Origin of the sequence: Burkholderia mayonis, assembly GCF_001523745.2 — a bacterium.
GTDB classification, from domain to species: Bacteria; Pseudomonadota; Gammaproteobacteria; order Burkholderiales; family Burkholderiaceae; genus Burkholderia; species Burkholderia mayonis.
In genome coordinates this window covers 1887966-2118651 of record NZ_CP013386.1, presented here as the reverse complement: position 1 = coordinate 2118651, position 230686 = coordinate 1887966, and the positions used below count along the sequence as shown (strand labels likewise).

The 230686-nt window shown below is 64.5% G+C and carries 195 protein-coding genes, 3 tRNA genes, 1 other RNA gene and 21 pseudogenes (2 of these 220 only partly in view); 131 read left to right on the top strand and 89 right to left on the bottom strand.

The window, feature by feature from the left end:
* The 3 genes in view from istA to WS70_RS10460 are tightly spaced (each overlapping or abutting the next) and all read left to right on the top strand, a layout consistent with a single transcriptional unit that may run on beyond the window.
* A protein-coding gene (gene istA, locus WS70_RS10470; RefSeq protein WP_108033957.1) for an IS21 family transposase crosses the window boundary here: on the top strand, window positions 1-880 show its 3' portion. Its footprint begins 620 nt before the window's first position; the window shows 880 of its 1500 coding nt (coding positions 621-1500); the start codon falls outside the window, past its left edge; the stop codon is at window positions 878-880.
* Window positions 867-1640, top strand: a complete 774-nt coding sequence (gene istB / locus WS70_RS10465; RefSeq protein WP_108033932.1) for an IS21-like element helper ATPase IstB — start codon at window positions 867-869, stop codon at window positions 1638-1640. Before istA ends, istB begins: the two co-directional genes overlap by 14 nt.
* Window positions 1637-1852, top strand: coding sequence for a hypothetical protein (locus tag WS70_RS10460; RefSeq protein ID WP_059472649.1), 216 nt, complete (start codon window positions 1637-1639; stop codon window positions 1850-1852). Before istB ends, WS70_RS10460 begins: the two co-directional genes overlap by 4 nt.
* Before the next feature lie 91 nt (window positions 1853-1943).
* Here the strand turns inward: WS70_RS10460 and WS70_RS10455 are convergent.
* Together WS70_RS10455 and WS70_RS10450 are read right to left on the bottom strand one after the other, a co-directional pair.
* Window positions 1944-2552 (bottom strand): annotated as a pseudogene (locus WS70_RS10455) (reverse transcriptase domain-containing protein); the annotation flags it as partial.
* Window positions 2549-3214: pseudogene (locus tag WS70_RS10450) on the bottom strand (LysR family transcriptional regulator); the annotation flags it as partial. The pseudogenes WS70_RS10450 and WS70_RS10455, both read right to left, overlap by 4 nt.
* Window positions 3215-3428: 214 nt before the next feature.
* Here WS70_RS10450 and WS70_RS10440 point away from each other — a divergent pair.
* Window positions 3429-4065 (top strand): annotated as a pseudogene (locus tag WS70_RS10440) (amidohydrolase family protein); the annotation flags it as partial.
* A gap of 406 nt (window positions 4066-4471) precedes the next feature.
* Here the strand turns inward: WS70_RS10440 and WS70_RS10435 are convergent.
* A tRNA-Leu gene (locus WS70_RS10435) sits at window positions 4472-4556 on the bottom strand.
* A 226-nt stretch (window positions 4557-4782) separates the two neighbouring features.
* On the opposite strand from WS70_RS10435, the gene rnr reads away from it, so the two are divergent.
* From rnr to WS70_RS10400, 6 genes are all read left to right on the top strand, one after another.
* Entirely contained in the window at window positions 4783-7209 is a 2427-nt protein-coding gene (gene rnr, locus WS70_RS10430; protein WP_059597002.1) for a ribonuclease R, read from the top strand.
* A 134-nt stretch (window positions 7210-7343) separates the two neighbouring features.
* The gene (gene rlmB, locus WS70_RS10425; RefSeq protein ID WP_059471674.1) at window positions 7344-8087 is read left to right on the top strand and encodes a 23S rRNA (guanosine(2251)-2'-O)-methyltransferase RlmB; all 744 of its coding nucleotides are present in this window, start codon (window positions 7344-7346) and stop codon (window positions 8085-8087) included.
* Between the two features lie 353 nt (window positions 8088-8440).
* Window positions 8441-9337 carry an N-acetylmuramoyl-L-alanine amidase gene (locus WS70_RS10420; protein ID WP_059471675.1) on the top strand — a complete coding sequence of 299 codons (897 nt, stop codon included), beginning with the start codon at window positions 8441-8443 and terminating at the stop codon, window positions 9335-9337.
* A gap of 319 nt (window positions 9338-9656) precedes the next feature.
* Entirely contained in the window at window positions 9657-10352 is a 696-nt protein-coding gene (gene rpiA / locus WS70_RS10410) for a ribose-5-phosphate isomerase RpiA (RefSeq protein WP_059597003.1), read from the top strand.
* Between the two features lie 336 nt (window positions 10353-10688).
* On the top strand, window positions 10689-11402 hold the full coding sequence (locus WS70_RS10405; protein WP_059596994.1) for a FadR/GntR family transcriptional regulator: 714 nt from the start codon (window positions 10689-10691) through the stop codon (window positions 11400-11402).
* A 95-nt stretch (window positions 11403-11497) separates the two neighbouring features.
* Window positions 11498-12481: a Gfo/Idh/MocA family protein gene (locus WS70_RS10400; RefSeq protein WP_059596995.1), complete on the top strand. Its 984-nt coding sequence runs from the start codon at window positions 11498-11500 to the stop codon at window positions 12479-12481.
* A gap of 56 nt (window positions 12482-12537) precedes the next feature.
* Here WS70_RS10400 and WS70_RS10395 read toward each other — a convergent pair whose 3' ends face one another.
* From WS70_RS10395 to WS70_RS10365, 7 genes are all read right to left on the bottom strand, one after another.
* A complete protein-coding gene (locus WS70_RS10395) occupies window positions 12538-13197 on the bottom strand; it encodes an amino acid ABC transporter permease (RefSeq protein WP_059596996.1) in 660 nt (219 codons plus the stop codon).
* A 130-nt stretch (window positions 13198-13327) separates the two neighbouring features.
* A complete protein-coding gene (locus WS70_RS10390) occupies window positions 13328-14122 on the bottom strand; it encodes a cystine ABC transporter substrate-binding protein (protein ID WP_059471679.1) in 795 nt (264 codons plus the stop codon).
* Between the two features lie 97 nt (window positions 14123-14219).
* Window positions 14220-15257, bottom strand: a complete 1038-nt coding sequence (locus WS70_RS10385) for a quinone-dependent dihydroorotate dehydrogenase (RefSeq protein ID WP_059471680.1) — start codon at window positions 15255-15257, stop codon at window positions 14220-14222.
* Window positions 15258-15359: 102 nt separating this feature from the next.
* Complete coding sequence (locus WS70_RS10380) at window positions 15360-16190, bottom strand: arginyltransferase (RefSeq protein ID WP_059471681.1); 831 nt, start codon at window positions 16188-16190, stop codon at window positions 15360-15362.
* Between the two features lie 33 nt (window positions 16191-16223).
* A complete protein-coding gene (gene aat, locus WS70_RS10375) occupies window positions 16224-16991 on the bottom strand; it encodes a leucyl/phenylalanyl-tRNA--protein transferase (RefSeq protein WP_059596997.1) in 768 nt (255 codons plus the stop codon).
* A gap of 10 nt (window positions 16992-17001) precedes the next feature.
* Window positions 17002-17547: an NUDIX hydrolase gene (locus tag WS70_RS10370; protein WP_010103946.1), complete on the bottom strand. Its 546-nt coding sequence runs from the start codon at window positions 17545-17547 to the stop codon at window positions 17002-17004.
* Window positions 17548-17889: 342 nt separating this feature from the next.
* A tRNA-Met gene (locus WS70_RS10365) sits at window positions 17890-17966 on the bottom strand.
* Between the two features lie 217 nt (window positions 17967-18183).
* On the opposite strand from WS70_RS10365, the gene WS70_RS10360 reads away from it, so the two are divergent.
* The 3 genes from WS70_RS10360 to WS70_RS10350 are packed head-to-tail and all read left to right on the top strand — an operon-like array spanning window position 18184 to window position 20203.
* Complete coding sequence (locus tag WS70_RS10360) at window positions 18184-18681, top strand: heme-degrading domain-containing protein (RefSeq protein WP_059471699.1); 498 nt, start codon at window positions 18184-18186, stop codon at window positions 18679-18681.
* 4 nt (window positions 18682-18685) lie between these two features.
* Window positions 18686-19024: a DMT family transporter gene (locus WS70_RS10355; protein ID WP_059596998.1), complete on the top strand. Its 339-nt coding sequence runs from the start codon at window positions 18686-18688 to the stop codon at window positions 19022-19024.
* 33 nt (window positions 19025-19057) lie between these two features.
* Window positions 19058-20203 (top strand): enoyl-CoA hydratase/isomerase family protein, encoded by a 1146-nt coding sequence (locus WS70_RS10350; RefSeq protein WP_059471684.1) that lies wholly within the window; start codon window positions 19058-19060, stop codon window positions 20201-20203.
* Window positions 20204-20575: 372 nt separating this feature from the next.
* Here the strand turns inward: WS70_RS10350 and WS70_RS10345 are convergent, their stop codons facing one another.
* Entirely contained in the window at window positions 20576-21007 is a 432-nt protein-coding gene (locus WS70_RS10345; RefSeq protein ID WP_059597004.1) for a hypothetical protein, read from the bottom strand.
* Between the two features lie 351 nt (window positions 21008-21358).
* Between WS70_RS10345 and ssuD the strand changes: the two genes are divergently transcribed.
* The 9 genes from ssuD to WS70_RS10300 all read left to right on the top strand — a co-directional run bounded on the left by ssuD (window position 21359) and on the right by WS70_RS10300 (window position 27608).
* Window positions 21359-22516, top strand: coding sequence for an FMNH2-dependent alkanesulfonate monooxygenase (gene ssuD, locus WS70_RS10340; RefSeq protein WP_059471685.1), 1158 nt, complete (start codon window positions 21359-21361; stop codon window positions 22514-22516).
* Window positions 22517-22533: 17 nt separating this feature from the next.
* Window positions 22534-23346 (top strand): aliphatic sulfonate ABC transporter permease SsuC, encoded by an 813-nt coding sequence (gene ssuC / locus WS70_RS10335; protein ID WP_059471701.1) that lies wholly within the window; start codon window positions 22534-22536, stop codon window positions 23344-23346.
* Window positions 23343-24362 (top strand): ATP-binding cassette domain-containing protein, encoded by a 1020-nt coding sequence (locus tag WS70_RS10330; RefSeq protein ID WP_059596999.1) that lies wholly within the window; start codon window positions 23343-23345, stop codon window positions 24360-24362. Before ssuC ends, WS70_RS10330 begins: the two co-directional genes overlap by 4 nt.
* Before the next feature lie 81 nt (window positions 24363-24443).
* Complete coding sequence (locus WS70_RS10325; protein WP_059471687.1) at window positions 24444-24659, top strand: TOBE domain-containing protein; 216 nt, start codon at window positions 24444-24446, stop codon at window positions 24657-24659.
* Between the two features lie 130 nt (window positions 24660-24789).
* On the top strand, window positions 24790-24987 hold the full coding sequence (locus WS70_RS10320; RefSeq protein WP_010110042.1) for a hypothetical protein: 198 nt from the start codon (window positions 24790-24792) through the stop codon (window positions 24985-24987).
* A gap of 80 nt (window positions 24988-25067) precedes the next feature.
* Complete coding sequence (locus WS70_RS10315) at window positions 25068-25322, top strand: hypothetical protein (protein WP_059471688.1); 255 nt, start codon at window positions 25068-25070, stop codon at window positions 25320-25322.
* A gap of 442 nt (window positions 25323-25764) precedes the next feature.
* Window positions 25765-26784, top strand: coding sequence for a tRNA dihydrouridine(20/20a) synthase DusA (gene dusA / locus WS70_RS10310; RefSeq protein ID WP_059597000.1), 1020 nt, complete (start codon window positions 25765-25767; stop codon window positions 26782-26784).
* Between the two features lie 72 nt (window positions 26785-26856).
* Window positions 26857-26932, top strand: a tRNA-His gene (locus tag WS70_RS10305).
* Between the two features lie 130 nt (window positions 26933-27062).
* Window positions 27063-27608: a HipA domain-containing protein gene (locus WS70_RS10300; protein ID WP_159082883.1), complete on the top strand. Its 546-nt coding sequence runs from the start codon at window positions 27063-27065 to the stop codon at window positions 27606-27608.
* On the opposite strand, the gene WS70_RS10295 is transcribed toward WS70_RS10300, so the two are convergent.
* A protein-coding gene (locus WS70_RS10295) for an IS5-like element IS402 family transposase (RefSeq protein ID WP_108033922.1) occupies window positions 27603-28420 on the bottom strand; the annotation gives its coding sequence in 2 pieces (ribosomal slippage) (window positions 27603-28072 and window positions 28072-28420; 819 coding nt in all). The two genes, WS70_RS10300 and WS70_RS10295, sit on opposite strands and share 6 nt — an antisense overlap.
* Before the next feature lie 183 nt (window positions 28421-28603).
* Between WS70_RS10295 and WS70_RS10290 the strand changes: the two genes are divergently transcribed.
* Complete coding sequence (locus tag WS70_RS10290; protein ID WP_159082882.1) at window positions 28604-28921, top strand: hypothetical protein; 318 nt, start codon at window positions 28604-28606, stop codon at window positions 28919-28921.
* Between the two features lie 143 nt (window positions 28922-29064).
* A complete protein-coding gene (locus WS70_RS31480; protein ID WP_203235978.1) occupies window positions 29065-29652 on the top strand; it encodes an HIRAN domain-containing protein in 588 nt (195 codons plus the stop codon).
* Window positions 29653-29679: 27 nt separating this feature from the next.
* Here WS70_RS31480 and WS70_RS10280 read toward each other — a convergent pair whose 3' ends face one another.
* Together WS70_RS10280 and WS70_RS32825 are read right to left on the bottom strand one after the other, a co-directional pair.
* Window positions 29680-30429 carry a site-specific integrase gene (locus tag WS70_RS10280; protein WP_156438171.1) on the bottom strand — a complete coding sequence of 250 codons (750 nt, stop codon included), beginning with the start codon at window positions 30427-30429 and terminating at the stop codon, window positions 29680-29682.
* Window positions 30429-31073, bottom strand: a complete 645-nt coding sequence (locus tag WS70_RS32825; RefSeq protein WP_059597968.1) for a hypothetical protein — start codon at window positions 31071-31073, stop codon at window positions 30429-30431. Before WS70_RS32825 ends, WS70_RS10280 begins: the two co-directional genes overlap by 1 nt.
* A gap of 1095 nt (window positions 31074-32168) precedes the next feature.
* On the opposite strand from WS70_RS32825, the gene WS70_RS31470 reads away from it, so the two are divergent.
* The gene (locus tag WS70_RS31470; protein ID WP_156438175.1) at window positions 32169-32642 is read left to right on the top strand and encodes a hypothetical protein; all 474 of its coding nucleotides are present in this window, start codon (window positions 32169-32171) and stop codon (window positions 32640-32642) included.
* Between the two features lie 386 nt (window positions 32643-33028).
* Here the strand turns inward: WS70_RS31470 and WS70_RS10260 are convergent, their stop codons facing one another.
* Window positions 33029-33436, bottom strand: a complete 408-nt coding sequence (locus WS70_RS10260; RefSeq protein WP_059597967.1) for a hypothetical protein — start codon at window positions 33434-33436, stop codon at window positions 33029-33031.
* A 1-nt stretch (window position 33437) separates the two neighbouring features.
* Window positions 33438-33593, bottom strand: coding sequence for a hypothetical protein (locus WS70_RS10255; RefSeq protein ID WP_162498948.1), 156 nt, complete (start codon window positions 33591-33593; stop codon window positions 33438-33440).
* Between the two features lie 107 nt (window positions 33594-33700).
* Here WS70_RS10255 and WS70_RS10250 point away from each other — a divergent pair, with 107 nt between their 5' ends.
* Entirely contained in the window at window positions 33701-35023 is a 1323-nt protein-coding gene (locus WS70_RS10250) for an IS5 family transposase (protein WP_059474209.1), read from the top strand.
* 94 nt (window positions 35024-35117) lie between these two features.
* Here the strand turns inward: WS70_RS10250 and WS70_RS32820 are convergent, their stop codons facing one another.
* Window positions 35118-35453 carry a zinc-finger-containing protein gene (locus tag WS70_RS32820; RefSeq protein ID WP_082722488.1) on the bottom strand — a complete coding sequence of 112 codons (336 nt, stop codon included), beginning with the start codon at window positions 35451-35453 and terminating at the stop codon, window positions 35118-35120.
* On the opposite strand from WS70_RS32820, the pseudogene WS70_RS10240 reads away from it, so the two are divergent.
* A pseudogene (locus WS70_RS10240) lies at window positions 35407-35961 on the top strand (group II intron maturase-specific domain-containing protein); the annotation flags it as partial. The gene WS70_RS32820 and the pseudogene WS70_RS10240 sit on opposite strands and share 47 nt — an antisense overlap.
* A 175-nt stretch (window positions 35962-36136) precedes the next feature.
* Here the strand turns inward: WS70_RS10240 and WS70_RS10235 are convergent.
* The gene (locus WS70_RS10235) at window positions 36137-36559 is read right to left on the bottom strand and encodes a YidB family protein (protein WP_059469727.1); all 423 of its coding nucleotides are present in this window, start codon (window positions 36557-36559) and stop codon (window positions 36137-36139) included.
* Between the two features lie 80 nt (window positions 36560-36639).
* Window positions 36640-37221 carry a ComEA family DNA-binding protein gene (locus WS70_RS10230; RefSeq protein WP_059598639.1) on the bottom strand — a complete coding sequence of 194 codons (582 nt, stop codon included), beginning with the start codon at window positions 37219-37221 and terminating at the stop codon, window positions 36640-36642.
* A gap of 443 nt (window positions 37222-37664) precedes the next feature.
* Between WS70_RS10230 and WS70_RS10220 the strand changes: the two genes are divergently transcribed.
* Together WS70_RS10220 and WS70_RS10215 are read left to right on the top strand one after the other, a co-directional pair.
* Window positions 37665-38150, top strand: coding sequence for a MerR family transcriptional regulator (locus WS70_RS10220; protein WP_059469729.1), 486 nt, complete (start codon window positions 37665-37667; stop codon window positions 38148-38150).
* On the top strand, window positions 38099-38509 hold the full coding sequence (locus WS70_RS10215) for a carboxymuconolactone decarboxylase family protein (protein WP_059469730.1): 411 nt from the start codon (window positions 38099-38101) through the stop codon (window positions 38507-38509). The genes WS70_RS10220 and WS70_RS10215 overlap by 52 nt, the downstream gene beginning before the upstream one ends.
* Before the next feature lie 209 nt (window positions 38510-38718).
* Here the strand turns inward: WS70_RS10215 and WS70_RS10210 are convergent, their stop codons facing one another.
* The 8 genes from WS70_RS10210 to trxA form a co-directional block, all read right to left on the bottom strand.
* Window positions 38719-40074, bottom strand: coding sequence for an MATE family efflux transporter (locus WS70_RS10210; RefSeq protein ID WP_059598640.1), 1356 nt, complete (start codon window positions 40072-40074; stop codon window positions 38719-38721).
* Window positions 40075-40077: 3 nt separating this feature from the next.
* Window positions 40078-41826 (bottom strand): ArnT family glycosyltransferase, encoded by a 1749-nt coding sequence (locus WS70_RS10205; RefSeq protein ID WP_059469732.1) that lies wholly within the window; start codon window positions 41824-41826, stop codon window positions 40078-40080.
* A gap of 224 nt (window positions 41827-42050) precedes the next feature.
* Entirely contained in the window at window positions 42051-42314 is a 264-nt protein-coding gene (locus WS70_RS10195; protein WP_010103191.1) for a type B 50S ribosomal protein L31, read from the bottom strand.
* Between the two features lie 218 nt (window positions 42315-42532).
* Window positions 42533-43378, bottom strand: a complete 846-nt coding sequence (locus tag WS70_RS10190) for a M90 family metallopeptidase (RefSeq protein ID WP_059469733.1) — start codon at window positions 43376-43378, stop codon at window positions 42533-42535.
* A 41-nt stretch (window positions 43379-43419) separates the two neighbouring features.
* On the bottom strand, window positions 43420-44976 hold the full coding sequence (locus WS70_RS10185) for an MFS transporter (RefSeq protein WP_059598641.1): 1557 nt from the start codon (window positions 44974-44976) through the stop codon (window positions 43420-43422).
* Window positions 44973-45488, bottom strand: coding sequence for a MerR family transcriptional regulator (locus tag WS70_RS10180; RefSeq protein ID WP_059469735.1), 516 nt, complete (start codon window positions 45486-45488; stop codon window positions 44973-44975). Before WS70_RS10180 ends, WS70_RS10185 begins: the two co-directional genes overlap by 4 nt.
* A 138-nt stretch (window positions 45489-45626) precedes the next feature.
* Complete coding sequence (gene rho / locus WS70_RS10175; RefSeq protein WP_059469736.1) at window positions 45627-46889, bottom strand: transcription termination factor Rho; 1263 nt, start codon at window positions 46887-46889, stop codon at window positions 45627-45629.
* A gap of 194 nt (window positions 46890-47083) precedes the next feature.
* Window positions 47084-47410 carry a thioredoxin TrxA gene (gene trxA / locus WS70_RS10165; RefSeq protein WP_009890789.1) on the bottom strand — a complete coding sequence of 109 codons (327 nt, stop codon included), beginning with the start codon at window positions 47408-47410 and terminating at the stop codon, window positions 47084-47086.
* Between the two features lie 397 nt (window positions 47411-47807).
* On the opposite strand from trxA, the gene ffs reads away from it, so the two are divergent.
* The 10 genes from ffs (at window position 47808) to WS70_RS10115 (ending at window position 57426) form a co-directional block, all read left to right on the top strand.
* Window positions 47808-47906, top strand: an RNA gene (gene ffs / locus WS70_RS10160) — signal recognition particle sRNA small type.
* Between the two features lie 134 nt (window positions 47907-48040).
* A complete protein-coding gene (locus tag WS70_RS10155; protein WP_059598642.1) occupies window positions 48041-50488 on the top strand; it encodes a DNA polymerase III subunit gamma/tau in 2448 nt (815 codons plus the stop codon).
* A 94-nt stretch (window positions 50489-50582) separates the two neighbouring features.
* Window positions 50583-50909 carry a YbaB/EbfC family nucleoid-associated protein gene (locus tag WS70_RS10150; RefSeq protein WP_059469738.1) on the top strand — a complete coding sequence of 109 codons (327 nt, stop codon included), beginning with the start codon at window positions 50583-50585 and terminating at the stop codon, window positions 50907-50909.
* Between the two features lie 31 nt (window positions 50910-50940).
* Window positions 50941-51543, top strand: a complete 603-nt coding sequence (recR, locus tag WS70_RS10145) for a recombination mediator RecR (protein ID WP_082722479.1) — start codon at window positions 50941-50943, stop codon at window positions 51541-51543.
* A 63-nt stretch (window positions 51544-51606) separates the two neighbouring features.
* Window positions 51607-52812 (top strand): CaiB/BaiF CoA transferase family protein, encoded by a 1206-nt coding sequence (locus WS70_RS10140; RefSeq protein ID WP_059598643.1) that lies wholly within the window; start codon window positions 51607-51609, stop codon window positions 52810-52812.
* Window positions 52813-52904: 92 nt separating this feature from the next.
* Window positions 52905-53666 (top strand): 5'/3'-nucleotidase SurE, encoded by a 762-nt coding sequence (gene surE, locus WS70_RS10135; protein WP_059598644.1) that lies wholly within the window; start codon window positions 52905-52907, stop codon window positions 53664-53666.
* Entirely contained in the window at window positions 53663-54661 is a 999-nt protein-coding gene (locus WS70_RS10130; protein ID WP_059598675.1) for a protein-L-isoaspartate(D-aspartate) O-methyltransferase, read from the top strand. The genes surE and WS70_RS10130 overlap by 4 nt, the downstream gene beginning before the upstream one ends.
* Before the next feature lie 11 nt (window positions 54662-54672).
* Entirely contained in the window at window positions 54673-55542 is an 870-nt protein-coding gene (locus WS70_RS10125) for a peptidoglycan DD-metalloendopeptidase family protein (RefSeq protein ID WP_059598645.1), read from the top strand.
* An 11-nt stretch (window positions 55543-55553) separates the two neighbouring features.
* Window positions 55554-56642 (top strand): RNA polymerase sigma factor RpoS, encoded by a 1089-nt coding sequence (gene rpoS, locus WS70_RS10120; protein ID WP_059469742.1) that lies wholly within the window; start codon window positions 55554-55556, stop codon window positions 56640-56642.
* A 7-nt stretch (window positions 56643-56649) separates the two neighbouring features.
* Window positions 56650-57426, top strand: coding sequence for a 3'-5' exonuclease (locus tag WS70_RS10115; protein WP_059469743.1), 777 nt, complete (start codon window positions 56650-56652; stop codon window positions 57424-57426).
* Between the two features lie 57 nt (window positions 57427-57483).
* Here WS70_RS10115 and WS70_RS10110 read toward each other — a convergent pair whose 3' ends face one another.
* Window positions 57484-58344 carry an endonuclease/exonuclease/phosphatase family protein gene (locus tag WS70_RS10110; protein ID WP_059469744.1) on the bottom strand — a complete coding sequence of 287 codons (861 nt, stop codon included), beginning with the start codon at window positions 58342-58344 and terminating at the stop codon, window positions 57484-57486.
* A gap of 76 nt (window positions 58345-58420) precedes the next feature.
* Between WS70_RS10110 and rlmD the strand changes: the two genes are divergently transcribed.
* The gene (gene rlmD / locus WS70_RS10105; protein WP_059469745.1) at window positions 58421-59818 is read left to right on the top strand and encodes a 23S rRNA (uracil(1939)-C(5))-methyltransferase RlmD; all 1398 of its coding nucleotides are present in this window, start codon (window positions 58421-58423) and stop codon (window positions 59816-59818) included.
* Window positions 59819-59901: 83 nt separating this feature from the next.
* Here the strand turns inward: rlmD and WS70_RS10100 are convergent, their stop codons facing one another.
* A complete protein-coding gene (locus WS70_RS10100) occupies window positions 59902-60597 on the bottom strand; it encodes a Bax inhibitor-1/YccA family protein (RefSeq protein ID WP_059469746.1) in 696 nt (231 codons plus the stop codon).
* 248 nt (window positions 60598-60845) lie between these two features.
* Between WS70_RS10100 and ndk the strand changes: the two genes are divergently transcribed.
* The 16 genes from ndk (at window position 60846) to WS70_RS10015 (ending at window position 77378) form a co-directional block, all read left to right on the top strand.
* The gene (ndk, locus tag WS70_RS10095) at window positions 60846-61271 is read left to right on the top strand and encodes a nucleoside-diphosphate kinase (RefSeq protein ID WP_059469747.1); all 426 of its coding nucleotides are present in this window, start codon (window positions 60846-60848) and stop codon (window positions 61269-61271) included.
* A 42-nt stretch (window positions 61272-61313) separates the two neighbouring features.
* On the top strand, window positions 61314-62450 hold the full coding sequence (gene rlmN / locus WS70_RS10090) for a dual-specificity RNA methyltransferase RlmN (protein WP_059598646.1): 1137 nt from the start codon (window positions 61314-61316) through the stop codon (window positions 62448-62450).
* Window positions 62451-62597: 147 nt separating this feature from the next.
* Complete coding sequence (locus WS70_RS10085) at window positions 62598-63671, top strand: helix-turn-helix domain-containing protein (RefSeq protein WP_059469749.1); 1074 nt, start codon at window positions 62598-62600, stop codon at window positions 63669-63671.
* 88 nt (window positions 63672-63759) lie between these two features.
* Window positions 63760-65064, top strand: a complete 1305-nt coding sequence (ispG, locus tag WS70_RS10080; RefSeq protein ID WP_059469774.1) for a flavodoxin-dependent (E)-4-hydroxy-3-methylbut-2-enyl-diphosphate synthase — start codon at window positions 63760-63762, stop codon at window positions 65062-65064.
* 19 nt (window positions 65065-65083) lie between these two features.
* On the top strand, window positions 65084-66424 hold the full coding sequence (gene hisS / locus WS70_RS10075; protein WP_059598647.1) for a histidine--tRNA ligase: 1341 nt from the start codon (window positions 65084-65086) through the stop codon (window positions 66422-66424).
* 51 nt (window positions 66425-66475) lie between these two features.
* On the top strand, window positions 66476-67105 hold the full coding sequence (locus WS70_RS10070) for a tetratricopeptide repeat protein (protein ID WP_059469751.1): 630 nt from the start codon (window positions 66476-66478) through the stop codon (window positions 67103-67105).
* A gap of 43 nt (window positions 67106-67148) precedes the next feature.
* Window positions 67149-68294, top strand: a complete 1146-nt coding sequence (bamB, locus tag WS70_RS10065; RefSeq protein ID WP_059469752.1) for an outer membrane protein assembly factor BamB — start codon at window positions 67149-67151, stop codon at window positions 68292-68294.
* A 272-nt stretch (window positions 68295-68566) separates the two neighbouring features.
* Window positions 68567-69904 (top strand): ribosome biogenesis GTPase Der, encoded by a 1338-nt coding sequence (gene der / locus WS70_RS10060; RefSeq protein WP_059469753.1) that lies wholly within the window; start codon window positions 68567-68569, stop codon window positions 69902-69904.
* 133 nt (window positions 69905-70037) lie between these two features.
* A complete protein-coding gene (gene hfq, locus WS70_RS10055; RefSeq protein WP_004192796.1) occupies window positions 70038-70277 on the top strand; it encodes an RNA chaperone Hfq in 240 nt (79 codons plus the stop codon).
* A 71-nt stretch (window positions 70278-70348) separates the two neighbouring features.
* Complete coding sequence (gene hflX / locus WS70_RS10050; protein ID WP_197419207.1) at window positions 70349-71512, top strand: GTPase HflX; 1164 nt, start codon at window positions 70349-70351, stop codon at window positions 71510-71512.
* An 81-nt stretch (window positions 71513-71593) separates the two neighbouring features.
* The gene (gene hflK / locus WS70_RS10045) at window positions 71594-72907 is read left to right on the top strand and encodes an FtsH protease activity modulator HflK (protein WP_059469755.1); all 1314 of its coding nucleotides are present in this window, start codon (window positions 71594-71596) and stop codon (window positions 72905-72907) included.
* A 15-nt stretch (window positions 72908-72922) separates the two neighbouring features.
* Window positions 72923-73822: a protease modulator HflC gene (gene hflC, locus WS70_RS10040; RefSeq protein WP_059598648.1), complete on the top strand. Its 900-nt coding sequence runs from the start codon at window positions 72923-72925 to the stop codon at window positions 73820-73822.
* 24 nt (window positions 73823-73846) lie between these two features.
* Window positions 73847-74038, top strand: a complete 192-nt coding sequence (locus WS70_RS10035) for a DUF2065 domain-containing protein (RefSeq protein ID WP_059469757.1) — start codon at window positions 73847-73849, stop codon at window positions 74036-74038.
* Window positions 74039-74158: 120 nt separating this feature from the next.
* On the top strand, window positions 74159-75307 hold the full coding sequence (locus WS70_RS10030; RefSeq protein WP_059469758.1) for an ATP phosphoribosyltransferase regulatory subunit: 1149 nt from the start codon (window positions 74159-74161) through the stop codon (window positions 75305-75307).
* 124 nt (window positions 75308-75431) lie between these two features.
* Window positions 75432-76778 (top strand): adenylosuccinate synthase, encoded by a 1347-nt coding sequence (locus WS70_RS10020; RefSeq protein ID WP_059469759.1) that lies wholly within the window; start codon window positions 75432-75434, stop codon window positions 76776-76778.
* Window positions 76779-76784: 6 nt separating this feature from the next.
* The gene (locus WS70_RS10015) at window positions 76785-77378 is read left to right on the top strand and encodes a phosphoribosyltransferase (protein ID WP_059469760.1); all 594 of its coding nucleotides are present in this window, start codon (window positions 76785-76787) and stop codon (window positions 77376-77378) included.
* Window positions 77379-77494: 116 nt separating this feature from the next.
* On the opposite strand, the gene WS70_RS10010 is transcribed toward WS70_RS10015, so the two are convergent.
* Window positions 77495-77689, bottom strand: coding sequence for a hypothetical protein (locus WS70_RS10010; protein ID WP_082715961.1), 195 nt, complete (start codon window positions 77687-77689; stop codon window positions 77495-77497).
* Between WS70_RS10010 and WS70_RS10005 the strand changes: the two genes are divergently transcribed.
* The gene (locus WS70_RS10005; RefSeq protein ID WP_059469761.1) at window positions 77654-79546 is read left to right on the top strand and encodes a potassium transporter Kup; all 1893 of its coding nucleotides are present in this window, start codon (window positions 77654-77656) and stop codon (window positions 79544-79546) included. The two genes, WS70_RS10010 and WS70_RS10005, sit on opposite strands and share 36 nt — an antisense overlap.
* A gap of 301 nt (window positions 79547-79847) precedes the next feature.
* Here the strand turns inward: WS70_RS10005 and WS70_RS10000 are convergent, their stop codons facing one another.
* Window positions 79848-82175 (bottom strand): Tex family protein, encoded by a 2328-nt coding sequence (locus WS70_RS10000; protein WP_059469762.1) that lies wholly within the window; start codon window positions 82173-82175, stop codon window positions 79848-79850.
* 140 nt (window positions 82176-82315) lie between these two features.
* Here WS70_RS10000 and WS70_RS09995 point away from each other — a divergent pair, with 140 nt between their 5' ends.
* The 3 genes from WS70_RS09995 to WS70_RS09985 all read left to right on the top strand — a co-directional run bounded on the left by WS70_RS09995 (window position 82316) and on the right by WS70_RS09985 (window position 85702).
* Window positions 82316-83065, top strand: coding sequence for a hypothetical protein (locus WS70_RS09995; protein WP_059598649.1), 750 nt, complete (start codon window positions 82316-82318; stop codon window positions 83063-83065).
* Between the two features lie 107 nt (window positions 83066-83172).
* Window positions 83173-83388, top strand: coding sequence for a YdcH family protein (locus WS70_RS09990; RefSeq protein WP_010103275.1), 216 nt, complete (start codon window positions 83173-83175; stop codon window positions 83386-83388).
* Between the two features lie 58 nt (window positions 83389-83446).
* Window positions 83447-85702 carry an ATP-dependent DNA helicase gene (locus WS70_RS09985; RefSeq protein ID WP_059598650.1) on the top strand — a complete coding sequence of 752 codons (2256 nt, stop codon included), beginning with the start codon at window positions 83447-83449 and terminating at the stop codon, window positions 85700-85702.
* A 156-nt stretch (window positions 85703-85858) separates the two neighbouring features.
* Here the strand turns inward: WS70_RS09985 and WS70_RS09980 are convergent, their stop codons facing one another.
* Window positions 85859-86683: an outer membrane protein assembly factor BamD gene (locus WS70_RS09980; protein WP_010103277.1), complete on the bottom strand. Its 825-nt coding sequence runs from the start codon at window positions 86681-86683 to the stop codon at window positions 85859-85861.
* 53 nt (window positions 86684-86736) lie between these two features.
* Between WS70_RS09980 and WS70_RS09975 the strand changes: the two genes are divergently transcribed.
* From WS70_RS09975 to WS70_RS09920, 12 genes are all read left to right on the top strand, one after another.
* Window positions 86737-87924 carry an RluA family pseudouridine synthase gene (locus WS70_RS09975; protein WP_059598651.1) on the top strand — a complete coding sequence of 396 codons (1188 nt, stop codon included), beginning with the start codon at window positions 86737-86739 and terminating at the stop codon, window positions 87922-87924.
* Between the two features lie 6 nt (window positions 87925-87930).
* A complete protein-coding gene (pgeF, locus tag WS70_RS09970; protein WP_059469766.1) occupies window positions 87931-88788 on the top strand; it encodes a peptidoglycan editing factor PgeF in 858 nt (285 codons plus the stop codon).
* Between the two features lie 505 nt (window positions 88789-89293).
* Window positions 89294-91084, top strand: a complete 1791-nt coding sequence (gene phaC, locus WS70_RS09965) for a class I poly(R)-hydroxyalkanoic acid synthase (protein ID WP_059598652.1) — start codon at window positions 89294-89296, stop codon at window positions 91082-91084.
* 96 nt (window positions 91085-91180) lie between these two features.
* The gene (locus tag WS70_RS09960) at window positions 91181-92362 is read left to right on the top strand and encodes an acetyl-CoA C-acetyltransferase (protein ID WP_059469768.1); all 1182 of its coding nucleotides are present in this window, start codon (window positions 91181-91183) and stop codon (window positions 92360-92362) included.
* Between the two features lie 126 nt (window positions 92363-92488).
* Entirely contained in the window at window positions 92489-93229 is a 741-nt protein-coding gene (locus tag WS70_RS09955) for a 3-ketoacyl-ACP reductase (protein ID WP_059469769.1), read from the top strand.
* Window positions 93230-93365: 136 nt separating this feature from the next.
* A complete protein-coding gene (gene phaR / locus WS70_RS09950) occupies window positions 93366-93935 on the top strand; it encodes a polyhydroxyalkanoate synthesis repressor PhaR (RefSeq protein WP_059469770.1) in 570 nt (189 codons plus the stop codon).
* Between the two features lie 164 nt (window positions 93936-94099).
* Complete coding sequence (locus WS70_RS32815) at window positions 94100-94537, top strand: hypothetical protein (RefSeq protein WP_226382742.1); 438 nt, start codon at window positions 94100-94102, stop codon at window positions 94535-94537.
* Window positions 94509-95900 carry a 30S ribosomal protein S12 methylthiotransferase RimO gene (gene rimO / locus WS70_RS09940; protein WP_082722481.1) on the top strand — a complete coding sequence of 464 codons (1392 nt, stop codon included), beginning with the start codon at window positions 94509-94511 and terminating at the stop codon, window positions 95898-95900. The genes WS70_RS32815 and rimO overlap by 29 nt, the downstream gene beginning before the upstream one ends.
* A gap of 2 nt (window positions 95901-95902) precedes the next feature.
* Complete coding sequence (locus WS70_RS09935) at window positions 95903-96829, top strand: sugar kinase (protein ID WP_059598676.1); 927 nt, start codon at window positions 95903-95905, stop codon at window positions 96827-96829.
* A gap of 74 nt (window positions 96830-96903) precedes the next feature.
* Complete coding sequence (bktB, locus tag WS70_RS09930) at window positions 96904-98088, top strand: beta-ketothiolase BktB (protein ID WP_059471659.1); 1185 nt, start codon at window positions 96904-96906, stop codon at window positions 98086-98088.
* A gap of 16 nt (window positions 98089-98104) precedes the next feature.
* Complete coding sequence (locus WS70_RS09925; RefSeq protein WP_059598654.1) at window positions 98105-98710, top strand: hypothetical protein; 606 nt, start codon at window positions 98105-98107, stop codon at window positions 98708-98710.
* A 193-nt stretch (window positions 98711-98903) separates the two neighbouring features.
* Window positions 98904-100088 carry a cystathionine beta-lyase gene (locus tag WS70_RS09920; protein WP_059598655.1) on the top strand — a complete coding sequence of 395 codons (1185 nt, stop codon included), beginning with the start codon at window positions 98904-98906 and terminating at the stop codon, window positions 100086-100088.
* A gap of 215 nt (window positions 100089-100303) precedes the next feature.
* Here the strand turns inward: WS70_RS09920 and serB are convergent, their stop codons facing one another.
* Window positions 100304-101149, bottom strand: a complete 846-nt coding sequence (gene serB, locus WS70_RS09915) for a phosphoserine phosphatase SerB (protein WP_059598656.1) — start codon at window positions 101147-101149, stop codon at window positions 100304-100306.
* Between the two features lie 742 nt (window positions 101150-101891).
* Between serB and WS70_RS09905 the strand changes: the two genes are divergently transcribed.
* Window positions 101892-102437, top strand: a complete 546-nt coding sequence (locus WS70_RS09905; RefSeq protein WP_059598657.1) for a DUF6013 family protein — start codon at window positions 101892-101894, stop codon at window positions 102435-102437.
* 352 nt (window positions 102438-102789) lie between these two features.
* Here WS70_RS09905 and WS70_RS09900 read toward each other — a convergent pair whose 3' ends face one another.
* Window positions 102790-103608: an ABC transporter permease gene (locus WS70_RS09900; RefSeq protein WP_059471654.1), complete on the bottom strand. Its 819-nt coding sequence runs from the start codon at window positions 103606-103608 to the stop codon at window positions 102790-102792.
* A complete protein-coding gene (locus tag WS70_RS09895; RefSeq protein WP_059471653.1) occupies window positions 103605-104300 on the bottom strand; it encodes an ABC transporter ATP-binding protein in 696 nt (231 codons plus the stop codon). The genes WS70_RS09900 and WS70_RS09895 overlap by 4 nt, the downstream gene beginning before the upstream one ends.
* Window positions 104301-104433: 133 nt before the next feature.
* Here WS70_RS09895 and WS70_RS09890 point away from each other — a divergent pair, with 133 nt between their 5' ends.
* The 6 genes and pseudogenes from WS70_RS09890 to WS70_RS09865 all read left to right on the top strand — a co-directional run bounded on the left by WS70_RS09890 (window position 104434) and on the right by WS70_RS09865 (window position 113325).
* Window positions 104434-106926, top strand: coding sequence for an AsmA family protein (locus WS70_RS09890; protein ID WP_059598658.1), 2493 nt, complete (start codon window positions 104434-104436; stop codon window positions 106924-106926).
* 296 nt (window positions 106927-107222) lie between these two features.
* A complete protein-coding gene (locus WS70_RS09885; protein WP_082722483.1) occupies window positions 107223-108815 on the top strand; it encodes an ABC-F family ATPase in 1593 nt (530 codons plus the stop codon).
* Window positions 108816-109149: 334 nt separating this feature from the next.
* Window positions 109150-109590 (top strand): annotated as a pseudogene (locus WS70_RS09880) (ATP-binding protein); the annotation flags it as partial.
* Window positions 109591-109826: 236 nt separating this feature from the next.
* Window positions 109827-111263, top strand: a complete 1437-nt coding sequence (locus tag WS70_RS09875; RefSeq protein WP_059471650.1) for an aldehyde dehydrogenase family protein — start codon at window positions 109827-109829, stop codon at window positions 111261-111263.
* Window positions 111264-111417: 154 nt separating this feature from the next.
* Complete coding sequence (locus WS70_RS09870; protein WP_059598677.1) at window positions 111418-112608, top strand: NAD(P)H-dependent flavin oxidoreductase; 1191 nt, start codon at window positions 111418-111420, stop codon at window positions 112606-112608.
* A 72-nt stretch (window positions 112609-112680) separates the two neighbouring features.
* A complete protein-coding gene (locus tag WS70_RS09865; RefSeq protein ID WP_059471649.1) occupies window positions 112681-113325 on the top strand; it encodes an OmpW/AlkL family protein in 645 nt (214 codons plus the stop codon).
* Window positions 113326-113453: 128 nt separating this feature from the next.
* Here WS70_RS09865 and WS70_RS09860 read toward each other — a convergent pair whose 3' ends face one another.
* Both WS70_RS09860 and WS70_RS09855 read right to left on the bottom strand, forming a co-directional pair.
* Window positions 113454-113657: a DUF1289 domain-containing protein gene (locus WS70_RS09860; protein ID WP_059471648.1), complete on the bottom strand. Its 204-nt coding sequence runs from the start codon at window positions 113655-113657 to the stop codon at window positions 113454-113456.
* Window positions 113658-114314: 657 nt separating this feature from the next.
* Window positions 114315-115622: an Nramp family divalent metal transporter gene (locus WS70_RS09855; RefSeq protein ID WP_059471647.1), complete on the bottom strand. Its 1308-nt coding sequence runs from the start codon at window positions 115620-115622 to the stop codon at window positions 114315-114317.
* Between the two features lie 384 nt (window positions 115623-116006).
* Here WS70_RS09855 and WS70_RS09850 point away from each other — a divergent pair, with 384 nt between their 5' ends.
* From WS70_RS09850 to WS70_RS09835, 4 genes are all read left to right on the top strand, one after another.
* On the top strand, window positions 116007-117101 hold the full coding sequence (locus WS70_RS09850; protein WP_059471646.1) for a polyamine ABC transporter substrate-binding protein: 1095 nt from the start codon (window positions 116007-116009) through the stop codon (window positions 117099-117101).
* A gap of 96 nt (window positions 117102-117197) precedes the next feature.
* Window positions 117198-118358, top strand: coding sequence for an ABC transporter ATP-binding protein (locus WS70_RS09845; protein ID WP_059471645.1), 1161 nt, complete (start codon window positions 117198-117200; stop codon window positions 118356-118358).
* The gene (locus tag WS70_RS09840) at window positions 118355-119284 is read left to right on the top strand and encodes an ABC transporter permease subunit (RefSeq protein WP_059598660.1); all 930 of its coding nucleotides are present in this window, start codon (window positions 118355-118357) and stop codon (window positions 119282-119284) included. Before WS70_RS09845 ends, WS70_RS09840 begins: the two co-directional genes overlap by 4 nt.
* Entirely contained in the window at window positions 119281-120099 is an 819-nt protein-coding gene (locus tag WS70_RS09835) for an ABC transporter permease subunit (RefSeq protein ID WP_059471643.1), read from the top strand. The genes WS70_RS09840 and WS70_RS09835 overlap by 4 nt, the downstream gene beginning before the upstream one ends.
* Window positions 120100-120343: 244 nt before the next feature.
* Here WS70_RS09835 and WS70_RS09830 read toward each other — a convergent pair whose 3' ends face one another.
* The 3 genes from WS70_RS09830 to WS70_RS09820 are packed head-to-tail and all read right to left on the bottom strand — an operon-like array spanning window position 120344 to window position 123787.
* On the bottom strand, window positions 120344-121150 hold the full coding sequence (locus WS70_RS09830) for a sulfite exporter TauE/SafE family protein (protein WP_059598661.1): 807 nt from the start codon (window positions 121148-121150) through the stop codon (window positions 120344-120346).
* A 38-nt stretch (window positions 121151-121188) separates the two neighbouring features.
* Window positions 121189-122859 (bottom strand): bifunctional protein tyrosine phosphatase family protein/NAD(P)/FAD-dependent oxidoreductase, encoded by a 1671-nt coding sequence (locus WS70_RS09825; protein WP_059598662.1) that lies wholly within the window; start codon window positions 122857-122859, stop codon window positions 121189-121191.
* Window positions 122860-122911: 52 nt separating this feature from the next.
* A complete protein-coding gene (locus WS70_RS09820) occupies window positions 122912-123787 on the bottom strand; it encodes an MBL fold metallo-hydrolase (protein ID WP_059598663.1) in 876 nt (291 codons plus the stop codon).
* Between the two features lie 259 nt (window positions 123788-124046).
* Here WS70_RS09820 and WS70_RS09815 point away from each other — a divergent pair, with 259 nt between their 5' ends.
* From WS70_RS09815 to WS70_RS09805, 3 genes are all read left to right on the top strand, one after another.
* A complete protein-coding gene (locus WS70_RS09815; RefSeq protein WP_059598664.1) occupies window positions 124047-125402 on the top strand; it encodes a sigma-54 interaction domain-containing protein in 1356 nt (451 codons plus the stop codon).
* Window positions 125403-125604: 202 nt separating this feature from the next.
* The gene (locus tag WS70_RS09810) at window positions 125605-126168 is read left to right on the top strand and encodes a DUF2975 domain-containing protein (protein ID WP_059471638.1); all 564 of its coding nucleotides are present in this window, start codon (window positions 125605-125607) and stop codon (window positions 126166-126168) included.
* A 10-nt stretch (window positions 126169-126178) separates the two neighbouring features.
* Window positions 126179-126403, top strand: a complete 225-nt coding sequence (locus WS70_RS09805) for a helix-turn-helix domain-containing protein (RefSeq protein ID WP_059471637.1) — start codon at window positions 126179-126181, stop codon at window positions 126401-126403.
* Between the two features lie 131 nt (window positions 126404-126534).
* Here WS70_RS09805 and WS70_RS31465 read toward each other — a convergent pair whose 3' ends face one another.
* The 9 genes and pseudogenes from WS70_RS31465 to WS70_RS09760 form a co-directional block, all read right to left on the bottom strand.
* Entirely contained in the window at window positions 126535-127074 is a 540-nt protein-coding gene (locus WS70_RS31465) for a hypothetical protein (protein WP_156438164.1), read from the bottom strand.
* Between the two features lie 259 nt (window positions 127075-127333).
* Window positions 127334-129001, bottom strand: a complete 1668-nt coding sequence (locus WS70_RS09795; protein ID WP_059598665.1) for a bifunctional protein tyrosine phosphatase family protein/NAD(P)/FAD-dependent oxidoreductase — start codon at window positions 128999-129001, stop codon at window positions 127334-127336.
* Between the two features lie 223 nt (window positions 129002-129224).
* The gene (locus WS70_RS09790; protein ID WP_059598666.1) at window positions 129225-129824 is read right to left on the bottom strand and encodes a penicillin acylase family protein; all 600 of its coding nucleotides are present in this window, start codon (window positions 129822-129824) and stop codon (window positions 129225-129227) included.
* Between the two features lie 73 nt (window positions 129825-129897).
* A complete protein-coding gene (locus WS70_RS09785) occupies window positions 129898-131115 on the bottom strand; it encodes an MDR family MFS transporter (protein ID WP_059471670.1) in 1218 nt (405 codons plus the stop codon).
* Between the two features lie 316 nt (window positions 131116-131431).
* Complete coding sequence (locus WS70_RS09780) at window positions 131432-131788, bottom strand: beta-eliminating lyase-related protein (protein ID WP_059598667.1); 357 nt, start codon at window positions 131786-131788, stop codon at window positions 131432-131434.
* Between the two features lie 61 nt (window positions 131789-131849).
* Window positions 131850-132188, bottom strand: a pseudogene (locus WS70_RS09775) (MerR family transcriptional regulator); the annotation flags it as partial.
* A 13-nt stretch (window positions 132189-132201) separates the two neighbouring features.
* A complete protein-coding gene (locus WS70_RS09770; protein WP_059598669.1) occupies window positions 132202-133995 on the bottom strand; it encodes an efflux transporter outer membrane subunit in 1794 nt (597 codons plus the stop codon).
* A gap of 2 nt (window positions 133996-133997) precedes the next feature.
* On the bottom strand, window positions 133998-137156 hold the full coding sequence (locus WS70_RS09765; RefSeq protein WP_059598670.1) for an efflux RND transporter permease subunit: 3159 nt from the start codon (window positions 137154-137156) through the stop codon (window positions 133998-134000).
* Window positions 137153-138268 carry an efflux RND transporter periplasmic adaptor subunit gene (locus WS70_RS09760; protein ID WP_059471631.1) on the bottom strand — a complete coding sequence of 372 codons (1116 nt, stop codon included), beginning with the start codon at window positions 138266-138268 and terminating at the stop codon, window positions 137153-137155. Before WS70_RS09760 ends, WS70_RS09765 begins: the two co-directional genes overlap by 4 nt.
* Before the next feature lie 193 nt (window positions 138269-138461).
* On the opposite strand from WS70_RS09760, the gene WS70_RS09755 reads away from it, so the two are divergent.
* On the top strand, window positions 138462-139082 hold the full coding sequence (locus WS70_RS09755) for a TetR/AcrR family transcriptional regulator (protein ID WP_059471630.1): 621 nt from the start codon (window positions 138462-138464) through the stop codon (window positions 139080-139082).
* Window positions 139083-139272: 190 nt separating this feature from the next.
* Here the strand turns inward: WS70_RS09755 and WS70_RS09750 are convergent, their stop codons facing one another.
* Window positions 139273-141012, bottom strand: coding sequence for a ClcB-like voltage-gated chloride channel protein (locus tag WS70_RS09750; RefSeq protein ID WP_059471629.1), 1740 nt, complete (start codon window positions 141010-141012; stop codon window positions 139273-139275).
* 100 nt (window positions 141013-141112) lie between these two features.
* The gene (locus tag WS70_RS09745; protein WP_059471628.1) at window positions 141113-142180 is read right to left on the bottom strand and encodes a YeiH family protein; all 1068 of its coding nucleotides are present in this window, start codon (window positions 142178-142180) and stop codon (window positions 141113-141115) included.
* Between the two features lie 114 nt (window positions 142181-142294).
* Here WS70_RS09745 and WS70_RS09740 point away from each other — a divergent pair, with 114 nt between their 5' ends.
* A complete protein-coding gene (locus tag WS70_RS09740; RefSeq protein ID WP_059471627.1) occupies window positions 142295-143197 on the top strand; it encodes a LysR family transcriptional regulator in 903 nt (300 codons plus the stop codon).
* Between the two features lie 16 nt (window positions 143198-143213).
* Here WS70_RS09740 and WS70_RS09735 read toward each other — a convergent pair whose 3' ends face one another.
* Entirely contained in the window at window positions 143214-143552 is a 339-nt protein-coding gene (locus tag WS70_RS09735; protein WP_059471626.1) for an SdpI family protein, read from the bottom strand.
* A 281-nt stretch (window positions 143553-143833) separates the two neighbouring features.
* Here WS70_RS09735 and WS70_RS09730 point away from each other — a divergent pair, with 281 nt between their 5' ends.
* From WS70_RS09730 to WS70_RS09690, 8 genes are all read left to right on the top strand, one after another.
* Window positions 143834-144598, top strand: a complete 765-nt coding sequence (locus WS70_RS09730; protein WP_059471625.1) for a TIM barrel protein — start codon at window positions 143834-143836, stop codon at window positions 144596-144598.
* Between the two features lie 82 nt (window positions 144599-144680).
* Complete coding sequence (locus WS70_RS09725) at window positions 144681-145670, top strand: sugar kinase (RefSeq protein ID WP_059471624.1); 990 nt, start codon at window positions 144681-144683, stop codon at window positions 145668-145670.
* Between the two features lie 84 nt (window positions 145671-145754).
* Window positions 145755-147032 (top strand): MFS transporter, encoded by a 1278-nt coding sequence (locus WS70_RS09720; RefSeq protein ID WP_059471623.1) that lies wholly within the window; start codon window positions 145755-145757, stop codon window positions 147030-147032.
* A gap of 4 nt (window positions 147033-147036) precedes the next feature.
* On the top strand, window positions 147037-148014 hold the full coding sequence (locus WS70_RS09715) for a 2-hydroxyacid dehydrogenase (protein WP_059598671.1): 978 nt from the start codon (window positions 147037-147039) through the stop codon (window positions 148012-148014).
* 632 nt (window positions 148015-148646) lie between these two features.
* On the top strand, window positions 148647-149690 hold the full coding sequence (locus WS70_RS09710) for a LacI family DNA-binding transcriptional regulator (protein ID WP_059471620.1): 1044 nt from the start codon (window positions 148647-148649) through the stop codon (window positions 149688-149690).
* 52 nt (window positions 149691-149742) lie between these two features.
* Window positions 149743-150531 carry a YhfC family intramembrane metalloprotease gene (locus WS70_RS09705; protein WP_059598672.1) on the top strand — a complete coding sequence of 263 codons (789 nt, stop codon included), beginning with the start codon at window positions 149743-149745 and terminating at the stop codon, window positions 150529-150531.
* Between the two features lie 14 nt (window positions 150532-150545).
* Window positions 150546-150908 (top strand): DUF3022 domain-containing protein, encoded by a 363-nt coding sequence (locus WS70_RS09700; protein WP_059598678.1) that lies wholly within the window; start codon window positions 150546-150548, stop codon window positions 150906-150908.
* Between the two features lie 606 nt (window positions 150909-151514).
* Entirely contained in the window at window positions 151515-152528 is a 1014-nt protein-coding gene (locus WS70_RS09690) for an extracellular catalytic domain type 2 short-chain-length polyhydroxyalkanoate depolymerase (RefSeq protein ID WP_059471617.1), read from the top strand.
* 185 nt (window positions 152529-152713) lie between these two features.
* Here WS70_RS09690 and WS70_RS09685 read toward each other — a convergent pair whose 3' ends face one another.
* A complete protein-coding gene (locus WS70_RS09685; protein ID WP_059471668.1) occupies window positions 152714-153148 on the bottom strand; it encodes a PGDYG domain-containing protein in 435 nt (144 codons plus the stop codon).
* Between the two features lie 191 nt (window positions 153149-153339).
* Between WS70_RS09685 and WS70_RS09680 the strand changes: the two genes are divergently transcribed.
* The gene (locus WS70_RS09680; RefSeq protein WP_059471667.1) at window positions 153340-154368 is read left to right on the top strand and encodes an extracellular catalytic domain type 2 short-chain-length polyhydroxyalkanoate depolymerase; all 1029 of its coding nucleotides are present in this window, start codon (window positions 153340-153342) and stop codon (window positions 154366-154368) included.
* A 244-nt stretch (window positions 154369-154612) separates the two neighbouring features.
* On the opposite strand, the gene WS70_RS09675 is transcribed toward WS70_RS09680, so the two are convergent.
* Window positions 154613-155131, bottom strand: a complete 519-nt coding sequence (locus WS70_RS09675) for a Spy/CpxP family protein refolding chaperone (RefSeq protein WP_059471616.1) — start codon at window positions 155129-155131, stop codon at window positions 154613-154615.
* Window positions 155132-155468: 337 nt separating this feature from the next.
* Between WS70_RS09675 and WS70_RS32810 the strand changes: the two are divergent.
* The 3 genes and pseudogenes from WS70_RS32810 to WS70_RS09660 all read left to right on the top strand — a co-directional run.
* Window positions 155469-155720 (top strand): annotated as a pseudogene (locus tag WS70_RS32810) (hypothetical protein); the annotation flags it as partial.
* A 101-nt stretch (window positions 155721-155821) separates the two neighbouring features.
* Window positions 155822-156283 carry an Lrp/AsnC family transcriptional regulator gene (locus tag WS70_RS09665; protein WP_059471615.1) on the top strand — a complete coding sequence of 154 codons (462 nt, stop codon included), beginning with the start codon at window positions 155822-155824 and terminating at the stop codon, window positions 156281-156283.
* Window positions 156284-156343: 60 nt separating this feature from the next.
* A complete protein-coding gene (locus WS70_RS09660; protein ID WP_059471614.1) occupies window positions 156344-157423 on the top strand; it encodes a zinc ribbon domain-containing protein in 1080 nt (359 codons plus the stop codon).
* Window positions 157424-157451: 28 nt separating this feature from the next.
* Here WS70_RS09660 and WS70_RS09655 read toward each other — a convergent pair whose 3' ends face one another.
* Window positions 157452-157775, bottom strand: coding sequence for a hypothetical protein (locus tag WS70_RS09655; RefSeq protein ID WP_059471613.1), 324 nt, complete (start codon window positions 157773-157775; stop codon window positions 157452-157454).
* A 464-nt stretch (window positions 157776-158239) separates the two neighbouring features.
* Between WS70_RS09655 and WS70_RS09650 the strand changes: the two genes are divergently transcribed.
* Window positions 158240-159340 carry a saccharopine dehydrogenase family protein gene (locus tag WS70_RS09650; protein WP_059471612.1) on the top strand — a complete coding sequence of 367 codons (1101 nt, stop codon included), beginning with the start codon at window positions 158240-158242 and terminating at the stop codon, window positions 159338-159340.
* Between the two features lie 180 nt (window positions 159341-159520).
* On the opposite strand, the gene WS70_RS09645 is transcribed toward WS70_RS09650, so the two are convergent.
* A complete protein-coding gene (locus WS70_RS09645) occupies window positions 159521-160141 on the bottom strand; it encodes a P-loop nucleotide/nucleoside kinase family protein (RefSeq protein ID WP_059598498.1) in 621 nt (206 codons plus the stop codon).
* Window positions 160138-160296, bottom strand: coding sequence for a cytochrome bd-I oxidase subunit CydX (gene cydX / locus WS70_RS09640; RefSeq protein ID WP_059471666.1), 159 nt, complete (start codon window positions 160294-160296; stop codon window positions 160138-160140). Before cydX ends, WS70_RS09645 begins: the two co-directional genes overlap by 4 nt.
* Window positions 160297-160495: 199 nt before the next feature.
* On the opposite strand from cydX, the gene corA reads away from it, so the two are divergent.
* A complete protein-coding gene (corA, locus tag WS70_RS09635) occupies window positions 160496-161473 on the top strand; it encodes a magnesium/cobalt transporter CorA (RefSeq protein WP_059598497.1) in 978 nt (325 codons plus the stop codon).
* A gap of 13 nt (window positions 161474-161486) precedes the next feature.
* On the opposite strand, the gene WS70_RS09630 is transcribed toward corA, so the two are convergent.
* Window positions 161487-161777, bottom strand: coding sequence for a YciI-like protein (locus tag WS70_RS09630; protein WP_059471609.1), 291 nt, complete (start codon window positions 161775-161777; stop codon window positions 161487-161489).
* A gap of 1042 nt (window positions 161778-162819) precedes the next feature.
* Between WS70_RS09630 and WS70_RS09620 the strand changes: the two are divergent.
* A pseudogene (locus WS70_RS09620) lies at window positions 162820-163050 on the top strand (IS3 family transposase); the annotation flags it as partial.
* Window positions 163051-163307: 257 nt separating this feature from the next.
* Here WS70_RS09620 and WS70_RS09615 read toward each other — a convergent pair.
* The 18 genes and pseudogenes from WS70_RS09615 to WS70_RS09535 form a co-directional block, all read right to left on the bottom strand.
* Window positions 163308-163412, bottom strand: a pseudogene (locus WS70_RS09615) (H-NS histone family protein); the annotation flags it as partial.
* Window positions 163413-163570: 158 nt separating this feature from the next.
* Window positions 163571-164388, bottom strand: a protein-coding gene (locus tag WS70_RS09610; protein WP_108033922.1) for an IS5-like element IS402 family transposase whose coding sequence is annotated in 2 segments (ribosomal slippage) — window positions 163571-164040 and window positions 164040-164388 — 819 coding nt in all. Because the reading frame shifts where the segments join, the coding sequence is not laid out codon by codon here.
* An 89-nt stretch (window positions 164389-164477) separates the two neighbouring features.
* A pseudogene (locus tag WS70_RS09605) lies at window positions 164478-165878 on the bottom strand (glycosyltransferase family 9 protein); the annotation flags it as partial.
* Window position 165879: 1 nt separating this feature from the next.
* The gene (locus tag WS70_RS09600) at window positions 165880-166566 is read right to left on the bottom strand and encodes an OmpA family protein (protein ID WP_059597372.1); all 687 of its coding nucleotides are present in this window, start codon (window positions 166564-166566) and stop codon (window positions 165880-165882) included.
* Between the two features lie 72 nt (window positions 166567-166638).
* A pseudogene (locus WS70_RS33810) lies at window positions 166639-167184 on the bottom strand (YadA family autotransporter adhesin); the annotation flags it as partial.
* 102 nt (window positions 167185-167286) lie between these two features.
* Window positions 167287-169110: pseudogene (locus WS70_RS09595) on the bottom strand (ESPR-type extended signal peptide-containing protein); the annotation flags it as partial.
* 253 nt (window positions 169111-169363) lie between these two features.
* Window positions 169364-170062, bottom strand: a complete 699-nt coding sequence (locus WS70_RS09590) for a response regulator transcription factor (RefSeq protein WP_059597370.1) — start codon at window positions 170060-170062, stop codon at window positions 169364-169366.
* 526 nt (window positions 170063-170588) lie between these two features.
* Complete coding sequence (locus tag WS70_RS31450) at window positions 170589-171620, bottom strand: hypothetical protein (protein ID WP_159082878.1); 1032 nt, start codon at window positions 171618-171620, stop codon at window positions 170589-170591.
* A 125-nt stretch (window positions 171621-171745) separates the two neighbouring features.
* A complete protein-coding gene (locus WS70_RS09585; RefSeq protein WP_082722286.1) occupies window positions 171746-172063 on the bottom strand; it encodes a GntR family transcriptional regulator in 318 nt (105 codons plus the stop codon).
* 134 nt (window positions 172064-172197) lie between these two features.
* Window positions 172198-174063, bottom strand: a complete 1866-nt coding sequence (locus WS70_RS09580; RefSeq protein ID WP_082722285.1) for a hypothetical protein — start codon at window positions 174061-174063, stop codon at window positions 172198-172200.
* A gap of 239 nt (window positions 174064-174302) precedes the next feature.
* The gene (locus WS70_RS09575; protein ID WP_059597369.1) at window positions 174303-176444 is read right to left on the bottom strand and encodes an alpha-galactosidase; all 2142 of its coding nucleotides are present in this window, start codon (window positions 176442-176444) and stop codon (window positions 174303-174305) included.
* 4 nt (window positions 176445-176448) lie between these two features.
* Window positions 176449-177300 carry a carbohydrate ABC transporter permease gene (locus WS70_RS09570; RefSeq protein WP_059597368.1) on the bottom strand — a complete coding sequence of 284 codons (852 nt, stop codon included), beginning with the start codon at window positions 177298-177300 and terminating at the stop codon, window positions 176449-176451.
* A complete protein-coding gene (locus WS70_RS09565; protein ID WP_162498961.1) occupies window positions 177301-178224 on the bottom strand; it encodes a carbohydrate ABC transporter permease in 924 nt (307 codons plus the stop codon). It abuts the gene before it with no gap.
* A gap of 62 nt (window positions 178225-178286) precedes the next feature.
* Window positions 178287-179525, bottom strand: a complete 1239-nt coding sequence (locus tag WS70_RS09560; RefSeq protein WP_059597367.1) for an ABC transporter substrate-binding protein — start codon at window positions 179523-179525, stop codon at window positions 178287-178289.
* Window positions 179526-179560: 35 nt separating this feature from the next.
* Window positions 179561-180805, bottom strand: a complete 1245-nt coding sequence (locus WS70_RS09555) for an ABC transporter ATP-binding protein (protein ID WP_082722283.1) — start codon at window positions 180803-180805, stop codon at window positions 179561-179563.
* A gap of 43 nt (window positions 180806-180848) precedes the next feature.
* A complete protein-coding gene (locus WS70_RS32800) occupies window positions 180849-182909 on the bottom strand; it encodes a carbohydrate-binding protein (protein ID WP_082722282.1) in 2061 nt (686 codons plus the stop codon).
* Between the two features lie 366 nt (window positions 182910-183275).
* Window positions 183276-184373, bottom strand: a complete 1098-nt coding sequence (locus WS70_RS09545; protein WP_418230152.1) for a LacI family DNA-binding transcriptional regulator — start codon at window positions 184371-184373, stop codon at window positions 183276-183278.
* A 1298-nt stretch (window positions 184374-185671) separates the two neighbouring features.
* Window positions 185672-186164, bottom strand: a pseudogene (locus WS70_RS09535) (transposase); the annotation flags it as partial.
* A gap of 336 nt (window positions 186165-186500) precedes the next feature.
* Here WS70_RS09535 and WS70_RS31445 point away from each other — a divergent pair.
* On the top strand, window positions 186501-188780 hold the full coding sequence (locus WS70_RS31445; protein WP_159082877.1) for a hypothetical protein: 2280 nt from the start codon (window positions 186501-186503) through the stop codon (window positions 188778-188780).
* Window positions 188781-189329: 549 nt separating this feature from the next.
* Window positions 189330-190152 (top strand): annotated as a pseudogene (locus WS70_RS09525) (IS5 family transposase).
* A 9-nt stretch (window positions 190153-190161) separates the two neighbouring features.
* On the opposite strand, the gene WS70_RS09520 reads toward WS70_RS09525, so the two are convergent.
* The 6 genes and pseudogenes from WS70_RS09520 to WS70_RS33805 form a co-directional block, all read right to left on the bottom strand.
* Window positions 190162-190482: an H-NS histone family protein gene (locus WS70_RS09520; protein WP_059471607.1), complete on the bottom strand. Its 321-nt coding sequence runs from the start codon at window positions 190480-190482 to the stop codon at window positions 190162-190164.
* 308 nt (window positions 190483-190790) lie between these two features.
* Window positions 190791-191591 carry a Fic family protein gene (locus WS70_RS09515; RefSeq protein WP_059597362.1) on the bottom strand — a complete coding sequence of 267 codons (801 nt, stop codon included), beginning with the start codon at window positions 191589-191591 and terminating at the stop codon, window positions 190791-190793.
* A 54-nt stretch (window positions 191592-191645) separates the two neighbouring features.
* Entirely contained in the window at window positions 191646-191879 is a 234-nt protein-coding gene (locus tag WS70_RS09510; protein WP_059597361.1) for a hypothetical protein, read from the bottom strand.
* 851 nt (window positions 191880-192730) lie between these two features.
* The gene (locus WS70_RS09500; RefSeq protein ID WP_059598524.1) at window positions 192731-193936 is read right to left on the bottom strand and encodes an IS110 family RNA-guided transposase; all 1206 of its coding nucleotides are present in this window, start codon (window positions 193934-193936) and stop codon (window positions 192731-192733) included.
* Between the two features lie 323 nt (window positions 193937-194259).
* On the bottom strand, window positions 194260-194811 hold the full coding sequence (locus WS70_RS09495; protein ID WP_059598456.1) for a hypothetical protein: 552 nt from the start codon (window positions 194809-194811) through the stop codon (window positions 194260-194262).
* Window positions 194812-195132: 321 nt separating this feature from the next.
* A pseudogene (locus WS70_RS33805) lies at window positions 195133-195306 on the bottom strand (helix-turn-helix domain-containing protein); the annotation flags it as partial.
* Here WS70_RS33805 and WS70_RS32780 point away from each other — a divergent pair.
* From WS70_RS32780 to WS70_RS09450, 8 genes and pseudogenes are all read left to right on the top strand, one after another.
* Window positions 195227-195442, top strand: coding sequence for a hypothetical protein (locus WS70_RS32780; protein WP_226382852.1), 216 nt, complete (start codon window positions 195227-195229; stop codon window positions 195440-195442). The pseudogene WS70_RS33805 and the gene WS70_RS32780 overlap by 80 nt on opposite strands.
* A gap of 27 nt (window positions 195443-195469) precedes the next feature.
* Window positions 195470-195670 (top strand): annotated as a pseudogene (locus tag WS70_RS09480) (integrase core domain-containing protein); the annotation flags it as partial.
* A gap of 155 nt (window positions 195671-195825) precedes the next feature.
* Entirely contained in the window at window positions 195826-197082 is a 1257-nt protein-coding gene (locus WS70_RS09475; RefSeq protein WP_059598454.1) for an MdfA family multidrug efflux MFS transporter, read from the top strand.
* A 29-nt stretch (window positions 197083-197111) separates the two neighbouring features.
* Window positions 197112-198242, top strand: a complete 1131-nt coding sequence (locus tag WS70_RS09470) for a LuxE/PaaK family acyltransferase (protein ID WP_059598453.1) — start codon at window positions 197112-197114, stop codon at window positions 198240-198242.
* 1 nt (window position 198243) lies between these two features.
* Entirely contained in the window at window positions 198244-200649 is a 2406-nt protein-coding gene (locus WS70_RS09465) for an acyl-CoA reductase (RefSeq protein ID WP_059598452.1), read from the top strand.
* A gap of 41 nt (window positions 200650-200690) precedes the next feature.
* Window positions 200691-201953 carry a phenylacetate--CoA ligase family protein gene (locus WS70_RS09460; RefSeq protein WP_059598451.1) on the top strand — a complete coding sequence of 421 codons (1263 nt, stop codon included), beginning with the start codon at window positions 200691-200693 and terminating at the stop codon, window positions 201951-201953.
* Window positions 201950-202876, top strand: coding sequence for a GNAT family N-acetyltransferase (locus WS70_RS09455; RefSeq protein ID WP_059598450.1), 927 nt, complete (start codon window positions 201950-201952; stop codon window positions 202874-202876). The genes WS70_RS09460 and WS70_RS09455 overlap by 4 nt, the downstream gene beginning before the upstream one ends.
* Before the next feature lie 40 nt (window positions 202877-202916).
* Window positions 202917-203015: pseudogene (locus WS70_RS09450) on the top strand (transposase); the annotation flags it as partial.
* A gap of 146 nt (window positions 203016-203161) precedes the next feature.
* On the opposite strand, the gene WS70_RS09445 reads toward WS70_RS09450, so the two are convergent.
* The 6 genes and pseudogenes from WS70_RS09445 to WS70_RS09415 form a co-directional block, all read right to left on the bottom strand.
* A complete protein-coding gene (locus WS70_RS09445) occupies window positions 203162-203425 on the bottom strand; it encodes a PAAR domain-containing protein (protein ID WP_059598449.1) in 264 nt (87 codons plus the stop codon).
* Between the two features lie 9 nt (window positions 203426-203434).
* A complete protein-coding gene (locus WS70_RS09440) occupies window positions 203435-205093 on the bottom strand; it encodes a type VI lipase adapter Tla3 domain-containing protein (protein ID WP_059471590.1) in 1659 nt (552 codons plus the stop codon).
* Window positions 205094-205111: 18 nt separating this feature from the next.
* Window positions 205112-207353: pseudogene (locus tag WS70_RS09435) on the bottom strand (DUF3274 domain-containing protein).
* Window positions 207354-207735: 382 nt separating this feature from the next.
* Window positions 207736-208239, bottom strand: a pseudogene (locus WS70_RS09425) (contractile injection system protein, VgrG/Pvc8 family); the annotation flags it as partial.
* A gap of 349 nt (window positions 208240-208588) precedes the next feature.
* Window positions 208589-209406 (bottom strand): IS5-like element IS402 family transposase gene (locus WS70_RS09420; protein ID WP_108033922.1). Its coding sequence is split into 2 segments (ribosomal slippage): window positions 208589-209058 and window positions 209058-209406, totalling 819 coding nucleotides; the frame shifts between segments, so codons are not numbered across the junction.
* 52 nt (window positions 209407-209458) lie between these two features.
* Window positions 209459-209782 carry an H-NS histone family protein gene (locus WS70_RS09415; protein ID WP_082722210.1) on the bottom strand — a complete coding sequence of 108 codons (324 nt, stop codon included), beginning with the start codon at window positions 209780-209782 and terminating at the stop codon, window positions 209459-209461.
* Window positions 209783-210326: 544 nt separating this feature from the next.
* Between WS70_RS09415 and WS70_RS09410 the strand changes: the two genes are divergently transcribed.
* The 4 genes from WS70_RS09410 (at window position 210327) to WS70_RS09395 (ending at window position 214340) form a co-directional block, all read left to right on the top strand.
* On the top strand, window positions 210327-211022 hold the full coding sequence (locus tag WS70_RS09410) for a helix-turn-helix transcriptional regulator (protein ID WP_082716279.1): 696 nt from the start codon (window positions 210327-210329) through the stop codon (window positions 211020-211022).
* Window positions 210995-212275: an MFS transporter gene (locus tag WS70_RS09405; protein WP_082722211.1), complete on the top strand. Its 1281-nt coding sequence runs from the start codon at window positions 210995-210997 to the stop codon at window positions 212273-212275. The genes WS70_RS09410 and WS70_RS09405 overlap by 28 nt, the downstream gene beginning before the upstream one ends.
* Before the next feature lie 125 nt (window positions 212276-212400).
* On the top strand, window positions 212401-213696 hold the full coding sequence (locus tag WS70_RS09400; RefSeq protein ID WP_059597133.1) for an IS701 family transposase: 1296 nt from the start codon (window positions 212401-212403) through the stop codon (window positions 213694-213696).
* A 263-nt stretch (window positions 213697-213959) separates the two neighbouring features.
* The gene (locus WS70_RS09395; protein WP_059470017.1) at window positions 213960-214340 is read left to right on the top strand and encodes a transposase; all 381 of its coding nucleotides are present in this window, start codon (window positions 213960-213962) and stop codon (window positions 214338-214340) included.
* 167 nt (window positions 214341-214507) lie between these two features.
* On the opposite strand, the gene idi is transcribed toward WS70_RS09395, so the two are convergent.
* Window positions 214508-215080: an isopentenyl-diphosphate Delta-isomerase gene (idi, locus tag WS70_RS09390; RefSeq protein WP_059597005.1), complete on the bottom strand. Its 573-nt coding sequence runs from the start codon at window positions 215078-215080 to the stop codon at window positions 214508-214510.
* Window positions 215081-216054: 974 nt separating this feature from the next.
* Between idi and WS70_RS31435 the strand changes: the two genes are divergently transcribed.
* The 14 genes and pseudogenes from WS70_RS31435 to WS70_RS09315 form a co-directional block, all read left to right on the top strand.
* Window positions 216055-216246 (top strand): hypothetical protein, encoded by a 192-nt coding sequence (locus WS70_RS31435; RefSeq protein ID WP_159082875.1) that lies wholly within the window; start codon window positions 216055-216057, stop codon window positions 216244-216246.
* A gap of 59 nt (window positions 216247-216305) precedes the next feature.
* Window positions 216306-217997, top strand: a complete 1692-nt coding sequence (locus WS70_RS09385; protein ID WP_059597134.1) for a phage integrase family protein — start codon at window positions 216306-216308, stop codon at window positions 217995-217997.
* Window positions 217998-218170: 173 nt separating this feature from the next.
* Window positions 218171-218515: a hypothetical protein gene (locus WS70_RS09380; RefSeq protein ID WP_059470019.1), complete on the top strand. Its 345-nt coding sequence runs from the start codon at window positions 218171-218173 to the stop codon at window positions 218513-218515.
* Window positions 218516-218582: 67 nt separating this feature from the next.
* On the top strand, window positions 218583-219011 hold the full coding sequence (locus WS70_RS32775) for a hypothetical protein (RefSeq protein WP_059597006.1): 429 nt from the start codon (window positions 218583-218585) through the stop codon (window positions 219009-219011).
* Window positions 219012-219404: 393 nt separating this feature from the next.
* Window positions 219405-219608: a hypothetical protein gene (locus WS70_RS09370; protein WP_059470154.1), complete on the top strand. Its 204-nt coding sequence runs from the start codon at window positions 219405-219407 to the stop codon at window positions 219606-219608.
* Complete coding sequence (dbpA, locus tag WS70_RS09365) at window positions 219605-221002, top strand: ATP-dependent RNA helicase DbpA (RefSeq protein ID WP_059597007.1); 1398 nt, start codon at window positions 219605-219607, stop codon at window positions 221000-221002. Before WS70_RS09370 ends, dbpA begins: the two co-directional genes overlap by 4 nt.
* 741 nt (window positions 221003-221743) lie before the next feature.
* Window positions 221744-222442: a hypothetical protein gene (locus tag WS70_RS09360; RefSeq protein WP_059470022.1), complete on the top strand. Its 699-nt coding sequence runs from the start codon at window positions 221744-221746 to the stop codon at window positions 222440-222442.
* Window positions 222443-222584: 142 nt separating this feature from the next.
* Window positions 222585-224030: an NAD(P)/FAD-dependent oxidoreductase gene (locus WS70_RS09350; protein ID WP_059470023.1), complete on the top strand. Its 1446-nt coding sequence runs from the start codon at window positions 222585-222587 to the stop codon at window positions 224028-224030.
* Window positions 224031-224212: 182 nt separating this feature from the next.
* Window positions 224213-225559 carry a cation:proton antiporter gene (locus WS70_RS09345; protein WP_059597008.1) on the top strand — a complete coding sequence of 449 codons (1347 nt, stop codon included), beginning with the start codon at window positions 224213-224215 and terminating at the stop codon, window positions 225557-225559.
* A 6-nt stretch (window positions 225560-225565) separates the two neighbouring features.
* Entirely contained in the window at window positions 225566-226564 is a 999-nt protein-coding gene (locus WS70_RS09340; protein ID WP_059597009.1) for a Rieske 2Fe-2S domain-containing protein, read from the top strand.
* The gene (locus WS70_RS09335; protein ID WP_059470155.1) at window positions 226564-227601 is read left to right on the top strand and encodes an aromatic ring-hydroxylating dioxygenase subunit alpha; all 1038 of its coding nucleotides are present in this window, start codon (window positions 226564-226566) and stop codon (window positions 227599-227601) included. Before WS70_RS09340 ends, WS70_RS09335 begins: the two co-directional genes overlap by 1 nt.
* Window positions 227602-227872: 271 nt before the next feature.
* A pseudogene (locus tag WS70_RS32125) lies at window positions 227873-227995 on the top strand (ABC transporter ATP-binding protein); the annotation flags it as partial.
* Window positions 227975-229398: pseudogene (locus WS70_RS09325) on the top strand (4Fe-4S binding protein); the annotation flags it as partial. The pseudogenes WS70_RS32125 and WS70_RS09325, both read left to right, overlap by 21 nt.
* Window positions 229399-229586: 188 nt before the next feature.
* Window positions 229587-230686: the 5' end (the start) of a DUF3772 domain-containing protein gene (locus WS70_RS09315; protein WP_059470027.1), read on the top strand. The gene runs 1330 nt beyond the window's last position; the window shows 1100 of its 2430 coding nt (coding positions 1-1100); the start codon lies at window positions 229587-229589; its stop codon lies off the right edge, out of view.

Here is a 230686-nt window from a genome sequence, read left to right as displayed (position 1 = left end):
GCTGCTCGCCTTCGCCGCACACTATCGGTTCGAACCCAGACCCGTAGCCATCGCGCGTGGTAACGAGAAGGGCCGCGTGGAGCGCGCCATTCGTCACGTCCGCGACGCGTTCTTCGCGGCCAGACAGTTCACCGATCTGGATGACCTGAATGCGCAAGCCGAACACTGGTGCCGCACGCAGGCGGCGGATCGCCCGTGCCCGGAGGATCGCATGATCAGTGTGCGCCAGGCGTTCGCCCAGGAGCAGCCTACGCTGCTTGCGCTACCGGAGAATCCCTATCCCGTCGAGGAAACGCTCGCCGTCAAAGTCGGCAAGACGCCCTATGTACGCTTCGATCTGAACGACTACTCGATCCCGCACACGCACGTGCGGCGCACGCTCACGGTACGGGCCGATCTCGAGCAGGTACGCGTGCTGGACGGTGCCGAGATCCTTGCGCGCCACGCTCGCAGTTACGACCGCGGCGCGCAAATCGAAGAGCCCGTTCACATCGAGACACTGGTCGGCGTCAAACGCGAGGCCCGTCATCATCGCGGCATGGATCGCTTGGCCAAGGCTGCCCCCGCCAGTCAGGATCTGCTGCGCCGCGCGGCTGAACGCAATGCGAATCTGGGCACCATCACGGCGGCGCTGCTGCGGCTGCTCGAACGCTACGGCGCTGCGCAATTGCAGGCCGCGATCGGCGATGCGCTACAAAGCGGCGTGCCGCACCCGAACGCCGTGCGCCTGGCGCTGGAGCGCCGCCGCGAAGCGCTTGAACTGCCACCACCGCTTGCCGTGTGTCTGCCGCCACACGTACGCCAGAAGGACACGCCGGTCCAACCCCACCGGCTCGATACCTACGATCAACTTGCCGGAGGCACGGATGAGCTCGCTTGAATCATTGCGCACACGCGCGCAGGAATTGCGTTTGCACGGGCTGCTGGCCCACTGGCCCGAGGTTGCGCTGCAGCCGTGGGTCGCGCCGCTCGTGCAGTGGGAAGAAGACGAGCGAGCCCGTCGCTCGCTCGAGCGGCGCATCAAGGAATCACATCTGGGCGGCTTCAAAGCCTTGTGCGACTTCGACTGGGGTTGGCCGTCACGGTGTGATCGCGGTGCCATCGAAGAACTGATGACGCTCGGGTTCATGAAGGACGCCGCCAACGTCGTGCTCATCGGCCCCAACGGCGTGGGCAAGTCGACGCTGGCGAAGAACGTCGCGCATCAGGCGCTCGTGCATGGGCACACGGTGCTGTTCACCACCGCCGGCAATATGCTGGGCGAACTGGCTGCGCTCGATAGCGATTCAACGCTGCGCCGGCGCTTGCGTCGCTATGCTGCGCCCGACGTCCTTGTGATCGATGAGGTCGGATATCTCTCCTACTCGAATCGCCACGCCGATCTGCTGTTCGAGTTGATCAGCCGGAGATACCAGAACAACAGCACCATCGTGACATCGAATCGACCGTTTGCAGAATGGTCAGAAGTGTTCCCGAACGCCGCCTGCGTCGTGTCGCTCGTCGATCGCCTTGTGCATCTCGCCGAGGTCATCTCGATCGAAGGCGAATCGTACCGCCTGAAGGAAGCCCGCGAGCGGGCCGACAAGCGCGCCCGGCAGCGTGGCCCGAGCAAATCGGCCAAAGGAGGCGAGTCATCATGACAGCCGTGCCATTGCCCTCAGGCCTCACGCGCGGCTTGAACTTCGTCGTGCCCGACGACTGGACGCCCGAGCAGGCGCTCGCCGTGTTCGAACTGCTCGACGACTTGCGCGAACTCATCTGCGCACGCTATCTGCCCGACATGCAGCGTGTCCTTCGTGGCGATCGTCGGCAACGTGAACTGCCGCTCACCGAGCACGACCCGCCGTTCTGATCGGCGACATTCAAAACAAAGGGGCCCGCGTGGCCCCTTTGTCGTTGACTGTTTCGCTCAACCTTGTGCCGTCGTTTAACGGTGCTTTTACACCGGCGCTAACACATGGGGCGTACCCCAGAAACTTGCGACCCAAGACGCTTGCCACCGCACTCTTCGATTCGTTGATCTTCAGGTGCAGCTTGTCATAACAGCGCTTGAGTCGTGCCATCACCCGCTCGCCAGCCTTCCGGCTGCGCACGTAGACGTTGCAGTCGTCAGCGTAGCGGGCAAAGCGGTGGCCCCGTCGTTCAAGTTCACGATCCACCTCGTCCAGAAGCACATTGGCCAGTAGCGGCGAGAGTGGTCCGCCTTGCGGCGTCCCCTCCACGCGCTCGACCACCACACCGCCATCCATGATGCCCGCGCTCAGGTAGGCTCGAACCAGCCGGATGTCCCCGGCGTCGTTCACGCGTTTCCTGAGACGGTCAATCAGAATGTCGTGGTTGACCCGATCAAAGAACTTCGACAGGTCGACGTCGACCACGATGCGGTAGCCTTCCTGCACGTATTGCTGTGCTGCAAGCACAGCATCCCGTGCGCGGCGGCCGGGACGGAACCCGTGGCTGTGCCCACTAAAGGTAGGATCGATCAGCGGCTGCAGCACCTGCAACAGTGCCTGCTGAATCAGACGGTCGGTCACGGTGGGTATCCCCAGGTCAGATTGGATGGCGTCGACAGTCCCGCTCGAGCAAGTTCTTCCTCGAATATCACGCGCGCCGGGCTCGTAACCGGCTGGACCACCCACGGCCACGCGACGAGTTCGTCGAGCGACACCCGTTTGCGTGTCGCGAGCGGATGGCGCTCGCGCACCACGAGCGTAAGCGTTTCGCGCGCGAGCGGTTCGAACCGGAAATCGTTGTGCTGCAGCGACGTGGTAAGCCGCCCGAGCGCGAGGTCCACCTCGCGGCGGTACAACAGTTGGACGATCTGGTCGCTCGTCTCGCCGAGGATGCGCATGTTGAGGAGGGGCCGCTCGGTCTTGAGCGCGGCGACCGCCAGCGCGAGCACGTCGGGCGCTGCGCCCATGATCGCGCCGACAGTCAATTGGCCATGACCGCCGCGGCGTTTCACCTCGAGATCCTCGGCGAAGCGGGTCAGGTCTGACAATGCCCGGCGCGCGTACGCGAGCACCGTGCCGCCGAGCGTGGTCGGTTCCATGCCGCGCGCATTTCGCTCGAACAGCTTGAAACCGAATGCATTCTCGATGTCGCCCAGCATGCGGCTCGCGCTCGGCTGTGCGACGTTGATTTCGTCGGCCGCCTGATGCAGGTTGCGGGCATCGTCGAGTGCGACGAGGAGCGTCAGGTGTTTGAATTTCAGCCGGTTGACGAGTGCAAGTGAGGCAGCCTAATGTCGTTGTCAAGCCATAGCAGGTTGTCCGGGTGTGAGCGGCGATCGGGAACGGAGCATAGCCCAAAGGACGGTTTACGCGTCGTCTGGCCAGGGCGATGACGGCTTGGTGATGCCACTTGCCTTCTTTGCGCTTGCGTGCGTAGAAGGCCATGCTGTCCGGAGTGCGCAGGGAGGCGCGGCGGGCTGGCCGAACGGGATCGTCGCCGCCGCGGACCTGAGCGCGCCCGATGCCGAGGCCACGCTTGCCGTGCATGCGTCGTTCGCGAATGTGCGCGGGATCCGGCAAATCCTTAACGTGCACGACGATCCGTTGTACGGATATGTCCAGCGCCATTACTTGCGCGATCCGGCGTGGGTCGAAAACTTCGCGCGGCTCGCACGCCATGGACTGTCGTTCGATTTGCAGCTCTATCCGTCGCAGATGCCCGAAGCGGCCGAGATCGCGCGCGCATCCGGACGTCCAGATCGTGCTCAACCATGCGGGCATGTTCGTCGGCCGCCACAGCCCGGCAGGCTATCGCGCCTGGCGGAACGGCCTTCGGGAACTGGCAGCCTGCCCGAACGTCGCCGTGAAGATCAGCGGGCTCGCGATGTTCGACCATTGCCGGACGGTGGAAAGCCTGCGGCCTTATGTGCTCGAGACGATCGATGCATTCGGCGTCGAGCGTGCGATGTTCGCATCGAATTTTCCGGTCGACCGGCTGTTCGCGACTTACGACGCATTGTGGCGCGCCTATGCCGCGATTGTCGCGGGGATGAGCGACGCCGAGCAACGCCTGCTGTTCGGTGGCAACGCGGAGCGCATCTATCGGATTTAAGTTCCGCCGGACGTCCGGTGACTGAAGAACGAATATATCAATGGAGACAAACGTGCAGAGATTTCTCGGCAGTCAATCCGTCCCGCGGCTGGAACTCATTGGCGCGAGCAAGTCGTTCGGGGCCGTGCGCGCGCTGATCGACGGCAATCTGGACACCCCCAGCACAGATCCCGGCGTGCACGATTCGCGCACCGGGGCTCGTGCTTGGGGTATTCGTACTTTTCGCGCAATTTCTGGCGGCTTGGTCGGAAAAATCCCAGCCGATCAGGGCATTCCTCTGCTTTCGTGTATACGTAAAAAGCGTGGATGTCGGAGGAACGCAGTGGGAAGGGGAAACAAAAAAACCCGTAAGACGTTGACCTTACGGGGTTTCTCGGATTGCTATGGTTCTTGCTGGAAGAACCGTTGGTGCCCAAGAGAGGACTCGAACCTCCACGGAGTTACCCGCTAGTACCTGAAACTAGTGCGTCTACCAATTCCGCCACCTGGGCAGGTGCGTGTGCTGCAAAGATCGCCATTATAGACGGCCGATCGCGTCTGTCAATACTTTTTCATCGTCCGCGCGGGCCGCGGCGAGCGCGGCGCAACACGCGGCGCGCGGTCCGTTTGCCGCAGCGGCGGGTGTTAGAATGGGGCGGCATGAGCGGCGCGCCCGTTCGGCTCCGCTTGCCGCGGTCGCGCAAGCCAAACGCAACGAGAAAAATCATCGACAAGCCCTTGAGCAAGTATCCGTATCCCATTCCGAGCCGCGAAGAGATTCTCGGCGTGCTGCGCACGAGCGACGCGCCGCTTGCGGCGAACGACATCGCCGAAGCGCTGTCGATCAAGCGTCAGGAGCGCGAAGGATTTTTTCGGCGCGTCGCCGCGATGGAGCGCGACGGCCAGATCCGGCTCGACAAGCGCGGCCATTATCAGCTGACGCATCCGTCCAACTTCGTCGCGGGCCGCGTGCAGGGCCATCGCGACGGCTACGGCTTCGTGATCCGCGACGACGGCCAGGACGACCTGTTCCTGCCGAACGCCGAGATGCAGAAGGTGATGCACAACGACCGCGTGCTCGCGCGGATCGTCGGCTACGACCGGCGCGGCCGGCCGGAAGGGCATGTCGTCGAGGTGACCGAGCGCGCGAACAAGCGCGTGATCGGGCGTCTCCTCAACGAGAACGGCGCGCTCATCGTCGCGCCCGAGGACAAGCGGATCGGCCACGACATCCTCGTCGCGCAGAACGCGAAGAAGGCGAAGGTCGGGCAGGTCGTCGTCGTTGAGCTCACCGATTTTCCTAGCCGTCATTCGCAGCCGCTCGGCCGCGTCGTCGAGGTGCTCGGCGACATCGACGATCCCGGCATGGAGATCGAGATCGCGGTGCGCAAGTACGGCGTGCCGCACGAGTTCGGCCCGGACGCGCTCGGCGAGGCCGCGGCGCTGCCGGACAAGGTGCGGCCCGTGGATCTGCGCTATCGCGTCGATCTGCGCGACGTGCCGCTCGTCACGATCGACGGCGAGGACGCGCGCGACTTCGACGACGCCGTATATTGCGAGCCGATCCCGGTCGGCCGCGGCGAGGGCTTTCGCCTCATCGTCGCGATCGCGGACGTGTCGCACTACGTGCAGCCGGGCAGCCCCCTCGACGCCGACGCGGTCGAGCGCAGCACGTCCGTCTACTTCCCGCGCCGCGTGATTCCGATGCTGCCCGAGAAGCTGTCGAACGGGCTCTGCTCGCTGAATCCGCAGGTTGACCGCTGCGTGCTCGCGTGCGACATCGTCATCACCGCGCGCGGCGACATCAAGGCGTATCAGTTCTATCCGGCCGTGATCCACTCGGCCGCGCGCCTCACGTATACCGAAGTGGCCGCAGTGCTCGCGAACACGAAGGGGCCGGAGGCCGCGCGCCGCGCCGACCTGATGCCGCACCTGCAGAATCTGTACGGCGTTTACAAGGCGCTCTTCGTCGCGCGGCAAAAACGCGGCGCGATCGATTTCGACACGACCGAAACGTACATCGTCTGCAACGCGCAGGGCAAGATCGAGCAGATCCTGCCGCGCCAGCGCAACGACGCGCATCGTCTGATCGAGGAATGCATGCTCGCCGCGAACGTCTGCGCGGCGGATTTCCTCAAGCGCAACAAGCACCCGGGTCTCTACCGCGTGCACGCGGGGCCGACGCAGGAAAAGCTCGAGAACCTGCGCGCGTTCCTGCGCGACATGGGGCTCACGCTGGGTGGCGGCGACACGCCGCACGCGAGCGACTACGCGGCGCTGATGGCGCACATCCGCGACCGGCCCGACGCGCAGATGCTGCAGCCGATGCTGCTGCGCTCGATGCAGCAGGCGGTCTACAGCCCGGACAACATCGGCCACTTCGGCCTCGCGTACGATGCGTACGCGCACTTCACGAGCCCGATCCGCCGCTATCCCGACCTGCTCACGCACCGCGCGATCTACGCGATCCTGTCCGGCAAGAAGTACACGCCGAAGTCGCCGGAAGGCATCGAGCTGAACACCGCGCTGTCGCCGCGCGCCCGCGCGATGCAGCGCGAGGACGACGAAGTGCGCGGCCGCGCGCGTTCGAACACGGCGATCTGGGAAGAGCTGGGGCTCCACTGCTCGGCGAACGAGCGGCGCGCAGACGAGGCGTCGCGCGACGTCGAAGCGTGGCTCAAGTGCTATTTCATGCGCGACAAGCTCGGCGAGGAGTATGGCGGGATGGTGAACGGCGTGACGTCGTTCGGCATCTTCGTGCAACTCGACGCACTCTTCATCGAGGGCCTCGTGCACGTGACGGAGCTGGGCGCCGACTACTTCCAGTACGACGAAGTCAAGAACGAGTTGCGCGGCGAGCGCACGGGCATCCGATATCGGCTGTCCGATCGCGTGCGCGTGCAGGTGAGCCGCGTGGACCTCGACGCGCGCAAGATCGATTTCCGGCTCGTGCGCGAGGCGCCCGTCAAGGCGCCGCGTCCGGCGGCCGCGGTGGAGCCGGGCGGTCCGCGCGTACGCTCGCTGCCGCCCGCTGATGCGCCGGCGCGCCGCAAGAAGACCGTGAGCGCGCCGAGCGCAGCGGTGAAGGAAGCGCGCGCGGCGCGCAAGAAGGGCGCCGCGTCGAAGCCGGCCGCGAAAAAGGCGCGTTCGCGCAAGAAGTACTGATCGAGCGCGTCGCCGTCGAGCGGCGACGCCGATTGACCGGGACGCCGCGCACCCGGACGGGCGCGCGGCGCTTCCATTTTCAATGCGGCCGAGCGATGCGCGGCCGCGCGTTTTGATCGAAGGTTGTTCCAGCCATGTCACGTCTGAAGGTTCTCTACGGTTTTCATGCAGTGACCGCACGCATGCGGCACGATGCGTCGACGGTCGCGGAGGTGTTCTATGATCAGACGCGCCGCGACCGCCGGATGCAGGATTTCCTGCATGCCGCGAAAGAGGCGGGCGTGCGTCTCATCGCCGCCGACGAGACGCGGCTCTGGGGGCTCGCGCATACCGAGCGTCACCAGGGCGTCGTCGCGCGCGTCGAGGATCTGCCGCTTGCGCAAAACCTTGCCGAGCTGCTGGACGGTATCGCCGGGCCGGCGCTGCTGCTCGTGCTCGATGGCGTGACCGATCCGCACAATCTGGGCGCATGCCTGCGCGTCGCCGACGCGGCGGGCGCGCACGCGATCGTCGCGCCGCGCGACCGTGCGGCCGGGCTCAACGCCACCGCCGCAAAGGTCGCGAGCGGCGCGGCCGATACGGTGCCGTACATCACGGTGACGAATCTCGCGCGGGCGCTGCGCGAGCTGAAGGACGCGGGCGTATGGGTGATCGGCACGTCGGACGATGCGACGGCGAGCCTCTACGACACGAAGCTCGACGGTCCGGTTGCGCTCGTGATGGGCGCGGAAGGCGAGGGAATGCGGCGCTTGACGCGCGACACGTGCGACGAAGTGATGTTCATTCCGATGGCGGGGAGCGTCGAGAGCCTGAACGTGTCGGTCGCGAGCGGCGTGTGCCTGTACGAGGCGGTCCGGCAGCGGGGCGCGAAGCAGTAAGTGCGCCGCGTGCGCGTTTGCCGCCGGGTTCGAGCGGCGGGCGAGCGCAGCTTCGTCCACGATGCTCGATGGCGCGCGGGCGGCGGCTTGTGTCGCGGATGTGCTCGCATGCGTCGCAGCCGAGGGGAATCGAAGCGAATCGAATCGCGACGCGGTGGTTTTCATCGGCAAGAGGCGCCAATGCGCCTCTTTCTGGATTGCGACACGTGGCGGCCGCTCGGCCACATCGTTTGCCGTTTTCGCAAAACAGACACAAAACGCGCAAGAATGCGATCGACTAAGCGTCTAGAATGGGGCGCTCATGTCGGGGCAGTCTCGTCCCGGCGACCGCAGATTTACCGAGCGCCGTTATCATGAAATTCCCTTTCCGTTACGCGTTTCTCGCGAGCCTCAGCCTGCTCGCCGCCTGTACGACACCCACGCTCGTCAATCACGGCGACTATTATGCCGACACGAGCCACCCCGCGCGCAGCGTCGATTCGCGCATCCGTTTCCTCGTCATGCATTACACCGAGATCGGCGAGGCGCAATCGCTGCGCGTGCTGACGCAGGAAAACGTCAGCGCCCATTACGTCGTGCCCGATCAGCCGAGCCTCGAGCGAGGCGTTCCCGTCGTCTATCAGCTCGTCCCGGAAAGCGAGCGCGCGTGGCACGCGGGCGTGAGCTCGTGGCAGGGCACGACCGAATTGAACGGCGTGTCGATCGGCATCGAGAACGTGAATCGCGGCCCGATCGATACGCCGCAGGGCCGCATGTGGGCGCCGTATCCGCCCGCGCAGGTCGACGCGATCGTTCGGCTTGCGAAGGACATTGTCGCCCGCTACCAGATTCCGCCGACGCGCGTCGTCGGTCACAGCGACATCGCGCCGCAGCGCAAGACCGATCCCGGCCCGCTGTTCCCGTGGCGCGCGCTCGCGAAGGCGGGCGTCGGCGCGTGGCCCGACGACGCGACGGTGGCCGCGCGTCTCGCGGGGAGGCCGCCGAAGTCGCTCGTCGACGTGTGCGAACTGCAACTCAAGCTCGCGCGCTACGGCTACGACGTCGCGACGGACGGCGTGCTCGACGATCGCACACGGCGCGTGATCGCCGCGTTCCAGATGCATTTCCGGCCGACCGATTACGCCGGCAATCCGGATGCGGAAACCGACGCGATCGCGCAAGCGCTGCTCGATAAGTACATGCCCTCGCAGCCGGCGCCCGAGCGCGACGCGGCGGCGGCCGACGTGGCAAGCGCGGTTGCGGCGCCGTGAACGTGTTTGGCGCTCGGGCGACGATGCGGCCGAGTCGCTAAGCGATTAATCGACTATGCGGCTAATCGACTGCGGGACTGAACGGCGAAGCGACTGAACGGCCGAGCGACCGAGCCGCCAAGCGGCGAGCGGCGAGCGGCGAGCGGCGAGCGGCCGGAAGACCAAGCGATCAAGCGACGAAGCGATTACTGATCCAAACGGCCAAGCGTCGCCGCCGCGACACGTGGCCTCGCTGTCGCCGTCGGATCGAAAAAAAACGTCGAGCGGAGCGTCTCCGGTAAACTTGCGTTTTTCGCACTTCGATTGCTCGACGCTTCTCATGACACAAGACGAACTCAAACGCCTCGTCGGCGAGGCCGCTGCCCAATACGTGATCGACAACGTGCCGGAAGGCGCGGTGATCGGCGTCGGCACGGGCTCGACCGCCAACTGCTTCATCGACGCGCTCGCGGCCGTCAAGGACCGCTATCGCGGCGCGGTGTCGAGCTCGATAGCGACGACCGAGCGGCTGAAGTCGCATGGCATCAAGGTCTTCGACCTGAATGAGATCGAGTCGCTCCAGGTGTATATCGACGGCGCCGACGAGATCGACGGCGGCGGCGCGATGGTCAAGGGCGGCGGCGGCGCGCTGACGCGCGAGAAGATCGTCGCTTCGGTCGCCGAAACGTTTGTCTGCATCGCCGACGCGAGCAAGCGCGTCGCGGTGCTCGGCCAGTTCCCGCTGCCTGTCGAGGTCGTGCCGATGGCGCGCACCGCGATCGGCCGCCGGCTCGCCGTGCTCGGCGGCGTGCCCGTGCTGCGCGTGAAGCAGGACGGCGCGCCGTACGTCACGGACAACGGCAACGAGATCCTCGACGTGAAGGGCCTGCGCATCGAAGACCCGCGCGCGCTCGAAGCGACGATCAACGGCTGGCCCGGCGTCGTGACGGTCGGTCTGTTCGCCGAGCGCGGCGCGGATCTGTGCCTGCTCGGCACCGAACACGGCGTCGAGACGCTGCGCTACGTCAAGCGTTAATCAATCATTCAAGAATGAATTCGATGCGCGAAAGCAATTAAGTCGGTTAAATCCAATCATAAGAATTTTGATTGCCGACGCTTTCGGCACCCCTTCAATCCGAGGTCCAGCGAGCTTGCAACAAGCTTGCTGGACCTATTTTTTTGGGGTCGTTTTTTTCTGGATATAGTAAGAGGGATTACCCTGTCAGGTGTTTTCCAGATAGCGGAATTGCGACGAACTCAGCAACGTATCGTTCATAAGAACAAAGCTGAAAGTCACGTCATTTCGATACAGAGGGCCGGCGAGACTGCGAGGGCATTGTGCCAACACAGGTGATGTTCGGGGAGAGGTCTCATGGAGCAGGGAAAGGACCGGTCACTGGTCAGTAAAGTGATGGATGGGCTTGTCACGGGAATCGTCGAGGACAAGTATGGCGGCATCTTGCCGCCGCAGGATGTGCTGTCGAAAGAGTTCGACGTCAGCCGCACCGTGATGCGTGAAGCGCTCTCGATGTTGCTGGCGCGCGACATGCTGGACGTGCGTCCGAAGGTCGGCACGCGCGTGCGGCCGATGAACCACTGGAGGATGATCGACGAAGACGTCGTGAACTGGCGTTTCCGGGCCAAACCGGATCGGCAGTTCATGCGCGACGTGATCGAGTTTCGGACACTGATCGAGCCGCGCGCGACCGCGCAGGCGGCAAGCCGCGCGACCGCGGCCGAGATCGAGGGCATACGGGAGGCATTCGAGCTGTTCAAATTGGCCGAGCCGGGGACACCGGCATATGACGAGGCGGATGAGCTGCTGCATACGCGGATCGTGCATGCGAGCGGCAATCAGTTCTTCCAACAAATGGCGGCGATCATTCGCGGCGCGCTGCGCGTCGTGAATCCACGGATGAGCAGGCGCGACGACATCCGCGCGCTCGCGCTCAAGTCGCACGGGCGGGTGGTCGAGGCGATCGAACGGCGCGATGCGCGCGAGGCGGAAGCGGCCGCGCTCGAGCTGATCGACTACACGGCAGAGGAGATGCGCGACTTCGCAGTCGAGGTGCCCGAGCGCAATTGAACGCCGTGCCGTGTCGCATGCCGGCCGTTTATCATGACGGCCGGCGGGGCTGCGGGCCCGACGCCGGACTTTCTCAGCGACACGGAATTGACTCGATGACCGAATATCAACCGACGCCGATTCGCTTCGGCATCGTCGGCGCGGGCAGCATCGCACGCCGGTTCGCACAGAGCGTCGCGCACGTGCGCGACGCCGCGCTCGCGCACGTGTGGGCGCGCCGCGCCGATGCGGCGGCCGCGTTTTGCGGCGCGCATGGCGGCGTGCCGTGCGCAAGCTTCGACGCGTTGCTCGCATCCGACATCGATGCGGTCTACATCGCGACGCTGAACGACAGCCACGCGCGCTATGCAAGCGCGGCGCTTGCGGCCGGCAAGGCGGTGCTCTGCGAAAAGCCCGCGACCGTCAACACGCGCGAGTTCGATGAGGTGCTGGCCGTCGCGCGCGCGAAGAAGCGCCTGTTCATGGAGGCGATGAAGCCGCCGTTCTATCCGCTGTACCGGAAGCTGCGCACGCATCTCGAGCGCGATCCGATCGGCGACGTCGCGCTCGTGCGCGCGGGCTGCGCATCGTCGACGGTGCCGGCCGAGCATCCCGTCTACCGCTTCGAGCGGGCGGGCGGCGCGCTGCTCGACATCGGCATCTACGAGATGTTTCTTGCGGTCGACTGGCTTGGCGCGCCGCTCGACGTGCAGACGCTCGGCCGCGTCGGCGCGACAGGCGTCGATGTGTTCGCGAGCGTCAACGCGCGGCACGAGCGCGGCGTGTCGCAGCTATTCTGCGGGCTCGACGTGATGGGACGCGGCGACGCGCTCCTCGCGGCGGCGGGCGGCTACGTGACGATTCACGAGAACTGGTGGAATCCGGCGCGCGCGACGATCCGCTACGCGGACGGCCGTGTCGTCGAGCTCGACGAGCCGTTCGAGGGCGGCGGCCTCAACTACGAGACCGCGCACTTCTGCGAGCTGCTGCGCGCGGGAGCGCTCGAGAGCCCGGTGATGACGCACGATCATTCGCGGCGGATGATCACGATGACCGACGCGGCGCGCGCGGCGCTCGGCGTACGCTATCCGATGGATTGATTGATGACGCGGGCGCGTTGGCTCGCGCGACGCGCGCGTCGGCGCAACAATTCCGATCAATGTCGGCTCGGCAACGCGAGCCGCCGCTCATACCAGCGCTGCACCCATTCGAGGATCTGGCACAGCACCCAGTAGACGGCCGCAGCGGCGAGATAGAGCGGCAGCGGCTGATAGGTCGACGCGATGATTTCCTGCGCGCTGCGCAGTAGCTCGGTGACGGTGATCACCGACACGAGCGACGTGTCCTTGATCAGGCTGATGAGACTGTTCGACAGGCTTGGCACCGCGATGCGCAGCGCCTGCGGGCCGATCACGTAGCGCAGCGTCTGCCGCCACGACAGCCCGAGGCTGTACGCCGCGAGCCACTGTCCTTTGTCGATCCCGTTGATCGCGCCGCGCATGCTTTCGGACATGTAAGCGGCGACGTTCGCGGACAGCGCGATCACGCCGGCGGGCGTCGGTTCGAGCGAGATGCCGAGGCTCGGCAGTCCGTAATAGATGACGAAGATCTGAACGAGGAGCGGCGTGCCGCGCATCACGCTCACGTAAGCGCGCGCGAGGCCGGCGAGGATCGCGCTGCGGCCGATGCCCATCAGCGCGAGCACGACGGCGCCGACGAGGCCGAGCACCATCGACAGCACGGCGAACTTGACGGTCAGGAGCGCGCCCTGGAGCAGCACGGGGAGCGACTGGACGAGGAGAGAAGTGATCGACATGTGAAGCGAGGACGAAGCTTGCGCGAAAGCGCAATCATAAACCGGGCGCGCAATGCAAAGGGCGGCACCGTTGCGGATGCCGCCCTCGTTCGCCGCCGGATGGGCGCGGCAAGACTACGCGACTACGCGCTCACTTGACGGGCTTCGTCACGTCGATGCCGAACCACTTGTCCGAGATCTTCTTGAACGTGCCGTCGGCTTCGAGCTGCGTTATCGCGTCGGCGATCGCTTTCGCGAACTTCGGATTGCCCTTCTTGAACGGGATGCCCGACGGGTTCGCCGAACCGACGTTCGCGCCCGGGCGCAGCGGAAGCTGCGAGGTCTTCGTCAGATACGCGAGCATCAGACGGTCGTTGAGCGCCGCATCCAGCCGGCCGGCCGCGAGGTCGCGCAGGTATTCGGGCGCGCCCGGATACGTCTTCACGTCGATGCCCGGCACCGACTTCGCCATGTCCATGTAGTTCGTGCCGAGCGCGACGCCGAGCTTCTTGCCCTTCAGGTCCTCGAGCGACTTGAACTGGCGCGCGTCGTCCTTGCGCTGGATCAGTTGCGCGGACGAGAACGTGTATGCCGGCGAGAAGTCGAGCGTTTCGCGGCGCTTGTCGGTGATGCCGACCTGGTTGACGATCACGTCGAACTTGCCTGCCTGCAGGCCGGCGATGATGCCGCTCCATTCAGTCGTGACGAATTCGGGCTTCACGCCGAGCTTCGCCGCGATCGCTTTCGCGATGTCGACGTCGAAGCCGACGAGCTCGCCTTGCGGGTTCTTCGAGTTGAACGGCGGGAACGTGCCTTCGAGGCCGATCCGCAGCGTGCCGCGTTGCTTGACTTCGTCGAGCAGGTCCGCGGCGTGCGCGGTGGCGGCGACGAACGACGCGCCGATCAGGCCGGCGACCAGAAGCTTCTTCAGCGACGCAATTTTCATCGTGTTGTTTCCTTGCCTGGGATGAGACCTTGATATCGATCGCGCAATGATAGCGATATAACAATCGATATCTAAATATCCTTTGTTTATTTCTATATCACTGCGCGCGCCCGCGAGCGACCGCCTTCACGCACTCGGCGACGAGCGCCGGGCCGCGATAGATGAAGCCCGTGTACACCTGCACGAGCGACGCGCCCGCCGCGAGTTTCGCACGGGCGTCCTCGCCGGAGAAGATTCCGCCCACGCCGATGATGGGTACGGCGTCGCCGAGCTCCGCATGCAGCTTGCGGATCACCGCGTTCGACGCGTCGAACACCGGCCGCCCGGATAGCCCGCCCGCTTCGTCGGCGTGCGGCAGGCCCTTCACCGCTTCGCGCGACAGCGTCGTGTTGGTCGCGATCACGCCTTCGATCTTGTGGCGCAAGAGCGTCGCGGCGATTTCCTTGATCTGCTCGTCGTCGAGATCGGGTGCGATCTTCAGCGCGAGCGGCACGAGCTTGCCGTGCAGGTCGGCGAGGCGCTGCTGCTTGTCCTTCAGCGCGGCGAGGAGGGCGTCGAGCTCGCCCGCGCCCTGCAACTGGCGCAGGTTCTTCGTGTTCGGCGACGAGATGTTGATCGTCACGTAGCTCGCGAACGGGTAGACGCGCTCGAGGCAGTACAGGTAGTCGTCGGCCGCGCGCTCGATCGGCGTGTCGGCGTTCTTGCCGATGTTCAGGCCGAGCACGTCGCGGTAGCGCGCCGCCTGGACGTTCTTCACGAACTGGTCGACGCCGCTGTTGTTGAAGCCCATCCGGTTGATGAGCGCCTCCGCCTCGGGCAGCCGGAACATCCGCGGGCGCGGGTTGCCGGGTTGCGCCCGCGGCGTGACCGTGCCGACCTCGATGAAGCCGAAGCCGAGCGCGGCGAGGCCGTCGATCGCCGCGCCGTCCTTGTCGAGACCGGCCGCGAGCCCGACCGGGTTGCGGAACGTGAGCCCCATCACGGTGCGCGGCGCATCGGGCACGCGCGCGGCGAGCGCGCACGCGAGGCCGGTGCGGCCCGCGGCGCCGAGCATGCGCAGGGTCAGATGGTGGGCGTCTTCCGCATCCATCTTGAAGAGGGATGCGCGGGCAAGCGGATAGAGGGAGCTAAACACGGAAGAGGCGGCGGCGGCCGGAAAATTGACAACCCGTTATTTTAGCCGAGAAGCGCCGCCGCGCCTTCCGCGGGCGGCGCGGCGTGGGCGCCGCTCAAGCCGTCAGCGCGTGCCCGAATGGCCGCCCGGCAGCGGCGCGCGTCCGAGCGCGGCATCGACGGGCGGCAGGTCCACGAGCGTCGGGTCGAGCACTTTCCAGCGGCCGTCGACGAGCCCTTCGAGCGGATGGAAGTTCGCCTTGTAGGCCATCTTCGGGCTCTCGCGAATCCAGTAGCCGAGGTAGACGTACGGCAGGCGCAGGCTCTTCGCCTGTTCGATCTGCCAGAGGATGTTGTAGGTGCCATAGCTCGCGTGCGGCTCGTCCGGATCGAAGAACGTGTAGACGGACGACAGGCCGTCGCCGAGGATGTCGATCATGCTGACCATCCGCAGCGCGCTCGCCCCGTTCTCGGGCGGATCGAGATCGCGAAACTCGACGAGCCGCGAGTTGATCCGGCTCTGCAGCAGGAATTGCTCATATTGATCGCGGCTGTCGCGGTCCATGCCGCCGCCTGCGTGGCGCGCCGACTGGTAGCGCATGTAGAGCGCGTAGTGCTCTTCGTCGTAGTGGAGCGGCGAGACGGTCGCGACGAGCGCGCGATGGCGTTTCCACATGCGCCGCTGCGTGCGGTTCGGCGTGAACGCGTCGACCGGCACGCGCACCGGCACGCACGCGCGGCAGCCGTCGCAGTAAGGGCGGTACGTGAACACGCCGGAGCGACGGAAGCCCGCCTTCACGAGTTCGGTGTAGATGTCGGAATTGATCAGATGACTCGGCGTCGCGACTTGCGAGCGCGCGATGCGCCCGTCCAGATAACTGCACGGGTAGGGGGCCGTCGCATAGAATTGCAACGCCGAAAGCGGTGAAAGCGGCAGCTCAGTGGGATGAGTCATGGGCAGCTCTCGATGTATTGATGTTTTGCCGCGCTAACGATCCAATGCATCCGTTGCCGTCGCCGAAGCGGCATGGCCCAGCAGCCCGGCGACGACGGTCTTGTCGAACCGCCACGGTATCGCCGGCTCGCCGACGGCGCGGCGCACGTGCGCGACGAACGCCTTGCGCGCGATCTCGCGGCCGCCGAGCGACGCCAGATGTGACGTGTTCTGCTGGCAGTCTATCATTTCCACCCTGTGCTCGCGAAGGTGGGCGACGAGCGCTGCGAACGCGATTTTCGACGCATCGCTCACGTCCGCGTACATCGATTCGCCGAAGAACATCCGGCCGAACGACACGCCGTAGAGGCCGCCCACGCGCTGGCCGTCGAGCCAGGTTTCGATGCTGTGCGCGTCGCCCGCACGGTGCAGCGACGAATACGCGTCGATGATCTCCGCGGTGATCCACGTGCCGCGTTGCCCGCGTCGCGGCGCCTGCGCACACGCGCGCATCACGCCGGCGAAGTCGCAGTCGACGCGGATCTCCCAGCGCGGCTCGCGCAGCACGCGCTTGAGCGTCTTCCGGAAGGTCGCCGAGATCTTGAATTCGGTCGGCGCGAGGATCATCCGCGGATCGGGGCTCCACCACAGCACCGGTTGGCCGTCCGAATACCACGGGAAGATGCCGCGCCGGTACGCGTCGATCAGGCGCGACGGCAGGAGATCCGCGCTCGCGGCGAGGAGGCCGGGCGCGCCGCTCGCCGCGCCGAGCGCGCGCTCGACGCTCGGAAACGGATCGTCGGGGCCGAGCCAGGGGACCATGCGCGCGCGCCTAGCCGTTACGCAGCGAGCGGAAGATGTCGCCCGTATGGACGCCGTAGTCGCCCGCCTCGCGGTCGGCGAAGAAGAACCGCAGCGTCTGGCTGACGGTCGGGAACGCGATCTCGTCCCACGGGATGTCGGGCTCGTCGAAGAGCCGCACCTCGAGACTTTCCTCGCCCGCCTCGAACGACGGATCGACAAGGCGCGCAAGATAGAACAAATGTACTTGATGAACGTGCGGCACGTTCAGCAGCGTGAAGAGATTCTGCACCTCGACGCGTGCGCCCGCTTCCTCGAGCGTCTCTCGCGCGGCGGCTTCGGCCGTCGTCTCTCCCATCTCCATGAAGCCCGCGGGCAGCGTCCAGTAGCCGTAGCGCGGCTCGATCGCGCGCCGGCACAGCAGCACCTGATCGCCCCAGACGGGGATCGTGCCCACGACGTTGCGCGGGTTCTGATAGTGGATCGTGCCGCAATGGTCGCAGACGAAGCGCTCGCGATTGTCTCCCGGCGGGATGCGCGCAATGACTTCGTGACCGCAAACGGAACAGAATTTCATAGGAAGGGGATGGGAAATGGTGATGCGAGTGTATCACCGGGCGACGGCATTCTCGAACGCCCGCTGTCGAGCGCGACGCCGAACGGGCGGGCGCGGCGGCGCGGTACGTCGCCTGCGTTCCGCGCCGCCGCGATTTCCCGATTTCCGTTTGCGCATTTCCGTTTGCACGCTTCGCGCCGGCGATGTGCGATGGCGCCCGAATGCAGATCGGCGACGCAATTGCGCAGGCGCCGAAAAAGCAAAAAGCCCACCGTGGAGGGCGGGCTTTCTGATCGATTTCGACGTGGATTCATCCGTTTTCGCATGCTCGTGCGCGTTGAGCGCTGCTTGCGAAATCTGGCTTGGTTGCGGGGGTAGGATTTGAACCTACGACCTTCGGGTTATGAGCCCGACGAGCTGCCAGACTGCTCCACCCCGCGTCCGTCGAAAACGAAATTATAAGGAGTTGCCCGAAGAATTGCAACACCTTGCCGACGATTTCTATTCGCCGCCGTGCTCGAACGGTTCGAAGGCGGTGCTGCGCTAGAATCGGGCGATCTCGTCGGCCGCGTCGCACGGGCCGCGCAGTGCGCCTGCCGTCCGATGCGAGCGGCCATTCCCTTTCCGTATTTTCGCCATCGTTCGCACACACGCTTCATGGACATTGCTCTCGATCTGCAGTCGATCGCCGTACAGGAAAAGACCCTCGTGTTCCCGCAGTTCGACGCCGCACGCGCGTGGGCGCTCGGCTCGCAGCTGCGCGAACTCGCACTCGCGCGCGGCCACGCGGTCGCGATCGACGTGCGCACGTTCGGCCAGCCGCTCTTCTTCGCGCTGCTCGACGGCGCGTCGCCCGACAACGTCGACTGGGCGCGCCGCAAAGGCAACGTCGTCGCGCATTTCCGGCGCAGTTCGTATGCGGTCGGCCTGCGGATGCAGCAGACGGGCGCGACGCTTGCTGACAAGCACGGGCTCCCCGTCGCCGAATACGCGTCGCATGGCGGCGCGTTTCCGCTGACGGTCGCGGGGGCGGGCGTGATCGGCTCGGTCACCGTGTCGGGGCTGCCGCAGCGCGGCGACCACGAACTCGTCGTCGAGGCGCTGTGCGCGCAACTCGGCCACGCGTACGACGCGCTTGCACTCGCTAGGAACTGACGCGATGCAACTACCAGGTTACGCATGGCTCGCGATCGCGATCGTCGCCGAGGTGATCGGCACGTCGGCGCTGCGCGCGGCCGAAGGCTTCACGCGGCTCTGGCCGACGCTCGTCGTCGCCGTCGGCTACGGCACCGCGTTCTATTGCCTGTCGCTGACGCTGAAGAGCATGCCCGTCGGCATCGTGTACGCGATCTGGTCGGGCGCGGGCATCGTGCTCATCACGCTCGTCGCGGTCGTTCTCTATCGGCAGGTGCCGGACTGGCCCGCGGTCGTCGGGCTCGCGCTCATCGTATCGGGCGTCGCGGTGCTCAATCTCTTTTCGAAGATGCAGGCGCATTGACGGTCGCGCCCGCTCACTTCATTTTCCATTGCCATGAACGCTGCCCATAACGATTCTCCGCAGGCCGACGTCCGAGCACATGTCGCGAACCACATCGGCTTTCTCGAACTGAACCGTCCGCAGGCGCTCAACGCGCTGTCGACCGAGATGATCCGCGCACTGCACCGCGCGCTCGACGCGTGGCGTGACGATCCCGACGTGTTCGCGGTGGTGATCCACAGCCCGCATCCGCGTGCGTTCTGCGCGGGCGGTGACGTGCGCTTCTTCTACGATGCGCACCGGCGCGACGATCAAGCGTCGATCGACACGTTCTTCATCGAAGAGTATTCGCTGAATCACGCGATCTTCACGTATCCGAAGCCGTACATCGCGCTGATGCACGGCGTCGTGATGGGCGGCGGGATGGGCATCTCGCAGGCGGCGAAGCGCACGGGCGGGCTGCGCGTCGTGACCGATTCGACGAAGATGGCGATGCCGGAAACGCGCATCGGACTCTTTCCGGACGTCGGCATGAGCTGGTTCCTCGCGCGCACGCCGGGCGCGCTCGGCCGTTATCTCGCCGTCACGGGCGCGACGCTAGACGCGGCGGGCGCGCTGTACGCGGGGCTCGCCGACGCGTATCTGCCGGATGCGGCGCTGCCCGCGCTGCTCGACGCGTTGCGCGCCGAGCGCTTCGACGACGGCGCGGCGGTGACGGCGCGCGTCGCAGCCGAGGCCGCGCGGCACGCGGTGACGCCCGCGCCGGACGCGTCGGCGCTCGCGGCCGCGCGTGCGTCGATCGACAAGCATTTCGCGCGCGCCGACGTCGCCGCGATCGCCGCGTCGCTCGACACCGAGCGCGACGACGCCGTGCGCGCCGCGTGGGTTGATAAGGCGCGCGATGCGATGCGCGGCGGTTCGCTGTCGCCGCTGTCGATGGCGGTGTCGCTCGAAGTCGTCGAGCGCGCACGCGGCGCGACGATGGCCGATTGCCTGCGGCGCGACCTCGACTTGACGCGCTCGACGTTCGCGTGCGGCGACGTGATCGAGGGCGTGCGTGCGGTGATCGTCGACAAGGATCATGCGCCGAAGTGGCGTTATCCGACGATTCCGGACGTGACCGCGGATGCAGTCGCGAAGATGTTCGAGAGCCCGTGGCGCGCGGACGAGCATCCGCTCATGGGTTTGCGCGACCGATGACGTCACGGCGCGCGTAGGGGGGGGCGTGAGCGTGGGCGGACGACGCGCCCGCCGTGCTCGTTCGTCGCCGGGAGGCGGGCTTCGCATCATATCAGCAGGCGGGGAGCGCGGCGTGTCGTACGACGTCGCGCGATCGACGGCCGGTGCCGGATCGGCTTGCGACCAGCGCTCGGACGATCGGTCCGGACAATAACCGAACGAAGACCGAACGAAGACCGAACGATAGGGCGATAACCTGACGACGCGATGCCGGAACGTCGATTCGTCGGCGACTGCGCCGATCTGCGCCGACGACCGCACGATCATCCGATGAACGACGCTCGCGTCACGCCCCGGTGACGACGATGGAACGCCGAGCCCGACGGGCGACGCTCACGCGTCGCCGCCGCCGTCGTCCGACATGAACGCGCGCATGAACACGAGCGCGCCCCAGCCCCAGATCGCGTTCGCGACGAAGCCGACGACGAGCGGCGGCAGCATGTTGCCGGCGGGCCAGATGCCGCGCAGCGGATCGATCGCGAACACGCGCGCGGCGGTGAGCACGATGCCGCCGAACACGAGCGACGGCACCCATGGCGCCGCGCGCTCGGGCGACACGCGCAGCAGCCACGCCATCAGGATCGCCCAGCACGCGCTCATGATCGCGTTCGCGACGAATTCAGGAATGCCGAGCGGTGCGAACGGTGCGGTCGAGAAGCCCGTCGCCTCGATGAGGCCCGCCGTATGCAAAAGCGCGAGCGTCGCCTCACGGAAGAAGAGAGCGGCGAGGAAACCGGACAGAAACGGCAGGATCACTTTCTGCATCGAGAGCGCCACGTGAGGGCGCGGCACCGTGCGGCGCGCGCCGGGTTGTCAGGGACTTGGTGCGACATTATAGGGGCCCGTGCGTTCATATTCGCTGCAGCAGCACGCAAAGCACGAAAGCGGAAAACTTAAGCTCAAAAAAATCGTTCCTATACGAAACCGCGCTCCCTAGACTGATTTCCCAGAGACGGCCAAGCCGCCCACCGCGCGAAAGCGCGCGCACGCCGCTCGATCCGCTGCGGCATGTGTTCCCCAACTCATCCGCGAGCGTCGCGCGTGCCGCGTCCGATCGCGCATCGTCGCGTCGCCGTCGCCCATTTTTTTGCACGATCAGTCAGGCAGGAGCATCGCATGAATGTGTTTTGGTTCATCCCCACGCACGGCGACAGCCGCTATCTCGGCACGTCCGAGGGCGCGCGCGCCGCGGACTACGACTACTTCCGGCAGGTCGCCGTCGCGGCCGACACGCTCGGCTACGACGGCGTGCTGCTGCCGACGGGCCGCTCGTGCGAGGATGCGTGGGTCGTCGCGTCGAGCCTCATTCCGGCGACGAAGCGGCTGAAGTTCCTCGTCGCGATCCGGCCGGGGCTGTCGTCGCCGGGGCTGTCCGCGCGGATGGCGTCGACGTTCGACCGGCTCTCCGGCGGGCGTCTCCTCATCAACGTCGTGACGGGCGGCGATTCGGCCGAGCTCGAGGGCGACGGCCTCTTCGCCGATCACGACACGCGCTACGCGATCACCGACGATTTCCTGCACATCTGGCGCAAGCTGCTCGCCGAATCACACGAGAACGGCAGCGTCGAATTCGACGGCGAGCATCTGCAGGCGAAGGGCGGCAAGCTGCTCTATCCGCCCGTCCAGCATCCGCATCCGCCGCTGTGGTTCGGCGGCTCGTCGCCCGCCGCGCATGCGATCGCGGCCGATCACATCGATACCTACCTGACCTGGGGCGAGCCGCCCGCGGCGGTCGAGAAAAAGATCGCCGACATCCGCGCGCGCGCGGCCGAACGCGGCCGCAAGATCAAGTTCGGGATCCGCTTGCACGTGATCGTGCGCGAGACCGAGGAAGAAGCGTGGCGCGATGCCGAACGCCTCATCAGCCGGCTCGACGACGACACGATCGCACGCGCGCAGCAGGCGTTCGCGAAGATGGATTCCGAAGGACAGCGCCGGATGGCCGCGCTGCACGGCGGCAAGCGCGGCTCGCGCCAGGAGCTCGAGATCTATCCGAACCTGTGGGCGGGCGTCGGCCTCGTGCGCGGCGGTGCGGGCACGGCACTCGTTGGGAATCCAGAACAAGTCGCCGCGCGGATGCGCGAATACGCAGCGCTCGGCATCGAGACGTTCATCCTGTCCGGCTATCCGCACCTCGAAGAGTCGTACCGCTTCGCCGAGCTCGTGTTCCCGCTCGTCAAGGGCGGCGGCAACGCGCGCCGCGCGGGGCCGCTGTCGGGGCCGTTCGGCGAAGTCGTCGGCAATCAGTATCTGCCGAAGGCGAGCCAGAGCTGAGCATGGAGGACATCGACATGACAACGAAGCGCTCCAGCTTCGCGGTCCGCCGCGCCGGCCAGGCCGCGCGCGCGATCGCGCCGTGGCTCGTGCCGCTCGTGCTTGTGCTCGCGTGGGAACTCGGCGCGCGCTCGGGCGCGCTGTCGAACCGCGTGCTGCCCGAGCCGCTCGCCGTCGTGCGCGCCGCGTGGGCGCTCGTCGAATCGGGCGACATGTGGGCGAATGTGAAGGTCAGCACGTGGCGCGCGCTCGTCGGCTTTGTGATTGGCGGGGGCGTCGGGCTCGCGCTCGGCCTCGCGACGGGACTCTCGAAGACGGCCGAAGTCGCGCTCGATTCGACGATCCAGATGATCCGCAACATCCCGGCGCTCGCGATGATCCCGCTCGTGATCCTGTGGTTCGGCATCGACGAGAAGGCAAAGCTGTTCCTCGTCGCGCTCGGCGTGTTCTTTCCGATCTACATCAACACGTATCACGGGATCCGGTCGGTCGACGCGGGCCTCGTCGAGATGGCGAGGAGCTATGGCGTGAAGGGCTTCGCGCTCTATCGCGACGTGATCCTGCCGGGCGCGCTGCCGTCGATTCTCGTCGGCGTGCGGTTCGCGCTCGGGCTGATGTGGGTGATGCTGATCGTCGCCGAAACGATCTCCGCGCAATCGGGCATCGGCTACATGACGATGAACGCGCGCGAATTCTTGCAAACCGACGTGGTGGTGGTCGGCATCCTGCTGTACGCGGCACTCGGCAAGCTCGCCGACGTGCTCGCGAAGTGGCTCGAGCGTGCGACACTGCGCTGGCACCCCGCGTATCAACCGGGAGCCCAGGCATGACTGGAACCACGTTGGCCGCCACCTACGGCCCGATCGCGGGCGCGGATCTCGAAGCCGAGCTCGCGCAGCCGCGCACCACGGACGGCGACGCGCAGGACGCCGCAGTGCTCGAGCGCGATGGCGGCGCGCACGTGCTGCCGTTCGCGTCGGGCGGCGAACTGCGCCGCGCGCCGCGCGGCGACGACGCTCGCGACGCCGCCGAAGACGCTTCGGTGCGCCTGCGGCGCGTGAGCAAGCGCTACGGCGAGCGGACCGTGCTCGCCGACGTCAATCTGTCGATCGAGCGCGGCAGCTTCGTCGCGATCGTCGGCCGAAGCGGCTGCGGCAAGTCCACGCTGCTGCGGCTCGTCGCGGAGCTCGAGACGCCGAGCGCCGGCGCGCTCGTCAAGCGCGGCGACGGCGAAGGCGAAGGCGAAGGCGGCGGGGCGCTCGACACGCGGATCATGTATCAGGACGCGCGCCTGTTGCCGTGGAAGACCGTGCTGCAGAACGTGATGCTCGGTCTCGGGCGGCGCGCGAAGGACGATGCGCGCGCGGTGCTCGACGAAGTCGGGCTGCTCGCGCGCGCGAACGACTGGCCCGCGCAGCTGTCGGGCGGCCAGCGGCAGCGCGTCGCGCTTGCGCGGGCGCTCGTTCACCGGCCGCAGCTACTGCTGCTCGATGAGCCGCTCGGCGCGCTCGATGCGCTCACGCGCATCGAGATGCATGCGCTGATCGAGCGCCTGTGGCGTGAGCACCGATTCACCGCGCTGCTCGTCACGCACGATGTGCAGGAAGCGGTCGCGCTTGCCGACCGGATCCTGCTCATCGAGGCGGGCAGGATCGCGTTCGATCAACCGGTGCCGCTCGACCGGCCGCGCGCGCGCGCGTCGGCGGCGTTCGCCGCGCTCGAGGATCGTGTGCTGCAACGCGTGCTGACGGGCGCGGATGCGGCGGGTGCGGCGCCGGCCGCGGCGAATCAGGGCGGCATGCGTGGTCGAGCGACGGCGGCGGGCGGGCTGCGCTGGGCGGTATGACGGGCGTGCGCCGAGGCGCGGCCCACGCGATCGGACCGATCGCATCGATCAATCAGACGAACCATTCGGAGCGAATACCCGATGAGCATCACGGCAATCAACGTACGCAATCAATTTCGAGGCAAGGTGAAAGAGATCATCCGCGGGCCCGTCGTGTCCGAGGTCGACGTCGACACGCCGTTCGGCATCGTCACGTCGGTCATCACGACGCGCTCGATCGACGAACTGGAGCTGAAGGTCGGCGCCGAGGTGGTGGCGCTCGTCAAGTCGACGGAAGTGTCGATCGCGCGCCTGTGAGCGGGCGGTTGCGTTGAACGTGTCGCCGGCGAGGGGCGGTCTCTCGCGCCGGCCGGGCACCGGCTTCGCCGTTCTTCCCAGCACTTGTGAAAGTGCTAGGATGCAATCAAACCGACGGCGGAGGCGGGCCATGTTTCCTATCCTGAGTCCCGAAGCGATCGAAGCGCTGAAATGGATCGACCAGTTCGGCGCCGGCCGGCCGTTGCCGGCGGGTTTCCGACTGCCGCTCGAGGAGCTTCTGAACGACGGCTTCGTTTATCTGAGCGGCCCCGACCGGGTCGACATCACCGACGACGGCAAGGCTTACCTATCTGAAGCGTACGATTGACGGAGACGGCGGACGCCGGGCGCAGGGTTTGCCCGGGTATGCTCCGGCGCACGGTCCGTCCGGATCGGGGAGGCGGCAAAATGGAACCGAAAGGCAATGACATCGGCGACTTCGGCGAGTCTTACAAGGGCTACGACATCGAAGTAAAGACCGAGCAGGTCTGGGCGGGCGAGAAGGCCCATTACCGGGTGCTGCAGGGCGGCGCGGTCGTGATCGACTGGCGGCTCGTGCATATCGACGGGCTGCTGCTCAGCGAGCGCAGGGTGATCGAGCAGACGCTCGCCGTCGCGCGGTCGACGGTCGATCGGGAACTGCTGGGGGCGGGGGTCGTTTGACGGACTTTTTCCGTGCTCGGTCGCGCCGGCTACCCACGCCCGGATCGTGCGGGAGCGAGGCGCGAATCGATTGGGTGCGGCATCGGGTTCGAGGAGGTGCATCGCCGATGTCGCAGGGCTGTCGACGTACCTTTGATGGTGGTATTCGCATCGATCCATGCAATTGGATCGGTTTTCGCGAGAACGCTTAAATACGATACAAATAGACACAAAGAATCGGCGTACCGCGTGGCGCGCGTCGAATATACTGGTAACGCATCTTCTCCTCGTGCCAAAGGATCTGATGCAAAAGAAAGCCCCGGTTGCGTCATGCGGTCGGGGCTTTCGCGTTTGGGATTGGGCATGCGCGAACGGCGCGCCGCGCGTCTCGCGCCAGCCTACCGGCCGCATTGCGGTAAAATGCGCGGTTGTCCACGCGCCGCCGCGCTTTACCGTACCGCCTATGTCTGCCTCGTCTTCGTCCAGTCCACGCCGAGTGTCCGTCGCCCCGATGATGGACTGGACCGATCGCCACTGCCGTTTGTTTCATCGGACGATCTCGCGCCACACGTGGCTCTACACGGAGATGGTGACGACGGGCGCGCTGATCCACGGCGACGTCGCGCGCCATCTGGCGTTTACGCCCGACGAAGCGCCCGTCGCGCTGCAACTCGGCGGCAGCGAGCCCGCGGATCTCGCGCATTCCGCGAAGCTCGGCGAGCGCTGGGGCTACGACGAAATCAATCTGAATTGCGGCTGTCCGTCCGAGCGCGTGCAGCGCGGCGCGTTCGGCGCGTGCCTGATGAACGAGCCGCAACTCGTCGCCGATTGCGTGAAGGCGATGCGCGACGCGGTGTCGATTCCGGTGACGGTCAAGCACCGGATCGGCGTGGACGCGGCCGAGGACTACGCATTCGTGCGCGACTTCGTCGGCACGGTCGCCGCGGCCGGCTGCGACGTGTTCATCGTGCATGCGCGCAACGCGATCCTGAAGGGCTTGTCGCCGAAAGAGAATCGCGAGATCCCGCCGCTCAAGTACGACTATGCGTATCGGCTGAAGCAGGACTTTCCTCAGCTCGAGATCGTCGTCAACGGCGGCGTCACGACGCTCGACGAAGTCGAGCAGCACCTGCGGCACGTCGACGGCGTGATGCTTGGCCGCGAGGCCTATCACAACCCGTACGTGCTCGCGGACATCGACGCGCGCTTCTACGGCGCGACCACGCTGGCGCCGACGCGTGAGGCAGTGGAGGTGCAACTCGTCGAATACTGTGCGACCGAACTCGCGCGCGGCACATATCTCGGCGCGATCGTCCGGCATGCGCTCGGCCTGTATCGCGGCGTCGCGGGCGCGCGCGGCTGGCGCCGCGTGTTGTCGGATAACAAGCGTCTCGCGCGCGGCGATCTGTCGATCTTCGATGAGGCGCGCACTTACCTGACGAGCCCGGAAGAATTTTTGGAAAAAAAGGCTTTGCAAAGTTAAACAGCCTTTGTATAATTTCGCTTCTTCGTTGATGAGCCCGCTACGGCGAATCAAACGGAGAAAAAATGAGTGGTGGCTGTAGCTCAGTTGGTAGAGTCCAGGATTGTGATTCCTGTCGTCGTGGGTTCGAGTCCCATCAGCCACCCCAAAATTCCCAAACAAAACAGGCACTTAGGTGCCTGTTTTGCTTTCCGCGATGTGAATTTCGGAACGGAAATGCGAATTTCGGAATATCGCTTCCAGTGTGGTTGTCCACGGAGCGACTCTACGGGGGCACAGTGTTTCCCATCATTGAGGTTCCAGTCGGTTCCGCAGACCTGCTAGAGCAGCTCGGTACAAAAGAAAAATTCTGGTACGCCGACGCGCAGTTGGGTCGAAGCCTATTCAAAATTGGTCGCGCGAACACCGGTGAGAATTGGGCCGAGAAGCTTGCGTGCGAGCTTGCAGCGGCACTGGGTATCCCGCATGCTTACTACGAACTCGCCAGATGCGGCGACCAAACGGGCGTTGTTTGTCCGAACTTTGTGCCGAAGGGCGGCCGGCTGATCCACGGAAACGAGATCTTCTCGAAGAGCCGTCAGTACGCGGAGTTTGCGGACGCAAAAAATTATCGATCTAGAGCTCATACGGTCACGCTCTTCGCGGCATTTTTCAAACGAGCGACCGAGGACGGCCTTGTGGTGCCTCCGAAGGACTTCGAGCCGTTTGATGGGGTGTCGACCGCAGCGGACGTCGTGGTTGGCTATCTCATGCTCGATACGTGGATCGGAAACCAAGATCGGCATGATCAGAATTGGGGGGTTGTTTTAGAGACGGTTTCATAAAGACTGGTCGGCCCGCCGAAGGGTATTCCAGCAGATCAGGCAGCAACCGAGTTTGAGGAACGCGCCGTGAATGTCTGCACGGCGCTCGAAACGAATGCGGAGACGACGGAAGTGATGCAGCCAGGCATGCGTGCGTTCAACGACCCAGCGATATTTTCCAAGGCCGCTGCCATGTTCGGTGCGGCGCTTGGCGATAACCGGCTCGATACCGCGATCGCGCAACGCTCGTCGATGCCGCTCAGAGTCGTAACCGCGATCGGCGTAGACCACGCGCGGTCTCTGCAGTGGGTGGCCGCGCAATCCACGAATTGGCGGAATCGCATCGATCAGCGGCAGCAGCTGCGTGACATCGTGAACGTTCGCGCCGGTCAGGATCGCCGCCAGCGGCGTGCCATTGGCGTCGGTGACGATGTGGTGCTTGGAACCGGGTCGCGCGCGATCGGTGGGGTTTGGCCCAGTTTTTGGCCCGCCCCAACGGCGCGAATCGATGAGGAATCGACTGCGGCTCGCGAGAAATCGATTTGGTCTGCTGCTCGCAGCTTCGCGAGCAGCAATTCGTGCAGGCGATCCCATACGCCCGCAGCCTGCCAATCGCGTAGCCGTCGCCAGCAAGTCACGCCCGAGCCGCAGCCCATCTCGGCGGGCAGGTCGCGCCAGCGCAGTCCCGTCTTGAGAACGAACAGGATGCCGGTCAGCGCGGCGCGATTCGAAACAGGCAGGCGGCCTGGGTTCTTCTCGCGCCGCGGCTTGGGTGGCGGCAATAACGGCTCGATCAATATCCACAGTTCGTCGTCGATGATCGGCTTGGCCATCTCCTCGGTCTCGGTTGTTCCGATGCCTGAGGTTAACAGCTCGCCGCGAAAGTTAACAGCCCCACCGGGCCTTTTTGAAACCGTCTCTTAGATCCTCTTGCGAGTGCGAGCCTGTATCTCGCGCCGAGCTTCGATCATGGGTCTAGCTTCGCGCGCAATTTGACCGAGGCTAAGTGCGACAACATGCTGACTACGAAAGACATGGGCTGCCACATCAGCACGTTTGTGGGGAAAGCAAGGTCGGGACTGTATCCACACAGCGGAGCCGGTGGCGTCAAGTCACTGCTGACGATTGAAGCGTTTTCATTTCTTTGTAAGTTGTGGCCTCATGCGGCACGAGCTTGGCTGAATCGGCTCGGTGCTGTTGGTGCCGCTCAAGTCCAGGATATTGTTGCAACGTTTCCCGACGAGATACTGTCGCCCGTTCGTCGTAAGTTCTTGGTAGAGTTTTTGATGTTGAACCAAGAGCGCTTGCTTGCGCTCGAACCTGGCAAACAGTGATGGAAACACTATTCGTTGCGTGGCAACAAGCATCCTCACGGGAATGGATTCCGGTAGCCCGCGTCGACCGTGACGAGAGTGGGTACCGTTTCGTGTATACGAAGGGTGCTCAGCGAGCAGAGGGCTTTCGACCGTTCGGGCGGATGGATGATTTGTCCGCCATCTACCACTCCGAACAACTGTTCCCGCTGTTTTCTAACCGACTGCTTACCCGCTCGCGTCCGGAGTTTTCTAGTTACTTCCAGTGGACCGGTTTACCGAGTACTTCGGTCGATGATCCACTACGTATCCTCGCCGTCACGGGTGGCCTCCGTGGCACGGATCGGATCGAGCTTTTTCCACTTCCTCACAAGAGCGAAGATGGTCGACTGAAGATCGATTTTTTTGCTCGCGGTATGAGGCACTTCGCTGAACCTAACATCGAAGCGGCCGACAAGCTTGTACCCGGTGCCCGACTGTACGTTATGCATGACTTGCAGAACGAACACGATCGCTTCGCACTATGTTTGCGGACAGATGATCCGTCGTATCTCGTCGGATATTGCCCTAAGTACTATACGAGCGACATTTGCAGGCTTCTAGCCAAGGACCCTGCGAGTGTGAAAATCAATGTGAAGCAGGTAAATTTACGTGCCCCGCTCACGATGCGCCTTCTTTGTTCGTTGGATGCTGCGTGGCCGAATGACTTCGTTCCGTTCGCTCAGAACGCAGATATTGAGGCACTCGCGTAGGATTCACCTTTACGCGGGGGCCGTGCCTTATTCGGTGGCGCTGGCGGTTTTTACCTTCCGCCTATCGTAGTGTCGATGCGTCGCGCTCGGGTTCGAGTGCGCCGCGAAATCGTATGCATCGGCATCGCGATTCGTGAGCTTCGTCGTGATGGCGGCCGGGCGAATGTCCTGCAGCGAAAAGTAATCGGGGTGCTTCGTCAACATCGTTTCCATTCCGCCCTTGACTGGCCGGTTGATACGGTTCGCGATGCGCTGCGCGGCCTCGCGCATCTTCTTCACCTCCTGCTCCTTCGCAATCTCCGGGTCGCGTGCGCCGATGAATGCGTACATCGCGTCCTGCCACACTGACGCCCAGCCGCTCTTCGAGTACATCTGGCCTTTCCGGTTCGGAAACAGGAACAAGCTTTCCGTCTGGCGATCGCGCTTTGCCCGCTCGACGACGGCGCGCAACCGCGGCGACCAGTGGCGCAGCTTTACCGTCTGCGCCTCGCCTTTCTTCCGCTTTGCGGCGATCACCTTCACACCTTCGTCGGTCAAGCCGCCCATATGGTACGGACGAACCTCGGCAGCGCGGAAGCCGGTGAGGTAGCAGAACATCGCGGCGACGCCCATCGTGCGATACGCCTGATCCTGCCGCAGTGACCAGACGTAGAAGCGCAACACCTGGTGCCGCTCGATTGCGCGAACGTCCTTCTCGGCCTTGTTCTGCATCATGCCGACGAACGGATTCGCTTTGATGAGCCCCCAGCGGATCCAGTAATTGCACATCGTCGACATCAGCGCCATGTCCTTGTTCGCGCCGATCGGCGCGCCGGCCTTCGCGCGCGCGTCGAGGAACTGATAGCGGGGGAGCTTGCACCGGCGATGTAGCCATCGCGATAGGCGAGTGCTTCGGAGATCGGTGTGTTCGCGTTCGCCCACTGACCGGCGGCAAGGTGCGCGCGTTCATTCAGGTCGTCAGACCTTTCCGCACCTGTCTCATTGGCAGAGGTGGCGCGGCCCTTCAGTTCGGCGATGGCGTCGAGGATCGGCGCCGCACCGCCGTCGTCCGGATCGAGGCCGAGTGCTTCGTTGATGAGCCCGAGATCGTGGCAGGCTGCATGGAACATGCGCGTCATGCTCGCCAGTTCGGCAATGACTGTTGGCGCTGCTGCGGGCTGCTCGACAGGGGATGCAGCGAGGGCCGGCACGATTGCGCGGTCGATCAGGTCGTCGATGTTCCGTGATTCGCAGTAGTCGAAGGTGCGAAGGATGCGGCCCTCCGGCGCGCGAACTCCCTCATCGGAATCCAGCTTGCCGAAGTACTCGGAAATTGCTTCGCCGAGCGCTTGCCGCTGGTCGTCCGTCAGCGCATCAGCGCGGCTGTTTCTCGCGCCGTCATCCGACGCGAGCACAAACGAGCCTTCAGTATCTCGTTTCATGCCTGTCGTGGCCCACGAATACCGTTGTGAAACGGGCGCATCAGCGCGGCTATTAGATTGGGTCATGGTGGTGTCCTCTGTGGGTCCGTCGCCGCACATGCAGTCGATGAGGGCGTCGTCCTCTTCGTGCTCGGGAAATGCAAGCGGGATTTGCTTCGCGTAGAACTCGGCCTCGCGCAGCAGTTCGGAATAGCGTGGGCGGTCGTTTCGAAATGTGGCGCCTGACGGGCGTGATTCTTCGCTGATCCACCAGGTAGCCAGCTCGGGCCGTGTAACGAACGCGCACGATCTTGTGCGGCGCTTTCAGGAAGCATCCGTCGCAATTCCCGAAGTCGCCTTCCGGATCGAGCGCGAGGTCGAACGGCTGAGCACGCCAGAAGGCGAGAACGTCAGCCTTGCGGACGTTGGCGCGTGCGAGTGGAAGATTCGGCTCCCCGCCGCTGTTGTCTCGGCCAGGTGATGTAAGATGAGTGACGCGCCGTGGTTCGTCTGCACGAATGCCCATCACGTTTTGCCATTCGCCGTATCCCCGTGACTGCATGAACGCCCGACCGGCCTTTACCTTCAGATTCGCAGTGCAGGTGCGCATGACCGGATTCGGGAGGATGCCGAGCGCCTCATTGAGGCGCGAGAACGGTTCGCCGTTGCGGCTTGCGGTTTCGAAGTCGACGATCCGGATGTGACAACGCGAACGCGAGTCCTCTTCGAAGCCGTCCCATTCGATCCAGGTGATTGGCATTTTGATAGCGGCCGGGCACGCTATGCATAGCGATTCACCTACGCGCGTGAAGGTGCGCTTTGAGCTAAAGAGAGATCACTTGACGATGAAGATGCATATCACTGCAACGATGTATATGTTTGATGACAAATTCGCAATCCACTACGAGAACATGAGGGGCAAAAGCACTCGAAAGTCATTGTAAGGTGGTGCGTACTTATAAATGGGGGTGATTTAAATAATAATTAAATTAAAGGATAATTGACGAAGGCGAAATAAATCTCGATATGATGATGGGTATGGAAAATTTCCGATTGCGTATTCGAAGGTTTTTAATATACTGGATTTGTCTCTTAGACATAGAGAGGGGTTGAAAAATGACAAGTCCGATTAATGCTCTCACGACTCAAGCAGGAAGCACTCCGGGACCACAGTACCAGCCGCCATGGGATTTCATTTCTGTTGACACAAACACCGGCGTGGGCGGTCAATATATCTATCTCGGTTATCAATGCGGTGATAGCAATCCGGTCACGTCACTGAATTTCGTTGCGTACGACCAAGCTCAATCCAATCCACCGTCGGGTTGGAATTGGAGCCCGCAAGATCTGAATGCGGGTGCGGGCGGGAAATACATCTACATGACATGGAAGAACGGAGAGGCGGGCAAAAAGCCTATCACCGCAATCATGCTGCTTGTGATTGATAGTTCTTCTCCGCCTGCGATTGAAGGTTATACCGCAATCCATCAGGACTTGAATCAAGGTGCAGGTGGTCCTTATATTTGGCCGTATTATAGTACGATCGTGCCAATGCAATTAAAAAATGAATCGGTGACCCGCAAGGGATGAGCGATTAATTTTTTATTGTGCGGCAGGCTTGCGCTTGCCGCCTTCAATCTGAATTTCGTGGCAGATCGTGAAATGCAACACTGCAATGCGGTCGAGACACGCAGCTTGTCGGATCACTAATTTTCTATGCGCCGAATTATATCTGGGGAGTGCTCTTACAAATGACCTGATAGTGGCGCTTCCGATAAACCTCAATGGCGGGTACTCGGCTCGCATATGGCAGCGGGGTAGCATGAAAGCGCTGTGCGGCGGCTGCAGGCCAAGGTGCGCGATGTGACGGCGCCCACCCGTCACCCGAGCACCCGCCATTGAGGTGTGAAGGCGCGATGTAGATCACCGCGGCGCGATCGCGCGTCGCGGTATGCACTTCCTTGGCTTGATTGGCGTCAGTCGGACGAATCGACGACTTCGCTGAAGCCGCACTTCGTGCACGTGTAGCGGTGCAGGCAGTTGCCAACGGTTTCGCTCTTCATTTCGTGTTCGCAACCAAACCGGAATACCTGTACCGTGCCGACGCGGTAGTCGCCGAGCAGCGCGAAGCCGACCCGGTCATGCATGAAGAACAGCCGCGCATTGCCGATCGTCGTGCGCAGCCAGCCAGTCGCGATTGGCGTGCAGAAGAACTTCGACTTCGCGAACACTTCCCACGTGATCTCGGTCCAGCCGTTCGGTAGCGTGTCGCATCCGTATCCGTATTTCGGATGCGGCTCGCAGCCGATCTTGCCGTCCCAGTAGATGCCTTCGATCTGAGCGCGGAACGCGGCGTCAGCGCCGCCTATCTTGTCGAGCAGCATGTCAGGTCTCCGTCGTCTTCGGCAGCGTCGCGTCCAGATGACGGATGCGCGCGACGATCGTGTCGGGGATGCGCATCGCGTGACTGCCGTGCAACGCGGCGAACGTGGGCCGCAGCTGGTTGCGGTCGTCTTCCAGTAGCTCGTCGAACCTGAACAATCCTGGACGGCTTATACGGAAAGGCGGTGAGGCCGAAACGGTGTTGTTGGATTTGCAGGAAGCAGGCATATTGACGCGTGAATCCTGCAAATCCTGACGAGGTGTGGATGGGTCCGAAGTTGCCGGTGACAGAGGGAGATTTCTTCCGCCAACCGCTGCGCGAGCAGATCAATCTGAAGCATCCGTTGATTCGCCTGGCCGATCTGATCGACTGGGCTCGGTTGAGCACGACGATGAGTGCGAGTTTCGCATCGTCTCGTGGCCGACCGGCAACGTCGCCGCGTTTGATCGCAGGGCTGCTGTACTTGCAGCACGCGTTCGACCTGTCGGATGAAGAGGTCGTCTGGCAATGGCTGGAGAACCCGTACTGGCAAGTGTTCACCGGCGAGACGTACTTGCAGACGAAACCGCCGATCGATCCGTCGAGCCTGACGCGCTGGCGTAAGCGCCTGGGCGAAGCCGGCGTTGAAGAACTGTTGGCTGAGACGATCGAAGCGGCCAAACGCGCAAAGGTCATCAAGACGACGAGCCTGAAGCGGGTGATTGTCGATACGACGGTGATGGAAAAGGCGATTGCGCATCCCACCGATTCGCGCCTGCTCGAACGTTGCCGGGAACATCTGGTGAAGGCCGCCGCCCAGCACGGGCTGAAGCTGCGGCAGAACTACAACCGCGAAGCGCCGCGTCTGGCGGGCCAGATCGGGCGCTATGCGCATGCGAAGCAGTACAAGCGGATGAAGAAGGCGCTGCGCACTTTGCGTTCACGAGTGGGGCGCGTGATGCGTGACGTGGAGCGGCAACTGGAAGGCGTTGTTCAGCAAAGTCGCGCGGAGTTGGAAGACTTGATCAGCCGCACGAAGCGGATTCTCACGCAGAAGCAGAAGGACAAAAACAAGCTGTATGCGCTGCACGCGCCGGAAGTCGAGTGCCTGGCGAAAGGCAAAGCGCGCAAGCCGTACGAATTTGGCGTGAAGGTGTCGATCACCACGACGCACAAGGAAGGTCTGGTAGTCGGAGCTCGTTCAATGCCGGGCAATCCATACGACGGGCACACGTTGGCCGAAGCGTTGGAACAAGCGGCGATCCTGAGCGATGTGCAGCCGGAGATCGCCGTCGTCGACCGCGGCTACAAGGGCGTCGCCGTCGATGGTGTGAAGGTCTATCACCCAGGTTTGCGACGCGGTATCACACGCGGCCTGCGAGCAATGATCCGGCGTCGCAGCGCAATCGAACCGGCCATCGGGCACATGAAGGCCGACGGCAAGCTCGATCGAAATTGGCTCAAGGGTTCGTTGGGCGATGCGATTCATGCGGTGCTGTGCGGCGCTGGCCACAACCTGCGGATGATCCTGCGCAACCTGCGGCTTTTTTACGCCCTGATTCTCGTCGCTTTGCTCAGCTTCCGAGCCGCTGCGCCGTCGGCGGCGTAGCTTCATCTGCGCGACAAAACGAATTGTTCAGGGCCGACTAGCTCGGCGTGCTCAAGGCGCGCGAGCGCGCGCCAGAGCGGATCTTGGGTATCGGTCATTGGTGTTTTTTCTCGCGGATTGCGGCGACCACGCGGTCGCAAGTTTCGATGTCGAACCGATCGATGTGACATTCCTCGTGGTTCTCGATGCCGAGCCGCTGGGCCAGCCAGACGTACGCGGCGATGCGCGTCATCGCGCCGGACTGCCAGATCGGGTTGAATTCAGCCTTCGCGCGCTTCCGTGCCTCGCGGGTCGGCGCGTCGGCGAGCGTGCCGAGCGGAATGTGGGTGAACGGATGCAGCCTGACGTACGCGCGGCACGTGCGGCAGAGGAAGGTCCACGGCCACGTGCGCAGCCGGAAGGCTGGCGAGCGGGTGATGGCACGACTCAAGCGCTGTTATGACAAGCTGCACCTGAAGATCAACGAATCGAAGAGTGCGGTGGCAAGCGTCTTGGGTCGCAAGTTTCTGGGGTACGCCCCATGGGAAACTCGGAAAGGCGAGATTAAACGCATCGTGTCAGACAAGGCGTTGGAGACGTTCAAGCAAAGGATCAGGCAGCTCACCGGCCGATCCGGCGGGCGCAGCATAAGCGAAGTGATCGAGCGGCTGCGCAGCTACATGCTGGGCTGGAAAGCGTACTTCCAATTGGCGCAGACCTATCGCCGCTGGCAACAGCTGGACGAGTGGATGCGCCGGCGGATGCGCGCGCTCCATCTGAAGCATTGGCGGCGCGGCAAGACGATATACCGGGAGCTGCTCAAGCTTGGGGCCAAGCCAAGCGTGGCCCAATCGGTGGCGGCCCTCAGCCGTCGCTCGTGGCACAACAGCATGACCGGGCTGCATCACGTCCTGACGATTGCCTACTTTGATCGCCTGGGCAGGCCTCGCCTCACCTGACCTCAACTACTCGAACCGCCCGGTGCGGACCCGCATGCCGGGTGGTGTGGGAGGGGATCGGCTAGGTCACTGGCCGCCCCTATCCCGATTACCGGCGGCGCGTTTCTGCGGCCGCCGTGGCGGGGGCATCGCGCGGGGCGCCGACGGCGCCGCACGCGATGCCGTGCGCTGCCGCTCAGGCCTGCTTGTTGCCGAACAGGCCCGCCAGCTGCGACAGCGTGCCGAGCACGTTCGACGTGTCGAGCTGGCCGTTCGCCGGCACTTCGCCGTTCGGCGTCGCGCCGTTGACGATGTGCGGCAGCACCTGCGCGAGGATGCCGGACGCCTGCTGCGGATCGACGCCGATCTTCTGCGCGAGCGCGCCGACCGTGTCCGAGCCGAGCACATTCTGCAGCGTCTCCGACGAGATCGGCTGGTTTTCGCCGGTGCCGATCCACGAGCCGATGATTCCGCCCGCGCCGCCCGCGTTGAATTTCTCGATGAGGCCGTTCAGGCCGCCCGGCTGGTTGTTGATGAATTCCAGCGCGGCGCTGACGAGCGCGTTCTGATTGCCGCCTTGGCCGCCGATCAGACCGCCAACGATGTCGAGTAGACCCATGATTCACCTGCTAGGTTGAGGCGGCGCCGCGAACGGCGCCGGTGGAACGAAGACGCCGCGCGCGGCGCGCGGCGCCCGACTTATGCGCCCGATGCAGCGGGCGCGGGCGTCGCCGCCTTGTTCTTCTTGCTCTTCTTCGAGCCCTTCGCCTTTGTCGACGACGCGGCGGCCGGCGCGCTCGCGTCGGTTGCGGCGCTTGCAACTGCCGCGGCTTTTTCCTTCTTCTTCGACGCACGCGTCTTCTTCGCCATCGGCGTGCTCGCCGCCGTCGCCGGCGTGGTGGCGGCAGGCGACGGCGTCATCGTGGCCGGCGTCGGCGCCGGTGCGGCGGTCGTCGTGGTCGCGGCCGGCTTCGCCGTGCTGGTCTTCGCCTTCGCGCCCGCCGGCGGCGTCGACGAGCCGCCGATCGTCAAGCCTGCCGCCTCGAGATTGGCGACCGACTTCGCGCCGAGGCCCTTCACGCGGCTCGCGAGATCGTCGGCGTCCTTGAACGGGCCGTGCTTCGCGCGCTCGTCGATGATCGCCTTCGACTTCACCGGGCCGAGGCCCTTCACCGATTCGAGCGCCGCCTGATCGGCGGTATTGACTTCGACCGCGGCGGCGAACGCTGCGGTCAGCGAAAGCGACAGTGCGACGACCAGCATCAGCAGCTTTTTCAGCATGGCGGGGGCTCCCTTGTGACGAAACGGATGAATGGCTGTCAGAACGGACGCCGGCGCGCGGCGCGGGCCGGGCGTTGCGTTCAAGCATAGGACAAATGCGTGCCCTTTTTAAGACAGCGGGGGCAATGTTGCGCATCGACGGCCACACTGTAAAGGCTGCGGCGGGGCATGCGGGCGGGTTTTTACCATCTTTGACGGAAATCGGGCCGGACGGGGGCAATCGGTAATCACGAACCCTGCCGACCGAGATCCGCGGGTCCCAAATCCCGGATATCGGCTGCAGTTTGCCGGGTCGCCCGGACCTCCGCCCGCTTACTCGTCAACGCCCGTTCTCGCCGGCAGTGCGACCTCCGTCGCCGCGAGGCGATTCGCACTATGCCGCCGCTGGCCATCACGCGCTGCTTGACTTAGAGTGCACTCTAAGTCCTAACCTTGAGAACGTCATGTCGAACGCATCGAAGCAAACGTCCCCGCGCGCGTTGACGATCGGCCAGGTCGCCGCGCTCGTCGGCGTGTCGACGCACACGCTGCGCTACTACGAACAGGCCGGCCTGCTGCGGTCGATCTCGCGCACGCAGTCGGGGCATCGGCTGTACGCGCCCGCCGATCTCGATTGGCTGCGCTTCGTGATGCGCCTGAAGGCGACCGGGATGCCGATCGCCGGGATGCACGCGTTCGCCGAGCTGCGCGCGCTGGGCGACGCGACGATCGGCGAGCGGCGTGCGCTTCTCGCCGCGCATCGCGACAGGGTGCGCGCACAGATCGACACGCTGCAGACGAACCTCGACGCGATCGTCGACAAGATCGCGTATTACGAGCGGGCCGAGCGCGACGCGATTCGACAGGCGAATCAACCTCAACCGGACAAGGACGAACGATGGAACAATGCACCGCAGAAGACCGCTATACGCGAGGCTGGAACAAGCTGAAGGAAATCGACGGCGACGTCGGCGAGCGCGTGGTCGCGGCGCTCGCGCCGATCGCGCCCGACTTCGGGCGGCTGCTTGTCGAGTTCGGTTTCGGCGACATCTACAGCCGGCCGCAGCTCGATCTGAGGTCGCGCGAGATCGCGACGATCGCGTCGCTCGCGACGCTGGGCCACGCGCAGCCGCAGCTGAAGGTGCACATCGAGGCGGCGCTCAATGTCGGCTGCACGCGCGACGAGATCGTCGAGGTGTTCATGCAGATGGCCGTGTACGCGGGCTTCCCGGCCGCGATCAACGCGCTCTTCGCCGCACGCGACGTGTTCGAACAACGTGATGCCGCCGACGCGCGCGCGCATGCGTGACGACCGCTGCGGCGGCCGACGCCGCCGCGCTCACGCGCGATGCGGCGCGACGATGCCGTACTTGGCGATACGCCACTCGGGGGAACTGGCGCGTGGGCGCTGACATGCAGGCTCGACATAGGGGCGAGAGGCCGAGCGCCGGAATGCAGAAGGCAGAATTCGCGCATCGAAAACCGCAAGGGCAGGAAGCGCGCGGCACCCGCCGCCCGTCACCGCCCGCCGCTCAGATCCCGCCGCCCGATGCGTCGCAGATAGAGCGCGAGCCCGCCGCCCGCGAGGATCAGGCTCGCCGTGTTGGCGATCCAGAAGCCGCGCGCGCCCGTGAGCGACGCCGGCACGACGCCGCCGACGTCGAAGCCGAGCAGATAGCCGCCGCCGAGCCCGACGCCCCACAGCGCGATCGCATAGATCGCGGTCGGCACGACGGCGACCTTGTGTGCGCGCAGCACGAACGCGGTCGTGATCTGCAGCGCGTCGAAGAAGTGATAGAACGTCACGATCGCGATGAGCGGCATCGCAGCCGCGGCGACGGCCGGATTCGGCGTGTAGCCCGATACGATCAGCGGCCGCAGCGCGAACACGACGATCCCGTATACGCACGCGGCCGCGCATGCAAGCGCGATCCCGTGTCGGCCGAGCGCGCGCGCTTCGTCGAGCCGCTTCGCGCCGAGCGCGCGCGCGACGAGCGTCGACGACGCGACGCCGATGGAAAGCGGCGTCATGTACAGCACCGCGCCGACGTTGCTCGCGATCTGATGGCCGGCGAGCGTCGTCGTGCCGAACTGCGCGATGAAGAGCGCCATGAACGTGTACGACGTGACCTCGATCAGATATGAGAGCCCCATCGGCACGCCGAGCGTGAGGAGGGCCTTCTGCCGCTGCCAGACGGGCCGCGTGAAGCGCGAGAAGATCGCGAGCGGCTCGAACACGTCGAGTTTCGCGAGCAGCGTGAAGCCGACGGTCGCGAGCGCCCAGTTGACCAGTGTGCTCGCGAGCCCGCAACCGGGGCCGCCGAGCGCGGGCACGCCGAGGCCGCCGAAAATGAACCAGATGTTGAGCGGCACTTTGACGACGAGCGCGCCGAGCTGCAGGATCATCGCGAGCCGCGGCTTGCCTGCCGCGTTCGTCAGCGCGTTGTAGATCCGAAAGAGGAGGCTCGCGGGCAGCCCGAACGACAGAATGCGCAGATAGGCAACCGTGCGCTCGTGCAACTCGGCGGGCGCGTGCGCGATTTGCAGCAGCGGTTGCGGAAAATGCAGCAGCAGGAAGCCGGGGATCGCGAGCAGCGCGGCGAGCCACATCGCCTGGCGCGCTTCCTCGCCGATCTCGGCGTAGCGTCGCGCGCCGTACAGCTGTCCCGCGATCGGCTGCAGGGCGGACAGGATCCCGGTCAGCCCGATGAACACGGAGATGTAGATCGACGTGCCGAGCCCGAGCGCCGCGAGATCGAGCGCGGAGAAGCGGCCGACCATCGCAGTGTCGATCACGCCGAACGCGATGATCGCAAGCTGGCCGACGAGCACCGGCCACGCGAGACCGGCAATCTTGCGGATGTCGCCGAGCATCGGTCAGCGGGCCTTGTGCAGCGGGCGGCGCTTGACGGGCGTTTTCGGGCGTTCGATCCGTTCGTACAGGCGGAAGCGCTCGTCGCGGTCGGCGGCGCGGCGGCCTTCCCACACGAGGCGCCACACGTACTGCGACATCGAGCTCGGCTCGCCGAAGTCCGCGCGGTCCTGGCGCAGGATCACGTCGCAATCCTCGGTGAACGAGAAGTGCATGTCGCCGAAGTACGCGAACGTCGCGATCTGCGCGTCGCCGAGGCGCACGGGCGAGATGCACTCGTAGTCGGACGGCAGGTGCGCGGCGATCTGCTGCGCGACGTCGCGATAGGTCCGGCTGTAGTTGACGATCGGCAGCCACAGCGTCATCAGCAGCACCCACATCAGCGTCGTGCCCGCGCTCGACAGCACGACGCTGCGCCACAGCACCTTCGGCTGCCGCGAGATGCGCCAGCGCACGAGCATCAGCCAGCACGCGGTCGCCGCGACCGCGCAGACGAACGACAGCACCTTGAAGTGCGGCTCGTAGCCCGGCACGAGGCGGCCGAGATTGCGCGCGAGCGGATGCGGGAAGCCCGTCAGCGACGCGAGCCACACGAGCCACACGAACGTGCCGAGGATGGTGAAGCTCAGCACCGCGAACCAGTCGATCGCGTTGATCGCGCCGCGCTTGAGCGTCGGCAGCGCGAACGTCGCGACGACGGCGAGGGGCGGCAGCAGCAGCATGTACATCCGGTTCGTCTGCTGGCTTTGCAGGATCACGAGCGCGACGAGCGGCATGACGACCGACAGCGGAATCGCGATATGCGGCCGGCGGCGCAGGCCCGCCCAGCTCACCCACGCCCAGATCGCGAGCGGCCAAGCGGGCCACGTGAAGAGCGGAAGGTTCTTCGCCGCGTACGCGAGCACCGTCGTCGGCGGGCCGGAGAAGCGCATCAGGCTGCCGTGCAGCCATTGATTGAAGAACCAGCTCGCGTCATCCGGGAAGGCGGCGAGCGCGGCGAACGGCCAGATCGCGAACACCGCGACGGCGAGCGGCAGCCCGATCGCGGGCAACTGCACGCAGCGGATCTCGGGCGTGACGAGATAGAGCGCGAGCGTGCCGACTGCGAGCGCGGCGACGAGCACCGGATTGCCCGACAGCGCGACGAGGCCGAGCGCGATGCCCCACCAGAGCGCGCCTTGCGCGGGCTTGTCGATCGCGCGCACGAGCCCGTAGACCAACATCGCGATCCATGCGAATTGCGCGAGCTGCGGCGTGGTTTCGTGGCCGCGCTCGGCGAGGCCGAAACAGGCGAGCAGGACGAGGAGTGCGCCGTCGGCGAGCGTGCGGCCGTAATCGCGCGGCTCGGGCTCGCCGCCGAACGCATACTTGAACGGCTGGATTTCGGCGCGCCGGCCGAGCAGGTACGCGGCGTACCAGACGAACGTGGACGCGACGCAGAACAACACACCCGAATAGACACGCGACGCGTTGCTCGCGTCGATCCACGGCAGCGCGCGGATCGCAAGGCTGCCGAGCCAGTAGCCGAGCGGCCCGTCGGACGTGACGAATTTGCCGACGAGATTCGGCAGCAGCCAGTCGTGCAGCCCGCCTTGCGCCATCGTCCACATCACGCCGAAGCCCGCCGCGTCCTCGTTCTTCCACGGATCGCGGCCGAACAGCCCGAACGCCGCATAGACGATGCAAAGCGTGAGCAGCAGCCAGCGCGGCAGTGCTCGGGTGGCGGAAGCGGTAAGGCGAACGACAGGCTTCATGCAGATGGGCGGCAGAGGATGGGTGACATGCCCGACGCGGGCGCGGCGGGCCATTTCGAGCATCCGGCATTGTAGACGCGCTGGACGACGCGCGTCAGCGAACCGGATGGCCCGCGCGGCGCTCGGCGACCGTGCGGGATGAGCGGGGACAAAAAAAGGCAGCCTGGGCTGCCTTCTTTGCGGAGCCGGTCCGGCGCGAGGCCGGTGCCGACGGGGCGCGAAGCTTACTTCGCAGCCTTGCCGCTGGCGCGTGCGCCGAACTTGTTCTTGAACTTCTCGACGCGGCCCGCCGTATCCATGATCTTTTGCTGGCCGGTGTAGAACGAGTGCGACTCCGACGACACTTCGATCTTCGCGAGCGGGTAGGTCTTGCCGTCGAGCTCGACGGTTTCGCGCGTCTGGATCGTCGAGCGCGTGATGAACTTGAAGCCGTTCGACATGTCTTGGAAGACGACTTCGCGGTAATCCGGGTGAATGCCTTGTTTCATGGTTTTTCCAGTGTAAGAGCGGTAGCCAGCCCGCCGCTTGCGCATCGCGCTTCGCATCATGTCCGGACAGCCGGACATGCGTGCTGGGCGCGTCGTGAATCGACGCCGGTCGGCGCTGCGCGGTGCCGAGGTGCGAAAGCCCGGCGCGAGCCACTTGCCTAAGGTCGAAAGCTCGCGATTATGCCAGAAAATCAGACGCCTGGCGAATTTTTCGTCCGTCAAGCGCGCGCTGCGGGCTGCGCGAGGACACCCGTTTGCGCGGGATCCTGCCGGTAATAGCGGGCGAGCAGCCGGTAAAGCTCCGGAAATTCGGCCTCGAACGCCCGGGGCTTGACGAAGAGCGCTTCGCTGCAGACCGCGAAGAATTCCGACGGGTGGTCGGCCGCATACGGATCGATCAGCGAATCGCGCTCGAAGCGCGCCCACGCGCGGTCCGGCACCGCGTCGACGCGGTCGCAGAATTGGTCGTACGCATGGTCGAACACGTCGGCCCAGCGTTCGGCGTCGAGGTCCGGCGCGTGCCAGCGGCGAAAAAGGGGCGGATGACCGTCGGCCGGGCCGCTCATCATGTCGATCTTGTGCGCGAATTCGTGGATCACGACGTTGTACGCGTCCGAGCCGTCCGACATCTGCACGTCCTCCCACGACAGGATCACCGGGCCGCCTTCCCACGCTTCGCCGCTCGCGTCGTGCTCGACCTCGTGAACGACGCCGTCCTCGTCCTCGACCGTCTTGCGGATCACGAACTCGCCCGGATAGACGACGATGCCGACCCAGCCGCGATACAGGTCGAGGCCGAGATTCAGCACGGGCACGCACGCTTGCACGGCAATGCCGACGACGATCGCATCGGTGAGCTCGAGCCCGTGCGCGGTCGAGAACGACTTCTGAGCGAGAAAGAGACTCGTCGTCTCGCGCAGCCGCTCACGGTCTTCGGTCGACAGATACGACAGAAACGGCAGGTGCTCGAGCGTGTCGCGCCACAGCGCATCCGGGATCGGATGCGCGCGCAGCGCGCGGTCGCGGCGGCGCGCGTCGAACCACTGGGTGAGTTTGGAAAACATCGGGATGGCGAGGGCGTGAAGCGACAGGCGCTAAACGTACCTCAATCGATCTCTTTTTGCCAGGCGGCGAAGATGCCGCCGCAGATCGCGACGCCCGCGAGGAAATAGAAGCCGTCGAGCGACGACAGAAACGACGCCTGCTGCGCGATCGTCCGGCTCACGGTGACGAGCGCGAGCGCGTGCGCCTCGTTCAGCGCGTGGCCCGCCTCGGCGAAGCTGCGCGTCAGCGTATCGATGGTCTGCTGGAACAGCGGGTTGTAGACGTTCGCCTGCTCGACGAGCCGCGTCTGATGCACGGCGAGCCGGTGCTGCTCGACGATGATGACGGACGCGGTCGCGAACGAGATCGTCAGTTGTCGAACGATGTTCTTCAGCCGGTAGCCGTGCGAATATTCTTCGATCGCGAACACGCGGAACGTTAGATTCGCGACGGGCAGCACGATGAAAAGGAGCAGCAGCCCGCGCATCAGGAGCGGCACGACGAGCGCGGCCTGGCCGACGTCGGGCGCCATCCGCGTCATCCACAGTGCGGCGAACGCGGCCATCGCGAAGCCCGGCACGATGATCCATTTCTTGTGCGTGAGCCGCGCCGCGTAGCGCAGATAGACGAAGAGCGCGCTCGCGGAGATCAGCGACATCGTGCCGACGAGCCGCCCGGCGTTCTCGACCGGATAGCCGAGTCCGGTTTCGAGAAAGCGGGAGATCAGGTAGCTGTAGCCCGTCGTCTCGTAGTAATAGAACATATAGAGCAGCAGGCCGACCTGAAACGTGCGCTCGCGAAACGCGTGCAGCCGCACGAGCGGCGCCGGATGGCGCCACTGGTGGTAGCCGAACCACGCGAGCGCGGCGAGGCCGCCCGCCGTCAGCAGCACGAGCTGCGGCGAGCCGGCGAAGAGCTGGAAGCGCACCTGCTGCATCACGATCTGCAGCGCGGCCTGTGCGAGCGCGAAGGTCACGTACGGCCAGAAGTGCGCGCTGCCGCGCTCGTCGGGCGGCGTGTGGCCGAAATCCGGCAGCGCGACGAATGCGAGCGCGGCGAACAGGATGCCCGTCGGCACCGTGCACGCGAACAGGGCGCGCCACGTGAAGTGCGCGACCAGCAGGCCGCCCGCGATCGGCGCGAGCGCGCTGCCGAGCAGCAGCATGATGAGGAACGCGCGCGTCGCGGGCGGGCGGTCTTTCGGCGCGAAGCTGGTCTGGATCAGGATCCGGCACGCGCCCATCATCGGGCCGATGAAATAGCCTTGAAAGCCGCGCGCGAATGCGAGCTGCAGCGACGTGTCCGCGAGCGCCGCGGCCGCCGCGCCGAGCGAGAACATCAGCATGCAGCCGGCGACGTAGCGGCGATGCCCGAGCCGGTCGACCCACCATTGCTGCTGCAGGATGCCAAGCACCGCGGTCACCGCGTACGTGCTCGACGCCCACACGAGCTCGTCCGGCGACGCATTGATCCCGCCCGCGATGTAGCTCGCGAAAAACGAGAACGCCGCGTTGTCGAAGTAGTCGAGGCCGGTGACGATCGCGAGCACCCATGGAAAGAAATCGCCGCGCAGGTTCGCGGCGCTCCAAAGCGGCGGCCGATCCGGCGTTGCGCTCATGCGTCGGTCCCGCCCGTCTTGCGGCTGCTCGATTGGCGGCCGTGCGCCGCGGCCCGGCGCTGGGCGATCAACTCGTCGGGGTTTTCGCCGGCGAGCCGGCGCTCGACATAATCGATGTCGTGCTGCAACTCTTTCTTCAGCGCGCGCACCTCCTTCAATTCACGCTGTGCGGCGGCGATGCGCGCATCGAGCGTCGCGATCTGCTGCGACAGATCCGCGTGAATGTCGCGCAGCGACGCGTCCGAGTAGCGCCGCCGCCCGTCGCCCGTCGCTTCGAGCGGGCGCTTCAGCATCTCGGTGATGCCGTGCAGCGAGAAGCCGAGCGCGCGCAACCGCAGGATGCGCTCGAAGCGCTCGAGATCCGAGGCGTCATACAGCCGGTAGCGGCCTTCGCTGCGCGACGGCGTGATGAGCCCGCGCTCCTCGTAGTACTTGAGCGTGCGCGGCGTCACGCCGAGCCGCGCGGCGGCGTCGCGTACGGTCAGGAGCAGGGTGGGAGGGGCGTCGCTCATGGCGGGGAAATCTCCGGACGACGAAGGGTCGATATCCGCGATTATAGATCAACGTGTACGTTCACGTACATGTTGATCTATAAAAAACCGCCCGGCGAACGGGCGGTTCTTCACTGCGGCGAGCGAGCGGAGCGGGCGTCAGCCGCCGCGGCGCATCAGATCGAAGAATTCTGCGTTGCTCTTCGTCTGGCGGATCTTGTCGAGCAGGAATTCCATCGCTTCGACTTCGTCCATGTCGTGGATGAACTTGCGCAGCACCCAGATTTTTTGGAGGATCTCGGGCTTGATCAGCATTTCTTCGCGACGCGTGCCGGACTTGTTCAGGTTGATCGACGGATAGACGCGCTTTTCCGCGAGGCGGCGCTCGAGGTGCACTTCCATGTTGCCCGTGCCCTTGAACTCTTCGTAGATCACGTCGTCCATACGGCTGCCGGTTTCGATCAGCGCGGTGCCGATGATCGTGAGCGAGCCGCCTTCCTCGATGTTGCGCGCCGCGCCGAAGAAGCGCTTGGGGCGCTGCAGCGCGTTCGCGTCAACGCCGCCCGTCAGCACCTTGCCCGACGCCGGGATCACGGTGTTGTACGCGCGTGCGAGACGCGTGATCGAGTCGAGCAGGATCACGACGTCGTGCTTCATTTCGACGAGGCGCTTGGCTTTCTCGATCACCATTTCGGCGACCTGCACGTGACGCGTGGCCGGTTCGTCGAACGTCGACGCGATCACTTCGCCCGCGACCGAGCGCTGCATTTCGGTCACTTCTTCGGGGCGCTCGTCGATGAGGAGCACGAACAGGATCACGTCCGGATGGTTCTGCTTGATCGCATGCGCGATGTGTTGAAGCATCACGGTCTTGCCGGACTTTGGCGACGCGACGAGCAAGCCGCGCTGGCCCTTGCCGATCGGCGCGATCATGTCGATGATGCGGCCCGTCACGTTTTCCTCGCCGCGCATTTCGCGCTCGAGCGACAGCGGCTTGTTCGGGTGGAGCGGCGTGAGGTTCTCGAACATGATCTTGTGTTTCGAGGCCTCGGGCGGCTGCCCGTTGACTTTGTCGACCTTCACGAGCGCGAAATAGCGCTCGCCGTCCTTCGGCGTGCGGACTTCGCCTTCGATCGTGTCGCCGGTGTGCAGGTTGAAGCGGCGGATCTGCGACGGGCTGATGTAGATGTCGTCGGTGCTCGCGAGGTACGACATTTCCGGCGAGCGCAGGAAGCCGAAACCATCCGGCAGCACTTCGAGCGTGCCGTCGCCGAAGATCGTTTCTCCCGTCTTGGCGCGCTTTTTGAGAATGGCGAACATCAACTCCTGCTTTCGCAGGCGGTTCGCGTTTTCGATCTCCAGGCCATTGGCCATTTCGATCAATTCGGAGACGTGCAGAGACTTGAGCTCGGATAAATGCATACGGAGATCCCGCCAGGGAGGAGATGCGACGAAAGATATAGGGAGGAGGGCGAGCGGAAGCGCTCAGAGACTTATATGCGTCTTATCGACGTTTTTGATTCTAGCATAGGCCGATTCGGGCTTGAGCGGCCGATCGGCGGATTTCGCGGCGCATGTGTTGTCGGCTGACAACACGTGCGCCGCGGTGTATCCGTTTAGAGATGGCTGTCCAGGAACGCGGTAAGTTGCGACTTCGACAGCGCGCCGACCTTCTGCGCGGCGACCGCGCCGTTCTTGAAGAGGATCAGCGTCGGGATGCCGCGCACGCCGAACTTCGCGGGCGTCGCCTGGTTGTCGTCGACATTGATCTTCGCGATCTGCAGCTTGTCGCCGTAGTCCTTCGCGACTTCGTCGAGGATCGGGGCGATCATCTTGCACGGACCGCACCACTCGGCCCAGAAGTCCAGCAGGACCGGCTTGTCGGACTTGACGACGTCCTGCTCGAACGATGCGTCGCTGATGTGTTTGATCTGTTCGCTCATTGGGTCAATACCTCTTTCGGTTCGGGGACTGCCTGCGCCGGCTGCCCACGGGCTTTGCCGGTCGCCGGGGCAGGAAGCTCCGCTCTTGCGAAAAGAAGGGCGTGAGCGCTGCATGCCGCGGCTCGCGGGTCATTCGGGCGTCATATTAGCCTAAATTGCTATCTGCTGTTGACGGCGATAGTAGCCGCTACGCGAATAGGGGGTGATGCGCATCCGGCTCGCCGCCCGCATGTGCATCAAATGGGCGCGGCGCAGCGAATTGCAAGGGGCGGGCAATCGGATAATCGACCGCGGTGCGTTCGGGAAAGCGCGGATCGGCATTGGGAATGGCGCGATTTATCGTCTCGTATGCGAATAACGGTCGCGCCGCGCGCGAAGCGATGCTAGAATGCGCCGTGACGGGCCTCCTCGCATGGTGGGGTGGTCAACCTGGTCAGGTCGGGAACGAAGCAGCCACAGCCGTTTTCCGCCAGTGCCGAGGGTCGGGCTCGTCACCTTCCGCTTGTATTTCCCGCGCACGTTCTTCCGTTTTCCTCCCTTTCCTTTCGCTTCCCAATCGACTCCGATGTGCGCGTGCTTCGCGACGTTCAACCTGTCGGCGCGGCGCAGCGTTGCTGATACAATTTCCCGATGACCTATCAAGTTCTCGCACGCAAGTGGCGTCCGAAGGATTTCGCTTCGCTCGTCGGCCAGGAGCACGTCGTCAGGGCGCTCACGCACGCGCTCGACGGCGGGCGTTTGCACCACGCCTATCTATTTACAGGCACGCGCGGCGTCGGCAAGACCACGCTGTCGCGAATCTTCGCGAAGGCGCTCAATTGCGAGACGGGCGTCACGTCGCAGCCGTGCGGCGTGTGCCGCGCGTGCCGCGAAATCGATGAGGGACGCTTCGTCGACTATGTCGAAATGGACGCGGCGAGCAATCGCGGCGTCGACGAAATGGCCGCGCTGCTCGAGCGCGCGGTGTACGCGCCCGTCGATGCGCGCTTCAAGGTCTACATGATCGACGAAGTGCACATGTTGACGAACCACGCGTTCAACGCGATGCTGAAGACGCTCGAGGAGCCGCCGCCGCACGTCAAATTCATCCTCGCGACCACCGATCCGCAAAAGATCCCTGTCACTGTGTTGTCGCGCTGCCTGCAGTTCAATTTGAAGCAGATGCCGGCTGGGCACATCGTGTCGCATCTCGAACGGATTCTGGGCGAAGAAAAGATCGCGTTCGAGCCGCAGGCGCTGCGTCTTCTCGCGCGCGCCGCGCAAGGCAGCATGCGCGACGCGCTGTCGCTGACCGACCAGGCGATCGCGTATTCGGCGAACGAAGTGACGGAAACCGCCGTGTCCGGCATGCTAGGCACGCTCGACCAGACTTACATGGTGCGCCTCCTCGATGCGCTAGCAGCGGCCGACGGTCCGCAGATCCTTGCCGTCGCCGACGAGATGGCGCTGCGCAGCCTGTCGTTCTCGGCCGCGCTGCAGGATCTCGCGAGCCTGCTGCACCGGATCGCATGGGCGCAGTTCGCACCGGCGTCGGTGCTCGACGAATGGCCGGAAGCGGCCGATCTGCGCCGCTTCGCCGAGCTGATGAGTCCCGAGCAGGTGCAACTCTATTATCAGATCGCGACGGTCGGGCGCGGCGAGCTCGGTCTCGCGCCCGATGAATACGCGGGCTTCACGATGACGCTGCTGCGGATGCTCGCGTTCGAACCCGCGACGACGGGCGGCGGCGCGCCGGGCGGCGGGTTGCCGGCTCAGGCGAGCGGCGCGGCGACGAAGTCGAGCGCGCGCGCGGCTGCGGCACTCAGTGCATCGCCGGCGGCGATTGCCGCTACGGCGCAAGCGCCGAAGGCGGCTGGCGCACGCGCGGCGGCGGTTCGCTCCGACTTGCCGCCTGCGCAAGCGGAGCCGGCAGCGGCAGAGCGAAGTGGCGACGCGCCCACGAACGCGCGTGTTCCGGCCAGCGCTCGATCGGACGACGCGCAATTGCGTTCCGCTGCGCCGCGCGCCGAATCGAGCGCACCGGAAAACTCGCAGCCAAGCGTTGCATCCGAATCCGCGGCGCGCGCGACCGCTTCGCACGAGCCGGCATCCGCCGCGACGATCGCCGCGGCCACGCCTGCTGCTGCCGCATCGACGGCTGAAACCGCTGCGGAGCCGGTGCCTGTCGCGGCCGGGCAAGCGCCGGCTCCGGCCGCGCTCGCCGCACAGGGTTCCGCATCCGCGTCGCGCGCGACCGGTGCGGCCGCGGCGCTCGACGTACTGCGCAACGCGGGCATGCGCGTGTCGTCCGATCGCGGTCGTGGCGCCGGTGCCGCCCGCTCGGCCGAGCCGGCTGCCGCACCCGCGGCGAAGTCCGCGCCGCACGCGCCGGTGCCGGTGCCGACGCCGCGCGCCCGTTCGGCGCAAGGCGATGCGTCGCCGAACGGCGCTGCGCGCGCGGATGCGCGATCCGAGTCTCGCAACGCGCCGCCGCCGTGGGAGGACATTCCGCCCGACGACTACGTGCCGTTTTCGATGGACGACGGTTTCATCCCGCCCGACGACGGATTCATGCCGGTATTCGGCAGCGGTCCCGACGACGTTCGGGTCGCGCCGAAGCCGGCGCCCGCGCCGCCCGTCGACACGCGTCCGCTGCCGGAGGCGATTCCGCTCGACGCGATCGGCTACGACGGCGAATGGCCGACGCTCGCTGCCAGCCTGCCGCTCAAGGGCGTCGCTTATCAGCTTGCGTTCAACAGCGAGCTGACGTCCGTCGACGGCGGCGTGCTCAAGCTCGCCGTGCCGGTGCAGCAATACGCGGATGCCGCGCAAATCTCGAAGCTGAAGGCGGCGCTCGCGGATGCGCTCGGCAAGCCGGTCGACGTCTCTGTCGAAGTCGGGCCGGCGCGCCGCACCGCGGCCGCGATCGCCGCCGCCGAGCGCGTGAAGCGGCAGCGCGAGGCCGAGCAGGAAATGAGCGCCGATCCGTTCGTCCAGCAGTTGCTGCGCGAATTCGGCGCGAGCATCGTCGAGGGTTCGATCCGACCCGTCGGCCCGGATGCGGGCGCTGCGGACGGCGCTGCGCCGACGCTGCATTGACGCGAATCGGACGCCTCCCCGCGTCCGATTCCCATATTCATGAACCGGCGCTAAGATCGCGCCCGTTCGCAATCGATTACGAAGGAGCAAGTCCATGATGAAAGGCCAACTCGCGGGGCTGATGAAGCAGGCCCAGCAGATGCAGGAAAACATGAAGAAGATGCAGGAGCAACTGGCCCTCGTCGAAGTGGAGGGCCAGTCGGGCGCGGGGCTCGTCAAGGTGACGATGACCTGCCGCAACGAAGTGCGCCGTGTGTCGATCGATCCGAGCCTGCTTGCCGACGACAAGGACATGCTCGAGGACCTCGTTGCCGCCGCGTTCAACGATGCGGTGCGCAAGGCCGAGGCGACGTCGCAGGAGAAGATGAGCGGCATGACGGCGGGCCTGCCGCTGCCGCCCGGCTTCAAGCTGCCGTTCTGACGATGAACCGTACGGTCGACGCCGTTTGCGCATGAGCATCAAGCCGCCTTCCGCGCTGTCCGGGCTCGTCGAAGCGCTGCGCGCGCTGCCGGGCGTCGGACCGAAGTCCGCGCAGCGCATCGCGTACCACCTGATGCAGCACGATCGGGAGGGCGCGGAGCGGCTCGGACGGTCGCTCCTGTTCGCGACCGAGCATCTGCGTCACTGCGAGAAGTGCAACACGTTCACGGAGGCGCAGATCTGCGAGGTCTGCAGCGATCCGGAGCGCGATCCGACGCTGCTGTGCGTCGTCGAGACGCCGGCCGATCAGATCATGCTCGAGCAGACGATGACTTACCGCGGGCTGTACTTCGTGCTGATGGGCCGCCTGAGTCCGCTCGACGGCATCGGTCCGAAGGAGATCCATTTCGACCGGCTCGTGCGCCGCGCATCGGACGGCGTCGTGAAGGAAGTCGTGCTCGCGACGAACTTCACGAACGAAGGCGAGGCGACCGCGCACTACCTCGGCCAGACGTTGAAGGCGCGCGGCCTAGCCGTCACGCGGCTCGCGCGCGGCGTGCCGGTGGGCGGCGAGCTCGAATACGTCGACGCCGGCACGATCGCCCGTGCGATGCTCGACAGGCGCACCATCTAGGCGGCGCACGCCGGCACCGCGCGGCCGAACGCCGCGCTTCGTTCAACGATCCAAGGAAGCGACATGAGCGCAACCCACGGCCCGCTCGCGGGCGTCAAGGTGCTCGAACTCGGCACGCTGATCGCGGGCCCGTTCGCCGCGCGCCTCTTCGCCGAGTTCGGCGCGGAAGTCATCAAGATCGAAGATCCGGATGGCGGCGACCCGCTGCGCAAGTGGCGCAAGCTGTATCCGGAGGCGGGCGGCACGTCGCTGTGGTGGTCGGTGCAGGCGCGCAACAAGAAATCGGTGACGATCAACCTGAAGTCCGACGAGGGCAAGGAGATCGTGCGCCGCCTCGCGCGCGAAGCCGACATCGTCGTCGAGAACTTTCGCCCGGGTCTCCTCGAAAAGCTCGGGCTCGGCTACGACGTGCTGTCCGCGGAAAATCCGGGCCTCGTGATGGTGCGCCTGTCCGGCTACGGGCAGACGGGCCCGTACCGCGACCGTCCCGGCTTCGGCGCGATCGCCGAATCGATGGGCGGGCTGCGACACATCACGGGCTACCCGGAACTGCCGCCGCCGCGCATCGGCATCTCGATCGGCGATTCGATCGCGGCGCTGCACGGCGTGATCGGCGCGCTGATGGCGCTGCATCATCGCAACGCGAACGGCGGCGCGGGGCAGGTCGTCGACGTCGCGCTGTACGAGGCCGTCTTCAACATGATGGAGAGCGTCGTGCCCGAATACGGCGTCTACGGGCTCGTGCGCGAGCGCACGGGCGCGTCGCTGCCGGGCATCGTGCCGTCGAACACGTATCCGTGCCGCGATGGCAGCATCGTGATCGGCGGCAACAGCGATCCGATCTTCAAGCGCCTGATGAAGGCGATCGGCCGCGACGACCTCGCGGCCGATCCGGCGCTCGCGCACAACGACGGCCGCGTGCCGCGCACGCAGGAGATCGACGCGGCGATCGGCGCATGGCTCGCCGAGTGCACGATCGACGACGCGCTCGCGGTGCTGAACGCGGCCGACGTGCCGGCGTCGCGGATCTACAGCGTCGCCGACATGTTCACCGATCCGCAATTCGTCGCGCGCCAGATGATCCAGCGTTTCAAACTCGCGGGCGGCGCGGAGATCCCGCTGCCGAACGTGACGCCGAAGCTGTCCGATACGCCGGGCGAAACGCGCTGGCTCGGCCCCGAGCTCGGCGAGCATACGGACGAGGTGCTCGGCGCGCTCGGCTACGACGCGCAGGCGATCGCCGCGCTGCGCGAGAAGCGCGCGATCTGAGCGTTGAGGCCGCGCGCGCACCGCTGCCCGCTGCGCGCGAGGCGGCCCCGGCTGTCGCTCTCGCGCAATCTTTCCTCGGTTACAATCGCCGGATGCGAATACTACTCAGCAACGACGACGGATACCTCGCGCCCGGCATCGCCGCGCTGTACGAAGCGCTGCGCCCGATCGCCGAGGTCATGGTGATGGCGCCCGAGCAGAATTGCAGCGGCGCGTCGAACTCGCTGACGCTGTCGCGTCCGCTCTCGGTGTCGCGCTCGGCGACCACGGGTTTCTACTACGTGAACGGCACGCCGACCGATTCGGTGCACATCGCGCTGACGGACATGCTCGACGCGAAGCCGGACCTCGTTGTGTCGGGGATCAACAACGGCCAGAACATGGGCGACGACACGCTGTATTCCGGCACGGTCGCCGCCGCCACCGAAGGCATCATGTTCGGCATGCCGGCGATCGCGTTCTCGCTCGTTCACAAGGACTGGGCGCATCTCGCGGATGCGGCGCGCGTCGCGGCCGAGGTCGTTCGCCACTATCTCGACAATCCGCTGCCCGGTCAGCCGCTCCTGAACGTCAACATTCCGAACCTGCCTTACGACGAGCTGAAGGGCTGGTGCGTGACGCGGCTTGGCAAGCGCCATCCGTCGCAGCCGGTGATTCGCCAAACCAATCCGCGCGGCGAGCCGATCTACTGGATCGGGGCGTCGGGCGAGGCGCTCGACGCGAGCGAAGGCACCGATTTCCACGCGACCGAGGCGGGCTACGTGTCGATCACGCCGCTGCAGCTCGATCTCACGCACACGCAGATGCTGGCAGCCACGCGCGATTGGGCGCGGGCTGGGAGCGGCGCTTCATGAGCGGCGAGCGCGCGAAGCGGTTTCCGCTCGCGCTCGAGGACCTGAAGCGCGAGCCGCGCAAGCCCGAAGGGCGCGCGGCCGAGCGCCAGGCGACGGGCGACGCCGCCCGCCAGCGCCTCACCGCCGCGGCGGCTGCGGCGCCCGCCGCGGCATCCGCGCTCGCGCCCGATCGGCGCACGTATCGCGCGGCCGGTGCGACGGGGGCCGCTGGCGCGTCCGTTCCGAAGGCGAAGGCTACGCACGCGAAGAAGCATGCGTCGGGTGCGCCCGGCGGCGCGAAGGGCGCGCCGCCCGCATCTGCGAAGAGCGGCGACAAGAGCGCCGCGCCGAACGTCGCGCTGACGGGCGCGCTCGCGCTCACTTCGGAACGGGTGCGCGAGCGCATGGTCGAACGGCTGCAGGCGAACGGCGTGACCGATCCGCGTGTGCTCGCCGCGATGGCGGCCGTGCCGCGCCACATGTTCGTCGATCCGGGGCTCGCGGCCCAGGCGTATGAAGATGCGGCGCTGCCGATCGGCCATCAGCAGACGATCTCGAAGCCGTCGGTCGTCGCGCGAATGATCGAGCTTGCCGCGGCGGGCCGCACGCTCGAGCGCGTGCTCGAAATCGGCACGGGCTGCGGCTATCAGGCCGCGGTGCTGAGCCGCGTCGCGCGCGACGTGTATTCGATCGAACGCGTGAAGCCGCTCTACGAGCGCGCGAAACTGAATTTGCGGCCGCTGCGCGTGCCGAACATCCGCCTGCATTATGGCGACGGACGCGTGGGCCTGCCCGCTGCCGCGCCGTTCGACGCGATCGTGATCGCGGCGGCGGGGCTCGACGTACCGCGGGCGCTGCTGGAACAATTGGCGATCGGCGGTAGGCTCGTCGCGCCTGTCGGCGAGCAGGCGGGCGAGCAGGTGCTGACGCTCGTGGAGCGCGTCGCACCCGCGCAGTGGCGCGAGTCGCGGCTTGATCGCGTTTTCTTTGTCCCTTTAAAATCCGGAGTGATTTGATACCGATGAGTATGCTGCGCGCGATGCAAAACAATCGTTCGAAGGTTCCGCTCTCGCTCGCTCAGCGCGCGATTTGCGTGGCGGCTTTCACGCTGCTCGGCGCGTGCGCGACGCGGCTCGACCAGGCGCCCGTCGTCGACCGTTCCGGTTCGCTCGGCACGACGGCAGCGGCGCAGCCGGCCGCGCCGCTGCCGCCGCCGCCACCGGGCTTTTACCGGGTGAAACCAGGCGACACGCTTTATCGGATCGCGCTCGAGAACGGTCAGAATTATCGCGACATCGCCGCGTGGAACAACCTCACGAACCCGAACCAGATCGAAGTCGATCAGTTGCTGCGCGTCGCGCCGCCGGCAGGCGGCGCGACGACGGCCGCACCGATCGCGGGCGGCGCGGCGACGCCGCCGCTCTCCAGCGGCCCGGCCGCGGTGCCCCCGATCTATGGCTCCGGTTCCAGCGCGAGCTCCGCGCCTGCCGCGCCTGCGCCGAGCGACACGAGCGCACCTGCCGCGAGCAGCAACGTGTCGTTCGCGTGGCCGGTGCGCGGCGCGCTGTTGAACACGTTCGACGATTCGAAGAACAAGGGAATCGACATCGGCGGTTCGGCCGGCGAGGCCGTGAAGGCCGCCGCGGACGGCCGTGTGGTCTATGCGGGGAACGGGCTGCGCGGCTACGGCAACCTCATTATCATCAAGCACGACGCAACTTATCTCACGGCATATGCACACAATCGCGCTTTGATGGTAAAAGAGGGGGACGCGGTGACGAAAGGCCAGAAGATCGCCGAGATGGGTAGCAACGATTCCGACCGCGTGATGCTGCATTTCGAGGTTCGCCGGCAGGGTAAACCTGTCGATCCGCTGAAGTATTTGCCGCCTCAATAAACGAGACGACCATGCCGAAATCGAAGCGCCACGAGCCGCAAGCCGAGTCTGAGAAAATCAGTCGAGCCACGCAAGCATCGGTGGAGCGTGCTGGTGCTTCGACGGACGAGGACGAAGACGTCGCCGACAACGAACGCGACTACGAGTCGCGCGAAGCCGATTCGGACGACTCGGGCGAAGAGCGCGGCGGCACAGCCGACGCGGCGCCCGATCTCGACGACTTCCGGGCGCTTCTGCAGGCGGAGCTCACTGCCGACACGATCCAGCACTACCTGAACCGCATCAGCGTGAAGCCGCTCCTGACGGTCGAGGAGGAACAACGCTATTCGCGGCTCGCGAAGGCGGGCGAGTTCGACGCGCGGCAAGTGATGATCGAGCGGAACCTGCGGCTCGTCGTCAGCATCGCGAAAGGCTATCTGAATCGCGGCGTGCCTCTGCTTGATCTGATCGAAGAGGGCAACCTCGGGCTCATGCATGCGATCGAGAAATTCGATCCCACGCGCGGCTTCCGCTTCTCGACGTACGCGACCTGGTGGATCCGCCAGAGCATCGAGCGCGCGATCATGAATCAGGCGCGCACGGTGCGGCTGCCGGTGCACGTGATCCGCGAGCTGAACCAGGTGCTGCGCGCGAAGCGCCATCTGGAGAAGAACTCGATGTCGACGGGCGAGGCGGCCGAACGCCGCGAGGCGAGCATCGACGACATCGCGTATCTGACTGGCAAGACGGCCGAGGAGGTCACGGACATCCTCGCGCTGAACGAGCACACCGCGTCGCTCGACGCGCCGCTCGATCTCGATCCGGCGAGCAGCCTGCTCGATCTGCTGCCCGACGATCAGAGCCAGTCGCCCGACGCGGAGGTTCAGCATCGCGAGCTGGAGACGCTGACGCGCGCGTGGCTGTCGCGCCTGTCCGACAAGCACCGCCACGTGATCGAGCGGCGCTTCGGCCTCAATCACATCGAACCCGCGACGCTCGAGGAGCTTGCCGACGAGATGGGGCTGACCCGCGAGCGGGTCCGCCAGATCCAGCAGGAAGCGCTCGTGCGGCTCAAGCGGTTTTTCGCATCCAACGGCGTACGCAAGGACGCCGTTCTGTAACTGATCAATGACACCGATTCTGGTTTTTGACATCGAGACGATTCCCGATGTCGACGGCATTCGCCGTCTTGAAGATCTCCCCGCCGACCTCGCCGACGCCGATGTGGCCGAGCGCGCGTTCGCCGCGCGCCGCGAGAAGACGGGCAGCGATTTCCTGCCGCTTCATCTGCAACGGGTCGCGGCGATCTCGTGCGTGTTTCGCGACAACACCGGCTTTCGCGTGCGCTCGCTCGGTGCGCCGGGCGACCCGGAAGCGACACTGATCCAGTCGTTCTACCGCGTGATCGAGAAATACACGCCGCAGCTCGTGTCGTGGAACGGCGGCGGCTTCGATCTCCCGGTGCTGCATTACCGCGGACTCGTGCACGGCGTCGCGGCGCCGCGCTACTGGGACATGGGCGAGGATGATCGCGAGTTCAAGTGGAACAACTACCTGTCGCGCTATCACACGCGGCACCTCGACCTGATGGATCTGCTCGCGCTCTATCAGCCGCGCGCGAGCGCGCCGCTCGACGCGCTCGCGAAGCTGTGCGGCTTTCCGGGCAAGCTCGGGATGAATGGCAGCCAGGTATGGGCGGCGTTCCAGGAAGGGCGGATCGAAGAGATCCGCAACTACTGCGAGACCGACGTCGTGAACACGTACTTGCTGTATTGCCGGTTCCAGCAGATGCGCGGCGGCCTGTCGCCCGCCGAGTACGCCGAAGAAATCGCGCTCGTGAAGAACTCACTCGTGCAGGAGCCTGCGCCGCACTGGGCCGAATACCTCGCCGCGTTCGACGCGTGACCGGACGTCGCCCTTCCCGTTCGCCTCCATCCGCCTGACCGACCGGCGCTTCGATGCTTACGTGTCGCTCAATTCGAGCACGATCGGCTGGTGGTCGGACGCGCGAATCGCGCCGTCGATCTCGCAGCGCGACAGACGGCCGACGAGCGTATCGGTGACGAACACGAAATCGCAGGTGAGCGGCCCTTCCTTCCATTGCTCGATGTCATAGACGCCCGCCGTCATCGGCGGCGTCTCGCCCGGATGGCGCGCGAGCCACGCGTCGACGAAGCGCGGCGCGTCCGGAAGCGGCGCGAGAAAGCGCCGGTACGCGTCGCTGCGGTACGCGCTGTTGAAGTCGCCGCAGACGATCGCGTCGGCCGCGCGCGCCGACGGTGCGAACGGGCCGGTCGGCGTCTCCGGCGGCGCGCTCGCGCGCGTATGCGCGGCTGCCTCGCGATGCAGGCGTCGCAGCGCGTCGACCTGTGCGAGCCGCTGCTCGGCCGAGTAGTACTCGAGATGCGTGACGACGACGCGCAGCGCACCGAGCGGCGCGCGCAGCGTGACTTCGAGCGCGCAGCGCGGCATCGATGGCGCGGCCGCGCTCGCGGGCCACGGCAGCGCGTGGCGCATCACGCGCTCGACGGGCAGCCGTGTCGCGAGCGCGTTCCCGAATTGCCGGCGCGGCGCGCCCGGCTCGAGCGGCGGCAGATCGACGCCGATCGCGTCGAACACGGCGTAGCCTGGCAATAGCGCGGCCAGTTCCGCATACTGATCGTCGGACGGACCGCCCGGCAGCGCGCGAAAGCCGCGCGTGACTTCCTGCATGCACAGCACGTCGAAGTCGCCGAGCCGCCGGGCGGCGCCGACCGTGCGAGCAAGGTCGACCGTGCCGTCGGCGTCCCTTCCCCATTGGATGTTCCAACTGATGAGTCGCATCGTCGAATCTCCATTGTGTGACGGCCGTTCGTCTACAATCTCGTCTTTGCCCACAATCGTTCGTCAGGAAAAGCTGGTGTCAGAAGCCGTCCCTCTCTCCTTGCGCCGCGCGTCGAATGCGCCTGCCGCCCCCGATCGCGCCCCGGTTCTCGATATCGATTCGCTCGACATGGAAGCGCGCGGCGTCGGCCGCGTCGTCGACGAAAACGGCAAGCCCGGCAAGGTGATCTTCGTCGAGGGCGCGTTGCCCGGCGAGCGCGTCACGTATTCGAGCTTCCGCCGGAAGCCGACCTACGAGCAGGCGCAGGTCGTCGATATTCTGCGCCCGAGCGTGATGCGCACGCAGCCGAAATGCGTGTTTTTCGGAACCTGCGGCGGTTGCTCGATGCAGCATCTCGACATGCGCGCGCAGGTCGCGATCAAGCAGCGCGTGCTCGAGGACAATCTGTGGCATCTCGCGAAGCTGCGCGCGGAGGCGATGTTCGCGCCGATTCACGGTCCGTCGTGGGGCTACAGGTATCGGGCGCGCCTCACCGTGCGCCACGTCGCGAAGAAGGGCGGCGTGCTTGTCGGCTTCCACGAGAAGAAGAGCAGCTACGTCGCCGACATGACGAGCTGCGAAGTGCTGCCGCCGCACGTATCGGCGATGCTCGTGCCGCTGCGTCGGCTCGTCGAGCAACTGTCGATCCGCGACCGCATGCCGCAGATCGAGCTCGCGGTCGGCTCGCAGGTGACGGCGCTCGTGCTGCGCGTGCTCGAGCCGATCAACGCGGCCGACGAGGCGCTGTTGCGCGAATTCGCCGACGCGCACCGCGTACAGTTCTGGCTGCAGCCGAAGGGGCCGGATACGGTCGCGCCGTTCTATCCGCTCGACGTGCAGCTCGACTACACGCTGCCCGAATACGGAATCCGGATGCCGTTCAAGCCGACCGACTTCACGCAGGTCAATCACCAGATCAACCGCGTGCTCGTCGGCCGCGCGCTGCGCCTTCTCGCGCCCTCGCGCGACGATCGAGTGCTCGATCTGTTCTGCGGGATCGGCAACTTCACGCTGCCGCTCGCGCGGCTCGCGCGCGAGGTGGTCGGGATCGAGGGCAGCGAAACGCTGACGTCGCGCGCGCTCGAGAATGCGAGGGAAAACGGCGTCGGCGGCCATACGTCGTTTGCATGCCGCAACCTGTTCGAGGTCACGGCCGACGATCTGCGAGCACTCGGCGCGTTCGACAAGTTCCTGATCGATCCGCCGCGCGAAGGCGCGCTCGCGGTGTCGAAGGCGCTCGCGGAGATCGCGCAGAGTGGCGTCGGGCCGCTGCCTTCGCGGATCGCCTACGTGTCGTGCAATCCGTCAACGCTCGCGCGGGACGCGGGTCTCCTCGTGCACGAGGCGGGCTACCGCCTGAAGGGCGCGGGCGTCGTCAACATGTTCCCGCACACGTCGCACGTCGAATCGATCGCGCTCTTCGAGCGCGCGTGACGGCGGCGCCCGCGCGGCACGCACGCAAAAAAACCGGCCAGAGGGCCGGTTTTTCGTGACGTGCGCCGAGGTGTCGCTCAGGCTCAGTTTCGGTTGCCGCCGAAGATGCCAAGCAGCGCGAGCAGGTTTGTGAACACGTTGTACAGATCGAGGTAGATCGCGAGCGTCGCGCTGATGTAGTTGGTTTCGCCGCCGTTCACGACGCGCTGGACGTCGAACAGCATGTACGCCGAGAAGATCACGATCGCGAGCACCGACACGGTCAGCATCAGCGCCGGCAACTGCAGAAACATGTTCGCGACCATCGCGAGCAGGAGCACGATCACGCCGACGAAGAGCCACTTGCCGAGGCCCGAGAAATCGCGCTTGCTGACGGTCGCGACCGTCGCCATCGCGGCAAAGATCACGCCGGTGCCGCCGAACGCGAGCATGATGAGCGACGGGCCATTCGAAAAGCCGAGAATGAAGCTCAGCAGGCGCGACAGCATCAGGCCCATGAAGAACGTGAAGCCGAGCAGCACGAACACGCCGGCCGAGCTGTTCTTCGTGCGCTCGATCGCGAACATGAAGCCGAACGCTATCGCGAAGAACGCGAGGAGGCTCATCATCGGGCTCGTCGCGGCGAACAGCGAGAAACCCGTCGCGACGCCGACCCACGCGCCGAGTACGGTCGGCACCATCGACAGCGCGAGGAGCCAGTAGGTGTTGCGCAGCACGCGGTTGCGAGTCTCGGCCGTGCTGATCGCGCCGCTGCGGCCGAAGTTGTACGAGTCGTTCATGGTTTCTCCTAACATGGAACGTCGCGGCGCCGCCGGCGGGCGGCGCGCTTGTTGCGCCGCAAAAACCGTGAGGCCGCTACCCCCTAAGATAGGTTTCGAGGGCGGAGGTTTCAACGCCTCGGCGCCCGCGAAACACGAAGTATTGGAACCTTTCGTTCGTGTAAGGGTTCAATCGCAATGATACACGGGAACGTGTTACAATGGCGGATTCATTTGAAACTGTAACCTCTTAATTTCTTGGAGTTTTTATGGCAATCGAGCGCACCCTGTCGATCATCAAGCCGGATGCGGTGGCGAAGAACGTGATCGGCCAGATCTACAGCCGTTTCGAAAGCGCCGGCCTGAAGATCGTGGCGGCGCGCATGGCGCACCTGTCGCGCGCCGATGCGGAGAAATTCTACGCCGTGCACGCCGAGCGTCCGTTCTTCAAGGATCTCGTCGAATTCATGATCTCGGGCCCGGTGGTGATCCAGGTTCTGGAAGGCGAGAACGCGATCCTCACGAACCGCGACCTGATGGGCGCGACGGATCCGAAGAAGGCGGAAAAGGGCACGATCCGCGCCGACTTCGCGGACAGCATCGACGCGAACGCCGTGCACGGCTCGGACGCCCCGGAAACGGCGCGCGTCGAAATCGCGTTCTTCTTCCCGGAAATGAACGTCTACTCGCGCTAAGCGGGTCGGGATCCGGCGCGTTTGGGGGCAAGGCAGGGCATCATGGCGAGCGAAACCATCGTCAATCTACTCGACCTCGACGCCGAGGGTCTCGTCGCGTATTGCGGCAGCCTCGGCGAGAAGGCGTTTCGCGCTAAGCAACTGCAGCGCTGGATCCATCAATACAACGCAGCCGATTTCGACGGGATGACCGATCTCGCGAAATCGCTGCGCGAGAAGCTGAAGGGGCGCGCCGTCATCGGCACGCCCGACATCCTGAGCGATCACGTGTCGGCCGACGGCACGCGCAAGTGGCTCATCAACGTCGGCAGCGGCAACGCGGTCGAGACGGTGTTCATCCCCGAGGAGACGCGCGGCACGCTGTGCGTGTCGTCGCAGGCGGGGTGCGCGGTCAATTGCCGCTTCTGCTCGACCGGCAAGCAAGGTTTTTCCCGCAATCTGTCGACGGGCGAGATCGTCGGGCAACTGCGGATGGCGGAATTCGCGCTTCGCGCGTCGCTCGGACGCGAGCCCGGCCCGAACGGCAAGGCGGAACGCGTCGTCACGAACGTCGTGATGATGGGCATGGGCGAGCCGCTCCTCAATTATTCGGCGGTCGTGCCCGCGATGCGGCTGATGCTCGACGACAACGCATACGGCCTGTCGCGCCGGCGCGTGACGTTGTCGACGTCGGGCGTCGTGCCGATGATGGACAAGCTCGGCGGCGAGCTGCCCGTCGCACTCGCGGTGTCGCTGCACGCGCCGAACGACGCGCTGCGCGACGAGCTTGTGCCGCTCAACAAGAAGCATCCGCTGCGCGAGCTGATGGCCGCGTGCCAGCGCTATCTGAAGGTCGCGCCGCGCGATTTCATCACGTTCGAATACTGCATGCTCGACGGCGTCAACGACACCGAAGCGCATGCGCGCGAGCTGCTCGCGCTGACGCGCGACGTCCCGTGCAAATTCAATCTGATCCCGTTTAATCCGTTCCCGGAGTCGGGGCTCGTGCGCTCGAAGCCGGATCAGATCAAGCGCTTCGCGCAGATCCTGATCGACGCGGGCGTCGTGACGACGGTCCGCAAGACGCGCGGCGACGACATCGACGCCGCCTGCGGCCAGCTGGCGGGCGCGGTCAAGGACCGCACGCGTCTCGCCGAGCGGACGGGCGCAGCAAAGATTATCGAGGTTCGGGCGGTTTGACGGGAATGCCCGGGCTGGCAGTGAAATACGCGTAAAGCGATCGGGGGCGGCGCGCGGCGCCGCGCAGTGTGTGACAACGGTGATGTTGCGAGCCCGGCCGGAGCCGGCGCGGGCGTGCAGGCAAGAAGAATCGACGCGAGGAAGAGAATGAGCGAACCGCAGCCGTCTAAGAGCCCAGAGACGAACGCAGGCGAGAAACCGGCGGTGGCTGGCGCCGGCATTGCGTCGGTCGCGGCAGTGGGCGCACGGCTCGCGGAGTTGCGCGAGGCGAGGGGATGGTCGGTCGAAGACGTGTCCGCGCGGCTGAAGGTTGCGGCGCCGAAGCTGCAGGCGCTCGAGGCGGGCGATACGAGCCAGCTGCCGGGCACGACCTTCGCGCTTGGCCTCGTGCGCAGCTACGCGAAGATGCTCGGTGTCGATCCGGAGCCGTTCGCGCAGGCGCTGCGCCGCGAGAAGGGCGTGCCCGAGGTCGATCTGTCGATGCCCGCATCGGCCGGCACCGATCTGCCGCGCGGCCGGGTATCGATTCCGCTCGGCGGTTCGTCGCGCGGCCGGCCATGGCTGTGGGCGGTCGCGGCGGTCGTCGTCGCGCTCGTCGCCGCGGTGATGTGGCACACGGGCGGCGAATCGTCGAATTGGCTTGCGCGCTTCAAGTCGAGCGGCGCGGACGAAGCCGCATCGGCCGCGCATGCGCAGCAGCCGGAAGGCGCCGCGTCCGATCTGCCCGCGAGCACGGCCGTGTCGGGCACGGTGACGCAGGCGGGCGCCGTCACGGCGCCTGCGGTGCAGCCCGTCAGCGGCGCATCGGGCGGTGACGCGGCTACGGCGGGCGCGCCGGCCGCCGGTTCCGCGCCGGCAGTCGCGAGCACCGTGACCGCGCCGCCCGCGTCGGCTGTGGTTGCGCCTGCGGCGGCGGTTCAGCCGGCCGTGCCGGCGGCCGACGGCGCGAACGCAGCCGTGACGGTCGCGCCCGGCCAGTCGGTCGTCGCACTGAAGGTTGCGCAGGACTGCTGGTTCAGCGTGCGGGACAAGAACGGCAAGGAGTTGTTCTCGTCGCTCGTGCGCGCCGGCGAGACCAAGCAGATCGCGGGTGACGCGCCGCTCAAGGTCACGATCGGCAACAAGGCCGGGCTCGAATCGATCGCTTTCGACGGCAAACCCGTCGATCCGGCAAAATACTCGACGGCTCGGGGCAACGTCGCGCGTTTCGCATTGCCCTGACGGCAAGCGCCGTGGCCGACGGGACACGGCGCTTTTCTCTTTCGCGCGCGGCCGATGGCGGCGCGTTTGGCGTAAATTGGATCTATCGATGCAATCCGAAGCTCAATCCCCACGCAGCAGTCAGATTTGTTCAACCGAGCCGGTGTTCGGCGGGCATGCGCCGCGGCGCGTGTCGCATGCGGTCGACGTCCGCTGGGGTGGAACGCTCGTGACGATCGGCGGCGCCGCGCCCGTGCGCGTGCAGTCGATGACCAATACCGACACGGCCGACGCGATCGGCACCGCGATCCAGGTGAAGGACCTCGCGAACGCGGGCTCCGAGCTCGTGCGCATCACCGTGAACACGCCGGAGGCCGCCGCCGCCGTGCCGGCGATCCGCGAGCAGCTCGACCGGATGGGCGTGTCGGTGCCGCTCGTCGGCGATTTCCACTACAACGGCCACCTGCTGCTGCGCGACTATCCCGGCTGTGCGGAATCGCTGTCGAAGTACCGGATCAATCCGGGCAACGTCGGCCAGGGCGCGAAGCGCGATTCGCAGTTCGCGCAAATGATCGAAGCCGCGATCAAGTACGACAAGCCGGTGCGGATCGGTGTGAACTGGGGCAGCCTCGATCAGGATCTGCTCGCGCGGATGATGGACGAGAACGGCGCGCGCGCCGAGCCGTGGGAAGCGCAAAGCGTGATGTACGAGGCGCTGATCCAGTCAGCGATCGGCTCTGCCGAGCGTGCGGTCGAACTCGGCCTCGGCCGCGACAAGATCGTGCTGTCGTGCAAGGTGAGCGGTGTGCAGGACCTGATTGCCGTCTACCGCGAGCTCGCGCGCCGCTGCGGCTTCGCGCTGCACCTCGGCCTCACTGAGGCGGGCATGGGCTCGAAGGGCATCGTTGCGTCGACGGCCGCGATCGGTGCGCTGCTGCAGGAAGGGATCGGCGACACGATCCGCATCTCGCTCACGCCGGAACCCGGCGCGCCGCGCACGGGCGAAGTGATCGTCGGCCAGGAGATCCTGCAGACGATGGGGCTGCGCTCGTTCGCGCCGATGGTGGTCGCGTGCCCGGGTTGCGGGCGCACGACGAGCACGCTGTTCCAGGAGCTCGCGCTGCAGATCCAGACGTACCTGCGCGAGCAGATGCCCGAGTGGCGCAAGGCGTATCCGGGCGTCGAGAAGATGAACGTCGCGGTGATGGGCTGCATCGTCAACGGCCCGGGCGAGTCGAAGCACGCGAACATCGGCATCAGCCTGCCGGGCTCGGGCGAGAACCCGGCCGCGCCCGTGTTCGTCGACGGCCAGAAAGTGAAGACGCTGCGCGGCGAGCACATCGCGGAAGAATTCCAGCAGATCGTGAGCGACTACGTCGCGCGCACCTACGGCCGCGCTGCGGTCCAGAATTAATTCGTCTACCGTATTTCAGATGACAGAACAAAAGCGAAAGCTCGAGAAGCTGACGGGCGTGAAGGGTATGAACGACATCCTCCCGCAGGATGCCGGCTTGTGGGAATTCTTCGAGGCGACCGTGAAGTCGCTGCTGCGCGCGTACGGCTATCAGAACATCCGTACGCCGATCGTCGAGCACACGCAGCTCTTCACGCGCGGCATCGGCGAAGTGACCGACATCGTCGAGAAGGAGATGTACAGCTTCGTCGACGCGCTGAACGGCGAGAACCTCACGCTGCGTCCCGAGAACACCGCCGCCGTCGTGCGCGCGGCGATCGAGCACAACATGCTGTACGACGGACCGAAGCGCCTGTGGTACGTCGGCCCGATGTTCCGTCACGAGCGTCCGCAGCGCGGCCGCTATCGCCAGTTCCACCAGGTCGGCGTCGAGGCGCTCGGCTTCGCGGGCCCGGACGCGGATGCGGAAATCATCATGATGTGCCAGCGCCTGTGGGACGATCTCGGCCTGACGGGCATCAAGCTCGAGATCAACTCGCTCGGCCTTGCCGAAGAGCGCGCCGCGCACCGCGTCGAGCTTATCCAGTATCTCGAGCAGCACGCCGAGCAGCTCGACGACGACGCGCAGCGCCGCCTTTACACGAATCCGCTGCGCGTGCTCGACACGAAGAATCCCGCGCTGCAGGAGATCGTGCAGAATGCGCCGAAGCTGATCGACTTCCTCGGCGACGCGTCGCGCGCGCACTTCGAAGGCCTGCAGAAGCTGCTGAAGGCGAACAACCTGCCGTTTACGATCAACCCGCGTCTCGTGCGTGGGCTCGACTACTACAACCTGACCGTGTTCGAGTGGGTGACCGACAAGCTCGGCGCGCAAGGCACGGTCGCCGCGGGAGGCCGCTACGATCCGCTGATCGAGCAACTGGGCGGCAAGCCGACCGCCGCGTGCGGGTGGGCGATGGGCGTCGAGCGCATTCTCGAGCTCCTGAAGGAAGAGAACCTCGTGCCCGAGCAGGAGGGCGTCGACGTGTACGTCGTCCACCAGGGCGATGCGGCGCGCGAGCAGGCGTTCGTCGTCGCGGAGCGTTTGCGTGACACGGGCCTCGACGTGGTTCTCCACTGCAGCGCGGACGGCGCGGGCGCGAGCTTCAAGTCGCAGATGAAGCGCGCGGACGCGAGCGGCGCGGCATTCGCGGTGATTTTCGGCGAAGACGAGATCGCGAACGGCACGGCGAGCGTGAAGCCGCTGCGCGGCACGGGCGCCGAAGGCGACAAGAACGTTCAACAGTCCGTGCCGGTCGAAAGCTTGACCGATTTTCTAATCAATGCGATGGTTGCAACCGCCGAAGACGGCGACGACTGATCGCGGCGCATCCGCTCGACAAAAGCGTGTACAGGAAGGAATCGCTAGGCGATGAGTTATCACGACGAACAAGAATCGATTGAAAGCCTGAAGGCGTGGTGGGCTCGATGGGGCAATCTGACGACCTGGATCGCGATTGCCGTCCTCGCCGCCGCTGCCGCCTGGAACGGCTGGAATTACTGGCAACGGCGCCAGGCCGCGCAGGCGGCCGTGCTGTACGAGCAGGTGCAGCAGGCGGTCCAGTCGAACGACAAGGCGAAGGTCGCGCGCGTCGCGTCGGACATGGAAGACAAGTTCGGCGGCACCGCATATGCGCAGATGACGGCGCTCGAAGCGGCGAAGGCGCTGTACGGCGCGGGCGACGCGGCGGGTGCGAAGGCGCAGTTGCAGTGGGCCGCCGATCACGCGAAGGACGACGAGTACAAGCAGATCGCGAAGCTGCGTCTCGCATCGCTGTTGCTCGACGAGAAGGCGTACGATGCTGGCCTCGCGCTGCTGTCGGGCACGCCGTCGGACGCGTTCAAGGGCATCGTCGCCGATCGCCGCGGCGATCTGCTCGCCGCGCAGGGCAAGAGCGACGACGCGCGCGCCGCGTACAGGCTCGCGCTCGATTCGCTGTCGAAGGACGACACGTCTGCGCGCCAACTCGTGCAGTTCAAGCTGGACGCGCTCGGCGGTTGAGCGCCCACGCTCCGTTTTACAACTTAACTTTGCTTCGCTATCGATGAATCTGCTGAAACGTTACGCTGCACCCGTTGCCTGCGCGGCGGCCGTCCTGGTTCTCGCGGCCTGTTCGTCAACGAAGGACGCACGCCGCGTGCCGACGCCGCTCACCGAGTTCAAACCCGTGCTCGACGTGCAGCAGGTGTGGAAGGCGAGCGTCGGCAAGGGCGGCCGCTACTCGTTCTCGCCCATCGCGGTGGGTGACGCGGTGTACGTCGCCGGCGCGAACGGTTCGGTCGAGAAGATCGACGCGAAGACAGGCCAGGAAGTCTGGCGCGCGAAGGTGGGTTCCGATCTGTCGGCGGGCGTCGGCAGCGACGGCAACCTGACCGCGGTCGGCGCGCTGAAGGGCGGCGTGTTCGTGCTCGGCCCGGACGGCAAGCTGCTATGGAAGACGACCGTGCAGGGCGAAGTCTTTTCGCCGCCGCTCGTCGGCAACGGCCTCGTGATCGTGCGCACGATCGACGGCCAAGTGATCGCATTCAACGCGCAGACGGGCGAGCAGAAGTGGAGTTACCGCAATCGCGCAGTGCCGCTCAATCTGCGCGTGTCGGCCGGCATGACGTTCGCCGGCGATGCGGCGGTGCTCGCGGGCTTCCCGGGCGGCGGTCTCGTCGCGCTGAACCTGCAGACGGGCGAGCCGTTCTGGCAGACGCCCGTGTCGTTCCCGAAGGGCGTGACCGAAGTCGAGCGGATCAACGACGTGACGGGCGCGCCGACGCTCGTCGGCGCCGAGACGTGCGCGGTGACGTTCCAGGGCCAGCTCGGCTGCTTCGACGCGAACTCGGGCCGTCCTCTGTGGGAGAAGGCGTTCTCGAGCCGCAGCGGCGTCGCGCAGGACGATACGGTGGTCGCAGGCGGCGACGACTGGTCGGTCGTGTCGGCGTACGACGTCGCGACGGGCAAGGAGCTCTGGCGCAACGACAAGCTGAAGAGCCGCGACGTCGGCGTGCCGTATCTGCTCGGCCGTGCGGTCGTGTTCGGCGACTACAAGGGCTTCGTGCACTTTCTGTCGCGCGACGACGGCACGTTCGTCGCGCGGCTGAAGACGGACGGCAGCGCGATCAACGCGGCGCCCGTGCTCGCCGGCAACACGCTCGTCGTCCAGACGCAGGACGGCGGCGTGTACGGTTTCCGTCCGCGCTAAGCGCGCGACGCAACCGCGCGGCCGCGCGCTTCGCCGGCCGTGCGTCGTATTTTTTGCGCGTGCGTTCGGCCATTGCCGGGCGGCCGCAGCCCGGCGGCGCGGCATGACGCGATCCGCGGGGGCTGGGAGCGAATCGAAAAAAAAGAGCGGCGCGACACGTATGCCGCCGCCTGCGCCGACGCGGCGTGAATTCGTGCTAATTTCCATCAAGCGCAGCCGCCTGCGGCATGCGGGCTCACCGCCGCTGCGTTTCACGTAGACGACATCATCAGATGAAACCGGTCATTGCCCTCGTTGGGCGCCCCAATGTGGGGAAATCCACGCTGTTCAACCGGCTCACGCGCTCGCGCGATGCGCTGGTCGCCGATCTGCCCGGCCTGACGCGCGATCGCCATTACGGCGAGGGGCGAGTCGGTGCGCGGCCGTATCTCGTCGTCGACACGGGCGGCTTCGAGCCCGTCGCGAAGGACGGCATCCTGCACGAGATGGCGCGACAGACGCGCCAGGCGGTCGAGGAGGCGGACGTCGTCGTGTTCATCGTCGACGGCCGCAACGGCCTCGCGCCGCAGGACAAGTCGATCGCCGATTATCTGCGCAAGACCGGACGGCCGATCTTCCTCGTCGTCAACAAGGCCGAGGGAATGAAATACACGGCGGTCGCGTCGGATTTCTACGAGCTCGGCCTGGGCGATCCGCGCGCGATCTCGGCCGCGCACGGCGACGGCGTGACCGACATGATCAACGAGGCGCTCGAAGTCGCGTACGCGGGCCAGCCGGACGAGAGCGAAGAAGACGCCGCCGCGCGCGGCATCAAGATCGCGATCGTCGGCCGGCCGAACGTCGGCAAGTCGACGCTCGTCAACACGCTGATCGGCGAAGACCGCGTGATCGCATTCGACATGCCGGGCACGACGCGCGATTCGATCTATGTCGACTTCGAACGCAACGGCAAGCAGTACACGCTGATCGACACGGCGGGCCTGCGCCGTCGCGGCAAGGTGTTCGAGGCGATCGAGAAATTCTCGGTCGTGAAGACGCTGCAGTCGATCTCCGACGCGAACGTCGTCATTCTTCTGCTCGATGCGCGGCAGGACATCTCCGATCAGGACGCGCACATCGCGGGCTTCGTCGTCGAGCAGGGGCGCGCGCTCGTCGTCGGCGTGAACAAGTGGGACGGCCTCGATCCGCACGTGCGAGAGCGCGCGAAGGCCGATCTCGCGCGCAAGCTCAAGTTCCTCGATTTCGCGAAGTCCCACTTCATCTCGGCAGCGGAGAAGACGGGCATCGGCCCGCTGATGCGCTCGGTCGACGACGCGTATGCGGCCGCGATGAAGAAGCTGCCGACGCCGAAGCTCACGCGCGCGCTGATCGATGCGGTCGAGTTCCAGCAGCCGCGCCGACGCGGCCCGGTGCGGCCGAAACTGCGCTATGCGCACCAAGGCGGACAGAATCCGCCCATCATCGTCATTCACGGCAACGCGCTCGACGCGGTGACCGAGACGTACAAACGCTATCTCGAGAATCGATTCCGAGAAACTTTCTCGCTGATGGGCACTCCATTGCGCATAGAGTTTCGCTCGTCGACGAACCCTTACGCCGATAAGGAGTGAGTGAGGCGCGCCGCGTCAGCCGGACGGCAGAGCCGGGCGGGGCGGACAAAATCGGCTATAGTGTAGCGATTGGCGGCGGATCTCTTTTTCTTCGCCCCAATCTAGTCAACCTGCAAAAAAGATGGAGTACGCCATGAGCAACAAAGGGCAATTGTTACAAGACCCGTTTTTGAACGCACTGCGTAAAGAGCACGTGCCGGTTTCGATCTATCTCGTCAACGGCATCAAGCTTCAAGGGAACATCGAATCGTTCGACCAGTACGTCGTGTTGCTCAGGAACACGGTTACACAGATGGTTTACAAGCACGCCATTTCGACGGTCGTGCCGGCGCGTCCGGTGAACTTCCACCCGGATGCGGAAGCAGCGTCCTAACCCATTGCCGCGGCTGGCTCGCGTCGCCGTCGGCTTCCGATGCCAGCCGCCTTACCTTGACATCCGATAATTTGATCAACGCAGCGTTAGTGGGCATCGATTTCGGCAAGACCGATTTCGAAGCCAGTCTCGAAGAACTCAGTCTGCTCGCCTCCAGTGCGGGCGCCCATCCCGCCGTCACGCTGACGGGCCGCCGTTCCAGTCCCGACGCCGCCATGTTCGTCGGCAGCGGCAAAGCGGACGAACTCCGGCTTGCCTGCGAAGCGAACGACGTCGAAATCGTCATCTTCAATCACGCGCTCGCCCCCGCCCAGCAACGCAATCTGGAGCGCATGCTTAATCGGCGCGTCGTCGACCGCACGAGCCTCATCCTCGACATCTTCGCGCAGCGCGCGCGCAGTCACGAAGGCAAGCTGCAGGTCGAGCTCGCACAGCTCCAATACCTTGCGACCCGGCTGATTCGAGCCTGGACCCACCTCGAGCGCCAAAAGGGCGGTATCGGCCTGCGCGGCCCCGGCGAAACGCAGCTCGAAACCGACCGGCGCCTGATCGGCGAGCGCATCAAGATGCTGAAGACTCGGCTCGACAAGCTGCGCCGCCAGCATCACACGCAGCGTCGGCAGCGTGCGCGCAGCGGCACGATGTCGGTGTCGCTCGTCGGCTACACGAATGCGGGCAAGTCGACGCTCTTCAATGCGCTGACGAAAGCACAGGCATACGCGGCGGATCAATTGTTCGCGACGCTCGACACGACGTCGCGGCGCGTGTATCTCGGCGACGAGGTCGGGCAGATCGTCGTGTCCGATACCGTCGGCTTCATCCGCGAGCTGCCGCACCAACTGGTCGCGGCATTCCGCGCGACGCTCGAAGAGACGATCCACGCGGATCTGCTGCTGCACGTTGTCGATGCGTCGAGCGCGGTGCGGCTCGAGCAGATCGAGCAGGTCAACGAGGTGCTGCACGAAATCGGCGCGGACTCGATCCGCCAGATTCTCGTGTTCAACAAGATCGATGCCGTGCCCGAGCTCGAGGCCCGCGGGGATGCGGTCGAGCGGGACGAGTATGGTAATATCTCGCGCGTCTTTTTGAGCGCGCGCACGGGCCAGGGTCTGGACTCGCTGCGTGCCGCCATCGCCGAGATCGCTACCGCGGAACATCTTGTCGGCGCCGTGCCGCTCGACGGCGCGCCGGCGCAACCACACGAAGACCACCCGGTTTCCGAACATGGGCGCTGACGGCTGCGGCCGGTCAAGTTGCTCCAATCTGGTGAACAAACACAGGTGAATGACTACAACGAGCGGAGTACCTGGCGGCGGATGTGCGCCTTGCTGTCGATCAACGATCCCCGCTGGGGACGCGGCGGCAACGGCGACAAGCCGCGACCGAACGAATCGAAGCGCCCGAACGGACGCGACGATGGCCCCCCGGACCTCGATGAGATGTGGCGGAGCTTCAACCGTCGCCTGAGCGGCTGGTTCGGCGGCAAGGGTGGCGGCAACAACGGCTTTCGTCCGGACAACGGGCGCGCAGCGCGTGTCGGCGTCGGCATCGTCGCGGGCGTGCTGATCGCAATCTATCTCGGCAGCGGCATTTTCATCGTTCAGGACGGTCAGACGGGCGTCGTGCTGCGCTTTGGCGAGTACAAGGGCTCGGTCGGCGACGGTGTCCACTGGCGCCTGCCATATCCGTTCGAATCGCACGAGATCGTCGATACGGCGCAGGTGCGGTCGATCGAGATCGGACGCAACAACGTCGTGCGGCTCGCGAACGTGAAGGACGCGTCGATGCTGACGCGCGACGCCGACATCGTCGACGTGCGCTTCGCCGTTCAATATCGGATCGGGTCTGCGACCGACTACCTGTTCCGTGCCGCCGATCCCGAGCGCAGCGTGTCGCAGGCGGCGCAGGCGGCGGTGCGCGAGATCGTCGGCGCGAAGAGCGCGGACGACGTGCTCGCACAGGATCGCGACGCGCTGCGCGATGCGCTCGCGAAGGCGATCCAGCACGACCTCGACCGCTACCGGACGGGGCTCGTCGTCACCGGCGTGACCGTGCAGAGCGTCGCGCCGCCCGAGCAGGTGCAGGCGGCCGTCGACGACATCGCGAAGGCGCGTCAGGACGGCGAAGCCGCGAAGAACGCCGCGCAGGCGTACGCGAGCGAATTACTGCCGCGTGCGCAGGGCGACGCGGCGAAGATGGTCGACGACGCGAAGTCGTACGCGGAGCGCGTCGTCGCACAGGCGGAAGGCGACGCCGAGCGCTTCAAGCAAGTCTATGCGCAGTACTCGAAGGCGCCCGCGGTGATCCGCGAGCGGATGTACCTCGAGACGATGCAGGAGATCTATTCGAACACGACGAAGGTGTACGTCGGCAACAAGGCGGGCAACAGCGTGCTGTATCTGCCGCTCGACAAGATCGTCGAAGCGGGCCGCCAGCGCGCGGCCGACGCGGCGAGCGCCGCCGCGCCCGCGAGCGGAGCACAGACGCCTGCGTTTTCCGCGCCGGCGTCGGCTGCGGCGAGCGCGCCTCGCGCGTCCGCGCCCGCCGCGGCGAGTCCGGCGTCCGGCAGCGATCCGCTGCGCTCGCGCGAGGCGTTCCGCAGCCGCTCGCGCACCGATGATCTGCAGTAACGAGGAGCGCATTACATGAACCGAATCATCGCGCTCGTCGTAGCGATCGTCATCGTCGCACTGGTGGCTTCGTCGACGGTGCTCGTCGTCGATCCGCGCCACGCGGCCGTGCTGTCGTCGCGCGACGGCGACGCGCCGACGCTCGCCGGCCCCGGCCTTCATTTCAAGCTGCCGCAGCCGCTGCAGACGGCGACGTTCGTCGACGTCCGCATCCAGACGCTCGACTCGGCCGATCCGCAGATCCTGACGACGAAGGACAAGAGCGACGTGCTCGTGAGCCCCGTCGTCAAGTACCGGGTCGCCGACGTGCTCAAGTACTACAAGGAAACGGGCGGCGCGCCGCGCGGCGAGGTCGATCGCCTGTCGGCGGCCGTCAAGGGCGCGCTCGGCGGCGCGTTCGCGAAGCGCGAGCTCGACAGCGCGCTCGGCAGCCAGCGCGCGATCGCCGACGAGGCGAAGCGCGTGCTGCAGGCCGATGCGACGCCGCTCGGCATCGACATCGTCGATGTGCAGCTCATGCGCGTCGATCTGCCTGCCGCGCAGGCGGACGGCGCGTACCAGCGGATGACGGCCGAGTTGCAGCGTCAGGCCGAGCGCGAGCGCGCGGAAGGCGCGGCGCAGGCGGAAGAGATCAAGGCGGACGCGGCCCGGCAGCAGCAGACGATTCTCGCGGAAGGCTACAAGGCCGCGCAGTCGATCAAGGGGGAGGGCGACGCGAAGGCCGCGTCGATCGCCGCCGACGCATTCGGCCGCGATCCGCAGTTCTACCAGTTCTACGCGAGCCTGCAGGCGTATCGGAACAGCTTCAAGCCGAACGACGTCATCGTCGTCGATCCGGACAGCGAGTTCTTCCGCTTCATGCGCAGCCCGACGGGCGGCGCCGCGGCGCCGGCTGCCGCTCCCCGCAACCGTTGATGTGCAAGGGGCGTCGTCGTCCGCATGGATTTCGCTGGTTCGTTACTGCTTGCTCTCGCGCTGATGCTCATCATCGAGGGCGCCTTTCCGTTCGTGTTTCCGAGCGCGTGGCGCGACACGTTCCGTAGAATAGCGGAGCGGCCTGCGCACCATATCCGGATCGGCGGGTTCATCGTGATGGCGATCGGGCTTGCGCTGCTCCTGCTCGTCACCTGACCCGGCCGTGCGCGTCCGCTCGGCGCTTCCCGGCCATCCGCCGGGACGCCGGGCGCCGACCCGATTTCAATCCGAGGCGCGCGTCGCGCGCGCCGTGTTTCCCGTCGTAGGATCGCAACGATGTCGACCTGGTTACTTCCCGAGAATATTGCCGACGTGCTGCCGTCGGAGGCGCGCAAGATCGAGGAGCTGCGTCGCAGGCTGCTCGACCGATTTCGTTCGTATGGCTACGAGATGGTCATGCCGCCGCTCCTCGAGTATCTGGAGTCGCTGCTGACGAGCGGCGGCAACGAGTTGCGGTTGCGCACGTTCAAGCTCGTCGATCAGGTGTCGGGCCGCACGCTCGGCTTGCGCGCGGACATGACGCCGCAGGTCGCGCGGATCGACGCGCACCTGCTGAACCGCCAGGGCGTGACGCGCCTCTGCTACGCGGGCCCCGTGCTGCACACGCGGCCGCGCGGGCTGCACGCGAGCCGCGAGCAGCTCCAGGTCGGCGCGGAAATCTACGGACATGCGGGCCTCGAGGCCGATCAGGAGATCCAGCAGTTGATGCTCGACGCGCTGCATCTGACTGGTCTGAAGAAAATTCGGCTCGACCTGTGCCACGCGGGCGTGCTGGCGGCGCTCTTCGCGCGCGACGCGGTCGCGGCCGAGCGCGGCGAGGCGCTCTACGACGCGCTCGCCGGCAAGGATGTGCCGCGCCTGAACGAATTGACCGACGATCTCGGCGCCGATACGCGCGCCGCGCTGCGCGCGCTGCCGCGCCTGTACGGTGACGCGTCGGTGCTCGACGAGGCGCGCCGCCAGCTGCCGGCGCTGCCCGAAATCGCGCGCGCGCTCGACGACCTCTCGCATCTCGCCGCGCAGGTGAAGGACGCCGAGGTCGCGATCGATCTCGCCGATCTGCGCGGCTACGCGTATCACAGCGGCGCGATGTTCGCCGCATACGTCGACGGCGTGCCGAACGCGGTCGCGCACGGCGGCCGCTACGACCACGTCGGTCAGGCGTACGGTCGCGCGCGCCCGGCGACGGGCTTTTCACTCGACCTGCGCGAAATTGCGCGGATTTCGCCGATCGAGGCGCGCGGCGCCGCGATTCTGGCGCCGTGGAAGCAGGACGACGCGCTGCGCGCGGCGGTCGGTGCGCTGCGCGACGCGGGCGAAGTCGTGATCCAGGCGCTGCCGGGGCACGATCACGTGCTCGACGAGTTCGCGTGCGACCGCACGCTCGTCGAACAGGGCGGCGCGTGGGTGGTCGAGCCCCGCTGAACGCGTCGCGCCGCCGGGCTTCCGACGCGCTTCCAGCGTGCAATGTCGTTGAAGCGAAACGGAAAAATTCGGAACCGGCGGCGAACCTAGGTAGAATACGTTTTTAACCAGCTAACGAATCAACATGTCTGCCAGCGCAGTGAACGCGACTCCCGGGCGCAATGTCGTCGTCGTGGGGACTCAATGGGGTGATGAAGGCAAAGGCAAGATCGTCGACTGGCTGACGGACCACGCTCAGGGCGTCGTGCGTTTCCAGGGCGGCCACAACGCCGGCCACACCCTCATCATCGGCGGCAAGAAGACCATCTTGCGCCTCATCCCGTCAGGCATCATGCGTGAAGGCGTCGCCTGCTACATCGGCAACGGCGTCGTGCTGTCGCCCGAGGCGCTCTTCAAGGAAATCGGCGAGCTGGAAGAGGCAGGGCTGAACGTTCGCGAGCGCCTGTTCATCTCCGAAGCCGCGACGCTGATCCTGCCGTACCACATCGCGATCGACCAGGCGCGCGAAGCGCGCCGCGGCGCGGGCAAGATCGGCACGACGGGCCGCGGCATCGGCCCCGCGTACGAAGACAAGGTCGGCCGCCGTGCGCTGCGCGTGCAGGATCTGTTCGACGCGAGAACGTTCGCCGACCGCCTGCGCGAGAATCTCGACTTCCACAACTTCGTGCTGACGCAGTATCTCGGCGGCGCGGCCGTCGATTTCCAGGCGACGCTCGACACGATGCTCGGCTACGCGGACCGTCTGAAGCCGATGGTCGCCGACGTGTCGCGCCGTCTGTACGAAGAGAATCACGCGGGCCGCAACCTGCTGTTCGAAGGTGCGCAAGGCACGCTGCTCGACATCGATCACGGCACCTATCCGTTCGTCACGTCGAGCAACTGCGTCGCGGGCGCGGCGGCGGCGGGCGCGGGCGTCGGTCCGCAGAAGCTCGACTACATCCTCGGCATCACCAAGGCTTATTGCACGCGCGTCGGTTCGGGCCCGTTCCCAAGCGAGCTGTACGACGCGGACAATCCGAGCCGCCAGGACCAGATCGGCGTCACGCTCGCGAACGTCGGCAAGGAATTCGGCTCCGTCACGGGCCGTCCGCGCCGCACCGGCTGGCTCGACGCGGCCGCGCTGCGCCGCTCGATCCAGATCAACGGCGTGTCGGGCCTCTGCATGACGAAGCTCGACGTGCTCGACGGCCTCGAGGAAGTGAGGCTGTGCGTTGGCTACAAGATCGACGGCGAAGACGTCGACCTGCTGCCGCGCGGCGCGGCCGAGGTCGCGCGCTGCGAGCCCGTCTACGAGACGTTCGGCGGCTGGAAGGAAAGCACGGTCGGCATCAAGTCGTGGGACGCGCTGCCCGCGAACGCGCGTGCGTATCTGACGCGCGTGCAGGAAGTGGCTGGCGTGCCGATCGACATGGTGTCCACTGGCCCGGATCGCGACGAGACGATCCTGCTGCGTCATCCGTTCAAGGTGTAAGCGCCGATGACGCAGAATCTCCTGGCGACGCTCTCGATGTCCGACCCGCGCAACGACGACAAGAATCTCTGGGTCGGCTGGGACGAATACCACCGGTTGATCGAGATGCTCGCGCTCGCGGTGCACGATTCGGGTTGGAAGTTCGACAAGATCCTGTGTCTTGCGCGCGGCGGTCTGCGCGTCGGCGATCAACTGTCGCGCATCTACGACCTGCCGCTCGCGATCCTCGCGACGAGCTCGTATCGCGAGGCGGCGGGCACGGAACAGGGCGATCTCGACATCGCGCAATACATCACGATGACGCGCGGCGATCTGTCGGGCAACGTGCTGCTCGTCGATGATCTCGTTGATTCGGGCGTGACGCTCGCGCGCGTCCAGCAGCATCTGAAGGAGCGTTATCCGGCCGTGACGGCCGTGCGTTCGGCGGTGCTCTGGTACAAGGGCTGCTCGAAGGTGAAGCCCGACTACCATGTCCAGTACCTGCCGACGAATCCGTGGATTCATCAGCCGTTCGAGGAATGGGATACAGTGCGTCCGCACAATCTCGCGGCATGGATCAAGCGCGGCAACGCGCAGCGCAACGACGCGTCCGGCGCGTGAGCGCGGCCAATGTTGCATCGAAAACGGCGCCCGGACGGCGCCGTTTTTTTTACGTCCTCTTTACAGCACCCGAAGAATCGCGCGGCAAGGGTAGGCGCGCCGCCCTCGCCCGGCTATCATGACGCCCCGTCGCGGGGGGAAGCGTCACGACCCCGTGCTACACTCGGCGCGCCGCCGCAAGTGGTGTGCTGACAACACCAGTGGGCGGCATTTTTGCGTGCCCAGTTAGAATAGCGCTCGATTTTCCGACCCCAGCACGGATTTATACCGCTTTTATGACCGACACGAATCACTCGTCCACGCGCCAGCATTCGCTGCAATCGCTCGCGATCGCCGCAATCGGCGTGGTTTTTGGCGACATCGGCACGAGCCCGCTGTACTCGCTCAAGGAAGCGTTCAGTCCGGCCCATGGCATTCCTCTCACGCAAAGCTCGATTCTCGGTGTGATCTCGCTGCTGTTCTGGGCGATCATTCTCGTCGTTGGCATCAAATACGTGTTGTTCGTGATGCGTGCGGACAACAACGGCGAAGGCGGCGTACTCGCGCTGATGGCGTTGTCGCTGCGGCCGCTGAATCCGAAGTCCCGCGTCACCGGGCTCATGATGGCGCTCGGCATCTTCGGCGCGTGCATGTTCTACGGCGACGCGGTGATCACGCCGGCGATCTCGGTGATGTCGGCGGTCGAGGGTATCGAGGTCGCGGCGCCGCAGCTAACGCATCTCGTGCTGCCGATCACGATCGTGATCCTGATCGCGTTGTTCTGGATTCAGCGGCACGGCACGGCGATGGTCGGCAAGCTGTTCGGCCCGATCATGGTGCTCTGGTTCGTCACGATCGCGGTGCTCGGCGTCTATCACATCGCGCGCGCGCCGATGGTCATCGCGGCGATCAACCCGTACTACGCGTTCTCGTTCATGTCCGAGCACGTGCTGCTCGCATACGTGGTGCTCGGCTCCGTCGTGCTCGTGCTGACGGGCGCGGAGGCGCTCTACGCGGACATGGGCCACTTCGGCGCGAAGCCGATCCGGCTCGCCGCGTACGTGCTCGTGATGCCGTCGCTCGTGATCAACTACTTCGGCCAGGGCGCGCTGCTGCTCCTCGATCCGAAGGCGATCGAGAATCCGTTCTTCCTGCTCGCGCCGCAATGGGCGGCGCTGCCGCTCGTCGTGCTGTCGACGGTCGCGACCGTGATTGCGTCGCAGGCGGTGATCTCGGGTGCGTATTCGCTGACGAGCCAGGCGATCCAGCTCGGCTATGTGCCGCGGATGAAGATCCTGCACACGTCCGACCTTGCGATCGGCCAGATCTACGTACCGGTCGTCAACTGGCTGCTGTTGTTCGTGATCCTCTGCATCGTGATCGGCTTCAAGAGCTCCGACAACCTCGCGGCCGCGTACGGCATCGCGGTGACGGCGACGATGGTGATCACGACGATCCTCGCCGCCGTCGTGATGGTGAAGGTCTGGAACTGGAACAAGCTGCTCGTCTCGCTCATCATCGGCGTGTTCCTCGTCGTCGATCTCGGCTTCTTTGGCGCAAACCTGTTGAAGGTCGAACAGGGCGGCTGGCTGCCGCTCGGCATCGGTGCGATGCTGTTCTTCCTGCTGATGACGTGGTACAAGGGGCGTCACATCGTCAAGGAACGCACAGCGGCCGACGGCATCCCTCTTACGCCGTTCCTGCAGGGGCTGCTCGCGCATCCGCCGCATCGCGTGTCGGGCACCGCGATCTATCTGACCGGCAACGACAAGCTGGTGCCGGTGAGCCTGCTGCACAACCTGAAGCACAACAAGGTGCTGCACGAGCGGACGCTGTTCCTCACGTTCGTCACGCGCGACATTCCGTATGTGAAGGATGACGAACGAGTCACGATCCAAGACGCGGGCGAGGGACTCTACATCGTCAAGGCGGAGTACGGCTTCAACGAGACGCCGGACGTGAAGGCGGTGCTCGAGGAAGTCGCGCGGCAGCGCGGCCTCACGTTCGAGCTGATGGATACGTCGTTCTTCCTCGCGCGCGAGACAGTCGTGCCGACTCATCTGCCCGGCATGTCGATCTGGCGCGAGCGCGTGTTCGCGTGGATGCACCAGAACGCCGCGAAGCCGACCGACTTCTTCTCGATTCCTGCCAACCGCGTTGTCGAGCTCGGCACGAAGATCGAGATCTGAGCGACGCATGCCGCGCCGTTCGTCGTCGAGCGGCGCGGCTCGATGCGTGAGTGGCGTCGAACTGCCTGTCGGCATTGACCGGCGCCGCACCACAAAAAAGCCCGCATCGGTGCGGGCTTTTTCATGTGCGCCCAGTATGGGCGCACTCCTGCGGGTGCAAGTCCCGCCATAAGCGGATCACGGCAAATGAAGCGAAGCGCAACTGCACGAGGGCGATCGAGTGTGGGGAGGACGCGTGGAGCGTAAATCGCGACGGTCAGATTAACTGACTGCCCCTATCCCGATTGCGGACGACGCGAGCTCAGCGCTGCTGCTTGAGCTTTGCGAACGCGGCGGCCATCGCGCCCGCCGGCTCCGGCTCGCGCGAGCGCTGCGGACGGTTGCCACCACGCATTCCGCTGCGATCCGCGCCGCCGCGGTCGCCTGCCGCACTTGGCGCAGCGTCGTCGTCGAGACGCATCGTCAGCGAGATCCGCTGGCGCTTCACGTCGACGTCGAGCACCTTCACCTTGACGACCTGACCCGCCTTCACGACTTCGTGAGGATCCTTGACGAATTTCGTCGACATCGCGGACACGTGGACGAGCCCGTCCTGGTGCACGCCGATGTCGACGAACGCGCCGAACGCGGCGACGTTCGTCACGACGCCTTCGAGCACCATGCCCGGCGCGAGATCCGACACTTTCTCGACGCCTTCGCGGAACGTCGCGGTCTTGAATTCGGGGCGCGGATCACGGCCCGGCTTCTCGAGCTCGACGAGAATGTCGCGCACCGTCGGCAGCCCGAAGCGTTCGTCGACGAATTCGGTGGGCGACAGGCCCGCGAGCGCGTCGCGGTTGCCGAGCACGTCGTCGATGCGCTTCTGGATCTTCGCGAGCATTCGCTCGACGACGGGGTACGCTTCCGGGTGAACCGACGAGCGATCGAGCGGGTTCTCGCCGCCGTTGATGCGCAGGAAGCCCGCGGCCTGCTCGAACGTCTTGTCGCCGAGGCGCGGCACCTTGCGCAGATGCTCGCGCGATGGGAACGGGCCATTCGCGTCGCGGTAGTCGACGATGTTGCGCGCGAGCGTCGTATTGAGGCCCGACACGCGCGCAAGAAGGGCGGCGGACGCGGTATTCGCGTCGACGCCGACCGCGTTCACGCAATCCTCGACGACCGCATCGAGCGAGCGCGCGAGCTCGCGCTGGTTCACGTCATGCTGATACTGGCCGACGCCGATCGCTTTCGGCTCGATCTTCACGAGTTCGGCGAGCGGGTCCTGCAGCCGGCGTGCGATCGACACCGCGCCGCGCAGCGACACGTCGAGTTCCGGGAATTCCTTCGCCGCTAGTTCCGACGCCGAGTAGACGGACGCGCCCGCTTCGGACACGACGATCTTCTGCAGTCCGAGCGTCGGATGTTTCGCGATCAGCTCGCTCGCGAGCTTGTCGGTCTCGCGCGATGCAGTGCCGTTGCCGATGCTGACGAGCTCGGCCTGCGTCTGTGCGGCGATGCGCGCGAGCTTCGCGAGCGAGCCGTCCCAGTCGCGGCGCGGCTCGTGCGGGTAGATCGTGTCGGTTGCGAGCAGCTTGCCGGTGCGGTCGACGACCGCAACCTTCACGCCCGTGCGCAGGCCGGGGTCGAGACCGATTACGGCCTTCGGGCCCGCGGGCGCGGCGAGCAGCAGGTCCTTCAGATTGCGTGCGAACACGCGGATCGCCTCGTGCTCGGCCGTCTCGCGCAACTGCGTGAGCAGCTCGGTCTCGATGTGCGGCTGCACCTTCACGCGCCAGCACCAGCGGCACACGTCGGACAGCCACTTATCGGCCGGCCGGCTCTGGTTCGCGATCCCGAAATGGCGCGCGATCATCGCCTCGCCCGGATGCGGCACTTGCGCGTCGAGTTCTTCGCCGAGGCCGAGCTTGACAGTCAGCACGCCAGCGTTGCGTCCGCGGAACAGCGCAAGCGCGCGGTGAGACGGCACTGTCTTGATCGTCTCCGAGTAATCGTAGTAGTCGCGGAATTTCTCGCCTTCCTCGCCTTCCTTGCCCTCGACGACGGCCGACGACACGACGCCGCGCTCGAACAGATAGTCGCGCAGCTTGCCGAGCAATTCCGCCGTCTCGCCGAATTGCTCGGACAAGATGTCGCGCGCGCCGTCGAGCGCCGCTTTCACGTCGGCGACGCCCTTGTCGGCGTCCACGTACGCGGCGGCTTCCGTTTGCGGATCGAGGAGCGGATTCGCGAGGAGCGCCTGCGCGAGCGGCTCGAGCCCCGCTTCGCGCGCGATCTGCGCGCGCGTGCGGCGCTTCGGCTTGTAGGGCAGGTACAGATCCTCGAGCGTCTGCTTGCTGTCGGCCGTGTCGATCGCCGCGCGCAGCTCGTCGGTCAGCTTGCCTTGCTCGTCGATGCTCGCGACGATCGTCGCGCGTCGCTCCTCGAGCTCGCGCAGATACAGGAGGCGTTCTTCGAGCTGGCGCAGCTGCGTGTCGTCCAGATTGCCCGTGACTTCCTTCCGGTAGCGGGCGATGAACGGAACGGTGGAGCCTTCGTCGAGGAGTTGCACCGCTGCGGCGACCTGCCTGGGCTGGACCGCCAGTTCGTCGGCGATGCGCTGTACGATCTTGAGTGCTACGGTTTCCGTCATGTCGTGATGTGCGTCTGCTGCCTGCTGAAATCGCCCGTGCCGGCCGGCTGCGCCTTCGGGCCGGAATGGGCGGGTGAATGGAGCGGGGCATTTTGCCATAAATGCAAATGGGGCTAGCCGCGGGTGTTAGAATTTCATCCATGATCCGCAGCTTTCCTACGACGTTGCCTACCTCCCGATTTTTCGTTGTCGCGTTCGCCGCAGCGCTTGCGGCGATGCTGTCCTGCGCGCCCGTCGCCGGCCTCGCGCAGACGTCTGCCGCCGCACCTGCCGCCGATGCGTCCGATGCGGGCACGTTCGCCGCGCAAGCGAATTTCGATGCGCGTCAAAAAGTGCTCAATCAACGCACGGCGGAAAACGACTATCGTTATGCGGTGGCTCAGCACGATTGCTACAGCACGTTTTTCGTCAATCGCTGCCTGGACAAGGCGCGCGAGACGATGCGCGCCGAGCGCGCGAGCATCAGCGAGGAACAGCTCGCGCTCGACGACGAGCAGCGTGCGGTGCGTGCGCAGGAGCGCGACCGGCAACTGGCGCTGAAGGAAGCCGGGCGGCAGGCGCAAGCGCCGCAGCGCGCGGCCGACGAAAAGGCGAGCGCGGCCGTGTACGAAAGCAAGCAGCAGCAAAACGCGCTGAAGCGCGCGGAACGCGACGCTCAGGCGCCGCAGCGCGCAGCGGACCAGAAGGCCTACGACGCGAAGCAGGCCGAGTTCCAGCACAAGCTCGACGCAGCGCACGCGCAAGCGGCAAAGGACGCGCAGCAGCGCGCGGAGAACGCCGCGCGCTACGAGCAGAAGCAGCGTGACGCGGTGCAGCACAAGGCCGACGTCGAGGAGCGCCAGCGGCAGGCCGCCGAGAAGGCGCAACAGAAGCAGCAACAGCAGCAGTAACGGCCAACAGCAGGGCAGTAACGCGGTACGTTGGGTAGTGGTTTCGCAAGGCAATCTCGGGCATGCGGGCGGCTCGGCCGGCATGCTGGTTCAGTGAGGAGGCGAGTATGCAAACCCGTTTGGCGGAAACGCAACAGGAACTGTACAACCGACTGGCGTCGTTGCAGGAGCTGCACAGGCAGCTTGCCCGCGAGATCGAACTGAAGGAGGGTCGTTCCGATATCGACGACTTGGCGCTGCACCGGCTGAAGAAGGAAAAGCTGCTGGCCAAAGACAAAATCATCATGCTGCAATCGCAGCTCGAACCGGATAAGCGCGCTTAGGCGCGGCCTGGCAAGCGCCGGCGCCGCGGCAAGCGCCGGATACTAGGAACCGCTTGCCTTGAATTCACCGCTTGATGCCAATCCCGACGCGCGGCGCGACGAATTGTCCGCCGCGCGCTCACGCACGTCCGACGCCGGAGCGGCGGCAGGAGCGTACACGCCGAGCGTGAAACGCATCAACGAGCTCGACGCCATTTTCGGCGAAGGCGGACTGTTCGCGCGCGCGCTCGACGGCTATCGTCCGCGTGCGTCGCAAATCGACATGGCGCGCGCCGTCGCCGCCGCAATGGAGGCGTCGGGCAAGCTGATGCCCGAACCCGAGATCTTCGAGACGCGCAAGCGTCCCGCGCGGCGCCTGCAGGACGGCGCGTCCGCTGGCCGCGACGGCGCGCCCGCCGCGTCGTCCGACGACGAAGGGGGGGATAACAGCGACAACACGCTGATCGTCGAGGCCGGCACCGGCACCGGCAAGACCTACGCGTACCTCGTCCCGGCGATGCTCTGGGGCGGCAAGGTGATCGTGTCGACGGGCACGAAGCACCTGCAGGACCAACTGTTCCAGCGCGACATCCCGACGGTGCGCGACGCGCTCGCGGTGCCCGTGACGGTCGCGATGCTCAAGGGCCGCGCGAACTACCTGTGCCATTACTACCTGCAGCGCACGGCCGACAACGGCCGCTTGCCGTCGCGACAGGACACCGCGTACCTGCAGGACATCATCCGCTTCGCGAAGCTCACGAAGAGCGGCGACAAGGCCGAGCTCGCGAGCGTGCCGGAGACGTCGCCCGTGTGGTCGATGGTCACGTCGACCCGCGACAACTGCCTCGGCCAGGAATGCCCGCATTACAAGGACTGCTTCGTGATGCAGGCGCGCCGTGAGGCGCAGCAGGCGGACATCGTCGTCGTCAATCACCACCTGTTCTTCGCGGACATCATGTTGCGCGATACCGGGATGGCCGAGTTGCTGCCGAGTGCGAACACGATCGTCTTCGACGAAGCGCATCAGTTGCCCGAGACTGCAACGCTTTTTTTCGGCGAGACGCTGTCGACGACACAGATGCTCGAGCTCGCGCGCGATTCGGTCGTCGAGGGCCTCGCGCATGCGCGCGATGCGGTCGAATGGGTGAAGCTCGGCGGTGCGCTGGAGCGTGCCGCGCGCGATGTGCGGCTCGCGTTCGCCGACGACGGCATCGTGCGCATGTCGCTCGCGCAACTGGGCGACGGCCATCCGCTCTTCGGCGCACTCGATGCGGTCGAGGCGGCGCTCGATGCGTTGTCGACTGCGCTCGCCGGGCAGGCGGAGCGCGCCGAATCGATTGCGGCATGCCAGCGCCGCGCGCGCGAGCTGCAGGATCTGCTCGCGGGCTGGGTCGCGCCCGGCGCGAAAGCGGACGCAGCCGATGCGCAGGCCGCCGCGGAAGCGGGCGAGCGCGGCGATCCGAACGAAAAGGTGCGCTGGGTTGAAGTGTTCGCGCATACGGTCCAGCTGCACGAGACGCCGCTGTCCGTCGCGCCGATCTTCGCGAAGCAGCGTGCGGGCGTGCCGCGCGCGTGGATCTTCACGTCGGCGACGCTGTCGGTGCGCGGCGACTTCACGCACTACGCGGCGCAGATGGGCCTCGATGCACGCCGCTCGATGACGCTGCCGAGTCCGTTCGACTATCAAACGCAAGGACTCCTGTACGTGCCGCGGAATCTGCCGCAGCCGTCGTCACCCGTGTTCACCGACGCGGTGTTCGACGCCGCGCTGCCGGTGATCGAGGCGTCGGGCGGCGGCGTGTTCGTGCTGTGCACGACGCTGCGCGCGGTCGACCGGATCGCGGCGAAGCTGCGCGACACGATCGAGGCGCGTGGCTGGAACACGCCGCTCCTCGTGCAGGGCGATGCGAGCCGCACCGAACTGCTCGATCGGTTCCGTGCGTACGGCAACGCGATTCTCGTCGGCAGCCAGAGCTTCTGGGAGGGTGTCGACGTGCGAGGCGACGCGTTGTCGCTCGTCGTGATCGACAAGCTGCCGTTCGCGCCGCCCGACGATCCGGTGCTTGCCGCACGGCTCGATGCGCTGACGAAAAAGGGATTGAGCCCGTTCGCCGTCCATCAGCTGCCGCAGGCCGTCATCACGCTGAAGCAGGGCGCGGGCCGGCTGATTCGTGCGGAGACGGATCGCGGCGTGCTGATGATCTGCGACACGCGCCTCGTCGACAAGCCGTACGGCCGGCGTATCTGGCAGAGCCTGCCGCCCTTCAAGCGCACGCGCGAGATCGACGTCGTGCGCGATTTCTTCGCCGAGCGGCGCGAGGCCGAGCAGGCATAGGCAAGGGCGTCCAAGCGAATCGTCGACGGCGGCAGCGGCGGCGCGTGGCACGCGCCGCGGTCGACGCAGTCATCGCGACACGGATCGACGGCGCGCAAAAAGAAAAACCCGGCCTGTCGAGCCGGGTTTTTCTTTACCGCGTCGACTGCGCGGCGCTCAGAATTGCCACCACGATTTCTTCGCGCCCGGCCGTGCACGGCCCGTGACATACGGGCTGTCCGGGAACGTCGACGCGAGCACGCGTTTCGTGTCGTCGGCCAACTGGGGCTGATTCAGCTTCGCGTACGACAGCATCATGATGTGCAGTGCGTCCTCGATCGCGGGCGCGTTCTTGTATTCCTTGATCGCGAGCTGCGCGCGGTTGATCGCCGCGACGTATGCGCCGCGCCGATAGTAATAGTCGGCCGAGTGCACTTCGTGCGATGCGAGTGCGTTGACGATGTAGCGCATCCGCGCGGCCGCGTCCGGCGCATACTTGCTCTTCGGATAGCGGTCGACGACGACCTTGAATGCGTCATACGATTCGCGCAGCGCCTGCGGATCGCGCTCGCTCATGTCCTGGCCGGAGAAACGGCCGAAGAGACCGAGGTCGTCGTTGAAGTGGATCATCCCCTTCAGGTAGTACGCGTATGCGATATCCGGGTGATCCGGGTGGAGCTGGATGAAGCGGTCGATCGCCTGGTCGGCCGCGGCCGCTTCGTTGTCCTTCCAGTTACAGTAGGCGACATTGATCTGCGCCTGCTGCGCGAAATGGCCGAACGGATCGCGGCCCTGCAGCGCTTCGAAGTATTTCGCGCACTTGCCCCAGTCGCCGCCCGTCAATGCATCCTGAGCCTCTGAGTATAATTTGTTGTTCGACCAGGCCGCCGTTTCATCGGTCTTCTGCGGCAAGCCGTGGCAGCCCGCGACGAGCGCCGCGGCCGCGGCCAGCGCGGCCCAGGCCGCCGCAGGTTTCGCGACGCGTTTGGTCGAATGCATCATGGTGAATAGGGCTCGCATTGTCCTAGCTTCAAGTCTCAAGTGACCCAGTCTAAATGACCCGTTCAAGTACGTTGAATGCCCGTACGGGCACGTCAAACCGCGACGATTATAGCCCAAGCGCCGGCCTCGCCGACGCTTCTCCCGGTGATTCGCTCGACGACGATCTGACGAGCGACGCGCTCGTCGCTCCCGTGAGCGCCGATCTCGGCGCCGATGCGCCGCGCGTGATCGAGGTACCGCCCGCGCTTGCGGGCGAGCGCCTCGACAAGGCGCTCGCGCAGCTTTTCCCCGAGTTCTCGCGCAGCCGTCTGCAGCAATGGATCGAGTCGGAGCGCGTGCGCGTCGATGGCGCGCTCGCGAAGATCCGGCAGCCCGTGCCGCTCGGCGCGACGATCGAGCTGTTGCCGGACCTGCTGCCCGAGCAGCTCGCGTTCGCACCGGAGCCGGTGCCGCTTTCGGTCGTCTACGAGGACGACACGCTCGTCGTCATCGACAAGCCGGCCGGCCTCGTCGTCCACCCGGCCGCGGGCAACTGGAGCGGCACGCTGCTGAACGGCCTGCTGCACCGCTATGCCGACGCGGCTGGTTTGCCGCGCGCGGGCATCGTGCATCGGCTCGACAAGGAGACGTCGGGCCTGATGGTCGTCGCGCGCACGCTCGCCGCGCAGACCGATCTGATTCGCCAATTGCAGGCGCGCACGGTGAAGCGCCGCTATTTCGCGCTCGCATGGGGGCAGATGCCCGCCGAGGGCACGATCGATGCGCCGATCGGCCGCGACCCGCGCGAACGCACGCGGATGGCGGTCGTGACCGGCGCGGCGGGCAAGCCGGCGCGCACGCACTTCCGCACCGTCGATACGGCGATGTGGGAACGCCAGCCGGTATCGGCGATCCATTGCGACCTCGAGACCGGGCGCACGCATCAGATCCGCGTACACTGCGCGCACGTCGGACATCCGCTCCTCGGCGATCCGGTGTACGGCCGCGCGCGCGGCAAGCGCTCGGTCGCGCCGCTGCCGGGCGGCTTCGCACGGCAGGCGCTGCACGCGTGGCGGCTCGGCCTCGTCCATCCAGCGACCGGCCGGACGATGCAATGGCGCGCGCCGCTGCCGGACGATCTCGCGGCGCTCGTCGACGCGCTCGGCTTCGGCTCGGACGATGCGGAATTCGGCGACGCCGACGCGGTCTATGACGACGGTTACGATGAAGGCATCCCGTATGCGGATGACGATGAGGATTGACTGCCGATGACGACGTTGCGACCCCTGACGCTCGCCGATTGCGTGCAACCCGACTGGCACGCGCCGCCGCGCGTGCGCGCGCTCGTCTCGACGCGCAACGGCGGCGTGAGCGACCCCCCTTTTGGCGGGTGGGGCGACGCGGGCGAGGTTGCGGGCGGGATGAACCTCGGCCGGCATACGGGCGACGACCCGGCGCACGTCGAGACGAACCGCGCGCGGTTGCTCGCGTTGACAGGCCAGCCGCGCGCGGCCTGGCTCGACCAGGTTCACGGCACGGACGTCGTGCGCGCGGAGGACGTGCTCGCCGCGAGCGAGGGCGAATCGGGCGAGGGCGAGACGGGCGGCGTCGTGCGCGCGGACGCGAGCGTGGCCGCGACGCCGGGCGCGGTTTGCGTCGTGATGGTCGCCGACTGTCTGCCGGTGCTGCTGTGCGACAGCGCGGGCCGTGCGGTCGGCGCTGCGCACGCGGGCTGGCGCGGCCTCGTCGCGGGAATCGTCGAGAAGACGGCCGAGCGTGTCGCGGCATTGGCGGGCGGCGGCGTCGACGATCTCCATGCGTATCTCGGCCCGGCGATCGGTCCGACCGCGTTCGAGGTCGGCGCCGAAGTGCGTTCGGCCTTTCTCGGTGCGGCGCCGCTCTCCGATTATGCGGCGACCGAGCGCGCGTTCGCGCCGCGGGCGGACGCCCCCGGCAAGTATCTGGCGGATCTCCATGCGCTTGCGCGGCTGCGCCTCGCGCGCGCGGGCGTCACGCACGTGAGCGGCGGCGCCGCGTGCACGGTGACCGAGCGCGAGCGTTTCTATTCGTATCGGCGCGATCGCGTGACGGGCCGAATGGCCGCGATGATCTGGCTCGCCGAATGACGGCCGCCCGCCGCGAGCGGCCCTTTATTGCGAATCGCGACGGAATCGAAGCGATATTTTCGCTGCGCTGCCTGGGCGCGATTTGCTGCGCTGCTCTGTGCGATTGCTGTCATCAAGATCGTCTAGACGACTCTTGCCGGCCCAATCGGCCGGGCGTTCCCGCCAAGCCTCGCGTAGCGCGTTTCGCAACAGTCATTCCGGTTTGCGAACCATGTGTTGTCGGAGGTGACGGATCACATGGGGAAAACGATAATGATAAAACTACTGCACTGCGGCAGAATCTGGAGAAACGCTCCAGAACACGACGCCCGGCTGGACGGGGCGTGCAGTGGGTGATCGACATCATGCGGCTCGAGCAGGATTTCCAGGGTCCCCGCAGGCAATACCGAGGAACCACCGAGGAACCACCGTTAAGGCAGGTATGACAGCATCGAAAAATTCGTCGACGTCCTCTCATACGGATACTCCCCAAGGTCGCGAGACAGCCGGATCGGCGACCCAGCCCATGCAACAGATGTTCGAGGCCTGGCTGAACGCGTGGCGCGGCTTCGCGGACCCGGCCCGGGCAGCAGCAGGCGGTGCGTCCGCACAGCCGCCGTACGCGGCGTTCCAGCCGCCTCAGCCGTTCCCGTTCGCGATGCCGAAGATGCCGGAGTGGCCCGGCGCGGCCGCGTCGTTCCCGGGGCTCGCGCCCGTCGCGGCGGTGCCGCCCACGCAGTTGCAGAAGCTGCAGGCCGACTATTCGCGCGATTGTCTCGCGCTGATCCAGCAGGCGACGGCCGCGTCGCCGATCGCCCCTGATCTGAAAGACCGGCGCTTCAGCGCGGACGCGTGGAAGGCGTCGCCCGCGCACGCGTTCGCGGCCGCGTGGTATTTGCTGAACGCGCGCTATCTGGAGGAGCTCGCCGACGCGCTCGAGACCGATCCGAAGACCCGCGAGCGGATCCGCTTCACGATCCAGCAGTGGACAGCCGCGGCGTCGCCGAGCAACTTCCTCGCGCTCAATCCCGAGGCGCAGAAGAATCTCGTCGAGACGCAAGGCGAGAGCCTGCGGCTCGGGATGATGAACCTGCTCGCCGATATGCAGCGAGGCAAGATCTCGCAGACGGACGAATCGCAGTTCGTCGTCGGCAAGAATCTCGCGGTGACGGAAGGCGCGGTCGTCTACGAGAACGACCTGATCCAGTTGATCCAGTACAAGCCGACGACGGCGACCGTGTTCGAGCGGCCGCTCCTCGTCGTGCCGCCTTGCATCAACAAGTTCTACATCCTCGATCTGCAGCCGGAGAATTCGCTCGTCGCGCATGCGCTGTCGTGCGGCCATCAGGTCTATCTGGTGTCGTGGCGCAACGCCGACGCGTCGGTCGCGCACAAGACCTGGGACGACTATATGGACGAGGGGCTCCTCGCCGCGATCGACGTCGTTCAGCAGGTGAGCGGGCGCGAGCAGATCAACACGCTCGGCTTCTGCGTCGGCGGGACGATGCTCGCGACGGCGCTTGCGGTGCTCGCTGCGCGTGGCGAACATCCGGCCGCATCGATGACGCTTCTCACTGCGATGCTCGACTTCTCCGATACGGGCATCCTCGACGTGTTCGTCGACGAAGCGCACGTGCAAATGCGCGAACAGACGATCGGCGGCAAGAACGGCGCGACGCCGGGCCTGATGCGCGGCGTCGAGTTCGCGAATACGTTCTCGTTCCTGCGTCCGAACGATCTCGTCTGGAACTACGTCGTCGACAACTACCTGAAGGGCCGCACGCCGGCGCCGTTCGACCTGCTGTACTGGAACAGCGATTCGACGAGCCTGCCCGGCCCGATGTACGCGTGGTATCTGCGGAACACCTATCTCGAGAACAAGCTGCGCGAGCCGGACGCACTCACCGTGTGCGGCGAGCCCGTCGATCTGTCGCGGATCGACTTGCCGACCTTCATCTACGGCTCGCGCGAGGATCACATCGTGCCGTGGCAGACCGCATATGAATCGACGTCGCTGCTGACGGGGCCGCTCGAGTTCGTGCTCGGCGCGTCGGGCCACATCGCGGGCGTCATCAATCCGCCCGCGAAGAAAAAGCGCAGCTACTGGACCTACGACGCGGGTGTGAAGGAACTGCCGGAATCGGCGAACGACTGGCTCGACGCGGCGACCGAGCATCCGGGCAGTTGGTGGCCGGAGTGGATCGAGTGGCTCGACCAGTACGGCGGCCGCAAGGTGAAGCCGCGCGCGCAACTCGGTTCCGCGCGCTTCCCGGCGATCGAGCCCGCGCCCGGCCGGTATGTGATGCGCCGCGATTGACGAACGGCGTAAGGCGGAGCACGCTTTCCTGCGCTACCGATTTTTAACAGGGCGGTTCGCGGCGCGCCGTGCCGCGTTCGCTCGGAGGATAGGGAAATGACTGACGTAGTGATCGTATCGGCCGCGCGCACCGCGGTCGGCAAATTCGGCGGCTCGCTCGCGAAGATCGCGGCGCCGGAGCTCGGCGCAACCGTGATCCGCGCAGTGCTCGAGCGAGCGGGCGTGAAGCCGGAGCAGATCAGCGAAGTGATCCTGGGCCAGGTGCTGACGGCGGGCTCGGGCCAGAACCCGGCGCGCCAGGCGCTGATCGCGGCGGGGCTGCCGAGCGCGGTGCCCGGCATGACGATCAACAAGGTGTGCGGCTCGGGCCTGAAGGCCGTGATGCTCGCCGCGAACGCGATCGTCGCGGGCGATGCGGAAATCGTCGTCGCGGGCGGCCAGGAGAACATGAGCGCCGCGCCGCACGTGCTGCCGGGCTCGCGCGACGGCTTCCGGATGGGCGACGCGAAGCTCGTCGACAGCATGATCGTCGACGGCCTGTGGGACGTCTATAACAAGTACCACATGGGCGTCACCGCGGAGAACGTCGCGAAGGAGTACGGCATCACGCGCGAAGAGCAGGACCAGTTCGCCGCGCTGTCGCAGAACAAGGCGGAGGCCGCGCAGAAGGCAGGCCGCTTCGACGACGAGATCGTGCCGATCGGGATCCCGCAGCGCAAGGGCGAGCCGCTTCGCTTCGCGACCGACGAATTCGTCCGCCATGGCGTGACGGCCGAGTCGCTCGCGGGCCTGAAGCCCGCGTTCACGAAGGACGGCACGGTGACGGCCGCGAACGCGTCCGGCATCAACGACGGCGCGGCCGCGGTGCTCGTGATGTCGGCGAACAAGGCCGAGGCGCTCGGCCTCGAGCCGCTTGCGCGGATCAAGGCGTACGCGAACGCGGGCGTCGATCCGAGCGTGATGGGCATGGGCCCCGTGCCGGCATCGCGCCGCTGTCTCGAGCGCGCGGGCTGGTCGGTCGGCGATCTCGACCTGATGGAGATCAACGAGGCGTTCGCCGCGCAGGCGCTCGCGGTCCACAAGCAGATGGGCTGGGATACGTCGAAGGTCAACGTGAACGGCGGCGCGATCGCGATCGGCCATCCGATCGGCGCGTCGGGCTGCCGGATTCTCGTCACGCTGCTGCACGAAATGCAGAAGCGCGATGCGAAACGCGGCCTCGCGTCGCTTTGCATCGGCGGCGGGATGGGTGTCGCGCTCGCGGTCGAGCGTCCGTAACGCGAGTCCGACGGCAACCGGTCGGGCCGTGCCGATGGGCGCGACCCGGCGAACAGGCGGATCGGCAGGCAGGCGACGGAGAGGTTGCCGCGCGGCGCTTCTCAAAACGATAATGGAGTGATGGTTATGTCTCAGCGAATTGCTTACGTAACGGGCGGGATGGGCGGCATCGGCACGAGCATCTGCCAGCGCCTGCACAAGGACGGCTTCAAGGTGGTCGCGGGCTGCGGCCCGAATTCGCCGCGCCGCGTGAAATGGCTCGAGGACCAGAAGGCGCTCGGCTACGAGTTCCATGCGTCCGAAGGCAACGTCGGCGACTGGGATTCGACGAAGCTGGCGTTCGACAAGGTGAAGGCCGAGATCGGCGAGGTCGACGTGCTCGTCAACAACGCGGGCATCACGCGCGACGTCGTGTTCCGCAAGATGACGCGCGAAGACTGGACGGCCGTGATCGACACGAACCTGACGAGTCTCTTCAACGTCACGAAGCAGGTGATCGACGGTATGGTCGAGCGCGGCTGGGGGCGCGTCATCAATATCTCGTCGGTGAACGGCCAGAAGGGGCAGTTCGGCCAGACGAACTACTCGACCGCGAAGGCGGGCATTCACGGCTTCACGATGTCGCTCGCGCAGGAAGTCGCGACGAAGGGCGTGACGGTCAACACGGTGTCGCCGGGCTACATCGGCACGGACATGGTGAAGGCGATTCGTCCGGACGTGCTCGAGAAGATCGTCGCGACGATTCCGGTGCGCCGTCTCGGCTCGCCCGACGAGATCGGCTCGATCGTCGCCTGGCTCGCGTCGGAAGAGTCCGGCTTTTCGACGGGCGCCGATTTCTCGCTGAACGGCGGCTTGCATATGGGCTGAGCCACATGGCCGGGCGGCGCATGCCGTCCGGCCATGTGGGTCGGATGTTCCGGGAACGCCCGGTGCCGCGCGCGGTCGTGCCTGCGTGCGGCACCGGGCGCCGTCACTGCGCTCATCAGGCGCTCAAAGGCGTTACATGACTACTACAAAGAATACTGGCGAACGGCTGATCAAGAAGTATCCGAACCGCCGTTTGTACGATACGGAGACGAGCACCTACATTACGTTGACCGACGTGAAGCAGCTCGTGCTCGACCAGGAGGATTTCAAGGTCATCGATGCGAAGAGCAACGAAGACCTGACTCGCAGCATCCTGCTGCAGATCATTCTCGAAGAGGAAAGCGGCGGTGTGCCGATGTTCTCGTCGTCGATGCTGTCGCAGATCATCCGTTTCTACGGGCATGCGATGCAGGGGATGATGGGCGCGTACCTGGAGAAGAACATCCAGGCGTTCATCGACATCCAGAGCAAGCTCGCCGACCAATCGAAGAGTCTGTACGAAAACAATGCGATGAACCCGGAAGTCTGGTCGCAGTTCATGAACATGCAGGCGCCGATGATGCAAGGGATGATGACGAGCTACATCGAGCAGTCGAAGAACATGTTCGTGCAGATGCAGGAGCAGATGCAGAACCAGGCGAAGACGATGTTCAGTTCGTTCCCGTTCAAGCCGACGCCGCCGGGCAGCGAGCCGGAGAAAAAGTAGACGCAACGCGCGACGTCGTGCGACGTCTTTCGCCGGGACCGTGGCCGGAATGCGACCCGGCTGCGTTGCGATACTGCATGTGTCGTCGCTCCGTGAACCCGCTTGCGGCTCGGCGGGGCGGCATCGATTACGCTCGGAGGGCGCATCGCCCGAGGGGCCGCGGCTTGCCGCGCGTCATCGGGCGGACGTCGCAATCGCATGCAGGAAACGGCGCCGCGCAGGCGCCGTTTTTTTCGGGGTGGGATGCGCCGAGTGATGCCGCCGCAGCAGACGGGCAGGCGGCCGTTTCGTCTGCGACGCACGCGCCGCATTCGCGAACCCGCCTCCTGAAGCTGTCGGCCGGCCTCGCGCGTCTGCCGTGTACGAGCGCGATGGACGCGTGCTACGTCGGGGCGATCCGGCTCATGAGGCTCGTCACCAAGCAGCTCGCAATCGGCGTCACGCATGCGGTCCGGGTGGGCGACGCGCTCGGTGTGCTCCCTCGGGGAAACGTCGCCGCGCGGAGGGTAAAATGCCGGCAAACCCAAGGCGTGCCGCCACCGGACGCCGTCCCCTCACGCATGGAAGCGATAGTTGGAAAATTCATTGAAATCACGCGGTAAGCCGCTCGCCGCGCCCAAGGTGGGCATGGTTTCGCTCGGGTGCCCGAAGGCCCTCGTCGACTCCGAGCAGATCATCACGCAACTGCGCGCCGAAGGCTACGAAATCTCCGGCACCTATGACGGCGCGGATCTCGTCGTCGTCAACACCTGCGGCTTCATCGACGAAGCCGTTCAGGAAAGCCTCGACGCGATCGGCGAAGCGCTCGCCGAAAACGGCAAGGTGATCGTCACCGGCTGCCTCGGCGCGAAAAAGAGCGCGAGCGGCTCCGGCCTCATCGAGGAAGTGCATCCGAAGGTGCTTGCCGTCACGGGCCCGCACGCGGTCGGCGAAGTGATGCAGGCCGTGCACAGCCATCTGCCGAAGCCGCACGATCCGTTCGTCGATCTCGTGCCGGCCGCAGGCATCAAGCTCACGCCGCGCCACTATGCATACCTGAAGATCTCCGAAGGCTGCAATCACCGCTGCTCGTTCTGCATCATTCCGTCGATGCGCGGCGATCTCGTATCGCGGCCTGTCGCCGAGGTGATGCTCGAAGCCGAGAATCTGTTCAAGTCCGGCGTGAAGGAACTGCTCGTGATCTCGCAGGACACGAGCGCGTACGGCGTCGATGTCAAGTACCGCACGGGCTTCTGGAACGGCCGTCCGCTCAAGACCCGGATGACCGAGCTCGTCGGCGCGCTCGGCGAGCTCGCCGCGCAGTACGGCGCGTGGGTGCGTCTGCATTATGTCTATCCGTATCCGCACGTCGACGAGATCATCCCGATGATGGCCGAAGGTCCGCTGAAGGGCCATGTGCTGCCGTATCTCGACGTGCCGTTCCAGCACGCGCACCCGGACGTGCTGAAGCGCATGAAGCGCCCCGCGAATGCGGAGAAGGTGCTCGAGCGCGTGCAGAAGTGGCGCGAGATCTGCCCGGATCTGACGATCCGCAGCACGTTCATCGCGGGCTTTCCGGGCGAGACCGAAGCGCAATTCGAGACGCTCCTCGACTTCATTCGCGAGGCCGAGCTCGATCGCGTCGGCTGCTTCGCGTATTCTCCGGTCGAAGGCGCGAGCGCGAACGAGCTCGACGGCGCGCTGCCCGACGACGTGCGCGAGGAGCGCCGCGCGCGCTTCATGGAAGTCGCCGAGGAGGTGTCGGCCGCGCGCATCGAGCGCAAGGTCGGCAAGACGCTCAAGGTGCTGATCGACGAAGTCAACGAGGAAGGCGGGATCGGCCGCACCGCGGCCGACGCGCCGGAGATCGACGGCGTCGTCTATATCGAGCCGGCGACCAAGGCGTCGAAGCGCTACAGGGTCGGCAATTTCGTGTCCGCGAAGATCACGGGCGCGGACGGCCACGATCTGTGGGGCGAGGTCTGACGATGTCCGCGACATTCCCCGACGTGCTCGCGCTCGGCGAGGCGATGGTCGAATTCAACCAGGCGCGGCCAGGCGAGCCGAACTATCTGCAGGGCTTCGGCGGCGATACGTCGAACTTCTGCGTCGCGGCCGCGCGGCAAGGCGCGCGTGCGGGCTTCGTGTCGGCGGTCGGCGACGATCACTTCGGCCGCCTGCTGCTCGATCTTTGGCAGCGCGAGCACGTCGACACGTTGTACGTGCGGATCGACGAGCGCGCGCCGACGGGCGTCTATTTTGTGTCGCACGGCGCGCACGGCCACGCGTTCGATTATTTGCGCGCGGGCTCGGCCGCGAGCCGCTATGCAGTCCGCGATCTGCCGCTCGACGCGCTCGCGGCCGCGCGTTTCGTCCATCTGTCGGGCGTGAGTCTCGCGATCAGCACGAGCGCGTGCGACGCGGCGTTCGCCGCGATCGCGCACGCACGGGCGAACGGCGCGCGCGTGAGCTTCGACACGAACCTGCGCCTCAAGCTCTGGCCGCTGCCGCGCGCGCGTGCGGCGATGTGCGAGGCGCTGCGCCATACGGACGTCTGTCTGCCGAGCTGGGACGACGTAACGGCGCTCACCGGGCTCGACGAGCGCGACGCGATCGTCGACACGCTGCTCGGCTACGGGCCGAGCGTCGTCGCGCTGAAGCTCGGGCGCGAAGGCGCGTATGTCGCGACGCCCGGCGAGCGGCGCGTCGTGCCCGGCTTCGTCGTCGACGCGGTCGACGCGACGGGGGCGGGCGACTGTTTCGGCGGCGCGTTCGTCGCGCGGCTCGTCGCGGGCGACGATCCGTTCGCGGCCGCGCGCTACGCGAACGCGGCGGCCGCATTGTCGACGCAGGGCTTCGGCGCGGTTGCGCCGATCCCGTCGCGCGACGCGGTCGAGCGGCTATTGAATGCGTGACTCGAATGCGTGACGCGCGCGGCGGCGGCCGCGTGCTCCATCGGTTTTCATCAAGAGAAGAAAGGGAGGCAACGATGCAACGCGAAGTAGTGGTGGTAAGCGGTGTGCGCACCGCGATCGGCGATTTCGGCGGCAGCCTGAAGGACTTCGCGCCGACCGAGCTCGGCGCGCGGGTCGTGCGCGATGTGCTCGCGCGCGCGCAGGTGTCGGGCGACGAAGTCGGCCACGTCGTGTTCGGCAACGTCGTGCACACGGAACCGAAGGACATGTACCTCGCGCGCGTCGCGGCGATCGACGGCGGCGTCGCGCAGCACGCGCCCGCGCTGACGCTGAACCGTCTGTGCGGCTCGGGTCTGCAGGCGATCGTGTCGGCCGCGCAGAGCGTGCTGCTCGGCGATGCGGACATCGCGGTCGCGGGCGGCGCGGAAAACATGAGCCGCGCGCCTTATTCGGTGCCCGCCGCGCGCTTCGGTCAGCGGATGGGCGACGCACGCCTCGTCGACATGATGATCGGCGCGCTCAACGACCCGTTCCAGTCGATCCACATGGGCGTGACGGCCGAGAACGTCGCCGCGAAGTACGGGATCACGCGCGAAGCGCAGGACGCGCTCGCGCTCGAATCGCATCGGCGCGCGTCGCACGCGACGCAGTCCGGCTACTTCAAGGAGCAGATCCTGCCGATCGAGATCGCGTCGAGGAAGGGCGCGATCGTGTTCGACGCTGACGAGCACGTGCGCCACGACGCATCGCTCGACGACTTCTCGAAGCTCAAGCCGGTGTTCGTCAAGGAGAACGGCACGGTGACGGCGGGCAACGCGTCGGGCATCAACGATGCCGCCGCCGCGGTCGTGCTGATGGAGCGCGGCGCGGCGGAGAAGCGCGGCGCGAAGCCGCTCGCGCGCCTCGTTTCGTATGCGCATGCAGGCGTCGATCCGGCGTACATGGGCATCGGCCCCGTGCCCGCGACGCGCAAGGCGCTCGAGCGTGCGGGAATCACGGTCGCCGATCTCGACGTGATCGAGGCGAACGAAGCGTTCGCCGCGCAGGCGTGCGCGGTGGCGAACGAGCTCGGTTTCGACCCGGCGAAGCTCAACCCGAACGGCTCGGGCATCTCGCTCGGCCATCCGATCGGTGCGACGGGCGCGCTCATCACCGTGAAGGCGCTGTACGAACTGCAGCGTATCGGCGGACGCTACGCGCTCGTGACGATGTGCATCGGCGGCGGGCAGGGCATCGCCGCGGTGTTCGAGCGTCTGTGACGAGAGGGCCGCGCTGTTGAAACTGATCACTGGAATCCGCGGCGCGGCGCTTGCCGCCGCGCTCGCGACGGCGGTGGGGCTCGCGCTCGCGCAGTCTCAACCTCAGCCTGCGGCCGTTTCCGCCGGCGCATCGGACGCGGCGCCTGCCGCGGCGATGCCGACAGACGCGCCGCCGCCCGCCGCGCCGCTCAAGCCGAATCCGGCGTATGCGGGGCTGCCGCGCTATGAGGGAACGCTCGGCGGCCGGCCGGTCGTCGTGCGCCTCGGGCCGAAGACGGACGAGCCGGGCGTGCACGGCGAATGCCAGTATCTCGATACGGGCGCCGTCGTCCTGCTCGCGGGCGACCGCGACGGCGACACGCTCGAGATCGAGGAATCGGACGACGGCACGAACATCACGGGCGTGTGGATCGGCCGCTTCGACGCGTCGGGCGGTTTGTCGGCCGACCGGATGAACGCGGACCAATCGGATCCCCTGCCCGTCGTGCTGCATCCGGTGGGCGGCGCGCCAGCGCCGCAACATGCGGCGGCTGTGCAGCCGGCGTCGGCCGGTGCGGCAGTGCCAGCGGGCGTCCAGGGGCAGTCCGTCGGCGGCGTGAGCAACCTGAAGACCGCCGAGTAGCGCGGCCGGCCAGCGCGGCGGTCGATTTCAGCCGCCCGTCGGTTCCGGTTTCGGCCTAGAGGCTTCCGCGGGCGACGTGTTCGCCGACACGGTCGCGGCCGCGCCGATTGTACCGGGCCAAACGCATGGAATCCGGCTAAGCTAGCCGGATTCCAATCATTTCGGGCTCGTTCTGTATCGAGCCTTCCCAGTCATGACCGCATCCACTCCCAAGCGCGCGCTGCAAACTCGCGTCGTCCAGCCGGACGACCGCATTCCCGCCGGTTTCGAATCGTTCGTCGTGCCGGTCGCGCGAGCGTCGACGGTCGTGTTTCCCGATCTCGCGACGATGCGCAATCTCGATTGGCGCAAGGACGGCCAGTGGCGCTACGGCCTGCACGCGACGCCGACGTCGCTCGCGCTCGCGCAGCGGCTCGCGGAAATCGAAGGCGGCACGCATGCGCTGCTGCAGCCGTCGGGGCTCTCGGCGATCACGAACGTGTACTTCGGCCTCGTCAAGGAAGGCGACGACGTGCTGATTCCCGATAACGCGTACGGTCCGAATGGCGACTTCGGCAAATGGCTCGCGAAGGATTTCGGAATCGCCGTGCGCTTCTACGATCCGATGATCGGCGCGGGAATCGCGGACCTGATCCAGCCGAACACGCGTCTCATCTGGCTCGAAGCGCCCGGCTCGGTGACGATGGAAGTGCCCGACGTGCGGGCGATCACTGCGGCCGCGCATGCGCGCGGCATCGTCACGGCGATCGACAACACATATTCGGCGGGCCTTGCATTCAAGCCGTTCGCGCACGGCGTCGACATCTCGGTGCAGGCGCTGACGAAGTATCAATCGGGCGGCAGCGACGTGCTGATGGGCGCGACGATTACCGACGACGATGAGTTGCACGCGAAGCTGAAGCTCGCGCGGATGCGGCTCGGGATCGGCGTGTCGGTCGACGACTGCTCGCTCGTGCTGCGCGGCCTGCCGAGCATGCAGGCGCGTTTCGACGCGCACAGCAAGAGCGCGCTGTCTCTTGCGCGCTGGCTGAAGACGCGTCCGGAGATCGCGACGGTCCTGCATCCGCAACTGCCGGATTGTCCGGGCCACGACGCGTTCATGCGCGACTTCACGGGCGCGGGCGGCCTGTTCTCGGTCGTGTTCGACGAACGCTTCAGCGCCGGCCAGGTCGATCGCTTCGTCGAGGCGCTCGAGCTGTTCGCGATCGGCTGGAGCTGGGGCGGCGCGTGCAGTCTCGCGATGCCGTACGACGTGCAATCGATGCGCACGACCGCCTGGCCGCATCGCGGCACGCTGGTGCGCTTCTACGTCGGCCTCGAAGACGAAGCCGATCTGCGCGCGGACATCGAGCGCGCGTTTGCCGCGGTGCTCGCGTAGCGCGCGATACCGGCGCAGGCGGTTGGCGAAGCGCCGCGTGCGAAGTTGCACGGCGCTTGCCGCGGCGGCTGGCGCGCGGCTGCGCTTTGGCATCGCGAAAAGCAAAAACGGCGCTGCGGGCCTTCGCCCGCGCGCCGTTTTCGCTCGATGGACGTTGCGCGCAGCGACGGTGCCCGCGCAGCATTCCGGTCTGGAACAGCCGCAGAGCCGCAGCTTCAGAACAGCCGCAGCAAGCCGTCGAGGCCGACGTGATCGAATGCGGCGCTCGCCGCGCTGCGCACGACCGGCTTCGCGCGAAACGCGATCGAGAAGCCGCCCGTGGCCATCATCTTCAGGTCGTTCGACCCGTCGCCGAGGACGATCGCGCGCGCCGGCTCGATGTCGAGCGCGACGCAGGTCTCGCGTACCGCGCGCGCCTTCACGTCCGCGTTGACGATCTCGCCGACGACCTTGCCCGTCAGCTTGCCGTCGACGATCTCGAGCGTGTTCGAATACGCGTAGTCGAGGCCGAGCCGCGCCTTCAGCCGTTCGGTGAAGAACGTGAAGCCACCCGATACGAGAAGCGTCTTCAGGCCCGCCGCCTTCACGGCGGCAAGCATCGACTCGGCACCGGGCGACAGTTGCAGCCGCTCGTCGTAGACGCGCTCGAGCGCGCTCGCGTCGAGGCCGGCCAGCAGCGCGACGCGGCGTGTCAGGCTCTCGTTGAAATCCTTGATCTCACCGCGCATCGCCGCCTCGGTGATCGCCGAGACTTCGGCTTTCAGGCCGCAGAAGTCGGCGATTTCGTCGATGCACTCGATCGTGATCAGCGTCGAATCCATGTCCATCGCGACGAGGCCGAAGTCGGCGAGCTTCCGGGTTGCGTCGACGAACGCGTAGTCGAGCGCATGCGCGCCGCAGTACGCGTCGACGTCGGCGCGCTGCGCCGGGTCCGCGCCTTCGATGCGGATCGCCTGCGCATCGATCGGAACGACGCGCTTGCCGCGCGCGAGCGCGGCGAGCGGCCGGTGATGCGCGTCGGAGAGCGGCGCGGTGCTTTGGATGACGAGATTCGTGGTCATGGATGGGTCACGGTGGAGCGGATGACGGGTGCCGACGAGGTGGATTCGGCGAACCCGTTATTGTAGCCGGTCGCGGCGGGGGCGCTGGCCGACAGGCGGTAGGGTGGTGCCTCGGTCGCTGCGGGAAGGCCGGTGGCGAATGGCTCGGCGGCGGGTGTCGCCCCGGGGTCCTCGGGGCGGTTCTCGGTTCTCGGTTCTCGGTTCTCGGTTCTCGGTTTTCGGTTTTCGGTTTTCGGTTTTCGGTTTTCGGTTCTCGGTTCTCGGTTCTCGGTTCTCGGTTCTCGGTTCTCGGTTCTCGGTTCTCGGTTCTCGGTTCTCGGTTCTCGGTTCTCGGTTCTCGGACGGACACCGTTCGATGCTCGGGGTTCGCCGTCGACGCGGCGCGGCGCGACGGCGCAAGCGACCCCGCGCGAAAGCACGTGAAAGATCGAGGCGTCGCGCGCGACCTCGGTACGCGCGCGCCACTCGAATGCGTGCGCCGACGGCGGGCGCACGGCCGCGATATGCGCGTGACTCATCGCGCGCGAGATGCGAGCGAAACGAACGCCGCGCCACGCGACAGGCCGCGACGTATCGACCCGCGAGCGTGCGCCACGCACGCTTGACGCACATCGTGCAAGCACGGGTAACACCCGATGCGTGGCAAGCGCCACGCGTGCCGCTTCGCGTTAGACTGGCATTGCGTCATGCATCGATAACCCGGCGATTCGCGCAGCTCGTCGCCATAAAAGGAGAGGTCAGCATGAGTCAACGCCTTCTGTCGCCGCTCGTCGCGTCGTGCGCCGTCGCGACGCTGCTCTCGGCTTTTGCCGCGCATGCGGCGCCGCCCATCAAGGCGAGCGTGCTCGGCGGCAACGACGGCCAGCTTCAGTACACGGTCAAGGTCGATTCGAGGCAGTTCGGCTCGATGCAGGAGACGCGCAAGATCCGCTCCGGCGAAACCGACGACTTCAACTGGAAGTCGGTGCCGCCGTCGGGCGCCGTGCCGATGCCCGACGCGTGCCCGAACGCCGACAACCTGCCTCGCGACGCGAACGGCGCGATGGTCCGGCAGACGCAGGTGCGGCTCGCGCCGTCTGTCGACAGCAAGGGGATGGCGAACGTGCAACTGAGCTTCCAGGCGAGCGCGCCGAACGGCACGAAGAAGGTGGCGGCGGGCGGCAAGACGCTGCAATGCCCGAATGTGGTATCGGTGAGCCAGGTCAAGTGGCTGTCGATATCGACTGGCGGCTCGAAGTCGATCACGATGCGCGACGGCTCGAAGGTCACGGTGTCGATCAAGCGGTGAGCAGGGTTGCGCGGACGCCGTTCGCGCAACGCGCGCCGGATTCTCGGTGCATGCTCGGCGCACGTGCTTCGAGTGTGGGGCGCGCGGTGTCGTCGAGCTGCATCGACGATGGGCCGCAACGATTCGCGCGTCGACGCGTGGGTATTCATCACACGACGAGACGAGATTCGATGATCGTTCGAATCAGCGACAATCGCTGCCGCCACGCCGCCACGCCGCGAATGGCAAGGGTGCCGCGAACCGTCAATTCGCCGGATTGGCAAACCGCCGATTCTCCAAACTGCCACGATCCGGCGGATCGCCGCCTCGTCGCTCCGCTACGCCGTCGCTCCGCGTGGCGAACATCTGCATCTCATCCACCGTTCTTTACCGCTGCCCGTTCGACGAGCCGCGACGCGAGAAAGCGGTGTTCGGCGGAGAAGAGCCGCCGATACGTCGACAGCACAGCGCCGACGGTGCCGAGCGCGGACGCGGCCGCGATCAGGAACATGATGACGATCTGATAGCGGACCGCCTGCAACGGCGACTGCCCGGCGAGCACCTGACCCGTCATCATCCCCGGCAGGCTCACGACGCCGACGACGGCCATCTGGTTGAGCGTCGGCAGCATCCCGGCGCGCACTGCCTGCCGCGCCGCATCCTGCGCGGCCTCCCAGCGTGTCGCGCCGAGCGCAAGCGCCGTCTCGACGCGATCCCGCCGCGCGGTCAGCTCCTCCATCATCCGCTCGATGCCGAGCGACACGCCCGTCAGCGTATTGCCGAGGATCATCCCGAGGATCGGGATCGCATATTGCGGCGCGTACCACGGATGGATGCGGATCACGACGAATAGGCCGATCGCCGCGACGAACCAGCTGCTCGCCCAGATCGACAGGATGCTGTCGACGCACTGGCCCGCGTAGGTGCGCTTGCCGCGCGCGGCGCCCGCGAAGCCGGCGATCAGCGTCATCAGCGCGACAAGCGGCAGCACGACATACCAGTGCGGATGGCCGAAGACCCAGCCGAGCACGTAGCCGATCGCGAGCAACTGGACGACGGTGCGCGCGGCGGCCCAAGCGAGCTTGCGGCCGAGGTCGAGCGACAGCGCAACCGAGATCGCGCCGTTGATCGCGACGAGGGCCGCCGCGATGCCGATGTCGACGAGGCTCAGATCTTGCAGCGGCGTGTTCATCGGATATCCTCCGTCGCGGCGACGTCGAGCACGCCGGCGCGCATTGTCAGGCGTCGCGCGCCGACGCGCGCCGCCTGGGCCGGATCGTGCGAGATCCACAGATACGAGCGGGCGCTCGGCGCGGCGCCGAACCATGCGGACACGAGCGCCTCGATTGCGCGGGTCGAATCGGGGTCGAGCGCGGAAGTGGGCTCGTCGAGCAGGAGCACGTCGGGATCGAGCTGCAGCACGCGCAGCAGCGCGGCGATCTGCGCCTCGCCACCCGACAGCTCGCTCGATGCCTTACGGAGGAAGTCGTCGCCGCGGCCGGCCTGTGCGGCGAGGCGCGCGACGCGGGCACGATCGAAGTGCGCGTCGCGGTAGACGGCGAGCGAATACGGGTAGCGCAGCAGATCTTCGACTGTGCCGTCGGCCGTTGCCGGGCGCTGCCGCACGTAAGCGACGCTGCGCCGATAGCGCGGAATCGCCGCGCGCGGGACGCGCTTGCCGTGCCAGAGCAGCCGGCCGCCGTCGATCGGGTCGAGCAGGGCCAGAACCCGTAAAAACACGCTCTTCCCCGAGCCCGACGGCCCGGTGAGCGCGATCCGCTCGCCCGGCGCGAGCGCGAAGTCGGTCGGGGCGAGGAGCGTCTTGCCGCTCGCCGCGTCGCGGCGGGTGATCTGTCGGGTCTCGATCAGGACATCGGCTGTCATAAATGCAAAAAACGCAAAAAACGGTAAATGGGGGCGGGTGGCGCGGCGTCGTGCGTCATAATAACCGTCAGTGGCAGCGTCGCGCGCGCTGCGCGGCGCTGCCGGTTCACGAAGCACTACGACGGAATCTGGCATGACGCTCACCCGTACCCTCGGCAAAACGGCGGCGTGGATCGTCGGCATCGTCGCGGTACTGACCGCGGCGCTCGGCGTGTTCATCTTCACGTTCGACTGGAATCGCGCCAAACCCTGGATCAACGAGCAGGCAAGCGCGTCGATCGGCCGGCCGTTCGAGATCCACGGCGACATCAAGGTCGGCTGGCGGCGTCCCGACGGCGAAACCGGCTGGCGCGCGTGGGTGCCGTGGCCGATGTTCTCGGCGACCCAGGTCGTCATCGGCAACCCGGCCTGGGCGAAAGCGCCCAATTTCGCGACGCTCGACGAAGCGCACTTCGAGCTCGCGGTCCTGCCGCTCCTCGCACATGAAGTCGTGATCCCGACGATCGAGCTGGTCAATCCGGCGCTCGACGTCGAGCGCCTCGCCGACGGCCGCAACAACTGGACCTTCGAATTCAGGAAATCGTCCGGCCCCTCGCCGTGGAAGGTGCAGTTGCGCGACTTCGGCTTCGCGAAGGGCACGGTCGTGTACCGCGACGCGATCACGAAAGCCGATCTGACCGTCGCGATCGACACGCTCGGCCAGCAGATCCCGCTCGGCGATGTGCTCAAGCAGCAGGAGGAGACGTCGCGGGCGGCGTCGGCGCAGCGCGTCGGCAAGAAGGGCGCCGCGCAGCTCACCGCGAAGGCGAAGGCCGAGGTCGCATCCGAGGCGTCGGCGGCCTCGGCTGCGTCGGCGCCCGAATCGGGCAAGGCTTCCGCGGCGAGCGGCGCGTCGGACGCGAATCCGGCGGCTTCGGCCGGCAAGGCTTCCACGGTGGATCAGGCGGCGACGGCCAAAATGGCGGCAAGCAAGAGCGTTTCATCGAGTGCGGCGGCCGCATCGGCGACGCACGCGCCGTCCGGCGCGAGCGCGGCGGCCGTTGCGGCGGGCCAGCCTTCCGCGTCGGGCGCGGGTGCGGCCGGCGGATCGGCCACCTCGGTCGTCCCGCCGGCCACGATCGCCCCCGGCGCGAGCGGCGCCAGCGCAGCCTCCAGCGCGTCCGCGGCGGCCGCTGCAAGGAAGCCGGCCGGTCCGGCCTACGCGTTCGGCCTGACGGTCAAGGGCCACTACAAGGGCGTGCCGGTCGACGGCACGGGCAAGATGGGCGGCGTGCTCGCGCTACAGGACGCGTCGCGTCCGTTCCCGCTGCAGGCCGACGTGAAGGCAGGCGACACGCGCTTGGCGATCGTCGGCACGCTCTCCGATCCCGTGCATCTCGCAGCGATCGATCTGCGCCTGTGGCTGCAGGGTTCGAGCATGTCGCATCTGTATCCGCTCACGGGCGTGACGCTGCCCGATACGCCGCCATACGCGACCGAAGGGCGCCTCATCGGCAATTTCAAGCGCCGCGCAAGCACGTTCCGCTACGAGAACTTCAACGGCCGCGTCGGCGGCAGCGATCTGCGCGGCACGCTCGAGTACGCGCAGCGCGAGCCGCGTCCGCTGCTGTCGGGCGAGCTCGTGTCGAACCTGCTCCAGTTCTCCGACCTCGCACCGATCATCGGCGCCGACACGGCGGCGAGCAAGGCGCAGCGAGGCGATACGACGAAGCAGCCGCCGGGCCGTGTGCTGCCTGTCGAGACGTTCCGCACCGACCGCTGGCGCGCGCTCGACGCCGATGTGAAGTTCACCGGCAAGAAGCTCGTCAAGCGCGCCGATTTGCCGATCACCGACCTGTACACGCACGTCGTGATGCAGGACGGCGTGCTGTCGCTGCTGCCGCTCAAGTTCGGCGTCGCGGGCGGGGCGCTCGCGACCGACGCGCGGCTCGACGGCAGCGGTGCGCCGCTGAAGGGGCGCTTCTCCGTGTCGGCGCGCCACCTGAAGCTGAAGCAGCTGTTCGCGACGCAGAAGGTGATGCAGTCGGCGCTCGGCGAGGTCAACGGCGACGCCGCGCTGTCGGCGACCGGCAACTCGCCCGCGGCGCTCGCGGCGACCGCGAACGGCGAAGTAAAGGCGCTCGTGACCAACGGCGCGATCAGCCGGCTGCTGATGGAGGCGGCCGGGTTGAACGTCGCGAACGTCGTCTACGAGAAGTTGTTCGGCGGCCGCGACGTGAAGATCAATTGCGCGGCGGTCGATTTTGTCGCGACCAACGGCGTGCTCGATACGAAGGTGTTTGCGTTCGACACCGACGATGCGCTGATCAACGTCGACGGCCCGATCAGTCTGCGCGACGAAACCCTGGACCTGACGATCCATCCGCACACGAAGGGTTTCCGTGTGTTCTCGCTGCGCTCGCCGCTATACGCGAAGGGTACGTTCAAGAATCCGGACGTCGGCGTCGATGTGGGCGCGCTCGCGTTGCGCGCGGGCGCGATGGTCGGCCTCGGGCTGATCAATCCGTTCGCGGCGCTGGTCCCGCTGATCGCGCCGAGCAACAACAAGGACGTGCCGTGTTCGGTGCTGTTCGCGCAGTTGAAGACGCCGCCCAAGGCGCCCGCGCCGAACGTGTCGAAGAGGTAGCCGACTGAGGACGCCGGCAAGGCGCCTCGCCGCGATCGTCGCGCGGCGCGCTCGATTCCAGTGAGGGGTGGGTGCGCCGCCGCCGTGCGGCGCGGCCGCAGCACTACGCCAAACGTGTCCGTTCCCGTGTCGCCGCGGCGCAAGCCGATCGATCCCCGATTATTGCAACGCGGCCTCTCACGGCCGTTTGCCCGCGCATTGCATGCCCGTCGAGCGCGCCCGCGAGCAGCACGTCACCGACTCCTGCTAAAATGTCAGGTTTCCCGTCGATCTCTCCTCTTTCACGAGGCCACGCTGTGCTTTCTACCGCCAACATCACGATGCAATTCGGGCCCAAGCCCTTGTTCGAGAACATCTCGGTCAAGTTCGGGGAGGGCAACCGCTACGGCCTCATCGGGGCGAACGGCTGCGGCAAGTCGACCTTCATGAAGATCCTGGGCGGCGATCTCGAATCGTCCGGAGGCAACGTCGCGCTCGAGCCGAACGTCCGTCTCGGCAAGCTGCGCCAGGACCAGTTCGCGTATGAAGACGTGCGCGTGCTCGACGTCGTGATGATGGGCCACACCGAGATGTGGGCCGCGATGTCCGAGCGCGACGCGATCTACGCGAACCCCGAAGCGACCGACGATGACTACATGCACGCCGCCGAGCTCGAGGCGAAGTTCGCCGAGTACGGCGGCTACGACGCCGAAGCGCGCGCGGGTGCGCTCCTGCTCGGCATCGGCATCGAAGAGAAATTCCACAGCGGTCCGATGCGCGACGTCGCGCCGGGCTGGAAGCTGCGCGTGCTGCTCGCGCAGGCGCTGTTCTCGAATCCGGACGTGCTGCTGCTCGACGAGCCGACCAACAATCTCGACATCAATTCGATCCGCTGGCTCGAAGATACGCTCAACAACTACAACTCGACGATGATCATCATCTCGCATGATCGTCACTTCCTGAACTCGGTGTGCACGCACATGGCCGACATGGACTATGGCACGCTGAAGGTCTGGCCGGGCAACTACGACGACTACATGCTCGCGTCCGCGCAGGCGCGCGAGCGTCAGGCGGCCGCAAACGCGCGCGCGAAGGAGCGCGTCGCCGAGCTGCAGGACTTCGTGCGTCGCTTCTCGGCGAACAAGTCGAAGGCCCGCCAGGCGACGAGTCGTGCGAAGCAGATCGACAAGATCAAGATCGAGGAATTCAAGCCGTCGTCGCGGCAGAACCCGTTCATCCGCTTTGAGTTCGAGAAGAAGCTGCACAATATCGCGGTCGTTGCGGATTCGATCACGAAGCAATACGAACGGACGATCTTCCAGAACTTCAACCTGTCGGTGCAGCCGGGCGAGCGCATCGCGATCATCGGCGAGAACGGCGCGGGCAAGACGACGCTGCTGCGCGCGCTCGTCGGCAATCTCGCGCTCGATCACGGCACGGTGAAGTGGGCCGAGAACGCGAACGTCGGCTACATGCCGCAGGACACCTACGAGGAGTTCCCGAACGACGTCACGCTGATGGACTGGATCGACCAGTACCGCAAGGACGGCGACGACGAGACGATGGTGCGCGGCACGCTCGGCCGCCTGCTGTTCTCGGCGGACGACATCAAGAAATCGGTGAAGGTGCTGTCGGGCGGCGAGAAGGGCCGCATGATCTGGGGCAAGCTGATGCTCGGCCGCCACAACGTGCTCTTGATGGACGAGCCGACCAACCACATGGACATGGAATCGATCGAGTCGCTGCAGATTGCGCTCGAGAAGTTCGAAGGCACGCTGATCTTCGTGTCGCACGACCGCGAATTCGTGAGCGGCCTCGCGAACCGGATCATCGAAGTGACGACGGACGGCTCGCTCGTCGACTTCGGCGGGAATTACGAGGATTTCCTCGCGAGCAAGGGACTGCAATAACAGCGGCGGTTTGTACCCAGTGTGATGTACCGAATTGTACCCAAGAGGCCCGCAAGTTGTACTCGGCGGGCTTTTTGTTGTACCCAGAGCATCGGCCGCCCAGAACCGCCTAGTTGTTCTTTTAGTCCTCTTTGCCGTCGTGGCGGCTCTCTGGCTTCGCGGCTTCCTCGTCGTTCTCAAGTTGACCCCGTTCCTGCGCCTCTATCTCGGCTGCGCTCCAACGGCGGGTAGCGTCTGCGCGGGCCTTAGCAATCTCGTCGAGCAACGCGCTGTGAGCTAATAACACGGCTCGTCAGCTACACCGGCAGCGGCTACGCATCGATCGCACAGGGCTAATCGTCAAGAAATCGATGGGCAGCTTGCCTATACCGAGTTCCTCGCCATGCTGCTGCACGACGAAGTGGCACGACGCGACCAGAAGAAGCTCGGCGTGCGGCTCGCCCGCGCCGGCTTCGCGCTGGGCAAGACGCTCGAGTCCTTCGACTTCGACCGCTTGCCCAAACTGAACCGCGCCCATCTCCACGATCTAGCCACCGGCCGCTACATCGACGAGAAGGTCTCCATCCTGATGGTTGGCCAAACCGGTGTCGGCAAGAGTCACCTCGCGCAGGCGCTGGGCCACTGCGCCGCACGCCAGGGCCGTGACGTGCTGTTCGTCGCGCAGACCGATCTGCTCAAGAAGCTACGTGCAGCGCGCGCCATGGGACTGTATGGGCGCAAGTTCCAGCAGTTCGTGCGCGTGCCGCTGCTGATCATTGACGACTTCGCGGTCAAAGTCGGTCGCGCGCTTCGAGCGGCTCGACGAAATGGGTCTGAACGCTATTGCGGGGCGAGAGCGTCCCTAGGTGAAATGCGATTCTCCGAGTGTAGTTCGCCCGGTGCGCCCGACGTTCTCCGCAACGATGGGGGATAACGTCCGCTTCTCATCCCAAGCAATAGGGATGCCGGGTTGGCCGATGCGTTCGACTGGGTAGAATGATCATATTTCGACCGGGAGACGAGAGGGCTGCAATGAAAACCTACGAACAGTTCTACATCGGCGGCGCGTGGCGCCCGAGCGCGGGCAAGGGCGCGATCGACGTGATCGACTCCGGCACGGAGGCCGTGATCGGTCGTATTCCCGAGGGCTCCGCCGATGACGCGAAGGCGGCCGTCGCCGCCGCGCGCGCCGCATTCGACGGCTGGGCCGCGACGCCGCCCGCCGAGCGCGCCCGCTATCTGTACAAGATCACCGAAAACCTGAAGGCGCGCAGCGAGGAACTCGCGCAGTCGATCACGGGCGAAGTCGGCATGCCGATCAAGCTGTCGCGCGCGATCCAGGTCGGCGGACCGGTCTATAACTGGGGCGCGTATGCGAGGCTCGCCGAGACGTTCGCGTTCGAAGAGCGGGTCGGCAATTCGCTCGTCGTGCGCGAGCCGGTCGGCGTCGTCGCGGCGATCACGCCGTGGAACTATCCGCTCAACCAGATCACGCTGAAGGTCGCGGCCGCGCTCGCGGCGGGCTGCACGGTCGTGCTGAAGCCGTCCGAAGTCGCGCCGCTCAATGCGTTCATTCTCACCGAAGCGATTCACGATGCCGGGCTGCCCGCCGGCGTGTTCAACCTCGTATGCGGCTACGGGCCCGTCGTCGGCGAAGCGCTCGTGAGCGATCCCGATATCGACATGGTGTCGTTTACCGGCTCGACGCGCGCGGGCAAGCGCGTCGCCGAGCTGGCCGCGGCCGGCGTGAAGCGCGTCGCGCTCGAACTGGGCGGCAAGTCGGCGTCGGTGATTCTCGACGATGCGGATTTCGCGGCCGCGGTGAAGGGGACGGTATCCGCGTGCTATCTGAACGCGGGCCAGACGTGCTCCGCGCACACACGGATGCTCGTGCCGGAATCGCGCTACGACGAAGCACGCGAGCTCGCGAAGGCGGCGGCCGAAGCGTATGTCGCGGGCGACCCGCGCGATGACGCGACGCGGCTCGGCGCACTCGCGTCAGCGGTTCAGCAAGCGCGCGTGCAGGGCTACATCCAGCGCGGCATCGACGAAGGCATGGAGCTCGTCACGGGCGGCCTCGGCATGCCGGAGGGCGTCACGCGCGGCTTCTTCGTGAAGCCGACCGTGTTCGGCCGCGTGAAGCCCGATGCGACGATCGCGCAGGAGGAAATCTTCGGCCCGGTGCTGTCGATCATCACGTATCGCGACGATGACGATGCGGTGCGGATCGCGAACGATTCGCCGTATGGTCTCGGCGGCGCGGTGTGGTCGGGCAGCGACGAGCACGCGCTGCGCGTCGCGCGGCGCATTCGCACGGGCCAGGTCGACATCAATGGCGGTGCCTGGAACATGGCTGCGCCGTTCGGCGGTTTCAAACAGTCGGGGATCGGCCGCGAGAACGGCGTGTACGGGCTCGAGGAATATCTGGAATACAAATCGATGCAGTTGCGTCCGACGAAGAACGCCTAAAGAAGAATGCATAAGCGCGTATCAAGCGCGCATCTTTTTGTGACGACACGGCATGCGTCCACGCGGACGCGTGCCGTTTTTCTTGACGACGGTCAAGACGCTTCGCTGGCAATCGCCGATCATCGAATTCTTTCTGCCGTATCGAGAGGTTGCGATGACCGGTCCCACATCTTTCCCGCCGCTCAAGATTCGCGGCCGTTCGCTGTTGCCCGTCGTGCAGGGCGGAATGGGCGTCGGCATCTCCGCGCATCGGCTTGCCGGGAGCGTCGCGCGCGAGGGCGCGCTCGGCACGATCGCGAGTATCGACTTGCGCCATCACCACACCGATCTGATCGAGCGCTGCAAGCGGCGTCCCGATCGCGAAACGATGGAGGCCGCGAATCTCGAAGCGCTCGCGCGCGAGATCCAGCGCGCGAAGACATGGAGCGAGGGCCGCGGGATGGTCGCCGTCAACGTGATGAAGGCGGTGCGCTCGCACGCGGACTATGTGCGCATCGCATGCGAATTCGGCGCGGACGCGATCGTGATGGGCGCGGGGTTGCCGCTCGATCTGCCGGACATGACGCAGGGGCACGATGTCGCGCTGATTCCGATCCTGTCGGACAGCCGCGGGATTGCGCTCGTGCTGAGAAAGTGGATGAAGAAGGGGCGCCTGCCCGATGCGATCGTGATCGAGCATCCGGCGCATGCGGGCGGCCATCTCGGCGTGACGAATCTCGACGACATGGGCGATCCGCGTTTCGAATTTGCGCGCGTCATCGAAGAGACCGTGCAGACGTTCGCGTCGCTCGGGCTCGAGCGCGAGCGGATTCCGCTCATCGTCGCGGGCGGCATCAACAGTCACGAAGCGGTGCGTGCGGCACTCGCCGAAGGCGCGAACGGCGTGCAGGTGGGCACGCCGTTCGCGGTCACCGAAGAGGGCGACGCCCATCCGAACTTCAAGCACGTGCTCGCGAATGCGAAGCCGGACGACATCGTCGAGTTCGTGAGCGTCACGGGGCTGCCTGCACGCGCGGTGAAGACGCCGTGGCTCGAGCGCTATCTGCGGCACGAGGCGCGCATCCGCGCGAAGATCGGCGCGCTCAAGCAGCGCTGTCCGTCCGCGCTCGAATGCTTGACCGTATGCGGATTGCGCGACGGCATCGAGCGCTTCGGCCACTTCTGCATCGACACGCGCCTCGCTGCGGCGCTGCGCGGCGACGTAGCGAACGGGCTGTTCTTTCGTGGTCGCGAGTCGCTGCCGTTCGGGCAGGCGATCCGCAGCGTGCGTGATTTGCTCGAGCTGCTGCTGACGGGCACCGCGCCCGAGCCTGTGACAAACCGTCCTACATTCTCGCTTGCGTGAGACTTGATGTTCATCAATATAAGTAGGGAACCATCCCTTGAGAATGAAGCCTGTTCCTAGGGGGTCTTTAACATGCGTCGTCAAACAATTCGTAATTGCACCACCGCCATCGCCTGCGCAGCCGGCCTCGCGATGATTCCGTCGCTGTCGCACGCGGCTTCGCCCGGGGAGGGTATCAATCAAGGCGATATCATCGCGCGCGTTCGCGGGATCAGCATCATGCCGGACGAACGCACGAGCAATACGCTGTCGGCGCTGAACGTGGGCGTGAACAACGCGATCGTCCCCGAACTCGACTTCACCTACATGATTCGCGACTACCTGGGCGTCGAGCTGATTCTCGGCACGTCGCGGCATCAAATTACGTCGTCGCTCGGCGATCTCGGCGGCGTCGGTGTGCTGCCGCCGACGCTGCTGCTGCAGTACCACTTCAATCACGCCGGCAAGGTGCGGCCGTACGTCGGCGCGGGCATCAACTACACGCTGTTCTATAACAACGGGCTGCACGCGGGCGGCGAGGGGATCGGGATCAACAACCACAGCTTCGGTCCCGCGCTGCAGTTCGGCGTCGATGTGCAAGTGACGAAGAAGCTGTTCGTCAACGTCGACGTGAAGAAAATCTGGATGCACACCGATGCGACGCTCGGCGGCCAGCCGCTTGGCCGGCTGAACATCGATCCGCTCGTCGTGGGCGTCGGCGTCGGGATGAAGTTCTAAGTATCGAAAGAATCGAAAAGTGTTGGGGTTGGCGGCACGGCTTCATGCGTGCCGTCTTTTTTTTGTGCCGATTCGTTTCGGGATGCTGATGGAATCCGTGTGCGCCGCTCGTGCGGCAGGCCGCGCGCTTACAGCTTGTCGTACTGAAAGCGCATCGCCGTGCCTTCGCGCGTGATGCGCTCCCAGATCGCCTGCTTCTCGGCGTCCGTCATGAACACCCAGTTCGAGACTTCGAGCGCCGTGCGGCCGCAGCCTTTGCAGACGTCGTCGAAGAGCGTCGAGCAGACGCCGATGCAAGGACTGTCGGGTTTGTCGTGAAGATTCGAGGTCATCGGAACATTGAATTCGGTGGTCGCCGCGCGTGCGGCAAGCCGTTATGTTAAAGCATGTGCTCGGTGCGCCCGGCGGAGCCGTCGCGGGCGGTTTTGCCGGCTCGGTCGGGTCGCGCGGTGCAGGCCTGGGCAGGGGGGCGCGGCGGTATTGCCGAATGGCGGAGCGGCGAGTCGAGCGGCGATGTCTCGTCGGCTGGCGGGCGGCGCGCGGCTTTCGCAGTCGGTGGCGATTCGCATCGGTATTCGCGCCGGCCGGCTTTGATCGTCAGGCAGCCGACAGTGGTGAAGCCGGGATGGTCCCGGTTGCTGCGCAGCCGGTGTTGCCGGGTGGGCGACGGTGCGGCTCGATGCAAGCAGCGAATCGAGACGCTCAGCCGGAGCCGTCAATCCGGAACGGCCAATCGTGAATGATCCATCCGGCGCCCTCCATCCGGAGTTGCCCATTCCGTACTGACAATCGATGCGCTCGACCCTCGACTCGGTCGAAGCGCCGAGTTGGAGAGCGCTTGAATCGAAGCACTCGATTCCCGCGCAAAACGCGCCGCGCCGCCAAAACGCGAAGCCGTAATCGCGCCGACCTTCCAACCAAAGTCTCAACCGAATCACCGTCGACGGAGTGCAAATCGAACAACCGCGCGTCACCGACGTTCCGCTCGCCTACTCCGCCGTCGCGAGCTGCCAGACGAGCGCCCCGTTCAGCAGCAGGATCACGGCGGCGCACGCCCACGCGGCCGCGAGCGGCACGCCGCGGGCCCGCCAGCCGCCCATCAACTCGCGGCTCGACGCGAATACGATGAGCGGAACCATCGCGAGCGGCAACTGCAGGCTCAGCACGACCTGGCTCGCGACGAGCAACCGGTTCGATCCGTGCTGCCCGAACAGGCCGACCGCCGCGAGCGCGGGCCCCATCGCGAGCGCGCGAGTCAGGAGCGCGCGCTGCCAGCGCGGCAGCGTCAGCTTCAGGAAGCCTTCCATCACAGCCTGTCCGGCAAGCGTGCCCGTCACGGTTGCCGACAGCCCGCACGCGAGCAGCGCGGCAGCGAACAGCAGGCCCGCCCAGCGGTTGCCGACGAGGGGTGCGATGAGCCGGTGCGCGTCGGCGAGATCGGTGACGTCGTGATGGCCGCTTGCATGGAACACGGCTGCCGCGACGATGAGGAGCGCCGCATTGATCACGAATGCGAATCCGAGCGATACGAACGTATCGAGGTTGACGCCGAAGAGCGCGTGCCGGATCGACTGCTCGTCGCGCGCGTTCGCGTGGTGCTTGACAAGCGTCGAATGCAGGTAGAGGTTGTGTGGCATCACGGTCGCGCCGAGGATGCCGGCCGCGAGCCACAGCATGCCGGCGTCGCGCAGCAGTTGCGGCGACGGTGCGGCGCCCGCGAGCGCCGCATGCCAGTCGGGCCGCGCGAGCGCGACTTCGATCACGAAGCACAGGCCGACGAAGAAGATGAGCGACGTGATCGCCGCCTCGAGCGTGCGCCGACCTCGCCGCTCGAGCGCGAGCATCGCGAGCGTGCCGACCGCCGACGCCAGCACGCCTGTCGTCAGCGACACGCCGAGCAGCATCTGCAGCGCGACCGCCGCGCCGACGACTTCGGCGACGTCGCACGCGACGATCGCGATTTCGGCGGCGATCCACAGCAGCACGGTGACGCGCGGGTCGAAGCGCTCACGGCATAGCTGCGCGAGGTCGCGCCCGGATACGACGCCGATCCGCGCGGCGAGCCATTGCAGCAGCATCGCCATCAGGCTCGCGGCGATCACGACGCCGAGGAGCGTGTAGCCGTAGCCCGCGCCGCCCGCGAGCGCGGTAGCCCAGTTGCCGGGGTCCATGTAGCCGACGGCGACGAGCGCGCCAGCACCGACGAACGTCGCCCAGCGGCGGCGGCCGCCCGGCCCGCCGGAGGCGGGGGGACGGCGTGACGACGCGGAGCGGGCAGCGAGCGGATTGCTGTTCATGGTGGCGGTTCGACGGATGGTTCGCCGCGCACAGTCGGGGCGGGCGTGATGTTTGGACGGGCACGCGGCTCGTCCTCCTATATGGAACGACGAACGGGCGCTGCCTGAATTTAAGGTAGATGATCCGTTTGTCGTGCACGGGCCTTTTTTGAGGATGGACACGCGGCGATAACCCGATAAAATTGCGCCCAGCTGCTGCGTCGCAGTGACCTGCCGTGCAATCGAAAAGTGCAAATGTGTTCCGTTTGTGCGACAAAGGCGGGAAATTTTTGTGGCGGGGCCGGATTAGTGGTAGCTTTCGGGGTTTTCAAGGGGCGGCGCGAAACGGCGCGCCGCGGCGGCGAGGCTGACGGCGATCGAATCGGTTCGATCAGGGAGAACGGGATGAAGGCAAAGGTGGCGGGCCGGTTGACGGCACTTGCGCTCTGCGCGGGCGCATCGGTGGCGGCGGCGAAGGATACGCAGCTCAACGTCTATAACTGGTCGGACTACATTGCGAAGGACACGATCCCGAACTTCGAGAAGCAATCGGGCGTCAAGGTTCGCTACGACAACTACGACAGCGACGACACGCTGCAGGCGAAGCTCCTGACCGGCAACTCGGGCTACGACATCGTCGTGCCGACCAGCAACTATGCGGGCAAGCAGATCCAGGCCGGCATCTTCGCCCCGCTCGACAAGTCGAAGCTGCCGAATCTCAAATATCTCGATCCGCAACTGATGGCGCTCGTCGCGGGCGCCGATCCGGGCAACAAGTACGTGGTGCCCTGGGCGTACGGCACGACGGGCCTCGGCTACAACGTCGACAAGGCGCAGAAGCTCCTCGGCAAGGTGCCGCTCGACAACTGGGACATCCTGTTCAAGCCGGAGAACATCTCGAAGCTGAAGACGTGCGGCGTGTCGGTGCTCGACGCGCCGGACCAGATGTTCGCGGCGACGCTGCACTACATCGGCAAGGATCCGATGAGCACGAACCCGGCCGACTACCAGGCCGCGATGCAGGTGCTCAAGAAGATCCGCCCGTACATCACGCAGTTCAACTCCTCGGGCTACATCAACGACATGGTCGGCGGCGACATCTGCTTCGCGTTCGGCTGGTCGGGCGACGTCGTGATCGCGAAGCACCGCGCGCTCGAAGCGAAGAAGCCGTACAAGATCGAATACTACGTTCCGAAGGGCGGCGCGCCCGTGTGGTTCGACGTGATGGCGATTCCGAAGGATGCGAAGAACAAGGATGCCGCGTTGCAATGGATCAACTACATCGAGGATCCGAAGGTTCACGCGGCGATCACGAACGCGGTCTATTACCCGAGCGCGAACGCGGAAGCGCGCAAGTACGTGCGTCCGGACGTCGCGAACGATCCGGCCGTCTACCCGCATCCGGACGTCGTGAAGACGCTGTTCCTGCTGAAGCCGCTGCCGCCTGAAATCCAGCGCCTGCAAACGCGTCTCTGGACCGAGCTGAAGTCGGGACGCTGACGCGAAGCCGAAGCGCGCAGTATCGCGGCAACCCTGAGAAGCCCCTGGTGTCCCCGGGGGCTTTGTTCGTCAAACGTAGGAGCACAGCAGCACATCATGAATAGTCAGTCGGGCGCGGCGGTGGCAGGCGCGCCGTCCTATCGGCCTCAGACGGGCGCCGACGAGCGCGCCGAAAACTTTGTCCAGATCATCGACGTCGTCAAGAAGTTCGGCGAAACCTTCGCGGTGCGCAACGTCGATCTGACCGTACGCAAGGGCGAGCTGTTCGCGCTCCTCGGCAGCTCCGGGTGCGGCAAGTCCACGTTGCTGCGGATGCTCGCCGGCCTCGAGACGATCACGTCGGGCAAGATCCTGATCGACGGCGAGGATCTCGCGCAGATGCCGCCGTACAAGCGGCCCGTGAACATGATGTTCCAGTCGTACGCGCTGTTTCCGCACATGACGGTCGAAGCGAACGTCGCGTTCGGCCTGAAGCAGGAAGGCGTGCCGAAGGCCGAGCTGAAAGAGCGCGTGCGCGACGCGCTCGAGCTCGTGCAGATGGCGCGCTACGCGAGCCGGAAGCCGCATCAGCTCTCGGGCGGCCAGCAGCAGCGGGTCGCGCTCGCGCGCTCGCTCGTCAAGCGGCCGAAGCTGCTGCTGCTCGACGAGCCGATGTCCGCGCTCGACAAGCAGATCCGTCAGCGCACGCAGATCGAGCTCGTCAACATCCTCGACAAGGTCGGCGTCACCTGCATCATGGTCACGCACGACCAGGAAGAGGCGATGACGATGGCGAGCCGGCTCGCCGTGATGAGCGAGGGCCAGATCGTGCAGATCGGCACGCCGCACGAAGTCTACGAATATCCGAACTGCCGCTTCTCGGCCGAGTTCATCGGCTCGACGAACCTGTTCGAAGGCACGACCGTCGAGGACGAGCCCGATCACGTGTTCATCGAGTCGCCAGACCTGCCGTGTCGCCTCTACGTGAACCACGGAATCACGGGCCCGCTCGGCATGCCGGTCACGGTGTCGGTGCGCCCGGAGCGGATCGCGCTCACGCGCAAGCCCGCCGACGGCACGTACAACTGGGGGCACGGCGTCGTCACGAACGTCGCGTACATGGGCGGCTACTCGCTGTATCACGTGAAGCTCGATTCCGGAAAGACCGTGATCGCGAACGTGTCGAGCCTCGCGATCGCCGACCTCGATTCGCCCGGCTGGGGCGACGAGATCTACGTGCGCTGGAGCGCCGCGGCGGGCGTGGTGCTGACGTCATGAACGCGCTTTCGTCCCTGCTCGCGTGGCCGGTGAAGCGGTTCGGCCTCACCGGGCGCACGGCCGTGATCGCGGGCCCGTTCTTCTGGCTCGTGCTATTCTTCCTCGTGCCGTTCATCCTCGTCGTCAAGATCAGCTTCGCGGAACTCCAGCTCGGCATTCCGCCGTACACGGAGCTCACGTCGCTCGTAGACGGCGTGCTGCACGTCACGCTGAACCTGCAGCACTACGCGTTCCTCTTCAGCGATAGCCTGTACTTCGCGACCTACGTGAATTCGGTCGTCGTCGCGGCGGTCACGACGCTCTTGTGCCTGCTGCTCGGCTATCCGATGGCGTACTACATCGCGCGCTCGAACCCCGGCACGCGGAACATGTTGATGATGGCGGTGATGCTGCCGTTCTGGACGTCGTTCCTGATCCGCGTGTACGCATGGATCGGGATCTTGAAGAACAACGGGCTGCTCAACAACTTCCTGATATGGACGGGCCTCATCAGCACGCCGATCGAGCTGTACCGGACGAATATCGGCGTCTACATCGGGATGGTCTATTCGTACCTGCCGTTCCTCGTGATGCCGCTCTACGCGCACCTCGTGAAGATGGACCTGCGCCTGCTCGAAGCCGCGTACGACCTCGGCGCGAGGCCGTGGAAGGCGTTCGTGCAGATCACGCTGCCGCTGTCGAAGAACGGGATCATCGCGGGCTGCCTGCTCGTGTTCATTCCGGCCGTCGGCGAGTACGTGATTCCCGAACTGCTCGGCGGCGCGAACACGCTGATGATCGGCCGCGTCATGTGGAACGAGTTCTTCAACAACGCGGACTGGCCGATGGCCTCGGCCGTGACCTGCGCGATGGTGCTGCTGCTCCTCGTGCCGATGGCGATGTTCCAGCACTTCCAGGCGAAGGAGCAAGAGGGCCGCCGTCGATGAAGCCGAATCGCTTTCTGCAGGTGTTGATGCTCGCGATCGGCTTCGGATTCCTGTATATCCCGATCGCGAGCCTCGTCGTCTACTCGTTCAACGAGTCAAAGCTCGTCACTGTCTGGTCCGGTTTCTCGACGCGCTGGTATACGGCGCTCATCGAGGACGACGAGTTGATCTCGGCCGCGTGGCTGTCACTGAAGATCGCGGTGATGACCGCGTTCGCGTCGGTTTTCATCGGCACGTGGGCGGGCTTCGTGCTCGCGCGGATGGGCCGCTTTCGCGGCTTCGCGCTCTACAGCGGGATGATCAACGCGCCGCTCGTGATTCCCGAGGTGATCCAGGGCATCTCGCTGCTGCTGCTGTTCATCGAGCTCGGCAAGTGGTTCGGATGGCCGGCCGGCCGCGGGATGTTCACGATCTGGCTCGGCCACGTGATGCTGTGCATCTCGTACGTCGCGATCATCGTGCAGTCGCGCGTGCGCGAGCTGAACCCGTCGCTCGAGGAGGCCGCGCTCGACCTCGGCGCGACGCCGTTCAAGGTGTTCTTCTCGATCACGCTGCCGCTGATCTCGCAGGCGCTCGTATCGGGCTGGCTGCTGTCGTTCACGCTGTCGATCGACGACCTGGTGTTGTCCGCGTTCCTGTCCGGGCCCGGCTCGACGACGCTGCCGCTCGTCGTGTTCTCGCGCGTGCGTCTCGGCCTCAATCCCGAGATGAACGCGCTCGCGACCCTTTTCATCGCCGCGGTGACGATCGGCGTCGTGGCCGCGAACTACGTGATGCTGCGTCAGGAGCGGCGGCGGATGGCGGAGGCCGTTTGATTCGACGGCGGGCCGGCCGCGCGGAGATCGGCGGGTAGCCCGGCGGCCGAGACGTCGGACGTCGGTCGCACGTCAGTCTGAGCGAAGTTCAGGAAAAAGCCCGCGTTCGAGCTGCACCCCACAGGTTGGACACCGATCCGACCTTTGGGGCGTTTTTCATGGCGAAGTATGACGAGCAGTTTCGGCTGCTGGTCGTTCGGGCATATCTGGAAGGGGGCGCGGGCACGTGAACGCCGGCCGCGCGTCAGACGCCGAGCGCCGCCTTCCCGAGCAGCCCGACCGCGACGCACACGAGCGCGACGGCGAAGCCCGTCTGCACGTGCCGCGCGGACAGGAAGCGCGACACCCAGCGCCCGGCCGCCATCCCGAGCGCGGTCGTCACGGTGAACCACAGCGTGACGTCGAGCGGCGCCGGCGTGCCGCTTATCATCGTCGCGATCACGCCGCCCGTGCCGACGAGCGCGATCACCATCAGCGACGTCGCGACGACTCCGTGCATCGTCACGTTCGTGAACTTGCGCAGCATCGGCACGATCACGAAGCCGCCGCCGACGCCGAGGAGGCCCGTCATCAGCCCCGTCAGCGCGCCCGTCGATGCTAGCGCGATGCCGGCGGGCCACGACCAGACGAGGCGTCCGGTGTCGGGATCGATGTGGCCGACGCAAAGCGGCGAGCGGCGCGGCGCTCCCGCCGCATGTGCGAGCGCCTGGCGCAGCAGGCGCACCGCGACGATCAGCATCACGAGCGCGAAGAGGGCGAGCAGCATGCGCTGCGGCAGCACGTGCGCGAGCCGCACGCCGAGCGTCGTCAGCGGCGCGCCGGCCGCGGCCATCAGCAGCGCCGCGCGATAGCGGACGAGTCCGCGCCGGAAGCCCTCGAGCGCGCCGAGCGCCGCGCTGCCCGCGACCGCGACGAGCGCCACGGGCGTCGCCTGCTGCATCGGCCAGCCCATCCCGACGACGAGCGCGGGGACGGCGAGAATGCCGCCGCCCGCGCCCGTCAGACCCAGCACCGCACCGACGATGCTGCCAAGCACCAGAGAAATCAGCATGCTTCGTTGTTCCGGACGTTGTCAGCGAAGGGCGGCGATCAGCCGGTAATCTCGGGTTTCGCGAGCCATTCGCGACCCTTGAGCATCGCCTGCCAGTAGAGCGGCGGCAACAGCCGCTCCTTGAGCAGCCACGCGAGCCGCGACGGGCGCTTGCCGTCGATGAGCCAGGCGGGGAAGGTCGGCGCGACCTTGCCGCCGTACAGGAACTCGGCGAGCACGATCTTGCCGCGCTCGACGGTCAGTGGGCATGAGCCGTAGCCGTCGTAGGTCGCCTCGCCATGCGCGCGGCCGAGCGCGGCGAGCACGTTGTGCGCGACGACGGGCGCCTGCTTGCGCGCGGCGGCCGCGGTCTTCGCGTTCGTCGTGTTCGTCACGTCGCCGAGCGCGAACACGTCCGGGTGGCGCTTGTGCCTGAGCGTCGCCGGATCGACGTCGATCCAGCCGGCCGCGTCGGCGAGCGGGCTCGCCCGGACGAAGTCGGGCGCCTTCTGCGGCGGCACGACGTGGATCATGTCGAATTCGCGCGTGATCGTCTCGACGCCGCCTTCCGGCAGCGTGCGCGCGAACGTCGCGCGCTTGCCCGCTCCGTCGATCGCCGTCAGGTTGTGGCCGAAGTTCAGCGCGATGTCGTAGCGCTTCACGTACTCCATCAACGCGGGCACGTAGTCGGCGACGCCGAAGAGCGCCGCGCCCGCGTTGAAGAACTCGATGTCGACGTGGTCGAGGCGGTTCGTGCGCCGCCAGTGGTCGGCCGACAGATACATCGCCTTTTGCGGGGCGCCCGCGCACTTGATCGGCATCGGCGGCTGCGTGAAGAACGCGCGGCGGCCGCCGAACGCACGCACGAGCTGCCACGTGTACGGCGCGAGATCGTAGCGATAGTTCGACGTGACGCCGTTCTTGCCGAGCGTCTCGGGCAGGCCGTCGATCGCGTGCCAGTCGAGCTTCAAGCCCGGGCAGACGATGAGCTGCCTGTAGCGGACGAGCCGGCAGCCGTCGAGCACGACCGTATGCGTATCGGGCTCGAACGCGGCGGCGGCGGCCTTGATCCAGTGCACGCCGCGCGGCAGCACGGCGGCCATCCGGCGGGCGGTCGTCTGCGGCTGGAACACGCCTGCGCCGACCATCGTCCAGCCGGGCTGGTAGTAATGGGCGTCGGCCGGATCGATCACCGCGACATCGAGCGTCGGATCGCGCGCGAGCAGGCTCGACGCGACCGCGAGGCCCGCCGCGCCGGCGCCGACGATCACGATGTCGTGGCTCGACTCGATGGTCTGCGTCGTCGTGCTCTGGCTGCGCTGCATGATGCGGCGTCCGAGCGCGGCGAGATCGTAGCCGGCCGCGCCGCCCGCCGCGACGATATCGTTCAGCGGCCGCAGCCCCGCTTGCGACAGCCCCCACAGCGTCGCCGAGCGCATCCCGGTGCGGCAGTAAGCGAGCACGGGCGCCGGAAGCGTTCCGAGCAGCGCGCCGAACTGTTCGCCCTGTGCGTCGGTGACCTTGCCCGAGTCGACGGGCAGGTAGCGGACCGCGATGCCGAACGGCTCCGCGGCGGCCTCGATCTCGGCGACGGTCGGCTGGTCCGGGCCTTCGCCGTCCGGCCGGTTGCAGACGATCGAGCGAAAGCCCGCCTGTGCGAGTGCCGGCAGATCGGCGGCGACGATTTGGGGGGAGACCGACAGCGTATCGGTCAACGTGCGGATATCCATGGTTTGCGTGTGCGTGTCGTGAGTCGTGTCGTCGTTGGGGAGGCGGGCCGGATCAGAGCGCGTCGAGCGGGATCTTCAGGTAGCGCATGCCGTTGTCCTCGGGCTCCGGCAGACATCCCGCGCGCATGTTGACCTGTACCGAGGGCAGCATCAGTACCGGCATGTCGAGCGTCGCGTCGCGCGCGGTGCGCATCGCGACGAAGTCGTCTTCGGTGACGCCGTCCCGGATGTGGACGTTCTCGCGCAGCTCGTCGGCGACGGTGCTTGCGTACTGCATCGCGCGGCCGTTCGGCTGGTAGTCGTGGCACATGAAAAGGCGCGTGTCGGGCGGCAGGCTCAGCACTTTGCGGATCGACCGGTACAGCGTGCGCGCGTCGCCGCCGGGGAAATCGCAGCGCGCGGTGCCGTAGTCCGGCATGAACAGCGTATCGCCGACGAACGCGGCCGCCTCGCGCGCCGCGCGCCCGTCGGTGACGACGTAGGTCATGCACGCGGGCGTGTGGCCCGGCGTATGCAGCGCGCGGATCGACAGCGAACCGAGCGCGAGCGTGTCGCCGTCGTCGAGGAGCCGATCGAACTGGCTGCCGTCGCGTGCGAACGCAGGCCCCGCGTTGAACAGCGCGCCGAACACGTCCTGCACGCGCGTCACGTGGCGGCCGATCGCGATCTCGCCGCCGACGTGCGATTTCAGATAGGGCGCGGCCGACAGATGATCGGCGTGCACGTGCGTCTCGAGGAGCCAGCGCACGCGCGCGCCGAGGGCGTTCACGCGCGCGATCAGCTGGTCCGCGCTCGCGGTGCGCGTGCGGCCGGATTTCGGGTCGTAGTCGAGCACGCTGTCGATCAGCGCGCATTCGCCGCTGCCGCCATCGAGCAGCAGGTAGCTGAGGGTGCACGTCGCCGGGTCGAAAAAGCCTTCGACGGTCATCTTGGACGCTGTTGTCACGAAGTTCCTCCTGGGTCCGATTCATCGATATGGCGATCGATTGAACAAGAACCGTGCCAAGCAGACAGCATCGCCGATCGCCGGGTGCAGGGACTTGATTCATATCGTGTTTTTGCGTCGACGTCGCGCGATGCGCGACGCAGTCGAAGCGGTTTTCGTGCAGGTTCTCTGCCACGATTGGCAGTCCGATGGCAGAATTGGCGGTCGACGCGGCCGCGGGCCGCGCAGCCGGAGCCCAACCATGGATCAGCGCGACGTCATCCCGATCGTCCCCGTTTCGCCGCCCGACGTGGGCGCGCTCGTCTCGTACCTCGAGCAGGACCCGCAGCCGATGATCGTGCTCGACCCGTCCTACCGGATTCTCGCCGCGAACACTGCGTATCAGCGGCAGTTCGGCGTCGCCGGCGAAGCGCACGTCGGGCGGCGCTGCTATCAGGTCTCGCATCACTACGACGTGCCGTGCGACCAGGCTGGCGAGCATTGCCCGATGAAGCAGGCGACCGAATCGCGCAGCCTCAACCGCGTGCTGCACATCCATCACACGCCGCGCGGGCCGGAGCACGTCGACGTCGAACTGCGGCCGATCTTCGACGCGCAAGGCGAGGTGATCGCATACGTCGAGCGCCTGACGACCGTGCGCAGCGCGTCGGCGAAGCCGAGCGGCGAAGGGCTCGTCGGCGGCTCGGATGCATTCAACGCGGCGTTGTCCGCGTTGCAGCGCGTCGCGCCGTCGATGCTGCCCGTGCTGCTGCTCGGCGAATCGGGCACCGGCAAGGAGCTGTTTGCCCGCGCGCTGCACGAGGCGAGCGCGCGCGCGATGGGGCCGTTCGTCGTCGTCGATTGCTCGGGAATCGCCGAGACGCTGTTCGAAAGCGAGCTGTTCGGCTACGAGAAGGGCGCGTTCACCGGCGCGACCGCGCGCAAGCCGGGTCTCGTCGAAACCGCGCAGGGCGGCACGCTGTTCCTCGACGAGATCGGCGACGTGCCGCCGCCGATGCAGGTGAAGCTGCTGCGGCTCATCGAATCGGGGACGTTCCGGCGGGTGGGCGGCGTCGAGGTGCTGCGCGCGGATTTCCGGCTCGTCGCGGCGACCCACAAGCCGCTCAAGGAGATGATCGGCGACGGCCGGTTCCGGCAGGATCTGTACTACCGGATCAGCGCGTATCCGATCCGTCTGCCGGCCGTGCGCGAGCGGCCGGGCGACATGCCGCTCCTCGTCGATTCGATCCTGCGCCGGATCGCCGCGCAAGGGCCCGCCGCCGGACAGCGCTTCGCGGTCGCGCCGGATGCGCTCGCGCGGCTCGAAGCGTACGCGTGGCCGGGCAACATCCGCGAGCTACGCAACGTGCTCGACCGCGCGTGCCTGTTCGCGGACGACGGCGTGATCCGCGTCGAGCATCTGCCCGACGAAGTCGCGCACGCGGGCGGCGCGCCGGGGCGGCCCGATCCGTCGGCGAAGCTGTCCGACGACGAGCTCGCGCGCATCGCACTTGCGTTCGAGGGCACGCGGCGCTCGCTCGCCGGGCATGTCGGGATGAGCGAGCGCACGCTGTACCGGCGACTGCGCGCGCTCGGGATCGCGACGCGGGACGCGTGAATCGGTCGGACGGCGAGCCGGCATGGCGGCTTGCGCCGGGCGCATGCCGGTTGCGCGCGGTGCTTTCCGGCGAGGTTCGAATACGCGTCGTTCGATGCACGTTTTGTGACAAATAATAAAATTTATACAATCATTAATTATTGTTTTACGATAAAAATCGACCTACAATCTGGAGCATTATCTCATTCGTCGAGGAATTCCCATGCACTCCGATCGCGTCGCCCGTCTCAGCCAGCGGATGGCTACCGTCACGCTCTGGTTCATCACCGCGATGATGCTGCTCAACGCCGCGTGCTGGGCCTATCCGTCGTTGAACGCAGTCAAGCCCGGCGCGGGCCTCGAGTTCGGTCTCACCGATTCGCTGATCTCCGGGCTCGGCGTCGACGTCGCCGCGTTTCCGTGGTGGCAGAAGGCGGGCGGCATCGTGCTGTCGAGCGTGCCGCTCTTCGCGCTCGCGAGCGGCTTGCGCCACCTGCGCCAGCTGTTTCGGACCTACGCCCGCCGCGATTACTTCTCGGCCGAAGCCGCCCGTCATCTCGGCAAGATGGGGCGTGCGGTCGGCGTCTGGGTCGTGCTGAGCGTACTGTGCGAGCCGCTCCTGAGCGTGTGGGCGACGATGCGTGAGCCCGTCGGGCATCGCGTCGTCACGCTGAGCTTCGGCTTGCCATACGTCGTCGCGCTGTTTACGGCCGCCTGCATCGCGGTCATCGCGCACATCCTGCGGCAGGCGAGCGAGCTCGACGCCGAGCACCGGCAATTCGTCTGAGGCGCGCGCCATGCCGATCATCGTCAAGCTCGACGTGATGCTCGCGATCCGCAAGGTTCGCTCGAAGGATCTCGCCGCGGCCGTCGGCATCACCGAGCAGAATCTGTCGCTCCTCAAGCAAGGGAAGGTCAAGGGCATCCGCTTCGCGACGCTCGAGGCGATCTGCCGCCATCTCGATTGCCAGCCCGGCGATCTGCTGGAATTCAGCGACGCGCCAGGCGCCGATGCGGGTTGAGGCGGCAGGCCGGTGGCGGGAACCAGCGTGATGCGCGCAGATGGCGCGGGGGCCGTCGGTGCTGGGCGGCATCGGCGGCGGTATCGGCAATTGGGTGGCGGCGTGCTCGCGCTCGCGATCGCGACGTCGATTCACGTGCTGGCCTGGCTCGCGCTCGAACGCCGGCCGCCGTCGGCGGCGGACGCATCGATGCGCGATGCATCGACAATCGATGTGCCGAAGCCGGGAAGGCGAGCGCTGATCGTCAGGCTGATCCCGAGGTTGCCGCCGCCGTTGCCGCAGCCGTCGCTTTCGGCGCGGCGCACACCGGCGCACGCCGCATCGATGCGCGGCGCGCGGGCGGCCGCGCGCGACGGCGGTCGTTCGCAGCCGCGTCGCGGCGCCGGCGACACGCGCCACGAACCGGTGCGAGCGGACGCCGAGGCGAACGACGCGCAACGAAAGCCGGCCCCGACGCCGGTCACAACGGCTCCCGGCGCCGACTGGCGGGCGGATCTGGACTCGGTCGGATCGATTCGGTCGATCGGGCGAGGATCGGCGGACGCGGCGGTTGGGGCGACAGGGGCATCGTCCGGCCTCGCGCTGCCACGGAAAGCGACGGCGGCATCGACCCTTGCGCGCGAGATGTCGAAAGCGAGCCGTGCCGATTGCCGGAACGCGTATTCGGGCATGGGCCTGCTCGCGATTCCGGCGCTCGCGATCGACGCCGTCAGGGATGACGGCTGCAAGTGGTGACGCGGTCGATTGTCGGGCGATGAGCGCGGCTTCGGCTCGACGCGACGAATTGCGGGACGAACCGGCGAATGAATCGCCGAACGAATTGGCGCGATCGGCCTGGGCCGTATGCGCCGACGTGCTGCCTGCTTGCGTCGCGCGTCCGCATTTCGCACCCGGCCCCTCGACCAAGCAAAGCGTCTCGCGCCGCGGCGATCAGCCGACGATCTCCGGCAGCGCGAGCCACTCCCGCCCCTTGAGCGTCGCCTGCCAGTAGAGCGGCGGCAACAGCCGCTCCTTCAGCAGCCACGCGAGCCGCGACGGCTGCGTGCCGTCGATGAGCCAGGCGGGAAAGGTCGGCGCGAGCCTGCCCCCATACCTGAACTCGGCGAGCACGATCTTGCCGCGCTCGACGGTCAGCGGGCACGCACCGTAGCCGTCGTACGCCGCCTCGCCGTGCGCGCCGCCGAGTGCGGCGAGCACGTTGTGCGCGACGACGGGCGCCTGCTTGCGCGCGGCGGCCGCGGTCTTCGCATTCGGGGTGTTCGCGGCGTCGCCGAGCGCGTAGATGTTCGGATAGGCGCGATGGCGCAGCGTCGAGGGATCGACGTCGATCCAGCCGGCGACATCGGCGAGCGGACTCGCGCGAACGAAATCGGGCGCCTTCTGCGGCGGCACGACGTGGATCATGTCGAATGCGCGCGTGACGATCTCGTTCGAGCCGTCGTCGCGCGTGCGCTGGAACGCCGCACGCTTGCCCAGGCCGTCGATCGCGATCAGGTTGTGGCTGAAGTTCAGCGCGATGCCGTAGCGCTTCACGTATTCCATCAGCGCGGGCACATAGGCCGGCACGCTGAAGAGCGTCGGCGAGGCCGAGTAGAACGCGACCTCGACGTTGTCGAGCTGCCTCGTGCGCTGCCAATGGTCGGCCGACAGATACATCGCCTTTTGCGGGGCGCCTACGCACTTGATCGGCGGCGGCGGCTGCGTGAAGAGCGCGCGGCGGCCGCCGAATTCGCGCACGAGCTGCCACGTGTACGGCGCGAGATCGTAGCGATAGTTCGACGTGACGCCGTTCTTGCCGAGCGTCTCGGGCAGGCCGTCGATCGCGTGCCAGTCGAGCTTCAAGCCCGGGCAGACGACGAGCTGCTTATAGCGCACGACGCGGCACGCTTCGAGCAGCACGGCGTTGTTCAACGGCTCGAACGCGGCGACGCCGGCCTTGATCCAGTGCACGCCGCGCGGCAGTACGGCGGCCATCTGCCGGGCGGTGGCCTGCGGCTGGAATACGCCCGCGCCGACCATCGTCCAGCCGGGCTGGTAGTAATGGGCGTCGGCCGGATCGATCACCGCGACATCGAGCGTCGGATCGCGCGCGAGCAGGCTCGACGCGACCGCGAGGCCCGCCGCGCCGGCGCCGACGATCACGACGTCGTGGCTTGCGACGGCCGCGTCCGACGCCGTCCGGCCGCGTTGCGCGATGCGGCGCGCGACGCCTGACAGATCGTAGCCGGCCGCTTCGCCCGCGGCGACGATGTCCCGCAGCGGTCGGTCGCCCGCCTGCGACAGCGCCCAGAGCGTCGCCGAGCGGATGCCGGTGCGGCAGTATGCGAGCACGGGTGTGTCGAGCGTCGCGACGAGCGCGCGGAACGCGGCGCTTTGCTCATCGTTGATGTTGCCGGCTTCGACGGGCAGATAATGGACCGCGATGCCGACGCGCGCCGCCGCCGCGGCGATTTCGGCGACGGTCGGCTGGTCCGCGCTTTCGCCGTCCGCTTGGTTGCAGACGATCGTCCGGAAGCCCGCGTCGCGGATCGCGGGCAGGTCCGCCGCGACGATCTGCGGCGACACCGACAGCTCGGCCGTGAGCTTGTTGATCTTCATGGTCATCTCCGTTTCTCCGCTTGACGCGAGGCGATGCGCGCGCGGATTGCGGCGAGCGCGATCGCAAGGTAGCGCATGCATGTCCTTCGCGTCGGGAAACTCGACCGTCCCATGCTGGTCGCGAGATCGAAGATGCTTGCGTGGAACCTTCGGACTCAGTGGCGGACATCGAAGATTCCCAAGTCGATCGTAACGAAGCGCAATCGTATTTTCTTGAAGTAGATCAAATTTGCGGGATGACGGTGCGTTCGGTCGCCGTGGCGCGCAGGCTGGGGCATTGCAAAAACGGGGATGGAATTGCCTGCGCGGCGTTTGCCCCGCGTGTCCGCGGCGGCGGGTGCGCTGCTGCGAAGACGCGCCGCACGGCAGCGACGCGCTTCGATCCCGGCGCGCCCGCCTGTCCGAGCACGGGCGGCAGTCCGCTCAAATCGAGCGGCTGCCCGAACGCGCGGATCGGCACGTCGATCGCATCGCGCGCGAGCGCGGCGCCTGTCAGGGTGGCGTAGTCATGCGCCGTCGCCCGGGCGCCTAGCGTGTCGACCGCGTCGGCGGAGAACGCGCGGCCGAGTTCGTGCATGAGCGCTTTGTATTTCGCGTTCATGCCGAGTTGTAGCGCCATCAGCTTCAAGACTGCGAACGTGTCGACCGGCTGCCATGGCTCGGGCGAGTAGCCGAGCAGGCCGAATTCGACCGGGCAGCAGACAGGAACCCACGCGAGTTGCGCGATGGCGGCGTTCACACCGTCGCCGAAAGCCGAGAGAAGCATGTTGTCTTCGGTCCCGACGAGCCGCACCGATGCGGCCGCGTAGTGATCGAGCCGCAACGTGCGGTGATAACGGTCGAGCGAGGGCGCGAGTATTCGCTTGCGGTCGCGATGCGTCGGCAGGCGAAACCCGTCAGCGGTTTTGGACTTCGAGCCGTCCGTCCGGGGCAGGCTTGATCTGCGAGCCGACGACGAACGCGAACAGACTCAGCAGCGCGACGAAGCCCATGGCGTAGAACATCGCGGCGCCGCCGTAGTGCAGCAGCGCGAGGCCGCCGAGCCATGGGCCGAGCAGATTGCCGACGTTGCTGAGCGAATGCGCGCCGTAATAAATGCCGCGCATCGGCTCGGGCGTGATGCTGTCGAGGACGGCGTATTCCGACGGGATCAGCAGCACTTCGCCCCACGTGAAGACGACCATCGACACGACGAGCGCGGTCATGTTCGGCGAATTCGCGAAGCCGGCCGCGCCGATCGCGAGCAGAATCGCGCCGAGTGTCAACGACGTGAAGGGGCCGCGCCGTTCGCCGACGCGATTCAGGAACGGCTGGCTCAAGACGACCGTGATCGCGTTCGTGCTCATCAGCCAGGCGAACATCTTGAGTCCGTCGTCGAACGCGCCGATCAGGTATTGCGAAAACGTGACCGACATTTCGCCGTGCACGGCGATCGCGAGCATGCTGCCCGCGGTGAAGAGAATGAGGCGCCGGTCGGTGCCGATGATGCGCAGCTTCGCGGTGAGCGGAAGGTCGGACGCCGTCGCTTCATGCGGCGGGCGGCAGAACACGAGCCGGGCCGTGATCGCGTAGATCGCGATCGAGAACAACAGGTATACCGCCCCCGTGATGAGGAACACGGGCGATTTGTCGAGCAGGCCGAGCGACGCGCCGAGCAACGGCCCGATCGCGAAACCGACGTTGATCGCCACATAGCGTCGTGCAAATGCGCGAAGTCGCTGCTCGGGCGGAAGATTGTCGCTGATGGTCGCCTTCGAGACCGGTTCGTAGAACGAGCTCGCGAGATTGATGAAGAGGTTGACGACGAAGACTTGCCACGCGTCTGCCGCGAAATGAAGCGCGGCGAACGACAGACTCGATACGAGCAGACAGCCGATCAGCACCTTGCGCCGGCCGAGCACATCGGACAGATGGCCGCCAAACAGGCCGCCGAATGTGCCGACGAGCGCGCCCGTGCCGAGCAGCAGGCCGATCGACGCCGCGTCGAGTCCCATCCGCTGGTGCAGATAGATGGCGAGAAACGGCAGGCTCATCGCGCGTGCCATCACGACGAAGCCGGTGCCTACGATCAGCAGCCAGACGAGGAGCGGGTGTCTTGCCTTTTCTTGACTCATGTATGTCTCATCGAGAACCGTTCGAAGCGGCGCGCATCGCGCGATGCGCCGCATGAGCCGGCGCGCGAACGCGCATCGACGCCGTGTCACAGGTCCGGCATGCAGGTCCGGTATTGTACTCAGCGTTTTTGTTGCCGCGTAAGCTCGGTGTCGGCAAAGCGTCAGCTTGCGCCAGACAGGACGTCGCGCACGATCGCGAGCGTGCTGTCGATGTCGTCCGCCGAATGGCGGCAGTGCGTCACGGCGCGTATGTTGCATGGCCCAGTTCCGCCATTCGCACGCCGCGCGTGCGCGTGATCGTCGGCGAGGCGCTCGATCATCGTGCGCAGCGCGACTTCCCCGGCGGCGACGGGCCGATCTGACGCATCCCGCCGCCGAGCAGCGTGCGCCAGCGGCGCACGCGCGCAATCGTGTCGAGGCCGGATACGACGATCGAACCCGCCGGCGCTGCGAGACTCTTCGATAGGCAGAATTGCAGCGTATCGCCGGATACGGCGATGCGCGTCACGTCGACGCCGAGCGCGATCGCGGCACTGAACACGCGCGCGCTGTCGATATGGAGCGGAAGGCGGTGGGCGTCGCAAAATGCGCGCAACGCGCGCAGATAGTCGAGCGACAGCGGCGCGCTGCCCGTTCGCACGTGAGGCGTTTCGATCGCAACGATGCCGGGCATCGCGCACTGCGTGTCGTCGGCGTCGCGCAGCGCGTCGAGCGGGATTTCGCCGCGCCGTCCGTCAGTGCGGCTGCGTCAGATGCCGCATCACTTCGCGGACGAAGCCGAGCGGCGTCTCGTCGGCCCACGTGCCCGTCATCAGCGCTTGCCGGAATTTCAACTGCGTTGCCGGATCGTCGCCCGCGTAGCTCCTGAACAGCTCGAGCCAGCGCTGCGCGAGCGCGTGCTCGTCCGGTGAGGCGGGCGACACGCCCGCATCGATCGCGTCGCGCGCAGCAGCCACCAACTGCGGTCATTCCATCGCGTACTTGCCGGAGTTCGCGCGCATGAAGCGGGCTTCGTCCGGCGACTGGCAGCGTTCGCAGATCCGCATCTTCGTCTCCGAAAACGCTCGGCGTATTCAATGCGCCGGCCTAGTTTGGCGAGTTCGCTGGGCCTCGCGTGCCTGCCGTGTCGCGCGCATTCGTCGAACTTGCCGTGCTCGTCATGTTCGTCGGGCCGTTTGCGGCAATCCCACGTGGTGCGTTCGCATCGTTTGTATCGTTCGCAACGTTGGCAACGTTCGTCGCAGCAGCAGTTCCGACACGGGTGCCCACGGCGCGAGCCGCATCCGCAGCAGCATCGGCTGTGCCAGCAACGCCGGGCATGCCCGTGCCGCCAGCGTCGTGCATGCGCTTCGCGTCACCGACATCCCGCGCATCGTCCGCGCCGCTCGCGCGCTTTGCATCCTTTCCGCCGTCCTTCGGTGTGCCCATCGCCTGATAAAGCCGAGCGGTATCGACGAGCCGCGTGCCCGTCGCGCGAATCTCGTCGAGCCGCGCGTTGCGGTACCGCTGCTCGCTCGCGCGCGCGGCCGACGGCGGCAGCGCGCCGAGCCGCACGCGCGCCGCGGTGTCGTCGAACGCGCCGCGCGCGGCGACGGCCGAGCGGTTCGATGCATCGAGCGCGCTCGCGTCGTTGTCGAGCGCGGCGAGCCTGTCGGCGACGTCCTGGAACGCGGCGAGCACGGTCTGCTTGTACTGGTCGACGGCCGCGTCGTAGGTCGCGCGCGCCGCGCGGCGCTGCGCGAGCAGCGCGCCGCCGTGGAAGAGCGGCTGCGTGAGCGACGCGCCGACGCTCCAGATCGCGCCCGCGCCCGACAGCATCGCAGGCCAGTTGAAGCCCGCATGGCCCATCGACGCCGACAGCGACAGTTGCGGGAACAACTGCGCGGTCGCGACGCCGACCTCGGCTGCGGCCGCCTGCAATCCGGCTTCGGCGGCGCGGATGTCGGGCCGCGCTTCGAGCAGCGTCGACGGCACGACGACGGGCACGTCCTCGGGCAGATGCAGGTCGGCGAGCGCGAGACCGGCGCTCGCCTGATCGGGCGTGCGGCCGAGCAGCACGGCGAGCGCGTGGCGCGTCGACTGCCATTGCTGGCGCAGCGCGGGCAGGCTCGCTTCGAGCGCCGCCGCGCTTTGCTGCGCGTCCAGCATGTCCGCATGCGACGCGGCGCCGAGCCGGTAGCGCGCGGCCGTGTCGTTCGCCTGCTCGCGCGCGAGCACGACGAGCCGTTCGGTCGTCGAGACCTGCTCGGCGAGCGCGGCCGACGTGACGGCGGCCGTCACGATGTTCGCGGCGAGCGCGCGTCGCGCGGATTCGAGCTGGTATGCGGTCACGTCGACGCGCCTGGACAGCGCGCGGTTCGCGAAGCGCGCGGCGCCGAACAGGTCGAGCGTGTAGCTCGCCTGCAACTGGCCCGCGAACACGTTGTAGAGCACGGTCTGCGGTCCGAACGTCGGCACGCCGAGCGCACGCTCGCGCGTCGCCTGGCCGCCCGCGTCGATCGACGGCAGCAGCGAGCTGCCGATCTGCGCGCGCAACTGCTCGCGCGCGGCAGTCAGGTTTTTCTCGGCGGCGGCGAGCGTCGGGCTGTTGCGCAAGCCTTCGTCGACGAGCGAATCGAGCGCGGGCGACCGGTACTGCTTCCACCAGTCGGGCACCGGCTGCGCGCCGACGTCGAAGCGCTGCGCGACGCCCTGCGCCGCGGCGGTGCGCTCGGGAAGCGGCGTCGCGCCGTAATGTGCGGGCAACGGCATTGCGGGCGGCGCGTCGCTCGGCGCGAACAACGAGCAGCCGGCGAGCGAACCGGCCAGCGCGGCGACGGCGGCCGCGGCCGTCGCGCACCGCGCGGCGCGGGCCGGGAACGATTGGATCGAAACGCGCATGGTCAGGCTCCCGTGGGCGTGACGGGCGGCTCCGGGTCGCGCTCGTCCGGCTTCACGCGGAACCACGCGGCGTAGAGCGCCGGCAGGAAGAAGAGCGTCAGCACGGTCGCGCTCGTGATGCCGCCCATCAGCGCGGTCGCCATCGGGCCGAAGAAGTTCGAGCGCAACAGCGGAATCAGCGCGAGCACGGCGGCCGCGGCCGTCAGCGTGATCGGCCGGAACCGCCGTACCGTCGCGCCGACGATCGCGTCGAAGCGGCCGTGGCCGGCGGCGATGTCCTGCTCGATCTGGTCGACGAGGATCACCGAGTTGCGCATGATGATCCCGAACATCGCGATCACGCCGAGCATCGCGACGAAGCCGAACGGCTTGCCGAACAACAGCAGCGTGCCGACGACGCCGATCATTCCGAGCGGCGCGGTCAGCACGACCATCAACACGCGCGAGAAGCTCTGCAACTGGATCATCAGCAGCGTCAGCACGGCGATCACCATCAGCGGCATCTGCGCGTTGATCGACGTCTGCCCCTTCGCGCTTTCCTCGACGGAGCCGCCGATCTCGATCCGGTAGCCGACGGGCAACTGCCCGCGCAATTCGTTCAGCTTCGTGTCGATCGCGTGCGTGACGTCGATCCCTTGCGCGCCCGCCGCCACGTCGGACTGCACGGTGATCGTCGGCTGGCGGTCGCGCTCCCAGACGACGCCGTATTCGAGCGTGTTGTGGAAGCGCCCGAGCGAGCCGAGCGGCACCGGACCGTTCGGCGTCGGCATCGCGAGGTTCGCGAGATTCGCCGGATCGACGCGCTGCGCGCGCGGCGCGCGCAGATCGACCGCGATCAGCTTGTCGCGCTCGCGGTACTGCGTGACCGTCGTGCCGGACAGCGTCATCGCGAGGAAGCCCGCGACGTCCTGCGACGTGACGTTCAGCTCGCGCGCCTTGTGCTGGTCGAGCTCGAAGCGCACCGAGCGCTCGGCGGGCTCGTCCCAGTCGAACTGGACGTTGACCGCGCGCGAGTCGGCGCGCATCGTCGCCGCGACCTTTTCCGCGATCGAGCGCACGGTCACGATGCTGTCGCCGCTCACGCGGAACTGCACCGGATAGCCGACGGGCGGACCGTTCTCGAGCCGCGAGATCCGCGTGCGCACCGCCGGGAACTGGTCGCGCAGCATCGGCGCGAGCCACGCGGAGAGCTTTTCGCGATCCTCGACCGACTTCGCGGTGATCACGAACTGCGCGAAGTTCGGCAACTGCAGCTGTTGGTCGAGCGGCAGATAGAAACGCGGCGCGCCGGAGCCGACGAAGTTCACCGAATGGTCGATTTCGGGCCGTTTTTCGATCAGCTTCTCGAGGCGCTGCGCCTGCTTGAGCGTCGCGTCGAACGATGCGCCTTCGGGCAGCCGCAGATCGACGAGCAGCTCGGGGCGGTCGGAGCTCGGGAAGAACTGCTGCGGCACGAGCGAGAAGCCCGCGAGCGCGACGACGAACAGCGCGCCCGTGATCGCGAGCACGATGAAGCGCCGCTTGATGCACCAGTTGATCCACACGCGCAGCCGCGCGTAGAAGCGCGTGTCGTAGATGTCGTGCTCATGGTCGCGGCCGTGCGCGGCGGCGGCAGGCGGCGTGCCGCCCGCCGCCGCGTCCTTCGGCGGATGCTTGCGCTCGGGCAGCATGTGATAGCCGAGGAGGGGAATCAGCACGACGGCCGCGAACCACGACGCGATCAGCGCGATCGCGGACACCTCGAAGATCGACCGCGTGTATTCGCCGGTGCTCGATTTCGCGAGCGCGATCGGCAGGAAGCCGGACACGGTGACGAGCGTGCCCGTCAACATCGGGAACGCGGTGCTCGTATAGGCGAACGCGGCGGCGCGCGCGCGGCTGAAGCCCTGCTCGAGCTTCACGGCCATCATCTCGACCGCGATGATCGCATCGTCGACGAGCAGGCCGAGCGCGAGTACGAGCGTGCCGAGCGACACCTTGTGCAGCCCGATGTCGAACAGGTACATGAAGAGCGCGGTGACGGCGAGCACGACCGGGATCGAGATCACGACGATCATCCCGGTGCGCAGGCCGAGCGACACGAGGCTCACGATCAGCACGATCGCGACCGCCTCGGCGACCGCCTCGAGGAAATCGTCGACCGAATGCGACACCGCGTGCGGCATGCTCGACACTTCGTTCAGCTTGAGACCCGCGGGCAACTGCGCCTGCAATTCCTTCGACTTCGCATCGAGCGCCTTGCCGAGCCGGATCACGTCGCTGCCCGGCTGCATCGTGACGCCGATGCCGAGCACGGCGCGGCCGTTCGCGCGCATCTGCGTGGCGGGCGGATCATCGTAGCCGCGCTTGATCGTCGCGAGGTCGCCCAGGCGGAACGTGCGGCCGTTGATGCGGATCAGCGTGTCGGCGATCGCGCCGACGCTCTCGTACTGGCCGCTCGGGCGGATGAACACGCGGTCGTGCGCGGCCGTCAGCACGCCCGGCGACGACACGTCGTTCTGCGCGTTGATCGCCTGCGCGATCTGCTGCGGCGAGATCCCGAGCCGCGCGAGGCGCGTGTTGTCGATCTCGACGAAGATTCGCTGATCGGGATCGCCGAAGTAGTCGACCTTCGCGATGCCCGGCACGCGCAGCAGCACGACGCGCAACTGGTCCGCGTAGTCGTGCAGCTGCGCGGGCGAGAAGCCGTCGCCCTCGAGCGTGTAGATGTTCGTGTAGACGTCGCCGAATTCGTCGTTGAAGAACGGCCCCTGGACGCCGGGCGGCAGCGTCATCGAGATGTCGCCGACCTTCTTGCGCACCTGATACCACGTTTCCGACACGTCCTTGACGGGCGCCGAATCCTTCATCGCGAAGAAGATCAGCGATTCGCCGGGGCGCGAGTAGCTGCGCAGATAGTCGATCGCGGGCGTCTCCTGCAGCTTGCGGCCGATCCGGTCGGTGACCTGCTCCTGCACCTGGCGCGCGGTCGCGCCGGGCCAGAACGTGCGAATCACCATCACGCGGAACGTGAACGGCGGATCTTCCGACTGGGCGAGACGCGTGTACGCGAGGATGCCCGCGATCGTCGCGAGCGCGATCAGGTAGACGACGAGCGCCTGATGGCGCAGCGCCCATGCGGACAGGTTGAAGCGTCCGCCTTCTTGTCGGCCCGCCGTCATGACGCGACGTCCTCGGGATGAAGCGGCCGCACCGCGCGCACCTTCTCGCCCGCGCTCACCGTGTGCACGCCTTGCAGCACGACGCGCTCGCCCGGCTGGATTCCGCCCGACACGGTCACTGTGCGCTCGTTGTAGCGGACGATGTCGACGCGCCGCAGCTCGAGCGTGTCGTCCTGCTTGCGCACGACCCACAGCGCGGGCGCGTCGCCCGCGTGGAAGAGGGCCGTCGACGGCAGCGTGAAGCGCGTCTGCGCGCTCGCGTTGCCCGACGCGTCGGACGAGAACGCGACGTTCGCGGTCATCCCGAGCCGCACCGCTGGATCGGGCTGCGCGAGCGTGAGTTTCACGCGGTACGTGCGGCTCTGCGGATCGGCGGCGGGCGCGATCTCGCGCACGCGCGCGTCGAACGTGCGGCCGGGCAGCGCCGGCAGCGTGACGCGCGCTGCATGGCCCGGAATGAGGCGCGGCAGCTCGCTTTCCGGCGCGTCGGTGACGACGTCCACGTCGCCTGACCACGCGAGCTGATAGACCGGCTGGCCGGCGGACACGTTCTGCCCGGTGTCGGCCTGCTCGGCGGTGATGTAGCCCGCGTGATCGGCCACGAGCGTCGCGTATTGCAACTGGTTCTTCGCGAGCGCGAGCTGCTGGGCGGCCTGGTCGCGCTGCGCGCGCGCCGACGCATACGCGTTCTCGGTCTGCTCGAGCTGCGCGGGCGCGATCAGGTTCTCGCGCGCCTGCGCGCGGTCGCGGAGGACCTGCTGCTGCGCGAAGGTCAGCGAATGCGCCGCGGCGTCGAGCTGCGCCTGCGCGCTCGCTGCGTTCTTCGCGACGTCGGACGTGTCGAGCAGCGCAACGACCTGCCCCTTCTTCACGGTGTCGCCGAGGCGCACCTTGCGCTCGACGATCTTGCCGGCGATCCGGAACGATAGCGGCGTCGCGTAGCGCGACTGGATCTCGCCGGGCAGCGACACGGCGGCGGCGACGCCGTCCGCCTGGGCCGGCACGGCGACCACGGGGCGCGGCGCGGGCGGCGCGGCTTCCTTGCGGTGGCAGGCAGCAACGATGAGCGCAACGCCGATCATCAGCGCGGCGCGAGAACCGGAACGATTCACGGTGACCCCTCGGACAGGAGAAAACGGAAAAAGCCGGCAAGCCGGATGCGCTTGCCCGGCGTCGCACGCGGCAAAACAATCGGCGCGCGCGTTGCTGACTTTTGCTTACAAAGACTTCGCTGAATTCTAATACAGGGTTGTATCTGGATGCAAAGGTGTTTCGATTCGCGAGAAGATGCTAGACTTCCCGGCCATGAGACCGACCCGCCTGACCCGAGAACAGAGCAAGGACTTGACGCGCGAGCGTCTGCTCAACGCTGCGCACACGACTTTCACGAAGAAGGGCTACGTGGCGACGAGCGTCGAGGACATCGCGTCAGCGGCGGGCTACACGCGCGGCGCGTTCTATTCGAACTTCCGCGGCAAGGCCGAACTGCTGCTCGAGCTGCTCAGGCGCGATCACGAAGAAGCGGAGTCCGATCTGCAGAAGATCTTCGAGAGCGGCGGCACGCGCGACCAGATGGAGGCGCACGCGCTCGAGTACTACAGCCAGTTCTTCCGCAACAGCCAGGCGTTTCTGCTGTGGGGCGAGGCGAAGCTGCAGGCGACGCGCGACGCGAAGTTCCGCGCGCGTTTCAACGAATTCGTGAAGGAAAAGCGCGATCGCTTCGCGCATTACATCCTGACGTTCGCCGAGCGCGTGGGCACGCCGCTGCTGTTGCCCGCCGACGTGCTCGCGCTCGGGCTGATGAGCTTGTGCGACGGCGTACAGTCGTACCATGCGGCCGACCCGCGGCACGTGACGGGCGATACCGCGCAGGAGGTGCTCGCCGGCTTCTTCGCACGGGTCGTGCTCGGGCGCGCGCCGGACTGACGAAGGCGGCGCGGCGTTCCGTCGTCGTTCCTCGCGCGGGCGTTTCGCGCCGGTGTCTCGATTCGCCGCCGCGCTTCTTCGCTTGTTTCAGCCGTTTTTTCAGTCGATTTCCGCGCGATCCCGGGGCGCGCCAAGCCGCGCGCCGGCAGCCGGCTCAGCGGGCGTTCGAACGCCCGCTGCCCGCGAGCGATCAGCGCTCGAGATCCATGTTCATCCGACGATACGCGTCGAGGAGCGACGTCTTGTAGACGACGCCCGCGAGCGTCGGATCGTCCTCGCGCTCGACGACGGGCAGCCGCTCGCCCTGGAACTGCATGAAGTGCTCGAGCGCGGCGCCGATCGGCATGTCCGGCGTGAGCAGCGGAAACGGCGTGTGCAGGTAGTTCGCCGCACGCTTGTGCGTCGTGTCGCGCTTCTCGAGCAGATCGGACGTGATGTCCTTCAGCGCGACCGCGCCGCGGAAGCGCCCGGCGTCGTCAGTCACGTACAGATACTTGACCGGATATTCGAGGAACACGCGCGTCATGTCCGCGACGCTCGCCGTGAGCGGCACGACGGTCGCGGCGGGCTGGATCAGGTCGCGCATCTGCGCGGTGCGCAGGCGCATCCGCGCCTCGTCGTCGCGATGCCGGCGCAGCGTGATCTCGTACATCGACGTCTTGCCGATCGCGCGCGCCGCGAAGTACGCGACGACGCACGACATCATCAGCGGCAGCACGACCTGGTAGCTCAACGTCATCTCGAAGATCATCAGGATCGCCATCAACGGCGCCTGCGTTGCGCCCGCGAGAAACGCGCCCATGCCGACCATCGCGTACGCGTACCACGCGGACACGTGCCCGGGCATCAGCGCATGCAGCGCGATGCCGAACAGCGAGCCGACCACCGCCCCGACGAAGAGCGTCGGCGTGAAGATCCCGCCGACCGCGCCGGAGCCTGCCGTCGCCGCGGTCGCGATCAGCTTGAAGACGAGTACCGCGACGAGCGCCTGCCAGGTCCACGGCGAATGCAGGATCGCGTTGACGACGCTGTAGCCGTTGCCCCAGACGTCGGGCACCCACACCGAGATCACGCCGACGAAGAGGCCGCCCAGCGCGAGCCGCACCGGCAGCGGCACGGGCAGGCGCTTGAATTGCGTCTTCGACAGATCGAGGAGGCGCAGGAACTGCGGCGCGGCCGCGCCGCAAATCAGGCCCAGCGCGACGAAGAGCAGCACTTCCCAGCCGGCGACGGCCGGAAACACCGGCATCTCGTAAGGCGGCTTGTAGCCGGCGAACTCGCGCATCACGATGTTCGCGACGACCGACGCGACGACGACGGGCCCGAAGCTCTCCATCGCGATCGAGCCGAGCACGATCTCGCAGACGAAGAACGCGCCCGCGATCGGCGCGTTGTACGCGGACGTGATCCCCGCTGCCGCGCCGCATGCGACGAGGAGGCGCAGCCGCGGCGGATCGAAGTGCGCGAAGCGGCCGACGAGCGACGCGGCGAGCGCGGCCAGTTGCACCATCGGCCCTTCGCGGCCGATCGAGCCGCCGCTGCCGATCGTGAGCAGCGACGACGCGCTGCGCCACAGGCTCTGTCGCACCGGCACGATGCCGTCGCCAAGCGCGACGGCTTCCATGTAGTCGGTCTTGCTTTCCTTGCGCGCGCCGCGCTGCGCGACGAGCAGCACGCAGCCCGCGAGGAAGCCGCCCGCGGCCGGCAGCCAGAAGCGGATCTGCCAAGGCAGGCGCTTCGCCATTTCGGTGAAGCTGCCGCTCGTGCCGGAAACTGCGCGCTGGATCAGCTCGATCCCTTCGCGGAACGCGACCGTCGCGAGCGCGCCGCCGATGCCGACGATCACTGACCAGACGAGCATCGTGTGCGCGTCGGACAGGCGAAACAGCGTTTGTGCGCGGGTGCGCAGCTTGAGCAGGAACGAGAGCACGACGGAAGTGGTTCTGCGGATGAAATCGAGCGGAAGAATAGCATCGCGCCGCGTGCGCGGGGCGGACGCGGCGCGGCGGTGCGAAGACGAGGACGGCCGTTCAGCCAAGCCAGCGCTCCGTCGCCCAGACGATCGCATAGCCGCCGAAGGTTAGCCATGCGTACAGAATGAGGCCCGTCGCGAGCGCACGGGGGCCGGCCGCGCGGATCTGCGACATCCGCGTCTCGATGCCGAGCGCCGTCATCGCCATCGTCAGCGCGAACGTGTCGAGCGCGTTGAGCGTGCCGATCGCGGCGGCGGGGAGCATTTGCAGCGAATTCACGATGACGAAGCCGAGGAAGCCGAGCGCGAACCACGGCACCGCGAGCTTGCGCGGCGCGCCGTGACCGGCCGCCGACCGGCGCGCCGAGCGGGCGAGCCACGCGCCCAGCACGAGCAGCACCGGGACGAGCAGCATCACGCGGGTCATCTTGACGATCGTCGCGACGCGCGTGACTTCCGGGCCGACGTCGCTCGCCGCGCCGACCACCTGCGCGACCTCGTGAATCGTGCCGCCGAAGAAGAGGCCGAGGCCCGTCGCGTCGAGGTGCAGCCAGCCGGCGCGGTAGGCGAGCGGGTACGCGAACATCGACAGCGTGCCGAACAGCACGACGCTGCCGACCGCCATCGCGCTCTGGTGCGGCTTCGAGCGCAGCGTCGATTCGAACGCGAGCACGGCGGCCGCGCCGCAGATCGCGCTGCCGGCGGCGGTCAGGAGCGCGGCGTCGCGATCGAGCTTCATCAGCTTGATGCCGGCCCAGGTGCCGACGGCGAGCGTGCTCACGACGACGAGCGCCGATACCGTGAGCCCCGGCAGGCCGACTTGCGCGATTTCCTGCAGGCTCACGCGCAATCCGAAGAACGCCACGGCGATCCGCAGCAGCTTGCGCGCCGAGAAGTCGACGCCGGCCGCCCAGCTCGCGGGCATCCCGTCGCGCAGCAGGTTGCCGTACAGCGCGCCCGCGACGATTCCGACGATGAGCGGGCTCAAGCCGAAATGCGCGATCGCGGGCATCTGCGCGACGCTCGTGACGGCGAGCGCGAAGAGGCCGACGAACAGGATGCCGTTGAGCCGTCCGCGCATCGACGGTGCGGCGGCGCTGAGTTGGGGGGAGGTGAGCGTGGACATGGCGTCGTTCGATTCGTTTTCCGTGACAACGGGCCTAATCCTAATTTGGTTATATCGATATGAAAAATCGTCATTTGTAACGTAAAATATCCAAAAATCCGATATTTTAGAGTGATGACCCCTGATCAACTGATAACGTTTGCCGTAGTCGCCGAGCGCCGGAACATCAGCCGCGCGGCGCTCGCGCTCCATTTGTCGCAGCCGGCGGTGTCCGGCCAGCTGCGCCAGCTACAGGACGAGTTCGGCGAGCCGCTGTACCAGCGCGACGGGCGCGGCGTGCGTCTCACGCCGGTCGGCGAGGCGCTCGCACGGCATGCGGCGCAACTGCGCGACGCGTACGCGCAGGCGCGCGCGTATCGCGACGCGGTGCGCGGGCTCGAGCGCGGCACGCTGCGGATCGGCGCGAGCACGACGCCGGCGAGCTACCTGCTGCCGTACCTGCTCGCCGCGTTTCACCCGCTCGCGCCCGACGTCGCGATCCAGACGATGAGCGGCAACACGTCGGACGTCGTCGCGTCGCTCGCGTCGCTCGATATCGCGCTCGTCGAAGGCCCGCCCGGAGACGCGCTGCCGGCCGGCACGACCGTTCACGAGTGGCGCGAGGACGAGATCGTCGCGATCGTGCCGGCGTTGCATCCGCTCGCCGTGCGTCGAGCGCGAGGCCGTCCGCGTGCGACGCTCGACGAGCTCGCCGCGTATCCGCTCGTGCTGCGCGAAGCGGGCTCGGGCGTGCGGCAGCTCGTCGAGCGCGCGTTCGCACGCGCGGCGACGCCGCTCACGGTCGCGTTCGAGATCGCGGGCGTCGAGGCGGTGAAGGAGGCGGTGCGTGCAGGAATGGGCATCGGCTTCGTGTCCGCGATGTCGCTCCGGCACGACGACGCGGCGCTCGCGATGGTGTCGATCGCGCCCGAGCCGCTCACGCGCCATTTCTCGATCCTCGTGCCGCACGGCGCGACGCCGTCGCGCGTCGCCGCGCGCTTTCTCGAGCTGTGCGTCGCGCAGGCCGATCCGGCTTGATGCGGGCGGCGGCCGGTTAACGACGGCCGCGGTCGGGGTGGTCGCCCGGCGGCCCGGGTGAAATGAAGCAGAGGCCGGCTGGTATGGCGATTTCGGCGACGAACGCAGCCAGCAGCACGGCGTTCGGCACGCGCGCGCCGCGCAGGCGGCAATACCCGATGACGATGATGAATACGGTGCTCGTGAGCATCAGCGCGAGGCCGAAGATCCAGTTGCGGCGATACCAGAGCGCGGCGTCCCGCAGCGTCGCGCGCGTCCTGACGCCGTAGAAGCGGTTGGGGCCGATCCGCTTCGCCGCGAGCGGGACGGCGAGGAGAAAGAAGAGTGCGCTCGCAAGCAGGTACGGGACGAGCATGCCGTTTGCTCCTGTGGGATGGGCGGGACGAACCGCCAGGGACGTCCGCTGGCGCAGAACAATCGGTTTTCGTCCGCATCCCGGCGATATGCCATCGGCTATTGTGCACCGGCGGCGCTTAGTTCGCGTGCGTCAACGCTGCGGGTTCACCGGAGGCCGTGCCTAGGGATTTCCTCTATGGTTCGCTTCGAACGCTCGGCGCACTATTCGTCCATTGGCGAATGGAACCGGTTCCAAGCAGTTCCGACAACATCCGATCGCAGAGGAGAGACGAGCAAAGCATGGTCGACATCGTGATCGTCGCGAGCGCCTTCGGCGCGGACGCGGTGCGCCGCGCGGGCCATCGCGCATTCGTCGCCGCGGCGGCGGACGCCGGCGCGGCGGGTTTCGAGGTGCGGCGCGAGCTGTTCGCGTCGGACGACGACGCGGCGACGCCCGCGCTCGCGCAGCTTGGCTGCGCGCTCGCCGCGGCCGGGCTGTGGTCGGTGTACTCGACGCCCGCGACGCTCTACGCGGACGACGGCGGCCTGAACCGCGACGCGCTCGCCGCGACGCTCGCGGAAGCCGACGCGCTCGGCGCGCGCTTCGTCAAATTCCAGCTGGGCGGTTTCGCCGCGCACGCGCACGCGGCCGAGATCGCCGCCGCGACGCTTGGCGCGCGTGCCCGCGTGCTCGTCGAGAACGGCCAGATGCGGCAGGGCGGCGCGCTCGCGCAGTTCACGTCGCTGTTCGCCGCGCTGCGCGACGAAGCGTTCCCGGCGCTCATCGGCATGACGTTCGACATCGGCAACTGGCTATGGGCGGGCGAAGCGCCGCTCGCCGCCGCGCGCGCGCTGGCGGAACACGTCGCATACATCCATTGCAAGGCGGTCGGCGGCGAGGGCGCACGCCGCTTCGCGATCGCGCCGCCGCCGCACGACCGCTTCTGCGACGACGCGCTCGCGCTGCTGCCGCGCATGGCGCCGCGCGGAATCGAATTTCCGCTCGACGCGGCGCGCGTGGCCGACGATGCGACGACGCGCGTCGCGTGGCTGAAGGCCGCATGAAACCCACCCACTCGTGCCCGGCTCGGCCAAGCTTTGCGCTTGCGCCGGCTCCGGGCCGCTGACCGAAGGAGTAAGCCAACCCATGCCAGCCCCGCTCGACGTCGTCACCTATGGCGAAGCGATGGCGATGTTCGTCGCGGCCGAGCCCGGTCCGCTCGACAGCGCGACGCAATTCACGAAGCGTATCGCGGGCGCCGATCTGAACGTCGCGATCGGCCTCGCGCGCCTCAGCTTTCGCGTCGGCTGGATCAGCCGCGTCGGCGCCGATTCGTTCGGCCGCTACGTGCTCGACACGCTCGCGCGCGAGCGCGTCGACGCGTCGTGCGTGACGGTCGATGCGCGCTATCCGACGGGCTTCCAGCTGAAGTCGCGCGCGACCGGCGGTGCGGATCCCGCAGTCGAATATTTCCGCAAGGGCTCGGCCGCGAGCCGACTGTCGCTCGACGACTACGCGTCCGACTACGTGCTCGGCGCGCGGCACCTGCACCTGACGGGCGTCGCGCCCGCGCTGTCCGAATCGTCGCGCGAGCTCGCGTTCCACCTCGCGCGCGCGATGCGCGCGGCGGGCAAGACGGTATCATTCGATCCGAACCTGCGGCCGACGCTGTGGCCGTCGCCGGAAGCGATGGCGCGCACGCTGAACGCGCTCGCCGAGCATGCGGACTGGGTGCTGCCGGGGCTCGCCGAAGGACGGCAGTTGACAGGGCTCGACACGCCCGCCGAGATCGCGCGCTTCTACCTCGAGCGGGGCGCGCGCGGCGTGGTGATCAAGCTCGGCGCGGCGGGCGCGTATTTCCGCACGGCCGACGGGCGCGAGGGGACGGTCGCGGCCGAGCGCGTCGAACACGTCGTCGACACGGTCGGCGCGGGCGACGGCTTCGCGGTCGGCGTCGTGAGCGCGCTGCTCGAAGGCCGCGCGATCGAAGACGCGGTCGCGCGCGGCAACCGGATCGGCGCGCTCGCGATCCAGGTGATCGGCGATTCGGAAGGATTGCCGACGCGCGAGCAGCTCGATCGAATCGAAAACCTGAGCAATGCGCCGGATCGGCTAGAGGCGCCGCTCGCCCGATAAGCCGCCCGTCCCGACGCAGGACGGGCACAATCGCGGCGAACCGCGCGTTTCATACGGCGCCGCTCGAAACAGGAGACTCACATCATGCCCGCAACGCTCGCGCTTCGCCGCTGGTGGACGATCATGCCGATCGTCTTCATCACGTACAGCCTCGCGTATCTCGACCGCGCGAACTACGGCTTCGCCGCCGCGGCCGGGATCAACCAGGATCTCGGCATCAGCAAGGGGCTGTCGTCGCTGATCGGCGCGCTGTTCTTCCTCGGCTACTTCTTCTTCCAGATCCCGGGCGCGATCTATGCGGAGCGGCGCAGCGTGAAGACGCTCGTGTTCTGGAGCCTCGTGCTGTGGGGCGGCTGCGCGGCGCTCACGGGCGTCGTCAGCAACATCCCGTCGCTGATGGCGATCCGCTTCCTGCTCGGCGTCGTCGAGGCTGCGGTGATGCCCGCGATGCTGGTCTTCATCAGCAACTGGTTCACGAAGCGCGAGCGCTCGCGCGCGAACACGTTCCTGATCCTCGGCAATCCGGTCACGGTGCTGTGGATGTCGGTTGTGTCGGGCTACCTCGTCCACGAATTCGGCTGGCGGCACATGTTCATCGCCGAAGGGCTGCCCGCCGTCGTGTGGGCCGTCTGCTGGTGGTTCCTCGTGCAGGACAAGCCCGCGCAGGCGAAGTGGCTCACCGATCAGGAAAAGCGCGATCTCGACGCCGCGCTCGCCGCCGAGCAGGCGGCGCTCAAGCCGGTGCGCAACTATCGCGAGGCGTTTCGCTCGCCCGCCGTCGTCAAACTGTGCGCGCAGTACTTCTGCTGGAGCATCGGCGTGTACGGCTTCGTGCTGTGGCTGCCGTCGATCGTGAAGAACGGCTCGGCGCTCGGCATGGTCGAAACGGGGTGGCTCTCCGCGCTGCCGTATCTCGCGGCGACGATCGCGATGCTCGCCGCATCGTGGGCGTCCGACAAGCTCGGCTCGCGCAAGGGCTTCGTGTGGCCGTTCCTGCTGATCGGCGCGGCCGCGTTCGCCGCGTCGTACGCGCTCGGCTCGACGCACTTCTGGATATCGTACGCACTCCTCGTCATCGCGGGCGCGGCGATGTATGCGCCGTACGGGCCGTTCTTCGCGATCGTGCCGGAGCTGTTGCCGAAGAACGTCGCGGGCGGCGCGATGGCGCTCATCAACAGCATGGGCGCGCTCGGCTCGTTTGTCGGCTCGTACGTCGTCGGCTATCTGAACGGCGCGACGGGCTCGCCCGTCGCGTCCTATGCTTTCATGAGCGCCGCGCTCGTCGCGGCCGTCGTGCTCACGCTGTCCGTGAAGCAGGCGGGCGAGACGCCGCCGCTCGCTCATCCGTTGCAAGGAAAATGAATCGATGAAGCATCGCATCGTCGTCTACAAGCCGCTCCCTGACGACGTGCTCGCGACCCTGCGCGAGCGCGCCGAGGTGACCGTCGTCGACGGCGCCGACGCGCTCGCGCGCGCGCTCGACGCCGCCGACGGCGCGCTCGGCGCGAGTCTCAGAATCACGCCCGAGCTGCTCGATCGCGCGCCGCGCCTGCGCGCGTGGTCGACGATCTCGGTCGGCTTCGACAACTTCGACGTCGCCGATCTGACGCGTCGCGGGATCGTGCTTGCGCACACGCCCGACGTGCTGACCGAAGCGACGGCCGATACCGTGTTCGCGCTGATCCTCGCGAGCGCGCGGCGCGTCGTCGAGCTCGCTGAATACGTGAAGGCGGGGCAGTGGCGGCAGAGCATCGGCGAGTCGTTGTACGGCGCTGACGTGAACGGCAAGACGCTCGGCATCGTCGGGCTCGGGCGCATCGGCGCGGCGGTCGCGCGCCGCGCGGCGCTCGGCTTCCGGATGCAGGTGCTGTACACGAACCGCAGCGCGAATCCGATGGCGGAAGCGCAATTCGGCGCGCGCCGCGTCGAATTGGACGAGCTGCTCGCAACCGCCGATTTCGTATGCCTGCAAGTGCCGCTTTCGCCGGACACGCGGCATCTGATCGGCGCGCGCGAATTCGCAAAGATGAAGAAGAGCGCGATCCTCGTGAACGCGTCGCGCGGGCCCGTCGTCGACGAAGCCGCGCTGATCGACACGTTGCGTGCGGGCACGATCCGCGCGGCGGGGCTCGACGTGTTCGAGCGCGAGCCGCTCGCCGCGGATTCGCCGCTGTTGTCGATGAAAAACGTCGTCGCGCTGCCGCACATCGGCTCGGCGACGCGCGAGACGCGCCATGCGATGGCGCGCTGCGCGGCGGAGAACCTGATCGCGGCGCTCGACGGCACGCTTGCGTGCAACGTCGTCAACCGCGACGTGCTGAAGCGAGCACAATCGGCGTCTTGAGCGCCGAGCGGATCGCGCGCGGCATGCACGCCGCGCGCGATGGCGAAGTACGGGGGCGAGCGGTATGGACTCGAATACGCGAGGCGGTGCGTTTGGCGGACATCCATGCGCTTTGCGGATCGATCCGCCGGATCGCATGCGGCGCGGCGATGGCGGGCGCGACGTCGGACGCGGCCCGCTTCGCGGCGGGATCGGATCTGAGATTCGGCCGCCGAATCGTCGGCAGTCCGACAGCTTGCGGGCTTGCCCGTGAACGCAGGCTTCGATGCGGAGAACGCGATGATGCGCGACGCAGCGATCTTTCTTTCGATTTGCGCGTTGCAACGGCGGCGGCAATGCGCTGCCGTTGCGCGACGCGCATCCGGCATGCGCGCCGCTTCATCTGCCGCACGGCGCGCCGCGCGCCCCTCCACGCTAGAGGAGGCCGTCTTGGTACGGCCCGATCGCCTGCGTTATGATCGCCCGCTAATCGTCGCGGAGCCGTCGCGGCAAGATGGGCGCTCGTGCGCCGTCCGTAGCTTTGCCGGGCCGGAATCGGCCGACAGGAGACATCGTCAGTTGGCCTTTTCATCCAACAACAATGACCCGCCCGTTCACGAGGCGGCGCGGGCCGCTCGTCACGAGGCGCCACTGTGAGCGAATCCCGAACTCAACCGTCGCGTCCCGCGACGATCAGCGACGTCGCCCGCGAGGCGGGCACTGGCAAGACCAGCGTGTCGCGCTATCTGAACGGCGAGACGAACGTGCTGTCCGCCGACCTGCGCAAGCGCATCGAGGATGCGATCGCGCGCCTGAACTACCGTCCGAACCAGATGGCGCGCGGCCTGAAGCGCGGCCGCAACCGGCTCCTCGGCCTGCTTGCCGCGGACCTGACGAATCCCTATACGGTCGAAGTGCTGCGCGGCGTCGAAGCCGCGTGCCATGCGCTCGGCTACATGCCGCTCATCTGCCACGCGGCGAACGAGCTCGAGATGGAGCGGCGCTATCTACAGTTGCTCACCACCTACCGCGTCGAAGGCATGATCGTCAACGCGCTCGGCGCCGACGAGAACGCGCTGAAGTCGCTGCAGGGCGGCGGCATCCCGACCGTGCTCGTCGACCGCAACGTCGAAGGCTTCGAGGCCGACATGATCGGCCTCGACAACACGGCCGCGATCGAGATGGGCTTGCAGCACCTGTTTGCGCAGGGCTTCCAGTCGATTCATTTCGTCGTGCAGCCTTTCGAGCATGTCAGCTCGCGGCGGCTGCGCGAGGCGGCGTTTCGCGCGAAGATCGCCGCGTCGGGGCGCACCCTGCATCCGACGATCGTGCTTGAACCGAAGAACCCGGATTCGACGCAGCGCGCGCTCGCGGCGCTCGACGCGCGCATCGACGCGGCTGCGGGCGAGCCGGTGCGGCCGGCGATCTTCGCGGCGAATGCGCCAGTGGCGCTCGCGATCGCGCGGCATCTGCACGCGCGACTCGGGGACGCGTGGCAGAAGCGAGTCGCGCTGATCGCGATCGACGATCCCGACTGGGCGGAGCTGATCGGCGTGACGACGATCCGCCAGCCGACTTATGACATCGGCTATCGCGCGGTCGAATTCGTCCACGAGCGGATCGACGGCGGCACGGGCGACTTCCACGAAGCGCTGCTGCCCGGCGAGCTTCGCGTGCGCGCATCGACCGCAAGCTGAGTATCATTCGGGGCACGCACCGCACCGGTGCGGGTTCCGAACAAGGATTGTCATGACCGTTGCTCCCGTCACGCTGGCGGCGCTCGTCATCGCCACGCTCGTCGTGGCGTTGCTGCCGATCGGCCTCTATCGACTCCTCCGCAAGCCGATGGCGCTCGACCGGCGCGACGCGATCGTCGGCGTCGCCGTCTACATGCTGTTCGCGACGCTGCTCGAACGCGGTCTCTACGCGGTGCTGCTCAGCCAGCCATCGGCCGTGCTGTGGCTGTCGAAGCCCGTCACGTTCGCGGTGTTCGGCACCGTCGTCGCCGCGCTCTTCGAGGAGATCGGCCGCTATCTCGGGCTGCGCTTTCTCGCGAGGCGCTACGGCGCGTCGGACGGCGACGCCCGTGGCCTCTCCAACGGGATCGGCCACGGCGGCGCGCAGGCATGGTTCGTCGGCGTCGTCGTGCTCGCGCAGTGGGTCTATCTCGCGTGGCTCGCGAACCGCGGCGAGCTGAACGCGCAGCTCTCGACGATGCCCGCCGACCTCGCGCTGCGCATCCAGGTGATGCTCGCGACGATGTCGCCGGCGTTGGTCGCGGTGTCGGCGCTCGAGCGCGTCGCCGCGTTCGTCGTCCAGGTCGCGCTTTCCGTGCTGATGTGGCGCGGCATTCGCGCGGGCAAGCGCTGGATCCTGCCGGCGATTGTCGTGTTGCATCCGATCATCGATCTGCCGTCGATCCTGTATAACGGTGGCGGCGTGCCATTCGAATGGATGGTCGCGCTGTATCTGCTGTTGACGGCGGGCTTCGCCGGCGCGCTGATGAAACAGTGCCGGCCCGCGCGCGCCGCACGCTGAACCGAGACGCGACGATGGACGATTATCAATACGACTGCGCGAGCGCCGAATTCGACGAGCTCGCGCGCGTGATCTGCGATCTCTTTCCCGAGCAGACGCACTTTGCCGAACGCACCGACGAAGCGGGGCGTTTCCTTGCCGTGCACTGGCTTGCGATGCGTTTCGGCGCGACGCCGCGCAAGATGACGCTCGACGTGCGCTTCGCGCCCACCGCGCTGCGGCGCTATCTCGCGTTCAAGCCGATGCAGCACGCACGCAGCCATGCGGTGCTGCGCGCATACGTGGAGGCGATGCTCGGCACGCTCGAGGAGCGGCACGCGGCGGGCGAGGCGGTGCCGCGCGAGACGACGCTCGAATTGGGCGACGAGTTCGCGTGACGGGCGGCGCGCGTTCGCGATCGCCACGCTGACGATCGGTCGCGACGCGCCGGCAGTCCGGCGATCGGCCGGCGCCGACATGCGTCGTCAAGGGCATGGCCTCGATCCCGCCTGCCGGATGTGCGGGCGAGAGCTTCCACGAGCCTTTCGTTTCACGTCGTGGCGAATGGCCCCTCCCACCGGCCGGATCGGCGTCCTGCTCGAGCGCGATTCGACGACGGCCTGCCTTCCCCGCGCGGAACGGCTTCGTCCTGCTTGCGACGTGCACGCGTTTTCAGGCGAGCGTGCGCGACACGCATCGGTTCCGCGGTGCGATGCATCCGCGCACGACGTTTTTCTCGGATTGCCTTGCCCTTCGATGGTTGGCCTCGCATCGGGATCGTTGCGAAGGTCGGCACCTTTCAACGCGATCGCATCGGTTCGTGCCGAAAAAAAAACGTCGCGCCGATTTGAAACCGGATCCGCACGGGCGCCGCGCTTGTCGACGACGCGGCGGCGCGGTCAAGATGCCGGCATCGCGTCTCGATGTGCCGAGCGGTTTCGCCAACCGGCCGATCGACCCCGAACGCATTCGACGGCCGATCGGCATGACAAAAGGGGAAGTTCATGCAGATACGTCACGTTGCGTCGCGTGCGATGCTCGCCGCCGCGCTCCCAATCATGCTCGCGGTCGTTGCGTCCTCGAACGTGCGAGCTTCGCCGACGTTGCCCGCGCTGCGTGCGGACTCGCATCAGGTGTCGGTGTCCGGGCTGTCGTCGGGCGCGTACATGGCGGTCCAGTACCAGGTCGCGTATTCGGCATCGGTGATCGGCGCGGGCGTGATCGCGGGCGGTCCGTATTATTGCGCGAAGGGCGAACTGGTCAATGCGAAGCCCTGCATGCAGGGCATGCCGGATTCGAAGCAATTGCTGATCAAGGCGCGGGATTTCGCCGCGAGCGGTCTGATCGATCCGCTCGCGAATCTGCAGCACGCGAAGGTCTATCTCTTCAGCGGCACGAAGGATGCGGTCGTGGGTCAGCCCGTCGTCGACGCGACGTGGTCGTTCTTCTGGCAAGCCGGCGTACCCGCGACGAATCTCGCTTACGTCGTCGATGTGCCGGCCGGGCATGCGTTCGTCACGCCGTCGTCGGGCGACGTATGCAGCGCGAATGCCGCGCCGTACATCAATCATTGCACCGTCGCGCAGGCGGGCTACGATCAGGCTGGGGCGCTCCTTAAGACGATCTACGGGCCGCTTTCGCCGCCCGTCGAGCAGCCGACGGGACGCGCGATCACGTTCGACCAGCGCGAGTTCGCGCCGGTGTCGAGCGGGCTCGCGAGGGACGGCTACGCATACGTGCCGCGCGCGTGCGACGCGAGCGCGGGCTGCAAGGTCCACGTGGTGTTTCACGGCTGCCTGCAATCGGCGGACGTCGTGCGCGACATGACTACGTACCGGAACTGGGCCGATGCGAACAAAATCGTCATGTTGTATCCGCAGGTGGCGGCCGACTTGCCCGCCAATCCCCAGGGATGCTGGGACTGGTTTGCGTATACCGGGCAGAACTACGCGCTGAAATCGGGCGCGCAGATGCGCGCAGTGCGGAAGATGATCGAGCGGGTGACGTCGGTGCCCTGACGCGGGAACGTGGTCGCGCAAGAGCGCGGCAAGAGCACGGGCGGGCGGCGGACGGCGGTGGACCCCGCGCGTGCAACGGGGCGCGCGGGCTTCGTTCGCCGCTCACCGACCGCCGCGCGGACGTACGATCGGCGCGCGGATGCAAGACCGGTACACGGGTGAACGGCGCGCCGCGCGCGCAGGCGTCAGTCCGCCTCGCGGTACACCTGCGCGAAGCGCTTCGCCTGCACGACGCCGTAGTCGCCCGGCGCGTACTGCATCACCCAGTCGCCCGCGTCGCCGCGCAGCGTGTCGCCGCCCGCCGAACGCGCGATCGAGAACGGCGCGTCCATCCGCTTCGCGAGCACGACGGCCGGGCGGTTGCGGTAGCCGCCCGGCTCGCCGTGCACGAGTTCTTCGGCGGCGGGCACGTACTTCGCGTCGAAGCGCTCGCGCGACACCACCCAGCGGTCGCCCGTCGAACCGGTGACGAGCGCGTCTCCCGCCGCATAGCGGTTCGGGCCTTCGAGGCTCATCAATTCGCCCGGCTGCGCGGCGAATTCGACCTGGACCGTTTCGTCCTTGACGACGCGCAACGCGCCGGGATCATTGCGGAGGTCGACGTTTTTCAGTTCGATCATGTCGATTTTCGTCAATAAAAGCGCATCACTTTAGCGCGAATCCGGACGCGCGTGAACGCCAACCTTGCAGGTGGCGGGCGTTGGGACGAATATGAAGTGATCGCGTCTCGATTTACCGTCCGACTGTCTTGACCCGTCCGATCGACGCCGGCCGTCGCGGCCGTCGCTCGGCGCAGACCAAGGGGAAATCCATGCAGATGCGCTATGCCGCCGCGCGCGCGACGCTCGCCGCCGCGCTCACGATCATGCTCGCCGCCGTCGCGCCCGCGAGCGCGCAAGCTTCGCCGCCGCTGCCCATGCTGCGCGCGGACGCGAACCAGGTGTCGGTGTCCGGGCTGTCGTCTGGCGCGTACATGGCGATCCAATACCAGGTTGCTTATTCGGCATCGGTGATCGGCGCGGGCGCGATTGCGGGCGGTCCGTACTACTGCGCGGCGGGCAGCCTCGCGAACACGGGCGTGTGCATGGGCCTCGTGCCGAACATGGTGCCGGATTCGGGGTTGCTGCTGACCGCCGCGCAAGGCTTCGCGGCGAGCGGCCAGATCGATCCGCTCGCGAACCTGCAGCGCGCGAAGATCTATCTGTTCAGCGGTACGAAAGACACGATCGTTCACCAGTCCGCCGTCGATGCGACGTGGTCGTTCTTCTGGCTCGCCGGCGTGCCCGTGTCGAACATCATCTATGTCGCCGACATCCCGGCCGGGCATGCATTCATCACGCCGTCCGCGGGCAATGTGTGCGACGCGAATGCCTCACCGTACATCAGCCACTGCAAGGTCGGCCAGTCGGGCTACGACCAGGCGGGCGCGCTGCTCGAGACGATCTATGGCGCGCTCTCGCCGCCCGTTGCCCAGCCGACCGGACGGGCGATCGCGTTCGACCAGCGCGAGTTCGCGCCGGCGTCGAGCGGGCTCGCGGCGGACGGCTATGCATACGTCCCGCGCGCGTGCGACACGAATGCCGGCTGCAAGGTTCATGTCGTGTTTCATGGCTGCCTGCAGTCGGCGGCCGTCGTGCGCGACATGACGACGTACGACAACTGGGCCGATGCGAACGGGATCGTCGTGCTGTATCCGCAGGTCGCGAAGACGAGCATGCCGAGCAATCCTCAGGGGTGCTGGGACTGGTACGCGTATACCGGGCAGAACTATGCGCTTAAGTCGGGGGCGCAAATGCGCGCGGTGCGGGCGATGATCGAACGGGTCACGTCCGCGCGGTGACGGATGGGCGCGGTATGCTCGCCGACGCGGGAGCCGGGTAGGAAAGCCCGCCGGGGCCCGCGTGCGAGGGCGAGCAGATGAGCAGACGAGCGGCGCCGGCGATCGCGGGTCGATGATGCGAATGCGTGCTTGCAGGTAGCCGCTGGGCGGTTCGCCGTCCGTCCGGTCGCGACGCGGCCGCACAGTTGCGCGGCGCGTCGCGACCGGACGTGAGCGCGCCGCGCGCAGACTCGCGCGACACGCGTTACTGCGCGGCGCCAGAGCTCGCGGCGGCCTGGCCGTCCGCCTTGCCCGAATGCTTGCGTGCGCGGGCCTTGCCCGGCTCCGGGTGCAGCCACTTGCGGAACGTCGAGTCGGCGAGCGCCTTCTGCTCGGCGGGGAAGCTCGCGTACAGCGGCGCGAACGCGTCGGTGAGCTTCTTCGCGCCGTCGGCATTCGTCTGCGTCAGCTCGGCGTACTGCTTCATGTCGTCGAGCGCGGACGTGTTCTTGTTCTCGATCCGTTCGCGATAGAGACGCGCCATCGTCGCGCCGTTGTCGCGCATCGTATCGGCGAACGTCTTCCATTGCGATTCCTGCTCCGGCGTGATCTTCAACTGGTTGTGCAGGTACGTGATGCGCTTCTCGACGCGCGCTTCATGGCGCGCGGCCGGGGTGGGGGCGGAGGCGGCCGCTGCGGCCGGCATCGACGCGGGCGCCTGGGCATGCGCTAGCGCGGCCGTCAGCGCGAGCGCGGCAGCGAAAGTCAGCGTGATCTTTTTCATTGGAGCTCCTGTGTGGTCGTCGAACGGGATCCGGATGCGAGGCGCGGCGCCCGACAGCATGCGCAGCGCGCGTCCCGCGCTATTAATAGCACGGTATCGGGCCGTTGGGCGGCGATGCGACATCTGCTTACAACCGAAACGAATCGAAATCGTAAGGTCGTGGTTCGGTGCGACAGGGCCCGGCGCGGGCGGCCGGTTGCGGGCACGTCCGTGCGCCGGGCGCCGGGCGGCCGTCGTTCGACCGTGTGAACGCTGCGGCGCGCGTCGCTTGCCCGATCGACGCGCTTTTTCGTGGAGGCGTCACAGATGCACATGACGAAGACATCACTCGGTAAGACTGGGCTGCGCCGCAGTGCTGATTGCGCTCGCGCTCGCGGGCGGCGTCGCCGACGCACAGCTCGCCGCGGCGGCCGAGCCGGCCACGCCCGTGCCCGGCTCGGCCGCCGCGACGACTGGCAATGCGATCCTGCTCACGATCTTCCTGCGGCACGACGAGTCGCGGCCGCTTGCCGAACTAAACGCGCAGTTCGCGCGACAAGGCTTCTACAAGGCATTTCCGCCGCCGGGCGTCGGCGTCGTGAGCTGGACCGCACGCGGCCCGCCGTCCGACGCCGCGCGCCTGGCGCGCGCATGGTTGGGCGCGCGGCAGTTCGGCGCTATCATCGCGGCACCTTCATTCGTCGATCCGCCATGCGTCCACCTCGACTCGATCAACTCGACGAACTCGACCGCAACCTCGTCGCGCTGCTGCAGGCGAACGCCCGTGCGAGCGTCGCGGATCTCGCGCGGCAGCTCGGCGTCGCGCGCACGACCGTGCTTGCGCGGATCGCGCGGCTCGAGCGCACGCAGGTGATCGCGGGCTACAGCGTGCGGCTCGGGCAGGACGTGCTCGACGCGAGCATCTACGCATACGTCGGCGTCATCCTCGCGCCGAAGTACGGCAAGGACGTGCTGAAGCGCCTCGACCGCATGCCTGAGGTGCAGCTGCTGTGCGCGGTGAGCGGCGAGTACGACTACGTCGCGTGGTTGCGCGCCGATTCGCCCGAGCGCCTGAACGACCTGCTCGATCAGATCGGCGCACTCGAAGGCGTCGAGCGGACGACGACGTCGATCATCCTCGCGCGCAAGATCGACCGCGGGACGATCGGCTGACGCGCCGCGTCGCCCGACGTGCGAAGACGAACAAGACAACCTTGACGAGAGGCCGGGATCATGACGACGAGCCAAACCTATTCGCGCCCCGAGCGGCTGCTGCAGATCGCGTCGTGGGGCATCGCCGTGGCGTTCGCGCTGTTCCTCAACATGCTGGGCAGCCTCGTGATCCGCGATATGGCGTTCGCGCCGCGCGGCGGGCCGCCGACGCTCGCGCGCTACGCCGATACGCAGGCCGACGCGTCGCTGCGCGCGGCGCAGCGGGAACTGCAGCGCGAGCAGAGCGCGCTGACGGACAAGGCCGACGCGTTCACGACCGCCCGCAACCGCGCGCAGCAGGACTACGACCAGGCGAAGGAGAGCTTTCGCAACTGGATCGCGACGCGCAGCGCGACGGGTGACGCGAGCCGCAATCCGGACGTGCTCGCGCGCACGCGCCAGCTCGACGAATTGCAGGCGGCGGTGACCGGATGGCAGCGCCAGCAGGATCGGATCAACGACCAGCTCGACGCGCTGCGCAAGCGGCAGGACGACGTGAGCGCGCAGCTCGCGCAATCGCAGGCGCAGGCCGAGCGCAGCTTCGAGCAGGCGAGCCGCCGCTACGAGCTCGTCGTGTTCGCGTGGCGGCTCGCGTTCACGCTGCCGATTCTCGTGCTCGCCGTCTGGCTCTTCGTCCGTTACCGGAAGGTGCGCTACTGGCCGTTCGTCTATGGCTTCGGGATGTTCGCGCTGACGGCGTTCTTCGTCGAGCTCGTGCCGTATCTGCCGAGCTTCGGCGGCTACGTGCGCGTCATCGTCGGCATCGTGCTGACGGTGTTCGCGGGTGTCTACATGCTGCGTGCGTTTCAGCGCTACGTCGAACGCAAGCGCGAGGAGATGCGGCGCAGCCAGCACGAGCGCGCGCAGGCGATCGGCTACGAAAAGGCGATCGCCGCGTATCAGAAGAAGCTCTGCCCGTCGTGCGACAAGCCGTGGAACCTCGGCGGCGACAGTGCGACGTTCTGCATCCATTGCGGGCTCAAGCTGTTCGAGCAGTGCGGGTGCGGCACGCGCAACTTCGCGTTCTTTCCGTTCTGCAGCGGCTGCGGGACGTCGGTGAGCCGCGCAGAAGACGAGCGGCGGCGCCCAGGCGCCGCATGACGCGCGGCCGTTTGCGCGCGCCGTCGGGTCACTGCGATTCGATCACTTTGCAGGGCTTGCTGCAGTTTGTGTACTTCATGCACGTCTTGTTCGAGACGAGCGCTTCCAGATTCTCCCGCGCGAGCTTTTTGGCCGCCGTGCACGCGTCGTGGCTCTTGCCCGGAACGACGCCCGTGGCCGACCGCCCCCGGTCGGCCTTGCACGGATCGGCGGGTGCGTTTTCCTTGATCGAGCAGCGCCCCTCCTGACTGACTTTCGCCGCGTGCACGGCAGGCGCGGCGGCGAGCGACGCGAAGCCTGCGACGACGGCAAGACGGATCAGACGGCATGCGTTCCGGGTCACGATTGTCATTGTTCTTCTCCAGCGGATGGGACCGAGACCGGCCGGCCTCGGACGAGTCGGCCGCCCCGAAGGGGGCGCCGCGATGGGCCGGCGACGCGTTCGGCGGTTCGCCGGGACCGGGTGGGATCGGCGCGCCGGCCGAGCGAGGACGGCGTCGACGATACCTGCGATCGAGCGTAAGTAAGCCGAAAGCACGCCGTCAAGCTACGAAATCTGGTGGGCGGGCGACGCACGCCGGATAGCGGCCGAGGCCATGCGGCGCGGCGTTGCCGAGGCGCGGCATCGGCGGGCGGTCCGCGCGAATCGACGGTCTATTGATCGCTTTCGACGAATCGTCTAAAACAATCGACAATTCGTCGAAAATTGACGTCGTTCCGCATCAGTTTTCATCTATAAAGTGTTTTTGCACATCCCTACACTCTTCGACAGGGCAACACGCCGTTTACAACAATCACCTTGTCAGGAGAGAAGACATGAAAATCGCCATCGTCGGCGCAGGTCTCATCGGTCACACCATCGCTCATCTGCTGCGCGAAACCGGCGACTACGAAGTCGTCGCGTTCGATCGCGACCCGGACGCGCTCGCGAAGCTCGCAAAGGAAGGCATCGCGACCCAGCGCGTCGATTCCGCCGATGCGACCGCGATCCGCGAAGCGGTGAAGGGCTTCGACGCGCTCGTCAACGCGCTGCCGTACTACCTGGCCATCAACGTCGCGGCCGCCGCGAAGGCCGCGGGCGTCCATTATTTCGATCTGACCGAGGACGTGCGCGCGACGAGCGCGATCCGCGAGCTCGCCGAAGGCGCCGACCGCGCGTTCATGCCGCAATGCGGCCTCGCGCCGGGCTTCATCGGCATCGCCGCGCACGAGCTCGTCAACGGCTTTTCCGAAGTGCGCGACGTGAAGATGCGCGTCGGCGCGCTGCCCGAGTATCCGACCAACGCGCTCAAATACAACCTGACGTGGAGCGTCGACGGCCTCATCAACGAATACTGCCAGCCGTGCGAAGCGGTCCGCGACGGCCGCCGCCAGTGGGTGCAGCCGCTCGAAGGGCTCGAGCATTTCTCGCTCGACGGCATCGAATACGAGGCGTTCAACACGTCGGGCGGCCTCGGCACGCTGTGCGAGACGCTCGAAGGCAAGGTCGAGACGCTCGATTACAAGTCGGTCCGCTATCCGGGCCACCGCGAGCTGATCCAGTTCCTGCTCGAGGACCTGCGTCTGTCGACCGACCGCGATACGCTGAAGTCGATCATGCGCCGCGCAGTGCCGTCGACGAAGCAGGACGTCGTGCTCGTGTTCGTCACGGTGACGGGCGTGAAGCACGGCCAGCTCGTGCAGGACGTCTTCACGCGCAAGATCTTCGCGAAGGAGATCTGCGGGATGCCGATGAGCGCGATCCAGATCACGACGGCGGGCGCGATGTGCGCAGTGCTCGATCTGTTTCGCGAGAAGAAGCTGCCGCAAAGCGGTTTCGTGCGCCAGGAGCAGGTGCCGCTCCACGCGTTCCTCGCAAACCGCTTCGGCAAGCTGTACGAAGGCGGCACGCTCGAGCGGATGCACGCGCTCGCGTAACGCGTTCGGCGCGCGTGCGCGGTCGCGCACGCGCGCCATGCATCGCGGCCTGCCGGCGATGCGACGGCCGAACCGGGTCGCGATGCGCGAGCCGCGACCATGCGCCGGGCCGGCCTTCGGGCCGCCCGGCGCTTTTTCGTGCGTGTCGTGACGGGGGCAGGGCCTCGCGGCCGCGCCGCATCAGGCGGGCAGCGGCGGCACCGTCGACGTGCCGCGCGCGGGCGGCGGCGCGATGTGGTCGAGCAGCACGTCGACGGCCGTATCCGACGGCGCGGTGTTGTCGAACATCAGCAGACCGTCGCACTGCGCGCCCGACGGAATGAAGCGGCGCTGCCGGTATTCGTCCCAGTGCGCGAGCTTGTACGCATCGTTCGGATTGCCGCGCGCGACGATCCGCGCATGCGCGGTCTCCTCCGACGTGTGGACCCAGACGATGCGCAGCTCGACGTCGGGCCCGACGCCGAGCCACGCGCGGTCGAACAGCCGCCGGTCGCGCACTTCGCGCGACAGCGGCCCGACGACGATCACGCTGATCCCGAGCGCCAGGTTCTCTCGCGCGGTGTCGAGAAGCCCCTGGTATTCAGGGTCGCGCAGATGCTGAAGATAGAGCGGGCTGTCTCGGTCGTTCGGGTCGTGCGTCAGTGCGCCCATCGCGGCCGAGCTGTAGCGGCCGTACAGCGTGTCCTTGTCGAGCAGGCAGAACGCCTCGCCCGTCGTCTTCATCAGCGGCCGGATCAGCCGCTTCGCGAGCGTCGTCTTGCCGGTGCCCGCATGGCCGCAGAAAAACACCAGATACGTCACGAACGGCCGCCCTCCGAAACAGCAGGCCCGTCTGCCCGGTTCTTGTCGTCGGGGACGTCGGCCGGGAGGGTGCCGTTCGCCTCGAGCCACATCGCGTTGATGATGCCGAAGCCGAGCGCGACGCCGATGCCGAGAATCCATGAGAAATACCACATCGCAGCCTCCTTGATGGTCAGGTCGGCGGCGCGGGCCGCCGGACGATTCGAGGGAGCGCCGCCCGCACGAGCGGGCGGCGACGCGTGCACGATGCCGATCATGACCAATAACGGCGGCCCGCGCAAGCGACGCGCCGCCGCCACGGCGCGAGAGAGCGGCTAAACTGTGCGCCGGAATCGCTTCGAACCTAGCAAGAGCATGCTGATCAACTGCGCCGCATACCAGGATGGCCGCAAGCTGGCCGACATCGACATCGACGACATCGGCGACTATGTCGCGAAGCCGGAGTGCTTCGTCTGGGTCGCCCTGAAGGATCCCGAGCCCGACGAGATCGAGCGGATGGGCGAGGAGTTCGGCCTGCACGAGCTCGCGCTCGAGGACGCACGCAAGGGCCACCAGCGTCCGAAGATCGAGGAGTACGGCGATGCGCTGTTCGCGGTGCTGCACACGGTGGAGATCGACGAGCAAGGCGAGCTCCAGCTCGGCGAGCTGAACGTGTTCGTCGGCCCGAACTACGTGCTGTCGATCCGCAATCACGCCGAGCAGGATTTCCGCGCGGTGCGCGCCCGCTGCGAGCGCGAGCCGCATCTGTTGAAGGAAGGCTCGGCGTACGTGTTCTACGCGCTGATGGACCAGGTCGTCGACCGCTATTTCCCGACGCTCGAGGCGCTGAGCGCGGAGCTGGAGGCGCTCGAGGACCGGATCTTCGAGAAGACGGGCACGGCGGCCGCCCGCGCGCTGATCGAGGATCTCTACACGCTCAAGCGCCGGCTCGTGATGCTGCACCAGCACACGGCGCCGCTCGTCGAGCCGCTCGCGAAGCTCGTCGGCGGCCGCATTCCGCAGGTCTGCGCGGGGATGGACCATTATTTTCGCGATGTCTACGACCATCTGCTGCGGATCGTGCGGACGATCGAAGGGCGGCGCGAGATGCTCGTCACCGCGATCCAGGTGAACCTCGGCATGATCTCGCTCGCGGAAAACGAAGTGACGAAGCGACTCGGCTCGTTTGCCGCACTGTTCGCGATCCCGACGATGATCGCCGGAATCTACGGGATGAATTTCAACAACATACCGGAGCTGCACTGGCGCTTCGGCTTCTACGTGTGCCTGGGCGCGATGGCCGCCGCCGACCTGTTCCTGTGGCGGCGCTTCAGGAAAGCCGGCTGGCTGTGAGCCGGCGCGCGCGTCAGGCGGGCGTCGCGTGCTTGCCGATGACGACCGTCCACGGCCGCACCCGCCAGCGCTTGACGAGGCCGTTCGCGACGTACGGATCGGCTTGCGCGAACGCTTCGGCGACGGCGGACGAAGGCGCGTCGAACACGAGCACGGCCTGGTCGGCCGGATCGGCGAGCGCGCCTGCGAGCAGCAGCTCGCCGCGCGCGGTCGCCGCCTGTGCGAGCGTGAGGTGCTCGGCGCGGTACGCGCCGCGCCGTTCGAGATAGTCGTCGACGAGTTCGTAGGTCAGCAGGTAGTGCATGCGGGGCTCCGAGAGCGATGGCGCGCCGGTCCGTTCGCGCGGGCCGGCGGCCGGTTGTACAGGCAACGGCTAGTATAGGCCGGGCGTCGCGCGCGCCGCATCGTGTAACAATCGGTCGCGCCCGCTCGCCTTGCATCGTCGGGGCCGCCGCTTCTGCCGCGCGCTGCGGCGCGCCCGGCGGACTTCGGCGTCGAATCGCGTCGCCGACGCGGATTGGGCCGCATTTCGCGGCGAACACGCCGTTACAAAGGGGTCACCTTGATTTTGATGTCGTTTACCGGGGTAGACCGGCCTAGGCCCGACAAGGCCTATCCGTCTGCCCCTTAAATAATATCCCGTCAAATCAAGCACTTCCTGACTGGTCTTTTTGCCTAGCGTGAAGACCTCCTTGCCCGGGATTGCCGTGCGGACTGCGGCTCCCGATGGCCCCTCGGGAGCCGCTTTACCGCGATAATGTCAGTTATCGTGGATCATGAGTCTATGAACTGTACAAATACGGTTTTCTAACGTTAGACTCGTATGGGGAAGGTCTTCGCGCGACGCCAAAAGACCAGTCAGGAAGTGCTTGATTGGATGGAATATTATTTAAGGGGCAGACCGCTGACCGTTGTCGGAGCTAGGCCGGCCTAACCCGGTAAACGACATTGAAATCAAGGGGACCCCGGATTCCGACGCGCGGGCTGGCAAGGTCGAGATATTTGAGCAGCGCGCGCAGCAGCTGAGCGCAGGCGACGCGGCGCTCGATGCGCTCCTGGCGATCGCTGTTGTTCGCGGCGTTGAGCGTCGGCGGATACTAGGTGAGGTGAGCGATCTTATAAGGAATCCTTAATTTTACATAATAGTTATGATCAGCGGAACAGCTGTAATGGCTAAGTTGTAATGTCCGATTTGGGCTCGTTAGAAATGTCCGATTCCTGCCTTGGTTGAAGCGCACGCTTTCGTGAGGCATCGTATCGAAATTCTTCGAAAGGCGACGGCGTACTTCGCGAAGGGGTCGCGGTGAGGTACGCCTGGATTGACGCACATCGCGACCAGTACAGCGTTAAACGTTTCAATGAGCCGCCGTGCCAACGCCTGGGATAACGCCTCGATGGAGAGCTTCTTCAAGACGCTGAAGGTCGAAAGAATCTACCAGACTCACTACGCAACGCGTGCCCACGCCCGCCTGGATATCGTCGATTGGATCGAGGGCTATTACAATCGGCAACGCCTGCATACCTCGATCGACTTCCTTACCCCCGTCGACTACGAGGCCAGCTTGATTGCCGCATGAGTTGCTTGCTGTACGTGAAAACGAGGCAGGGTCAACCAGACGGAGGCGTTCGGCACGCGCAGCGCCGACGCGACGGAGGCGAACGCCGCGCAACTGTGGAGCACGACATATCTGACGATCCACGATCCGCAACTGCGCGCGGGCAAGTACTGGTGGGAAGCGCGCGCGGCTCGTCGGAGACGGCGGCGGGGAATGCCGTGAAAGGCGCGGCGTCGTGACCATCCTGGCGTTCGATCGTTCGATGAGGCGTCGACCGCCATCAACTGTATGACCTGCACGATCGCCGCGGCCTTCGCTTTCCGACTCAGAGCTTCGATCTCGGCCTGTATCTCAAGCAGCTTTTCAGTCAATTGCGGATCCATGTTCACAACTTGCCTCCCCCGATGTCGTTAGGCGCGGACAGCGCTTCAGTGCGTCGATCGCCAGTTCCACAACCGGCCGCCAGTCGCCTTGCGTCACCTGGCGCAATAATCTCATCGACCCATACCAGATACATCGATCCCCCTCATAAGAGACGGTTTCATAAAGACTGGTCGGCCCGCCGAAGGGTATTCCAGCAGATCAGGCAGCAACCGAGTTTGAGGAACGCGCCGTGAATGTCTGCACGGCGCTCGAAACGAATGCGGAGACGACGGAAGTGATGCAGCCAGGCATGCGTGCGTTCAACGACCCAGCGATATTTTCCAAGGCCGCTGCCATGTTCGGTGCGGCGCTTGGCGATAACCGGCTCGATACCGCGATCGCGCAACGCTCGTCGATGCCGCTCAGAGTCGTAACCGCGATCGGCGTAGACCACGCGCGGTCTCTGCAGTGGGTGGCCGCGCAATCCACGAATTGGCGGAATCGCATCGATCAGCGGCAGCAGCTGCGTGACATCGTGAACGTTCGCGCCGGTCAGGATCGCCGCCAGCGGCGTGCCATTGGCGTCGGTGACGATGTGGTGCTTGGAACCGGGTCGCGCGCGATCGGTGGGGTTTGGCCCAGTTTTTGGCCCGCCCCAACGGCGCGAATCGATGAGGAATCGACTGCGGCTCGCGAGAAATCGATTTGGTCTGCTGCTCGCAGCTTCGCGAGCAGCAATTCGTGCAGGCGATCCCATACGCCCGCAGCCTGCCAATCGCGTAGCCGTCGCCAGCAAGTCACGCCCGAGCCGCAGCCCATCTCGGCGGGCAGGTCGCGCCAGCGCAGTCCCGTCTTGAGAACGAACAGGATGCCGGTCAGCGCGGCGCGATTCGAAACAGGCAGGCGGCCTGGGTTCTTCTCGCGCCGCGGCTTGGGTGGCGGCAATAACGGCTCGATCAATATCCACAGTTCGTCGTCGATGATCGGCTTGGCCATCTCCTCGGTCTCGGTTGTTCCGATGCCTGAGGTTAACAGCTCGCCGCGAAAGTTAACAGCCCCACCGGGCCTTTTTGAAACCGTCTCTAACCGAACCGCCAGTCGCAATGACGCATCAGCAATACATAGGTGGGCTTCCCGAGGGCGGCGGAAAGGTGGGCGATCGACGTATCGACCGTCACGACAGCATCGAGGTTCGCGCAGAGCGCCGCGGTGTCGGAGAAATCCTTCAACGCGTGGCTGAAGTCGATCAGGTCGAGACGCGGCGCGGTCGCGCCCTGGTCACCCAGTTCGGCATTCTGCAGGCTCACGAACTGAATGTCTGGGCATTGCGCGAGGGGTTCGAGCAACGGCAACGGGATGCTCTTGCGCATTGCGCGGCGAGCAGCGGACGGCACCGATTTCGCCGGATTCGATCCCCATGTCACACCGACTTTCAACGCATGACGCGATCGCGGAGCGAGTGCGCGAAGTTGCCCGCCGAACCACGCAACCCTCTCTGAATTCACCCGCAGGTACGATTCGCCCGCTCCGAACGATGCAGCACTCGGACGCAACCAGCGAGCCAGGCTGCCAATCGGCGACTGATAGTCGATCGGCCCGAGGTCGTCGATCAGTGCGGGCGCTACCCCGACTCGATGCGCGCGCACGGTGACGGATGGAAACGCACCTTGGAACAATGTCACGAGAGACGATGAGCAGGCGAGCACGACGCGACGCGCCTGCCGAGCAAGTTCCGGGATCATCGAAGCAAACATGATCTCGTCACCGAGTCCTTGCTCGCCATGCACCAGAACGGTCTTGCCGACGAGCGATTCTCCACGCCAAAGCGGCATCGAAAAGGGATGACACGATACGTTGATCAGATGATCGATTTCGAAACGCACGCCGTAGTCCTGCCAACCTTGCGTGAAGTCCTTCGTTCCCAACAGGAAATGCGCACGCTCCCACTGCGTAAGCCGCGTATCGTCGCTCTCCTTCATTGCAAGATCGAAATGCCGCGCTGCATCGGCGGGCCGCCGCAAATGCGCGTAGACGACGGCCATCCGGTGATGCATCGACGGGTATTGATGCCCCGCCGTCTCGAGCGCTTCGAAACAGCACGCCGCCTCTTCGAAGTGATCGTTCAATCGCAGGTATTCGCCATGGTTCCACAAAGCGCCCGCATGATCGGGCTGCAAACGCAAGCAGTTCCGGTAACTCAGCGCAGCGCGCTCGTGTGATCCCGTTCGTTCGAGCGCGACCGCAAGGTTGTAATGCAGATTCGCGTCTTCCGGCATCCGCATGCGCGCACGTTCAAGATACAAAAGCCCCGCTGAATAATCGCCGCGCATGCATGCGGCGATGCCGAAGACCTTCGACGCTCGCGCGTCTTCTGGCGCAAGTGCGAGCGCCTCCGCGGCAAATAATCCGGCCTCGTCCGGACGGCCGGCATTGAGCAATTGTTCGGCGCGCAAGATCCAGCCGTCAGCGTCGAGCGCCTGTGCCATGTCACGCTCCGCCTGATCCGGTTACGGAAACTTCGACACGACGATTTGGCGCCAGACAGGCGATCAGTGCCTTGCGGTCGCCTTGCCGGCACTCCACGAGCGGATCGTTCGCTCCACGCCCTTCGGTATGGACATCGCTCGCAGGCAAGCCCGCAACAATCAGATAGTCACCGACCGTCTTCGCGCGCGCTTCGGACAATCGCTGGTTGTAGTCACTACCGCCGAGGCGGTCGGTATAACCGACGATCGTCACCGAACGCCCATGCTGCTCGTTCAAGCTCAGCGCGAGCTGCGACAGCTGTTGCCTGCCCTCCTCGGTCATCGACGCTTGGTCCGAGCGATCGAATGCGAACAATGTATCGGCACTGAGGCGGATCGGTGCAGACGACGTCGTGGCCGCAGCCGGCTGCTCGGGTTCGCCGCACTGGAATACCAGCGTCCGGACATCGTCGTCGTGGGCGAGCGGTCCGACGCCTTTCAGCACGTGCACCTTCTGATCGCCGCAGATTTCCTGTGCCTTGTCGCGGCACACGCCCGCGCCTTCGAAGAGGCCGTGGCATTCGACCTTGTAGGATTTCGCGCCGGCGCTGTCCGAGACAACATAAGCGTTGAATCGTGGTCCCGTTGCACTGGTGCAGGCGCCGAGCAGAAATGCTGCCGAGACGCCGAGAAAAATCGCTTTGTACATGACTTTTATCCCGTGTTTTTGTCGCGGTACGGCGCATCGATAACGATGCGCCCGCTGTCGATTGAACGTCGATTACCACTGCATCGAAGCACCGACGCCGGCCGTCGTGCCCGCGCCGCTCATGCCGACGCCGGCGCGGAACTTGATGTTCTCGGTAATGCGCGCCGTCGCACCGAGCGCGACCGCCTGATATCCACGATACGTGCCGCCGCCGACACCCACAGCGATCGTCTTGTCCTTGTCGACCTCGGGAATCATCGTCAGCGCGGTCGCCGCGGCGATGCCGCCGTACGCGGCACGCGCAACGTTGTTGACGTCCTGCCTGATTCCGCCGAGCTGCTGGTTGAAATTGTCGGTCGACTGATTGATCGCATCGTTCAACTGCGACACGTTGACACCATCGGTTCCGTTCACCCCCTTGGCGACGTTGACGATGCGGCGCTCGTTGCCTGTGGAACCGATCGACACCACGTTATCCTGGCCGCCGTCGGTCGATCCGTTGCCGAGTGCGACGCTGTTGCGACCGCTCGACCGGGCACCCGAACCGATCGCAGTCGAATCGACGCCGGTTGCAGACGGCGCGATATAGGTCGTCGGATTGCCGGTCACCCACTTGTCGCCGCCCCCTGTCGACGTCGGGGTCGACTGAATCTGCTGAACAGTCTGGTTCGTCTGGTTGAGCGTTTGATTCGTCTGGTTGAGTGTCTGGTTCGTCTGGTCCAGATTTTTCTGCACCTGGTCGATCGAGTTGGTCAAATCGTTTTTCAGCGTAAACAACTGACTACCGTTGACCGCGTCGAGGCTGTTCGGCCCGATAACGCCCGGCGCGAGATTGTGGATGCCGACCGGCAGCCCGGTCGGATTCAGCGTAACGCTGGTGTAATTGATCGAGCCATCCGGGTTGATGTCGTAATTGACGGCGTTGTCGTGCACCCACTTGAGCTGGCGGACGTTGACCGCGTCGGTGTCCTGCGTGCCACCCGCGACGTTCGTGATCTGGCGCTCTGCCCCAGGTGCGCCGACCGACACGGCACCGACGGTCGAACCCACCACCATGTTCGAGAACAGTTCCTTTGCTCCGTTCATGCCGGAGCGGTTGGCAACCGTGCTGCTACCGAGTGCGACGCCGCCGTTCGAAGATGCGCTCGCCGTATCGCCAAATGCGAGCGAGCCTGTGCCGGATGCAACCGACGTGTTGCCAATCGCGACCGAACCCTGGCCGGTCGCCGAGTTCTGATTGCCGAGGCCGACGGCGCCCTGGCCGTTGGCGGTGTTATTTGCGCCAAGGGCTACGGCACCGGTACCCGTTGCAACGTTCGGATCGCCGATCGCGACGGCGCCGTTTCCGCTTGCCGTGTTTGCGGCGCCGATCGACACGGCCTGGCCACCGGTTGCCGTGGCCAGATTGCCGATCGCGACAGCGCTGGCCGAATTGGCTATGGCGCTTGTGCCGACCGCAATCGCATCATTTGCGGTTGCCGCCGCCGCCATACCGATGCTGATCGTGTTGCCTGCGGTCACGTTGTTGCCAGCCAAAGTACCGAACGCAATGTTGTTGTCGCCCGACACCTTTTGTCCGGCCTGATGTCCCATGGCCTGGTTGTTGTTCCCTGTCACGTCGCTGCCGGTACCAACCGTCGTGGCGCCCGGATCCGTGCTTCCGAACGCGAGATTGTTCGCGCCGCTGACGTTTTGGCCAGCCTTGAAGCCGCTTGCCTGATTGCCGTCGCCCGATACGCTGTTGCCGGCCTGGAAGCCGCTCGACAGGTTGAAGCTGCCGGTCACGTTACTCCCTGCGCTCTCCCCCGCGGCCTGGTTGTCGACGCCGGAGACGCCATTGCCCGCCAGAAGGCCCTGCGAGAGATTGCGCTGGCCGACGACGTTGAAGCCTGCGTGATATCCGCTCGCCTGATTGTCCGAGCCGGTCACGTTGTAGCCGGCCATATTGCCGCTTGCCTGGTTTTCGTCGCCCGTCACGTTCGTTCCGGCAAAATCACCGAACGCGATATTGCGAGTACCTCTCACGGCGTTGCCGGTCATGTTACCGATCGCGAGATTGGCCAGGCCGCTGACATTCTGGCCAGCCTGCGCACCGATCGCGTTATTGCTCGTGCCGGTCACGTTGCTGCCCGTTTGGTAACCGAACGCCAGATTGTAGTGTCCGGTCACGTTGTTACCTGCGGACGTGCCAATTGCATAGTCGTCGCCGGGACCTTTGTTGTTCGCATCCGCTGGAGCGCTAACGTTCTGTCCTGCGCCATTGCCGATGGCAATGAACTCAGTCGTCGTATTGCCCGTCGGAATACCCGCTCCGACCTTTCCGCCATTCGTGTCCGGAATCCCGGAGAAGCCCGACGCCTGCCCGTATGCCGCGCCGCACGCTGCGACACCGAGCGCAAATGCAAGTGCATTCGCGCGCGTAATGACACGCGCTCTCCGTGCGGACTTCAGCGACCGCCCCTTCCCCGCTGCAGATGCAGTCTCCGGCGCCACAACCCACTCGCCCCGCGATTCGCTCCACCTCACCCGATATGTCTTGTTCATTCCATCCTCACCAAGTCGATTCAAAAACATCCGATTGCAGCGAGGAATTTATTTGCCTGAGACCATATCAAATATGAACTTTTCTATACAAATTCTTTAAATATTGAAAATTAAATTATTCAATCGGCTAATGCGGATCAAAAACGATGTGAAACGTTTGCGCGAATTTGTACGCTATATCGGCGCCTGTTATCGAGGACAAAATTCAGAATCCCCCTATCCAATCACCCAGGAAAAATCACGATCATGCTTTTTATTCCGCCGTGCAACCCACCTCATCCAGCCTGTATCCGTGCGTGTAGACCGAGCGGAGCAGCGCGCCATTGCGCCGCGACAGGTTGAGCTTCTGCCGAATTCGATAGATATGCGTGTCCAGCGTGCGGGAACTCTCGTCCCCGACCGCGCGCCCCCACACACGACCGATCATGGTTTCGCGCGATACGACTTGCCCTACGTTCCGCACAAGCAACTCAACAATCTCGTACTCCTTTGGAGATAGCGAAACCCTTCCGTTATCGAGATAAATCGCGCGCTCCATGGTCTCGATCCGGTATGCCCCAAACGTGATCGAGGTCAAGCTATCCCTGAATTCGATGGTTCTGCGGTGGAGCGCCTTGATCCGCGCCACGAGCTCTCGCTCGCGCGGCGGCTTGACGAGGAAGTCGTCTGCCCCCGCCTCCAGCGCTTCAACGAGATCCGACTCGAGCGTGGCGCTTGTGAGGACAAGCACAGGCAGTGCTGCGTAGTGCTCGCGTACCCATGCAATGATCTGAAATCCGTCGATATCCGGCAGTCGGAGATCGAGCACGATGACGTCCGGTGCAGTACGCTGAATCGCTCTCAACGCGCGCGTGCCATCCGGAAACACCTGCACGGCCCACATGGCCCGTTCCAGCATGGCTTGGAAATACCGCGCCTGATCCTCGTCGTCCTCAATCAAATAAATAATCACTGTCCGCCTCGACTACTACCGATATAGCTGTACGCGCGCGAACATCCACGCCGTACATGATCCGCACCCCGTCGAATACCAATTTTCCCAGAGGGCAATCCCATCATTTGGGACAGCTTGACGGGCGCCTCCTTGGGGTAATCGTGCCTTTCGTGCGAAAGATGGCGGTGGCCAAGCGCAGAACCGCTTCTGCCAAGGCTCTGCGGTTTGCGTGCCTGCTGCGATCGCGAAGGCCGCCAACGCATTGATTGATTACGATTTTCATAACCGAGCCGCCAGAAATTTCGCGAAAGGTACGATTACCCTAAGAAGTACAAGAAGTGCTGCGGCTCGTGACCTGGCGATAGGCGCTCCGTCAAATGTTCAGATGCGACATCGGTTTCCAAAAAAGGGTTTCATCTTTACGTCAATCGGTCGAAAACCATTGTCACATAAGGATTATTCCATCGGATTGCGTTGTCGAATCGAAAAATTCTCGACTTTAGTGGAAATTTGCACCAACTTTACTTCGTTTGACAGCTACAGATTAGGGCATGCCAGGAACTTCGTCCCTATCGTCCTGGCTAGGCAGCGGATCCGGAACGGTGTCGCAGTTCGACTCTGCCGTCGAAACCGTCGAATAATTTCCACTCACATAATCAGGAGCAAATGAATACTGGAATGTTCTAAGTGTGTCTTCGACGTACGCAAGACACGTCTGAGGTGGTTGATAGTGGCCGGATGCATTATTTAATCTCCAGAGTTGTCCAAATTTCACGGTCATTTCTCCGGCACACCACACAGGGCTCCACCCACCATTTAGCTGGCTATGGCGAACGTGCTTATATGAGCCATCGCTATTCAAATTCGGCTTAAATCTATATTTGCTATAAGCCAAACAAGACTGATTTTCGTCATTGTGGGCGCGATCATATTTTCTAAGAACAAGAGTATTATCGATCGTCCTGTACACAAAAATATACCTGCCATCTTCCGGGAATTGTCCGCCATCTCGAATGGTTGAAGTCCAATCGAGTTGAGTAGAATCCATAACGAGATTATCTCGAACCTGATCATCCCACTGCCAGCAATTTAGCTGGCCAACGTTGCCGCAATTTGTCTCGTGCCGTGACGCATCCAATTCCTTGCCGCTCCAAGCAGCCCTATCTATTTGGGAGTAGCCGTAGCGCGTTTGGAATGTTGTCGATCCGCTACCTTGCCCACCTCCAGACCAACTGCTTGCACGTAGCGAAATATTATATGACGTCCCAGGGGAGAGATTGTAAAATCTGAATTCGGCATTGTCTGTGTCACTAGAATTCGTATATGCCTGAACTTCAATGCTGCCGCATCTCAATTTCAACATGTCGCCATCTTGCAGACAAGTCGCTCCATTGATGGTCATATTTGGATACCAATCGGATCCCACAGAATTTAGTCCGCTCGCTACCAGCGACGCGGTAATATCAGTTGTAGCAGTTGTGCGAAAGTTGATGCTCGCGACTCCGACCCCCCGGGCCGTTCCTCCAATCAAAGTCATGCAACCCAGGAAAAATACTGCGCTAGTCTTACGCTTCATGTTAATCTCCATGTTGATGTAGAGGTTGCCGCGCTCGTTCGGATGGTCTTGTGAGATTTTGAGGTGAAACGGCCGAGGCAATCATGCCTCCAATTGATCGCCTGACCGCTCAACTTGACATCGCTTCAACTGCGAACCCCATTGTCAATGACGAACGTCCCGCGACGAGCGAATCCCTTGGTGAAGCCACGGCGAGCGAGCTCCTTGTATGCTGCATAAACCGTGTTCAAATGGAACCCTAAAAAATCCGCGATCGCTCGCTGAGTTGGAAGCTTTTCTCCGGGTTTGAACTGACCCGACAGAATAGCCTCCTCGATTTGGTCGGCGATATCGTTCGAAACATGTTCGCGGATGCGCGCGAAATCAGGGTGCCACTGGACCGACGGCGCGATAGTCGGCGATCGTCCATAACGAAATGGTGAGTCGACAAAATAAGCTCGCATAGGTGCTCAATATTCGCTCGTTCACGACGCTAGAGTTTCAGTGACAATTCACAGGTCGACAAAGCCAACACGCGACATTAGTCCTTCGCGCGTCGGCCTCATTTATCATTAGTTTATCGATCAACCCAGAGGGATTAAGGGGCAAGAGAAGCTGCTACGGACGTAACGTTCGCTCCCTGGCCTGTGTAGACCCAGACACCCTGCTTGTTACTATCCAAGCAGGAAGAAATATTAGTCGTCGGATCTGTCACCAGATTCCAAGTGGACGCACCTGTTGATCCGTTGGTATACGTAGTGGTCACGGTACAGTGAGTATTTGTGCCGGAGTTGTTAAATTTCGGCACCCAATGGAATCCTTGATTCCATGCCACGGTAGTAAGATCTGTAGCAAATCCAAGATCAGTCTCAATCGAACCGCCAGCATTAACTTTTTGAGTAACGTTAACGTTTATGGTGGCATTCTTCGCTTTGTTGTAAATCGGAATATTGCTCACCTTAACGTAATTCCCGGCTGCAAACGTAGACGGAAGACCGCTGAGCGTAGAAAGCACGCTGTTCGGTGCATCGTAGTCCAGCCCAAGAACCTTCGTAATTGTATCGGAGATCATTGCAAAAGAGACCTCCGGATACGCGCCGGTATTATTGTTAACTTGCCACTTTGCCAATCTCGTCAACCATTTCCATGCCTTATCGGGCATATTGGCATTATAGAAGGAACTTGGCATATAGGTATGATACTCGATACCAGGATACCCGAGGTTATAATTGCTGTTGGCATAATTTAACTCTTCCTTGGTGTCAATGTAATTTGCCTGGCTTTGAATTTTTGCGGGATCCGTAATGACGCCCTTGTACAGGGGAATTATGTTGGGTTCTCTGATATACAAATCAGCGTAAGTCAGGCTTGAATAGTTTGGGGTTGAATTGCTTGAGTAATATGTGCCAGAATCTCCGACGAGACCAACGTAAAAATGGTTCGCGCTTGACGAATACCAATTAGAGTTAAAATTTTTCAGCAGATTGCTATAGTTTCCCGGGGAGTATTGCGTTGCGAGGTCAGGATAATTTGAAATGGCTCGATAGTACGCAATCTGGCTCGCGGCCAAATCCCCCCCTAAAAGAAGTGTCTTATTTGCGTATAATTGGCCATTAGATGACCCGGTATTATCATATAATTTCTCGTTGTAGGATGCCGTCTCGCCATTCTGCGTTCGAGCCATCCGAAATCCATCCGGATTGAGAGACGTTCCACTCGTATTGCCCACAGTACTGGTTGCATTGACGTAACTTGTCATTTGTGAAATGTAGTTCTTAAAGTCCTGCCCAAGATATCGACTGTCGGCCGTAAGTCGATACATTTTTGCAATATTTTCACCGAGCTCAAACGGGGCTGGCAATTCGTCACCCTGCTCGTACGGAAGCCCCATAACGCTGATTGCCCAATAAGGCGCGTTGACGCCGCCATTTACGTGGTACGTCGTGGCGAACTTATCGGCCATTGTATAGTTCTGCTCGTAGTAGCCGAGATAATACGCGCCGGTAGCGTGATGGACATAATCCCTTGAGTAGTAAGCACATCGATCCCAGAGGCCTGCAAGATATCCGGGTGAGAGCGTAGGATTGGTGCTCGGATTCGGGCATGCGAACGTTGTGTTATCCGTCAATTTGTCGTTTTTCCAACTTTGTATGTTTGCGTTATACAGTGTCGAATAGTTCGTTGGAGTGAAGTCCAGCGTACGAGCCTCGGCGACTGCAGCATTAAAGCCGCTCGCCAAGGTTCCCTGATCGGATGCCGGTGTTGGTTCGCTGGAAGTTGCTGTCAATTCTGCGATCGCCTCACCCTGGAAGCCGAAAAGTAAACCACTGAGGAACATGGCCACGATCAATGTGTTTGGTTTAAATCGAGCCATGGATTTATTCCACGAATTAATCGTTTTTACTGTGCTTAAATTGCTCATGGAAGGCGTGAAGCGCTGGCCTATTTTGGAATTGGCATTCATGTTTCGACTCCTTGAAGTTAAGGGTGGAGCAGCCGTGCTCAGGTCAAGGTGATCATAAAAAGTAAATACGTCGTAGTGCTAAATTATTTTTATAATCATCAAAACGTGAGCAAGTGAAACTCAGTAAAATCCATATCCACGAGGTGCCGCACAATCAAAGGTGGAACGATCTTGTCCTTGATGCGTGAGTTGCGCATTCATGCAGCGTCACAATGTGTCCGCTTGCTACGCCTCCCCCCCTAGGCCGACGTTATAGAAATCACGACAGCGGATTCAGGCGGCATGGGTGGAAGTGGCATACCGAAGTCCAGCAGGCTTGCGCCCGAGATCACGACGCCTTCGTTCTGCATCGTCGTGAACATATCCGTCGGTTTCACGAAATGTGGCGCGACAGGGGCATAGAGCATCTGCATTCGATAGGCGATGTCGCGCCTCAATCCGTTGATCTTTAGCGGCGTGGCGTATCGCGCGTCGTCCTCGCATAGTCGATAGACCGCCAGAAGTGATGCATTTCCGTCTTCGGCGACGACCTGAGTCCAGGAGAGCGCCTCTCCGACATGCCCCTGATGGAGGGTTCCAGCATGTAAGACCGGCCGCCATTCCTTGTATATGGCGATCCAGCGCATGAGGGCTTTAATCTCGTCGGCAGGTGCTGCTCGTGGGTCGATCTCCACGCCAAGATGACCGAAGAGCGCGACTGCAGCCCTGAAGGCAAGAGTGTGCCGACGGCCGGTCGTGTGGGAGCAGTCGGCTCCGATATGCGCCCCCATGAGCTCGGGAGGGAAGAAACGCAGAAAGCCGCGTTGAATACCGATGCGCGTGAGTGCGTCATTGCAATCGCTCGCCCAGACGCGGTGCATGCGAGCCAGCACGCCGTAATCGGCACGTCCGCCGCCAGAGGCGCAACTCTCGATTTCCACGGAAGGGAACGCAGTGCGTAACCGGTCGAGCAACGCATAGAACGCATGGGTCTGACGCCTGTATGCGGGAATGCCGCGATGGCCTGCCGTGGCGAGATCGCGGTTCATGTCCCACTTGAGATAGGAGATCGAATGCTCGCGCAGCAAGGCGCTGATATGCTTGAAGATATATTCGGGCACATCCGGTTCCGTGAGGTCCAGTACGAGCTGATTACGTCCTGTCACGAGTGGTCGACCGTCGAGCTGGAGAATCCAGTCCGGTCGAGCGCGATACAATTCGCTATCCTGATTGACCATTTCAGGTTCGATCCATAGGCCGAACTCCATGCCCAGACCTCGAACGTGATGGATGAGTGGCGTGAGCCCTTGAGGATACTTGTTCGCATCGGGCCACCAATCGCCCAGTCCCGCGCGATCGCTGTCGCGTCGATGGAACCAGCCATCGTCGAGGACGAATCGCTCGATACCGATCTGTGCTCCCGCACTCGCCAGTTCCTTGAGCCCCTCGAGATCATGGTCGCAGTACGTGGCTTCCCACGTATTAAGGATGACAGGTCGAGGCTGCATGTGTTGCCGTGGCCAGCGCAGCACATTCGCCCGAACGAAACGGTGGAACTGCGCACTTAAGCCATTCAGGCCGTGCTCACTGTATGAAAGGAAGGCGCATGGGGTGCGATAGCGCTGGTCCGGGGCAAGCACGACTTCGCCCGGTGCCAGCCACTCTCCCAATTGCAGCTGCCGGCGACCGTCGGTCATCGGTTCGATAATGATGGTGTGGTTTCCGCTCCATCCGAGATGCGCGCCGTATACGGCGCCCGCATCGTCCGCCAGCGATGAGCCGACCATGACTCCCGGAAACGAGTCGTGAGAAGTGCGACCGCGCCGGTTGTCGCGTCTCCACGTTGCGGAACCCAGCATTTCGCGCTTTTCCAGGAATTCCAGTGTCCAGCGGCCAGAGAAACCCAGGACCCGATCCGCGTCTGGCGGCAGCGGCACCGCGGCGGCGGCTAGCCAATCGACACGGAATGGGGTTGCGCCGCGGTTCTCCAATTCGGCCCACATCGTCACGACGTCGGATGCGGGATCGATCGTGTAATTGAGGATTGCGCCCAGCTCGGCCTGCTCATCGCTCAGCTTCATCGTTATCGAGTGGTTGTCGACACTCAACTCGTCGAGGTGGAAGTTCTGAGCCCAGTCGATGTCGCCAACTTCGCCGGGCCGACTTCCGACGAGTGCCGGTTGATGGAACCAGCCGAATCCGTGCGTCGAAAACGCCGTGAATGGCGGGTCGCCGTCGAGTATCGTCGGCGGATGGGGGCGCGCGTCATCCGCACGCCAGGTGATGGCGTGCGGTTCCAGTTTCGTGCCGAAATGGCGCCATAGAGGCGGCGTATCGGCCGATTTCTCCAGCGCGATACACAGATTTGAGCCATTCAGTTGGATAAGTTTTGTGTTGAACATACGTCTAGCCCTTGGTGGCCCCCATCGTGAGACCTGCGATAAAGTGTCGTTGCCTGAGGAAGAAAATGAGCACGGGCGGGAGAGCCGCGACGAGCGAACCTGCCGCGACGAGATGCCATTGCGCGACCCAAATACCGCTCAGTGTTTTCAGTCCTGCCGTGACGGGCATGGCGTGATCGCCTTGCACGAGTACGGTGGCCCAGAAGTAGTCGTTCCACACGAAGGTAAAAACAAGGACGGAAATCGCAGCCATTGCCGGCCGCACAAGCGGCAATACGACCTTGTAGAAAACCTGGAATTCGCTGGCGCCATCCATACGCGCGGCCTCGATCAGCTCGCGTGGCAGTTCGAGGATGAAATTGCGCATGAAAAACGTACAGAAGCCCGTGTTGAACGCGATATGAAACAACACGAGGCCGGACACCGAGTTATAGAGTCCGAGCCGAAGACTCATGAGACGTACGGGAATCATCAGGATCTGAAACGGCACGAAGTTGCCCGCCAGGAAGAGGAAGAAGACCGGCAGGTTGAGCCTGAATCGGTATACGCCGAGCGCAAAGCCGGCCATGCAACTCAGTGCCACGGCGCCGATTACCGACGGGATGGTGATCAGGCAAGTGTTGACGAGATAATGCGCGAGAGGCGTGTCTGAAAAAATTTCGCGATAGTTCTCGACGATCTGCCATTGGGTCGGCCACCCCCAGTAATTTCCGGAAAAAATGTCGGCGGGGCCACGGATTGACGTCAACGCGATCCCCAGCAGCGGCAAGAGCCAGATGACGAGCGCAACCGTAACCGCTACCCGGTAGAGGCACTGAGTGGGGCGACTGGCCTGTGCAATCGGTGTGGGAAACATTCAGACGAACTCCCTTTCCTGCTTGTAGACGCGAGCGAGCACGAAGCCGATGTAGATCAGCATGATCAGAAACAAGATCGTCGCGATGGCTGAGCCGTATCCGACTCGGTAGCCGTAATCGCCAAGTGCTTGCTCGTACATGTAATAGGCAAGGACCCGCGACGATCCGTAAGGACCGCCCTGGGTCATGATCGACACCATATCGAAGCTGCGTAGCGCACCGACGACCGTAATGACTATCGCGACGAACGTCGCCGAGCGCAGTTGCGGCAGGATGACGGACCACAGCATTCGCCAGCCGTGCGCGCCTTCGAGACGGGCCGCTTCGATCAGATCGGCGCGGACGTTCGAGAGTCCGGTCAGGTAAAGAATCATGCAATACGAGATCTGCGGATAGAGCCCAGCGGCAACGATTCCGTAGGTAACGTATCGTTCATCGGAGAGCACGGCTACGGGCGTGACGCCGAACCAATGCAGCGCGTGAAACAGAAGGCCATTGGATGGCTCATAGAACCAGCCGAACACGAGTCCGACCACGGCCTGTGAAATGACGAAGGGGAAGAAAAAGAGCGATTTGATGGCCCGCATGCCGAAGACGTTTTGATTCAGGAAAAGTGCGAAGAAAAGGCCGGCCGGCACGGCAAGGAGAAAGCATGCCAGCCAGATAAAATTGTTCTTGACAGCGATCCAGAAGTTCGGATCACCGTAGAGCTCGAAATAGTTTTCGAGGCCGATGAAACGCGGCGCGCTCAAGCCATCCCACGAGTAAAAGCCGAACCCGATTGAACGAATGATGGGAGCCACGACGTACACGGAAAATAGCGCAAGCGCGGGTGCAAGAAAGAGCCATGGCGCGATCGTGCGCTGGTGACGTTCCCAGAATGTCATGGACGAGCGTTCGATAGACGTGGCAGTGAATCGCACGTGACCTCCAATGCCGGATGGGCGCAGTATCGCGCCCGCCCCGGGCGCGAGTGATTCGGTGCTTACTTGTAAGCGCGCTGACGTACTTGCTCAAGACGATCAAGTGCGGCGTCGCGTGTGTCGGGTTTCAACATGTACCGCTCGAATGCATCCATGGCGGCCTGGGTCAACTCCGGGGAAGAGTCTCGATCGAAAAATTGGGAGAGTCCCTGTGCCTTCGCGAGCAGTGCCGCACCCGCCTTCAGATAGGGGTCACTCGGTGGCGGCGCATCCTGATTGACCGGCAGTTCCTCGGTTCGCTCGCCGTACTTGGCTTGCACATCCGCTCGTGTCATGTAGGCGAGGAAGCGGCGTGCATCAGCCTTGTTTTTCGCGTTTGCCGGGATGTGGATCGACTCGATCGGCGCTTCCTCCGCACGAGGGATCGATGGATCGATGACGGGAAACGGCATGAATCCCAGCTTATCGGCGTCAAGGCCTGCTTGCTTCATGGGCGCCACTACGAAATTGCCCATCAGGTACATCGCACCCTTGCCCTGGGCCAGCAACGCCGAAGCTTCCTGCCATGTGTACGACGCGTGATTGGCCAGGAAGTAGCCGGGCTTCGTCAACTGATCCCAACGATCGAACACCGCTCGCACACGCGGATCCTTGAAGGGGACCTTGCCGCCTGTCAGGGCCATGTGGAATACAAATCCGTTTACACGCAGGTCGAGGTAGTCGAACCACGCAAGATTCGGCCACGGTTCCTTGGTCCCGATGACGAACGGCGTGACGCCGTTTGCCTTGAGCTTTGCACATGCGTCGAGCAATTCCTGCCAGGTGCTAGGTGGCTCGATGCCAACTTTCGAAAAAATATCTTTTCGGTAGTAGATGCCCCACTGATAATACGTGTAAGGGATACCCCATTTTTTTCCGTTCAGCATCATTGCGGGGGCGGCGGATTTAAGTTTGGCATCGAGGGTATATTTTGTCCAAATATCGGACACGTCTTCAAAGAGCCCTGCCCGTACGAACGGTTCCATCTTGTGACCTGGGTACCAGTTCACCACGTCGGGCGCGTCGGCAGTCAGGAAGTTCCGGATTGCTGTCTTATAGGCATCGTGGTCGAAGCGGTTTACCTTGACCTGTATGTCGGGATTCTCGGCCTTGAAATCGTTCACGGCCGCATCGAAGGCCGCTTTTACCGCCTGATCGGATGTGTCTGTATTGATGACAAGGGTCGCGGCATTGGCGTTCAGCGCAGTTATTACGATCAATGGCAATAATGCAATTTTCAGTAGTTTCCTTCGCGTCTCCATATGATTCTCCTCATTGATTTTTTGTGGCGCCAGTATTACTGGTAATGGCGTCCGTACATGTCGTAATGTCCATCTGCGTGCATTCGAGCGACCCTTGAGCTACCGGCTCGATCGACGAAATCGCCTTCGATGAATGGCACGGTAGTTGTCGGCGGGTGCGGAGCGAGGCAGCGTCGCAGTGCATTGCCGTCGATATCGAACGCATGCAGTTTGTCGGGAGGCACGGAAAGCGGAAGGCGCTGGCCAGCGCTGACGTTTGTCGCACCAGGCAGTTTGGCGATCCATTGCGAACCCGCGTCACCGCCATTCAGGTAGGCATAGGTCGCTTCGCCCAGGCGCTCCTGCCACATGACTTCACGTACGAAATGCTGCGTCTGAGTGCCGAGAATGAGATCTTCCGGACGAACGCCAAGCGTGAGTGACGCACCCGGACTCAGGTGTCTCGCATCGATGCATGCAGAAAGCACGTCTCCGCTGGCCAGACGCATTTGGGCCAGATGATCGCCAGCGTCCATGAGTTCGGCGTCGATAAAATTCATCTTCGGAGAACCAATGAATTCGGCAACGAAGCGACTTCGTGGATGGTAATAGAGCTCGAGTGGCGGTCCGGATTGCGCCAGGCTCCCCATCCGGCGAGCGGTCTCGCCAGAGTTAAGCAGTACCACTCGATCTGCGAGGGTCATGGCTTCCACTTGATCGTGGGTGACATAAATGGTGGATGCGTGGCCAATTTCGCGATGAATTCGTGCGATCTCGTGGCGTGTCTGCACACGCAAGGCTGCGTCCAGATTGGAAAGCGGCTCATCGAACAGAAAAACACCAGGCTCGCGGGCGATGGCGCGCCCGATCGCAACGCGTTGTCGCTGGCCGCCGGAAAGTGCTCGCGGCTTGCGATCCAGCAAATGTTCGATCTGGAGTGCGTGCGCTACGTTGAGAACCTTTTCTCGGACCATTGCCTTGGGCGTTCCGGACAGCGTCAGTCCGAAGGACAGGTTTTCATACACGGTCATGTGAGGAAAGAGCGCATAGCTCTGGAACACCATCGCCACGCCGCGGCGCGCGGGCGGTACGAGATTCATTCTCTGTTGACCAATATAGATGTCTCCCTCCGTGACATCTTCGAGCCCAGCGATCATGCGCAGCAGGGTGGATTTGCCGCAGCCCGATGCACCAAGAAATACACAGAATTCGCCTTCGGCGATGTCGAGATCGACATTCCGAACGATAGGCGGACTGTTTCCGTACCCTTTGGACACGCCTTTCAGTACTACGCTTGCCATGCCAGTCTCCGTATAACCCTGTTGTTTAACCGCGTACGCATGCTCAATTCGAAGCCTGCACAATCGCGGTACTCTGTGGCGCGACCGTAACGTCTACATACGTGTAGGTAGGGCCATTGCTGCCCTCCGGCTGCTCGGTTTGCGCCGTCTGGGATACGCCATTGACTGTGATCTTGGCGTAGGTGCCAGAGAATCGCGCATGCCACGTGTAGGTCGATCCCCCGGTGGAGTTCTCATTGGTGAGCGTGCTTTTTGTCGTGCCGTCATGTCTGACGGTGACCTTGCCGGTCCCGATCGGGATGTGCGAGACCTGGAGCCAGGTCATGCCGCTGGACGGCAGTTGCGAAATCGTGGTCAACCTGGTGTTAGGTGCATCTGGTTCGACGCCGAGGAGACCGGCAATCGCCTGCCCGACGAGCGTGAATGACACTTCCGGGTAGTCTGCATTGATGAAGCTGTTGCCATAGCCCCCGTGTACGTCGTTGATGTGGTTGTAGACATATTGCATCCATGCCCATGCAGTGGTGCCATCGTGGACGGCGAAGAAAGCGTCGGGAAGGTAGGTCACGGCCTCGAGATTGGCCGGCGTCGAACTGAGCGCAGTGGTGTTGAGCCAGGTCATGTATTGATTGCGACGCGTACCCGGGTCCATGATGCCTTTCATGGGAGGGAACCAACTCATCTCGCCGCCCCATGCGATGGATTTTTGCGCAGACGCGTCATAGCTGCGTACTACCTCGTTCGAGGTGGACGAATAGACACTCCACGGATTGTTGTAATAGGTTCTCAGGTCGCCGGCTTTGTTCGCATAGGTACTCGCCGTCGTGCTATCGCTGGCGGCCGTTGCCAGCTGTTGCATCGCGCGATAGGCCTGATATTGGCTGGACAGCGCGTCGGCCGCTTCGACTGGATTTCCTGGCGCCCCCTCGTTGTAGCTCGCGACGCCAGACCAGATATCGGAGCCGCTTTCCTGCGCGACCTTGACTTGCTGCCCATTGGCCGTCCCATCGGCGAGTATCCCGTAGTGGTCGTCTACGAAGGTACTGACTGTGCCCTGCACGAACGGGTATAGCGAGCCGGTCGTTGATGCATAATCTGCGTCCCCAGTCCAACGATATCCGTCTGCGACACGCTGCACAAGTTCGAATGGTGCAGGCAATTCCCGCACAAACGATGTGTCGCTCGAATAATCGGTTTTCCCAATCGATCCGTCGAAATTCAGCGCCCATGCAGGGTAGTATTGACGCGAGGAAGTTGCCGTCGACGCGAACGCGGTTAGCATTGTCTTGTTTTGTGCGTCGAGTCCCAGCATGTGCGCACCAATGAACTGGTGCGCAAAGTCGCGGGAGTAGTAGTAGGAGCGGAATGGATAGCCAGCCCAGTAAGACAGAGCATATGTCGCGCTGCCTTGGCCACTCTTGTTATTCTCATCCAGGTTGGTGACGCCAGTTGTACAGGCTTGGCGTACCCAGGAGTTGGCCTTTGTCTTCGCCCAGTTGAACATCGCGACGACGGTCGCGTTATCCGAGGAAATTTGCGGATCGTTGGGTGCCGAGGACACGACCTCGATATCGTCGATATTGATCCACTGGCGCCCGCTCGACGACGTGAAGGCGACCGTCACCGTGCTATTCGCGGAAACTGAAACACGCGGGATGGTGTACTTGATGTAATTCGTGGTCGAGATGGCGGGGGGAAGTGTGATCGTCTGAACGGGTTGGCCTGCCACCTGGACTGAAAAGGTACCGCCTGCTCCGTTGGCCGCTGCAATCCATGCGGAGATGTCAAATGATCCGCTTACCGGAGCAGTGACTGCCTGTGAAACAGAATAGCCGTCCGCCCCTGGCAGGAACGCTGCTCGGCTACCGGTGTGCGAGTTGTTCGAAGCGCATCCTGCCCCCGATGTCACAGTCCATGTGCTTGGACAAGCGTAACCCACAGCATCTGCCAGTTCGAAACCCGGATCGCTAAATTTCAGGGTCTGGAAATTGGCCGGGCAAGTGGCATGTGCCAATTCGATCCAGCATAGAGCCAAAGTTGCGCAGAGGACGGTCGCATGGCCGCGATACGGCTCGGGCCCCCGTGGTCGATTGTTTCCTCTCATTTGTAAATCCCCTGTTCAAATTTATATGCATTACTAATTAAATGGCAATCGCGACTTATCGCGGGACTTTGTGGTGCGTTAGCGTACCAATTAATAGCGATGACAGTTGATCACAACATAAATATTAGTAGTACAAATAAATTAGAAGAATCTCAATCTTTCTGAACGAGTAGTTCATAAAAGATGTGTTGCAGACCATTGTTTGGAAGTCATTGTGACGATGACCTACCCTAGCCCTATGCCTTCATTCGCATGGGTAGCCGTTATTCCGCCCACCGACAATTAAATCATGGAAAGAGCTGTTCACCGGCTTGCCTTGAATCCAATGAGCAACAGATTTTCACGTGTGTCGTGTTTGGTCAACTTTCAGTTTCGCTTCTCTATATTTGGAAAACATGCACCGCAGGATTGTCGGACAACCAATGGGGCGACTCCGCGAAAATGCAGCCCATCGGCTGGGTTTCCGGCAATAAGTCCAAGCAACATGTCTGCCGCGTCATTGCCCTCCTTGAACGGCTCGGTACGAACCGTCGTGAGTGGAGGCGCCGCGAATGCCGCGAGCGGAATATCGTCGTAACCGACGACCGCCAGGTCTTCCGGAATGCGCAATCCAGCATCGCGGATCGCGGCCATCGCGCCGAACGCTACAGTGTCGTTACCGGCGAACAGCGCTGTCATGCGAGATGATCGAGAGAGCATTTTTCGCATGGCTTCATAACCGCTTTGCGCGCTGTAATCGGCGAATGCAATCCATTCCGGACGCACATCCAGACCGCGTGCGTCCAGTGCTTGTCGGAAGCCATCCAGGCGGTCGTGCACTACCTGATAGTCCTCGGATGCGAAGCCGATATGTGCAATTCGCTCATGGCAAAGGTCAAGCAGATGCTCCGTTGCTCGTTGAGCGGCAGATCGGTTGTCGACGCCAATAGCACATATCGGTTGCGAATCGGTCAGGTTCGAGCCGAAGACGACGAGCGGAAATTTCTTATGGGCCAGCTTACGGAGGTAGCCATCGTCAAGCCTTCGTGGATTCAGAACCACCAAACCATCGATGCGCCCACTATCCACGAGATCAAGAAACGCTCCCGGGCGGTGCGATTCCTTAATGGGCTCGAGTATGACCTTGTAGCCGTTCGCGTGACATGCTGTGGTCAGCCCTGCGAGAAATCGAGGAAGATAGGCGTCGACGTCGATGTGAATATGATCGCCGTGAGGCATGAGGAGCGCGATCGTTTTCGTCGAACCACTGGCGAGCGATCGAGCCATGGCGTTCGGAACATAGCCGAGCTTTCTAGCTGCCGTGAGCACGCGAGTGCGAGTTTCCTCGCTGATTCCCATGCCGGTGACACCGTTCAACACGAATGACACCGTTGTTCTCGACACACCGGCAAGTTGGGCTACCTGGTTGCTGGTTACGCGACTCACTGGAAATTGCCCCTGATTCGAATCACCTTCAGCGTCAATCTGAAGGCTAAATGCAACTCGCACGGCGATCACTGCCCTGCTGGCTAATCAACGACTAACGCGGGTTAGTATAGGTGCGCGATGCACCAAGTCAAGGTCGGCGAAGCTGGCGTTTACCCGCAGTTCGGGCACTGTCAGGTTGGTGAGGCGATATCGTAGAATCTGGGTCGACGCGTCATCAGCGCCATCCTCGGGCTCGGTTTCGGCATCACTGTTGCGGAAACCTAATCAGAGCGTTTTGGATTGCGGCTAATAACCATCGAATCGTTATGGAACACTGGCTCCAGAATCGGTTAGAGATATCGCCGTACTACCATTTGCACGATGCGATCCGACACGGTCTGTATTCCTAACGGAATTGCCTTGCCATCGAAATTTGGATTTTCCACGCACCGCACGGGAGGCGGAATGCAACTACCCGAGGACAGCCAGTTCCAGAGTCGGTAGAGGTTACTACTCAGGTCCTCTTCATTGCGGGTTGCTCGCGCGGTCAGGCCGGACGACGGCGTTCCTTCGGTCCAGTCCCATTAAAGAGCCTTCAACCTTACTATCCCGATTTCGACTTCAGTTCGTACGTTTCGACACGTCATCAGCGGTTCACTCGCGTTCGTCTTCCTGACCCTCACCTGACGGAGTCGAGCTCCGCCTTTTCCATCAACGCTCACCACGCGAGCGCTTAACTGTCGCCGCTTGTGGCGGTTTGAAGCCTGCTCCTGCAAGCCGACTCCGAGGGCTCGCCCTCGTCTTTGATAAAGCATCACAATGACTCTGACTTCGAACCGTTGCGTTCGTAGCACACGACCCCTCGTACTTGATGCTGCGCCATACGCGCTCAACAAGCACGTTGCCGCGCCAGCTTCCATTGCGGTCCATCGACAGTCGGATGCCTCGGCCCAGAACAGCGTCGGTGAACGCGTTCGCCGTGAACTGGTCGTCGCACGATCTTCGGTCGAGGCTTTACCAGGCTGAAGGTTAGTTTGCGACGCTCCCCACTGTTAATTCACGTGACATGACAATTGTTCAGAATGACTTATGAAAAACATGATACGGTATTAAAAATAACTCTGGAAATTGCCAAAAAAGTCCGTCAATTGAATGGTAGTTTTTGCGTCGCAAAAAGATTTTTCGGTGCTTCACTATCTTGGTAATTGAAGTTTCCGTAAAGCTTAGAGCGGTTCAATGATGACTCTCGCGACGAATCTAATAACATTGTGAAGAGCAGGCATGAAGACGATTTTCAGTGTGTTATGCACTTTCAAAAAAAATACGGGACGGCATGATTCATGCGTAAAAGTGACGAAGACGACGAAATGCATTTCGGGCAAGCGCTCGTAGTCTCGCGCGAGTCTGCGAAAGCGGTTAATCCAGCCGAAGCTATGTTCGACCACCCAGCGCGCTACCGCGTTTGCACCTTTAGCCGTCATATCCCGCGCGTGGACCGCTCTCACGCGCCGATTGCAACGTTCGCCCATCGAGAATCACCGTGCTGGATTGGCCCTGACGTCCGTGTGGCACACGAATTATCGAGCGAAGATCGTCGGTCATCGCTTCGAAGCAGCCTGCACACAGCCATCGTTGGGTTTGCTGGTACGCGGCCTCCCACGGCGGGAAGTTTGTCGGCAACAACCTCCACGGTGCGCCTGCACGGACCAACCAGCCCAACACGTTGCAAAGTTCGCGCAGTTCGTATTGGCGCTGCGGCGCCTCTTCCTTCATCAGCGTCAGATACGGCACAACGAAGTTCCGTTCTTCGTACGTTATGTCACTCGGGTACGGTCTGCGTATTTCCATCCTCTTTGGGCGGGCGCACCGAACAAAAGTGCATAAGACGCTTTAGCCCAGTGGACATTCGTGCAATATGGGAATCGTATTAATAAATAGGCATATAAAAATACAAACGTTAAATATTGATTTTTGCGAAATATTATTCAATATTAATTTAATCACAATGTTGCATCGGGCACAACTTTTTAGACGGCATATGGCATGAAATCTCTAACTCATCCTGCTCGCGCCTATATGCACGACCGCGCATCTCGCATTGGATTTTGACGGGCAATCCAATGCGCACTTGCTTGCCATGCATGACATGGCCAATTTCAACATGTGAGTCAATGCGAGGTAGCTATGGAACTAAAACGAAAACTGGCAAAGAAATTCTTTGTCTTTAATTCCGTAATTGCGGCGTCATTGTTTTCGAGCGCAGCCAATTCGGCAAATTTTGTTGGAAATTATTACGGTGGATTGCCGGAGAAAATCGTAGGCGACACGCTCTTAAAACAATTAACTAACACTTCAATTTTTTCCAAAATTCCCGGTAACAGTGAAACCCTTGGAACGGACGTCGCGGTAAGTTTGTCCGGAACAAAATTTACACAGAAATTTCAATTATTAGTCAATCTGGGTGCGGACAGGTCTGCCAATTTTTATATCCGCCCATCGAGCTTGACTTCTTCGGCGCCAAAGAGCATTGGGACCAATCGAGATAAATCGTGGTACGCGTTCTCAGGAATTACAGCGCGCGTGGATCCATCAAGCCACAGTGTAAAAGTTAACCTATATGGAACTGCGCCATACAAGAACTGGACCACATATCAAAGCAAGTCCTCCGCCCTCTTGTTTCCTTACTATATTGATGGCGCCAATAGCGTTTCATCCAATGGCCTGGCATCGGACTCCTCCGGAAGCGGCATACTTTTTCGGTGGTCAAGCTCCGCAAATTACTCGCTCGATGCAAATGCGACCGCTGCAGTCGTGACTGTATATGTGGCTCCTTCATTGAGCGATTCCAGTGGATACATTTCCGTGAACATCAACCAGGCAACATATGACTCCAATACCGGCGAGATTGTTATTGGAAAGCAGTTGACTGATTCGTTGCAATCATTTTATGTTGATGGTTATTCATTGAGTCAGTGGATGAATTTACCAATTATCGCAAGTTCATCTTCGGCGGCCTTTAACGACGACTATCTATCGGTAGTTGGCAATATTCCAGCGGGGTCTAATCCAACCGACAAATATTTTGCAGATAATGCGGCCGCAGTTTATCTTGGGCACACTGTGACAAAGGCATCTGCCCGACAGCCGCGTGGCATCTCTGACGATTTTTATTATTGTCTCAGCACATTTGGGCTCTGGTGTGTAGAGAGGCTATTCGGTGCCCCATCGATTGATGGCGCGGACGACCATAGAATAGATCCTGTAATTGTCTCGCAACCTCAACCGCCTTCGAATATCGATAGCTTGCAAGCGTACGATGTTGCAGAAATCGGACCGCCGCGACGCAATCCTAACTTGGACGACGTTGATTTGGCGATGAATATGCTGGCTTGTGGCCAAGAAGATCCCGATGACGCGACATCGCCTCTAGCTTGCACCGTTGACGACAGTACCGCAATCGCGGCGTTTACTGCTTTATCACTAGACGATGCTCGTACCATGCGACGTGCATTGCACGACTATGCCGACGCCTTGGAATCCGGAGCGGCAAGCCCACCTACAATTAATACGAATAATAGTGCTGTGAATTCGTGGGCGATTCAAAATCCTGAGTTAGCTGAGACTCTTTTGGATGGTGTGATAAGTGTAATGAATTCGTCGAGCGCTGTGGACCAACCGTCTACCAAAGGGGCCGTGAGAAACCGAGGTAAGAAGATGATTCGTGCTTCTTGCGTCAAATCCTCGTCAGTCCAAGAAGCATCGGATGAGGGATGGATATGCATTAAAAAGGCTAAAGTGAAAACTTCGGATGCCGGAAATCGAACTGGTGTTCCGCCAAATGTTCAACCCGGTGGGCAATATTATCTTCAAAGCGACGGCACGCAGACGGCAAACTTCAATACTCTTATTCGAGAAATTGTCAATTCGTCGCAAATTCCGCCAGGATTTAGTTCATCAAATTTCGGCGCGTCTGTTCGTGCAATTGCACGTGACGGAGCGCCGTCGGGATATAATCGTGGAATCGTTTATCTTATGAATGCGAACTTCCAAGGTCAAGCGAGCAACACCGGTCGGCGATTCGGCTTCGGTTTGCAGCATATTCTTTCCCCCGGCCCTAGTCAGCAACAGCGTGACCGTGGCATTACCCAAGATGCGTCTATTGGTCACCGGGAAGATTGGGCGGCCCTTGGGGTCGGGAATGATACGGCAGGTCAGAATCAGTTGACTCGCATTATTATGAGCGCGGTGACCAGCACAACCGCTATTTCAAGTCAGGCGCAGCGGAATTCGATGGTCGCCGGATTTTCTTACGCTCGCGACTATAGTTCGATCGTGGTTGCTAACGGTTCAACGTACGACACCTACACCAATATTAGAATTGTGATTGGCGGGGATGGAAACATTATTACGGCATATCCCCTGAAAGGAGCAAAACACACTCAAACAAAATCCGATCTTAAATAACTGGATTTGTGCAATCCAATGTGCTCAATTATATTTATCGAGCGTTGCGGATTGAATGTTTTTCCAGTAATCGATTGAAAAATAATTGACCTGTGGAGTACTCCGACATCGGATGGTGTCGGAGTGTTTTTCATTAAATTACGAGAAGATATGCGATTCGATGTCGATGTTTTTTGGGGTAATCGTCCGAATCGTGCGAAATCTGGCGGTCGTCACATGCGGAGGTGCTTGCAGCAAGGCTTCGCAGCTCCGTGACCTTTGCTCAAATAGGGAATGCACAAGCCCTTGATAGGTACGGGTTTTCAGGATCAAAGCGCCATTTTTTGCACGATTCGGACGATTACCCCGTCTCGGACTGTCTGGGCGCGGATTTTTTGGCGCCTCGCGCGCCGACAATCAAGACCATCAACAGTTGAATCGACGAAAGGCCGATGATCGCCGTCGAGACGGCACTGACCTTTAGAGACGGTTTCAAAATGGTCCCGTGGGGCTGTTAACTTTCTCGGCGAGCCGTTAACCTCAGGCATCGGAATAACCGAGGCCGTAGAGATGGGCAAGCCGATCATCGACGACGAACTGTGGATGCTGATCGAGCCGTTACTATCGCCACCCAAGCTGCGGCGCGAGAAGAACCCGGACCGCCTGCCTGTCTCGAATCGCGCCGCGCCGACCGGCATCTTGTTCGTTCTGAAGACCGGACTGCGCTGGCGCGACCTGCCTGCCGAGATGGGGGGCGGCTCGGGCGTGACGTGTTGGCGACGGCTACGCGACTGGCAGGCTGCCGGCGTGTGGGACCGCTTGCACGAGTTGCTCTCGCGAAGCTGCGAGCGGCAGACCAGATCGACTTCTCGCGAGCCGCCGTCGATTCATCATCGATTCGCGCCGTTGGGGCGGGTCAAAAACTGGGCCAAACCCGACCGATCGCGCGCGACCCGGTTCCAAGCACCACATCGTCACCGACGCCAACGGCACGCCGCTCGCCGCTCGCCGCGATCCTGACCGGCGCGAATGTCAACGACGTCACGCAATGCTGCCGCTGATCGACGCGATTCCACCGATTCGCGGATTGCGCGGCCATCCACTGAGCAGGCCGCGTGTGGTCTACGCCGATCGTGGTTATGACTCCGAGCGACATCGACGAGCTTTGCGCAAGCCCGGTATCGAGCCACTGATCGCCAAGCGCCGTACGGAACATGGCAGCGGTCTCGGAAAATATCGCTGGGTCGTCGAACGCACGCATGCCTGGCTGCATCACTTCCGCCGCCTTCGAATTCGTTTCGAGCGTCGTGCTGATATTCACGGCGCGTTCCTCAAACTCGGTTGCTGCTTGATCTGCTGGAATACACTCCGGCGCGTCGAACAGCCTTTATGAAACCGTCTCTTACTGCTTGATCAAAAATCGATCTCGGTTCCGGGCCTGCGCGATCCATGCCGGCGCGCGCCCCTTTCCACTCCATGTCGCACCGGTCTTCGGGTGCCGGTACTTCGGAACGCTCGCGCCTTTTGCGGCGGCAGTGTCTTGTGCTCGGGGCGCACGCTTACGGCCGAAGACGTCCTGCTCGGTCAGTCCATACTCGGCCACCTTCGCGCGCACGTCGGCAATGACTGCCGCGAGCTCCTGGTCACGCAGCGCCGATGCCTCTGCCTGCAATGCTTCGATTTGTGCCTTTACGTCCGAATACGTACGCTTGTTACCTGCCATTGTCATTATCCTGTTGAAATTGATCATCGCCGGCTACCGGCCGGCACGGGGCGCTCGCGCGTCAGGTCCTTTTCGTCCTGCGTGCAGAAGTACGTTAGGGCCGCAAAAACGCCCTGCGCCCGAGCGCTGAGCCCGCCCAAAATGACGGCAGCATTGACCCACCAATGCAAGCGCAATGGCTGCTCCGTACCCCCCACTCCCCGCTGACATACCGACGCCCTTTATCGTCGATTCCGAAGGAGACGGGCTTGCCGCCTTCCTCGAATTCCGAATTCACTCGCTCGTGAATCGGCATGGCTATTCCTCAGTTACATCCGAAAGCCGGAAGACGGTGGAGCGCCATCCGGCTCAGGGGAAGGACGCAGCCCAAGCGCGTCGAGATACGTGTCAAGCGAGCGCTGCACCGATTCCGCGATCAGTTGCGTGATGTCGTCGTAGGCGCCACTTCCACAGGCGCTGTCCAGTGCATCGTAATAGGCGAGCCGATCTTCCTTGCGGACGATTGCCGGCGGATAGCCAGCTTTCATCAACTCGAAGTTCAGCAGGAGCCGCCCCGTCCGTCCATTATCATCGATGAACGGACGGATCTTGGCGAAGCGTGTGTGCAGTTCCGCGGCGCGTTCGACCGGATGCATGGCACCGGCCTTTTCGTACCCGTCGATCAGTGCCGCCATTTCAGCGAGCAGATGAAAGAAGTCGGGCGGCGTCGTGCTCGCACCCGCAATTACAACATTCTCGTGGCGGTAGCGGCCCGCCTCGCCGTCGTTGATGCCTTTCAACACGAGCCCGTGGATGTTGCGGATCTGCCAATCCGACAACGCCTCGGCCCTCGATACAATGCCCTCGACATAGAGGATCGCGTCGCGGTGGTTCGTCGCCTCGAAGTGTTCGCGAAGAGTCTTTCCGCCGACCGTGATGCCTTCGAGCACCACTTTGGTCTCGCGCAGCGTCAAGGTGTTCCCTTCGATCGCGTTCGAGTGATACGTCCACTCCAGCACCAGTTTCTCTCGCAGAGAGGCGACCGTGTGCCGAGGAAACGGACGTGCAGCATCGAGCGTCGCCTTGTCGGCGTCAATCTTCTTTAGCAGCACGGCAGATTGATTCGGCATTTGCCTCTCGAAGCGGATTGTTTGTGAGTCAGTGCATATCCCCATTAGGGATAATCAAATGGATTTTCGTTTTTTTTGCCACTGCAAGATGTCCAGGACATATGACCGTCCCATGTCGGGCATGGTGCGCGCGTCCGGCGAGTCATCCGGCAGAAGCCATTTGTCCAAGGTCCGCGCCGCAACACTCAGGCGCACCGCGAACTCCGCGCGAGTCATCCCGAGCTGATCCATTGCCACGCGCAGCAGTTCCTGTTGTGAGCGTGCTGCGAGTCTATCCTTCGTTATCATGTTCCTCAATATCGGTCGAAATCACTCTCGGCTTCATATCCCCAACGGGGACAAAGTTCAAGCGCCCGAGAGCAGTTCATCAAGCCCAGTTGCCGGGAAACGGAATTAGTATGACTCGGTCGCTTCTTGTGAGGCAGGAAATACCGAAATCTGAAGACTGCTCGGATGTCCGCGCGCGTAGCGCATGATTACATTTATCACGGTGCGCCACTGGCAAGGACAAGGCGCCCGAATCGCCGCCGATTGCACAGGGACCCTCCGCCTCGCCGAATCAGGCCTACTCGACGAGCAGGAGGCGACCACGACAGGGTGGCTCGGCCCGCTATTCCGAAGCCGCTACCTTAAGGTTCGACTCGACCAGGACCGAAGCTCGTCCCTTCGGGACCGGTTGTGACCGCTGGCGCGGCGATGGGGCATCTGGATCTCACGCTCCGGCTGATCCGGCAAGAGAGCCCGGAATTGGCCACGCTCGTGGCGCAGGACATGTTGGTCGACGGGCGGGTATCTCTGGCGCCATACGTCATCCCCGATCACCTCGCGCATCGCGATCCTCTCATCGAACGATTCGAGCAATGGACACGCACGAATCTGGCGAGGGGATTCTCGCTGCAAGAGGCCGCCCACGACCTCGCAACAAGCCCGAGGACGCTGCAAAGGCGTGCCGGAGTCGTGCCTGGCAAATCCCCCTGTCCTGCTTTCAGGATCGACGGGGCGAGCGTGCCAGGTATCGTATCGAGACAAGCTCGATGGACTGGATGCAATCGCCGCAGAAATGGGCTACGCAGACGGCGCAACTTTGCGACCGCGGCTTCGCCGGAGACTTGGTCGGGGGGGTGCCCCTATGTTGTTCGTCAAGCGTTAGGGGCTGACTTGGGTTGGTAAATGGTGCCGTCGCGCAGCATGGCGAACAGGACGTCGCAGCGTCGCCGAGCCAGTGCGATGAGCGCTTGGTTGTGGCGCTTGCCTTGCTGGATCTTGCGCGAGTAATAGGCCCGTGAGACTGGGTCTCGTAAGGCAGCGAAGGCGGAGAGGAACAAGGCGCGCTTGAGCACCTTGTTGCCCCGTCTGGATGGGTGCTCGCCACGGATCGACGAGCCTGAGCGCCGGGTGACCGGGGCAAGGCCAGCGTAGGCCGCCAGATGAGCAGCCGAAGCGAAGGCTTTATGGGCGACTTCGGTCAGGAGTCTGGCGGCGGTCCTGACGCCGACTCCCGGCATGCTGGTCAGGACCGGCCAAAGAGGGTGAGCGAGCACCAGCCGCTCAACTTCGGCGGCGATTTCGTCACGCTGCGTGCGCAAGGCGGCGAGTTGCTGGGCCAAGCGGGGCATGACGATGGTGGCGGCTTGCGTGCCGGGCACGATCACGGCTTGTTCGCTCAGAGCCTGAACGATCTCAGTCGCCAAGCTTTTACCCATACGGGGCGCGAGCTTGGTCAGACGGTTGGCGAGCGTCTTCTCGCTGGTGGCGGCAAGCGCGGCGGGCGACGGGTAGCGCTCAAGGAGATCGAGCACCGCTGGATGGTCGAGGCGCGGTCCGAGAACGCGCTCGAGCGCCGGATGGATCTGGGTGAGCAGGCCGCGAATGCGGTTGCTGGTTTGAGTGACCTGGGCGGCAAGATCATCGTCGAAGCCGCACAACATGGTGAGCTCGGCGAGCTGCTCGTCGGCCAATCGAAGCGAGCGCAGCGTGTGCGGCATCGAGCGAGCAGCTTCGGCAATGATCGCGGCATCTCGGGCATCTGTCTTGGCTTCACCAGCATGCAGGTCGGCGATGCGGCGCATGGCCAGTCCCGGCAGATAGGCGACGAGTACGCCTTCAGCGCGGGCGACGGCTACAGGAAGTGCACCGATGGTGGACGGTTGGTCGACGACGAATAGAAGTCGGCCGTGCGTCTTGAGTTCGGCGATGAGGGCGCGCAGCTTTGCCTCGTCGTTGGGCAGCGCCTTGTTGTACAGGCGCTTGCCGTTCCGATCGAGTGCAACGGCGTGATGCTGGCCTTTACCGACATCGACGCCGACGAAGACATCGACGGCATCACGTTGTTGTGTGTCTTGCATCGCAGTTTGTGCAGAGTGAACGGGTTGGTTTGCAACAACGGTGGCAAGTCTCGGCATCCACGTTACGGACGGCGTCGGGATATCCCGGCCAAACCCCTATCAGCGATCACCAGCCACCCACCAGGCCCGGTGACAACACCCCCCGGATCATGACTGCGACTGGGGGCGGGAATCATGCCGGGCCTGGCTGGCCAAAACCCCAATTATCGGGGTGTGAAGATAGTAACGGGGGCGTGCTCCGATCAAGCTGACCGGGACGAACCCGAATCTGTACGGACAATTGGGCGGCACGATCTAGGGCAATATTCTTTGTTCGCGCACTGTCAGCTTGGCCGGCAGAATCCGTTTTCCACCCAGGTCACAGCGCTCGCCTTGCTGAGCTTGAAGTTCGCCGCCACCCGCATTTGAGCGAGTTGCTCGCCGAAGGCGTCAAGAGCGGTCAGCAGTGCGTAAGGCTCATCTTCGTCGGGAATGATATCCAGCGTGATGTCCAATTCGCCCTCGCCCGTTGCCGCCGCAACCGTCACTCGCTTATGCAACTGCGCGCGCAGTTGCTGCTCGTGCCGACGCAATACCTCTGACGCGGTTTTCACGAGCGTATTGAATGCCGAAGTATCGAGCGGCTTCGGATCCTTCTTGTTGCGGCCCATCGTCCATGGACCGACAAGCGCGGGTTCCGGCTCGCCGTCCTTGATCATTTCGACGGCCCAGCCGTCGTCGTCCTGGTTCTTAACCACGCGCGCAGTCCAGCCGCCGTCGCGCCACAGATAGTCCTCGTGCAGCGTTTCGGAGCTCTCGTCAAAATGGCCTTCCGCCGCGGAATCAGCGGCGCGATCTGTTGCGGAATCGAGCGTTGGAAGGGGCGTGTCGGTCATTGCAGGTTCACTCACATTCGTAGGGCGCATTCAGTACAAGCATGGGATTCTACCTGCCCGACGAGCGGCGGGCACTGCCCTATGACGGCAGTACGCCAACCGGCCAACACGTACCCACAGAGTCAGCGCGAATTTCGGCGCACCTAGCTTGCGCGGCTGAGAAGGCACACGATGGCGTCCGCAGCCACAACTTGCGGACGCCATCCATGACCCAGGATGAACTGACCTTTTTGCCCGTGCGGGTGGCACGCATGGGTGTTGGCGGCAAGCGCAGCTTCGACCAGGCCGACAAGCAACGACTCATCGATGCCTGCCTGCAACCGGGCGCATCGCTGTCTGGCCTGGCGCTGAAGGCTGCACGCCATTCCTGGTGTATTTGCGAACGGTCTTGCGGTCCATACCCAGTCGAGCGGCGATGGCCGAAACACTCAGCCCCTGCCAATGCATTTCCAGAATCGTCATCACTTCCCCCAACTCGGCCACCGACACCCCCAGGACGGATCTCAAGGGCGATATGGTCGGCGATCGACAGGACGGCGCCGCTACCGCTGCGCCGTCAGATAAAAAACTGGGGAAAATGACTTCGACAAATGTGGGGAGTATCTATCCGACGCTGACATCCAAGACTTAACCTGCCTCACACGAGGCATTTCGGATACCTCCGAATAACGGGATGGCCGAGTCGTTTGTGAAAATCACGAAGCATGATTACATTCCCTTCATGAACAAGTCTGATTTGCCGACAGCGCTCACATATCTGGCCGATGCCTTCGAAAACTACAATGAGCGCCACCCGTACGAAGCACTGAAATACCGTTCGCCACGGGAGTTTCGCCGTGCCACGACATCACGAACTTAACGGCGTCCTTGTGTCCTCAGACACGGGAGGAACTCCTTGGACATATTCGGACGCGCAAGACTCATCAAAAATATGTCCTCCTACTGCCTAACCTCTCAACCTCCAATCCATTTACTCAACACACTTATATTTTCTCCACGACGCATTCAACAGTCATGTCAGAAAAGGCTTTCCGTCCACTACTGCATATTTCCCGTCGCCAGGCCCTGCTGTTCTGCCTGCTGCTTACCGCCTTCGAACTGCTGACTTACCTGGCCAGCGACATGGTGATGCCGGCCATGCTGCAAGTCACACGCGATCTGTCCGCATCCAACCACCACGTCCCCACCGCGCTTAGCGCCTTCCTGCTGGGTGGCATCGCCTTCCAGTGGCTGATCGGCCCGCTGTCCGACCGCTTCGGCCGCCGCCCGCTGCTGCTGGCCGGCACGCTGATCTTCGCTCTTGCCTGCCTGGCCGCTGGCGGTAGCCAGCACATCGGCTGGTTCAATCTGCTGCGCTTTATCCAGGGAATCGCTCTGGGTTTCATCGTGGTGGTCAGCTACCCCACACTGCAGGAAACCTTCGCCGAACGCGACGCGGTGCGGCTAATGGCGCTGCTGGCCAATATCGCGCTGCTATCGCCGCTGGCCGGTCCGCTGCTGGGTAGCCTGCTGCTGGAAATTCTGTCCTGGCGCCAGCTATTCGCCGCGCTGGGCATCACCACCCTGCTGGTAACGCTGAGCCTGTGGCGCTGGATGCCGGAGACGCTGGGCGCGCCGCGCCACGACGGTCCCGCTCAGCAGCCGGTGCCGCTTCGCCTTGGGGGCGCGCTGGCCAAGTATCTGGCCCTGCTCAAGCTCCGTGATTTCGTTTGCGGCAGCCTGGCGCTGGGTCTGCTGACCCTGCCGCTAATCGCCTGGATCGGCCTGTCGCCACTGCTCTTGATCTACCGCCTTGGCTACAGCGGTCTGGAGTACGGCCTGTGGCAGATGCCGGTGTTCGGCGCGGTGATTGCCGGCAACCTGCTGCTGAACCGGCTGGCAGGCCGACTGGAACTGTCCCGCCTACTGCGGCTGGCGCTGTGGCCGATGGCTACCGGCCTACTGCTCACCGGACTCGCCGCCCCGTTCTCGCCTTCGCTGCCGGCGCTGGTTGTCTGCCTGGCCGTCTACGCCTTCGGCCTGGGCCTGGGCAATGCCCCCCTGTACCGGCTCACGCTGTACAGCAGCGACAACGCAAAAGGCAGCGTCGCCGCGATGCTGGGCATGCTGTCCACGGCCATGCTGGGCGGCGGCAGCACCGTGCTGGCGCTGCTGAACGCCGGCGACAGTCCCACTCGCTTCGCTGCCGGCGTCAGTCTGGCCTCGCTACTGGCCGCGCCGCCGCTGTGGATGCTGCTGCGCCGCCCTCAGCCCCAGCCTGTCTCTGCCTGACGTCCGCTTTCTTGTTCACTGGAACTGCCATGACCCCGCTCCCCCACGTCGAGACCCTGTGCGCGCTCGAACAACCCTACCGCGCCGAAGCCGAATGCGACCGATTGTTCGACGCCGCGATGCGCGAGCTCGTCGATTTCCACTGCGAGCACAGCCCCGGTTATCGCCGCTGGCTGGAGCAGAATGGCTTCGCGCCCGAGCGGCTGGCCGACCTCTCCGACTGGTCACAGCTGCCGCCCATATTCGCCAATTATTTCAAGCGCAACCTGCTGTTGAGCAAGACCGGCGAGGATGCGCTGGAGCTGACCTCGTCCGGCACCACCGGACAAAAGAGCCGAATGCGCTACGATGCGCGCAGCATAGGCGCCGCTCAGCGCATGGTGGACCGCATCTTCGACCACTACGGCTGGAACACGCCGCAGACGCCGTGCAACTACCTGCTCCTCAGCTACGAGCCGGCCGGCGCCATCACCTTGGGCACGGCCTATACCGACCAGTTCCTGTGCAAGTACGCACCGATCAACCGCGCCGTCTACGCGCTGCGTCACAACGGCAAGGGCAACGAATTCGACCCGTTCGGCACGATACGCGCACTGCAGGAATTCGCCGATGACGGCCTGCCGGTGCGCATCTTGGGCTTCCCGGCGTTCCTGTGGTTCACGCTGGAGCGTATGCGTGACATGGGCCTGCCGCCGCTGGCACTGCATCCGGAATCGTTGGTTTTCCTTGGCGGCGGCTGGAAAACCCACGCCGACCAGGCCATACCCAAGGCCGAGCTGCACCGCCGCTTGGGCGAACAGATCGGCGTGCCGGACGAGCGCTGCCGCGACGGCTACGGCTCGGTCGAACATTCGGTGCCCTATATCGAATGCCCACGCCACCATTTTCACGTGCCCAGCTGGGCACGCGTCTGGACGCGCGATACCGCCACGCTGGCTTGCCTGCCCTATGGCGAGGTCGGCTTCCTGCACTTGGTCTCGCCCTACATCACTTCGAGCCCAGCGCACAGCATGCTGCTGAGCGACCTAGCCGTGCTGCAACCGGCCGAACGCTGCGGCTGCGGCCTGGCCACCGACTGGTTCGATCTCCTGGGCCGCGCCGGCACCAGCAAGAGCCGCAACTGCGCGATGGCCGCGTCCGAATTGATCAAGGAGTCCTGAAATGTACCTGATTCATGGCGAACTGCGCGCCGACATCGAGCTCGATGCCGCGCTGGCCACCCTGCGCGCCCGCCTCACCGATACCCTGGCCGCGCCGCCAGACGCAGAGGCGGTGCTGTCCTGCGCCGAACGCTTCGCCGACGCCCTCGCCCGGGCCGACCACCACCTGCTGCCGGACGAGGCAGCGCGTGCCGGGCTGGCCGCCTTCTGCCGCCGCGAGGCGCTGCAGGCCAAGCTGGAACGCGAGCTGGGCGAAAGTCCGTTCTCGCTGCGCCGTCCCGACTACCGCGAGGCGCACTTCGAGGCCTGGCGGCCGCTGGGTCTGGTGGTGCACGTCACCCCGTCCAACGCCGCGCTGCTACCCTTCATGGCGGTGCTGGAAGGCCTGCTGGCCGGCAACGTCAACTGGTTGCGCCCCAGCGGCAGCGACCGGGGCCTGAGCGCCCGGCTGCTGGCCGAATTGCTGCAGCACGACGCCGACGGCCAGTTGGCCGCGCATATCGCCGTACTGCCCACGGCGAGCGAGGCACTTCCCCTGCTGATGGCCGACGCCGACGGCGTGTCGGCCTGGGGCGGCGACGCCGCGCTGGCCGCCATTCGCGGCCGGCTGCCAGCCGGCTGCCGTTGGATAGACTGGGGCAACCGCATCAGCTTCGCCTATCTGGACCCCGCCGCCGCCGCGGATGATCAGTTGGATGCGCTGGCCGACGACATTTGCCGCCACGACCAGCAGGCCTGCTCCAGTCCGCAGGCCATGCTGGTGGACAGCGACGATCCGGCCGTGATCCACGAGATGGCGCGGCGGCTGGCCGCCGCGCTCAACCGTCGCGCGCCCTTGTGGCCGGCGCTGACGCCGGACTTGCAGGAGGCCGCCGAGATCAGCACCCGCATGGCCTTCCACCAACTGGACCAGGCCTTCGCCAACGGCCAGGGCCAGGTGCTTGCCGGCAAGGGCTGGCGGCTGGCTTGGAATACGCGCCAAGAACTGGCACCGTCGCCGCTGTTTCGCACCGTGGAACTGCGCCCGGCACCACGCGCCGCGCTCGCCCGCATCCTGCGCCCATGGCGCACCCATCTGCAAAGCTGCGGCCTGATCGCCCCCGCATCGCAATTGCCGGAATTGAGCCGCGCGCTGGTGACCGCCGGCGTCAGCCGAATCGCGCCGGCCGGCCGCATGCACGACGGCTACCACGGCGAGCCGCACGACGGCGTCTACGCGCTGCAGCGGCTGTCGCGCCGGGTGTCGGTCAGCCTGGACGCCGCCGCGTTGCCCGGCCACGCCCACTTGGACGCGCCGCCGGCCCAGCCCGAGGGCCTGGCCGCGTTGCCGTTGATGGACAAAAGCACTTTCCAGAGCCAATCCGCCAACGGCAGAGCCCAGCTGTTCTTCCGCAGCGGCGGCTGCAGCGGTGCGCCCAAACTGGCCGGCTTCAGCTACCGCGACTACCACCGCCAAATGCGCGCCGCCGCCGACGGCCTCTTGGCCGCTGGCTTGAACCCGGCCACCGACCGCGCGATGAACCTGCTGTACGGCGGCAAACTGTACGGCGGCATGCTCAGCTTCTTTACGATACTGGATCACATGGGCGTGGCGCAGTACCCGATGGGCGGTCCGTCCGACGACGACTTCGGTGAGATCGCCCACTTCATCGCCGAGCAGCAGATCAATACCCTGATCGGCATGCCTGGCACGTTGCACCGGTTGTTCGAATGCGAGAACAAGGTGCTGCGCCGTTATGGCGGGGTGGGCAAGGTATTCTGCGGCGGCGAGCACATCAGCGACGGCCAGCGCGCCTACCTCGGCAGCTTCGGCGTGAAGCTGATCCGCTCGGCGATATACGGCTCGGTGGACGCCGGCCCGCTAGGCCACGCCTGCCCGCACTGCGTCGACGGCGAGTTCCACCTGCTGGCCGAAACCCAGTGGCTGGAAGTGCTGGAAACCGACAGCGACCTGCCGGCCGCGCCCGGCGCGCCCGGCCGCATGGTGTTCACCTCGCGCGAGCGCGAGGCACAGCAGGTGAAGCGCTACGATCTGGGCGATCTCGGCCGGTGGCTGCCCGACGGCTGCCCCTGCGGCTTGGCCACGCCGCGCTTCCGCCTCATCGGTCGCCACGGCGCGCTGCTGCGGGTGGGTACCATCTTCGTCAACCCTGCTGAACTGAGTGGCAAGATCGGTCTGCCGATGCAGTGGCTGGTGGACAGCGCCGACAGCGGCGGCGATCGCATCCGACTGCTGGCCGACGGCGACGCAAGGGCGATACGCGCCCGCCTCCTGGAAGAACCGATGCTGAGCAAGGTGGTGGGCGGCGGCCTGCTCCAGCTGGACGTGACTGCCATCCCGGCCGCCGAATTCCGCCGCCAGCCGCACAGCGGCAAAACTCCGCTGGTGCTGGACCTGCGACGTTGAAACCCGGCCGGCGTCGCGGCGCCGGCATGCACGCGAACCCTATGAATCCAAACCTCACATCGCTCGTCGAACACGCCCGACGCCATTCACCACACTATCGCGCGCTCTACCGCGACCTGCCCGACCAAGGCTGGCAACTATCCGACCTGCCGCCGGTCGACCCCGCCGTCTACTGGGGGGATTCGTACGACCTGTCGCGCCAGCCGACCCTGATCGCAGCCCCGGCGGACGGCCACGTGTTCAAGACCGGCGGCTCCACCGGCGACGGCAAGCTGTCGGTGTTCAGCCGCGCCGAATGGCAGGCCTTCGTCCGTGCCTTCGGCCGTGGTCTCGCGTGTCAGTTGCGCCCCGGCGACCGCGTCGCCAACCTGTTCTTCGCCGGCGACCTCTACACCAGCCTGCTGTTCATCCACGGCGCGCTGGCGCAGGCACCGGTGCCGGTACTGGAATACCCGTTCACCTGCAGCGTCGACAATGACGCGCTGGCCGCCGCCATTCACCGCCACCGCATCAATGTGCTGGCCGGCGTGCCAGCGCAACTGCTGCGCTTCGCCCATCGTCTGGAGGAAAAAACCCAGGTGCTGCCAGAGGTCGAAACCGTTCTCTACGGCGGCGAAAGCCTATTCGGCGAGCAGATCGAACTGTTGAAGCAGGTGTTCCCGCGGGCACGCATCGGCTCGGTCGGCTGCGCTAGCGTCGACGCGGGCCTGATAGGCTACGCCGACCCCAACTGCGGCAATGGCGAACACCGGGTGTTCGATGGCGACAGCATCGTCGAATTCGTCGATGAGGACAGCGGCGAAACGATAGACGAGTCGGGCCGACTCGGCCTGTTGCTGGTAACCAATCTGCAGCGCCAACTAATGCCGGTGATCCGATATCCCAGCGGCGACCTCGGCTGCTGGCGCGAACCGCCCGGCCCCAACCGCAAGTTCGCGCTGCTGGGCCGCGCCAGCAACGGCCACCGCGTCCGCGTCGGCACGTTGTCGCTGTTTCCGGAGGAACTGGGCCGGACGCTGGGCGAGCTACATGAACTGCTGGGCTGGCAACTGGAAATCTCGCGCGAGGGGGGACGGGACTGCCTGGCGCTGCTGCTGTCGGCGCGCGCGCCGCTGGATCTGGAGCGGCTGCGGCTGGCGCTGCTGGCCGGCCAGCCGGCGATTGCCGAATTATGCAAAGAAGAGCAACTGAGCCTGGCACTGCGGCAGACCACACCGGAGCAAATGCGCACCCATCCGCGTTCCGGCAAGCTGCTGCGGGTGGTGGACCGGCGTGACTATCAGCCGGCGGAGGCGCCGGCATGAACACTCGCCATCCGCGAGCCATCTGTGCGCGCGACTACCAGCCGTCCGACGCCATCGACATCAGCACGCTGTTTCGCACGGTCTATGGCGACCACTACGTCTACGCCGATGTCTACCTGCCCAGCCAGATCCAGCAACGCAATGCCAGTGGACATTGGCGTTCGGCGGTCGCCGTCCGCGACGGCCGGCTGTTGGGACACGCCGCGCTGTGGCTGGATCCGGCCCAGCCGGGCCAAGCAGAGCTGGCGCTGAATGTGGTGCATCCGGACGCGCGCGGCCAGGGTATCGCCAGCCTATTGGGCCGCCACCTATGTGCGGCAGCAGCCAATCTCGGTATTGCGCTGCTGACCATCAAACAGGTGTGCTCCCATCCGCGAAGCCAGTACGTGGCTCGGGCGCTGGGTTTTCGCAGCACGGCACTGCTACTCGACTACGTGGATTCGCCGTTCGGATGCCCGGAACCGGAAAGTATCATTTTCGGCTGCCTGCCACTCAAGCCGCTGCCGCTTCCGCGACTGGACTGGCCGCAAGCCTGGCGCGAATGGCTGGCACCGCTGCACCAGACGTTTGGTGAAGAAGAACGCTTGCCCGCCGACGCCAGCCTGCCTAGCCTCGCGCTAACGTATCACGGTCAATGGCTGGAGCTAACCATGCAACAGCCGTCAGAGGCTCAGTTGACCGAGATCGCAACCATGCCCGCCGGCAAGCCGATCTATCTGAAGCTGCCGGCCAGCGCGGAAACGCTGGCGTGTCGGCCGGAATTGGAGCGGGCCGGCTTCCGCTTTGGCGGACTGCTGCCGGTGGCGTCCGACGGCTGGCAGTTGCTATGGCTGCGCGGCCTGAGTGGACAGGCAATCCGCTTCTGCGACAAGCAAGCAGCGCAATTGCACCAGATTTACGCCAATCCGGACATTACTTTATGACCAAACCGCCGGAATTCACACGAAACGGATGATCACGCCAAGTCGCCCGCTTGAGACGATGTATCCGGTGGTGTTCTTCGACGCGCTGCGAGTCAAGATCCGGGACGAAGGTGTGGATCGCAACAAAGTGATCCGCTTGGGTTTTCCGGACCAGGTGCTTGAGCTGTAGGCGTCGTAACTGGTCGGGCGGCAGCGGCAGCAACTGCTGGCGACTCAGGGGCTTACGTTTCGTGTACGACCATCATCGTGTACGACCATCATATTGGTCCCGGCCGACGAGTTTCATCACGCGCGCCCCGACGTCGAAATCGACGAGATCAGGTTGGCTCCGCACGAGGTCTTGTGGCCGTCGAATGCGACGGCACGACCGTCGATGCGAACGTTCTCGTCGCCTTCCACGATCACGCAATAATCGTGTCCGTTCATCGGACAGGTGCAGCGATCGCCGACACAGGCGACAGCTCGCCCCATCACGGTTGAGCCCTCGCGACCGGTTTCGACGTGGCCGCCATGCGAAGTCGAGTCACCGATACGAATCACACCGCGCATACAGGCCTCTTATCGGAAAGGACTCACGTCCGGTTGCTTGTGCGTCGGTGAGCTCACCATCACGATCGTCGCCGTGCCGTTCGGCCGCCGATTGATCGTGGCGCTGGCTCCGCCTTCGTTGTAGCTTGCGATCAGGCCCAGTCCGATTTGCACCAACGGCGAGCTGATGCCCGTGTTCCCGATCCGGCGGCCGATGTCGTAGCCTTCCTTCACGTCATCGAGACTCGGCGCGGACGGACCGCTTTGCGCGAGCGCCTGGTTGATCGGCGCGACCCAGCTGCGATCGCCCGTCGTGTCATAGAAGATCCGCTTCGGCGTTTCGCCGGTCGGCAGCGTATCGACGGCCTGCTGCCACCCCGCCTTGAGCGCTTCCGCCTGCTGCGCGGTCTTGAGCGGCTTGCCGTGCGCATCGGCGAGCTTCACGTCGATGGGCCGATGCAGGTAGCCGAGCAGCGGCGCGTTGTCGAATTGCCTCACCTGCCATGTCGTCCAGCGCACGGGGATGTACGGCGTGGGTTTGAACTCGCCCGGGCCTTTGTTGCTGATCGTTTTCCAGAAATCGGGGAGTTTGGCTTGCCACCAAGCGGACGTTGCAAAACCGGCCGACATCGGAGTATCCACTCCGGCTCGCTTTTCTTCCGCCTCGTAATGCGCCGTGAAGCTGTCCGGCCCCCGATCCTGATTGACTTTCCAGAAAAAATTCCACAGCCGCGTGACATCGTAGTCGGCGGTGCCGTTGTTTACATTCTCCGTTTGCTCAACGGCATACGGACGAATCAGTCGATCAACTCGATCGGAGCGGGACACTAGCATCGCGACCATGCTGTCCGGCATTGAAGGAATGTTGGACTGTCCGAACGTATCGATGTAGCCGGGGGTTTCATTGAGCCAGCGCTTCATCGATCCATCCAGCGTGTAGATGATGGCCTCCGGCACATCCGGATGCGAGTCGAAGAACGCAAACAGCTTTTCGATGATACTGGCGCCATCGTCCGTATTCGCATCCTCCTGCCACAACAACAGTGTTACCCCCAAGCTCGCCTCTTGCCGAATTCCATCGAGTGCTGCTCCGGGGCGACCGAAACGGCGGTCCTTCGGCGGCTCCCAAATGAACACCGGAACCGGCCAATATTCGACGGAATTGCGCGCTCCAAATTTGAAGCTGATCCGAGTCGACAAGCCGAGATCCGTCATTCGCTCGTCCTTGTTTGCCGGATAATCAGTGGGATTTTGTGACATGTACGTCGAATGATTGTCTGCCTTGGCTCGTATAGCCTTCCAGATCTCTTCATTTGTTTCATGTCCCGTGACAAGTCCAAGGCCGCGAACCTCTAACACGTAATTAGCACCGGTCTGACCGAGTAACGCGGGCGCGCCATTATTGCCGTGCGTCGTCGCTGCGTGCGTATCCAATGCAGCAGACGCTGAACTCATAGTTGCCGGCGTCGACTCATGCGGAGCTCGATGCATCCACACATAGCTCGCCGCAAAGGCCGCTGCGACGCCCCCCAGTGCAACCAATACCCCGTTGCGAATACTAGCCGCCATGCCCGGCATCTCCTGTCCCGTTGCTTGCCAATAGTGATAATGCCGCGCCATCACGAGGAACGTCCAACCCAGCGCGATCAATACGAATACAGCCGCGAACGGCCAGATACGAGGTTTCATAGCGCCTCTTCAATAATCTCATGTTTTGCTCTCGACCTTCAGTTCGCTGGTCACGAGCGGTGGCATGGTGAGAGGTACATACTTCTCGTCGGGAAATCGGCCGGTCTTGTAGTAATCGACACACGCTTTCACGAATTCGCGCGTGTGTTCGTCCAAGCGCCCGAAGTTCTTGCATTTCTGGATATTTCGATACACGTCCGGCGTCATCTTCCAATCAGCCATCAATAGCAACAACTGCCGCCAGTCCGGATCATCCAACGTCACCGCCTGGCCGACCGCGACATCCATCGCCGTGACCCAGCGATGGTTCTCGGAGCTGAGCAGAACCCCCGAATGATAGTTGTTCGCTTCCAATTGATCGGCATCCGTGCCCATGCGCTTGCGGACTTCGTCCGGCGTTTCCTCGCGTTGGATCACGTAGGTCTGATACCGTCCGCCCGTGGCGGCCGCCGAGAGAATCGAGCCGAGCGACCGGCTCGGCACGATGCGCCAGTTATGCGACTGCTCGTCGATCGGACGGCCTCGATTGAAGGCTTCTTTGTGAGGGGCGATGCCGGTACTCGGATCGTCCGTCGTCGCGACGTCTTTCCATTGGAACTTCGCGTACTGGTTGCCGAGCGCGACGTTTTTCGTCACGTCATCCGGGCGCATCAGCCCGGCGACATCGGCGTGCCCGGGTCGCTGCCCGCCTTTCTTGACTTCGCCAACGTACAGGTCAGGCTCGTACGGCGGGTTCAGTTGCTCGCCGTTGATGAAGCGAATGTCGTTGCGCTTGAACGACGCCTGTAGCGCCATGTTCTTGCTGGACTCGACCACTGAGCCCAACATCGTGCCGTCCGTGTCGGGCCCTGGTGTCAATCGCTGAACCTGGTCCCGAACCGGCACGCGCGCGGGGGGGCGTGCCGACAGCAACCTTCGACCGCTTCCCCCTGCCGTCCTGGTCGCGTTCCAGTCGCGTCCACATGCGCTGGAAAAAGCGTTTCGGCGCGAGCGTCGTCATCGCGGGCATCGTTTTGCCCTGCTTGGCGGCCGCGCCATCGGCCGGAACGTCGTCGGGCACGCCGAACGTCCCGATCCCGCGCACCTTGTCGAGGCCGACCACGGTGTCTTCGGGGCAGAAGTAAAGATAGACCTTGCCCCGGTTGTCGCGCTCGTCAAACGTGATCCAGTTCTTGCCATGCTTGTCCAGGCGCTTTCCCTGCGTCTGGCTCCAGTTCCATCCAGCTCGTCCGCCCGAGCAAACCGAATCGATCATCAGGTCAGCCAAGTCCGGAAGCGTATGCGGCTCGCTCGTCACCGCGTTGACGATGTCGACCAGCGTCTTGAGCTTCGCGTGCCCGGTTTGCTGGCTGCCGTCCTTCGTGAACTGCAGGCTGTATGGCGTATCGACCATGATGATGCAATCGACGCAGCGTTGCCCTTGCTGCTTGAGCATCGCCTGCGCGAGCAGCGTGATGATCGTGCCTTGGCTGTGCCCCATCACCGTGATCGTTTCGTGCTTCGGATCGATTCCGTGTTCCAACGCGAGCGCGGAGGGCTGGATGGCGCGCATTGTCTTGATGAGGTTCGCCAAGCGAGCTGCGGCGAGCACGAAGTAACGGCGGTCTGGTGAGTTGCCGGCGAAGATCGTATTGCCGGCAAGCGCATTTTGCATGACCGTGCGCTCGAGCTTGTCCGGTTCGAAGCCCCGGCTGTACATCTGAGGGATGTTGTTCGTCGCGTTGGCGAAGAACCCGCCTCCCTTGCCGAAATGGGCGTCGAGCCGGTTCGCGTGGATGTCCTGATACTGGCCGCGCGTCAGCAGATTGCCGTCGCTGTCCGCCACGCGGCTCTTGACCTCGCCAGAATTGTTCACCTTGGCAATTTCGTTATCCGCGGCTCGATAGCCCCAGTAGAACGGTAAAAACATGCTATGAGCGCCGCCGCTCTCCGAACGCCTATACAGGAACATGTCGGGATCGTTGGCGATCTTGCTATCGAAGAACCGGCTTTTTTGGCTTTTCGCTTTGATGGCCTCAGCATATTCCTGGCCGTATTCGCCCGGCCGCAGATCGCTCCGCGACAGGCGCTCGTTGAGCCCTTGGCAGAGCCCGCGCTCAACGGTCGCATAGGCCGCACCCGGATCGTTGACGCCGTGAATGAAGATCACCACGCCCGGAAGATCGGCCGGAACCTGAACGGGCCGATCGCCCGGCCGATTCGCCATCGTAACGCCCGCCCCTTGGGCGGCCGCGTGATACTGATCGTTGTTATCGCTCATCGTTCGCTCGGATTCAAAGCTTCGGCTTCAGATAGTCGACCTTCGCGATACGCATCGCGTCGTCCTTGACCAGATCCGTCAGGCCGCTCGCATCGGTCTTGCCCTCGATGACGCGCCCGTCGTCCAGTGTGATCCGGAATGGCTTGTTCGCCGCCGCCGGCAGATCGCCGTCCTCGCCCGGATAGTGCAGCTTGAAACGCTGATCCGTCGGCTGATGGTTGAACGCGCTCTTCGCCGCCTGCGCCGTCGACGGCCCGCCCCACTGGTGCGACGCCGACAGCAGCTCGATGTCGCCGTTCGTGCCGAGCGTGATGCCGTTGCCGATCTCGAGGTAGCTGCCGTGTCGCGTTCGGTGCCGGCATCACGCGGATACAAGCGAACCGTACCGGTCGGCGCGAAGGCCGGATAGATCGAACTCGAACGCGCGCGCAAGGGCCGGGCTGCGCTGCTGCCATTCGTTGAACAGCGTGGTGAGAATGTCGACGATATTCCGTTTCCGAAACACGCGCGAATTGGTGCGCTTGTCCATCAACGACAGTGCGTCGCACACGGTCAGTTGGTACACGCAGAGTTCGCCGTCGCTTTGTCCGATCTGGACGTCGCGGATGATTGCGTTCACCATGTGCAGCTGTCCGCGGTCGGTAACGAGCCGGATCGAAACCGGGATGCCGAGGAATACGCCGGGCGGCAGGTTGTGGCGGGTCGACACGCAGGTCAGACGCCCCCGGATCCCGCTCATCAGCCCTTCCTGAACACTCGCGTGCTGCAGCGCGAGGAGATGGCCGATCGCGGCCTGCGCGGCGCCAAAGTGCAACGCGACCGGGCGGTTATTCCAGTCGACCGCCCCCGACGCGAAACCGCGTAGCGTATCGTTCAAATTAGTCACGGCAGACTCTCAGGTTTCTGCTTGGATTCGAATCCGAGGAGTATTGATTCTCGATGTAAATGATGCCCTCCCCACGGCGCGTAGATTTTATCAACGCTGAGGCAAATGGCGGCCAAATTAACGAAGATTCACCATCGCGCTGACGACGGACGGGTCGACAACCTGGAGGCGACCTGTCAAGGTTGACAGGTCGATGCCACGTATTGGTGCGTTGAGTATGGACCGCAGCGTCCCTTGCCTCGAAATGGACCTTCAAAGCGGAAATTTTTTGGCGGACTGGCTCGCTCCATGGGCGCGAGAGCGGAGTGCTCGATTGTCGATCAGGCGGGTCGATCTATAAGAGACGGTTTCATAAAGACTGGTCGGCCCGCCGAAGGGTATTCCAGCAGATCAGGCAGCAACCGAGTTTGAGGAACGCGCCGTGAATGTCTGCACGGCGCTCGAAACGAATGCGGAGACGACGGAAGTGATGCAGCCAGGCATGCGTGCGTTCAACGACCCAGCGATATTTTCCAAGGCCGCTGCCATGTTCGGTGCGGCGCTTGGCGATAACCGGCTCGATACCGCGATCGCGCAACGCTCGTCGATGCCGCTCAGAGTCGTAACCGCGATCGGCGTAGACCACGCGCGGTCTCTGCAGTGGGTGGCCGCGCAATCCACGAATTGGCGGAATCGCATCGATCAGCGGCAGCAGCTGCGTGACATCGTGAACGTTCGCGCCGGTCAGGATCGCCGCCAGCGGCGTGCCATTGGCGTCGGTGACGATGTGGTGCTTGGAACCGGGTCGCGCGCGATCGGTGGGGTTTGGCCCAGTTTTTGGCCCGCCCCAACGGCGCGAATCGATGAGGAATCGACTGCGGCTCGCGAGAAATCGATTTGGTCTGCTGCTCGCAGCTTCGCGAGCAGCAATTCGTGCAGGCGATCCCATACGCCCGCAGCCTGCCAATCGCGTAGCCGTCGCCAGCAAGTCACGCCCGAGCCGCAGCCCATCTCGGCGGGCAGGTCGCGCCAGCGCAGTCCCGTCTTGAGAACGAACAGGATGCCGGTCAGCGCGGCGCGATTCGAAACAGGCAGGCGGCCTGGGTTCTTCTCGCGCCGCGGCTTGGGTGGCGGCAATAACGGCTCGATCAATATCCACAGTTCGTCGTCGATGATCGGCTTGGCCATCTCCTCGGTCTCGGTTGTTCCGATGCCTGAGGTTAACAGCTCGCCGCGAAAGTTAACAGCCCCACCGGGCCTTTTTGAAACCGTCTCTAAGGAATTCTTCGCGCTGCAACCCGGACATCCATTTTGGTGCTCGGCCTCGACCGCACCATGTTTCCCCAGTCATCGGGTTCCGATACTTTGGAGGCAGTGGACCACGCCGCTTGTCCGGCGAGCGAAGGCGCGTCCATTGCGGAAAGATCTGGTCGGGACGAATTTCGTACCTCAGGAGGGTTTCCCGGATCTGAGACAGCGCTGTCGAGATTTCGCGCTCTTTGGCTGCTTCGGCCTCCTTATTAAGTGCATCGAGTTGAGCTTTCAGTTCCTCGTAAGTTGCCACAATGATTCTCCAATCGAATTACGTTAAACGTGCACATTCGAGCGTCGTGCGTCGTCAGGGGCGCGTATCGTGTGCCATGCATGCGACGATATGACGGGAATAAAAAGGCGATCGTCGATATCGACGATCGCAAAACCGCCTGCTCCGAGGCAGATCGGAGGGCAGCAGGCGGTGGCCTAAACAAGGCAAACAGTCGCTGGTACCGGGGCACCAGTCGAAAGTGCAGCGAACAGCTTGCCGCCGGACAGCCAGACCATCTCTATTCGGAGATAATAATCTCCTTACCAATCTATCCACGATCAACGGGATGAATCCGCAGGGAATAAAGATTCATTCTGACTGTTAGATACCATTTAGTCGGTGAATACCTGAAGTTGATTTTCCGGTTACACATCCGGTAGCGCATCCGTGGAGATCACTGATATAGTGTGAACCTAAGTGCACAAGACAACGGCTTTGCGAACAAACAGGGAAACTATAAGTTGGGCTATATCCTGGCGAGTCCGCAATGTGCCCTTCCGAACGAAAGCCCGAGGGGAATGCCATGGAATCCGATAGCGCAATATTTAGCCTTATAGAGAACTTCCCAACCTCCGCCAGTCTAAAAGCAGCAGACACCGGAAAATATATTATAAATAATTCTCACAATTCAATTCAATTCGGAATAAAGAATCCCAAAGACCTCGAGGGGCTAACAATACAAGATGTCAAATTCAACAAAAAAGACTGGGGGGTTAGATATGCGCGATTGATTCAGGACCTAGATCACTCGGCGCGCGAGAATAAATCACACGTGCTGGGAAGACATCAATTTCTCGACGACTGCGGGGAGGCGCAGGTTGAGGAGATGATAAAATTTCCCATTCTCGGATCCAGGGGAAATATACTTGGAATCGTAACCTACAGAAATGATATTACACGAACACTTCCGCCAATAGAAATCTATAGATTAAATCGGGTGTTTTACGGTACCACCGATTCAATCAATAGAACCCTCATATATTTTGGAGTTGAGAAATATTTTTTTGTGCCGCCGACTGATGTACAAATCCAAGTTTTCTTGATGAAGTCTGAGAGGTTGACCAACAAAGAAATCTCAAGATTCCTTGGCATCTCAGACAGAACGGTCGAATGTCATTGCGCAGCTCTGCGCAACAAAATAATTGATGGGAACCTGCCATATGTCCTGTCGCTTGTAAAAGGAAGCTTCTCGTGCGATCGAAATCTGACCAAACTCTAAAGATTGCGCTTACCGCAAATCTTTTTGAATGGTATGAGTTCTCACTCATGGCGTTCATGGCGCTAGAGATAGGTAGGCTTTTCTTCCCCGATGCAAACGAAAAAACAGCCCTAATTTCAAGCTTCTCAGTGTTCGCTAGTAGCTATCTTGCGCGACCGATCGGCAGCATACTTTTTGGTATTTTAGGAGTTCGATACGGGACAGGGGCTTCACTAAGAATCAGCATGATAGGAATGGCAGTGCCAGCCTCACTGATCGCGTTCCTCCCTACTTATCAAAAAGCAGGCTATTTCGCAACTTTCTTGCTGCTGATTCTGAAAATAACTCAAGGATTCTGCGCAGGCGGAGAAATGCCATTAAGTGGATATTTCGTATCGCTCAATGCAGACAGGAAGAATCGCGGTCTCTATTGCGCCTTAACTGTGGCGAGCGGATTTGTCGGAATGCTATTAGCTTCCGGGGCTGTATTTTCGCTGCCGCACATTAAGCTTGCCATCGATCATCTAATTAAATATGAAAATCCGAGCTACCTTAACGAGCCGTGGCGCTGGCCGTTTTTGCTTTGCGTGCCATTGTCGATTTCAATATATTTATTAAGATTGACAATTAATAGGAGTGAGGTTGTGGCGGATTCTGGGAAATTGAGAGCCAAGCCAGCTCTCCCACTACTTCAGTCGCTCGCCGTCGTTGCATTTATGGAAATAGTTATATATACGATTTTTGTATGGATGCCACATTATTTGCACGTCTATCTCGGGCAGGAGATTTTTGATGCGCGATTGTCCAACATTGCGGCCCTGATAATATTCGCGATATCGATGACTTGCGCCGGCTATGCCGAGCGTTATTTTTGTGCTAGAAATATCGCACTACTCGGAACTATGACAATAACAATATCCGTTTATCCATTATTTGCGATAATGCAATACGGAGGTATGTTCGTACTATTGTCCACTCAAGCTGCCCTCGCGATATTGGCCGGATGTGTCGTTGGGGTGATTTTCGTCGTATTGCCAGATCTATTCAAGGAAAATTGGGGGAGCTTGGGAATGGTCGTTACCTATTCATTTGCCACCGCGATTTTTGGTGGAACATCCCCTGTTTTCTGCGCTTACCTGATTGAATTAACTAACTTGAATATCGCGCCTGCAATTTATATATTTTTAATGGGGATGTTGGCTGCAGCCGCCATCTACAAAATTTCCCCTCCAAGTAAAACGCGATTTGAATATAGAACGCCGAATTCCGCATGATTAGACGCATCATTCATCGTAACTTCAAAATTATTGTGAATAAATCAGCTAACTTGCCATTAGTCTTACTGTGTCACAAAATTCATGCCATTATAGAAACTTCTTCATCCACGGCGTGAGGAATGATGGACTGGGAAACGTCGTTCGAGACGTATCTGGAACATTTGTGTGAAGCGCTTGGGCATAACGATCGCGAATCAGGATTGAAGGGCTATTGCCAAGGGCTGATGCTGCCGATTCGGCGCAAGAGCGTCGAGCCGCTGGCGGCACATCTGGAACCGGAGCATGTGAGCGCGCGACACCAGTCGCTGCATCATTTCGTGGCGAAGTCGGAATGGTCGGATACGGCGCTGCTCGAGCAGGTGCGGCGCTGGGTGCTGCCGTACATGGACCCGGCTGGCGGGTTGTACTGGATCATCGACGACACGGGTTTCCCCAAGAAGGGTAGACATTCGGTCGGCGTGGCGCGGCAATACTGCGGTCAACTGGGCAAGCAGGACAACTGCCAAGTGGCGGTGAGTTTGTCGGTGGCGACGGAAGACGCGAGCTTGCCGGTATCGTATCGACTGTATCTGCCTCGCGAATGGAGCGACGATCCCGCGCGGCGACAGAAAGCCGGCGTGCCCGAGGAAATTGAGTTTGCAACCAAGCCGGAGATTGCGACCGGGCAGTTGCGAGAAGCCCGGCAAAGCGGCGCGCCCGACGGTATCGTGTTGGCCGATGCGGGCTATGGAGACGACACCTCATTTCGCGAGGCCGTCAGCGAGCTCGGGCTGCAGTATGCGGTGGGCATTCGCTCGAACACGCGCGTATGGGCGCCCGGCATCGCACCTCTACCGCCCGAACCTTCCACTGGGAAATCGGGCCGGCCGCGTAGCTTGTTAAGGCGCGCGCCGGGGCATGAGCCGATCGGAGTCAAGGATCTGGCCTTGGCGCTCGATGTCTCGCGTTATCGCACGGTGATATGGCGCGAAGGTACGTGCGCCGCACTCAGTTCGCGCTTTGCCGCCGTGCGCGTGCGTGCTTCACACCGCGATTACTGGCGCTCCACACTGCGCGATGAGGAATGGCTGCTGATCGAATGGCCCGAAGGTGATGCGGAGCCACTCAAATATTGGCTTTCGACTTTGCCCCCAGACACGCCGCTCGAACGTCTGGTTCATGTTGCCAAGATGCGCTGGCGTATCGAGCGGGACTATCAGGATCTCAAGCAGGAGTTTGGCCTGGGACACTTCGAAGGACGTGGCTGGCGTGGATTCCATCACCATGCCTCGTTGTGTATCGCTGCCTACGGCTTTCTCGTCGCTCAACGCCTCATTCAAGGCGACAGTAAAAAAAACTCCGCGATCCGCGACCCGTTTGTCTTACCCTCGGATTACGTGCCACGCGGGTCTCCAGCGCGCGCAGCGCCACGTGGCTGATTCCATTACCACGCTGCGCTGGCGTATCGCTGCATACATCGCGCGCCGGCTCCTGCGATGTCCGTTTTGTTCAGCATCCAATGCTGATTTATTGACACAGTAAGACTAGAACGCGAAGTGACAAATTGAATGCGCACTTATGCGAATTGACGACATTATTTTGTTGAGAATGCAAATAAAGTCGTCAACTCAGCAGCCTAACCCCTTGCGCGACGGGCATCCCGAGTTGACGACTTTAATTCGCTCTACGCCAGCGCAGCGGCATGCGGGCACGGGTCATCGAGTATCGCCTGGAAGGCGTGCCTGACGCCGAGCCGCAGTATCGCCTGATCACTAATCTGCTGGACCCGGCGTTGGCACCTGCCGCAGAACTCGCGGCGCTGTACCACCGGCGCTGGAAAATAGAAGAGATGTTCGATGAGATCAAGACGCATCTGTGTGATGGGAAGAAGGTGCTGCGCAGTAAGACACCTGATCTGGTACGTCAGGAGTTCTATGCGTTAATGCTCACGCACGCGGCGACCCGCCGCTTGATGTACGAGGCTGCTCAGGACAGCGAGCAGCGACCTGAAGACCTGTCCTTTGTCCATGCCGTGCGTGTGCTGAACCGACGCCTGCCCGAGGCGGCGGCAATTCCCCCCTGAGCAGTGGCAAAGCTGGAAACAGCGTCTGCTGCGCGAACTCGCCAGCGGGCGTGCGGTGCAAAGCCGCGGCAAACGTAATCCCCGCGGCGTGAAACGAAAGATGTCGAATTTCCGGATCCGGCGACGATGGGAGCCGCTGAATCAACGAATAGTACCGAAAGTGATCATCAAGTGAACAGTATTGGCCCTAGGCGGGTTCCTCTGCCGGCCCATGCCCGCCATTGTGCGAGGAGACCGTCCGCCGTCGCGCGGCCCATAATCTCCCGGAACCAGACGGTAAAGTCATGAGGCCGGTGCTCCATTAGATCCAGGACTTCATCGCACAGGGACCATCGCCAGTCGGCAACCTCATCGGGATTCGCGACAGGTTCGCCCTCGAACATACCGACGTAGATGTGGTCGTACTCGTGTTCGATCAGGCCGTTGGGCAACTGCGCCCGGTACGTCAGCGCCGATACCTTGCACAACTCGCAATCGAACCCCATCTCCTCGCGCAAACGCCGAGCCACCGCTGCACCGAGTTCTTCTCCCTGCCGTGGATGCCCGCAACAGCTGTTGCTCCACAAACCCGCCGAGTGGTATTTTCCGAGTGCGCGCCGCTGAAGCAACAGACGCTCTTGATGGTCGAATATAAATATCGAAAAAGCCCGATGCAATGCGCCACTTTGGTGAATCCGTGCCTTGGTGTCGAAACCCAAGGGAGTATCGTTTCGATCCACCAGAATGAGCATCTCGTCCATTACGACCTTATCATTAAATGTTTAAAACAATTACCAATCGACGCCATAAATCGACGCGAATATTAATCTTCCAACTTAATTTATTTTGGCAAATAAAATCCGTCGACCATATGGCGGACGATATCAATAATCTGGCCGCACGCATCCATCCCGATTCTCTCAGGCGTTGGAATGTGGCATCTACATGTTGCCCTAGCGGAAAGGCATACGTTCGAAACCAATGCGGGTCATGTCATTTCTCCACCACGCAAAATGGCCGCGAATCGCGGCTTGTTTGTCATTATGGCCTTGCACGGCAAGGCGACATCGGTGCGAAGCGAGTAAATCCGAAGCGGAAAGAATGAGAGAGCTTAGCGATCAGTAGTTCCGCAACGAACCATAACGGGATTCCAACATCAGCGCTGATTGCTTCGTTCTGGTGACTCAGTCACGCCAATTGTCGTTGTTCAAGTAAATTGCGTGATTTGAATCAATCTAGGACTTGCGAATCGACGTGTCAAGAATGATTTATCAATGCGCGCATTGAGGGCTGCTTCGGCACGCTGGTACAGATCAAAATCCGTGGCAGTCGGGGTCGCATCCCGCAGGTGAACCCCAGGTAAACAACGCGCACCAGGCGACTGATCTGACACCGTTGTCTCCGAGGTCACCACGCATGGTAGCCATCGGCGAGATGGCTCTCAATCGACAGCGCGCGGATCTGCTCAGTCGGTATCGGCAACCACATTTCTCTCGTCATGCCCGATCGTCCGGCTTGTCGCAACGAACGCTTCCGGCTTTCCAGCTTGCGCTTGGCCCGCGCTCATAGGTTTTCTTCAGATTCAGGCCGGCACACGGCCAGATGCACATTTTTTGCAATAATCTATGAAATTATTTCTTATAACATCTTCGATTTCCCACCTTGCCATCCCTCCTTGCCGCGACAAACCTTTCATGAAGCGCGCGTCACGCGTGTGCAGCAAGGTGAACGCTGCATGCTGCTTGACCACGAACTGGCGACGATTGCGCGCATTCTGGTGATCCACGATGAACAGCCTCCCGCCATTCCCTGGCATCGCTACCAAACGGCTGCGGCATTGCATCGTTGCGGGCCAGCGTTCACCGATCGCGGCCGTAGCGGGCAGGTGACCGCATCAACGGAAAGGGAACTTTTAGCAGTTTGGTGAAGATAGACCGATAACCAATATTATCTGTCCATCATCGAAATGCATCTAAACTGGTGATCATGAAAACGCGTGAGACCTCCTCTCCCGACACGGGCAAACCCAGCTTCCCTGATGAGGCCGAGCTAGCCGCACTGCGCGCCTGGTACGCCGGCCTGGACGCGCGCGCGGCCGTTGCCCGCTATCTGGGCGATCGGCGAGCCGCCGGAGGATCGTCGCGCGGCATCCTCAGTTGCATTCGCAGGCAACTCGTCGCGTTCGCGCGAACACGTCATCGCGAAGACCTGGCAGCCGCGTTTGTCGACCGCCCCTCCAAGACGTCGGCTGACGCCGTCGCGCGGGCCATCGACGCACTTCGGCACCTTCCCGTGCCGGAGCCGCACATTTCGGACGAGATCGGCACATGGTTGGCGCCACGTATCGTGGCGGCCCTGCAGGCGCACGGTATCCGGACGCTGGCAGATCTGACCGTGCGGATTCCGCGACGCCGCCGCTGGTGGTCGACGATCGATGGTCTCGGGGTCGCCGGCGCGCGACAGGTCGAAGCGTTCTTCGCTGCACATCCGGCCCTGACCGAACGGGCGCGCGCCTTGATCGTCGCGGCACCGTCCAGCACCGTCGTGCCGTGGGAGCAGATTTATGTGCCGCACGAGGTCGACGGCTCGCGCGGGCTGTTCCGGGCCCCGCAGGCGGCCTGTCTGCTAAGCGCGTCGAACGACTATGAAGCGATTCAGTCCTGGCTGTCCCTGCACGAATCGGCGGCAACCCAGCGCGCCTATCGGAAAGAGGCCGAGCGGCTGATCCTGTGGGCCATTGTCGAACGCGGTCGGGCGTTGTCGTCGCTGACGACCGACGATGCGATCGCGTACCGCGCGTTCTTGCGGCGACCGGCACCGCGCGAGCGTTGGGTCGGGCCGTCGCGGCCGCGACAGAGCATCGAATGGCGGCCATTCAGCGGCCCGCTGTCGGCACGGTCGGCGGCGTACGCACTCGCGGTCCTGTCGGCGATGTTCCGCTGGCTGATTGAGCAGCGCTACGTGCTGGCGAACCCCTTTGCGGGCGTCAAGGTGCGCGGTGCCGCCGTGCGCGCGGGGATGGACGTTGCCCGTGGCTTCACCGAAGGCGAGTGGCTGTTGATCCGTGCGCTGGCCGACGGGCTGGAATGGTCGTATGGCTGGAGCGCGCCAGCCGCCCAACGCCTGCGCTTCCTGCTCGACTTCGGTTACGCGACCGGCCTGCGTGCCAGCGAGTTCGTCGGCGCGACGCTCGGCGACATCCGGCGCGACGAACAGGGCGATCACTGGCTACACGTGATTGGCAAAGGCGGCAAACCCGGCAAGGTGGCGCTGCCTGCGCTGGCGCGAACCGCATTGGATCAGTCTCTCGTACAGCGGGGACTGCCGGTCACCCCGACTCGCTGGGCCCGGGACACACCACTGGTCGCGAACCTCGAGGAGGATGGTGCCGGCATCAAGAGCACGCGGCTCTGGCGCGTGTTGCGACGCTTTTTCTTGTTGGCGGCCGACGCGATTCACGACGAACGGCCGGCGACAGCCGAAAAGCTTCGGCGCGCGAGTCCGCACTGGGTGCGCCACACGCACGCCACGCACGCGCTGGCCCGTGGTGCCGAACTGATCATGGTGCGCGACAATCTCCGTCACGCGTCGATCTCGACGACGTCGACCTACCTGCATAGCGACGAAGTTCGGCGCGCCCGGCAGTTCGACCAAGCGTTCGAGGCGCGGAAAAACTGACGCTACGGCCGAACACGCTTATGCGAGATCAGCGCTGATAAACGACATCTTAATAACCACGAGGCTTATGATAGAAAATTACGCGTACCTTGTTCGCGGGTTGCGCGCCCCGTCGAGGCCACAATGAAGTCTCCATCACACGTGAGCAAATCATCGTGGCGAAACGTGTCGCCATGGAAATGTATTTCTGGACCGCGTGCGCCCTCGATGACGATAACGGCTTCGATCGATTGATGAAGATGGCCCACATCGACGAGCTCGACAACAATCAATGGGGCGGCGTATTTCTTTGCGAGCACATCACCGCCTTGGGTTTCGGGATCGACAAGATCAAGAGTATGGTTTTCCGCAATGCGGCCCGCCTGCTATGCAACCTGTGCGCCACCCTGGATATCGCGACGACGCTGCTCGTAGGAACGCCATCAACCGAGGTGCCGAACGGCATCTATACTGCTGAGCGGTATCACGGCGTGCATTTCACTTTCGATGTGCTCGAGCCTCCCGCAGCTCCGGACTGACTACGTCCGGAAACGACGGCGTCAAGGAACATGTCGCCCTCCACTCAACTGATCCGATTGGCTCACGATGGGATACTCGCCCCGGACATTTCTGATCGCCGCGGACGACTCGATCTGCCGGCTTAGCAAGCGCTACTGGCAAATGCTTGGGCAGCCGGACAGTCACCGCCTGCCGGCCTTTGCCGGGCAGCGGGTGCGCATCGCAAACCTGCTCGTCCAGCTTGTGAACCGTGTCCCGACGCGGGGCGTGTATCGCGACTTCATGATCGTCACCTTTGATGCCGACGGCGCGCTCGACATCGAACAAATCATGGAACGCATGGCCGCGCACGGTGATGTCACTTTGTCCGGCGGCAGCCGGAACGGCCGCGACACGAAGATCGTCGATGCGACGGCGCGCTTCAAGGTACAAGGCGGTCAATGGACACCGTCGCCGGTGCTGGCAACGGCTCTGGAAGAGGCAGCACTTGGGCTACGACCGTGCCCTCGGATCTGAAGGGCCGCGTGGCCTAGTTGCCCGGCGGAATGTTGAAATTTCCCTTTTAAATCATCGAATCAAGGTGATTTTGGCGAAAATTTCACGAATCCCGGCCAACCCTCAAGCGGTCGGCGGCCAGCCTGCCCCGTTCATCCCGTCGCCGTACCTGTGATGGCTTCAGGCGCGACGCGGCAGCACCGCCGGCGGTCCCGTCTCGCGCATCCGTTAAAATCACGGCATGCGCGATCTTCCATCGCCGCCTGATCAATCATCCACCTCGACGAAACATCAAGCGAACGGCCGCGTGGCATCCGTCCCTTCATCCGGATCAAACACGCCGTGGCCGCGCAACGCACGCGTCTTCACTCGAACCAGCGAAGGCGCGCAACAGAATCCAGCGGGAGAATGACCGTGTTTACTTGTAGAAACCAAAGCTGCGGCACGCAGTGGGAGCAGTCGGACGTCGCCATCAAGGACGAAGGCCAAGGACTGCTGTTCCGCTGCCCGCTGTGCGGCGCGCGCAACTACGTCGAGCGGTTCGACGCCGACGACGGCACGATCGTCTACGAGCAACTCGAAGGCCGTCCGTTCATCCAACCCGACGCTACGACATGACGAACAAACCGACCGCCACGCCTTTCAGCGCGCTTTCGCTCGCGCCCGCCACGCTCGCCAATCTCACGCAGCTCGGCTATGTCGACATGACGCCGATCCAGGCGGCAAGCCTGCCGATTGCGCTCGCGGGGCACGACCTGATCGCGCAGGCGAAGACCGGGAGCGGCAAAACAGCGGCATTCTCGCTCCCGTTGCTCGCCCGGCTCGACGCACGCCGCTTCGACGTGCAAGCGATGGTCCTCTGTCCGACGCGTGAACTCGCCGATCAGGTCACGCAGGAAATCCGCCGCCTCGCGCGCGCAGAGGAGAACGTCAAGGTGCTGACGCTATGCGGCGGCACGCCGATGCGGCCGCAGACGGCGAGCCTCGAACATGGCGCGCATATCGTCGTCGGCACGCCGGGGCGCATCATGGACCACCTGGAGCGCGGCAGCCTCGCGCTCGGCGCACTGAATACGCTCGTGCTCGACGAAGCGGACCGGATGCTCGACATGGGCTTCTTCGACGATATCGCGACAGTGGCGCGTCAGTGCCCGAAAGAACGTCAAACGCTGCTGTTCTCGGCGACGTACCCGGACGGCATCGCCACGCTGAGCCAGCAATTTCTGCGCAATCCGAAGGAAGTGAAGCTCGAAGCGCGTCACGACGACAGCAAGATTCGCCAGCGCTTCTACGAAGTGACCGAAGACGAGCGGCTGCACGCAGTCGGCATGCTGCTGAATCACTATCGTCCCGTGAGCACGCTTGCGTTCTGCAACACGAAACAACAATGCCGCGATCTGCTCGACGTGCTGCGCGCGCAGGGTTTTCATGCGCTCGCGCTGCACGGCGAGCTCGACCAGCGCGAACGCGACCAGGTGCTGATCCAGTTTGCGAACCGCAGTTGCTCGGTGCTCGTCGCGACCGACGTGGCCGCGCGCGGTCTCGACATCGCGCAACTCGAAGCGGTGATCAACGTCGACGTGACACCCGATCCCGAAGTGCACGTGCATCGCATCGGCCGTACGGGCCGCGCGGATCAGGACGGCTGGGCACTGAGTCTCGTGAGCATGAACGAGATGGGGCGCGTCGGCAGCATCGAGCAGGCGCAAAAGCGCGATGTCGAATGGCATCCGCTTGCCGAGCTCGAAGCCGAGAGCGATGCCCCGCTGTTGCCGCCGATGGAAACGCTGCAGATTCTCGGCGGACGCAAGGAGAAGATTCGTCCCGGCGATGTGCTTGGCGCGCTGACGGGCGAAGCGGGCTTTAGCGGCGCGCAGATCGGCAAGATCAATGTGACCGAGTTTTCGACGTACGTGGCGGTCGAGCGCAGCGTCGCGCGCGATGCGCTGCGCAAGCTCGGCGCGGGCAAGGTAAAGGGCAAGAAGGTGAAGGTTCGGCTGATGGATGAATGACGCGCGGCGCGCCGGCCGACTCGATGCATTCCGCCAGCGCCCAATGAGCAAAGGTTCATTGGGCGCCGGTCATGAAAGGCGCCGGCGCGCGCGTCAGGCGGCCTACTCTGCCAAGTTTCCCACCGCGAAATCCGCCAAACGCAGGCTGCTGCCTGCCGTTGTGTATCCAATGGAAGCCATCGCCGCATTCAAATACTGAGCCGATCATGTCGGCTCATCAGCGTTCGATCATGAACTGAACGCGGAGCGCGCCACCCTGCTTCGCCGACGACAAGCACAACAAACCGCACGGCGTCCCTCCGCCGCCACGCCTTTCGCTTTGGCTTTCATCCCCGAGCCACCGGTATGTCGAAGGATTCTTTTCAATAGATCGACCGATTGTTTCCTCTTGCCTGGATTTTGAAATTTCGCGCCATGGTCAACACAATCGAATCAAAAACCAAAACTTCCGGCATCTTTATTCACGCTATTCGGATGCCAGCCTATTTATCTATTTCTGCAATTATTAACCACTCAATCCACAAAACAACACTCCAACATAGAAATCAAAAGATAATTTTCACCAATCTTCAAATTACAGAAACTACCAATTCTCACTGTTTTTAAAAATCCTCTGCCCCTTTTATTGACATCTCCGGATATCTATCTAGACTCCTCGTGAGGCATAACAATTCGGTCATAATCCCGGCCTCGATCAAAAACCCGCAGCGATACAACTCATTCATAACAGGAGTTTTCGTCATGAGGGAAATTCTCGCGACAATTCGCAAAAAAAAGGCAGCACTCCTCGATCATCCGGTCTTTCCGCAACTCGAAGCAGTCACCCTTCCCCAAATCAAGCAAATGATGCGCGTATGGTCGCCGTTGCTGATTCATTTGGCGATGACGTTTCGCGACATCAATCGAATGTATTACCACTACGAAAAGCCGGAAAACGACTTGCAAAACGCGATCAATGATCATGTCGACGTCGACACCGAGCACTGGCACATGATGGTTTCGGATATCAAGACGCTCGGTGTAAACGGTAGAGCCGTCGATTGCGAAAGCGCAATCAGTGTGATCTGGGACGATCTCGGCGCGCCCGTGCGGAAGTACATGTATTCGCTCGTGTCTCGCGCGCGGCGGTGCGGCGACTGCCCGCTGCTGAAAATGGCATCGATGGAAGCCGGCGAAGCGACGTCGAAGGTTTTCTTCACGACATCGCGCAAGCTCGCGGCGGCCTACGAGGCGGACACGGGCAATACGCTTCGCTATCTGGGTGCGGAGCACATCGACAGCGAGCTCGATCATTCGATCAACGAATCGATCTTCCATGATCAGAGGCTGTCCGCCGACAAGCATGCGGATGCGCTGGCGATCGTCGACGATCACTTCCGCAGTTTCCTTGCCTTCCTCGATTACAAGTACGAGGTCAACAAACTCGCGCTCGCCAATTGACAAGAACCCGGGCACCGCCCGGGCATGACTCTCGCGAGACCGAAGTCCGGCTCAATCATTAAGCGATCGGAATCGAATTGCCGCGCCGGACGGCAGGATCCGCTCGTGAACATGACGTTCCCCAATACAAGGAGAAGCAAACATGCGTCTTCCGAATCGCACAAAAGTCCTTGTCATCGGCGGCGGTCCGGCCGGTGCGACCGCTGCGGCATTTCTCGCTCGAGAAGGCATCGATGTCACGCTGGTCGACAAGGAAATATTCCCCCGCTATCACATCGGCGAATCGCTGCTGCCGTCGTGCCTCGAAATCCTCACGCTGATGGGCGCGCGCGACACGTTCGACCGGCACGGCTTCCAACGCAAACCGGGCGCCTACTTCAACTGGAAAGGCGAGACCTGGAAACTCGATTTCGGCGAGCTCGGCGGCGCCTATCACTACAGCTACCAGGTGCGCCGCGAGGAATTCGATCAATTGCTGCTGCAGCATGCGCGAACGGTCGGCGCAAAGGTGCACGAAGGCGTGAGCGTGCGCGAGATCCGGTTCGACGACGGTCGCCCTTGCGCGGCACTGTGCGTCGCGCAAGGCGCCGACGAGACGACCACCGTCGAGTTCGATCATCTCGTCGACGCGTCGGGACGCAACGGACTGATGTCGACCCGATACCTGGACAATCGCAAATTCCATGAGATCTTCCGAAACGTCGCGGCATGGGGCTACTGGGAAGGCCTCGCATGGCCCGACGACTGCGCGCCGGGGTCGATTCTCGTGAGCTCGATTCCGGACGGCTGGTGGTGGGCGATACCGCTCGCCGATCGTCCAACGAGCGTCGGCGTCGTCATGCACCGCGATGCATTCGTCGAGGCGAAGCGGTCCGGTTCGCTCGAGCAGGTCTACGAGCGCGCGCTCGCGCTGAGCCCGGTGATGACGAAGCTGACGCAGCACGCGCGCCTCGTCACGCCGCTCAAGACCGAGCAAGACTATTCGTACACCTGCGATTCGTTCGCGGGCGACGGCTATTTCCTGTCCGGCGACGCCGCGTGCTTCCTCGACCCGCTGCTGTCCACGGGCGTCCACCTCGCGATGTACAGCGGGATGCTCGCCGCCGCGTCGCTCGCCAGCATCCTGCGTGACGAAGTGTCTGAGCGGGAGGCCGCTGCATACTATCGCGACAGCTATCAGCAGGCGTACCTGCGCTTTCTCGTGTTCGTGCAGACGTTCTACGAAGCGCACGGCAAGCTCGGCTACTACAGCAAGGCCGACGAGCTGAGCCACTACACGATCGAGGCGGGCGACATCCGGCGCGCGTTCCTGAATCTCGTGTCCGGCCTCGAGGACATCGCCGACGTCGAGCAGGCCACGTCGCACCTGATGGGCGAAATGTCCCGCCGCATCGATCAGAATCTCGCGCTTCGCAAGGACAAGGGCGCGCTCGCCGCTGCGATCGGCAGTTCGGAAGTCGAGGACAACGCGCGATTCTTCGACGCGATCGAGGGCCTGCCCTGCCTGTCGCAAAACATGGCGCTCGACGGACTGTACGTGTCGACGAGGCCGCGGCTCGGCCTGCAGCGGGTCGCCGCCGCGGTATAGCCCGCGCGCGCAGCCGCCGCGCTCGCGTCGAGCGGCCGGCATGGCCGGAGCCGGCCGCCCGCGCGGGCCGGCCCGGTGCCGTCGGCGCGCGACGCGCATGCCGGCGGCGCGACCGCGCACGCACCGCCGGCACTCATCGAACGCAAGAAGGCAAGAAGGCAAGGCCGAGGAAGCGACGAAAGATGGCTGACTGGATATTGCAACTGTGCATCGTGATCGTCGTGGCATCCGTGCTCGGCGCGCTCGCACAACGGCTGGGGCAAGGCCGCGTCGTCGGCGAGCTGCTCGCCGGGCTGCTGCTCGGCCCGTCCGCATTCGGCGCGCTCGCCGTGAGCGGATTCGGTATGCGGCTCGGCCAGGATTCGGCCGCGATTCTCACGCGGCTCGGCGAACTCGGGCTCGTGTTCCTGATGTTTCAGACGGGCATGCACATTACCTGGAAGATTCCGCAAAAGCGCTCGGCCGCGCTCGTCGCGACCGTCGTCGCGGGATTCGGAATGGCGTTGCCGTTCGCGACCGGCTGCGCGATCGCGGTCGCGTCGTCCGGCGCGTTCCAGCCGCAGGCGTCGCCTCTCGCCTACGTGCTGTTCTGCGGGATCGCATTATCCGTTTCGGCGCTGCCCGTCATGATGCGCATCGTTTCCGACGCGCGCATCGCAGACCGCCCTTCGGCGACGGTGTCGATACTCGCGGCGACGTTGACCGACGCGTTCAGCTGGCTGATTCTCGCCGCCGTCGGCGCAATCGCGACATCGGGCCTGTCGCCGGTATCGACGGTGCGCGCGGTGTGTCTGCTCATCGTGTTCTTCGTCGTGTCGGTCACGCTCGTGCGCAAGATCGCCCTCTCGCTGCTCGATCGTGCGCGCCGGGCCGGAAGCGATTCCGCGACGTTGATCTGCGCGCTGTGCTACGTGCTGCTGTCGTCGTGGGCCGCGTCGCGGCTCGGCTTTCATAGCGCGTTCGGCGCGCTCGTCGCGGCCGCCAACCTGTCGGGCCGGGACGATCTGCGGCAGTTGTGGAACGCGCGCTTCGCAGGGCTGGCCGATCTCGTCCTGATCCCGCTGTTCTTCGTCAGCATGGGGCTTCAGGCTTCGTTTTCGGCGCTCGACACAGGCGCGACGTGGGGCTGGCTCGTCGTCTTCCTGATCGGCGGCATCGCGGCGAAGTTCGGCGGCTGCTACGCCGGCGCGCGACTGTGCGGCATCGATCGCGCGGAGGCGACGTTGATCGGCGTGCTGATGAACTGCCGCGGGACCGTCGAGCTGATGGTCCTCGCGATCGGTCTGCAGTTGCGGATCATCCCGGCTTCGCTGTACACGGTATTGCTGATCGCGACGCTGACGATGACGTGGCTGAGCGCGATGTCGACCCATCGGCTCGCGAAGCGGCATCGGCCGCAAGCGCCGCGCATGACCGTCGACGATTCGCCTGTGGAATTTCCAGCGCCGCAGGCCCGCGCCGCCCGCCAAGACCCCAACGAGGATACGCATCTGCCGGGATTGCCGGAGGCATCGCGACCATCGCGATGAACGCCCATGGATACCGTCGTTCCGCTTTTTTCCGATTCCACGGCGCGCTGGCTGCCGCTCGCGCTGTCCGAGCAGGTGACCGGCAAGGCGCCGCTCGGCGTCGTCTGCATGGGGCAGCCGCTCGTGCTGTATCGCGACGCATCGGACGCCGTGCGCGCGATGGAGGATCGTTGCGTGCATCGCCGCGCGCCGCTGTCGCTCGGACGCATAACGCCTGACGGCCGGCTGCAGTGCGGCTATCACGGCTGGATCTACGACGGCGCGACGGGCGCATGCGTCGCGATTCCCAATCTGTCGGAGCACGAACGGGTGCCGGCGCACTACGTTGCGCGCGCATACGAGACGCTCGAGCGCGACGGCTTCGTGTGGGGACGTGCGACGCACGGCGTCGACGCGAGTGAGCCGGCCGACGCGACCTCGCCCCCATCGCGTTGCACGCAGCGATTCGCAGGCTCGGCGACGGTAGCCGTCGCGTGCGACGAATACGTCGCCGCGCTGGCCGACGGTCCGCATTTGCTGATGCGCATCGCGGGCCTGCGAATCACGGACTACGTGATCGCGGATCCGGAGCCGCACGACGGCCGGGTCGGCATGGAGCGCGGCGTCACGTGGGCAACGCGCCGGCGTAATCATCGGTTCGGCGCGCGTTATCCGTGGACACTTCGGCTCACGTCGCCGCAGGACGGCGCGCTCGCGTCGGTCGCGCTCGACATGCGCGACGGCGCGCCGATGCTGTGGGCGTCGATCGCCATCGTGCCCGCGGCCCGCGGCACGACGAACGTCTTGTGGCGCGGCGGCGTCGCCGCGGATACGGGCGGGGCCGGCGCGGCATTGTTTCGCCTGTGGGCCCGCCTGCGCCGTTCGCCGTTCGCGATGCTCGAACACATCGACGGCCGCGCACTGTCGAAGCTCGACGTGTCGTGCTCGCGCGCCTGGCCACGCCCGCAAACGGCGTGCGCGAGCTCGGTGGGCGTCGATCGATCACCTTGTGCGAGGAACCGATGATGCCGACCATCGACGACGAAGACACCGGTACGGCAAGCCGCCGGAACGAAGACGATTGGCTGCCCAACCGGATTCGGCTGCGCAATGCGTGGTTTCCGCTCGCTCACACATTCGAGGTCGGCGAGCGCGCATCGCGCTGGCAGATTCATTCGCAGCCTTGCTATCTGTGGCGCGCCGGCAGCCGCGTCCACGCGTCGCGATGGCACCCCGGCCTGCCGGCCCCGACACGCCCCGCTCCCGATTCGCCGATCAATGCCGCCGGACGCTATCCGGTGCTCGAACGGTACGGTTACGTATGGATCTGGTACGGCGATCCCGAAGACGCGAGCGACGCGCTCGTGCCCGACGTGCCGTTCCTGCCGCGCGACGGCGGACTGCCGACGTACATGCAGGGCAACGTCCGTCTCGACTGCTGCTCGCCGCTGCTCGTCGAAAACCTGCTTGATCTGACGCACGCGGACTTCCTGCATGCGAACGTGCTCGGCAACGAGCAATCCGACGAGGACCGGATCGACGTGCAGTTCACGTCCGAGACCGTGACGATGATCCGGCGCTGCACGAACAAATCGGTCGCGCCGATCATGCGCTGGTTCGGCGGCGTGCGCGCGAAGCATCAGGATGTTCACGCCGTGATCCACGTGCACGTGCGCAGCTCGGTCGCGCTCGCGTACGGACGTTACACGCCGGGCACCGACCTGCCGTTGTTCCATCCGTGCCTGCCGGAGTCGCGCGACCGCTGCCGGCTCAGCTTCGCGTTGAACGCGACGTCCGCGCCCTGGCCGCTGCGCGTGCTGATGCCGTTGACGCCATATGTCGTCGCGCCGCAGGACAACCGCATGGTCGGCCCGCAGAGCGGTCGCTATCAGGACGCCGGCGAGCGACGCGATCTGTTTTCACGCTTCGACCGCGCGGGCCTGCGCTATCGGGTCCTGTTGCAGCAACTCGCCAAACGACAGCGCGACGGCGATTTCTCGTACGCCGCCGACGCGCTCCCCGGCCAGGACGCGCGAGGCATTCTCGGCATGCCGTCCTGCTAGCGCGCGCGTCGCGCCCTGACTCCGTCGCCTGCGAAGCCCAGGCCGTCGATGCGGCGCGGGTGAGCGACGAGTGGCGCGGCCGCATAGAAATTCGAACGCTCGGTTGCCGTCCCGAGCGAGGCGAACGTCCCGGTTCGGATATCGATGACGCGCCTGCCGGCCCCACCGACAACGGCCGCTCCGCCGTCGGTCAAGCGGATTCGCCCGCGCGCCACTCACGCAAGCGGCGGATTCGCGGGCGGCGAACGGCCCGCCGGATCCGGCATCGCGCTATCTGCCGGAAAACGTCGCGCTCTACGACAACCTGACCGTGCTCGAAACGCTGCGTTTCGTCGCGCGGCTGAAAGGCGTCGACGCGACCGCCGGTGCGCCGCTCCTCGAACAGGTCGGCATCGTGAAGGAAACAGTGCTGCCGCAGGCGAGGCTGCTGCCGTCGAATACGCGCTATGCGTGGCAGGCGCTCGTCGAGCGCAGCGCGATCGCGCACCTGACGATCCGGCCAGCCGACGTCGACGCGCCGGACACGGCGCGCCTTATCTCGATCTCTACTACGGCTACCTGAATGTGAATGCGCCTGCGATCGGCAAGAGCATCCTCAGCGACTACGAGTACGCGCAGCTGATGAGCCGGCTGCAGTCCGGCGAGCACGCGCTTTTCATCGTGCGCGGCACGAAGTTCAGCGCCGCGTATCCATGGAAGTTCGCGTTCCTCGGCCATCGCTCCGACAAGCAAACCGGCGCGAAGACCTTCTCCACGGTCGCGTCGCCGTACGGGCTGCCGGGCGAGGTTCTCGCGGGCGGGCCGTCCGCACGTCGACGAAGACGCGCCCGCGTGGCTGGCGCAAGGCGTGGACGGGCAAGCGCGTCGAAATCGCCGTCTTCGTCCGTCTTCGTCGGCCGGACGCTCGCCGTCGTGCTGTTCTTCGCGACGCGAGCGCTGGGTGCGCCGCGCGAAGCGCGCCGACAAGCGCTGGGTGTCCTGGCCGAAGACCGTGAGCTGGCTGATCGCGATCGGCTTCGCCGGCGGTTACTAGATGGCGCAGCCATCGATCACGCAGGTGCTGACGCTCGTTCATTTGCTTGCGAGCGGCTGAAACTGGGCGCTGTTCCTGTCCGATCCGCTCATCTTCGTCTTCTGGATCGTGATCGCCGCGACGGTGATCGTCTGGGGCCGCGGTCTCTTCTGCGGCTCGATGTGCCCGTTCGGTTTGCTCTCCGAGCTCATCTACAAGATCGCGCATGCGACGGGCCTGCAGAAGTGGCAGCGCAAGCTGCCCGCGCCGTGGCACAACCGACTGCGCAAGCTCAAGTCCGTGGTGTTCGCCACGCTGCTCGTCGTGTCGTTCTTTGCGATGCCGTGGGCCGAGAAGCTCGCCAAAATCGAGCCGTTCAAGACGACCTTCGTCGTCGGCGCTCTCAACCGCGCCTGGCCGTTCGTGCCGTTCTGGACCTTCGTCGTCGGCGCATCGATCTTCGTCGAGCGGCCGTTCTGCAAGTATCGGTGCCTGCTCGGCGCGAGCCTCGCGCTGCCCGGGCGCTTGCGGATCTTCAAGCTGCGCGGCAAGCCGGAATGCACGACCTGCCATGCGTGCGCGGTCGGCTGCGGGTCGCAAGCGATCGATCCCGCCGGCCGGATCGATCCGATGAGTGCCTGCTGTGCCTCGATTGCATGGTCATGTACTGCGACGAGCAAAGCTGCCCGCCGCTGTCGAAGGAAAGAAAGCACCGCGAGAGGGCCGGCTTGCCGCTCTCTCCCGTCGGCAAGGACGGACGGTACATTCCGATCGAGCAGATTTGACGCGCACGTGACCGCCGATGCTGCGCGCCGCTCCGGCGCGCAGCATGCACGGCGCGATGCCCTTCAACTGTTTCGTTTTCCTTTCAGTTGTTTCGGTTTGTCGTCGGCAATACGCAAGCCGAAAAACCGTGGCAATCTACAGCGCATCCCGGTTGTCCGTTCGCGCAACCGATCTGTAAGGTTTCCCGATGGTCCGTCATCCGAAATTCGCGCGATGTGTCGCGCTCGCCTTCCTATTGCATCTGCTCTGCGCCGTGCTGCCCGCGGCGGCGGCCGTCGACCTCGCGTCCGGCGTGACCGTACCGCCCGCGCCGACGATCTCGCGCGACGAAGCAGTCGCCGAGCTCAAGCGCGTGCAGGCCGCGCTCGACCGGATCAAGCAGCAGGCGTCGACCGCGACGACGGGCAAGCAGTTGAGCGGGCTCGACGAAGCGACGCAAACGCTGACCTCCGACGTGGAGAAGCTGACGGCCGCGCTCGTGCCCGTGCGTGCGCAGTTGCAGGCGCAGCTCGACGTGCTCGGGCCGCCGCCCGCGCCGGGCGCCGCGCCCGAAACGGCCGCCGTCGCGCGGCAGCGCGCGGATCTGAATACGCGCAAAACGCAGCTCGACGCCGCGCTGAAGCAGGCCGCCGACGAAAAGGACAGCCTCGCGAACCTGACCCAGCAATATTCGAAGCTGCGTCGCAGCCTGTTGCGCGATCAGCTCGCGCTGCGCTCGGGCAGCATCCTCGGCGCGCAGTTCTGGACGCCGCTCTTCCGCCCGTCGGACGATGATCGTCAGGAGCTCGACGCGTTCAGCGCGCAGATCGCGCAAGTGCTGCACGCGGCGTGGGAGCCGGGCCGGCGGATCGGCACCGCGCTCCTGCTCGCCGCCGCGCTCGCGGTATGGACGATCGGCAGACGACTCATCGAACGCGCGCTCGCGTGGTTCAGCCTGACCAAGCTGCCGGCGACCCGCGTGCGGCGCAGCGCGCTCGCGACGTCGGTCGCGCTGTCGAGCGTCGTGACGACAGGCATCGCGGTGCAGTTCGTCTATCTCGCGCTCACGCGCGACTACGCGCTGTCGAGCGCGCTGCAGGACTTCGCCGACGAACTCGCAAAGCTCGCGCTGACCTGCGCGCTGATCGCGGGGCTCGGCCGCGCGCTGTTGTGCACACGCCATCCGACATGGCGCCTGCCCGCGCTCGCCGACGAAGTCGCGCTCGCAATGCGGCCGTTTCCGGTGATTCTCGCAGCGCTCCTGCTCGTTGCGGGTGCGCTCGAGCAGTTGAACAGGACGGCCGACAC

Bases quoted from the DNA above. Each gene is read 5' to 3' on its own strand.
- hisS (WP_059598647.1), top strand. From the start codon at position 65,084: ATGACAGAACAAAAGCGAAAGCTCGAGAAGCTGACGGGCGTGAAGGGT.
- WS70_RS10125 (WP_059598645.1), top strand. From the start codon at position 54,673: ATGCTGCGCGCGATGCAAAACAATCGTTCGAAGGTTCCGCTCTCGCTC.
- cydX (WP_059471666.1), bottom strand. From the start codon at position 160,296: ATGTGGTATTTCTCATGGATTCTCGGCATCGGCGTCGCGCTCGGCTTC.
- WS70_RS09500 (WP_059598524.1), bottom strand. From the start codon at position 193,936: ATGCAAGACACACAACAACGTGATGCCGTCGATGTCTTCGTCGGCGTC.
- WS70_RS10010 (WP_082715961.1), bottom strand. From the start codon at position 77,689: ATGCTGGCGCGTGGACGAGTGATTCGTGTCGGTCATAAAAGCGGTATA.
- dbpA (WP_059597007.1), top strand. From the start codon at position 219,605: ATGACGAACAAACCGACCGCCACGCCTTTCAGCGCGCTTTCGCTCGCG.
- WS70_RS09770 (WP_059598669.1), bottom strand. From the start codon at position 133,995: ATGCGCGTTTCGATCCAATCGTTCCCGGCCCGCGCCGCGCGGTGCGCG.
- WS70_RS10395 (WP_059596996.1), bottom strand. From the start codon at position 13,197: ATGTCGATCACTTCTCTCCTCGTCCAGTCGCTCCCCGTGCTGCTCCAG.
- WS70_RS10005 (WP_059469761.1), top strand. From the start codon at position 77,654: ATGACCGACACGAATCACTCGTCCACGCGCCAGCATTCGCTGCAATCG.
- WS70_RS09700 (WP_059598678.1), top strand. From the start codon at position 150,546: ATGGACGATTATCAATACGACTGCGCGAGCGCCGAATTCGACGAGCTC.
- WS70_RS09715 (WP_059598671.1), top strand. From the start codon at position 147,037: ATGAAGCATCGCATCGTCGTCTACAAGCCGCTCCCTGACGACGTGCTC.
- bamB (WP_059469752.1), top strand. From the start codon at position 67,149: ATGAATCTGCTGAAACGTTACGCTGCACCCGTTGCCTGCGCGGCGGCC.
- WS70_RS10350 (WP_059471684.1), top strand. From the start codon at position 19,058: ATGAACGCTGCCCATAACGATTCTCCGCAGGCCGACGTCCGAGCACAT.
- WS70_RS32780 (WP_226382852.1), top strand. From the start codon at position 195,227: ATGGCCGAAACACTCAGCCCCTGCCAATGCATTTCCAGAATCGTCATC.
- WS70_RS10115 (WP_059469743.1), top strand. From the start codon at position 56,650: ATGACACCGATTCTGGTTTTTGACATCGAGACGATTCCCGATGTCGAC.
- WS70_RS09905 (WP_059598657.1), top strand. From the start codon at position 101,892: ATGAGTCAACGCCTTCTGTCGCCGCTCGTCGCGTCGTGCGCCGTCGCG.
- WS70_RS09520 (WP_059471607.1), bottom strand. From the start codon at position 190,482: ATGGCAGGTAACAAGCGTACGTATTCGGACGTAAAGGCACAAATCGAA.
- WS70_RS10205 (WP_059469732.1), bottom strand. From the start codon at position 41,826: ATGAAGCCTGTCGTTCGCCTTACCGCTTCCGCCACCCGAGCACTGCCG.
- WS70_RS09875 (WP_059471650.1), top strand. From the start codon at position 109,827: ATGAAAACCTACGAACAGTTCTACATCGGCGGCGCGTGGCGCCCGAGC.
- WS70_RS09765 (WP_059598670.1), bottom strand. From the start codon at position 137,156: ATGACGGCGGGCCGACAAGAAGGCGGACGCTTCAACCTGTCCGCATGG.
- WS70_RS10000 (WP_059469762.1), bottom strand. From the start codon at position 82,175: ATGACGGAAACCGTAGCACTCAAGATCGTACAGCGCATCGCCGACGAA.
- trxA (WP_009890789.1), bottom strand. From the start codon at position 47,410: ATGAGCGAACAGATCAAACACATCAGCGACGCATCGTTCGAGCAGGAC.
- WS70_RS09855 (WP_059471647.1), bottom strand. From the start codon at position 115,622: ATGAACAGCAATCCGCTCGCTGCCCGCTCCGCGTCGTCACGCCGTCCC.
- WS70_RS09920 (WP_059598655.1), top strand. From the start codon at position 98,904: ATGACCGCATCCACTCCCAAGCGCGCGCTGCAAACTCGCGTCGTCCAG.
- WS70_RS09395 (WP_059470017.1), top strand. From the start codon at position 213,960: ATGCGGGCACGGGTCATCGAGTATCGCCTGGAAGGCGTGCCTGACGCC.
- rpiA (WP_059597003.1), top strand. From the start codon at position 9,657: ATGACACAAGACGAACTCAAACGCCTCGTCGGCGAGGCCGCTGCCCAA.
- hflK (WP_059469755.1), top strand. From the start codon at position 71,594: ATGTGCGCCTTGCTGTCGATCAACGATCCCCGCTGGGGACGCGGCGGC.
- WS70_RS10345 (WP_059597004.1), bottom strand. From the start codon at position 21,007: ATGCAGAAAGTGATCCTGCCGTTTCTGTCCGGTTTCCTCGCCGCTCTC.
- WS70_RS31445 (WP_159082877.1), top strand. From the start codon at position 186,501: ATGGAACTAAAACGAAAACTGGCAAAGAAATTCTTTGTCTTTAATTCC.
- WS70_RS09740 (WP_059471627.1), top strand. From the start codon at position 142,295: ATGACCCCTGATCAACTGATAACGTTTGCCGTAGTCGCCGAGCGCCGG.
- rlmN (WP_059598646.1), top strand. From the start codon at position 61,314: ATGGCGAGCGAAACCATCGTCAATCTACTCGACCTCGACGCCGAGGGT.
- WS70_RS09440 (WP_059471590.1), bottom strand. From the start codon at position 205,093: ATGAAACCTCGTATCTGGCCGTTCGCGGCTGTATTCGTATTGATCGCG.
- WS70_RS09835 (WP_059471643.1), top strand. From the start codon at position 119,281: ATGAAGCCGAATCGCTTTCTGCAGGTGTTGATGCTCGCGATCGGCTTC.
- ispG (WP_059469774.1), top strand. From the start codon at position 63,760: ATGCAATCCGAAGCTCAATCCCCACGCAGCAGTCAGATTTGTTCAACC.
- WS70_RS09470 (WP_059598453.1), top strand. From the start codon at position 197,112: ATGACCCCGCTCCCCCACGTCGAGACCCTGTGCGCGCTCGAACAACCC.
- WS70_RS09815 (WP_059598664.1), top strand. From the start codon at position 124,047: ATGGATCAGCGCGACGTCATCCCGATCGTCCCCGTTTCGCCGCCCGAC.
- WS70_RS09870 (WP_059598677.1), top strand. From the start codon at position 111,418: ATGACCGGTCCCACATCTTTCCCGCCGCTCAAGATTCGCGGCCGTTCG.
- WS70_RS09345 (WP_059597008.1), top strand. From the start codon at position 224,213: ATGGCTGACTGGATATTGCAACTGTGCATCGTGATCGTCGTGGCATCC.
- hflC (WP_059598648.1), top strand. From the start codon at position 72,923: ATGAACCGAATCATCGCGCTCGTCGTAGCGATCGTCATCGTCGCACTG.
- WS70_RS09730 (WP_059471625.1), top strand. From the start codon at position 143,834: ATGGTCGACATCGTGATCGTCGCGAGCGCCTTCGGCGCGGACGCGGTG.
- WS70_RS09555 (WP_082722283.1), bottom strand. From the start codon at position 180,805: ATGGCAAGCGTAGTACTGAAAGGCGTGTCCAAAGGGTACGGAAACAGT.
- WS70_RS09680 (WP_059471667.1), top strand. From the start codon at position 153,340: ATGCAGATGCGCTATGCCGCCGCGCGCGCGACGCTCGCCGCCGCGCTC.
- hfq (WP_004192796.1), top strand. From the start codon at position 70,038: ATGAGCAACAAAGGGCAATTGTTACAAGACCCGTTTTTGAACGCACTG.
- WS70_RS10325 (WP_059471687.1), top strand. From the start codon at position 24,444: ATGAGCATCACGGCAATCAACGTACGCAATCAATTTCGAGGCAAGGTG.
- WS70_RS09980 (WP_010103277.1), bottom strand. From the start codon at position 86,683: ATGATGCATTCGACCAAACGCGTCGCGAAACCTGCGGCGGCCTGGGCC.
- WS70_RS10420 (WP_059471675.1), top strand. From the start codon at position 8,441: ATGAAATTCCCTTTCCGTTACGCGTTTCTCGCGAGCCTCAGCCTGCTC.
- WS70_RS09845 (WP_059471645.1), top strand. From the start codon at position 117,198: ATGAATAGTCAGTCGGGCGCGGCGGTGGCAGGCGCGCCGTCCTATCGG.
- WS70_RS09600 (WP_059597372.1), bottom strand. From the start codon at position 166,566: ATGTACAAAGCGATTTTTCTCGGCGTCTCGGCAGCATTTCTGCTCGGC.
- WS70_RS10030 (WP_059469758.1), top strand. From the start codon at position 74,159: ATGTCGACCTGGTTACTTCCCGAGAATATTGCCGACGTGCTGCCGTCG.
- WS70_RS10140 (WP_059598643.1), top strand. From the start codon at position 51,607: ATGAGCGCAACCCACGGCCCGCTCGCGGGCGTCAAGGTGCTCGAACTC.
- surE (WP_059598644.1), top strand. From the start codon at position 52,905: ATGCGAATACTACTCAGCAACGACGACGGATACCTCGCGCCCGGCATC.
- WS70_RS10330 (WP_059596999.1), top strand. From the start codon at position 23,343: ATGACTGGAACCACGTTGGCCGCCACCTACGGCCCGATCGCGGGCGCG.
- WS70_RS09400 (WP_059597133.1), top strand. From the start codon at position 212,401: ATGGACTGGGAAACGTCGTTCGAGACGTATCTGGAACATTTGTGTGAA.
- WS70_RS09735 (WP_059471626.1), bottom strand. From the start codon at position 143,552: ATGCTCGTCCCGTACCTGCTTGCGAGCGCACTCTTCTTTCTCCTCGCC.
- WS70_RS09865 (WP_059471649.1), top strand. From the start codon at position 112,681: ATGCGTCGTCAAACAATTCGTAATTGCACCACCGCCATCGCCTGCGCA.
- WS70_RS09755 (WP_059471630.1), top strand. From the start codon at position 138,462: ATGAGACCGACCCGCCTGACCCGAGAACAGAGCAAGGACTTGACGCGC.
- WS70_RS09935 (WP_059598676.1), top strand. From the start codon at position 95,903: ATGTCCGCGACATTCCCCGACGTGCTCGCGCTCGGCGAGGCGATGGTC.
- dusA (WP_059597000.1), top strand. From the start codon at position 25,765: ATGTCTGCCTCGTCTTCGTCCAGTCCACGCCGAGTGTCCGTCGCCCCG.
- pgeF (WP_059469766.1), top strand. From the start codon at position 87,931: ATGACGACGTTGCGACCCCTGACGCTCGCCGATTGCGTGCAACCCGAC.
- WS70_RS09660 (WP_059471614.1), top strand. From the start codon at position 156,344: ATGACGACGAGCCAAACCTATTCGCGCCCCGAGCGGCTGCTGCAGATC.
- WS70_RS10150 (WP_059469738.1), top strand. From the start codon at position 50,583: ATGATGAAAGGCCAACTCGCGGGGCTGATGAAGCAGGCCCAGCAGATG.
- WS70_RS09995 (WP_059598649.1), top strand. From the start codon at position 82,316: ATGATCCGCAGCTTTCCTACGACGTTGCCTACCTCCCGATTTTTCGTT.
- WS70_RS10190 (WP_059469733.1), bottom strand. From the start codon at position 43,378: ATGTTTTCCAAACTCACCCAGTGGTTCGACGCGCGCCGCCGCGACCGC.
- aat (WP_059596997.1), bottom strand. From the start codon at position 16,991: ATGGTCCCCTGGCTCGGCCCCGACGATCCGTTTCCGAGCGTCGAGCGC.
- WS70_RS10250 (WP_059474209.1), top strand. From the start codon at position 33,701: ATGGGTCCGAAGTTGCCGGTGACAGAGGGAGATTTCTTCCGCCAACCG.
- WS70_RS32800 (WP_082722282.1), bottom strand. From the start codon at position 182,909: ATGAGAGGAAACAATCGACCACGGGGGCCCGAGCCGTATCGCGGCCAT.
- rpoS (WP_059469742.1), top strand. From the start codon at position 55,554: ATGCCGAAATCGAAGCGCCACGAGCCGCAAGCCGAGTCTGAGAAAATC.
- WS70_RS31450 (WP_159082878.1), bottom strand. From the start codon at position 171,620: ATGAAGCGTAAGACTAGCGCAGTATTTTTCCTGGGTTGCATGACTTTG.
- WS70_RS31480 (WP_203235978.1), top strand. From the start codon at position 29,065: ATGGATGATTTGTCCGCCATCTACCACTCCGAACAACTGTTCCCGCTG.
- recR (WP_082722479.1), top strand. From the start codon at position 50,941: ATGAGCATCAAGCCGCCTTCCGCGCTGTCCGGGCTCGTCGAAGCGCTG.
- WS70_RS09960 (WP_059469768.1), top strand. From the start codon at position 91,181: ATGACTGACGTAGTGATCGTATCGGCCGCGCGCACCGCGGTCGGCAAA.
- WS70_RS09685 (WP_059471668.1), bottom strand. From the start codon at position 153,148: ATGATCGAACTGAAAAACGTCGACCTCCGCAATGATCCCGGCGCGTTG.
- WS70_RS09655 (WP_059471613.1), bottom strand. From the start codon at position 157,775: ATGACAATCGTGACCCGGAACGCATGCCGTCTGATCCGTCTTGCCGTC.
- WS70_RS09705 (WP_059598672.1), top strand. From the start codon at position 149,743: ATGACCGTTGCTCCCGTCACGCTGGCGGCGCTCGTCATCGCCACGCTC.
- WS70_RS09810 (WP_059471638.1), top strand. From the start codon at position 125,605: ATGCACTCCGATCGCGTCGCCCGTCTCAGCCAGCGGATGGCTACCGTC.
- WS70_RS32825 (WP_059597968.1), bottom strand. From the start codon at position 31,073: ATGAAACGAGATACTGAAGGCTCGTTTGTGCTCGCGTCGGATGACGGC.
- WS70_RS09900 (WP_059471654.1), bottom strand. From the start codon at position 103,608: ATGAACACGCCGCTGCAAGATCTGAGCCTCGTCGACATCGGCATCGCG.
- WS70_RS09650 (WP_059471612.1), top strand. From the start codon at position 158,240: ATGAAAATCGCCATCGTCGGCGCAGGTCTCATCGGTCACACCATCGCT.
- istB (WP_108033932.1), top strand. From the start codon at position 867: ATGAGCTCGCTTGAATCATTGCGCACACGCGCGCAGGAATTGCGTTTG.
- WS70_RS10100 (WP_059469746.1), bottom strand. From the start codon at position 60,597: ATGAACGACTCGTACAACTTCGGCCGCAGCGGCGCGATCAGCACGGCC.
- ssuD (WP_059471685.1), top strand. From the start codon at position 21,359: ATGAATGTGTTTTGGTTCATCCCCACGCACGGCGACAGCCGCTATCTC.
- phaC (WP_059598652.1), top strand. From the start codon at position 89,294: ATGCAACAGATGTTCGAGGCCTGGCTGAACGCGTGGCGCGGCTTCGCG.
- WS70_RS10215 (WP_059469730.1), top strand. From the start codon at position 38,099: ATGGAACAATGCACCGCAGAAGACCGCTATACGCGAGGCTGGAACAAG.
- WS70_RS09745 (WP_059471628.1), bottom strand. From the start codon at position 142,180: ATGTCCACGCTCACCTCCCCCCAACTCAGCGCCGCCGCACCGTCGATG.
- rho (WP_059469736.1), bottom strand. From the start codon at position 46,889: ATGCATTTATCCGAGCTCAAGTCTCTGCACGTCTCCGAATTGATCGAA.
- WS70_RS09410 (WP_082716279.1), top strand. From the start codon at position 210,327: ATGGAATCCGATAGCGCAATATTTAGCCTTATAGAGAACTTCCCAACC.
- WS70_RS09825 (WP_059598662.1), bottom strand. From the start codon at position 122,859: ATGGATATCCGCACGTTGACCGATACGCTGTCGGTCTCCCCCCAAATC.
- WS70_RS10280 (WP_156438171.1), bottom strand. From the start codon at position 30,429: ATGTCGACGATGTGCAATTACTGGATCCGCTGGGGGCTCATCAAAGCG.
- WS70_RS10405 (WP_059596994.1), top strand. From the start codon at position 10,689: ATGGAGCAGGGAAAGGACCGGTCACTGGTCAGTAAAGTGATGGATGGG.
- WS70_RS10220 (WP_059469729.1), top strand. From the start codon at position 37,665: ATGTCGAACGCATCGAAGCAAACGTCCCCGCGCGCGTTGACGATCGGC.
- WS70_RS10015 (WP_059469760.1), top strand. From the start codon at position 76,785: ATGACGCAGAATCTCCTGGCGACGCTCTCGATGTCCGACCCGCGCAAC.
- WS70_RS10070 (WP_059469751.1), top strand. From the start codon at position 66,476: ATGAGTTATCACGACGAACAAGAATCGATTGAAAGCCTGAAGGCGTGG.
- WS70_RS10360 (WP_059471699.1), top strand. From the start codon at position 18,184: ATGGACATTGCTCTCGATCTGCAGTCGATCGCCGTACAGGAAAAGACC.
- WS70_RS10195 (WP_010103191.1), bottom strand. From the start codon at position 42,314: ATGAAACAAGGCATTCACCCGGATTACCGCGAAGTCGTCTTCCAAGAC.
- WS70_RS09890 (WP_059598658.1), top strand. From the start codon at position 104,434: ATGACGCTCACCCGTACCCTCGGCAAAACGGCGGCGTGGATCGTCGGC.
- WS70_RS10035 (WP_059469757.1), top strand. From the start codon at position 73,847: ATGGATTTCGCTGGTTCGTTACTGCTTGCTCTCGCGCTGATGCTCATC.
- ndk (WP_059469747.1), top strand. From the start codon at position 60,846: ATGGCAATCGAGCGCACCCTGTCGATCATCAAGCCGGATGCGGTGGCG.
- WS70_RS31435 (WP_159082875.1), top strand. From the start codon at position 216,055: ATGCTGCTTGACCACGAACTGGCGACGATTGCGCGCATTCTGGTGATC.
- WS70_RS10380 (WP_059471681.1), bottom strand. From the start codon at position 16,190: ATGACTCATCCCACTGAGCTGCCGCTTTCACCGCTTTCGGCGTTGCAA.
- WS70_RS09515 (WP_059597362.1), bottom strand. From the start codon at position 191,591: ATGCCGAATCAATCTGCCGTGCTGCTAAAGAAGATTGACGCCGACAAG.
- WS70_RS09360 (WP_059470022.1), top strand. From the start codon at position 221,744: ATGAGGGAAATTCTCGCGACAATTCGCAAAAAAAAGGCAGCACTCCTC.
- WS70_RS10460 (WP_059472649.1), top strand. From the start codon at position 1,637: ATGACAGCCGTGCCATTGCCCTCAGGCCTCACGCGCGGCTTGAACTTC.
- WS70_RS10180 (WP_059469735.1), bottom strand. From the start codon at position 45,488: ATGAGCGACGCCCCTCCCACCCTGCTCCTGACCGTACGCGACGCCGCC.
- WS70_RS09445 (WP_059598449.1), bottom strand. From the start codon at position 203,425: ATGCGCGGTGTGATTCGTATCGGTGACTCGACTTCGCATGGCGGCCAC.
- WS70_RS09510 (WP_059597361.1), bottom strand. From the start codon at position 191,879: ATGATAACGAAGGATAGACTCGCAGCACGCTCACAACAGGAACTGCTG.
- corA (WP_059598497.1), top strand. From the start codon at position 160,496: ATGCTGATCAACTGCGCCGCATACCAGGATGGCCGCAAGCTGGCCGAC.
- WS70_RS31465 (WP_156438164.1), bottom strand. From the start codon at position 127,074: ATGCCCGAATACGCGTTCCGGCAATCGGCACGGCTCGCTTTCGACATC.
- WS70_RS10355 (WP_059596998.1), top strand. From the start codon at position 18,686: ATGCAACTACCAGGTTACGCATGGCTCGCGATCGCGATCGTCGCCGAG.
- WS70_RS09895 (WP_059471653.1), bottom strand. From the start codon at position 104,300: ATGACAGCCGATGTCCTGATCGAGACCCGACAGATCACCCGCCGCGAC.
- bktB (WP_059471659.1), top strand. From the start codon at position 96,904: ATGCAACGCGAAGTAGTGGTGGTAAGCGGTGTGCGCACCGCGATCGGC.
- WS70_RS09580 (WP_082722285.1), bottom strand. From the start codon at position 174,063: ATGAATGCCAATTCCAAAATAGGCCAGCGCTTCACGCCTTCCATGAGC.
- WS70_RS09795 (WP_059598665.1), bottom strand. From the start codon at position 129,001: ATGAAGATCAACAAGCTCACGGCCGAGCTGTCGGTGTCGCCGCAGATC.
- WS70_RS10210 (WP_059598640.1), bottom strand. From the start codon at position 40,074: ATGCTCGGCGACATCCGCAAGATTGCCGGTCTCGCGTGGCCGGTGCTC.
- WS70_RS10390 (WP_059471679.1), bottom strand. From the start codon at position 14,122: ATGAAAATTGCGTCGCTGAAGAAGCTTCTGGTCGCCGGCCTGATCGGC.
- WS70_RS10235 (WP_059469727.1), bottom strand. From the start codon at position 36,559: ATGGGTCTACTCGACATCGTTGGCGGTCTGATCGGCGGCCAAGGCGGC.
- WS70_RS10290 (WP_159082882.1), top strand. From the start codon at position 28,604: ATGCTGACTACGAAAGACATGGGCTGCCACATCAGCACGTTTGTGGGG.
- WS70_RS09385 (WP_059597134.1), top strand. From the start codon at position 216,306: ATGAAAACGCGTGAGACCTCCTCTCCCGACACGGGCAAACCCAGCTTC.
- WS70_RS09455 (WP_059598450.1), top strand. From the start codon at position 201,950: ATGAACACTCGCCATCCGCGAGCCATCTGTGCGCGCGACTACCAGCCG.
- WS70_RS09560 (WP_059597367.1), bottom strand. From the start codon at position 179,525: ATGGAGACGCGAAGGAAACTACTGAAAATTGCATTATTGCCATTGATC.
- WS70_RS09955 (WP_059469769.1), top strand. From the start codon at position 92,489: ATGTCTCAGCGAATTGCTTACGTAACGGGCGGGATGGGCGGCATCGGC.
- WS70_RS09575 (WP_059597369.1), bottom strand. From the start codon at position 176,444: ATGTTCAACACAAAACTTATCCAACTGAATGGCTCAAATCTGTGTATC.
- WS70_RS09990 (WP_010103275.1), top strand. From the start codon at position 83,173: ATGCAAACCCGTTTGGCGGAAACGCAACAGGAACTGTACAACCGACTG.
- WS70_RS10320 (WP_010110042.1), top strand. From the start codon at position 24,790: ATGTTTCCTATCCTGAGTCCCGAAGCGATCGAAGCGCTGAAATGGATC.
- WS70_RS09495 (WP_059598456.1), bottom strand. From the start codon at position 194,811: ATGACCGACACGCCCCTTCCAACGCTCGATTCCGCAACAGATCGCGCC.
- WS70_RS10155 (WP_059598642.1), top strand. From the start codon at position 48,041: ATGACCTATCAAGTTCTCGCACGCAAGTGGCGTCCGAAGGATTTCGCT.
- WS70_RS09820 (WP_059598663.1), bottom strand. From the start codon at position 123,787: ATGACCGTCGAAGGCTTTTTCGACCCGGCGACGTGCACCCTCAGCTAC.
- WS70_RS09720 (WP_059471623.1), top strand. From the start codon at position 145,755: ATGCCCGCAACGCTCGCGCTTCGCCGCTGGTGGACGATCATGCCGATC.
- WS70_RS09805 (WP_059471637.1), top strand. From the start codon at position 126,179: ATGCCGATCATCGTCAAGCTCGACGTGATGCTCGCGATCCGCAAGGTT.
- WS70_RS09725 (WP_059471624.1), top strand. From the start codon at position 144,681: ATGCCAGCCCCGCTCGACGTCGTCACCTATGGCGAAGCGATGGCGATG.
- WS70_RS10400 (WP_059596995.1), top strand. From the start codon at position 11,498: ATGACCGAATATCAACCGACGCCGATTCGCTTCGGCATCGTCGGCGCG.
- WS70_RS09780 (WP_059598667.1), bottom strand. From the start codon at position 131,788: ATGCCCGGCATCGTTGCGATCGAAACGCCTCACGTGCGAACGGGCAGC.
- WS70_RS09570 (WP_059597368.1), bottom strand. From the start codon at position 177,300: ATGTTTCCCACACCGATTGCACAGGCCAGTCGCCCCACTCAGTGCCTC.
- WS70_RS10370 (WP_010103946.1), bottom strand. From the start codon at position 17,547: ATGAAATTCTGTTCCGTTTGCGGTCACGAAGTCATTGCGCGCATCCCG.
- WS70_RS10020 (WP_059469759.1), top strand. From the start codon at position 75,432: ATGTCTGCCAGCGCAGTGAACGCGACTCCCGGGCGCAATGTCGTCGTC.
- WS70_RS09860 (WP_059471648.1), bottom strand. From the start codon at position 113,657: ATGACCTCGAATCTTCACGACAAACCCGACAGTCCTTGCATCGGCGTC.
- WS70_RS09975 (WP_059598651.1), top strand. From the start codon at position 86,737: ATGACCCGTTCAAGTACGTTGAATGCCCGTACGGGCACGTCAAACCGC.
- WS70_RS09665 (WP_059471615.1), top strand. From the start codon at position 155,822: ATGCGTCCACCTCGACTCGATCAACTCGACGAACTCGACCGCAACCTC.
- WS70_RS09340 (WP_059597009.1), top strand. From the start codon at position 225,566: ATGGATACCGTCGTTCCGCTTTTTTCCGATTCCACGGCGCGCTGGCTG.
- WS70_RS09630 (WP_059471609.1), bottom strand. From the start codon at position 161,777: ATGCACTACCTGCTGACCTACGAACTCGTCGACGACTATCTCGAACGG.
- WS70_RS09830 (WP_059598661.1), bottom strand. From the start codon at position 121,150: ATGCTGATTTCTCTGGTGCTTGGCAGCATCGTCGGTGCGGTGCTGGGT.
- WS70_RS32775 (WP_059597006.1), top strand. From the start codon at position 218,583: ATGGGATACTCGCCCCGGACATTTCTGATCGCCGCGGACGACTCGATC.
- WS70_RS09785 (WP_059471670.1), bottom strand. From the start codon at position 131,115: ATGAGTCAAGAAAAGGCAAGACACCCGCTCCTCGTCTGGCTGCTGATC.
- WS70_RS09690 (WP_059471617.1), top strand. From the start codon at position 151,515: ATGCAGATACGTCACGTTGCGTCGCGTGCGATGCTCGCCGCCGCGCTC.
- WS70_RS09850 (WP_059471646.1), top strand. From the start codon at position 116,007: ATGAAGGCAAAGGTGGCGGGCCGGTTGACGGCACTTGCGCTCTGCGCG.
- WS70_RS10085 (WP_059469749.1), top strand. From the start codon at position 62,598: ATGAGCGAACCGCAGCCGTCTAAGAGCCCAGAGACGAACGCAGGCGAG.
- idi (WP_059597005.1), bottom strand. From the start codon at position 215,080: ATGGACGAGATGCTCATTCTGGTGGATCGAAACGATACTCCCTTGGGT.
- der (WP_059469753.1), top strand. From the start codon at position 68,567: ATGAAACCGGTCATTGCCCTCGTTGGGCGCCCCAATGTGGGGAAATCC.
- rlmB (WP_059471674.1), top strand. From the start codon at position 7,344: ATGTCACGTCTGAAGGTTCTCTACGGTTTTCATGCAGTGACCGCACGC.
- ssuC (WP_059471701.1), top strand. From the start codon at position 22,534: ATGACAACGAAGCGCTCCAGCTTCGCGGTCCGCCGCGCCGGCCAGGCC.
- WS70_RS09675 (WP_059471616.1), bottom strand. From the start codon at position 155,131: ATGAAAAAGATCACGCTGACTTTCGCTGCCGCGCTCGCGCTGACGGCC.
- serB (WP_059598656.1), bottom strand. From the start codon at position 101,149: ATGACCACGAATCTCGTCATCCAAAGCACCGCGCCGCTCTCCGACGCG.
- WS70_RS09475 (WP_059598454.1), top strand. From the start codon at position 195,826: ATGTCAGAAAAGGCTTTCCGTCCACTACTGCATATTTCCCGTCGCCAG.
- phaR (WP_059469770.1), top strand. From the start codon at position 93,366: ATGACTACTACAAAGAATACTGGCGAACGGCTGATCAAGAAGTATCCG.
- WS70_RS09335 (WP_059470155.1), top strand. From the start codon at position 226,564: ATGCCGACCATCGACGACGAAGACACCGGTACGGCAAGCCGCCGGAAC.
- WS70_RS10260 (WP_059597967.1), bottom strand. From the start codon at position 33,436: ATGCTGCTCGACAAGATAGGCGGCGCTGACGCCGCGTTCCGCGCTCAG.
- WS70_RS31470 (WP_156438175.1), top strand. From the start codon at position 32,169: ATGACAAGTCCGATTAATGCTCTCACGACTCAAGCAGGAAGCACTCCG.
- WS70_RS10110 (WP_059469744.1), bottom strand. From the start codon at position 58,344: ATGCGACTCATCAGTTGGAACATCCAATGGGGAAGGGACGCCGACGGC.
- WS70_RS10230 (WP_059598639.1), bottom strand. From the start codon at position 37,221: ATGCTGAAAAAGCTGCTGATGCTGGTCGTCGCACTGTCGCTTTCGCTG.
- WS70_RS09585 (WP_082722286.1), bottom strand. From the start codon at position 172,063: ATGCGAGCTTATTTTGTCGACTCACCATTTCGTTATGGACGATCGCCG.
- WS70_RS09350 (WP_059470023.1), top strand. From the start codon at position 222,585: ATGCGTCTTCCGAATCGCACAAAAGTCCTTGTCATCGGCGGCGGTCCG.
- WS70_RS09465 (WP_059598452.1), top strand. From the start codon at position 198,244: ATGTACCTGATTCATGGCGAACTGCGCGCCGACATCGAGCTCGATGCC.
- WS70_RS10130 (WP_059598675.1), top strand. From the start codon at position 53,663: ATGAGCGGCGAGCGCGCGAAGCGGTTTCCGCTCGCGCTCGAGGACCTG.
- WS70_RS10315 (WP_059471688.1), top strand. From the start codon at position 25,068: ATGGAACCGAAAGGCAATGACATCGGCGACTTCGGCGAGTCTTACAAG.
- WS70_RS09380 (WP_059470019.1), top strand. From the start codon at position 218,171: ATGGAAATGTATTTCTGGACCGCGTGCGCCCTCGATGACGATAACGGC.
- WS70_RS09460 (WP_059598451.1), top strand. From the start codon at position 200,691: ATGAATCCAAACCTCACATCGCTCGTCGAACACGCCCGACGCCATTCA.
- WS70_RS09840 (WP_059598660.1), top strand. From the start codon at position 118,355: ATGAACGCGCTTTCGTCCCTGCTCGCGTGGCCGGTGAAGCGGTTCGGC.
- WS70_RS10185 (WP_059598641.1), bottom strand. From the start codon at position 44,976: ATGAGCGCAACGCCGGATCGGCCGCCGCTTTGGAGCGCCGCGAACCTG.